Origin of the sequence: Bacillus sp. DC4300-2b2 (assembly GCF_049895685.1) — a bacterium.
Classification (GTDB): domain Bacteria; phylum Bacillota; class Bacilli; order Bacillales; family Bacillaceae; genus Bacillus; species Bacillus safensis.
Genome location: NZ_JAFCSW010000002.1, coordinates 1 through 230,686, shown reverse-complemented (window position 1 = coordinate 230,686; position 230,686 = coordinate 1). Strand labels below are relative to the sequence as shown.

The window sequence follows — 230,686 nt, the reverse complement described above, 5'->3', positions numbered from 1 at the left end:
CGGACGATCGGATTTCCGACAGCTAATGTCGGCTTATCTGCTGAATACATTATTCCGCCAACAGGGGTTTATGCAGTAAGAGCAGAAGTGAAAGGCAAAGTATATGACGGCGTTTGTAATGTTGGGTATAAACCAACATTTTATGAAAAGCGACCTGATCAGCCTGCCATTGAAGTAAACCTCTTTGATTTCAACGAAGAAATATATGGCCAGCCGATTAAATTACAATGGTTCAAGCGCATTCGCAGTGAACGGAAATTTAACGGAATTCAGGAGCTGACGGCTCAAATTAGTCAAGATAAAGAAGAAGCGATTCAGTTTTTTCAAGATCAGTACAAGCAAACAAAAAAATCATAGAAAAACTGCTCTACCATTTGCAAATTCAGCATATTTTTAGTATGATAATTCCTGTAGCTTTAAAACCACTTACTTGGCAGGCCGACTTCACCGACGGTTGCGAGGTAGATGGGGCTAACATGATTTGGAGGTGAAACAGGATGGCAATTACTCAAGAGCGTAAAACGCAATTAATTAATGAGTTCAAAACACACGAATCTGATACTGGATCTCCAGAAGTTCAGATCGCTGTCCTAACAGAATCAATTAACAACTTGAACGAGCATTTACGTACTCATAAGAAAGATCACCACTCACGTCGCGGTCTTTTGAAAATGGTAGGTAGACGTCGTAATCTTCTTACGTATCTACGTAATAAAGACGTAACTCGTTACCGTGAGTTAATTAACAAACTAGGCTTACGTCGATAATCGTAAAAAGCGGGAGGATTCCCGCTTTTTTATCGTATAATCACTAATATTTTATGGTTAAAATGTTGAAAGAATGGCAAAAACCCTTCTACATACAGCTTTCACATTGATATGTGAAAATCATTTTGTTCATAATAAGAACTAACTAAAACTTTACGATAAGAGAGGAGTTTATCTCAGAATGGGACAAGAGAAACATGTCTTCACCATAGACTGGGCTGGACGTCAACTGACAGTTGAAACTGGCCAGCTTGCAAAGCAAGCAAACGGAGCGGTTCTCGTACGCTACGGAGATACGGCTGTGCTTAGCTCAGCAACAGCTTCTAAAGAACCAAAACCACTTGATTTCTTCCCGCTCACTGTGAACTACGAAGAAAGACTATACGCAGTAGGTAAAATTCCTGGCGGCTTCATTAAAAGAGAAGGCCGTCCAAGTGAAAAGGCTATCCTAGCGAGCCGCTTAATTGACAGACCAATTCGTCCGCTGTTTGCAGATGGATTTAGAAATGAAGTACAAGTCATTAGTATCGTCATGAGTGTGGATCAAGATTGCTCATCTGAAATGGCTGCAATGTTTGGCTCATCTTTAGCTTTATGTGTGTCTGACATTCCATTTGAGGGACCAATCGCCGGCGTTACAGTAGGACGAGTGGATGGAAAGCTCATCATTAACCCAAATGTGGAGCAGCTTGAACAAAGTGACATCAATCTAGTGGTCGCTGGAACAAAAGATGCGATTAACATGGTAGAAGCTGGTGCTGATGAAGTACCGGAAGAAACAATGCTTGAAGCGATCATGTACGGTCACCAAGAAATCAAACGCTTAATTGAATTCCAAGAAGAAATTGTAAAGGCAGTCGGTAAAGAAAAAATCGATATTCCTTTATATGAAGTAGATCAAACGTTAGCAGACGAAGTAAAAGCCCTTGCTGAAGCTGACCTGCTGAAAGCGATTCAAGTACATGAGAAGCATGCACGTGAGGATGCAATCAGTGCTGTGAAAAAAGCTGTAGTTGAGAAGTTTGAAGCAGAAGAACGTGACGAAGCAACGATTAAACAAGCGAAAGATGTATTAAACAAGCTTGTCAAAAATGAAGTTCGTCGTCTGATCACTGAAGAGAAAGTACGTCCAGATGGACGCGGTGTAGATCAAATCCGTCCACTTTCTTCAGAAGTAGGACTTCTGCCAAGAACGCACGGTTCAGGCCTATTTACAAGAGGACAAACACAGGCGCTCAGTATTTGTACATTAGGTGCGCTTGGTGATGTGCAAATTCTTGATGGTCTAGGTGTTGAAGAATCAAAACGCTTCATGCACCATTACAACTTCCCGCAATTCAGTGTTGGTGAGACAGGTCCAATGCGCGGTCCAGGCCGCCGTGAGATCGGACATGGCGCACTAGGTGAACGTGCACTAGAACCAGTCATTCCATCCGAAAAAGATTTCCCTTATACGGTTCGCCTTGTTTCAGAGGTATTAGAATCAAATGGGTCTACTTCACAAGCAAGTATTTGCGCAAGCACACTTGCGATGATGGATGCGGGTGTTCCAATTAAAGCACCAGTTGCAGGGATTGCAATGGGACTTGTGAAATCAGGGGAATACTATACAGTGCTGACAGACATTCAAGGAATGGAAGATGCACTTGGAGATATGGACTTTAAAGTTGCAGGGACATCAAAAGGTGTCACAGCACTTCAAATGGACATCAAAATCGATGGTCTATCAAAAGACATCTTAGAAGAGGCTCTTCAACAAGCGAAAAAAGGAAGAATGGAAATCTTAGACAGCATGCTGTCAACGATTCCTGCTTCTAGAGGAGAATTGTCTCGTTATGCACCAAAAATCTTAACGATGACAATTAATCCGGATAAAATTCGCGATGTCATTGGACCAAGCGGTAAACAAATCAATAAAATCATTGAAGATACTGGTGTGAAAATCGATATTGAACAAGATGGTACAATCTTTATTTCTTCTACAGAAGAAGATATGAACCAAAAAGCGAAGAAAATCATTGAAGATCTTGTGAGAGAAGTTGAAGTAGGACAGCTTTACCTAGGTAAAGTCAAACGCATTGAAAAATTCGGTGCCTTCCTTGAAATCTTCAGCGGAAAAGATGGACTTGTTCATATTTCTGAGCTTGCGCTTGAGCGTGTGGGCAAAGTAGAAGATGTCGTGAAACTTGGCGATGAATTGCTTGTCAAAGTCACTGAAATCGATAAACAAGGCCGTGTGAACCTTTCTCGGAAAGCTGTTTTACGTGAAGAAAAGGAAAAAGAAGAAAACCAGTCTTAATGAGATCAAATAAAATGTGTTAGAAGCCAGGTATCCGTGCCAGGCTTCTTTCTTTTCTTACGCTAACAATAGTTCTAGCTTGTTTCTCCCCATCATAATTTGTGGTAAAGGGGAGGGACAACCATTGAAAAAAACGTTACCATTCATTGTGTTTGTATTTTTACTGCTCGTGTCATATCAAACGATGAAGCAGCCGGCTGCTGTTACATATATTGAATCAATGAAAGAGCATGCCGAGGTAGCATCTGTTTCAAAAGATATTTTATATCAGGAGATTGAATCGAAGTCTTCTGACTATGAAGTAAAGGCGCAAAATGCTAAGATTGATAAAGTGTGGAAAAAGATACCTGGCTTAAATGGACAGACAGTTGATATCGATGCTTCTTATGAAAAAATGAAGAAACAGGGGTCATTCGATGAAAAGCTGCTTGTTTTGAATGAAACAAAACCATCTATTCATTTACATGAACTTGGTGCTGAGCCCATTTATAAAGGACATCCAGATAAAAAAATGAATGCATTTCTCATCAACGTAGCTTGGGGTGACGAGCATTTAATCAACATGTTAAAAACGCTGGAAAAGCATCAAGTCAAGGCGACCTTTTTCTTAGAAGGCAAATGGGTGAAAAAAAGCACAGAGCTTGCTAAAAAAATCGTGGCAGATGGTCATGAAATTGGAAATCATTCATACAATCACCCAGATATGCGCACACTGACAAGAGAACGAGCATTAGAGCAGATAACGAAAACAAATCGCCAAATTGAAGAATCCCTTGGGAAGAAACCAAAATGGTTTGCGCCTCCAAGCGGCAGCTTTAAAGAAGAAACAGTCAAGCTTGCCAAACAAGAAGGCATGGAAACCATTATGTGGACAGTAGACACCATCGACTGGCAAAAGCCATCACCGGCTATTTTACAAAAGCGGGTGCTTGGGAAAATTCACAATGGGGCGATGATATTAATGCATCCAACAGATGCAACGGCGAAAAGTCTTGACGCACTTATCACTCAAATCAAGGAAAGAGGATATGAATTAGGGACGGTTTCTGACCTCCTAAGTGAAAAAAGACATTCGTGATGCGATCTGTTTGTTGAATAGGAGGAGCAAAACTTGGTCAAAACGTATACTTGCCAAAACGGAGTAAGAATTGTACTCGAAAACAATCCCACTGTAAGGTCTGTCGCAATTGGCGTCTGGATTGGAACAGGCTCTAGACATGAGACACCTGAAATTAATGGGATCTCACACTTTTTAGAGCATATGTTCTTTAAAGGGACAAAGACAAGATCTGCACGTGATATCGCAGAATCCTTTGACCGCATTGGTGGTCAAGTGAATGCCTTTACATCAAAAGAATATACTTGCTACTATGCAAAGGTGCTTGATTCACATGCTGGCTACGCCCTCGATGTATTAAGCGACATGTTCTTTCACTCTGCTTTTGATGAAGAAGAGCTGAAAAAAGAAAAAAATGTGGTGTATGAAGAAATTAAAATGTATGAGGATACACCTGATGACATCGTTCATGATTTATTAAGCAAAGCCATTTATGGTGAACATTCATTAGGATATCCGATTTTAGGAACAGAGGAAACACTTTCTACCTTTAATGGAGACTCACTTAGAAAATATATGGATGAATTCTACACGCCGGACCGCGTTGTGATCTCTGTTGCAGGGAACGTAGATGAGACCTTTATTCGTGAGGTTGAAAAGCTATTCGGCTCTTATGAAGGAAAAGGGAAAAAGCAGCCTGTCGAAGCTCCAGCATTTCATTATGACAAGCTCACACGCAAAAAGGAAACGGAACAAGCGCACCTATGCCTGGGCTTTAATGGCCTTCCAGCGGGAGATAAAGGCATCTATGATTTAATCGTCTTAAATAATGTTCTTGGCGGAAGCATGAGCAGCCGGTTATTCCAAGATGTAAGAGAGGACAAAGGACTTGCTTATTCCGTCTTCAGCTATCATAGTTCATTTGCAGATAATGGAATGCTGACGATTTATGGCGGAACTGGGGCGAAGCAGCTAAACCTGCTCTCTGAGACCATCTTACAAACATTAGACGTCTTAAAGCGTGAGGGAATCACGCAGAAAGAACTAGAGAACTCTAAAGAGCAAATGAAAGGCAACCTTATGCTGAGCCTTGAAAGTACAAACAGCAAAATGAGCCGAAACGGTAAAAACGAACTGCTCCTTGGCAAACATCGGACACTCGATGAAATTATTGACGAAATCAACAGCGTCACATTAGACGGCGTGAATAACTTATCTAAACGCATCTTTACAGAAGATTATGCGCTCTCGCTTATTAGTCCGACGGGTGATGTACCTTCTGCTTAAACAAAAAAGGCATGTCTTTTAAAGAGATGCCTTTTTTTCATGCAAAAAAGATTAATCAGCTAACTTATTTTGCAGCTGATGAACAATTTTATTGATTGTCGAAAAGTGCTCTGTCAGTAATTCCTCATCTGCAAATTGAATATCAAAAACCTCTTCTAATTCCAATATGAGTGAAACTGCTTTAATTGAATCGAGACCGTGATTTGTTAATTCTTCATCTGCACCAATAGAAATCTTGCTGCTATCATCCAAAGAACGCAGAACCAAATCTTTTACTTGATTTGAAAGTGAAAGGACATCCGTCGGTTCATTCATCTGCAACGCTCCCTTTTACAAATTTTCTATCGTTTACATAAATTAACTATATTAGAATGAAAAAACATTGTAAAGCAGTTTCGACATAAATAGGAATTGTTAATCATTCTATTCAAATGAAATATTTGGTAGAGTGAGAAGAAAAGAGACTGGAAGGATGAATGAATCCATGAATAAAACAGACCTTATGCAGCACATTCCCTTATTAAAAGAAGCAGTCAGCATAGACCAGATTGATAAAGGATATTCTCGGGATGAAAAATGGGTCATGACTACCGTATCAGGTGAAAAATATGTCCTTCGATTCACAGAACAAGACCAGTATGACAAAATAAAGACGCAGTTTGAGCTGCTATCCGAATTAAGACGTCATGGTGTTCAGTGTGCTGATCCAGTGAATATTGGTGTTCTAGAAGCAAAACAGCAAGTGTACTATATTTTATCGTTTATAGAAGGCCATGAAGCAAAAGAAATCATGAGTCAGTTAACTGAAGAAAAGCAGTATGCTCTCGGGGTAAGTGCAGGTCAGGATTTACGAAATATGCATAAATATCCGGCACCTTCACACATCGAACCTTGGGAAGATCGTGTCATTAAAAAGCATCATCGATATTTAACTGCTTACAGGGAAAGCGGCATCACCCTTGAAGGGGATGAAAAAGTGGCTCAGTTTATAGCCAAGCACATAGATATTGTGAAAGGCAGACCTAATCAATTTCAGCACGATGATTTTCATTTAGGAAACATTATTGTAAACGATAATAAATATGCAGGTGTCATTGATTTTAACAATTTTGATTGGGGAGATCCCATTCATGATTTTTATAAAGTAGCTCTTTTCAGCAGAGAAACAAGTGAAGCCTTTTCGGCAGGTCAAATCAATGGATATTTTGATGGGAACATCCCAGATGATTTTTGGCTGCTTTACTCTGTTTATGTCGCAATGAGTATCTTCTCATCGATTATGTGGGTCATTAAATTCGATCAGGGTCAAATGGATGAGATGATTGAAAGACTAGAAAATGTGCTAAAAGATCATCATTATTTTGATCAAATAGAGCCACAGTGGTATGCGCGTATCACTAGATAACAGTGAAATATAGGACGATTAGGCAGTGATGGAAGTCACTGTCTTTTTTGTTATAATGATACAAATTACACATTGTCATGACTAAAAACATTTTATATAATCCAAACAAGGATCGAAAAAGATGTAAAAAAATTCCGTTTTTTGTTGAAAAAGAGCAAAAGGCTGGTGGTGGATTGAAACAAATCGACAAGGGTTCAAAGCAGTTATGGCGTGTATATTTATGGACACTTTCATTCTTAAAGCCTTATACAGGTAAAGTGATTCTAGTTATTATGAGTGGTTTCGTTATTACCTTGAGCGAGCTCATAATACCTAAATTTATTCAATATTTTATTGAGACCATTTTGCCAGCAAAAGACTTTTCAAAAATGAATGGTTTATTGTCAGGACTGACTGGCTTAATTGTACTTGGTATTGTACTGACAGCCGCACGAAATTTATGGCAAAGAAAATTAATTGAACAAGCCTCAAGAGATTCACAATTTGCTGCCTTCCAGCAAATCCGTCAACTTGGTTTCTCATACTACGAACAACATTCTGTTAGTGAAACACTCTCCTTTGTTAACACACAGACACGAGCTGTACAAGAAATTTACAGACGATACTTCCCACAATTTATCAATCAGATATTATTTATCGCCATCTCACTTTTCTTTATGATAAACATTTCTATTTTTCTCACACTCATCATCATTCCAAGTTTTATTCTCTACTATGTCTTTGGACCATGGCTTGAAAAAAAGGCAACAATCTACGGTAGACAAAGTGCAGAAGGTTTTCGCACGCTGCAAACAAAATTATACGAAAGTCTTGCTTCGATGGAAGAGCTTAGAATTTTAGGCTATATGAAATGGGATATGGAACGAATTCAACGACTGCATGAAAAAGTGCGCCAAAATCATGAAAAAAATGTGTTTTTCGCCTATTTACGAGGAAGCAACCGCAGGCTGACTTATTATATTGGTGCTCTTGCCACTTTTGGTATTGGTATCCACCTTGTAAAGACTGGACAGCTGACGACAGGTGGTTTTGTGGCATATATCCTATATTATTTTTCAGCGATGCATATGCTTACTTCCATTGTCACACTTTTAACAGAACAACGGATATTAACCTTTCAAATTGAGCCTTTATATCATTTTATGAAAAAAACACCTGATATTAGAGAGCCTCAGCAGCCGGTGCACCTTGATCATGTAGAAGGCGATATCGAGTTTCATGACGTCAGTTTTCATTATCCAAATCATCCTCCTTTATTAAAAGGGATGAATCTACATATTCGGAAGGGTGAAAAAGTAGCGCTTGTCGGTACGAGCGGCGGAGGGAAAACATCACTTCTTAAGCTAATTGGACGCTTTTATGATCCCTCAGCTGGGATGATTACACTGAATGGAGTAGATTTGCGCCATTTACCTACTAGTCAAATAAGAGGTGCGATGGGATTTGTTTTTCAAGAAACGTTCTTATTCAATATGAGTGTAAAGGACAATATTCGTTTTGGAGATACAAGTCTTTCAGATCAACAGATCATTGAAGCCGCAAAAAAAGCAGACTGTGATTCATTTATAAGAGAATTAGAAAATGGATACGACACCATACTCGGGGAAAGGGGATTAAAACTTTCCGGCGGGCAAAAACAAAAAATAGCGATTGCCAGGCTATTTGCTAAAAATCCAAGTGTTGTATTACTCGACGAAGCCACAGCATCTCTTGACAATGTCAGTGAGCAAAAAGTCCAGCAGGCATTACACCAAACATTTAAGGATTCTACTGTCATAGCAGTTGCACACCGTTTATCAACAGTCAGACATTTTGACAGAATTATTTTTATAAAAGATGGTTGTGTGTTAGAGACTGGATCTTTTTATGAATTGATGAGGAAAAAGGGGCATTTTTACCAATTAGCGTCTGACCGCTCAGAAAAGGAGGCAGGTGTAACATGAGAAAAAATTGGCTGTTTCTTTTAATCACAAGGCAAAAATGGATGCTCCTCCTTGCTCTTTTACTCGTTTTGATTGAAGCAGCAGCTAATTTAGCCATGATAGGACTGCAAAAGTGGCTCATTGATGATGTTCTTTTGCATAGTGGTATCAGTCCACATTTTTCCCAGATCTTGATGCTGTTTGCCATTATATTTCTTGTGTATGTTGTGATGTTTGTGGCGAGTCCGTATGTGATGCATAAAAACTATCTGACCATCCACCATTCATTGCAGAAAATGATGCTAGATCAGCTTCAGCAAGTATCCATGAGATCATATAAAACTCACCCAGTTAGTTTTTATTTACACAAGCTTAATCAAGATGTAAAGACAGTTGCTGTCACGGCTGCTTTACATATACCGAAGATTGTCCAAACGATTTTTATGGCCGTTGTTTTATCTATCGTTTTACTATCTGTGAGTTATGTCTTATTTTTCTTGCTTCTCTTTGCAAGCACTTGTTATTTCATTATCGGTAAAAAAATGGCGGAAACGGCAACAAACATAGCAAAAGATGTGCAGGAGAGAAAATCAGACCTTTTCGTGCATGTAGAAGAAGGAATTTCCTCTACAAGGGAAGTTGTCGCATTTGATCGACGTAAGTGGGAAATTGGTTTGTATGAAAAGCTGTTTAACAAAATGATGGATCGTGTCATGAAGGAAGGTAAGTTTCAAAATAAGCTTCTTTTTTTAACAGAACCATTGAAATGGTTTGGGATACTATCAGTTCTAGTGTTTGGCACATATCAAGTAGCAGCAGGAAACATGTCCATCGGTTTATTTGTCGTCATTTACCAATATGCATCTCAATTAATGAAGAGTTATCAAGAGTTATTCCAGTATGTATTTGAATTTTTCCAACAGCGTGCATCTGTTCATCGAATCGCAGAAGTGCTGCAAATGGAAAACGAAGAAAAAGGAACAAAACAAATAGATGCTGTAGAAGACGTGGTGTTTGAAGATGTTTGCTTTTCATATGAACAAACCTCTAAAGGCGCTTTAGACGGCTTGAATCTTCATATTCCAAAGGGAAAGAAAGTGGCGATTGTTGGAGCGAGCGGAAGCGGGAAATCGACAATCTCAAAGCTCACACTTGGACTTTACCAGCCAGATAGCGGGGGAATTTTAGTGAATGGGATTGATCTATCAGAGATAAAACCATCTCATTTATTAAGGCGAATAGCCGTTGTTCCGCAAGAACCTTATTTTTTCCCAGACACTATACGCCTGAATTTAATCATGGGATTAAATGATGTGACCGAAGAACAACTTGAACAGGCGTGTGAAGTTGCACAAATTCTTTCCTTCATCAAAGGGCTTGAAAAAGGTTTTGACACAGTCATTGGAGAGAGGGGAATTTCTCTATCAGGAGGACAAAGACAGCGTTTAGCAATCGCCAGAGCGCTTTTAAAACAGGCTGATTTACTTATATTGGATGAGGCGACCTCCGCGCTTGATCGGCAGACTGAAAGGAAAGTTCAAAAAGGGATAGATGATGCCAAAGGGGGCGGCACCTTGCTTGTGATAGCGCACAGATTATCAACCATACAAAATGCAGATATGATCTATGTACTTGAAGGTGGTGCTGTTCAAAGCTGCGGTACTCATGAGGAGCTGATGGAAGCCTCCTCGCATTACCGCTCTTTATTTATGGCCCAGGTGATTACAGCGTCTTAGTCAGTTTGTTTTTAACCAAAGTAAAGAGTCGATCTAAGGTGCGGAAGTGGTCGGGATGTAATTCTTCATCTTCAAAAGCAATATGAAAGGTGTCCTCTAATGAAATAACAAAAGAGACGATTTGGACAGAATTTAATCCTAAAGCTTTTAAACTATCATCCCGGCTTGGCTGCTCATTGAGAGACAACTTATTCATGACAAGCTGGACAATTTTTTCTTCAACTTCAGTTAGTTTCAGTTCATTCATGTCGCGGCTCCTTTCTAAGAGATTGATACATGTTACATTTTGGTTGATGAAGGAAAAAAATGCAATTGTTTTTATAAATCTATCATAAGGGGTGGCATTCATTGTCATATGTAAGCTATCAAAAAAATGATGTTCGTGTCGTATTAGGTGCAGATGAATCAATTCAGAATTTAGTCATAAGTAAAGTACATCCTTATATTGATTGCAGCAAATTAACAGAAAGACATGAAGGAGACGTTTGGACAATTTTAACCAGTGAATATGCACAAGAAATTCAAAAAGAAATACCGCTTGAAGAAGTCTTTTACGAAACGAAGATGGAACCCCGCTGCCGCTACCTGTATCACGGAGAGAAAAAAGTCATTGTGATAGATGAACCAAAAGATGTCAGATGGGCAGCCCAGCATGCTCTACGGTTAATTAGAGTTTTGCTCCGCCTTTTGTGTTATCAGGATGGACTCATCTATTTGCATGGGGGCATGATGGAGATGAACCAAAAGGGAATTGCCCTAGTAGGCGGATCAAGGGCAGGGAAAACGTCCACCATCTTATCCTTATTATCATTAACCGATGCCCGGTATATCACAAACGATGATATAGGTGTTTCATATACGAACACCGAGTACACGGGAACTGGCTGGCCTAGATCTATGAGCATTCGGAAAGATTCGTTTGAAGCCATTGAAAAGCTTGGTACCCCATACAGACTCCAAACATCAAGTCACCCTTTTAACGAGGATGATAAAAGCTATCATTTTGTATATCCAGAGGAGCTAGAAAAATGGTTTGCACGTGAAGTCAAAACAATGGGAAAAATCGATGTGATTGTGTTTCCTGAATTTTTACCTCACGGGCAAACTGGTGCAGAACTATCGAAAATGACATCGCATGAAGCAGCGGAACGTCTGAACGAGCATGCAGTCATTAATCCTGGAAGACATAATGAATTCTTATTACCGTTTTTCACATTGCCGACACCCGAAGAGCTAGAACCATTTCTTAACGCACTAGCGGAAAAGGTGCCTTGTTATTCATTAAAGCAGGCATTTACTTCTTTAGAGAAAGGTACTGTCCTCATTCAAGAGCTTCTTGAACAATCCGACATTGTCGTGTAAGACTTTTTGGAGGTGAGTCATGGTTGAGCAGGAATATAAATATTTGTTGTCACAAACAGATTTTCAGGACATATACGACATGTTCATTCAAAGTTATAGCCCTACTTATATACTTAATTTCAATTACTATTACGACACCCCAGATTTTCTATTAAAACGATTTGGTTATACCGTACGTATCCGTCAAATCAGCGGGAAACTAACACTTGAAATCAAACGCCCCAGTCAAACATCTGGCTATAAAAGAGTAAGAGAAGAAACGTCATTACCTATTGAGGAGTTACCGCAAAAACTAGATTTACAGAACTTCATGAGGTCTTTACCGATTACAGGTACTCAACAGCCAGAAATGTTGGGGCTATTGGTCACTGAGCGAACAACCTTTCACATTGAGGAAGGCATCAAAGTGGATTTGGATCAAAGCAGCTATCTTGGCATCACAGATTATGAATTGGAAATTGAATATGACAGTGAAAAAGCATATGAGGCAGATCAATTGTTTCATACACTAACTGATGATTTGGACATGCCAGTCAATCGAAAAGGAAAGCGCTCTCGATTTATCACTAGATTTCAATCGTTTTACGGGAAGGAGTAGTCAAACATGCGAGCTGTTTTGGATCAATCCACTCTCTCAAATGAGCAGAGACTGTTATTACTTAGCTCACGTATTCAATTAAATGAACAAGAAGAAGAGTCTATTAGAGCTCTATTGAAAGATGGCATTGATATGCCTAAATTAATTGGACTGGCATCAAGACATAAGGTGCTTCAGCTGATGACACCTCATTTAATTCGCCTTGATGATGAAAAGAGCATTACGACAACATACAAATTTTTGCTTCACTATCACTATATAGGGAATCGTCAAAAAAATGTGGAGAGATTCAAAGAATTCAAGCGTCTGTTACAAACATTCCGAAATGCAAAGCTGAAAGCGGTCCCCCTTAAAGGCGCCATTTTAACCCCGCTTGTGTACAAAGATTATGGACTGCGAATGATGTCAGACCTTGATTTCTTAATTCATCCAGATGACCGGAAAAGTGCCTCATCATTGCTCAAGAAAGAAGGGTTTATCATCGGGAAATATGACTGGGCTGCCGACCAGGAAATACCGATTGAAAGAGAAGAAGAAATGATGTGGAGAATGAATGCCGGGAATCTTTATTCACATATTAAACGGAGCGGAGAAGATTTTTTGAAGGTACACCGAGTCGATTTCTCTTATGATGTTGAACTGAAAAAAAACTACGAAGCAACAAATGCTTTGCTGGATGCTGCTGAAGAAAAGCACTTTTTTCAAACAGATGTCCATTTGCTCCAGCCATTAGATTTTCTTATCCATCTTGCTTTCCATCTATATAAGGAGGCAACAAATGTACAGTATGTCTACTTACATGCAGATCTTAATTTGATCAAGTTTTGTGATGTAAGAGAGTACGTCATGTTTGTTGAAGAGCAAAATCAGCTTGATTGGCATGCTTTGCAAGTAAGAGCGAAGGAATTAGGGGCCGAGAAAGCACTTTTTTACACGTTTACGTTTTTAGATTTATTGTATCAAACGAACTATATCGATCAATTGAAGCAGCTAGACATGAGTGACCAATCCTTCTTAGAAGCTTATGGAGAGAATGATTTCGGTTCTTTGAAAATATGGAAAAAATCTTTTATTGAGCGTTTTTTCAGCTTAGATAATCGCGATGAACTTGAAGAGGAACCAGCCATACAGCTATTTCCTGAAAGGCAATAGCAAATTGAAGAGGAGGATTCTATATGGATATAAAAGCGCTTTTTGAAAAGCCTAAGAACGATTTTCCTTTTGAAAAGTCATTTGTGTTTGCAGGTATTCATTTTCATATTCTATCAATGGAATTGCAGGCGATTGAAGATATTGAACATTATATCCCAAAAGAATTGGATCGCCGCGAGGGGGATATCCCTTCACAGATTGAAATAAGGTTTATTATTGATCCGGAGCTTGAACAGTCTGTTCGCAGTGCTTGCTTTCAAAAGGGCGAAACCATTATTGCAAAAAGGAAGTTTACTTACAAACGATTAAAATTAGATGACCAAGTATTATTTGCCTCACATGAAGGTGACGAGCCGCACAGTGTGGCGGTCAATAAGGGGCGTTATGCTGTGATTGGAAAAAACAATAATGAGTCTGCGATACGCTGTCCACTGCGAATCGTCCGAGAAATTGCCCTTAGAACACTAGAAAACCAAGGTGGATGCTTTACACATGCAGCAGCTGTTTCTTTTGAAGATGGCCAAAAAGGAGCGCTCATTATCGGTGATAAAGGTGCCGGGAAGTCAACCACTATGTGGCAGTTTTTGCATCATGGAGGAGCAGATTTTATCACAAACGATCGTTCTATTTCAGTGCTTGAAGATCAGGAACTGACTGTGTATGGATGGCCGATGTGCTTGGCGCTTGGAGTAGGAACCGTCCAAGCCACAACAAATATACAGGAACTGAAAAACAAAAAATTCAGCCGGTCTCAAGATAAAAGAATATGGGATGAAACCATATCAACAGAGGAAGAGGCAAAAGAAAAATGGGCGAGCGGCTGTAAGTTTGAAATTACACCAAAAGAAGCTGCTGACATGACAGGAACAACGATTCGGAGCTCTACGAAAGTAAATATGGTGATTTTTCCTTCACTCAAAATAGGTTCAGGTGAGATCAGGCTTGTACCAGTAAAAAACGATGATCAAAGAGCAAAAGAAATCATGACAGCAAATATAAGAGAACCAGAAGATCCCGACTATTTAAAAGGCTGGCTCGGACTTCGACATGTGTCAGATACCTTTCTGAGGCAAAAGGCATCTGAGCTTATCCATCACTTGTTTAACATGCCATGCTTTTATTTAGAGGGTGATCCGCGTTACCTGCAAGATGCAATTCCAGATCTGTTAAACAAAAAAGTCAGTTCGATTTAAAGAGACGATTGTCTAAACATTCGTTTGAGCCGGTCTTCACGTTTTTTCATTTGCTCGTGATCTGCTGGCAGCAAAATTTGAAAGAGCATTTCGGCAATTGGCCGTGCGAGCCTTTCGTCAGAGTTCATGAGAATGCAAACTCCTAATTTTTTCTTTGGAATGAATCCAATATAGGAGGTGAACCCTTTAATTTCTCCGCTATGTTCAGCTAAGGTGAAACCGTTAAAAGGTCTCAAAAACCATGAAAGACCAGCACCTCTGCTGAAATCTTCTTCAACCATAACGGGGCTTTGCATTTCTTTTAGAGAATGCTGATGAAGCAGGCTGTTTGCACCGTATTGAGCTTGAATGAATTGAATCAGATCATCTGCTGTGGAGATTAGTCCGCTTGAACCATCCTCCCAAGATGGTGTTTCAGCACTTGGATAGGTTACGTCAGACAGGCCTGAGGAAGAAACTGTATATCCTTTGGCTGTGGAGGCTGTTTCAATAAATCCGGTTTGCTTCAAATCGAGCGGTTTTAGTATGTGGGAATGCACTAATTCTCTATATGGCATATGACTCACCTTTTCTAGCACTTTACTTAATATAGAGTAGCCAAGACTGGAATAATTGATGATAGACCAAGGCGGTGTGAAAATAGTGAGTATTTCAATACATTGAGCTAGAGTCATCTCTCGTATATGAACGGCTTTGTCGAGTGCTTTGGGCAGGCCTGAGATATGAGAGGCAATCATTTGGAAAGTGAGTGGAATTGGTTCAGACAAGTGACTTTTTATGGAAGAAAGCAATGGTTCGTAAGTATGAATGGGTTCATCGAGTTGAATGAATCCTTCCTCTCGCAATTTCATCATCACCATTGCAGTAAAAGGCTTAGTCACAGAACCAATTCGAAAGGTTGTGTCTTTTGTAACAGGGGTGCCGCTTTCAATATCAGCTAGGCCCTCATACCACGACCAAATGTGCTCATCTTCATGAGAAATACAAATGGAACAGCCGGGAATTTGATGTTGCTCCAATAATTTTCTAATGTCGGTGGTTGTATCTTGCAGACGCTGCAGGATCAATTCATTGATCAAAATAGACACCTCTTTCATACAGAATATATATATATTACCAAATGTTTCATGTTGTTTTAAGATGAACGATCAATATTTTTATATTTTAAAAGAGAGCGGGCGATAGAAAATGAAAACAATTCAAAAAACCATTCTTGATATTTTAAAAGGTGATGGCCAAGATATAGAACAAATTCCATATGAGCTTGTGGAACGTAAAGGTGTAGGACATCCAGATACAATGTGTGACGCCATAGCAGAAAGAGCTTCTCAATACTATTCTCAATATTGCATGGAGCATTTCGGCAGGGTGGCACACCACTGGTTTGACAAAGTCATGCTTCTTGGCGGAGATGCGGATGTCACGTATGGGAAAGGGACAATGGTCAAACCGTATCAAGTTGTGTTTGCTGGAAAAGGGGCATACGCATACGGGGATGAGCCCATTCCTCTTAAAAAGATTCTTTTCGATGCGGCAAAGGATGTGTTATCAGAGGTGACAACAGGATTTGACCCTGAAGAACATCTCGTCATTGACTGCCGAATCGTCGATCATCAGGGGGCAGGCCGCAAAAATTCACGATATCGTCCGATGGTTGAAACGGACATGATTGAAATCGGTGATCCAAAGCTTGTGTCAAACGACTGTAACTTACTGCATGCTCATGCTCCGTTAAGCCGTCTTGAGAAGCTGGTCCTTTATACAGAGCGTTATGTGAATGGACCAGAATTTAAAAAGGTCAATCCAGATACCGGCTGGGATGTAAAAATATTTGGAAGCAGACGTCATGAAGATTTCAAACTCATTGTGAACATGCCATTTCTAGCTAAAGATATTCATAGTCTTGAGGAGTATTTTGCCCGCAAAAAGGAATGCCAAGATCAAATCGCTCGCTATATTCATGAAACGTTAGGCCTCACGCCTGATCTCATGCTTAACGCAACAGATCGCAATGGCCGTCCGTACTTAACAGCGCTAGGTTCTGTAGCAGATACCGGCGATGTAGGAGTTGTTGGAAGAGGAAATAGATTAAATGGACTGATCACCCCAATGCGGTCTATGAGTATTGAAGCGCCAGCTGGGAAAAACCCGCTTGATCATACAGGGAAATTATATGGGGTGCTCGCACAACGGTTGGCAGATCAAATTTTTGAAACGATTCAAAAGCCAACAGAAGTGCATATCTTTACTTCAAAAGAGGCACCGCTCCACAACCCTGATGAAATTGCCGTCCGTATTCAGCAGTGGGATGGAAATGAAGTTGATAGAAAAAGAATTGAAGACCTCGTCATGAATGCGGTTCATTCCATGGGCGATGTGACAACAGATTTAATTTTTAAAGGCGTGACAATGTGGTAAAAAGGATGAAAAAAAGAGTCATTGAAGCCGTTCAAGCATGTATTCATACAAAAGAACCTATGGCAGTGACCATTCATCCATATGAAATTGAAAAACAACAACAATTGAATCAACATCATCTTCTGTTGATGCTAAAGCCTGAATTAACAAGTATCAATAAAGGTGTACAGCTTGATCTAATACTAGATGAACTTCTCCAACGATTAGATGATCGTGAGGTAGAAATAGGAGCCGTGCGCGTTATATCATCCTTATATTTGAAGGAAAAGAAAATCATTGAAAATCAATATGGGATGCTAAATAAAATTTCTAAAAACGGTCTGAGTGAAGTGTCAGATGCAGCAAAAAAGATGCTCGCCATGAAATACCCAGAGTTTAAAAAGAAGGAACATTTCATATATGGAGGCCATCAATTTTTACAAAAGTACAAAGAGCTTACGCCATATGGTTTAGAGCTGTTAACCCGAAACGTTAAGGTAGACAAGCTGGGTGCGGGCACATATGCCATAGAGGCCGAGGTGGATGGAGAAAAGATGCTTCTGCTTAATTCATTCCACCCTTGTCAAATAGAGTGGTTCACTGCACCTGCAAAGTCTATTATCGTCCTTGAATGTTTTTCAAAGCAGCCTATGAAGAAGTTAAGAGAAGATTTTATCGGTGCAACGGATCCTAAAGAGGCAAAAGCGGGTTCTTTTAAACACATGCTGCTGTCGGAGCAAAAACGGTTTGGTTTATCTAACGTGTGTACCCGGTTTAATGGCATTCACCTGTCACCGGGTCCTGTAGAAGCAATGGCGGGAATGATTCACTATTTTAGTACACCTGAAACAAGATTGACTCCCGCACATACACTTTTTGGCCAGCTGTTAAAGGAAAATGGCTTTTCGCCGGAAGCATTAGATCTATTATGTAAAGATGTGTCCATTCATTCAAGCGAAACACCCGTATTCGAATTAACAGAAAACCTGAATTGGGATGAAGCACTTGATTTGCTAGTAAAAGTGAGAAACGACATTCAAAAGCATGAACGTGTTCTGTAACGGAGGGAACAACTTGAACAATAAAGGAGCTAGCCAGCGAATTTGGATTGTCGGTCCACCTGGATCTGGAAAAACAACCCTTGCACATCAATTGAAGCAGGAGTTAACGTTACCTCACTATGAACTTGATGCCCTATTCTGGCAAGCGAATTGGAAAAAAACAGATAAGACGGTGTTTATCGATAGTGTCCATGAAATTGTTAAAGAAAAGAAATGGGTCGTTGATGGTCAATATTCATCTGTTCACCACATATTGGCTGAATATGCTGATACGATCATTTGGCTTGATGTCAAGAGAAGACAGACATTCCCCCGCCTTATGAAAAGGACATTCAAACGGCTCATCACAAGAGAGAAACTTTGGAATGGAAATAAGGAGCGAATGGGTAATGCGCTCCAATTTTTCTCATATGCCTTTCAAGTCTATCCAGAGGTGATTCATCAAAACGAAAAGCTTTTTCACAAATTAAAAGAAGAATCTCATGTGAAATGCCTGCGCATAGACAAGCGGGACGAGGCAGACCAGGTGCTTATGAAAATCCAAAACCTTGAGAAAAAGGGGTGAGGACATGACGACATTAGATGATGCTTATAATGTCCTGAAATATTGGTTTTCTGAAAAGTCGATTCGTTTAACACCTTTAAACGGAAGAAGCCCTAATGAAGGGTGGCTTGTAGAAACGATCAAAAACCGCTTTGTCTTGAAAAAATGTGCAAGAAATCATGATGCGGAGTGGCTTCAGTATTTAGAGGATTTAACAGATGCTCTGCTTGATCATCATTTCCCGATCCAGCCTATGGTGAAGACAGAAGACCATCGTAAGACCATTTTATTCAAAGAACATTTTTGGCAGCTACGGCCCTATTTTGAAGGAAGACCATATGAAATGGGAAATCGTTCAGATGAACAAGAAGCCATTCGGGTATTAAAACAGCTCCATTCATTAAAGAACTTACCGAAAGGGCCTGTGAATCCAAACTGCGAATTGAAGAACTGGATTGCTTCTCCGGACGAAACGCTCGGCAAGACGGCTTACGCACTAAAAAAGGTTGTTTCTTCTAAAAAGGCTGCTGCTTTGCTCAAAGTGTATGAACGAGAACTAATGAATATCATCACGCTGTTAAACCCTAGTATATACGAAGCATTACCTCATGCTGTGACACATGGTGACTTTCATTCTGGCAACCTGTTAATTCGTAATAAAAAGCTTGCCATGGTTCTTGACTTTGATACAGCAGGCTTTAGACCACGAATATATGATGCAGCCATATCTGCATTTTTATTAACGAGAATCAAAAGAGGAACGTTTCAACTAGATATTGTGAAAACGATTCAATTTTTAAAGGCATATGCAGATGACTTATCCGAATATGAATGGCGTTCTATATCTGCGTTTATCAGACTTTTATATATTCCAACAGAGCGGTATTTAACACTGCTGCATACCTATACACCTCACCTATTAAACTGGTATATTGATTGGTCTTTCGAAGCACTAGAATCTGCATCGAACCAGCTGAAGGAAGATTGGTATCTCCAAAAGGAGATGAGAATATGAAGGTCGCTGTTGTCACTGGTGGAAATAGGGGCATAGGTAAAGAAGTGTGCAGACAGCTTGCGCAGTGTGGAATGCTTGTTATTTTAACTGCACGGCAGTTTGAAAGTGCCAAAATAGCTGCGTCTGAAATGGCTGAGCATGTTGTGCCATTTCAGCTGGATGTAACAAATGAAGAATCAGTTGAACGTTTCTCGCAATTTATGAAAGATTCGTTTGGCAGAGTGGATGTGCTCATTAATAATGCCGGTGTCTTTCATGACAACATAAAGGATCACACATTTCCATCTTTTCTAGATCTTCCGGTATCGACTCTTCAAGAAACGATGAATGTGAATGTGTATGGTGCAGTCAGAATGACCAAGGCCGTTTTCCCTTACATGAAACAGGGAGGATATGGACGGATCGTCAATGTATCTAGCGGTATGGGAAGGCTTTCTGCGATCTACGCTTCAGACGATGTCAGGCGTGACGGAAAAAGCGGTCCTTACTACCGGATGTCAAAAGCGGCACTGCATGTTCTCACAAAAGTCACCGCTTTAGAAGGGGCACCCTATTCTATTCTTGCGAATGCAGTGTGTCCTGGCTGGGTACAAACGGACATGGGGACATCAGAGGCTGTTAAAACCACACAGGAAGGTGCATCAGGAATCGTGTGGGCGGCACAGCTGCCCCGAGATGGACCAACAGGAGAATTGTTGAGAGACGGGCAAAGACTTCAGTGGTAAGAGGAGGCAGCTACATGCGAGGTATGAAAGGAAAGACGGTTATTGTGACAGGCGGAGCTCAAGGGATTGGATATGCAGTCGCAGAACGAGCCGCACAAGAAGGCGCACAAGTCGCCATTGCTGATCACCATGTAAATTACGGAATGTCAGCAGAAGAACAGCTCAAAGCAAATGGATATGATGTTTTGTTTATAGAGGCTGATATTGCTGATGAAGCATCAATTGTTTCAATGATAGAAAAAACAGCCAATCATTTCGGAAAAATAGACATGCTGGTGAATTGTGCAGCCGTTTTTATCATGCGGGGTCTTGAAGCAACCGTTGAAGAATGGCGGCGCATCATGGATTTGAATATTATGGGACAAGCACTTTGTGTGAAACACACTGCGCCATACATGGAGAAAATAGGAAAAGGATCGGTTGTAAATATTGCCTCCATTTCAGGTCACATTGCCCAGCCGAAATATTTAACATATAACGCGACAAAAGCAGCAGTTGTCAACATGACGCGGTGCATGGCAATGGATTTGGCGGATGCAGGTATTCGTGTAAATGCAGTGAATCCAGGTACGGTATGGAACAAAAATAACGAGCGGTTCCATTTGGAAGAGCTTGGATTAACAAGAGAGCAAGCAAATCAGCATCCTGATATTGGCGGGATGCACATGTTGAAACGAACCGCTGATCCAGAAGAGATCGCATCTGCTGTCATCTTCCTTCTTTCAGATGAAGCGAGTTTTATTACAGGAGAAAATTTGATGGTTGACGGCGGCTATACTGCCATGTAGAGGAGTAAAAATTGCATGAAATTTGATCTGCACACACATCATCAACGCTGTGGTCATGCGGAGGGGAACATCAGAGAATATGTCGATGAGGCTGTGAAATTAGGTCTGGACTTTATCGGGATTTCGGATCACTCTCCCTTCTTTGGTGAAGAGGCTGACCACTTTAAACCATGGGTAGCGATGGCTAAAAGTGAATTTCAATCATATATAGAGGAAGTCCTGCAGTTGAAAAGGGAATATGACGGAAAAATTCACGTGCTGTTAGGTGTTGAATCTGACTATTTTCCAGAACACGAGGCCCTTTACCGAGACGTGTATCGACATTATCCATTTGATTATATCATTGGCTCGGTTCATGTCAGTAATGGATACGACCTATTTAACCGGAAACGGTGGGAACGAATCACAGAGCAGCAAGCCATCATTGAAAAAGAAACATATTACCAGTTGATTAAAATGTCTGCTGAGAGTCAAATGTTCGACGTTTTAGGCCATATTGATGCCTTAAAAGGTTTTTATCCGGAGATTGCTCATCTCAAAACAGAAGCTGTCGATGATGCACTAAAAGCAATTGCGGAGAGTGGTTCTGTCATTGAAGTGAATACCTCTGGCAAAACAAAAGACTGCGGCGGTTGGTATCCATCAATGGATCTATTAGAGCGAGCCAAATTTTATGGTGTGGATGTCACGTTTGGCTCAGATGCCCATCAGCCAGCCCGCGTAGCAGATGATTGGCTGAAAGTAAAACAGGTGCTGAAGGAATTAGGTTATCGGGAATGGTATATCTTTCAATCTCGTCAAAAGCGAAAATTGGCTCTATAAATTCTAAAAAAAGGGGTTATGAAAATGACAAAAGTTCGCGTAGCAATTGCAGGAGTAGGATCATGCGCTTCAAGTATCGTTCAATTTGTAGAATTGGCAAAGGAAAAGATGGATACGCTCTCCGGTGTTATGCATGATGTCATTGGAGGTTATCACTTGTCTGATGTAGAATTTGTTGCAGCTTTTGAAGTAGATCAAAATAAAGTAGGAAAAGACTTGTCAGAGGCCATTTTTACTAAACCAACGGCTGCAGTAAAACATATAGATGTCCCGTTATTCCAAGTAACTGTTGAAGCAGGTCCTTTATGTGATGGTCTTGAAGGAGATTTGTCCAACTGCATACACCCGCATGAACACTCATTAAAAATGAACACACATGATGTGACGCAAAGGTTAAGGGACGTTCAGGCAGATGTACTAGTCTGCTTCTTACCGACAGGTTCCTTTGAAGCAGTTCGAGTATACGCAGAGGCATGTGCACATGCGCAAACTGCCTTTATTAATGCAACACCTGAACCGGTGGCAAATGATCCTGAATTTGTCAAAATGTTTGAAGAGTCGGATACCCCGCTCCTTGGTGATGACTTAAGAAGTCATTTAGGTGCCACAACACTGCATACAGCGTTAATTGAGCTGTTAAAATCCCGAGGGATTGATATTACCAATACGTACCAATTGAATGTTGGAGGCAATACAGACTTTTTAAACCTTGCCAATCCAATGAGATCAACGAGTAAGCAAAAATCGAAGCGGAAAGCATTATTTGCCTCTGGTATTGATGCCAGTGAAGTGGCAGCAGGTCCAAATGGCTATGTCAGCTACTTAGGAGATCATAAAGTCTGCTTCCTGCGATTGGAAGGGAATTCTGTTTTGGATTCAGACATTTCGCTTGAAATTCGTTTACAAGTAGAAGATTCTCCGAATTCAGCTGGTGTTATCGCTAACGCAATGCGTGTAGCAAAAGCAGCTAAAGACATGAATCACAGCGGTGTCATACATGACGTCTGCCCATTCTTATTCAAAAGCCCTCCAATTGGACAAGTAGATTCAGAATCATTGCGTCTATTCAATGAATATGTAGCAAATGCTCAACTGAAAAAGGTGTGATCAGTGGAAGCAGAACTAAATCTTTGCGAGATAAAATTTGCCGCTTTTGACTTGGATGGAACATTAATTGATGACAGAGGCAGGCTTATTGGTGATGTCCATGGCGCAGTGAACATGCTGCGCCAAAGAGGCATTATTTCAATGATTATCACAGGCAGAACGTATGATTCTTTCTGCTCTCTGAACTTAGATCCATCTTTACTCGATTTATTTCATCATGATGTGTTATTGAATGATGGAAATGTGATTTGCCACCATCAAAAGAAAACATTTGACGTTATACAATATCTAGATGCTGCTATATGCCGGCAGATCATCTCATCACTTGATGGTCAAGCTGAATTTGTTATGGAAACACATGGAAAGCATGTGGCATCCAGTAAAAGCGCTAAGTTGAAATATTGCATGCTTTACACATTTCCACGAGAAAAAATAGAGGTTGGTCATCAGAAAGAATTCAGATTTGACCGTGTGACAAAGCTATTTATTTTACCGAAACAAAAGATAGATATCGCTCATCTATTAAGAGATTGTCATTGTGATGTTGCGGATGCACAGTTTTTAAATGCACAAGTGATTTCCCCGAAAGGAATTTGTAAGGCAGATATGCTTGAACGTCATTTATTAGATTGTTTTGGAGAAAGTGATTTACATCGTGTGATTGCTTTTGGCAATGGTCACAATGACAGACTGCTGCTGAAGAAGGCGAGGTGGGGGCTTGCAGTTCAAGATAGCCATCCATCGGCGATTGAGTTATGTGATGTACATCTGGGGGAGTCTATTTATGAATATCTTGATAAAGTTTTACAACCATTAGAAGCACCAAAAGTGATCAATGAAAAGGGAGGTATTTAGTTGAAAACCCTTCAGCTGCCTTTACCAGATGCACTAGAAGATACAATGATACCGGATTTTGTGGAAAGAGTTTCTTTTCTATCTGCTCACATTTTGCACGTTGATCTTCTTGAAGAGGAATCTGTTATAGAAGTAACAGTAGATCAAACGGGAGATGCTGAGGCAATATCAGCTGCGTTTTTAAAGTTATCGTCAAATGTAGCTCAACTGCGGAGGTTTCGTGAAAAGGAAATGAAATCAAATATTCATTTGTCCAATGAGCCTGTTCATTCGAAACTAAGCGAGGATGATCAAAAGAGAACCTTCTATGATGAAATTGAAATGGAACTCTCACACTATTTTGATCAATTATTCTTAAATATGGGAGCTTCACTTGGAGCCAAAATAAGAAGATACCCTTCTACGATGAGTAAAGAATTAATGGAAAAATGTAAATACCATACGAATTTTCCGCAAAATATTTATTCTGTTTTTGAAATACCTCATGATTACCAAATTATTGATGACATTCGAGAAAAGCATCATGGTTTTCTGCCTGAACACTTCCAGCAAGCAGGCCGTTTTTTACAGCCGTGTATTTGTTATCACTGCTATGAGGAATGGGAAGGAAAGACCTATCTAGACAATCAAATGATGACAGCAGCGGGGCAGTGTTTTAGACATGAAATTTCTTGGAAAGTCGATCCTCTCCGGAAACTAGAATTTAGTATGCGTGAAATTGTCTTTATCGGTGATAACGAATACATCAACGAAACAAGAAAAACACTTCTTGAACGCACATGGCAATGTTTTCATCAGCTTGGCCTTAGCGGAAAGGTCACGACCGCAAATGACCCCTTTTTCTTTTATGATGATATGGATAAAGCGAATTATCAATTAATGGCGAATAGCAAATATGAGTTAGTAGCTGTGACAGAAAAGAAAGACGTTTCGATCGCTTCTTTTAACGACTGTGGAGAGATGCTTTGTGAAAGGTTCCAGATCAAGGGAGAAGATGGTATGCCGCTTTATTCAGGTTGTGCTGCATTTGGTATCGATCGATGGGTGCAAGTCTTTTTGCAAACGTACGGTCGAAATCGAAAGAATTGGCCAAATGAGATGCTTCATATAAAGGAGGGTCACTATGCTGCAAAGTAATCTGACTCAAGAAGAGCACACAGCCCTCATTTTATCTGATCCTTTTTTAGAAGACAGCCAGATAAAAGAGATGCAGGAGCTTCTGTATCAGCAGCAAGACTGGAATGTCATTCTCGGAATGCTACATGTTCATCGAACAGCCGGTATTGCATGGAAAAATATTAAACGTTATGCCATTCATTTAAGAAAAGATTTTAAAGCAACTTATTTTTTAAAGTCATTAGAAATTATGTATAAAGGGCAATTAGAAACGGCACGAGACAATATTACGTTAAATGATCAGTTATTCAAAGCACTTGATCAAAAAGGAATTGAGTATGCCATTGTAAAAGGAAGTGTGATTGGCCAGTGGGCATACTGCGATGTAGGGCTTCGCTTATTTGGAGACAACGATCTCTTTATCTCACAAGATCAGCTGCAAGAAACCGGACATGTATTAAAAGAATTAGGCTATATTCAAGGTTCTTGGAACTATGAAACGGAGACAGTCACACCTGCGAAACGAAAAGACATTCTTTACCTCATCATGAACTCACATCAAACCTACACCTATATGAAACCTACACCAGAATGCCGCTTTATTGATTGTCATAAAATTGATGTTCAGTTTTCAGTTGACCTTATGACAGGAAACCGGACAGATTCAATTGTCCAAGAAATGCTGTCTAGACGAATTCAAACGTCTGTTGATGAGCATCTTGTATGGTCATTAAAAGAAGAGGATATGCTGATTTTCTTATGTATTCATTTTTACAAAGAGGCGATTTATTTAAATGAAGTGGAGTCAATGAAAGACTTGCTGCTTTATAAGTTGCTTGATATATATGGCATGTTTATGAGAGAAGACCTATTGGATGTGGAGTTGTTTGTCCGTCGAACGAAAGCGTATGGCTTTGAAAAGATGGTCTATTTTGCTTTGCATTATGTGAATGAAGTCTTTCCTCATACGATTTCTGATCTTGACATGGATGCACTTCAGCCTGAATCACTTGCTTATTTATCTGAAGTGCTGGATGCAAATGATGTCGTTCATACCTGGAATCAGCCTATTCGCAAACGATTTTTTCACATTAACCGGTCTTTAGAAATACAAAAGCATTCTGTTTATAAGGAGTAGTGTGATGAAAGATCCGGCAGCGCTATTTGATTTTAAGGGAAGAAACGACGTCATATGGTTTGGGAATATGAATCAAGAACAAAGCTGGGACCAAACAAAAGCTTTACCTGTCATGACAGACCATGTTCAAAATGAACTGGTTCTTCAGCAAGAACAGCAACTGCTGTTGATTGCTTCTAAGGATCATCATGTCATTATGCATCACCAGCCAGAACCTGCTTTTTTAGCCTATTTGGAAAAGCAAGGTGTCAAGCTTCCGCATATGGTTCAAAAAGAAGATGCCTTTAAATTAAAGGGACTCATTGTACCCTATCTTTTAGATGAATCGGTTGAACAAGCATCATCGCTTGAAAAAAGAAAGATTTATGGTTCAAATCCAACACTTGTAAAACGATTCAATCATAAGGTTTCGACTAGAAAATGGGCAGAAAAACATCAGTTTACTGTCACGTGTGGTGCTGTTTGTCAAAATGCTGACGAGTTAAAACAGACGTATAACAAATTAAGGTCCAATGATTTCTCAAAAATGGTTTTGAAATTACCATATGGATCATCTGGTAAGGGACTTCGTATTTTAAAAAACGAGAGAGAATTCATGCAGCTTGTGACCTTTATTGATAGAAGGAAAATCCAAACAGAACTCCTTTTAGAGGGATGGCATCCAATTAAGCGATCATTAAATGCCCAATTGCTCATTCAAGAGGAAGGATCACACTTACTTTCAATTACAGAACAGAAAATTAATGAAGACGGCATCTATTTGGGGACCGATTTTGCGCCTATTTATGAACTGGACAAAAAACGTGAATATGAAGTAAGCATGTATCGAATCATAGAGCTTCTATATGAAGAAGGGTATCGAGGTGTGGTTGGCGTTGATTCGATCATTGATATAAATGAACAGCTTATACCGATCATTGAAATAAATGCCCGGTTCACGCAAGTTACTTATTTACTCCCAATCATTTGTCGTTTTTTTTCAACCTACGAATATATTGAAAGCCGCTTTAAAAGATTCTCATGCAGTGCCGACCTGCCGTTTGAAGATGTGTTAACGGAGGTGACCGAAGCACTCGATCCGGGAGAAGATGGTGGGTTTTTTATTTATACTTTCGGTAAAACGAGAGCGGATGATATGTGGCATTATCGCCTGTTTATATTGTTTTACCATATGAAGAAGGATAAGCAGATTCATATGCTGACAAAGTTTGATGATATGGAATTTTCAGCAGAAAGGGGGAGAGAATTTGCCGAAAAATGACTCTACGCTCTTAGAGAAAGCGAATGGTTATGGGACGCCGATGTATGTATACGATGGAGATGCATTGAAAGATCACTATGATCACATTACAGGATGGCTCCATCAATCAGCTGAGGTGTTCTTTTCATTTAAGTCCAATGGAAATGTCTCGATTGCGTCATTGTTACGGTCTTTTGGCGCTGGTATAGAAGTGGCTTCTGCAGGAGAGCTCCTTATGGCTGTTAAAGCAGGTTATTCGCCGCAGCATATCATTTTTTCTGGACCAGGTAAGCAGAAGCAAGAGATCGATGTTGCGATTCAGCACGAGATCTATTGTATTATTGCCGAATCGAAAGAAGAGCTCATCTATATCGCTGAGTCTGCAAAGCATCAAAACAAACGAGCATCCGTCGGCATTCGGATTAATCCTGAATCCATTGAGTCACGAGCAAAAATCAAAATGGGCGGAGTTCCAAGTCCATTTGGGGTAGATGAATCCAAACTAAAAGACGTATTTGACCTATTTCAGAAGTATGATCATTCGCTCTTATTTAAAGGGATTCATATGTATTTGGGGACTCAAGTTCTTGATGAAACATCGCTTTTATCATCGTTTGAATACACACTCAACACGGCTGTTCGAATCAAGAATGAATATGGACTAACTTGCCAGATGGTTGATTTAGGCGGCGGGTTTGGCATTCCGTATTTTCAGCATGAGACACCGCTAAATGCTGAACGGTTATTTCAAAACGTAGCGGAATTGATTCGAGCGTACGAAGCTGAGCTTGAATTTCCGAGGTTTATTATTGAGATGGGGAGATTCCTTTTAGCGGAATGTGGTGTTTATTTAACAACTATAGAATATGTAAAAGAATCAAAAGGGCAGACGTTTTTAATTTCAGATGGAGGAATGCATCATCATCAAGCGATGACGTTTAGAGGCAGGCTGCTCCGCAATAATTATCCAATGCGGCTCATTAAACCTTCCAGCAAACCTTCGGCTGTAGTGAAACAATCGATTGTGGGTCCACTTTGTACCCCAGAAGACTTAATCGGCAGAGAGGTAGAGCTTCCGCAAGGCGATGTAGGTGATCTTCTTTGTATTGAGAAATCTGGGGCATACGGACTTTGCTACAGCCCTACCTTATTTTTAGGTCATTCTTCTCCGCTAGAGCTGCTTTTGTTTGAAGGAAACGATTATGTCATTCGAGAGAGAGGGACTCCGGATGACCTTTTATTGAAACAAAATAGATTATTCTTTAGACAAAGGAGGGATGAATATGACACTGACGGAGCTTCGTCAAGAAACGATTGATCGTCTTGTTTTGCAATTTTCGGAAAGGGCGGGTCAGCTTGATGACGAATTTCAGTTCCCGCATCAGAATCTAGACGAGCTGATTGATTGTGGATTACATGTCGCCAATATGCCGAAACAAGACGGGGGTCTTGGGTATGGATTTGATGAAACGGTGACTCTTTTGTCACACATATCTAAAGGGTGCGCGTCGACAGGACTCATTATGGCGATGCATTACTATTCGCTCGGCGCATTTTCTGAAGTGCTTACAAGTGAGCAGCAAGCCGTAGTTTTTGACGATATTCTGCGTTCAGGAGAACTAATCGCTTCTGTTAGCGATCCGAATGTGATTTTTATTTATCAGCGTAAGCAAATGGACGGAATTCCGACCATTACCGCAGAAAAAACAGAAGGCGGGTATCTTGTGAGTGGAACTAAATTTACAGTGACTGGTGCACCGCGCATTAAATATTTACCGATTTATTGTCAGTATGCGCCGTCGTCATGCACATCTCAATATGGAATGACGGCGCTCTTAATGACATTACCGAGTGAAGGTGCTGCGATTGAGGAATCGTGGAATTATTCGGGCATGAGGGCATCGATGAGTCATCACATTCATTTTGACCAAGTATTTATACCCGATCATCAGCTCATCGGGAGAGAAGGCTACGCAATAGAAGATACTGAAAATTTAATCTACTGGTTTCGTCTAGCTGTTACAGCTGTTTATTATGGCATTGCAAAAGCAGCATATGAACATTCCCTCGGTGTGATATATAAAAGAAATGATCGAATTTCCAAGAAAAAATCAGCCTTTTTACCAGGACAGCAATTTCGTATTGCAGATATGAAAATGAAATTAGATGTTGCACATTCTCAGCTTATGGCTTGCGCTCAACAAGCAGATCAAGAAAAGAAACAAAATCATTACTCGAGTGATTTGTATACGAAGACGCTGATTACAAAACATTTTGTGACGCAAGCAGCAGAAGAAATCGTACAGCTAGCTTCTCAGGTCGAGGGTTTTTCTTCGTTACAGCAAGGCTCTTTGCTCGAGCGTTTAAGCCGAGATGTGAAAGCGGCAAAATTTCATCCGCCTTCTGAAGATTTATTAAAAGAAGTGATTGCGAAAAAAGAGCTGGGCATTATCCCCTTAAAAAATCGCTGGGTATGATGGCAAGAAAAAGGAGGAGACATATGTGGCTACTGCAGCACCTATTTACCGAAACAATTACTTAAACTGTTCTCAATTAACGATTGCAGCCATGCTTCTTAGAAAAGGGATTGAAATTGATAGGGTTTGGAGGCAGGCAGGCCTTGTTTATAGACCTCAAGACAAAGGGTTTGTTTTGATCGGTTCCTTTAAACATTTTCGCGAGGATATTCTCCATCATAATGGCATTCATTTAGAAGAAATTTTTTACACGGAAGAGGAATTAGACCTCTATATCAACCGTGTGTTTAAACAGCATCCAAGCGGAGGGACTGTATCTGTTTCTTTAGATATATTTGAATTACCGTACTGTCCATTTTACGAAAGAGAACATGGGTATCACACATTGGAAGTACTTGAGGTGAATGATGATCATGCAGTGGTCAGTGACCATGCATACTCCTATCATGGCACATTGAGTAAAGACCACTTGCTGAAAGCTGCCCGCTCTGTATATGAACATACACCTCGAACTGAAAATCGTTATAAGTGGATCAAACATGTGGAACTTCAGAAAGAACCAGATGTGCTGGTGATATTAAAGGAGCATGCTGCCATCTTAGAAGGAGCACCGCCGCATTTTGATTTGCCTGGAGCTGTCACAGGGCTAGGCGCTATTTCAGTCATTCAAAGGGATTATATTGATAGTATCAAAGACAATGAAAATGGAAATTTATTAGACAATGTTTACTTTGAAGGATTAAAGGATGTGGCTAACTCCAGAAAACATATGGTCACATTCTTATCTTCGTATGAAAATGAGTTTTTACATCCCCTTATTCAAGCTTTTGAAGATGCTTATCAAAGCTGGACAGTGCTCGCTAATTTTACGGCTAGAGTAGGCCTCAGTAAAAACCCTCGCAGTATGATAGAAAGAACGGCAAATCGGTTTCAAAAAACATTAGAAGTGGAGACCAGCCTGCTCACAGAACTAAAAGAGGTGATTCAAAATGAAGACCTATCAAACTCTCTCTCTTCATGATTATGTCAATAACAGAGGCATCACATATCAAAATGAATATGAAAAAGGCCAATTAACAATTGGCGGAGCTTCTTTGCCAGCTGAGTTAATCATGAACGTGCAAGAACCTTTTGTAGAAGGAATTCCTTTTCAGTTCATATATCAAGATCAAGGAGACAATATTGAATTAGAGGGACAGTCTCTTCATTTTCCGCCACTTGAAGCAGAAGCGCTTCATGTCGTTGGCTGTTCATCCAATGGCAATCTTTACGAAGAGATTTCGTTATTACGAGAGGGGAACGTTGTCTGTGAGTCTCGGCTTTCATTAACGGATGTGATTGAACGTGAACCTGCCTTTCATGATCGAGCGGCATATGCATTTGATTATATTCATACAGTATCCGGCATTAATCATCATTTGACATCAAACCTATGGCTTGATTCGCTCACCTTTTCGCAAAAAGTAGTTTTTGATGAAATTCGCTTTCAAGATAATCCATTTATGCATATTTTCGCAATGACGATTCAGCAGTCAGATCATTAATGGAAGGGAGCCATGTCTATGTGCGGCATTGCAGGCTATTGTCATTTTAACCATGCACCACTTGATCCTCACATCTTACTGGAGATGAAAAACGCACTTGCTGTGCGTGGACCTGATGATAGTGGTATATATCAAGATGACTCAGTTGGTTTGGTTCATACGCGGCTTTCCATTATCGATATTCAATCTGGGCCTCAGCCAATAACAAATGAAGATGATTCTATCTGTGTGATTCTAAATGGAGAGATTTATAATTTCAAAGAATTAAGAGAAGACTTATGGAATAAAGGCCACTTGTTTCGTACAGAGACAGATACAGAAGTACTGGTTCATGGCTATGAAGAATACGGAATTTCCTTTGTTGAGCAATTAAACGGAATGTTTGCAGCTGCGATATGGGATAAAAAGAAGAAAGCACTTTATTTGTTTAGAGACCGTTCTGGGATTAAACCGCTGTATGTTTCAGAATGCCGGGGAGGGCTTATTTTTGGTTCGGAAATGAAAGCTCTTTTTCAGCATCCAGATATACAAACTGCTATTGAGCCGGACGCTGTTCTTAGTTATTTATCCTTCCGTTATTCGATCGGCGAGCAGACTTTTTTTCAAGGCATTCAAAAATTACCCCCAGGTGTCATCTTGAAAATAGATGAAACAGGCATAACAAAAGAGACCTACTGGCAATATCCGCTCCCAGCTGATGGGATCGATCGGGGAGAACATTATTATCAAAAGGAATTGTTTGAATTAATTCAAGATAGTGTGCAAAAACAGATGATGTCTGACGTGCCTGTGGGAGCTTTTTTGAGCGGGGGAGTGGATTCGACTTCGATTGTCGCTTTGATGTCCAAATACAAAAACGAGAATATTCATTGTTTTTCGACCAGCTTTGAAGAGGAGGGCTTTTCTGAAGAAAGCTATGCCAAACTCGCGGCAGATCAATACAATGTCAAGCTACACTCACATCGAATGAGTGAAGAAGAGTATTTTCAATTATTGCCTGAAGTTGTGAAGCGAAGAGATCATCCTCTTTCTATTCCTCATGAAGTCGCTTTTTACCATATGTCACGGGAAGCAAAAAAGCATGTGACGGTGGTTTTATGTGGTGAAGGAGCGGATGAATTGTTTGCAGGTTATGGACGTGTCTTTAGGAGTCCAGCAGATTGGCGGAAAATTGTATGGCTTCAAAAAAACCGAAAACTGTCCTCTATCCTTTCTAAGGTATTATTTGAACCATCCTTTCAGCAGCAGGTGGATCAATTGATCGACCTTGAAGGTGAGATGGATCATTACAAAAAAAGGTATGCATGGTTTACTGCTGGCGAAAAAGAGCAGCTTTTAAGTCGGCACGCTGGTTCAATTGACCCTCCTGACTCACACATGAACCAGTTTATTGCCCATTGCTTTCAAAAGATGGAGGGTGCGTCGTATGAAAATAAACTGCTCTATTTATTCCAGCAGATTCATTTACCAAATCTGTTAGACCGGCTTGATATTATGACGATGTCACATGGACTAGAAGCGCGTGTTCCATTTCTTGATCATCGCATCATCCAATTTGTCAATGACATGCCCTTCAAATATAAGCTTCCTTATAAAGGACTGCCTAGCAGGCTGCAAGCATTTTTTCAGTCGAGTCTCAAAACGAGTGAGGTACAAGACATTCCGAAATATATGTTAAAAAAGACAATGGAGCAAACGGTGGATAAGCGTATATTATATAGAAGGAAAATGGGTTTTCCGGTTCCAGTGTATCATTGGATGAGCAAACGAATGAAAGAAATCGAAGAGAAGCTTCTTGATCAACAAAGCTTTGCAACAGAACTGTTTCAAAGAAAGCCACTAGAACAATTTTTACGAAATCATTCGAATCAGAAAAACAAAAATGGAGCGGATCAAAAAGTTTGGATGCTTTACAACTTGGAATTGTGGCATGATCACTATATGAAAGGGACGCAGCTTTCTCTCCAAACGAGTCATTAAAGAGATCCGGTCTATTCCTCTTGCTTGCCGCATATATGATACGGAAGGGAAGTGATTCGATTTTGAGGCTGAGTGAACTGTCAGGAAAAGAGATCGTCGATATTAAAAGAGCGGAGCGGCTTGGCGTGCTTGGACAAACCGACCTTGAAATCAATGAACAGGACGGTCAAATTACAGCACTCATTATACCTTCCGTGAAGTGGTTTGGCTTTCGAAAACAAGGAAATGACATCCGCGTCCCGTGGAATCACATTCAAAAAATAGGATCAGATATGATCATTCTCGATGTGCCTGAAGAACTTCAGCCGCACGGAGAAAAAGAGCACCCACAATAATGGGTGCTCTTTTTCTTTTCTCTCTCTGATTCGTTCACAGGCTGAATCCTCTCCTCATATGCTGAAAGGGAGATTCAGAAAATATTACAGACTTTTTTAAATAAAGAAGGTGAACGGTCAGTATGTTGAGCGGTTTAACGGTTGCGGTGATCGGGGGAGATGCAAGGCAGCTTGAAATAATTCGCAAGTTGTCACAGCAGCATGCCAAAGTGTTTTTGGTCGGATTTGATCAGCTGGATCATGGATTTATCGGTGCTGAAAAGCTGAAAATGTCTGAACTTCCATTCGAACAAGTAGACAGTATGATCCTGCCAGTATCTGGGGCAACGGATGAAGGAGTTGTTGCTACAGTTTTTTCAAACGAGCAGGTCTTGCTGGAAGCCAAATATTTAGAAAGAACCCCTGCCCATTGTACCTTGTACTCAGGTATTTCAAATACGTACTTAGACAATCTGGCAAAGCAGGTGAACCGGAAGCTTGTGAAGCTGTTTGAGCGAGATGATATTGCCATATATAACTCTATTCCAACAGTTGAAGGAATTATCATGATGGCCATTCAGCAAACGGACTATACGATTCACGGGTCTCATGTCGCTGTTCTCGGACTTGGAAGAACAGGACTCACCATTGCCCGCACATTTCGTGCACTAGGTGCAGACGTAAAAGTAGGGGCGGCAGACACAGCACATTTAGCGAGGGCATTTGAGATGGGGCTTGATCCATTTTCAATGGACCAGTTAAAAGAGGAAGTAACGGATGTTGATATTATCATCAATACCATTCCAAGTCTTGTATTAGATTCATCTGTCATCGTCAGCATGACACCTAAGACACTCATTTTGGATATCGCCTCCCGCCCAGGCGGAACAGACTTTGACTTTGCACAAAAGCACGGAGTGAAGGCACTTCTTGCACCAGGTCTCCCGGGGATTGTTGCACCAAAGACAGCAGGACAAATCATTGCAAAAGTGCTTTCCGGGCTTTTATGTGAACTTGCGGAGGAAAAAAGGGGGATGGAATCATGACAACATTAAAAGGGAAAAGAATCGGCTTTGGTTTAACAGGTTCCCACTGTACGTATGAAGCTGTTTTTCCGCAAATCGAAGCGCTCGTAAAAGAAGGGGCAGAAGTGCGTCCAGTGGTGTCGTACACGGTGCAGAGCACGAATACGAGATTTGGAGATGGAGCCGAGTGGATCGAGCGGATTGAGAAGCTGACTGGATTTCAAGCGATTGACTCAATCGTTAAAGCAGAGCCGCTCGGGCCTAAGCTGCCGCTTGATTGTATGGTCATTGCTCCTTTAACTGGAAACTCAATGGCAAAATTTGCAAATGCCATGACAGACAGTCCTGTTTTAATGGCTGCTAAAGCGACCATTCGAAATCATCGACCTGTCGTTTTAGGTATCTCAACAAATGATGCGTTAGGCTTAAATGGTACAAATCTGATGAGGCTGATGTCGACAAAGAATATTTTCTTTATTCCGTTTGGCCAGGATGATCCATTCAAAAAACCGACCTCGATGGTCGCAAACATGGATCTGCTATCTCAAACGGTAGAAGAGGCACTCCAGCATAGACAAATTCAGCCGATTTTAATTGGACCAAACGAATAATAGATTCACTAGAAAATCATGAAAGATTCAAAAAAGATGCTTCAAGCCTTGCTTTTCTATGGTAAAATAAAATGTAAAAAGTCATAGGATGGCCATCCGAAAGAAAAGAATCATGGATGGGTCGGAAGGAGTTTTACTGATGGGAAGAGGATTGCATGTAGCTGTAGTTGGAGCGACTGGAGCTGTCGGTCAACAAATGTTAAAAACACTAGCTGACAGAGATTTTGAAATGGATACACTTACTCTACTATCCTCAAAACGTTCTGCTGGAACAAAAGTGACATTCAGAGGTCAAGAGTACACTGTTCAGGAAGCAACACCTGAAAGCTTTGAAGGAGTGAACATTGCATTATTTAGTGCTGGAGGAAATGTTTCCAAAGCGCTAGCTCCTGAAGCAGTCAAACGAGGTGCGATTGTTGTAGACAACACAAGTGCTTTTCGTATGGACGAAAACATCCCTCTTGTCGTACCAGAGGTAAACGAAAAAGATTTGCATGATCATCAAGGGATCATTGCAAACCCTAACTGTTCAACGATTCAAATGGTAGCGGCATTAGAACCGCTTCGTCAGGCGTATGGCATGAAAAAAGTCATTGTCTCTACGTATCAAGCAGTATCAGGTGCGGGACATGAAGCCATTGACGAACTATACAGCCAATCACAAGCCATTTTAAATAAAGAAGATGTAACACCAGAAGTCATGCCTTATCAAATTGCATTTAATGCGATCCCGCAAATTGATAAGTTCCAAGACAATGGCTATACATTCGAAGAAATGAAAATGATCAACGAAACGAAAAAAATCATGCATATGCCAGAGCTGGAAGTAGCGGCAACATGCGTGAGACTTCCAATTGAAACAGGTCATTCAGAATCTGTCTACGTCGAACTAGAATCAAATGATGCAACAGTTGAAGACCTCAAATCAATTCTAAAAGATGCACCAGGAATTACGCTGCAAGATGATCCGTCTCAACAAATTTATCCAATGCCTGCAGATGCTGTTGGGAAAAACGACGTATTTGTCGGCCGCATTCGGAAAGATTTGGACCGTCCAAACGGGTTCCATATGTGGATTGTATCTGATAACCTGCTTAAAGGCGCTGCATGGAACTCAGTTCAAATTGCAGAAAGCTTAAAAGCATTAAAATTAGTTTAACATTCAATGGATGATGAGGACGAACAGAAGAGAGTTAGGCATCTTTCGCCTGCTCTCTTCTGTTACGTCAGAATGAACTTGGAGTGAAAACAGTGAAAATAATTGTCCAAAAATTTGGCGGTACATCAGTCAAAGATGATCAAGGTAGAAAAAGGGCACTTGCACATATCTTATCTGCAAAAGAAAAAGGCTATAAGTCAGTTGTCGTCGTTTCTGCAATGGGACGAAAAGGCGATCCCTATGCGACAGATACGCTGCTTGGTCTGCTTTACGGCAGCGCGCAGCATATGACAAATCGAGAAAAAGATTTGCTTGTTTCCTGCGGAGAGAATATCTCAGCTGTTGTGTTTTCAAGTATGCTGAATGAGAACGGTCTAAAGGCTGTAGCGATGACTGGAGCTCAGGCGGGCTTTGTAACAGATAAGGAGCATACAAGTGCGAAAATTATTGACATGAAGTGCGAACGTCTGGAGGCAGCACTGTCTGAACATGATGTTGTCGTTGTTGCTGGATTCCAGGGAGCCGCGAAAAATGGAGACGTGACAACAATCGGACGAGGTGGCAGTGATACGTCCGCCGCTGCTTTAGGCGCTGCATTGCAGGCAGACTTTATTGATATTTTTACAGATGTAGAAGGAGTTATGACAGCAGATCCCCGCATTGTTGAAAATGCAAAACCGCTGAGAGTTGTGACATATACGGAAATTTGCAACCTCGCATATCAAGGGGCAAAAGTCATTCACCCGAGAGCTGTCGAAATTGCGATGCAAGCAAAAGTACCAATGAGGGTGCGTTCAACATACTCTGATGATGAGGGCACACTCGTTACATCACACTACTCAGATAAAATGAGCCATGATGTGTACGACCGCCTCATTACGGGTATTGCACATGTCAATGATGTGACGCAAATCAAAGTTCCTGCAAAAGAAGGTCAGTACAGCGTACAAACAGAGGTCTTCAAAGCAATGGCAAACGCACAAATCAGTGTCGACTTCTTCAACATCACACCGAGTGAAATTGTGTATACAGTGACAGGTGCAATGACTGATAAGGCAACATCGATCCTAAAAGATCTTGGCTATACGCCAATTGTGACAACAAATTGTGCGAAAGTATCAGCTGTTGGCGCAGGCATTATGGGTGTACCAGGTGTCACATCTAAAATTGTATCGGCACTATCCGAGCAAAACATTCCGATTTTACAATCAGCTGACAGTCATACGACCATTTGGGTGTTAGTGAACGAAGAAAACATGAGAGCGGCCGTCAATGCCCTGCATGAAGTGTTTGAACTTTCAAGATAAATGTGATTGAATCATGATGAGGTGAAAAAAATGAATTTCGGAAATATCGCAACAGCTATGATTACACCTTTTGATAAAAAGGGCAACATCGATTTCCAAAAGCTATCAATTCTCATTGATTATTTATTAAAAAACGGCAGTGACTCCTTAGTCGTTGCAGGGACAACAGGCGAATCGCCAACTTTATCGAATGAAGAAAAAGTCGCTCTTTTTCAGCAATCGGTAAAATTAGCAAATGGTCGTTGTAAAATCATTGCAGGAACAGGCAGTAATAATACAAATGCGTCTATCAAACTAACGAAAAAAGCAGAAGAAGCGGGCGTTGATGCAGTGATGCTTGTCGTACCTTATTACAACAAGCCATCACAGGAAGGCATGTATGCACACTTTAAAGCAATTGCCGAGTCTACATCTCTTCCTGTCATGCTTTACAATGTACCAGGAAGAACAGTCGCTTCATTAGCACCAGAAACAACGATTAAGCTTGCGCAAATACCAAACATTGTTGCCATCAAAGAAGCAAGCGGCGATCTTGATGCCATGACAAAAATCATTGCAGAGACGCCAGAAGATTTCGACGTATATTCAGGAGACGATAGTTTAACACTTCCGGCTGTATCTGTTGGTGCAAAAGGAGTTGTCTCTGTTGCATCTCATATCGTAGGGCTGGATATGCAGCAAATGCTGAAAAGCTATGCTTCAGGCCAAACAGCGAATGCAGCATTGATCCATCAAAAGCTGCTTCCAATCATGAAACAGCTTTTCTCAGCGCCAAATCCAACGCCTGTCAAAACAGCTCTTCAGCTGAAAGGACTAGACGTCGGATCTGTTCGTCTTCCGCTTTTGCCTTTGTCAGAAGAAGAGAGATTGAATTTAAGCAGCGTTTTAAACAGCTGATCAAAACAAAAGATTTCGTAAGCGGTCATTCTCAGATGTCCCTGAGTATGACCGTTTTTTATACATAAACACTTTCTTAAAATGTGACTTCATCTTGTTTTCTAAAATTAGATTCAGTTATAATAGCATTAAGCGATGATGGACGGGCTTGAGACTAGGAGGATAAGAATTTTGAAAAAGAAAAATACAGAGAACGTAAGAATTATTGCACTCGGAGGCGTTGGAGAAATCGGGAAAAACCTATATGTCATTGAGATTGATTCGGACATATATGTAGTAGATGCAGGATTAATGCATCCAGAAAATGAAATGCTAGGCATTGACGTCGTCATTCCTGATATCTCTTATTTAACAGAGCGTGCTGATCGGGTGAAAGCAATTTTTCTTACCCACGGACATGATGAAGCAATCGGAGGCGTATTCCATTGCTTAAGCAAATTGTCTGTACCAGTCTACGGAACGAAGCTGACCCTTGCGTTACTTCGAGAAAAATTAAAGCAGTATGGCTTCAATCAAAAAGCTGATTTGCGTGAGGTACATGCGAAATCAGTCATTACTTTTGAAACAACAAAAGTATCATTCTTTAGAACGAATCACAGCATCCCTGATTCAGTTGGGATCAGCTTCAAAACCTCTCTTGGTTCAATCGTATGCACAGGTGATTTTAAATTTGATCAAACCCCAGCGCTTAACCAAGCCTGTGACATCGGAGAGATTGCGAAAATTGGAAACAATGGCGTTTTAGCACTACTTTCAGACAGTGCAAATGCTGAAAAACCAGGCTATACACCTTCTGAGGCGCTCGTTCAAGACGAAATCTCAAATGCGATGTACAATGCTGAAAATCGTGTGATTGTTGCTGTGTCTTCATCTAATATTAACCGCGTGCAGCAGATCATTAATGCAACAAATCAAAATGGTCGTAAGCTTGCTGTTGCAGGGAAGAATATGATGACAACCCTTCAGCTGGCGATCAAGCTTGGTTATGTTACAGCAGACGAAGAATTATTTGTACCCGTTCAAGAAGTGAAGAAAATGGCGAAAAACGATGTGGTCATCCTGACTGCTGGAAGCCACGGAGAGCCGCTTGCTGCTTTAACAAAAATGGCAAAGCAAAATCACAAACAGCTTCATATTGAAAAAGATGACACTGTTGTGATTGCATCTACACCACTTCCTGGACAAGAACTCACATACTCTAAAACAGTGGATTTCCTCACAAGAAGCGGAGCACAAGTCATTTTTGCACAAAAACGTGTGCATGTATCTGGACATGGCTGCCAAGAAGAGTTAAAGCTGATGCTGAACTTACTAAAACCGAAGTATTTAATTCCGGTGAATGGCGAATATCGTATGCAAAAAGCACATTCTCGTATTGCCGAAGAAGTAGGTATGAAACGCAGCGACATTTTCTTGATTGATAAAGGAGATGTGGTTGAGTTTAGAGGACAGAACGTCAAAATCGGTGAAAAAGTTCACCAAGGGAACATTTTAATCGATGGTCTTGGCGTTGGTGATATCGGAAACATCGTGTTACGCGATAGACGCCTGTTGTCTCAAGACGGCATCTTGATCGTTGTCATTACGCTTGATAAACAAAAGAAACAATTAATTTCTGGACCTGAAATCATCACAAGAGGATTTGTCTATGTAAGAGAATCCGAAGAGCTGATTGTGAAAGCAACAGAAATGGTTAAAGGGATTGTCAAAGAGCAAACGGAAAACTCAATTGTTGAATGGTCAACATTGAAACAATCCATGCGCGATGTACTCAATCAATTCCTATATGAAAAAACAAAACGTAAGCCGATGATCATTCCAATTATTATGGAAGTGTGATGATAAAGCCCAAGGAGCATAAGCTCTTTGGGTTTTTTGATGTAGCGTGAGGAATGCGGATGGAATATGCCCTATTTGTTCATAATAGGAGAAGAGTTTGAGGAAAGGATGGAGACAAATGGACGAAAAGAATGAACAGCAGCCTGAGCGAAAGCCAGAAGAAAAAGATAGCATTATGAGCAAAATACAGCAGCTCGGTGAAACAGCCGTCCCGCAGCTGCCGCAAGATACAAATATCCATTGCCTCACCATTATTGGACAAATAGAAGGCCACATGCAGCTTCCACCGCAGAATAAAACAACCAAATACGAACATGTCATTCCACAAATCGTAGCCGTTGAACAAAACCCGAAAATAGAGGGCCTTTTGATCATCTTAAATACAGTAGGCGGCGATGTTGAAGCGGGACTTGCGATTGCAGAAATGCTTGCTTCTTTATCGAAACCAACTGTTTCGATTGTGCTTGGCGGCGGCCACTCTATAGGTGTCCCTATTGCTGTATCGTGTGACTATTCGTATATTGCCGAAACAGCCACAATGACCATTCATCCTGTGCGATTAACAGGTCTTGTCATTGGTGTTCCGCAAACCTTCGAATACTTAGATAAAATGCAGGAAAGGGTCATTAACTTTGTCACAAGCCACTCCAACATTACAGAAGAGAAGTTTAAAGAGCTCATGTTCTCAAAAGGCAATTTGACAAGAGACATCGGAACAAATGTCGTTGGTCATGAGGCAGCGGAATACGGACTCATGAATGAAGTGGGCGGTGTAGGACAAGCGATTAAAAAGTTAAATGAACTTATCGGAGACAGGGCATCTCAAAACGAGGGGCTGATCCAATGATTTTATATACGCCTATGCCATATGAAGCGATTTATGCTGAGGAACAGGGAGAACGTAAACTCCAGCAGGTAAACATTCAAGGTGTGCCAGTGATGGTTGAAATGAAAGAAGATGAAGCAGAAATCGTTCAAGTCATGAGCACCAATCCAATGGATTTTCTCAATCAAGAGCTTGCACCAGGCAAGCGATTGAAGTTACATTTAGGTACCAATCAAACCGACTCATATGAATGATTCTATGCTATAATAAAGGGAAAACTTACAACAAGATGCAGCCAAAACCAGGCTGCTTTCTTTCTGATCTTTCGGTAGGTTATATTTTCTTTCGTAGTAAGGTGATGAGTATGGCTAAAAAGAGAAAACGGAAAACGAGAAAAAAACAAAATAAACAGCTAAAACTGAAATATGAATTAAATGGGTTAGTCTGTATTGCCATAGCGATCATTGCCATTTTACAGCTGGGCGTTGTTGGACAAACCTTTGTACATCTATTCCGATTCTTTGCAGGTGAATGGTTCATTCTCTGCCTTATCGGATTATTTCTTTTTGGTGTGACGATTTTCTGGAAAAAACAAATCCCAGATATTCTGACAAGAAGAAAAGCAGGTCTCTACTGCATTATTGCGAGTATCTTGCTTTTGTCACATGTGAAGCTCTTTCAGCATCTATCGTCTGCTGGCGTCATTGGCTCTCAAAGTGTGATTAGAAATACATTTGAGCTTTTCTTGATGGATATGAAAGGTGAAACAGGGTCACCTGATTTAGGGGGCGGCATGATCGGAGCTGTATTGTTTGCTGCTTCTTATTTCTTATTTGCGCAAGCAGGCTCGCAAATCATGGCGATTGTTCTGATGTTGATTGGAATTGTCCTGATTACAAACCGATCCCTTCAGGAAATGGTGAAAAAAGTGACGATTCCTGTATCACAATTTATGGTGAAGCAGTGGAAGGCGTTTGTTGAAGATATGAAAGGAATCAGGCAGGCGAAAAAGAGCGCATCCTCTCAGAAAACAGGTGAAAAGAAAAAACGTTCACGCATTCAAGAAGAAGACGAGGATGATTTCATCTTGATCGAAGAGGAAACACCGGCTTCTGATAATAGCCAGCCGATTATTTCAAGCTTTGCAGACAGAGATGACATTCTCACCCCGCCGGTTCAAAAAAAGCAGGCGGCAAAAGAGACAGATCCTCTTCAGGAGTCTGTGCAAAGCGCACCAGTTCAATCAGATACAGCTGATGAACCAAAAGAGGCGCCGCCTATGACATTTACAGAACTTGAAAACAAAGATTACGAATTGCCGTCACTTGATATTTTGGCAGAGCCCCAGCATTCAGGTCAGCAAACAGATAAGAAAAATATATATGAAAATGCAAGAAAGCTTGAAAAAACATTTCAAAGCTTTGGTGTGAAAGCAAAAGTCACACAGGTTCATTTAGGTCCAGCTGTGACCAAATATGAAGTCTATCCAGATGTCGGCGTGAAGGTCAGCAAAATCGTCAATCTAAGTGATGATTTAGCCCTCGCCCTTGCAGCAAAGGACATTCGAATTGAGGCACCGATTCCTGGTAAATCAGCGATCGGGATTGAAGTTCCGAATGCAGAAATTGCTATGGTTTCATTAAAAGAGGTATTAGAATCGAAGCAAAATGACCGTCCAAATGCTAAGCTTCTCATTGGACTAGGCCGCAATATTTCGGGTGAAGCCGTGCTTGCTGAAATGAACAAAATGCCGCATTTGCTTGTAGCAGGTTCGACTGGAAGCGGAAAAAGCGTGTGTATCAATGGTATTATCACAAGCATTCTCATGAGAGCGAAGCCTCATGAAGTGAAAATGATGATGATCGATCCGAAAATGGTTGAATTAAATGTGTATAACGGCATTCCGCACCTTTTGGCTCCTGTCGTAACAGACCCTAAGAAAGCCTCGCAGGCACTTAAAAAAGTTGTCAGCGAAATGGAACGCCGCTATGAATTGTTTTCTCATACGGGAACAAGAAATATTGAAGGATACAATGATTACATTAAACGAATGAATCAAACAGAAGATGCCAAGCAGCCAGAGCTTCCTTATATTGTTGTCATTGTAGACGAGCTTGCTGATTTAATGATGGTCGCTTCCTCTGATGTGGAAGATTCCATTACAAGACTTTCTCAAATGGCTCGTGCTGCGGGGATTCATTTGATTATCGCCACACAAAGACCCTCTGTCGATGTCATTACAGGTGTCATTAAAGCCAACATCCCGTCCCGCATTGCCTTTAGCGTATCCTCACAAACAGATTCAAGGACGATCCTTGATATGGGGGGCGCAGAAAAGCTGCTGGGAAGAGGGGACATGCTGTTTTTACCTGTAGGGGCAAACAAGCCGGTTCGTGTGCAAGGCGCCTTTTTATCAGATGAAGAAGTGGAACATGTTGTTGACCACGTGATCACGCAGCAAAAAGCACAATACCAAGAGGAAATGATTCCAAGCGAAGAAACGCAGGATCAGCTTGCGGCTGTGGAAGATGATCTATATGATGAAGCAGTTGAACTGATTATCGGTATGCAGACGGCTTCTGTCTCTATGCTGCAAAGAAGGTTCCGCATCGGTTATACCCGGGCGGCACGTCTCATTGATGCAATGGAAGAGCGAGGCGTGGTAGGCCCATATGAAGGAAGTAAACCGAGAGAAGTTCTTCTCTCAAAAGAACAATTAGACGAGCTCTCTTCATAAATTGAAGAGAGCTTTCCTGAAAAATAGTGAACGATAGTATGATTATGTTAACTGGATGTCAGACTATTTATTTATTTGCAAAAACATGATATAGTTATGTTCAACTTATCTCGGAATAGAGATTTCTCATCTTATCATTTGCATTGATTAGACGGAGGGAAAACATGTCGACCAAAACAGACAATCGCCATTTATATTTGAAAGTGATTGACCGTATTAAAGAAGATATTCAAACAGGTGTATATGCCGAAAAAGAAAAGCTGCCTTCTGAGTTTGAGCTCTCAAAGCTTTTAGGTGTGAGCAGAGCGACACTGCGTGAAGCCCTTCGTATATTAGAAGAAGAAAAGTATTTAATTAGAAGGCATGGTGTGGGGACTTTTGTCAATTCAAGACCACTTTTTTCGACAGGTATAGAACAGCTGACAAGTGTCACGAAAATGATTGAGCAGGTCAATATGACGCCTGGCACCATCTTTTTATCCTCGCAAGAAGGGGAGCCAACAGAGAATGATGTCATTCGTTTTCAGTGTGATGAATCTGATGGGATTTTTTCAATGGAACGCGTTCGAACGGCAGATGGACAGCCAGTTGTTTATTGTTTAGATAAAATTCCGGTCAAACACCTTCCCGCTTCTTTTACACATGAAGAAGAGTCTCTTTTTGAACTGTTTGGAAGAGAACCGCACAGCGGGATTAAATATGCAGTTGCGGACATTGAACCAATTGGCTACCACGATCAGGTCTCACCGATTCTAGATTGTGACCCTGAAACGGCGTTATTATTACTGAAACAAATGCATTATGATCAGGATGATCAGCCGGTCTTATACTCCCTCAATTATTTTCGAGCGGATAAATTTAGCTTTCATGTCATACGCAAACGATTTTAAAAAGCAGTCGCTTCCATATGCGGCTGCTTTTTGTTTGCCATACATAATACTCGTCAAACTTGCCACACTAATACGTAACAGTATATAGAATTGGGTGAATGATGTTGGGCGAGAAAACAGTCAGTAAAAAGAATATCATTGCATTATCATCAGTGCCTTTAATCATGACACTTGGGAACTCGATGTTAATACCAGTATTGCCAGAGATAGAAAAGAAACTCTCGATCACTTCCTTTCAAGTCTCTCTCATTATTACGGTATATTCGGTTGTAGCAATCCTATGTATTCCAATTGCCGGTTACTTATCAGACCGGATTGGGCGGAAAAAGGTACTGCTGCCGTGTCTTTTAATCGCCGGACTTGGAGGGGCTGTGGCAGCAGTCGCCTCAACAATCATGAAAGAACCGTATATGTGGATTCTTCTTGGCAGGGTCCTTCAAGGTGTCGGTTCAGCTGGAGCGGCACCTGTTGTTATGCCGTTTATAGGAGATTTGTTTCATGATGATGAAGAGGTAAGTGCAGGACTTGGCGCCATTGAAACCTCTAACACAGCGGGAAAGGTCCTAAGCCCGATTATTGGGGCACTTCTTGCTTCATGGTTTTGGTTTGTGCCGTTTTGGTTTATTCCGTTCTTTTCGATCATCAGCTTTCTTATGGTACTGTTCATGGTAGAGTCGGCGAAAAAAGAGGAGGACCCGCCTACATTTAAAGAATTTTTAAAATCAACAAAGAGCATTTTTAAGCATGAGGGACGCTGGCTTTATGCCATTTTTGCTATTGGCGGTTTTATTATGTTTCTTCTTTTTGGTGTGCTCTTTTACTTATCTGATAACCTAGAGGCGGCTTATCAAATAAAGGGTGTCAAAAAAGGGCTCCTGCTGAGTATCCCGCTCCTTTTTCTATCTATCAGTTCCTACATTGCTGGAAAAACGATTGGAAAAGAAAAAGGGAAAATGAGAATCTTTTTAATCGCAGGTATGGCTTTGTTATCACTTTCTTATATTTTTTTATGGTGGAATCACAGTTTTTACGTCTTGTTTATTTGTTTAAGCATTGGCGGTGTTGGCATCGGGATTGTGCTGCCTGCACTTGATGCGCTGATTACAGAAGGAATTGAAAAAGAACAGTGTGGTACCATTACGTCATTTTATAGCAGTATGCGTTTTATCGGTGTTGCTTTAGGACCTCCGATTTTTGCCTATCTTATGGATAAAGGGGACTCCATTGTTTTTATTCTCTCGACCATTTGCAGTCTCATTTCACTATTTTTGGTCCTCTTTTTCATCCAGCCAGATGAAGAGGATGAGAGCGAACAATTGAAAACAGTTTAAATATAGAAAAAAGACGGCATTTTGCCATCTTTTTTCTTTTTTATAAATTGACATGTAAAATTTTGATAGTTAAACTAATGTATAGTAATATCTTTTAAATTATACCAAATCGGAGGTGTTCAAAAACATTCATTTTCTGTCTTTCTTTAGGCAGAAATTGAGCTCGCGTGCTGATGATGGAGATGTGGTTCTTCAACACGAAAGGACAATTGAATAGGTCATCCTGCCATTTGAAGGAGACGCAGTCAGCACTTCAGACACGCTCAAATACAGCAAATTGATTGAAGAACTAGAAGGAGCTTGAAGCAGCTATGTTGCAAATAATTAAAGCAAGATGGATTGTATTAGTGGTGTGGATGATAACAGCTGTGATTCTGTTTATTACTGCGCCCGATTTAGAGGAATTAACAAGAGAAAAAGGGCAATTAAAGGTTCCGGAGGGGACACCAACAGCTGAGGCACTTCACCTATTGGATAAGCTGTCAGATAAGAACGGGAAAAAAGATACAGGTGTGCTTGTATTCTCCGAACAACATCTGTTCCCTGCGAAAGAGCAGGAATTAAAAAAGGCTTTAGCTGCACTCATGACACATGCCCCAGAACTCCACATTGACGGAATTACTTCATATTTTCATGTAGATCCGGACATTCAAAAACAACTTTTATCAAAGGATAAAAGTACACTTCTTGTTCCATTCAAATTCGACCACTACGAAACAAAAGCTGTGAAGATTAAAGAACAAATTGAGGAAGTTTTAAAGCCCTATCATGTCTCATATGAAATAACGGGTCAAAAATTTGTGGATTCAGATGTCATTAAAAGCTCTCAACAAGGTCTGAAGAAAACTGAACTTATCACGATGATTTTTATTTTCTTTATTTTAATAATTGTTTTCAGATCGATATTGGCACCTGTTGTTCCGCTCATTACGATCGGCATTTCTTACGCTGTTAGCCGGTGCATTGTGGCTTTTCTCGTAGAATATACACAATTTCCTCTATCTAATTTTACTCAGATTTTTATGGTAGCCATTATGTTCGGTATCGGAACGGATTATTGCATCCTGCTGTTAAGCCGTTTTAAAGAGGAGATCGGTCAAGGCCGTGATGTCAAAGAGTCGATTATCATCACGTATCAATGTGCAGGGAAGACGGTATTTTTCAGCGGCTTAGCCGTGTTAGTTGGCTTCTCAAGTATTGGATTTGCTAAATTCCAATTGTATCAATCAGCCGTTAGTGTTGCCGTTGGAGTGGGCGTTCTGCTGATTGCCCTTGTCACCATCGTTCCCTTTTTTATGTCTGTTTTCGGAAAATCTCTATTCTGGCCATCTAAAAGAGAAAACATCCGGCACCCGCAAAGTAAAATGTGGGAATGGGCTGGGCGCTTTTCATTTAGAAGGCCGCTGATCAGCTTAGGTTTAGTCGCTCTTATTACGGTGCCTCCTATTCTGATGTACGACGGCACTCTATCTTATAACAGTTTAAATGAAATTGGGAATAAGTATGAGTCGGTGTCTGCATTTAATACGATATCAGAGCAATTTGGCTTTGGTGAAGCGCTGCCGCTGAATGTGCTAGTCGAAAGTGACAATAAGCTAGATAATCAAGAAAAGATTGTGATCATTGAAAAACTGACCCGTAAATTAAATGACATTGACGAAGTCAAAACAGTCCGTAGTGTCACGCGCCCTGTTGGAGACGGGCTGAGCCAGCTTTATGTCACCTCTCAAGCGAAAGAGCTGGGAGGAGAACTTGGCAAAGGACATGAAGGAATCGGGAAAATTTCTGATGGATTGACAGAAACAAATCTGTCCCTTCTCAAACAAAAACCAAAAATTGAAGAATCCGCTCAAGGCATTGACAAGCTAATTGATGGAACGAAAGCAATCAAAAGCGGTATCGGAGAAGTCAGGGAATCCCTTATCTCTTTAGAAGATGGGGTGAGGCGCAGTAAAGAAGGCGTCGGCACGATTCGAAGTGAAATCAAAGAAGCGAAAAAAGAATTAGAGCAAGAATATCGCAGCAGCGAAACGATGATTCAAGAGCTAGAGCAAGTGGTGAAAACACTAGAACGCCATGCGAAATCGAATCAGCAGCTGATGACAACCATTAAGAAAGTAAAGAAATCTTATGAAAATCTATCATTTGAAGCACTAGAAAATCGTCTTCCAGAAGTAAAAGACATGGAAGAATATAAAGAAATCAAGAAAGTATTCAAAGAAACAAAAGGAATGCTTGATCAAGCAGGGGATCAAATGAGTGTATATGAAGAGGAAGCCTCTCACTTTAAGCAAAAGATCGAGCAGGCAGATCAAGTGATTCAAACCTTATCAAGCAAGCAAAAAGAAGTAAAACGACAAGTGCAAGCACTCATGGATGGGCTTGATCAAATTTATGACGGTCTTGACCAAACAAATGAGGGCCAAAAACAATTGATTAAAGAAATGCCTAAAATTGAAGATGGTGCAGATCAGCTGACAGATGGCCAAAAAGCCATCAAAAAAGGATTTAGCCAGCTTTCATCAAAACTTACATTATTAACAGATGGATTAGATGAAAGTATTGAAGGGCTTGAGCAGGTCAAAAGCGGCTTCACCGAGGCTGACGGCTACTTAAAGCAGCTTCAGCAAGCGCCAGATGAAGAAATAACGGGCTGGTTTATTCCAGAAGAAGTGCTGAAACGCCAAGAATTTAAGCAAATCTTCCATACGTATATGTCTCCAGATCGTAAATTAACGACTTTTGAAGTCATCCTAAATGTGAATCCATACAGCAATGAAGCGATGAAAGGTGTCGCAAAAATTGAGGAAACCCTTGATCAATATTTACCTGTAAGTGGACTCAAAAATGCCAAATACGGTGTATCTGGTATCTCAAGTTTAAATGTGGACCTAAAAGAAACGTCTGACGGTGACTTTATTCGAACTGTCATCTTCATGTTAATTGGTATTTTTATTATTTTAATTATTTTATTACGGTCAATCGTCATGCCGGTATACTTAACACTTTCACTGATTTTAACGTATTTTACATCGATCGGGTTAACAGAATGGATCTTTAAAACATTTTTTGGCTATGATGGTGTCAGCTGGGCTGTCCCATTTTTCAGCTTTGTTATTCTTGTGACGCTCGGGATTGATTATTCCATCTTCCTCATGGATCGTTTTAATGAATGGAAGGGAGAGCATGTGCAAGCATCGATGATATCAGCGATGAGAAATATGGGTTCTGTCATTATTTCTGCAGTGGCCATTTTAGCAGGTACGTTCGCCGCTATGCTGCCATCAGGAGTATTATCACTTGTTGAAATTGCAACGGTCGTACTCATTGGACTTTTATTATATGCTTTTGTTGTATTGCCGCTCTTTATTCCGGTGATGGTTCGTATTTTTGGTAAATGGAATTGGTGGCCGTTTAGAACGAAATAACGACTGGCGTCTCTGCTTTGAGCAGAGGCGTTTTTATTTCCTATCCTTTCCTCTGATTGATATAATGTCTATTAAATGGCTGTTTCACGTATATATCAGCTATGTTCTAATACATAATAAATAGGATGAACAAAGGAGGTTTCTCATGACGTACTTACAAGAGAAGACACTGGACACACCAGGTCTTCATACTCATATTGTCAAAACAGAAAAATTTAAAACCGTGACAATCCTTTTTAAAATGCTTGCACCTTTATCCAAAGATGACGTCACCATGCGTTCTCTTTTCCCGCATGTGCTTTTAAGAGGAACAGAAAAAATGCCGAAAACAGGCGCATTGCGTGCTTATTTTGATGAACTCTATGGAGCAACCGTTTCGGCAGACATGGCGAAAAAAGGTGAGAATCACATCATTACCTTCCGCTTGGAAATGGCGAATGAAAAATATCTAAAGGATCAAACCCCTTTACTAGAAAAAGGGATTGCCTTACTATCTGACCTATTATTCCACCCGTATGTTGAAGATGGGGTGTTTAGTCAATTATATGTAGATCAAGAAAAACGTACGTTAAAACAGCGAATTCAGGCAGTCTATGATGACAAAATGCGTTATTCGAATTTACGACTCGTGCAGGAAATGTGTAAAGGTGAACCATATGCACTGCACGTCAATGGTGAAATGGAAGACATCGAAGCAATCACCGCTCACTCGCTGTTTGAAGCTTATGAGCATGCGCTTCAATCAAACCAGCTTGATCTTTATGTTGTGGGAGATGTTGACGAACAAGACATTAGCCGAATGGTCTCCCAATACTTTAAAACAAGTGAAAGAGAACCGGTCAAACAACAGACTGAATCAGCAAGACCTCAAAATGAACCAAAAGAAGTCATTGATGAAGAGGACGTGAAACAAGGCAAGCTGAATATTGGCTTTCGCACACATACAACGATTGCAGATAAAGATTATCCGGCGCTGCATTTGTTTAATGGCATATTCGGCGGTTTCTCGCATTCAAAGCTATTCATCAATGTTCGTGAAAAAGCAAGTCTTGCGTACTACGCTGTGTCTAGACTTGAGAGCTTTAAAGGCTTGATGATGGTCATGTCAGGAATTGAAGTTGGCAACTACCAGCAGGCAGTAGACATCATCAAAGATCAATTTGAGGCGATGCAAAAAGGTGATTTTTCAGATGAAGCAATTGATCAAACAAAAGCAGTCGTCAAAAACCAGCTGCTTGAAACGATCGATACGTCTTATGGGACAGCAGAATATTTGTATCAGCATGCCGTTGTGCCAACAGGGGAAACCCTTGATTCCTTTTTAGAAGCATTAGACCAAGTGACAAAAGAGGACATCATCAAAGTGGGTCAGAAAATCGAGTGGGATACGACCTATTTTCTTAAAGGAACGGAGGGTGCTTCATGACAGTGAAAACAATTCAATTCGATCAGCTGCAAGAAACGGTCTATCATGAAAAAATGGAAAGCGGACTTGATGTTTATGTGCTGCCAAAGCAAGGATTTAACAAAACCTATGCGACCTTTACAACTAAATATGGCTCAGTTGATAATGAATTTGTACCGCTTGGCAAAGAAGACATGATTCGAGTGCCTGACGGAATTGCCCATTTCTTAGAGCATAAGCTGTTTGAAAAAGAAGATGGAGATGTGTTTCATACCTTTAGTAAACAAGGAGCATCCGCAAACGCTTTTACAACATTTACGAGAACGGCTTATTTATTCTCTAGCACCTCAAATGTCGAACAAAACCTTGAGACACTTATTGATTTTGTTCAGGAGCCTTATTTTACTGAAAAAACAGTCGAAAAAGAAAAGGGTATTATTGGCCAAGAGATTAACATGTATGATGACAATCCGGACTGGCGTTTATTCTTTGGTCTGATTGAAAATTTATATCAAGAACATCCTGTGAGAATAGATATTGCTGGAACAGTAGAGAGCATTGCCCCTATTACAAAAGATCATTTGTATGAATGCTATGAAACGTTCTATCACCCGAGCAATATGCTTCTATTCGTCGTTGGTCCGGTTGATCCGAAGCAAATTTTAGATCAAGTCAGAGCGAATCAGGCGAAAAAGCCATTTACAGACCAGCCGGAAATCAAACGAAAAGACATCAATGAGCCTGAAGGAGTGTACCGGAAAGAATACGAACTTCCAATGAACGTACAAGGCTCTAAATGTATGTTTGGTTTGAAAACAAAAAATCCGCATAAAAAAGGAAATCAACTGCTAAAGCATGAGCTTGGGATGAACCTCATTTTAGAGACGCTGTTTGGCAAAAGCTCTTTACAATATGAACAGATGTATGAAAAAGGCTTAATTGATGAAACATTCAGTTACGATTATACAGAAGAAGGCGGCTTTGGATTCACTTCAGTTGGCGGGGATACAAATGATCCTGATCAACTCGCAAAAGTATTAAAAGAAACCCTTCTTCAAGCAAAAAGCCTTATGACGGAAGAGAAAATTGAGCTTGCCCGAAAGAAAAAAATCGGCAGCTTTTTAAAAGCCATGAATTCTCCAGAATACATTGCGAACCAATTTACTCGATATGCATTCTTAGACATGAGCTTATTTGATGTCGTCACAGTGCTGGAACAAATTCAATTAGCTGATATTCAGCAAATTTTAGATGAAGAAATTGATGAAGAACGGATGTCCGTTTTCAAAGTCGTCCCAAAAACAAAATAAATGTAAAAAGACAAACTCATATCGGCAGAGTTTGTCTTTTTTTATGTTCATTGAAAAATCCGCTTTATTTGCGAGGATATTCATTGACAATTGTTTTGTTCGTTAGTTAAACTCTTTAATAGTTAAACACTTAAACTAAAAAGGAGCAACGTATGGAACAAAATAAAATTGCCCAGCTCATCCAGAGGTATGCAGATGTCTATCTCATGATGGAGAAAAAAGTATCGAGTATGATCACAGAAAAGCTTGATAAAGAGCTGACGCTTGATCAATATTACTCCCTTCGATACATCAATTTACATCCGGGGTGTACATCAACGGACCTGGCTTATGTATGTAATGTAAACAAAAGTGCTGTAACATCCATGACCAATCGTCTTTTTACGAAAAACTATATTTTTCGTGAACATGATCAAGCAGACAGAAGAAATGTTCACCTGTACGTCACGCCAGAGGGCAAAGATGTAGTCAGCCGAATGGAAAAGCAGCTTCAAGACCTAGTTCGGTCTTATTTTGAAAAGCTTGAAGAAAAAGAAATGGAATCATTTATTCAAACATATGAAAAGATCTATCAAGTGATCATCGAAGAGGAGGCACAAAGTACTAATGAGAGCAATCATAAAGGGTAGATGGCTGATCACGATCCTGTGGGTCGTATTAGCGGCAGTGTTACTCATCACCGCTCCTAATATGGCGCAATTAACAAAAGAAAAAGGGCAAATTTCTGTACCAGACGGCTATCCGTCCTCATATGCCAATCAGTTATTAAAGAAAATGTCTGAAAACGGCGATACAGAAAAATCAATCGTGATTGTCTTCCAAGAAAAGAACATTGTGAAAGAAAGAGAAACATCTTTAAAAAAAGCTATGGACATTTTAGAAAAGGATCAAGATCTCCACATAGAGGACATCACTTCTTACTTTGAAGCCAATAAAGATATTAAAAAACAAATGCTCTCTAAAGATCAAACGACACTTCTTGTTCCAGTTACATATGACTCAAACAAAATCAAAGCGTCCGATTTTAAAGAAAGAGTCAATGAAAAGTTGAAAAGCTTAAACCTGAAATTTGAAATGACAGGGCAGCCGTTAATTGATGATGATGTTATCACAAGTTCGCAGGAAGGCCTGAAGAAAACAGAATTCATTACGATTGGGTTTATTCTCGTCGTCCTTGTTCTTGTCTTTAGATCAGCTGTGGCGCCTTTCGTTCCGTTAGTCGCAGTGGCACTGTCTTACTTGGTGAGTCAATCGATCGTGGCTTATTTGGTAAAATATGTAGACTTTCCGCTCTCGACCTTTACTCAGATCTTTATGGTCGCGATCATGTTTGGAATTGGAACGGACTACTGCATACTGCTTCTCAGCCGCTTTAAGGAAGAGATCGCACACGGTAAAGATAAAATTGAAGCGATTCTCATTACGTATAAAACAGCAGGAAAGACCGTCCTATTCAGCGGAATTGCAGTTCTGATCGGTTTTACATGTATTGGTCTGGCACAATTTCAGCTTTATAAATCAGCTGTTGCAGTAGCAGTCGGGGTTGCTGTGCTCATTGTGGCCCTTCTCACGATTGTACCGTTCTTTATGGCGGTTTTAGGAAAGGTGTTATTTTGGCCGATTAAAGGCGATATTGCTCATCCGCAGTCAAAAATGTGGGAAACAGCAGGCCGCTTTTCATTTAAGAAACCGCTTTTCAGCTTATTAATCGTAGGAATCATTACGCTTCCGCCAATTCTGATGTATAAAGGAACACTTTCTTATAATAGCTTAGATGAAATTGGTAATAAATACGAATCGGTCAACGCATTCAATACCATTTCTGACAAGTTTGGACCGGGTGAAGCACTTCCGGCAACAGTGGTCGTGAAATCAGCTGATGTTTTAGACAATAATGAAGGGCTGATTGCCATCGAAAAACTCAGCCGTGCAATTGAACAAACAGATGGCGTCAGCAAAGTCAGAAGTGCCACCCGTCCTGTCGGTAAAGGGCTGAGTGACCTGTACGTGAAATCACAAGCCAAGGAACTGAACACAGGGCTTGATAAAAGCAATGAGGGTTTGAAAAACATTCAAGATGCACTGACAACAATGAGTCAATCCATTGAGGATCAAACGCCGCAAATCAAATCATCTGGAAAAGGCATTAATAAATTGATTTCTGGTACAGAATCAGTGCAAACTGGGATTCAAAATGTTGAAAAATCCTTAAGAAAATTGCAAAACGGCATCGACCAAAATAAAAAAGGTGTAGCAGCCATTAAAAATGAAATCAAAGGTGCGAAAAAGGAATTAACGGCTCAAGTCGCACAAGTGAATCAGCAAGTTTCGCTGTACAAAAGCATTTCCAAAGAATTAAAGGCGGCTTTAGCGCAAGTGGATACATCATCATCTGCTGCAGCAGATGTAAAAGCGTTAATCAAACAAGCAAATACACAATTTAGTACACTTGAAAAGCAAATCCCGCAGGTCAAAGAAAATCAATCGTATCAAGCAATTAAAGCTTCATACAATGAACTTTCTGCGACCTTGCAAGAAGGAGCGAAACAGGCAGACAGCTATGCCAAACAAGCGAAAGAAGCTAGAAAGCAGCTTGAAGCAGCTGATGCCTTTATCGCAAAAGCTTCAGAACAGCAAAAAGTCTTGACGAGTCAAATCGATGAACTCATTGCTGGCTTAGATGCAGTTGAAACTGGACTGGATCAAACGTCTAAAGGCCAAGGACAATTAGCTGATAATATGCCAAAGCTTGCAAATGGAGCGGGCGACATCATTAATGGTCAAAAGCAAATGAAAGAAAAGATTGGCGGCTTTGGGGATGATCTGACAAAGCTGACAGATGGCCTGAACAAAAGTGTAACTGGACTGGAGAAAATTTCGAGCGGCTTAATGGGTGCAGGTGACTACTTAGATGAACTGAAAAATGCACCAGATCAAGACATGGCCGGCTGGTTTATTCCAAAAGACGTCTTAAAAAATAAAGCATTCAAGCAAGTATTTGATTCATACATGTCAGATGATCGCAAGATGACAAAAATTGATGTCATTTTAGAAAAAAACCCATATGGAAATGAAGCTCTGTCGACAATAAAACAAGTGGAAGCTTCTGTTGAAAGGGCACTTCCTGAAACAAACCTAAAAGATGCGTCATTTGGCGTTTCAGGTGTATCAAGCATGAACGCTGATCTGAAACAGCTGTCAGACCAAGATTTCAATAAGACGGTGCTTTACATGATGATTGGTATTTTCCTTATTTTGGTGATCTTGTTCCGTTCGCTTGTTATGCCGCTGTACTTAGTAGGTTCACTCATATTGACTTACTTTACAGCAATCGGTATAACAGAATTTATTTTCACCCATTTCTTCGGATATCCAGGCATTAACTGGGCTGTACCATTCTTTGGATTTGTCATATTAATGGCGCTCGGAGTCGATTATTCGATTTTCTTAATGGAGCGGTTTAATGAATACAAAACAAAAGACATCCAGTTTGCCATGACCGAATCAATGAAAAATATGGGGTCTGTCATTATGTCAGCTGCTGTTATTCTGGCAGGAACATTTGCCGCAATGCTTCCATCAGGTGTGCTGTCTCTCTTGCAGATTGCAACACTTGTCCTCACAGGACTTTTATTGTACGCACTCGTTGTGCTACCATTGTTCGTACCTGTAATGGTGAAATTGTTCGGATCAGCCAACTGGTTCCCATTTAAACGAAAAGAATAGGTATCCCATATAGAAAGAAGGAATAAATGTGATGAGTCGTTGGGCGCTGATAACAGGTGCCAGTGGCGGAATTGGGCAGGCAGCAGCCAAAAAGCTTGCCCAAGAAGGCTGCAACCTAATGCTTCATTATCATAAAAATGAACAGGCAGCTGTGCGCCTCGCCGATCATTTGGATGAGGCATATCACATTCAGACGCATGTCGTTCAAGCAGATTTAGCTAAAACGGGCGGAGCAGATGAGCTTGTCAGCCGACTGCCCCTCCGTCCAGATATACTTGTTTTAAATAGCGGCAGGAGCCATGTTGGATTGGTGACAGACACAGAAAAAGATGTCTTAGCCAGTATGGTGCAGCTTCATGTCACAAGTCCATATGAGCTTACCCAATCCCTTTTACCTGCCATGATCCAAAAGAAAGCAGGTCATATCATTGCGGTCAGCTCGATATGGGGAGAAACGGGAGCATCATGTGAAGTGCTGTACAGCATGGTCAAAGGTGCGCAAAATGCGTTTATAAAAGGATTAGCAAAAGAGCTTGCCCCAAGTGGAATAAGAGCAAATGCTGTCTCCCCTGGTGCTGTCAAAACAGACATGATGAATAGTTTTACGCAGGAAGACATCGCGATGCTGGAAGAAGAAATCCCGCTTGGCCGGCTTGCATCGCCTGAGGAAGTTGCAGATGTCATTTGGTTTCTCGCCTCAAAACAGTCAAGTTATATCACAGGTCAAATTTTATCTGTTAATGGCGGCTGGTACTGTTAAAAAACGTGTATAATTCGTCTCTCCATGACAAAAGCTATGGCTGTAATTCATCTTTTCGAATGGAGGAATCGACATGTCTGTACTTGAGAACTGGGACCATTGGAAAAACTTTTTAGGTGATCGCTTAAATCATGCGCAGGATAAAGGTTTAGAAGATGAGACCATCAATAACCTTGCATATGAAATTGGCGGATATCTAGCTAACGAAGTTGAGGCAAAGAACGAGCAGGAAAGAGTACTTGCTGACCTTTGGAGCGTTGCATCAGAAGATGAGCAGCGTGCCATTGCAAATATGATGGTCAAGTTAGTTGAAAATAATAGCTCACACTAAACAAAAAGAGGGGTCGTTTGTGCCTCTCTTTTTATTTTAACCGTTTCACAACATTGTGCTTTCTAAAAATGTGAAAATGCTTTATGATAAAGGAAGGTAAAAATTTGCCACAATGAAGGGGGTAATATCATTTGGCAAAGCTCGAATGGTATTTTGAATATGAGATACAGGTAAACCGTCCCGGACTTTTAGGAGACATTTCTTCTCTAATGGGGATGCTTTCAATTAATATTGTGACAATCAATGGTGTTGATGTATCAAGACGCGGAATGCTTTTACGCTGTGACCACACAGATCAAATTAAGCGGCTTGAATCAATTTTAAATACAATGGAAACGATAAAAGTAACGAAATTAAGACAGCCAAAGCTTCGTGACCGCTTAGCTGTTCGTCATGGAAGATACATACAGCGTGATGCGGATGACAAAAAGACGTTCCGTTTTGAAAGAGACGAGCTCGGTCTTCTTGTTGATTTTATGGCTGAACTCTTTAAAAAAGAAGGACATAAATTGATTGGGATTCGCGGTATGCCGCGTGTCGGAAAAACAGAATCAATTGTGGCTTCAAGTGTTTGTGCAAGTAAGAGATGGCTGTTTGTTTCGTCTACTCTTTTGAAACAGACGATCCGAAGTCAGCTGATCGCAGATGAATACAGCCCAGATAACGTCTTTATTATTGATGGGATTGTATCGACAAGAAGAGGTTCTGAGAAGCACTTGCAGCTTTTAAGGGAAATTATGAGACTGCCGGCAACGAAGGTGGTTGAGCATCCAGACATCTTTATTCAAAATTCAGAATATACAATGGATGATTTCGACTATATCATTGAATTGCGTAATAGTGCAGACGAAGAGATTACATATGAACACGCTGAAGAACCACAAGTGTTTGATCATTCTGGTTTTTCTGGCTTCGATTTTTAATATGGTAATGGTAGGTGTTTGTTTTGACTGAATTGGGAAAACGGCTCGTTGAGGCCAGAGAGGAAAAAGGGATGTCGCTGGAGGATCTCCAGACGGTTACCAAGATCCAAAAGCGCTATTTGCTAGCAATCGAACAAGGAAACTATGATATTATTCCAGGTAAATTTTACGTCAGAGCGTTTATTAAACAATATGCCGAAGCCGTTGGACTGAATCCTGAACAATTGTTCGAAGAATTTCGTAAAGATGTTCCAAGCACGTATAACGATGAAGTATCTGATAAATTATCAAATATTAAGCCGCAAAGAGAGCTGCCAAAGCCTGCCTCGAAAGTGCTAGAATTATTGCCGACAATTTTAATTATTGGAGGCATCATTGTGGTCATCGCCATCATTTATGTGATCGTGCAGGCGGTCAATCATGATAGCGGACAGAAGAATAATCAGGCGGCTCCTCAGCAATCAGAATCTAAATATGAAGTATCTAAGGATTCATCTCTTGCAAAAGATCAAAAGAAAAAAGAAAAAACTTCGTCAGATGATAAAGAAAAATCATCTAAAAAAGATGATTCATCAAAAGACGATGAAACTGTTTCTTTAAAGGCGACGAATACAGAAGGCTCGACGACAACTTATGAAGTATCAGGTGCTGACGAAATGGAGTTAACCATTTCTGCCTCGCAAGCTTCATGGCTGCGCGTAAGAGACGAATCTGGAAAAGTGCTGAAGATGGGTGAACTAAAAGATGGCGAATCGTTTAAAACAGATATGTCTGATCTTTCTCAGGTCGATATCCGTCTAGGCAATGCGTCTGGAATTGATATCAAGGTAAATGACGAGACACTTAAGTACGAATTAGACCCTAAGAACACCATGACACAAAACATTGTGATTGTGAATAAAGGAAAGGAAAAGTCATCTTAAGCAAGTAGATGACTTTTCTTTTGTTCCTACTATTATATACATAAAAAATTGCATTATTGGAGGATTGGATTTCATGTTTAACTTACCGAATAAAATAACCCTTTCTAGGATCGCCTTGATCCCTGTTTTTATGATTATTATGCTTGCACCGTTAGATTGGGGTGTTGCACGCTTTGGCGACGTCAGCATCGAAGTGACGCACCTTGTTGGAGCGATCCTGTTTATTGTCGCTTCAACAACTGACTGGATTGATGGATACTACGCACGCAAGCTTAATTTGGTGACAAACTTTGGTAAATTTTTAGATCCGCTTGCAGATAAATTGCTTGTTTCAGCTGCTTTAATTATACTTGTTCAATACAACCTCACACCGGCATGGATGGCGATTGTGATCATCAGCCGTGAATTTGCTGTAACTGGTCTAAGGCTTGTATTAGCCGGAGGCGGTGAAGTAGTGGCAGCGAATATGCTTGGAAAAGTGAAGACGTGGGCGCAAATCATTGCGATTTCAGCACTTTTACTGCATAACCTGCCGTTTGAACTTGTATCATTCCCGTTTGGTGATCTAGCGATGTGGGTAGCGGTGTTCTTCACTGTTGTCTCAGGCTGGGATTACTTTGCAAAAAACTGGGAAGCTTTAAAGAATTCTAACTAAAAAGGACGTGTACGCTTTGAAGTCAGAGAGAAAAGCAGAAATTATTGCAGTCGGTTCCGAACTCTTGCTAGGGCAAATTACGAATACGAATGCACAATTCATCAGCAAACAACTAGCTGAAATTGGTGTGAATGTTTATTACCACACAGCAGTTGGTGACAATCCAGAGCGTTTAAAACAGGCCATTCAGGTGGCGCAGGAAAGATCTAATTTTATTATCTTCTCAGGTGGTCTTGGACCAACCAAAGATGACTTAACAAAAGAAACAATTGCGAGCACGCTCGGTAAAGAGCTTGTACTAAATGAAGAAGCATTTGAATCGATTCAAGACTACTTTCGAAAGACCGGCCGCGATATGTCACCGAACAACCGTAAGCAGGCACTCGTTCTAGAAGGATCAGATGTGCTTGTGAACCGTTTCGGGATGGCTCCAGGTATGTTTGTTCAAGAAGATAATACGTTTTATATGCTTCTTCCTGGACCGCCAAGTGAATTGCACCCGATGTTTGAAAACGAGGCAAAGCCGCTTATTTCTGAGAAGCTTGGCTTAAAGGAAAAAATTGTGTCTGTTGTTCTGCGCTTCTTCGGAATAGGTGAATCGCAGCTTGAAACAGACCTAGAAGATTTAATTGATGCTCAAACCAACCCGACGATTGCACCACTCGCATCTGACGGTGAAGTGACGCTAAGGCTGACTGCTAAGCATGAGGATGAAAAAGAAACAGAGCGTCTGTTAAAAGAAACAGAAGCACAAATTTTAGCGCGGGTAGGAGAGTACTTCTACGGATATGGGGATACATCACTTGTCCGCGAAGCGTCCAAAGCCTTGCACGAGCACGGGAAAACAGTAGCAGCAGCAGAAAGCCTGACTGGCGGAATGTTCTCCGAATGGCTGACAGATCTCGAAGGAGCATCATCCATTTTGAACGGAAGTGTGGTTTGTTATACAAACCAAGTCAAACAGCAGGTACTTGGCTGCCGGGAAGAAACACTGTCTTCTCATGGGGCTGTCAGTAAAGAGTGCGCTTTAGAGCTTGCTGAAGGGGTTAGGAAGCTGACCGGAAGTGATATTGGCATTAGCTTTACGGGTGTAGCAGGACCTGATACCCAAGAGGGTCAGCCTGTTGGAAAAGTATTCATTGGACTATCGACGAAAGACCAGACGGACGTGTTTGAATGGATGTTTACAGGCAGCCGGTCGGGCATTCGAAAGCGCGCTGTGAAATATGGTCTGCATCACTTACTCAACTTATTAAAAGAGAGTTAATTTTGTTTTTTGTTAGGTTTACTCCTTTATAAAAGAGCGTTTTTTTTAATAGAAAACACTCTTTTCTTAAAAAATCGGCCGAGAAAAAAATCGAATATGTGTTCGTTTTTTTCTTGGCAAATGACGTAAAACAAGGTATAGTATAGATAGTGGAATTGATAAAGGAGGAAACAATAGAATGAGTGATCGTCAAGCAGCCTTAGATATGGCTCTTAAACAAATAGAAAAACAGTTTGGTAAAGGCTCTATTATGAAACTAGGAGAGCAAACAGATACACGTATTTCAACAGTACCTAGTGGTTCGTTAGCACTTGATACTGCGCTTGGAATAGGCGGATATCCCCGAGGCCGTATTATCGAAGTATATGGTCCAGAGAGTTCTGGTAAAACGACAGTAGCCCTTCATGCCATTGCTGAAGTTCAGCAGCAGGGAGGACAAGCTGCATTTATTGATGCAGAGCATGCACTCGATCCAGTTTACGCTAAAAAACTAGGTGTCAACATTGATGAACTGTTACTTTCTCAGCCGGATACAGGAGAGCAAGCACTTGAAATTGCTGAAGCTCTTGTCCGCAGCGGGGCAGTTGATATTGTTGTTATTGACTCTGTAGCTGCTCTTGTACCAAAAGCAGAGATTGAAGGAGACATGGGTGATTCACACGTTGGTCTTCAAGCGCGTTTGATGTCTCAAGCTCTTCGTAAGCTATCAGGTGCTATCAACAAATCAAAAACAATTGCCATCTTTATTAACCAAATTCGTGAAAAAGTTGGTGTCATGTTCGGTAACCCTGAAACAACGCCTGGTGGACGTGCGCTGAAGTTCTATTCATCTGTTCGTTTAGAAGTGCGCCGTGCTGAACAGCTGAAACAAGGCAATGACATTATGGGGAATAAAACGAGAATTAAAGTGGTGAAAAACAAAGTAGCACCGCCATTCCGTATTGCGGAAGTAGACATTATGTACGGTGAAGGGATCTCAAAAGAGGGAGAAATCATCGACCTTGGAAGCGAACTAGATATCGTACAAAAGAGCGGTGCTTGGTATTCTTACCAAGAGGAACGTCTTGGACAAGGCCGTGAAAATGCGAAACAGTTTCTAAAAGAAAATAAAGATATCATGCTGATGATCCAGGAGCAAATTCGCGAACATTACGGTTTGGATAATAACGGAGTAGCGCAGCAGGAATCTGAAGAGGCGCTAGAACAATTAGAATTAGAATAAAAATAAAATTAGTATGAAATGATAAAAAAGGCTGGGTGAAAAAATCCAGCCTTTTTTATTTTACAAAAAACTTTTCGACAACTTTTTCAGTACTTCATCCGTCTAAAGTGTACAAAATGGAATTTATTTTGGGAGGAAAAAATAATGACAAGCCCGACCCGCAGAGGAACTGCAAAACGCAGACAGAGAAAACCAAGTCAGAGGGGAAAACTTGTGCTTGTTTTTTTAGCAGCGATGATTTGCTTTACGATGTGGAATGTGCTTCATCGAAATAGTGAAGAGAACAACCCGTTTCAAAAAACAGCAGTAGCTTTAGAAAACAGCCAGAAAAAAGAAGTCAAAAGGAAAACTGCCAAAAAATCAGAGGAACAAATCAAAACAGTGGACCGCAATCAGAAAATCAGCAGCTATTTAAATGAGATCGGTTTCAGCGGAACAGCCATGATTGTTAGAAATGGAGAAATTGTAACAAATAAAGGTTTTGGTTATGCAGACCGTAAACGAAAAATTCAAAATAATCCATTTACATCTTTTTATGTCGGTTCGTCACAAAAAGCGCTGATTGCAACCGCTATTTTGCAGCTTGAGGAAAAGGGGAAACTTCAGACAAGTGATCCGGTAAGCACGTATTTACCTCATTTCCCTAACGGACAAACGATTACTTTGAAAAATCTGCTGACACATACATCGGGAATAAACGGACATATTGAAGGAAATGGCGCAATTACTCCGGACGAATTAATAAAAGACATAGAACGTCAGGGAATTCATCGTCAGCCGGGCGTATGGGGCTACAAGGATTCCAACTATTCTGTTCTTGCTTATATTGTGGCTGAAGTAAGCGGTGAGTCCTATGAACAATATATAACGAATCATATTTTTAAACCGGCGGGAATGACGCATGCAGGGTTTTACAAAACATATGAAAAAGAACCTTATCCTGCTGTCGGGTATAAGCTGAAAGGCAGCAGAATGGTTACACCGCATATGCCCGATCTATCTCAGCTGTATGGTGCTGGAGATATTTATATGAGAGCTATAGATATGTACAAATTTGACCAAGCCCTGATAGACGGCAAACTGTATTCGCAGAAGAGCTATAAAAAGATGTTTACGCCAGGAAGCAGCTCCACATACGGAATGGGATTTTATGTTGCTCCCGGTAGCTATTCAAACCATGGTGTCATGCCGGGCTTCAACATTTTGAACAGCTTTAGCAAATCTGGGCAAACCATTGTTGTATTGTTCTCAAACATTCAAAACAACAATAAACTGGGCCAAGTGAACAATAAAGTATATCAGCTGCTGAATCAAGAATAATTCTGATCTGCTTTTGCAAACGCTAAGATGGCAAGCTTGACAAGTATTTCCGACACAATTACAATGGGAATGTATCACTTGTTTTTCTTAACATGATTGATAACTAATTTAAACTTGACAAGGGCAGTGAGGATCTCATTCCCTGTGAAGGCCCTGTATGTTGAGACACAAAACAATGTACATGCCGACACTTTATTTGTAAAACCAAGTTCATAGCAAGAGGAGGTGAAAATATGTCGCCTACGATGTTTACGATCATCTCCATTTTGCTGAGCCTAATCTGTTTAGTTGTTGGCTACTTTGTTCGTAAAACCATTGCAGAAGCAAAAATATCCGGCGCAAGAAACATGGCCGAACAAATTGTTGAGGATGCAAAGCGTGATGCGGAAGCATTGAAGAAAGAAGCGCTCTTGGAAGCGAAAGATGAAATTCATTCGTTTCGTGTAGAGGCGGAGCAAGAAGTTCGTGAAAGACGAAATGAGCTTCAAAGACAAGAAAACCGTTTACTTCAAAAAGAGGAAAATCTTGATCGCAAAGACGAATCTTTAGATAAACGGGAGTCCCTGTTGGAGAAGAGAGATCATTCTCTGAATGAACGACAACAACATATTGAAGAGATGGAAAGCAAAGTGGATGATATGATTCGTTTGCAGAAAGCCGAGTTGGAACGTATTTCAAGTCTAACTCGAGATGAAGCGAAACAAATCATTCTGGATCAAGTTGAAAATGAGCTTTCCCACGACATTGCAGTCATGACGAAAGAATCTGAAAACCGAGCGAAAGAAGAGGCTGACAAAAAGGCGAAAAACATTCTTTCACTTGCGTTACAGCGTTGTGCAGCTGATCATGTAGCTGAAACAACGGTATCTGTAGTCAATCTTCCAAATGATGAGATGAAAGGTCGTATTATCGGACGTGAAGGACGAAATATCCGTACGTTAGAAACGTTAACAGGTATTGACTTGATCATAGATGATACACCTGAAGCTGTTATCCTATCGGGCTTTGATCCGATTAGACGTGAAACAGCGAGGATAGCTCTGGACAAGCTAGTCCAGGATGGCCGCATTCATCCTGCACGAATTGAAGAGATGGTGGAAAAATCACGCCGTGAAGTCGATGATTATATCCGCGAGATGGGTGAGCAAACGACATTCGAAGTCGGAGTTCACGGTCTGCATCCGGATCTTATCAAAATTCTCGGCCGCTTGAAATTCCGTACAAGTTATGGACAAAATGTCCTGAAGCATTCAATTGAGGTTGCACATCTTGCAGGTCTCATGGCTTCAGAGCTTGGAGAAGATGCAAAGCTTGCAAAACGAGCAGGTCTTCTGCATGACATTGGAAAAGCCATTGATCATGAAGTAGAAGGAAGCCACGTAGAAATTGGCGTTGAGCTTGCGACGAAATATAAAGAGCATCCTGTTGTCATCAACAGTATTGCCTCTCACCACGGTGACCAAGAACCGACATCTATTATCGCTGTTCTTGTTGCGGCAGCTGATGCATTATCTGCAGCACGCCCTGGTGCAAGAAGTGAGACGCTTGAAAATTACATTCGGAGACTTGAGAAATTAGAAGATATCTCTGAATCTTATGAAGGTGTTGAAAAATCGTTTGCGATACAGGCTGGACGTGAAGTACGTATTATGGTGAAGCCAGATTCAATTAATGATCTTGAAGCTCACCGTCTAGCAAGGGATATTCGTAAGCGAATTGAGGACGAGCTCGATTACCCTGGTCACATTAAAGTGACAGTCATTCGAGAAACTCGCGCAGTAGAGTATGCAAAATAGAGCGGTGCGCTTAGCGCCGCTTTATTTTTTTGTGTAAATATGCAACACTGATAAGAAGATCAATTTATAAGAGAAAGGGTTCAAAAGCGCATGAAAATATTATTTGTTGGAGATATCGTTGGTTCACCTGGCAGAGACACACTGAAAGAATACTTGCCAAAGCTGAAGAAAAAATATCAGCCGCACTTTACCATTGTCAACGGAGAAAATGCAGCTCATGGGAAAGGTCTGACTGAAAAAATCTATCATGAGCTCCTGCAAGCAGGAGCTGATGTGCTCACAATGGGCAACCATACATGGGATAAAAGAGATATTTTTGATTTCATCGATGACGCAGCCAATATAGTGCGTCCTGCTAACTTCCCAGAAGGCACACCTGGAAAAGGTCTCACGTTTATTAAAAAACAAGGAAAAGAACTGGCTGTCATCAACCTGCAAGGACGTACGTTTTTACCGCCAATCGACTGCCCATTTCAAAAAGTAGATGAATTAATTGCGGAAGCATCCAAACGGACCCCGTTTATTTTCATTGATTTTCATGGTGAAGCCACAAGTGAAAAGCAAGCAATGGGCTGGTATACAGACGGCCGTGCATCATGTGTCGTTGGAACACATACACATGTTCAAACAGCAGATAACCGCGTATTGCCAAAAGGAACTGCGTATATTTCAGATGTCGGGATGACAGGACCTTATGATGGCATTTTAGGTGTTGACCGAGAAACGATTATTAAACGATTCAAAACAAGTCTCCCAGTCCGGTTTGAAATTGCAGAAGGCCGCACAACGTTAAGTGCAGTCATCGTAGAAATTGACGAACAGTCGAAAAAAGCTGTCAAAATTGATCGAATTTTGATAAATGATGACCATATTTTCTTTGAATAAATGTTCACATATTTATTTCAGAAAAATATTAATCAGAAAGAAGGAATATGCGCCCTCTATCGTGAATATAGTAAAAATGGTAGGTAGCCTGCTATTTTTGAAAAACATTTTGGGGATGGATTTTCAAAAAAATAGCATCATCTAACAAAGATTGTTCTAATGAACACTCACTTATCCATTGTAAATTTAAGGGGGAGCAGAAATGGAAATTTTAAAAGTTTCAGCAAAGTCAAATCCGAATTCAGTAGCAGGAGCATTAGCGGGCGTTTTACGTGAACGCGGTGCAGCAGAAATACAAGCAATCGGCGCTGGAGCACTGAATCAGGCGGTTAAGGCTGTCGCCATTGCAAGGGGATTTGTTGCGCCAAGCGGAGTGGATTTGATATGCATTCCAGCCTTTACTGACATTCTGATCGATGGAGAAGAAAGAACAGCCATCAAATTGATTGTTGAGCCACGATAATTCTAATTTTATTATTTTCAACCTGCTTACATCATGTAAGCAGGTTGTTTTTGTTTACCGCTATACATTTCTTATATAACATATTCAGTTCGTGAAATAGATAAAAATGACATATTAGAGCTTGCATTTTTTCACCATGATGATAAATTAAGATTAAGTTGAATTTACTTCATCAAAAATAAATATTTAAGTAGGTGAAATAATGTTCGAAGCTTTTTTGAAAAGAGGAAAGCTTGTTTTTATTTTATTTTTTATCGTTCTCATTGCTGGCGGCTATTTATTTGCGCAGCTTCCTAAACGAGAGCTGCCAGAATTCGAGGCGAATCTCGTCACGATTTCAACCGTTTTTCCTGGTGCGGATGCAAAACAGGTGGAAAGAGATGTCACCAATAAGCTGGAATCAGCTCTATCTGATATCAATGGTGTAGAGAAAACGAGCTCGGTTTCTGCCATTGGTTTCTCAAATATTGTGCTTGAAATTGAGGACCAAGCCGACTTTCAAAAGGTGACAAGTCAAATTAAGAATGAAACGACAAGTGCTGCGTCATCTTTTCCTGACGAAGTGATGGAGCCGGATATAAAGGATGAGTTCGGCAGCGTGCCGGTTGGTTCTTATATGATTGTGTCGAGTCAATCATCGGACTTAGCAAAGAGTCAGAAATTGCTGCGTGCATTGAAGGAAAAAGTAGAGGACATCAAAGGAGTAGACAATGTCGTTATTAAAGGCTTTAATGACAAACAAGCGATATTAAACTTAGATTCAAACAAGCTGGAGGGTGAAGGGTTAAATGTAACTGATGTCACAAATGCCATCAATCAGGAATTTGACACATCTCCACTAGGCGATATTCGGGCAGGTAAAGAGAAGGTCAAGCTGTCCATCGATACATATGACCGCTTAGATCAAGTCAAAAAAATTGAGCTTTTCTCAAAAACAAAACGAGAGCCGGTCACAATTAATCAGCTTGGCAGCTTAAAAGAAGTAGAAAAAGAGAAAAGTGATATTGTGTCCTATAACGGAAAGCCCGCTTATTCATTTACAGTGAATATTAAACCAGGGCTTGATATTCCTAAAATGTATGACAAAGTCATTGATGTCATTGAGAAAGAAAAGCAATTGCCAAATGGGGTGGAGTGGGTAGACTACTATTCACAAAAAAGTGAAGTGGATGCCATTTTCAATGATTTAATAAAGGAAGCCATTGTTGCAGTCATCGCTGTCATTATCGTTACTACACTTGGACTCACGATTGGCGGGGCGTTTATCGTTTCACTCGCCATTCCGCTATCCATTACAATTGGAACCATTCCGCTGCCATTTTTACAAGTGGATCTCAATCAAATTTCAATCATCGGCTTTATCATTGCCTTAGGGATACTTGTCGATGATGCGATTGTCGTCAATGATAATATTTTAAGACAAATGAAAAAATACGAAAGTCCGCTTAAAGGAACAATTGCTGGCGTAAAAGAAGTCGCAGGGTCTATTTTGACATCAACACTTGCTGTTGTGTTTGCCTTCCTGCCGCTTGTTTTCCTATCAGGTGCCAACGGTTCATTTATTCGGGCATTACCGTCTGTTCTAGTAACGACTGTGCTTGCGTCCATGGTGATTTCGCTGACACTTGTGCCGGTCTATCAATATACTGTGAACAGGAAAAGAAAGAACAAGAAGAGTGAAAAAGAGCCTGGATTCCTAGGAAAACCATTAAAAAGGCTGGCGGATTTCTATGCAGACCGTGTGCTGAAAAACATTGTGAAGCGGCCGCTCGTTATTGGACTAAGTGGCTTGCTTGTTGCAACGCTTGCTTTTTTACTTATTTTCGTCACACCATTTGAATTTTTCCCTGCGGCGAATAAGAAAGAAGTGGTCGTCACTGTCACGCTTCCAAGTGAAACAACATTAGACAAAACAAATGAAACACTAAAAAGAATAGAACAAGAAATTAAGCAGCAAAAAGGCATTGAAGAAACGGCGATTTTTGCAGGCGGCGGGGTGCCGAATCTGTTTAATGAAAGTATTTCAAATGCAAGTGACCACACAGGTCAGATTGTTGTAAGAGTAGACAATGATCAGATGACAAGTAAGGCATTGATAGATCGTATGACCGAGCCTTTACGAGAGAAATTCAAAGAGGCTGATCTCTTTATGAAAACCATTGTTCAAGGACCGCCAACTGGAGCGCCAGTGACAGTAACAGTTGCAGGTGACTCTTTTACAAAGCTCATTGATGTCAAAGAAACGCTAACAAATGAAATGAAAGACAAAGGAGCAAGCTTGATTACGGATGATGTCAATAAGCCGGTGAAAACGATCTCCTTTGAATTAAACCGTGAGCGAATGGCAGAGGATGGGCTCAGTGCTCAATTTGTCAGCAGACAGCTTGGGCTTGTGACAGAAGGGATTCCATTAGGTACCTTTAAACAAGGAACAAATGATATCGATTTAGTGGTGAAACAGGATATAGGCACACATCAAAATGGTTTAAAGCTAAAAGAATTGAAAGTGCCTGTGAAGACAAACGAGGGTGGTATGCCTCAACTTGAGCCGCTTAGCCGATATGTAACAGAAAAAGAAACAGAGCAGTATGAAAGCATTCCACATGAAAATGGAGTTCCAACTATTACGCTAAAGGCGTATCCCGGCGCATCAGATTCGTTTAAAGACGATATGAAAGAAGTCGTCAATCAAGTGGGGAAAAGCGCGGCAGCGAAGGATTTGGACATTTCACAAGGTGGAGAAAATGAAAATCAGACCCGGTTCTTTATTGAAATTAGTCTCTTATTTGTGGTTGTCTTGCTGCTCATTTACGTGACCATCGCATTCCAATTCAATTCATTGATGCTTCCGCTGTTAGTTCTAGGAACGGTTTACTTAGCCGTATCAGGAGCCATTATCGGACTGTTTGTCACACAAACGCCATTCAGCTTTATGGCAACAATGGGAATTGTCTCATTGGCTGGTATTGTTGTTCGAAATGCGGTCGTCTTATTTGAATTTATTGAACAGCGTCGCAAGCAAGGGTTTGATCAACAGACAGCTGTCATTGAAGCGGGAAGAGCAAGGATTAGACCGATACTTTTAACAGCATTTACGGCATTAGTTGCATTAATGCCTGTTGCATTCAGTCATGATCCACTCTTTAAGCCGCTGGCCATCTGCATTGTATCGGGTGTCTTTTTCTCAACAATTCTGACATTATTCATTGTGCCAGCCCTATATGTTGCCGTTTCAAAGAAACGCTGACGATGAAAGCAGATCTCCTTTCAACCGGAGATTTGCTTTTTTTTTTATGAAAAATATCTAAAAAAATATGTGGGGTGTTCATTTGTCTTTATCTAGTAGACAGTGGTATTTACGACTAAAATAAGTCGTGTTAAAATCTGATTGGGAGAAGTTTTTTAACAAAGGGGTTGTACGTCATGTGTGGAACGATGAAAGCGATTGTTAAAAAAGAAAGCGCTTACGGAGCGGTGTTGATGGAGATGCCGATTCCAGAAATCAAAGATCATGAAGTTTTGATCCAAGTGAAAGCCACTTCGATATGCGGAACAGACGTGCATATTTATAATTGGGATGACTGGGCTAAGGGACGAGTCAAAGCGCCCTACATTTTTGGACATGAATTTACAGGGGAAGTTGTCAAAGTGGGGAAGCAGGTCTCACGAGCAAAGGTAGGGGACTTTGTATCGGCTGAGACGCATGTTGTATGTAATCAATGTTATATGTGCTTAACAGGGCAGCAGCATTTGTGCAGTGAAACGAAAATTTTAGGGGTAGACATTGATGGCTGTTTTGCTGAATATGTCAAAGTACCTGAACAAAATGTGTGGCATAACCCAGCTCAAATGCCAGTTGAGCTTGCCTCTATACAAGAGCCGCTAGGAAATGCTGTCCATACAGTACTGCACACACCTGTTTCAGGTAAATCTGTGGCGATTTTTGGCTGCGGACCAATCGGTTTAATGGCAATCGCTGTCGCAAAAGCTTCTGGAGCTGTTCAAGTGTTCGCCGTTGATAAAAATGAATACAGGCTCGATCTTGCCCGAAAAATGGGTGCAGATCATATAGTGGATATTGGAAATGATGATCCAGTTGCGATGATTAAGCAGCTCACGCGGATGGAAGGGGCAGACGTAATGTGTGAGATGTCAGGTCATCCAGCTGCCATTAATCAAGCACTCGAAGCTTGTGCAAATGGAGGAAAAGTCAATATATTAAGCTTGCCAGAACGGCCAGTGACAATTGATATTACGAACCAAATTGTTTTTAGGGGATTAACCGTGCAAGGGATCACGGGGAGAAAAATGTTTGAGACGTGGCGTCAAGTATCTGAGCTGTTAAGAACGAATACCATTGATGTAAAGCCAGTTGTCACTCACACATTGCCATTTGAAGATTTTGAAAAGGGCTTTGAACTCATGCAAAGCGGTATGTGCGGTAAAGTCGTACTGATGATGCCATCATATCAAAGGGGGAAGAAATGATGAAGGAATTCACGTATTTACAAGATGAATTGGAAACAATGAAGCAGCAAGGCACCCACCAAACCTTGAAAGAGATCGACTCAAAACAATCATCCACTGTTACATTAAATGAACAATCTGTTATACAACTCTCCTCAAATAACTACTTAGGCCTCACCTCGCACCCAAGGCTGATGAAAGCAGCAAAAGAGGCAATTGATGAATTCGGAGCGGGTACAGGATCCGTTCGAACCATCGCCGGCACAATGACAATGCATGAACGTCTTGAAAAAAAGCTTGCTGCATTTAAAAAGACAGAGGCGGCCCTTGTGTTCCAATCAGGCTTTACGACCAACCAAGGGGTTTTATCTAGTATCCTGACAAAAGATGATATTGTCATTTCGGATGAACTGAATCATGCCTCAATTATTGATGGAATCCGATTAACCAAAGCAGATAAAAAGGTATACAGTCATTCCAATATGGAAGAGCTAGAGAAGATTTTGAAAAAATCAATGAATTATCGCGTTCGTCTCATCGTAACAGACGGTGTTTTCTCGATGGATGGTGATATCGCGCCACTTCCTGAGATCGTCAGGCTCGCAGAAGCATATGATGCATTTGTCATGGTTGACGATGCGCATGCCTCGGGTGTGCTTGGCGAGAATGGCCGCGGGACGGTCAACCATTTTAAACTCGACGGCAGAGTGCACATTCAGGTCGGGACACTTAGTAAGGCTGTCGGAGTGCTCGGTGGCTATGTGGCTGGTTCAGCAGTTTTAATTGATTATTTAAAACATAAAGCAAGACCGTTTTTATTCAGCACCTCACATCCGCCAGCTGTGACTAGAGCGTGTGAAGAAGCGATTGAAGTACTGTTAGATGAACCGGAGCGAATCGATACACTTTGGGAGAACGCCGCTTATTTTAAAGAAAAGGTCGTCAGCCTTGGATTTCAAGTCGCCCCAACAGAGACACCGATTATCCCAATCATGATTGGAGACGAAGCACTTACTTTTCGTTTCTCAAAAGCTTTAATAGAGCGAGGCGTGTTTGCTCAAGGCATCGCCTTCCCAACAGTAGCAAAAGGCAAGGCAAGAATTAGAGCCATCATCACAGCCGAGCACACAAAAGAAGAACTAGACCGTGCACTGACAATCATTGAAGAAGAAGCAAAAAAACTAAACATACTTGATTGAGAGAGCGCAGGCTCTCTTTTTCTTTTTATGAAAAATGGTTATGACTAATAGACAATTTTCATAGAAGAACCGTATATGATTTATTTTCAATTCATCACAAAATAGTCTATACTGTAGGGTGGAACTTGGTTTGAAAGGAGTACAAATTCATGAATGAAGAGCAGAGAAAAGCGAGCGGACAAGTAAGTTCATCGGACAAAAAATCCGAGAAGGACTACAGCAAATATTTTGAAGCTGTGTACATTCCGCCTTCCTTAAAAGATGCAAAAAAACGGGGTAAAGAAGAAGTCGAATACAATCAATTTCAAATTGACGAGCAGTTTCAAGGGTTAGGGAACGGCCGCAAGTTTTATATTCGCACATATGGCTGTCAAATGAATGAGCATGACACAGAAGTGATGGCTGGTATTTTTATGGCGCTTGGCTATGAACCAACAAACTCAACGGAAGATGCAAATGTCATCTTATTAAACACTTGTGCTATTCGTGAAAATGCAGAAAACAAAGTGTTTGGAGAGCTTGGTCATTTAAAAGCATTAAAACGTGAAAAGCCAGATTTAATTTTAGGCGTCTGTGGATGTATGTCACAAGAAGAATCTGTCGTGAGTCGTATTTTGAAGAAACACCCATTTGTTGACTTGATTTTCGGCACGCACAACATTCACCGCCTGCCAGAGCTGTTATCTGAATGTTACCTTTCAAAAGAAATGGTGATTGAGGTTTGGTCAAAAGAAGGCGACGTGATTGAGAACCTTCCAAGAGCCCGTCAAGGTAAAATCAAGGGCTGGGTGAATATTATGTACGGCTGTGATAAATTCTGTACATACTGTATCGTGCCTTATACGCGCGGCAAGGAAAGAAGCCGCCGCCCAGATGAAATTATTCAAGAGGTCAGACGTTTAGCAGCAGAAGGATATAAGGAAATTACCCTTCTTGGTCAAAACGTGAATGCATATGGAAAAGATTTTGAAGATATGGAATATGGTCTTGGCCACCTGATGGATGAGCTGCGAAAAATTGATATTCCGCGTATCCGTTTTACAACAAGTCACCCGCGTGATTTTGATGATCACTTAATTGAAGTGCTAGCCAAGGGCGGAAACCTTCTCGATCATATTCATCTGCCAGTTCAATCCGGAAGTTCTTCTGTGCTGAAACTTATGGCGAGAAAATATGACCGTGAGCGTTACCTTGATCTTGTGCGCAAAATCAAAGAAGCTATGCCGAATGCTTCATTAACAACGGACATTATTGTTGGATTCCCAAATGAAACAGATGAGCAGTTTGAAGAAACACTTTCCCTCTATCGCGAGGTTGAGTTTGATGCTGCTTATACATTCATTTATTCTCCAAGAGAAGGAACGCCTGCAGCGAAAATGAAAGACAACGTGCCAATGCGTGTGAAAAAAGAACGTCTGCAGCGCCTAAATGCACTTGTGAATGAAATTTCTGCGAAAAAAATGAAGGAATATGAAGGGCAGATTGTCGAAGTATTAGTAGAGGGTGAAAGTAAAAATAACCCTGAGATCCTAGCCGGATATACAAGTAAAAGCAAGCTTGTGAATTTTAAAGCACCAAAAGAAGCGATTGGCAACATCGTCAAAGTGAAAATCACACAAGCCAAAACTTGGTCTCTTGACGGAGAAATGGTTGGAGAAGCTATCGAGGTGAATTAAAATGACACTTTATTCAAAGAAAGAGATTGTCGAGCGTGCAAGAGAGCTCGCTAAAATGATTTCTGAAACGGAAGAAGTTGATTTCTTCAAAAAAGCAGAAGCGCAAATCAATGAAAATACAAAAATTTCAACGATCATTAATCAAATTAAGGCGCTTCAAAAACAAGCTGTGAACTTAAAGCATTACGGCAAACATGAAGCCTTAAAGCAAGTCGAAGAAAAAATCGATGCCCTGCAAGAAGAACTGGATGATATCCCAGTCATTCAAGAATTCAAAGAATCACAAATGGAAGTCAATTCCCTGCTTCAGCTTGTAGCGCACACAATTTCGAACCAAGTAACAGATGAAATCATTCTTTCAACCGGCGGTGACCTTTTATTAGGAGAAACCGGTTCAAAAGTGAAAAACTCATCACCAAGTTGCTCCATTAAATGAGAAAACCCCGCAGATGCGGGGTTTTTTATTATATAGAATATATGTTATTTGTATTTTGCTACTGCATCAACAACAAAATGTTGATGCAGTAGCCCTTGTATTTCGTAAAAAATAAATATTATATTGAAGTGTTATCAACTAAAAATGAATTGATTCTACAGATTAAAAGATTTGAATTGAAACTTAATACTTAATCCAAAAATATTTATTACAATATGAAACTCTCTCATAAAATCCCCTCCCTATATAAAGAAGGGCTACTATCTTTATTACATCAAATGACACCATTTCAGTCAACCCCAATCTCTCACTCTCCAACTTTTCCAATTTTCAAGGCAAGTTTATGGGCGACCATGCATACACTGAAACAGAAATGAATTTAATTGAACATGAAGTTCAAAATCGTGACACACTAGACGAATGCCCAGCATAAGATAAAACGATCAAGAACAAGGAGGCATGCCGGAATGTCTGAATACAGAGAAATTATTACAAAAGCGGTGGTTGCAAAAGGGAGGAAATTCACCCAAAGCACACACACCATTTCTCCATCGCAAAAACCAACCAGCATCCTAGGTGGTTGGATCATTAATCATAAGTATGATGCTGAAAAGGTCGGTAAAACGGTTGAAATCGAAGGAACATTTGATATTAACGTATGGTACTCTTACGCTGACAACACGAAAACAGAAGTCGTCACAGAGCGTGTGAAGTATGTAGACATCATTAAACTGAGATATAAAGATAAAAATTTTCTTGATGATGAGCACGAAGTGATTGCGAAAGTATTGCAGCAGCCCAATTGCTTAGAAGTAACCATTTCTCCAAATGGCAATAAAATTATCGTTCAGGCAGAACGCGAATTCATTGCTGAGGTAGTCGGTGAAACAAAAATTGTCGTAGAGGTCGATTCAAGCTGGAAAGAAAAAGATGATCACGAGTGGGAAGAAGAAGTGGATGAGGAGTTAGAGGATATTCATCCAGAATTCCTAGCAGGTGATCCAGAAGAGTAAGGAATGACTAGGGCGCATATCTCCCTAGTTTTTTTGTGCCTGTTCTAGGAGAAAAAAGGTGATTTTTTATGCTATAATTGAAGATGGTATGAATTCGAAAGTAATATAGTGAGGGATTAGAAATATGGCAAGTTATACGCCCATGATACAGCAATATTTAAAGATCAAGGCAGATTATCAAGATGCCTTTTTATTTTTTCGCTTAGGCGATTTTTATGAGATGTTTTTTGATGATGCAAAAGAAGCGGCGCAAGAACTAGAAATTACGTTAACAAGCAGAGACGGCGGCACAATTCCAATGTGCGGCGTTCCTTATCATTCTGCTTCTGCATACATAGAACAATTGATTTCAAAAGGCTACAAGGTCGCCATTTGTGAGCAGGTGGAAGACCCTAAAACGGCAAAAGGTGTGGTCAAAAGGGAAGTCGTTCAACTGATTACACCAGGTACCGTCATGGATGGTAAAGGTTTAAGTGAAAACGAGAACAACTTCATTGCATCTGTTACCAGCTTTCAAAATGGGTACGGTCTTGCACTGTCTGATTTATCAACAGGTGAAAACATGGCGGCTTTCATCGATCGCTTAGATGAAGTCGTATCAGAAATTTATTCTGTCGGTGCAAAAGAAATTGTGGTGTCAAAGCAGCTGGATGAGGAAACAGTCAAAACCCTTAAAGAACGCTGCCAAGCGACCATTTCATACGAAGATAGTGATGAATTATTAGAGGAAGCTGAACAGCTCGTTTCCCATCTTGACGACAAGTTAAAAACGGCATTTTTAACACTATATGCCTACTTAAGAAGAACGCAAAAAAGAAGCTTGGATCACCTTCAAAAAGTTCAAGTGTTTGAGCTTGAACAAACGATGAAAATCGATCTTTACTCAAAACGAAACCTTGAATTAACAGAAACGATTCGTTCAAAAAGCAAAAAAGGCTCTTTATTATGGCTGTTAGATGAAACAAAAACAGCGATGGGCGGCAGACTGCTCAAGCAATGGATCGACCGGCCGCTCATTCGTCTTTCGCAAATCAACGAGCGTCAGGAAATGGTGCAAATTTTGATGGATCATTTCTTTGAGCGAGAGGATCTGCGCGAACGATTAAAGCAAGTATATGATCTTGAGCGTCTAGCGGGCCGCGTGGCATTTGGTAACGTGAATGCTCGTGACCTCATTCAGCTCAAGGAATCTTTAAAACAAGTACCGGATATTAAACAACTCGTTCAATCATTACCAGAGGAAATGGCAAAATCAAGAGCGAATGAGATTGATCCTTGCGGTGACTTGCTTGATTTATTAGAAGATGCACTTTATGAAAATCCGCCGATGACGATAAAAGAAGGCAATTTGATTAAAGATGGCTACAATGCAAAATTAGATGAATACCGTGATGCCAGCCGAAACGGAAAGGACTGGATTGCACGTCTCGAACAGCAGGAAAGAGAATATACCGGCATTCGCTCATTAAAAGTCGGGTTTAATAAAGTGTTTGGTTATTATATCGAAGTGACACGTGCGAATACACATCTGCTGGAGGAAGGGCGTTATGAAAGAAAACAAACGCTTGCCAATGCAGAGCGGTATATCACACCTGAATTAAAAGAAAAAGAAGCACTGATTCTTGAAGCAGAATCAAATATTAACGAATTGGAATATGAACTATTTACAGCTCTCAGGGAGCAGGTAAAAGGCTATATTCCAAGATTACAGCTGCTCGCAAAACAAATGAGTGAGCTGGATGCGCTTCAATGCTTTGCGACTGTTAGTGAAAAGCGCCGTTATATCCGTCCGGAATTCTCAGAGGATGACGTGGATGTCAAAGATGGCCGTCACCCTGTCGTTGAAAAAGTGCTGGATCACCAGGAATATGTACCGAATGACTGCCATATGGGAAAAGGCAGACAAACCTTACTCATCACTGGACCGAATATGTCAGGGAAAAGTACGTACATGAGACAAATGGCACTCATCTCGATTCTTGCGCAGATTGGCTGCTTTGTTCCTGCGTCAAAGGCGACGCTTCCAATCTTCGATCAAATCTTTACACGTATTGGTGCAGCAGATGATTTGATTTCTGGTCAAAGTACTTTTATGGTAGAGATGCTCGAAGCAAAAAATGCGATGGTGCACGCAACGAAAAACAGCTTGATTTTATTTGATGAAATTGGACGCGGGACAAGCACCTATGATGGAATGGCGCTTGCGCAGGCGATCATTGAATTTGTTCATGATCATATTGGAGCCAAAACCCTATTTTCTACACATTACCATGAGCTTACGGTTCTTGAATCTCAATTAAGCGAGCTCAAAAATGTTCATGTGCGAGCTGAAGAGCATGAAGGCACAGTCGTTTTCTTACATCAAATCAAAGAAGGTGCAGCTGATAAAAGCTATGGTATTCATGTAGCGCAGCTTGCTGAATTGCCTGATGCCATCATCAATAGAGCCCAGACCATTTTAACGGAGCTTGAGAGCGGATCACATGACGTGACCCCGAACGTATCTGCAGCACCAAAAGTAGAAAAGACTGAAGAAAAACAGCAGCTATCTTTCTTTGAAGTAGAAGAAAAACCGCAGCCAAAAGCTGCTCTAAAACAGAAAGATCAAGCGGTCATCGATGAATTAAAATCATACAACCTAATGGATATGACGCCGCTTGAAGCTATGACAAAGCTGTATGAATTGCAAAAGAAATTATAATGTAAGGTGAGGTGAGCAGAAATGGCAAAGATTATTCAGTTATCCGATGACCTATCCAATAAAATTGCTGCAGGTGAAGTGGTCGAGCGCCCAGCTTCTGTTGTAAAGGAGCTTGTGGAAAATGCGATCGATGCAAAAAGTACAGTGATTGAAATCGATGTAGAAGAAGCAGGTCTTTCTTCTATAAGGATTATTGATAATGGTGTTGGAATCGATGCTGAAGATTGTAAGCTCGCCTTCCAGCGCCATGCAACGAGTAAAATCAAAGACGAAAATGATCTGTTCCGTGTCAGAACCCTTGGGTTCAGGGGAGAGGCACTGCCAAGTATTGCATCTGTCTCTCATTTAGAAATGAAAACGAGTACTGGCGAAGGAGCTGGTACACACCTAGCTTTGCAAGGCGGGAAAATCATTTCAGAGAAAAAAACCTCTGGCCGCCGCGGCACTGAGATTGTGGTCACCAACTTATTTTACAATACGCCAGCTCGCCTGAAATATATGAAAACCGTTCATACGGAGCTTGGTAATATATCGGATGTGGTCAATCGAATTGCGCTAGCTCATCCCGAAGTATCGATCCGTTTGCGTCATCAAGGAAAAGTCCTGCTCCAGACGAATGGAAATGGAGATGTGCGTCATGTACTTGCGGCCATTTACGGGACAGCTGTGGCTAAAAAAATGCTGCCGCTTCACGTACAATCACTTGATTTTGAAGTGAAAGGATATATTTCGTTACCTGAAGTGACAAGGGCATCACGGAATTATATGTCTTCTGTTGTAAACGGCCGATATGTCAAACATTTTCCGCTCGTGAAAGCGATCCATGAAGGATATCACACGCTGCTTCCGATTGGCCGTCATCCAATTACATTTATTGAGATGAAGATGGATCCAATTTTAGTAGATGTGAACGTTCATCCTTCGAAGCTTGAAGTGAGACTAAGTAAAGAACAGGAACTTCATGAGCTGATTAAACAAGGAATTAAGGAAGTATTTCAAAAGCAGCAGCTCATTCCAAGTGCTTCAGTACCAAAAAAAGCACAAATGCCAGCTGTGAAAAATGAGCAGCAATCCTTAACCTTTGATGCGAAACAAGGTAACTCAAGCCCAGCGGAAATACCGCTAACCTATCAGCCGGAGCCGCACGAGTCGGTCGTATACGAGACAAGTCATACCGATGGATACGGGATGCCTAAACAAGAGAAGACAGAGGCATCATCACCAGTATCTTATGAAGAAGTATCATCTGAGCGTATTCATTTAGAGGAATCCGCCGCTTCATTTGAAGATGAAGAGACGGTACTGTATGAAGATGTGACAGAGACGATTCCTGAAAACGAACGCGTTCCTGTGATGTATCCAATTGGGCAAATGCACGGCACATATATTTTGGCTCAAAATGAACGAGGGCTTTATATCATTGACCAGCATGCGGCTCAAGAGCGAATCAAGTATGAGTATTATCGCGAGAAAGTGGGAGAGATCGAACAGGAAGTGCAAGAAATGCTCGTCCCCTTAACATTTCACTACTCGAAAAACGATATGCTGATCATTGAAGAGCATAAGGATATTCTAGCGAAAGTGGGGGTCTTCTTAGAGCCCTTTGGTTCAGGAAGCTACATCGTTCGTTCGCATCCGCAGTGGTTTCCGAAAGGTGAAGAGGCTGAACTGATCGAAGAGATTATAGAGCAAGTGCTTGATGAAAAGCGTGTTGATATCAAGAAACTGAGAGAAGAAGCGGCGATTATGATGAGCTGCAAAGGTTCAATCAAAGCAAATCGTCATTTGCGTCATGATGAAATCAAAGCCTTATTAGATGAACTCCGGACAACGAAGGATCCATTCACCTGTCCACACGGCCGGCCAATCATTATTCATCACTCCACTTATGAAATGGAGAAAATGTTTAAACGGGTGATGTGATATAAAAAAGCGCTCTTAACAGAGCGCTTTTTTATTTAGCATCCGCAAGGATCTGGCGGTGTGACCACAACTGGCCGTGTATTAATATCAATCGTATCTTCTGCATAAAATGTGGAACCGATGCTGATGGCTCGATTTTCTGCACGGAACGTGTATGTACCTGCAGCAGGGAGTACTTTATGTGATAGCTTTAATGTATATTTGGAAATTCCAAGCAAATCCAATCTGAGCGGAATACGAACGGTCTGTCCGTTGTTCAAAATGTAGCTGTCTTTTAATGCTTTACCATTCATAATGTCTTTCGTTGTTGCTTGGAAACCCTTTGGCAGAGTGAACTCAACCGCACCAAGACTTAGAACAGAATTTGGGCTGTATGTCAGCTCAATGTCAGAAAAAGACCATTCCTGCTTACTTGCTCCTGTAATTTTTGCGTAAAGTGCAGCTGGTTTTGCATTTGTTGTTGCTTTACCTGCTCCTTCAGCAGATGCAGACAGCGGTACTGACAGCGTCATAACCAATGTGAGCATCCCCATCATAAGAATCGTCCATGTTTTTTTCATTTTTTTCTTCCCCCTTGTTGAATATAGGTAAATAATAGATGATTACACCCATTATTTACCTATAATGTTACCATATTACCATATGGTATTAAATGGTATAATGTACCCTTATTTTGTCATTCTTTAGTAATAGCGGGGAAATAGCGCATTCGGTTGATTCATTCCGTAAAAATGGCTTTGCATTTGCTGGTTTGTTGGCATCATCATATGCATATCTTGGTAACCGTATGGATGGTGTGGCATCATCCCATATCCACCATAATGGCCTAAATGATGGTGATCCTTCATTGGAACATGCTTTGGAAAGTAATCATGCTGATTTGGAAACGTTGAATAAGGTGAATGATGATGCGGATGGTGCGCATTATACACATCTTTTTTACCGCTATGATAATGGTTTGGCATATTCATATGATCATGCATGTTTGGCGCGATCATATGCTCATGATTGGCTGTATACACATTTTCAAATGTGTGATAGGGATTTTCTTGATGATAATGATTCATTTGGCTGTTCATATCGTTCATGTATATCTCATCCTTTATGTCAGGTTGCCATATTCTATGAGACAGATATGCTTCATGAGCCTATCCATATGAAAGAAAAAAACCGGCTTTTCAGCCGGGAAAAGGAAAAGCAGGTAAAGCGTCAAGCCTTAATAGCTATGTCTTCTTCTACGACGCTTTTTACATCTGCTGCAGACACTTTTAGGAAAATAACAGGGATCGTAGCTTCGAGAAGTATCCCAAAAATCGCTCTCAAACCATTTATCTTTTTTATGACAAAACTTTTTTTCTTTACATGGATCCTCATGGCAATGATCGTCATGCTTTTTATAGCAGTTTGAGTGGGAATGTTTGCACTTGCATTTGCACATTGTCATCCCTCCTAAATGTGACTCAATGCTAGTATATGCAAGAAAGAGTCATGAGGACTGGATGCTCTCGCTTCTTTTATAAAAAAAGGCTTTTTTCTAAAAAAACTCAAACAAAAAGAATTGACTAGTGCTAAATTAACATGATAAAATATAAATTTTTATCCTCTGATGAAATGTGTTATAATGAGATTGTGAATACTTTCGGAGGTGGCGGATTTGTTTCAAATAGGTGATAAAATTGTTTATCCAATGCATGGAGCCGGTGTGATTGAAGGAATGGAAGAAAAAGAGATCTTAGGTAAGACGCAGGAATATTTTCTGATTCAAATGCCGAATATGCAGATGATGGTCCCAAAAGGCAGAATCAATCAACTAGGTATACGTCCGGTAGCAGATCAAGCAACGCTGAAAGTTGTGATGAACAATTTTGCAGAAGAAACAAACGACGACACGCTTACTTGGAAGCAAAGATATGATGAAAATCTGAAAAAGCTAAAAACAGGTGCGATCGAAGATGGTGCAGATGTTGTCAAAGATCTAATGAGACGAAATCAGAAGAAAGCATTAAATTCAAGTGAAAAGAAGATGCTTGAAGATGCAAGAGGCATGTTAGTGAGTGAGATTTCACTTGCACAGGGACTGTCGCAAGATGAAGTGATGACTGCTTTAGAGAATGAATTAAGAATGTAATAATGATATACAGAGACTGGCTGTAAATAGAAGGGGGAACTCCTTTTGTTTACAGCTTTTTTGTTTGGAAAAAGAATAATATTGCCATTTTTGTAGGTTATTTTAACTAAAGTTGAAATGAGGTCATACGGTTTAGTTTTTAAGAGCACAACAAAAATTCAAAGACCTCAGAAATACCTAGATGACATTAAAAACAGGTAAGTTCTCCTGATTCATTCAAATGAGCCGGACAACCTTTGAATTTTTTAAGTCATTGATAGTAAAATATTGCGGTAAGATGGCACCTAAGAGAAAAAAGGAGCGGTGAAATGAAAAGGTTACTAATATGTGGATTTATCTTTCTTATTTTGTGTACTCTTTTAATGGTGAAATGCAGCCATTCTGTTCAAGAAAAAAAAGAGCAAAAGCAGCATTATCAAGAGGTAGAAAAGTATCAAAAAGAGCGAAAAAAAGGTGATCAATATGAAAGTTTTAAACAGCTCATTCGATATGAAAGAGAAGGGTATGAGATAGAATTTCACGAAAAGGGCGGAAGTGATTTACTCGTATTTTCTCCTCATGGAGGTGAAATTGAACCAGGAACAAGTGAAATTGTAGAAGCCTTTCAAGAAAGGTACTCTACGTATTTGTTTGAAGGTACAAAGCAAGACAATAACCGGGACCTGCATATCACGAGTACCAATTTTGATGAACCCATTTTGGTTCAAATGATTAAAACGTATCCTTTTTCAATTTCCATCCACGGCTATAAAAGTGATAAAAGACACACGCTCGTTGGCGGCACAAATGAAAAAATGCAAAGAGCAGTTGTACGAGAACTAAAAGATCGGGGATTTTCCGCAGAAATGGTACAAAAAGGCGAACGGCTTTCTGGTACAGATCCTAAAAATATAAATAATCGAAATGCGAGTGGTGAAAGCGTTCAGCTCGAAATTAGTACAGCGCAAAGAGAAGCTTTTTTTGACAATTTTGAGACGAGAAAAGGAAAGAAAAAAGCATTCAGACGCTATATTAATGCGTTAAAAGAAGTACTAAGAGAATTCGACCCGTCTTCGTAAAAAAGTTTTGATGGGCAAAAGTACTCTATTTAAACTTGGTAAAAAAGATAGGAATATGCGATTTGAACATAAAATATGTAATAACTTACAATTTGCCTTAAAAACATAAATTATGTAAAATAATAGTTATCAGTTTGATATGATAGAATGGGGCTGAAGTGGATGGCACACAAAATACCATCTTCCGAAGTAGGTGTAAAGATCAATCAATGGTACACTCATATTTGTAAATTTGAAGTTGAACAGGCAAACGGCATGAAGCGCCTTGTTGAAGAAGAAATTCATGATATGGAAGAGGATCAAGATTTACTCCTATATTATTCTCTAATGGATTTTCGCCATCAAATGATGCTTCAGCACTTAGCGCCAGTCCATGCGGGGAGTGAAACGCTTCAAGCAGTGTCCTTTCCTAAAGAAATTGACGATGCAGAAGATGAGATGACAGGCTTACTTGGCTATTATTTTCATTTTTTTCATGGAATGTACGCGTTTATCCAGCGCCGATATATCGAGGCCATTTCATATTACAAGCATGCCGAACATCAACTGATTTTAGTGACAGATGAGATCGAAAAAGCAGAATTCTACTATAAAATCGCAGAAGTATACTATCATATGAAACAAACCTATTTCTCCATGCACTATGCTAAAAAGGCGAGAGACATCTATAAGAAACATCAGCTTTATGGAAAAAGAAGCATTCAATGTGATTTTGTCATGGCAGGTAATTGGATTGATGTCAATCAGTATCAAAAAGCGCTTCCTTATTTAGAAAAAGCTTTAAAAGTCTGTGAAGCGATGGAACAAAAAGAATGCACATCTTACTTTAAAGCGATGGCTCTTAATAACTTAGGCACTTGTCATTATAGTATGGGAACGTACCATACAGCGACTGTCTTTTTTGAACAAGCTATTTCACTTTATCAGAAAGATCAAGCATCCACGATGATCAAATCGTTGTTTTCACTTGCCCTTACTTGTTTTAAACTCGGAGATATTCAGCGGGCGGGCGAGGCCATATCTAAAGGAATGAAAGAGGCTTGTGTATTGGAAGATGAAATTTATCAATTGAAATTCCAATTTTTGCAGGCGCTCTATATAGAAAAAGACGGCTGTGAGCAATTGAGGTCGGCCCTTTTTGGTCTGAGAAATAAAAAAATGTTTGCTGATTTAGAGGAATTAGCACTTGATGCGGCTAATTATTATAAGGAACGCGACATGTACAAGGAATCCTCCACTTTTTTTGAGATTGTGATCGAAGCGCGTACGCACATTCAATAAGGAGATGAGATGTATGAGAACGAAGCATAACATGTCAGCTGCTCAAGTAGATGAAAGACTTCACACTTAAAAATGAGACAAACAACACCCTTTACGCATAAACGTAAAGGGCTTTTTTCTTTATTCTTTGATTGCTTTTTCTGCGTCAATTGCACCTGCTCCATAAATCATCGGATCATCCCCAGACCACTTGCTTGTATTTTCTTTTAACAGGGCTTTGACTTCATCTGGCGTTAAATCTGTTGAATGCTCTAATAGTAGAGCGCAAATACCAGCACAAATCGGTGTTGCCATCGATGTGCCAGATAACGTTGTATAGTCATCATCGACTCTGCTTGATTTATCGAGTTTATCCAGAAAGGATCTTGGTGATCTGAGAGAAACGATGTTTACTCCTGGTGCGAGGATATCAGGCTTTGCTTCCCCGTAAACAGTAGGTCCTCTGCTTGAAAACGGTGCCACGACATCGTCACTTGATTCTGGTGTATTCCTGTCATCATAGGCTCCGACCGTAATAACTTTTTGACTGACAGCAGGGCTTGCAATTGTCTGGCTGTTAGGACCAGAGTTTCCGGCAGCGACGCATACAACAATCCCTTGATCCCAAGCCGCATTGACAGCACGCACCATTGGATCGTCCTGTTCGTCATCATAACGCTGCGCAGCTCCGCCTAGCGACATACTGATAATATGAATCGGATCATCAGGGTTGTCTTCGTTGAACTGCATGCACCATTCAACACCTTCTATAATAGTAGAAAGTGATCCAGCGCCTTGCTTATTTAACACTTTCACGCCAATCAGATTTGTTTTTGGGGCAGGCCCTTTGTATAAGCCGTCTGAGGCGGCTCCATCTCCCGCGACATCTCCCGCGCAATGAGTACCGTGGCCATTATCATCATAAGGCTTTGTTTTTTGTTTGACTAAATCCACAAAATCTCGAATTCTTCCATCTAAATCTTCATGCGGATAAATTCCCGTGTCAATGACAGCGACCGTAATGCCTTCCCCGGTTAAAGTTGTCCCGTTTCGGATGACTTCATCAGCATGACTTGCTTGTGTGGCTACATCCAGCAGCGCATGAACTTTCCGATCTAAATAAATTTTACGAATATGCTCACCGTTTGCTAATAGCTCCTCTAAAGCAGCAGGCGTTAAATCAGCAGCGCAGCAATTGATATGTGAGAAATGTCGTTTTATATTTGTTTTTCTGCTTTTTTTCATTAACTGTTTTGTGCTTTGAATCCCTGCCTCGGCTGCACCTTCCTTAAATTCAATGATTACACGAAGCTTCTTTTTCTTCTTCAGCCTGCCTTCGAAAAAACGATGAAGAAAGCATGGCGTCCATTTAAAAGGTTTATAAAGTTGAAGAACGGTCTCCCTTAAAGGCTGATCTAGTTTACTAGCATGTGTTCTGACCATTTGCACCATAGAAAATCCAAACATGTGATGCCCTCCATTCCAGCTATCCATTCTCGTACACTCTTACGTTATGTGATTGAGAACAGCTTGGTTCGGATTCTTGTCCCTCCTTTTCTTTATATTGGCGGCTTGCCTATGCCTTTTAAAAAAGAAAAGCGCTTACATTTTGTAAAATAATAGAAAAAGGTGGAAATCATGTAGAATCTGCCGATGATAGGTGGGAGAGTTCTTCTGAGAGAACCAGTGAAACAAAGGATTTTGCAGAAAAAGGAGGGTTGTGGACAGGGTCAATGCTCATATAAATGTGATGCGTGACAGATGGAAAAAATCAAATCCTTATCAAAAAAAGCCGAATTAAAGAAAACAGACTGGATAGGACTAGGTCATATTAAACATAACGTCATTTGTTTGTCATACTATTCTAACTCTGTTTTCAAAGAGGAGAGGCGTTTCTGTGTATATAAATGCAATTATCTTATTTTTGAGGAATCTCATGATCTAGAGTGTTATGATCAAACGTGAAGAGAAAATGTGGAAAAAATGATAAGAAATGATGATTCAATATAAATCATAGAAACGGCTTAGAAATCTGTTAAAGGAGAACGGGAATGAAGAAGTTTTTTGCTTTGCTTCTCCTGCTTGCGATCGGATGGGGCGTTTATTATACCATGCAAGCACAGGAACATGATGAGCCAGTGTCATCAGGTGGGGAAGACGAAAGCGGTTCAAATGATATTTATCGAAATTTTAAAGAACTGGAAGAAAACGAATCAACAAGCAGCTACAACATTACAGCCAACCCAGTGCCGGGCAGCCGCCTTCTTGTGATGTCACCTCATGGCGGGAGGATTGAAGGCGGCGTGAGCGAGATCGTCCATTTTTTTGACAACGATTTTTCGACGTATTTATTTGAAGGTCTAAGAGAGAATGCATCAGAACTTCATATTACAAGTACAAACTTTGATGAGCCAATCGGCGTCGCGCAGGCAAAAGCACATGATTACATCTTAGCAGTGCATGGATACAAAGGCGAGGAAGGAATTGACCATACTCTCGTTGGCGGAACAGATTACGACCGTGCAGAGAAAATTGTGAGCTCATTAGAGCGGAACGGGTTTTCTGCTGAACTAGCTGTCGCACACGCAACCCTGAGCGGGACAAGCAATCATAATATTAATAATCTTACAAAAACAGGGCAAAGTGTGCAGCTTGAGATTAGTAGAAGTCAGCGTGAAGCTTTATTTGACAGTTTCGATTTTCGGAGGCGGTCAAGTACAAAAAACGAGACATTCTATCGTTATGTCAGGGCGATTCGGACAGTGCTGGATGAAGAATATACATAAGGGCTGTGCACATGTTAAGACAAGCACGGGAATTCTTGTTACACTATGAACAGTGATAACAAAAGGAGAGACGGATATGGCGCGTCATCATTTTCATCTTCAGGCAAGCTGGCCCGGTCTGCGTAACGATGTGGGTACAATCGCATGTGAACAATTAAAAACAAAGATTTCGATTCCAAAGGAAATGGACGGTCCAGGTATTGGAACCAATCCAGATGAGATGCTCTTAGGTGCAGCGGCTACCTGTTATATCATTACACTTGCAGCCATGATGGAGCGGAGTCAATTAGAGAAAGAGGATCTATCGATGAGCTCTGAAGCCGTCGTAGATGTGACAAATGGTGTGTTTACTTATGAGGAAATCATTCATCGACCTGTCATCACCCTCAAAGAGTCCGCTTCCACACATGATATTGAGCTGGCCCGAAAGCTTGCGCATAAAGCCGAAAGCTCATGTATGATTTCAAGAGCTGTTCAGGGGAATGTGAACATTTCCTTAGAAGAAACCATACAAGTCGGCCATTAAAACAAAAAAGTCATTTTCTCTTGAAATATGGAGAAAATGACTTTTTTTATGACGTCCATTCGGTTTGATCGAGTTGTGCTCTGGTTTCGTTCTTTTGCTTCTTGGACTGATTTAAGACAATCACGCCGCAGATGACAAGTGCAAGGCCGATGAAGCCTTTCGTGCTGATCGTTTCGTTAAACAGTACAAGTCCTACAAGAGCAGTAAGAGCTGTTCCAACGCCAGACCAGGTTGCATAGGCAGACGAGAGCTCGATGGTTTTAAGTGCCAAGCTCAGGAAAGTAAAGGCGCATCCAAATCCGATCAGTACCCCGATACTCGGCAGCAGCTGCGAAAAGCCTTGAGAAAGCTTCAGCATTGTACTGCCAAAAACCTCCGTCAAAATGGCTCCTGTTAAGTAGAGTATTCCTTTCATCATCTCCCACATCCTTTATGACATATTTAATAGTACGACCCCTGAGACAAGCATCGCCATGCCAATGACTGCTTTTTGGTTCAAGGTTTCTTTGAAAAACAGCACGCCAAAAATAGCCGTGAGGACCGTACCAACCCCAGACCATGTTGCATAAGACATGCTAAGCGGAATAATGTTCAGTGTCAATGACAGCATATAAAAAGCAAGTGAATAGCCAGCCACAACGACAGCGCTTGGCTTCCAGCGTGTAAAACCATTAGATAATTTTAACATCGCGGCGCCAATGGCTTCAGAAAAAATGGCCACTGCCAAAAAAAGATATCCGAGGATCATCATCATCCCTCCTCTAATAGGTATCAAATCCGATGAAGTAAAAGGGTTTTTATCCTCTCTTTTCAGCGGGTCAAGCTGAAATATTTCTGAAAACCAGCATGCTCTGCCATGAAGGGTGAGCTAGCTTAATCCTTCTTTTAAAATCGTGCTGGCAGCTGCATCAAAAATTTGCTCTTTTTTGGTTTTAGACATAAAAAAAACACCTACTTTACTGAACAGTCGGTAAAGTAAATGTTAACCCATGAAAAAAGAGTGTGTCAATCGATTCATTTTATGAACGGATGTTTTCACTTAAACGTCATATTTAATACCAAGGGTATGGTCCGTACGGCGGGTATGGAGGCGGGTAAGGGTATCCATAACCATATCCTGGCGCAAGCAGAGATCCAGCAAGCAAGCCTCCAGCAAAACCACCTAAAAATGGAGGTCCAAAGAATCCAGGTCTCCCAAACCCAAATCCGGGTCTCCCAAATCCAAAACCAGGACGTCCAAATCCGAAACCAAAAGGTCTTCTCATGTCTTCTTGAATAAACGGAGGTGCGTCAAAATAATTCATAATAAAAGGCTCCTTTCTCATAAAATCACTGTAACTGACATCAGTGTATTCCGGTTGCCTACATATGTTTGGGTGAACGCCTAATATAAGGAGGAATGTTAGAAATGGGCCTGTATCCATCTGATTGGGCAAAGTGTCCGCCGCATGCTCATGCATATAAAGCACGTACGGATGTAACAGAGGGGCATTATCATTTAATAGAAGGTATTTCTCAGCCTGTGAATGGAAGCAGTACCGACCGGCATACTCATTTTTACCGCGGGATCACCTCCTTTGAAAGAGGGCATTTCCACAGGTATTACGGTATCACAGGGCCTGCGATTCCTAGAGTGGATGGAACACATTATCACGAGATAGAGGAAGTCACCTATTCTGCCTACCTCGATTCTGTTCCCATCCCATATGGAGGTGTCGTCTATAGTCCAGATGAGAATCGGCCAACACATAAGCATCGTTTAAAAGGAAAAACGTATGAAGTGGTTGGAAATGAACCGCTTGGCTGGTGATGGCCAGAATATAGGAGAGTAAGAAAAGTTATGCTATACTGTAGGCAGTTTTGTAAAAGAGAGTGATGTTATGAATAAAGTGAAGCAGCCAGTAATCGTATTAGTAGGGCCGACGGCTGTCGGCAAAACCAAATTGAGCATTGATATAGCCAAAGCATTTGATGGAGAGATTATCAGCGGGGATTCTATGCAGATTTATAAAGGGATGGACATCGGAACAGCTAAAATTACCCCCGAAGAAATGAGTGGCATCCCGCACCATTTAATTGATATTAAACAGCCGGACGAATCCTTCTCGACAGCTGAATTTCAGCAGCTGGTCCGTTCGAAGATCAAAGAGATTGCCGCTAGAGGGAAAACGCCAATGATTGTCGGCGGAACAGGCCTCTATATCCAATCTGTTTTATATGATTACACATTTACGGATGAGAAAAGTGATCCTGCTTTTAGAGAAGAAATGGCGCTGTTTGAACAGCAGCACGGCGCGATTTTGCTGCACGAAAAGCTAAAGGCAGTAGATCCTGATGCGGCAAACGCTATTCATCCGAATAACGTCCGCCGCGTGATCCGGGCGCTGGAAGTGATCCATACAACAGGTCAGAAAATGTCGGAAATGCAAAACGGGCATCAAGAAGTTCCTCTTTATGATACAGCCTTCATTGGGCTGAAAATGGATCGAGAGCTTTTGTACGAGCGCATTCATCAAAGAATTGATATGATGATAGATGAGGGCTTAATTGAAGAAGTGAGAGCACTTTATCAATCTGGCTTGAAGGATTGTCAGTCTGTTCAAGCCATTGGTTATAAAGAGCTGTATGCCTATTTTCAAGGTGACTGCTCACTTGATGAAGCCATCCAGCAATTAAAGCAAAATTCCCGTAGATATGCGAAGCGTCAGTTCACGTGGTTCCGTAATAAAATGGCGGTCACTTGGTTTGATATGACACCGCCTTGCCACTTTTCAGACAAAAAAGAGGAAATTTTCGCATATATAGCAGGAAAGCTTGGACTTAAAGCGAAACTGTAGTTATCAGAATCAAGGAGGACGAAACATGAAACCGATTAATATTCAGGAGCAGTTTTTGAATCAGATCCGCAAAGACAATACATTTGTCACAGTATTCTTACTGAATGGCTTTCAGCTTCGCGGTCAAGTGAAAGGATTTGACAATTTCACGGTGCTGCTTGAAACAGAAGGAAAGCAGCAGCTTATTTATAAACACGCCATTTCTACATTTGCACCTCAAAAGAATGTAAATCTGGAATTAGAATAGGATAGGTTGTATTAAATAGCCCCATGCCTCTGCGAATAAACCGGCCGAACCCGCTACGTTTTTTGTCAGTGCAGAGGGGCTATTTTGTATGCAATGAAACTTTTCTGCCAATTTTCCGTATAATTCCTTATTGGATATTAGAAGGGTGAGGGGATTCATATGGAAAATGCAGAGCTTGAATTAAGAAGGATTAGAGTGATCCTCCTATTGATTGGAATTGTAGTCTTGTTTGGATCGTGCGCTATCTCAAACATTGAAACGAGACAAGAAAGTTGGAATAACCATTCTCATGAAAATGCAGATGGAGTTTTACCATCATCTGCTGCACTAAAAAATAATCACTTTGCTGTTGTGAAAGATGATCAAGTACATGTGTACCGGTTTGATGAAAAAAAGGGAGAACTGACTCTCGTTACAACGAAATACATAGATGAATGGGATGACGAAGAATATGATGATGGCCTTGATGAAGAGTAAGCACGTAAATTTACAAATGAATGTGAAGCCGCTACACTATAATCATGCATCAGACATCTAGCAGAAAAGGATGAGTTCATGACACATAAAATTAAAATTAATCATTGGGAACAAACTTGTGAAGACGATTCCTGTTTCGAATATGGAACAAGCGTTTCTGTAAATGGGAAAGAATTAGTGAGAGAAGCTTCAATCGTCTCTGCGCTTGAAGCGGTGCTAAAAGAATTAGGTGTTGAAGTGGAAATTACAGAAGTGTCAGAAGATTTACAGTGCGATGCCTACAAAAAATAAAACAAAAAGTCTAGTCTACTAAGCGATTTTTTTTCGTGTTATGATAGATTTCGGTTTCAGTTGAATAGGGAGTAGAGCAGTCTATTTTTAGATCCTGTTCTGCTCTATTTATTTGAACGTACGAGTTCGGCTATGAAGGTTCGGCCGGGTTGGTTGATTTTTTTCGTTTCGAACATCTATATGTTGTGTTTTGAAAAAACATAGTATACTATATATAGTGAATAGCGAAATGATCAACAATACTAAAAACTAGGTCGTGATGGAATTGATTCAGATCGTATTTGATTCAAAAACAGGAAATGTTCAACGCTTTTTGGACAAGACCCCTTTTACAGACAAACGAAAATTGACTGGAGAAGAGTTTTTGGATACGCCGTTTATTCTCGTCACCTTTACGACAGGATTTGGACAAGTCCCTAGTACCACTCAGTCCTTTTTAGAAAAAAATGCTCACCTTTTACTAGGTGTTGCGGTGAGTGGCAACAAAGTGTGGGGAGATAATTTTGCAAAAAGCGCCGATACGATTTCTAAACAATATCAAGTTCCTATTTTGCACACCTTTGAACTAAGCGGAACAAAAAGGGATGTTGAATTGTTTACACAGGAGGTAGAAAGAATTGTCACAAAATCAGGTTCCAAAGTGGATACAATTAAATAACGAAATTATGATTCAAAAAGAAGGAAAGTTTCAGTTCGATAAGGACAAAGAAGCTGTACATAGTTATTTCGTAGATTACATTAATCAAAACACGGTCTTTTTTCACAATCTAGAAGAGAAGATTGATTACTTAATAGAAAACGACTACTATGAGGAAGAATTTTTAAGACAATACAGCATGGCAGATATTAAAGAAGTCTTTGAAGCTGCATATGCCAAAAAATTTAGATTCCCATCATTTATGAGTGCATTTAAGTTTTACAATGACTATGCACTGAAAACAAATGATAAAAAGAAAATCCTTGAACGCTATGAAGACCGCATTTCAGTTGTAGCACTTTTCTTTGCGGGTGGGGATAAAGAAAAAGCGCTTGAGTTTGTAGAACTGATGATCAATCAAGAGTACCAGCCAAGTACACCAACTTTCTTGAACGCTGGACGTAAAAGACGCGGTGAGCTTGTGAGCTGCTTCTTGCTTGAAGTGAATGACTCACTAAACGATATTTCAAGAGCGATTGATATTTCAATGCAGCTGTCAAAACTAGGTGGCGGCGTCAGTTTGAACCTGTCAAAACTTCGTGCAAAAGGTGAAGCAATCAAAGATGTAGAAAACGCGACAAAAGGTGTCGTCGGCGTGATGAAGCTTCTTGATAATGCATTCAGATATGCAGATCAAATGGGGCAAAGACAAGGATCAGGCAGTGCCTACCTGAATATTTTCCACAGAGATATCAATGATTTCTTAGATACGAAAAAAATCTCTGCCGATGAAGATGTTCGCGTGAAAACTCTGTCCATTGGAGTCGTCATCCCGGATAAATTTATCGAGCTTGCTAGAGAAGATAAAACAGCTTACACTTTCTATCCGCACACAGTCTATAAAGAATATGGACAGCATCTTGATGAGATGGACATGGAAGAAATGTATGACGAGCTTGTAGAAAACCCGAAAGTTAAAAAAGAAAAAGTCAATCCGAGAAAGCTTCTTGAAAAATTGGCTGTTCTACGCTCAGAATCAGGCTATCCATATATCATGTTCCAAGATAATGTAAACAGAGAGCATGCTTTGAACCATATTTCACGAGTGAAATTCTCAAACCTTTGCTCAGAAGTGCTTCAGGCGTCAGAGGTTTCTTCTTACACGGACTATGATCAAGAAGATGAAATCGGTCTTGATATTTCTTGTAACCTTGGTTCATTAAATATCATGAATGTCATGAAAAACAAATCGATCGAAAAAACGGTTAAGCTTGCAACAGACTCACTAACGCTTGTGTCTGAAACAACAGACATTCGCAATGCACCGGCTGTTCGAAAAGCGAACAAAGCGATGAAGTCAATCGGACTTGGTGCGATGAACCTTCATGGGTATTTAGCTCAAAACCAAATCGCCTATGAAAGTGAAGAAGCAAGAGATTTCGCAAATACGTTCTTTATGATGGTGAACTATTATTCAATTAAACGCTCAAGTGAACTTGCGAAAGAAAAAGGAGAAACATTCCATCGTTATGAAGGCTCTGGCTATGCAACTGGTGAGTACTTTAATAAATACGTGGAAAATGATTTCACACCAAAAACAGAAAAAGCAGCAGCACTATTTGAAGGCATGCACATTCCAACAAAAGAAGACTGGGCAGCACTCAAAGAATTTGTAGCGGAAAATGGCATGTATCACAGCTATCGTTTATGTATTGCACCAACAGGTTCCATTTCTTATGTTCAATCGGCAACAGCTTCTGTGATGCCAATTATGGAACGTATCGAAGAAAGAACATACGGCAACAGCAAAACCTATTACCCAATGCCAGGTCTTTCAGCGCAAAACTGGTTCTTCTATAAAGAAGCGTACGATATGGATATGTTTAAAGTGGTCGATATGATCGCAACGATTCAGCAGCACGTCGATCAAGGAATCAGCTTTACACTATTCCTGAAAGATACGATGACAACGCGTGATTTAAACCGCATCGATCTTTATGCACACCATAAAGGTATTAAGACACTTTATTATGCAAGAACGAAGGATACAGGGCAGGAAGGCTGTCTTTCTTGTGTTGTTTGATTAAAGGAGAGTTTAACGTGACAAAAATTTATGATGCAGCCAACTGGTCAAAACACGAAGACGATTTTACACAAATGTTTTACAACCAAAATGTGAAGCAGTTTTGGCTTCCAGAAGAGATTTCCTTAAACGGAGATCTCTTGACATGGAAATATTTAGGTGAAAAAGAGCGAGATACGTACATGAAGGTACTTGCTGGATTGACTTTACTTGATACAGAACAAGGAAATACAGGGATGCCGATTGTTGCTGAACATGTGGACGGCCATCAGCGTAAAGCTGTACTCAACTTTATGGCAATGATGGAAAATGCGGTACATGCGAAATCATACTCTAATATCTTCATGACACTCGCACCAACTGAAACGATCAGTGAAGTGTTTGAATGGGTCAAGAAGAATAAATTCCTGCAAAAGAAAGCAGATATGATTGTCAGTTTATACCGTTCGATTCAAAAGGACGATCCTATTTCTCTCTTTAAAGCAATGGTTGCTTCTGTTTATTTAGAAAGCTTCCTATTTTATAGTGGTTTTTACTACCCGCTATATTTCTATGGACAAGGAAAGCTCATGCAAAGCGGTGAAATCATCAACTTAATTTTGCGTGATGAAGCGATTCATGGTGTGTACGTTGGATTATTAGCACAAGAAATTTACAACAAACAAACACCTGACGTGCAAAAAGAGCTGTATGATTTCTCTATTGACCTCTTGAACGAGCTTTATGAAAATGAACTTCATTACACTGAAGATATTTATGACCAAGTCAATTTATCGCATGATGTGAAAAAGTTCATTCGTTACAATGCCAATAAAGCGTTAATGAACCTTGGATTTGCCCCTTATTTTGAAGAAGAAGAGATTAACCCTATTGTATTGAACGGACTCAATACAAAAACAAAGTCGCATGACTTCTTCTCAATGAAAGGGAACGGCTATAAAAAAGCAACAGTTGAGCCGTTAAAAGATGACGACTTCTTCTTTGGAGATGAATCATAAGGAAAGCGTAAAAGTCAAAACGCATCACTCGTTTTGGCTTTTTGCCATTTCTAACAATGTGTTACATACTGGAGGTTACCGAACATGGGAAAAATGGACGAAATCATTTTAGTTGCACCGCGTACGCGCGTGTTCCAAAATGAAACACTTGCGTTTAATGGTGTGAACAGTGAAGAGAAAACAATCAGCACCATTATGAAAGAAATCGAAGAGCACTTCGAGCAGATGCGAAGAGGCGATGCAGAAGAAAATCCTGACTTCAAGCAGCCGATTCCTTATGTCGTGATTAAGCGTGAGGACGAAGTATATGTATACGAAAGACTTCAAGGCGGAGGAGAGACTCGCTTACATCATAAGTTATCTCTTGGCTTTGGGGGGCATATGAATTTCGTTGAAGGAAAAAACTTTGCTGAGATTCTAAAAGAAAATACGGATCGTGAGCTGGACGAAGAACTTTCAATTCAAGAAGAAGACAAACTTGAAATGAAAACCCTTGGATTAATCAATGACGATGACAACAGTGTCGGCCGTGTGCACATTGGACTGTTATCAGCGCTTGAACTATCTCCAGGTGCTCATGTAGAAGTAAAAGAAACAGATCAAATCTCAGGAAAATGGATGAAAACAGCCGATTTGAAAAAGCCTGAATACTTCGATCGTCTTGAAACATGGTCTCAATTTGTCGTCAACATCTTAGCGTAAATAAATACACAACAAACCGGCTCAGCAGAAGACTTGAGCCGGTTTGTTTCGTTACAACAGCTTCAGCTTATTGGAAAACGAATGCGTCGTGACCGGCCTGCTTCAATCTTGCGACGAGGTCATCTGCATTTTGCTTTGTACGGAAAGCCCCGGCCTGTACTCGGAACATGCCTCCGTCTAATACAACAAATGCGTCAAATCCTTTGGATTTAAGTGTGGCTGCTAATTCATCTGCATTGGCTTTCACTTTAAAAGCTCCTGCCTGCACTTTATAAAGATTACTTGCTTTTTTTTTCAATTGAAAGGCTTCTTCTAGACCAGTCGCATGAGCGCGAGCGATGCCTTGAAGGAAGGTTGCGTTGCGGAGCTTATTAGCATCGGCTGTCGTATCAATGAAACCATTCTCTGTTAAAATAGCGGGCATAGAAGTTTCTCGAAGAACGTGGAAGTTCGCAGTTTTCTTGCCGCGGTTAGCAAAATCAACTGAGCGGACAATTTCATCATGAAGGGCGTTGCGATACGTGGTGGTCGGTGCTGAAACGCCAGGATACACATAGCTTTCAAACCCTGTGCCTCCGCCAGCATTAATATGAATAGATACGAAATAGTTAGCTCCCCAGCTGTTTGCTGCATTCGTACGCTGGGACAAAGTGACGGATTGGTCAGTTGAACGACTTAAGCGGACAGAAACCCCATCATATTCACTAATCAAAATGTCTCTCAGTAAAATCGCGATTTGAAGTGTTATATTTTTCTCCAAAAGTCCATTAGCACTAGCTCCAGAATCTGTTCCTCCGTGGCCAGGATCAATAAAAATTTTCACCATCTATTCATCACCTCGTCTTTATTTTATGAGAAAATAGAAGAATTGCCTGTACAAAATGCGGAAATCATTGAGACTCTTTTCTGCATCATTTGTGATCAAAAAGCTACATTTTTCTAAGAAAAAGCAAATTGTTGGTTTGTCCGCCCAAACGGGATGAATACAATGGAAATAGCACATCATTTCCTGGGAAACCGCAGAAATCCCTACAATATTCGGTATCTCGGGTCATTTTGACAGCAAACTTGGGCTTAAGCGGGCGATTGTCACGATTACAGCTCCACCCGAATAGAATAAAGAGAGAAGAGCGAGAGGTGAATACGTTGGAGCGAGCTGTCACATATAAAAACAACGGCCAAATCAATATTATACTTAACGGACAAAAGCAAGTATTGGTTGATGCAGACTCAGAGGCAGAATACCTAGAAGCCTTGCAGAAAAATGAGGCAAAACACAGCATCTTACGGGAAATAGAGCGTGAAATGAACAGCCTTGTCGGTATGGATGAAATGAAACGAAACATAAAAGAGATTTATGCTTGGATTTTTGTTAATCAAAAACGGCAGGAACAGGGGTTAAAGGTAGGAAAACAAGCACTTCATATGATGTTCAAAGGGAATCCTGGCACAGGGAAAACCACAGTTGCAAGACTTGTCGGGAAGCTTTTCTTTGAAATGAATGTGCTCTCAAAGGGTCACTTAATCGAAGCGGAACGCGGTGATCTTGTTGGAGAGTATATTGGTCATACAGCGCAAAAAACAAGGGATTTAATTAAAAAATCACTAGGCGGTATTTTGTTCATTGACGAAGCCTATTCTCTTGCACGCGGAGGAGAAAAGGATTTTGGAAAAGAGGCGATTGATACCCTTGTAAAACATATGGAGGACAAACAGCACGAATTCATTCTAATTTTAGCTGGCTACTCCAAGGAAATGGATCATTTTCTTTCTTTAAATCCCGGCTTGCAATCAAGATTTCCAATCAATATCAGCTTTCCTGATTATACAGTCGATCAGCTCATGGATATTGCAAAACGAATGATGGCGGACAGAGAATATGTATTTACACAAGAAGCTGAATGGAAGCTGCGGGATTATTTAATGCACATTAAAAGCACCACAAGCCCGGCAAAATTCAGTAACGGCCGGTTTGTGCGAAACACCATTGAAAAAGCCATACGAACCCAGGCGATGAGACTGCTTCTTGTGGATCATTATGATAAAAAAGATCTGCTGACCATTAAAAGTCACGATCTTCAAATGAAAGAGGATACGCCTTCTTGAAATGGCGTATCCTTTTTATAAAGAGTCACTAAAATAAACCATCCGAATAGTGGTATACGTGTGATCTGTTTGGTATGATGGTACTACTGAAAACTTAAGTACAGAAAGGAAACAACTGACGTTGAATGAACATGAAATGACTGAAAAAGCGATCCTTGTCGGCTGTCAATTGCCGCATGTAACGGATGAACGCTTTCAATACTCAATGGAAGAATTAGCTTCCTTAACCAAAACGGCTGGCGGTGAAGCTGTCAGCGTGATGACGCAGAAGAGAAATAGACAAGACAGCGCAACGTATATCGGTAAAGGGAAAGTAGAAGAACTTGAGGTGCTTTGCGAGGAACTTGAATGTGATGTCATTATTTTTAACGACGAGCTTTCTCCAAGCCAGCTAAAAGCTCTGGCGACTGCTTTAGATGTAAAAATTATTGATCGTACGCAATTGATTTTAGATATCTTTGCAAAAAGAGCGCGTACAAGAGAGGGTAAGCTGCAAATAGAGCTTGCCCAGCTTCAGTATGCCCTGCCGAGATTAAGTGGACAAGGGATCAGCCTCTCAAGACAAGGAGGCGGAATTGGCGCAAGAGGTCCAGGTGAAACAAAACTTGAAACAGACAGACGCCATATTCGAAACCGCATTCACGAAATTAACGGGCAATTATCTGCAGTCAAAGAACACCGAACAAGATACCGGGAACGCCGAAAGAAAAATGGTGTGTTCCAAATTGCCATTGTCGGGTATACGAATGCCGGAAAATCAACTTTGTTTAATCAATTAACAGAAGCAGATAGTCATGAAGAGGATCTGCTGTTTGCGACACTTGACCCAATGACACGTAAGATGACATTAGAATCTGGCTACAGCGTGCTGATTTCGGATACAGTTGGCTTTATCCAAGACCTTCCGACCACACTGATTGCCGCATTTCGTTCCACCCTTGAAGAAGTGAAGGAAGCCGATTATTTGCTTCATGTCATCGACTCTTCTAATGAGGATTATGAAGGACACGAACGAACGGTTCATGAGCTTTTAGAAGAATTAGAAGCGGACCGTATTCCAATGCTGACTGTTTATAACAAGGAAGATCAAATCAGACCAGATTTCATCCCATCTTCAAAGCATCGCCATATATTAATCAGTGCTAGACGCAAAGAAGATGTAAAAAGGTTAAAAGCGGATATTATGGCTGAGCTGAAAAAAGCCTTTTTAAAGCCATATCATGTGAAGATTCCAGCGTATGAAGGGAAGCTCATCTCCGCATTAAAATCAGAAACGCTTGTGGAATCACTAGAATTTCAAAAAGAAGCAGAAATTTACGACATCACCGGATATAGTGGTGAGGATCAGACCATTTTAGGTCAAATCAAGAAGTATATGTTGGAAAGGAATTAAATCAAGATGTTTCACACATTAAAACATGGCAGTATTTTAGAAAAAGCAGCAGCAGAAACAGAACAAGAGATTTTACACGTACATCAGCAAATTGATCAAACGAGCGAACAAAATGAGTGGCGGGTGCTTGAAAGCTATCGAAAGCACAAAGTCAGTGACTCTCACTTTAATCCAACAACTGGATATGGCTACGATGATATGGGGAGAGACACGTTAGAAAAGATTTATGCGGATGTCTTCGGAGGAGAAAGCGGCCTTGTCCGTCCGCAGATCATTTCCGGCACACACGCGATTTCCATTGCTTTATTTGGTGTGCTGAGACCTGGCGATGAATTGATCTACATGACGGGAAAACCATACGACACGCTAGAAGAAATTGTCGGGATTCGCGGGAAAGAAGGGACAGGCTCATTAAAAGACTTCCAGATTGACTACAAAGCCATTGATTTGCTTCAAGATGGATCAGTCGATTATGACAAAGTAAAAGAGTCGATTTCTTCTAAAACAAAAGTGATCGGCATTCAGCGTTCAAAAGGCTATGCGTCAAGGCCATCCTTTACAATAGAAGAAATTGAGCAAATGATTTCATTTGTGAAAGAGATAAATGAAGATATCATTGTGTTTGTAGACAACTGTTATGGTGAATTTACTGAATTACAAGAGCCGTGTCATGTCGGAGCTGATCTCATGGCCGGTTCACTTATTAAAAACCCAGGCGGAGGTCTTGCCAAAACAGGCGGCTACATCGTTGGAAAAGAAAAATGGGTCGAAGCTTGCTCTTATCGAATGACATCTCCGGGCATCGGCAGTGAAGCGGGTGCATCGCTGTATGCCCTCCAGGAAATGTATCAAGGCTTTTTCTTGGCGCCGCATGTTGTGGCTCAAAGCTTAAAAGGCGCAGTATTTACGGCTCGTTTTCTTGAGAAGCTCGGATTCCAAACAAACCCAGCGTGGAATGCGAAAAGAACAGATTTGATTCAATCTGTCGAATTTGGAGATCCTAAAAAAATGATTGCGTTCTGTCAGGCAATCCAGTATGCATCTCCGATTAACAGTCACGTTACACCGCATGCAAGCTATATGCCGGGCTACGAGGATGATGTCATTATGGCAGCGGGCACATTTGTACAAGGTGCCAGTATCGAATTATCAGCCGATGGTCCGATCAGACCGCCTTATACTGCCTACGTGCAAGGCGGACTCACGTATGCCCATGTGAAAAATGCGATTTGCAGTGCTGTCGATGCCTTATTGGATCAAGGTTTTATTGAAGTGCCTGCTCAATAAAAAAACCATGTTAATATTCCTAACATGTTGTTGACACATAATATAACATGACATATAATAAATTTAAGCAAAGAGGAGGAGACAGTTGAGATGAGTGATAACATTCGCCGCTCAATGCCTTTATTCCCAATTGGGATTGTCATGCAGCTAACAGAATTATCTGCAAGACAAATTCGCTATTATGAGGAAAATGGTTTAGTATTTCCAGCAAGAAGTGATGGAAACCGCCGATTATTTTCTTTTCATGATGTTGATAAATTACTAGAAATTAAAAACCTCATCGAACAAGGTGTAAACATGGCAGGAATCAAAAAGCTTTTTGCCAAAGCTGAGGCAGAAAATCCATCGTCTGATAAAAAGACGGAGGAAAAAACCACAGCTAAGCACAACTTGTCAGATGATGAACTCAGGAAGCTACTGAAGAAGGAACTCATTCAGGCTGGACGTTTCCAACAAGGAACGACCTTTAGGCAGGGGGATATGTCAAGGTTCTTCCGTTAACCAATTAGCAAAAGCATTGCTATACACATTTTACCTTTTGTAGGGGAGGAGTTTTACGAAATGGCAAAGTACACAAGAGAAGATATCGTAAAATTAGTAAATGAGGAAAACGTAAAGTACATCCGTCTGCAATTTACAGACATTCTCGGAACAATTAAAAATGTTGAGATTCCTGTGAGCCAGTTAGAAAAAGCTCTCGATAACAAATGTATGTTTGACGGTTCATCTATTGAAGGATTCGTACGTATCGAAGAATCAGATATGTACCTATACCCAGATCTAAACACATTTGTTATTTTCCCTTGGACAGCAGAAAAAGGTAAAGTTGCACGCTTTATTTGTGACATTTATAAGCCAGACGGGACACCATTTGATGGAGACCCGCGTAACAACTTAAAGCGTATTTTAAAGGAAATGGAAGAACTAGGATTTAGTGATTTCAACCTTGGACCTGAGCCAGAATTCTTCTTATTTAAATTAGATGAAAAAGGCGAGCCAACGCTTGAACTAAACGATAAAGGTGGATACTTTGACCTTGCACCAACAGATCTAGGTGAAAACTGCCGCCGTGATATCGTTCTAGAGCTTGAAGAAATGGGCTTTGAAATTGAAGCATCTCACCACGAAGTAGCACCAGGGCAGCACGAAATTGATTTCAAATATGCAGGCGCTATCCGTTCTTGTGATGACATTCAAACATTCAAACTCGTTGTCAAAACAATTGCGAGAAAACACGGTCTTCATGCGACATTCATGCCAAAACCATTGTTCGGTGTAAACGGATCTGGTATGCACTGTAACCTATCATTATTCAAAAATGGTAAAAACGCATTCTTTGATGAAAAAGCAGATTTACAATTAAGCGAGACTGCTAGACACTTTATCGCAGGTATCGTCAAGCACGCAACAAGCTTTACAGCAGTCACAAACCCAACGGTTAACTCATACAAGCGTCTTGTACCTGGCTATGAAGCACCTTGCTATGTGGCATGGAGTGCACAAAACCGTAGCCCATTGATCCGTATCCCGGCATCACGCGGCATCAGCACACGTGTAGAAGTGCGCAGCGTAGACCCATCTGCAAACCCATACCTTGCACTAAGCGTATTACTTGCAGCAGGTCTAGACGGAATCAAAAACAAACTAGACGCACCAGCACCAATCGACAGAAACATCTATGTCATGGACAAAGAAGAGCGTCTTGAAAACGGCATCGCTGACCTTCCTGCAACACTTGCAGAAGCACTCGAGCTGCTGAAATCAAACGAAGTCATGATCAACGCACTAGGCGATCACCTATTCGAGCACTTCATCGAATCAAAAGAAATCGAATGGGATATGTTTAGAACCCAAGTACACCCATGGGAACGCGATCAGTATATGTCTCAGTATTAATAATAAAAACCCCTTGGAGCCATTGGCTTCAGGGGGTTTTTATTTTGTGATGTTTTTAATATTTCAAAATGAAGCAGGCACCACCCACAATTCACCAACAAAAAAAGTGTCTTTGAAATTTCACCGAAGGTCTCAGAAAAGTATTCAAAACTTTGCTGAAATTGATTGGTACGAAGATATGAGGGTCCCCCTCCAATCTCTTAGAAATTTTTAAAACTAACCTTGATATTTGCCTGTCCAAGCCATCACCCTTTTATGCATCTTTTAGGACGAAGGATACCGAGACCGAAACATTTGATAGATTCTTTTTGTGTATTGGTTTTTAGGTGTGTAGTTTTCAGCTCAGCTTGTGGAGTTATTACCTTTTGACTCAAGTTGCTGTCTGCATTAGAAGTTGAAGCGAATGCAGGAGATGCAGAAACAAGTAAAGCAAAGGATAATGCGGAACAAGTTATAACTTTTTTTAATTTCATATAAAACACTCCCTTGTTTATTTCAACATTCCTAATTATCCTATATTTTATAAAAAATTCAAGGTAAAATACAAATGATTTTTAGAGTTTGATAGATTATAAGAAAATTTCCATATGAACTTTCAAGGAAAGGGTAGGATGAAATCTGAACATTGTGTTTACTGCAAGGATAGTAGGGATCAATGAGAAGCAAGTCCGAAATGCTCTGATCAAGGAGCTGAAGGTTTATAAGGCGCTGAACGTTAAGGAGGAAAACAAAAAGCAACAAGAGACAAACGATGCGACAGGCCTATTTCCTTCTCTTAGAAATCAGGAGGTTTAAATGAACTAAAGGTGCGGCAAATAGAAAAAGCACTTGAAAACAGCTTAGATGAAATTGAGCAAGACATCATATTGTATTTATTATGAATAAATTGGAAAAAAGTATCCGAATGAAGAAATTTGCTTATTCGATTTTCTTTATGGTTTTTCTGTTGACGGCATGGTTTTGGACAAGTGATGCTGAATCTAGTCAATCAAAGGACGGTATCACAACATACAAAGAAACACATGTACTAGAAGTTGACGAATATGGACATGTAAAAGAAATACAGAGTAAATCTGATGTAATTGATCAAGCGAGACAACAATTTAAAAAACAACCTCATGATCCACCCCAACGAAATATGCCACAGGGTGACACCGTAGTACTGCAACCATCAACCAAGAATAAGAATACTAATAAGACTCTAGGTGCTAATACTAAAGCTGCTAACACAATTGTTATTGATACAAGGTTTAAGTTAGATCAATTGAAACAGTCAATTACTTACAATTCTACAATTCGTAGCATTATAGGAAAAGCGAAGCCAGTTATTGTAATTGTAGATAACACTCTATTTGTAGGAGATGCGAAATAAATATATCAGATGGTATATTGGTAAATACGGCGATCCTAAATGGGATTGGTCTGATTTAGACATTCACCATGTTATTCCTTTAGAATATGGTGGAGATAATAAAATGGGTAATTTATATGCACTCACAAGAACACTGCATCAACAAGAGGTGAGAGGATATAGATAGAAGGTGAAAGATTGAGTAGGATCGTGCAGATATTAGAAAAGCTTGAAAATCAATTAGATGAGAAGAACATCATCAAATTCTCGGTAGACGGGGAAGTCTATGAAAAGTGCTGTACCTTTAATGCCCCAGCCGATCAAGAAAATATAAAACAATTTGAAAAGAAACACCATGCATTGCCTGACGATTTCAAAGAGTTTTTATGTCTACATAATGGCGCAAGAATATTTGAAGACATAGTTTTTGGGAACAAGGTGGGTGGAGGATTACACATTTTCAGTTTAGAAGAAATCGAATCCGAGTTGTCTAATGATTTTTTTGATCAGGTTGATGGAACAGCTATTGCTGCTCTTTTTGAAGGGTGCTACTTGATGATAAATAAGGGAAATTCCAACCTTTATCTATTTGAAGACGGTTTAGAATATAGGCTGCTTGATGTAGATTTTGAAACTTTTCTTCAGAAGTATATTGATTCTAAAGGCGATGCGTTTTGGGAATAATAGAACCAAAGTGTCCATGTTTATGGGCACTTTTTTTATTTGTAATGCCGAGAAAAAACCGAGGAAAAGCCGACAAAAAGGGGGATAAAAAGGGGACCTTTTTTCCTAAGTGGATCATCGTATGATAGAGACAAGCAAAACGAACGTGAATATTTTGTCCAGAAGGAAGAACCTGCGGACGCTGATCATTGAGTACTTTAAGTGCCTTGATTGGTGTCCGCTTTTTTTATTGGGAGACGCGTCTTTCCCTTATCAATGGCGTATCTGGATACGGAACAAAGGTGTTGAGGAATGTGGCCATACGAGAGGGACATTCTGAGCCTGGATAGCAGCTGGTCTGCGGCAGCCGTATCGAGGACAGTTTTTCATTTTAATTGATGATTGGCTGGACTTGGCATCCTCTCGGAGTGTAGTCATCATTCAAAAATCTATTTAAGCGAATAGCGTAAGGTGGTGCTTATTCGGCAAGGAGCGAGTGAAATGAAGATCGGGGATTCTGTTTCTAAAGAGACATTAAAGCAATTTAAAAGCATTGCTCCTGGTTCTAATAGAAAGAAGGAGAACGATGCTGATCCCATTACCAATAGGGATTGGGAAGAAATCATGGGAACGAGACGCGAAACGTACCAACGACAAGGCGGCCGTATCCGGAGGAAACGATGATTTGATGGGAACAGTCGTCTTTTGGGTGTATGGCTGCTCGTGCTTTGGTGAGGGATAGGAGCGCAAAAATATAAAAAGGGAGATGATGAGCATGGCATCAGGATTTGGAGTGTCGGCGAACCCGACAAAAGCGAATCACAAAATTGGAGAGGATAAGGTCGTACGAATTGCAGTACAAAACCACAATGACTTTAGTGCTGGTTCCAACCTTATTCCACAAAGAAGGGTTAATGGAAAGTGGGAGACAATTAAAACAAATTCCCCGAACCCCCTTAACCCAGGTGAAAAACTTTATGATCAATTTGACATCAAAGAGTCATCTGGTAACAAAAAAGTACTTATCGCTTTAGAGTGGATGTAGAACGTTACGACAAAAAGGGCAATCATATTGCAACTCTTGGAACATTCTACAATAGCGAATTTTACATTAAATAGATCCAATTCAGTGAACACCTGAAAATTTCCAAATCACCTCCGATATATGTTTAGGAGGTGATTTCTTAGGAATGAAATTAACGAAACCAACGAATTTACATCATTTGAACAGAGTAAATACATCGGGATTTATTTGAAACAATTTGGGGAAAAGATGCATAAAGCAACTATTAATCAACAAACAGCATTTAAAGAGAAAATAAAAAAGCAGTATAATAGAAAAGAGATTCAAATGCTTTTGGGTAGGACTGAAGATATTATAGAGAATAAGAAATCTAGTAAGCATTACATTGATGCAACAAATAAACCTAATAATTGACTAGACTTTACTAGAACGATTGGTATTATTAGCTTGTCGCTCCCTTGAGGAGTGTGGATTGAAAGAAACTATATCCTTAAAGTTAAGAAGAGCCAATGATGTAATTATCATTGGCTCTTTTCTTTTAACGGAATTTAAGTTACCTAAAATCCGAATGGGATAACAGAATTTAAGTTACCTAAATAAAGGGTGTGTCCTTTACAAGAGCACCCCTTTTTCGTATAGGCGAGGGGCTTGGCACGCCCCCAAGCTTAAACGAGAGCGCGGCAGCTTCACATTCTCCTTATACATTATAATAGGTGTACTTAGTGTACTTGGTACACCGCTAATATAACAAGGCTTTAAAGTGCACCAATAAAGTGAATGAGTGTAGAATGACATAAATTCCAACCAAGAACTTTTTTTTTATTTTGTTCATTTTGATAGTTAAGAACTGCGCTTAATTAAAAAATAGAGGAGTACTTATGAAAGAAGAAATTATAAAAGAATATTTCTTTATGTGGGTAACTAGAGATTTTACGTTATTAGATACGTATTTTTCTGATGATATTATCTACCGCGAATGTTATGGAGCAATGTATGTGGGTATAGAGGAAGTCCATTTGTGGATCAAAAAAATGTTACTGAAGCAAGTTGTCTTAGAATGGAAGATAAAAAATATTCATCAAGTAAATGATACCTTATTTTTTGTAGAATGGTTTTTTAAAGCAAAAGAAGAACAACTTTATTCATTTGATGGTATATCAATGATTAGATTTGATGGAAATAAAATCCGATTAATAGAAGAGTATGAAGCTAAACATGAAACTTTTAGACCATGTAAGATTGATTAAAGATGTCCAGGGACAAGAACATATACCATTTGAAGTCGCTAATTTGCGGCTTTTTTTATTGTACAAGTTCTTGTCCGAGCAGGACAAGAACATCAATCACATGCACTTAAAACTGATACGATGTGAGGTTAAACACGGTTGAGGGATACTCCGTATGAATGGTACAGAAAATTGTCCAGGGACAAATTTGCTCCGTTTATTAAAGATTGTCGAGGGGCAAGAACATGGTCCCCATTGAAGTCGCTATTTTAGCGGCTTTTTATTTTATCGGTACAAGTTCTTGTCCCGATTGCCGGAATGCGAAAAGAACATGTTACTATTGCCAATTAGTCATAAATCTAATCGTTAAAAGTTGGGTACTTTGTGTCATTTTGGTAGGAAACTTTGTGTCAATGTACATGAGCTTCACATTCAGGAGGCTTCATATTCTATTATTTTGAAACAGCACTTTTTTCAATCATGTCTTTTTTATTTGGAAGTATGATGAATCATGGTATCACTATAGTTGAAAAATTTAATGTACATGCGCCTACATTTATGATCTTGTATGTTTCTTTTTTAACTTTGGGAATTTGGAAAATGCAAAACTTTGTTGATAGAAAAGAGAACAAAGTTTTGATTAGATATAAACGATTACTACAAGAATGTTTAGATTAAATTCCAAATAGAAGTTTTAAATAAGTATCGGACACTTTTGTACAAAAAGCGGAGGAAGATGAGGTCAAGGAACTCAAAGCAGCGGTGGCTGATTTCCCTGAACTGGAGGATATCCCACTACTTTGGTGGAAGAGTATGAGAAAACCACCGCTAAATTGTTCAGAATGCAACGCAGGACGTTTTTAAATGCTTTGAATGGTTTTATATCCAAAGACGATTCAGAGACGTTAGAATCCATTCTGGCTTTTTTTAATGATGATCTATTCACTTCAGATGAGTTTGCAGAGCTATTTGGAAAAGAAACGGCTGTCTTTCTAACACTTACCGTCACGCAGTTGGCCGAGAAGATCATGAATTCCATCGATGCAGATATTCCATTCAAGGTTCTATCTGAAAGAACAGAAGAGTGGATTGAATCATGGTCACAAGAGTTGGCGCAGCTTATGAAGCTGAAAACTCATGAAGCTATTGAACAAACGTTGAAAGAGGGTATAAAAGAAGGTCGCTCTATACAGGAGATTGAATTGGAGCTGAAGGACCTTCCTGAATTCAGCCGGAAGCGCGCACGTGTCACAGAAGTGTTAACTGCATCATCTGTCGCTCAACATGAATCCTACGTCCAATCCCCGGCTATAACGGGGAAGAAGTGGAAGCACAGCGGAGGGAAGAAGAATCAGTCCAGAGAAAGTCATGTGCAACTCGATGGAACGATCATCCCTCTCGATGAAGAATTTGAAATACCAGGCAGCGGAGAGCGGTGCATGTTTCCGAGAGATACACAGCTCACGCCAAAAGAACGAGTAAATTGTCATTGTGCGGTTGGCCCTGTGGTTGATCCTGTTATTCTCGGCTTATCAGCTGAGGAAAAAGAAGAGATTAGAAGAAGAGTCTTACAAAACATGGAATGAAATAGTATAATATCCTCATCACTTTTAGAATGAGGGGAACTTATGAATTGGTTGGAATTCTTTTCAAAGCTAGTTGACTCTATAATGTGGCCTATAGCAAGTATAGTTATTGTTTTTGCTCTGAGAGGCAGTGTTAAAAAGATTATTGAAGGGAGACTTTTTAGTTTTAAAGTAGGGAATGTTGAAATTAATTTTGATAAACTTTTGGAACAAGTTAATGAGAATTTAGATGAAGGAAATACAACTGACGAATTAGAATTAGCGAATAAAAAGGAATCTTCAGAAGAAACAGAGGAAAACTCTAAAAAAGATTTAGTGGAAAGAATAAAACAGAGAGATTTAAAAAGAGAGCAGAGGGAATTAGAAAAAGAACAGAGAAAACGAATACAAGAATTAATTTCAGAAGATCCCAAAAAAGGAATTGTATTTTCTTGGAGAATGGTTAAAAAAGAATTATTGAAACTTGGTGTTAAGAACGGTTTAACTGATATTGGATATGTTAATACAACCGATATTTTTTATTCTTTAATAAAGAATGATGTTATATCTAATAGATTTTATAGTGCTCTTGCAAATTTAAGTCAAATCGCAATTATTGTAAATATGAAAAAAAATGATTATGAATGGACAGAAAAAGAGGCTGAATCATTCCTTACGAGTTGCATGAGTGCTGTTCGAAGATTAAGAGATATTAATTCAGATTATGAAAGGAGGTGAATGAATTGCCACGCGAATTGATAAATGCGAAGATCACACACGTTTCATACGTGGACAAGGCTGCTAATCAAAAGCAGTTTTTTTTCGTTAAGTCGGAAAAACAAAATGACTTTCAAAAGGAAATCAAGGTCATTGCGAAAGCTGATGATGCACAGCGTCTTGTGTACGGTATTGTATACGAACCAAACGTAGCTGATGCACATGGGGATTACATGACACCGGCGGAGATTGAAAAAGCCGCTCATGGGTTCCTGATAGATGCACGTGAGATTGATAAGCAGCATGATTTCCAAGGCGGTGTCGGGGAAGTCGTTGAATCGTACATTGCTCCGTCTGACTTTGAAATGGGCGATGAGCTTATCAAGAAAGGATCGTGGGTCCTTGTGACGAAGGCTTCCGATGAAATTTGGGAACAGATTCAAAAGGGCGAGATCACCGGATACTCAATGGCCGGAACAGCAGACATAGGAAAACAAGAGCGTGAGCCAGCTTCTGATGAGAAGGGGCTTTTTTCTTTGCTCAAAAACTTCTTTCTATCAAAAGGAGAAGTAAAGAACAGATATGACAAAGGCCGCATGCGTCGTGAGTTTTGGGCGGCGCAAGATGCGCTGAATTCCGTTTTGTATAAATGGGATTCTTACGACGATGAAGACTTAGAGACTGATCCTGAACACACAAGAGATTTTGCTTACTGATGACTTAGCGGGGATCCAAACTGACCCAACTGAAGAAGTCATAAAAGCTGGCCGAAAGTTTTCAGCAGCTAATTTGAATGAACTAAAAAATGCTAGAGCCGCTATCGACAATCTGTTGAGTCAAGCGGAAGAGAAGGAGGAAGAAGAAGTGAACAAAGAAAATCTGCAAAAGATGCTAGATGACACAATTGCACCGGTTGTAAAGCGTCTGGAGGACCTTGAAAAAGGCGAAGGCGAGCAGCAATCTGATCCGCAAGAAAAACAAATTGATGAAGAGGTCGCAAAAGAAATGGCCGCAGCTGTAGGTATGTCTAGGTCACAAGTTGCAAATAATTTGGATCGATATTCAGCGGTTGAATAAGCAACAGAATTGTATCGATGTATCAAATATAGGCTATACGAACTTCTCATTCTTTTAAGGAAACAAGTGGTTAAAGATTTCCGATTAAAAAATTGAAATGATTGATAAAGTAAAGTAGTACTTCATTATAAGTACAAATATTGGTAGAATTGAGCAAGCAAACCATAAAATGCAACTGAGTTAGAGCAGTATAGCCAGTATTCAAAAATAATTACAATATGAGGGAGAAATTTAATGGAGTATGTATTAATGGAACCACCAATTATAATGGAATCCTTTGAAACTTTATCAAAAAAAGAGGCTAAAATTCTCTTCGATTGGTTTGTTAATCAGATACCACTTCGGATTGAAGTTTTGAAAAATGTTACTAATGGAGAGGTGGACTTTAATTTCACTCCCGAATCACTTATAGATATCTATAGTTGGTTTTTATCTCAGATTGAAATTTATGAATTATCAGAAGAAGAGATTGGTAGAGAATTAGAAGAATTAAGGCAATATCCTGATTTTATTTATGAAGATGAAAAAAAGAGCTTATTGGCTAATCCAGTTGAAATTGCAAAAGTGGACTATGCAATAGCAATGGATATTGGTATATATTATAGGGAAACCATTAGGAGAAACTATCCGCAAGTGAAGTGGACATACTTTACTAAGCCTAAATCACATTCCTTTTTAAACAAGCCAGTATTATATTTTAATGATGCAGATGATGACATGATATCTTATGAAAGAGAACCAATCGATATGATGTTTGTTCTTAATCAAAGAATAAAAAGAGGCGAGATTACAGATCACAGTCTGTATGAACTTTATCAGTACGATGTGAATGAAATTCTCGGTATCTTTGAGGACCCTGAAGATTAGGAAAAAGGGCAGCTTCTGGCTTGTAGATTGCTTCTTTTAGTAATTTGATAAAAAACGAACGGCTAACTTAAAGTTAGAAACGCCATTCTCTTTTCTCTTTTTTCCTTTTCAATTCTTCTTTTGCCAGGAGGTTTTTGACTGCTTGCCTAACAGTCTTCTCATCTTTATCTGTTTTTCTTTTCAAATCATCTATTGTTGAATTCTTACGGAAGCGACTCATATTATCAATAATTCGATAAATCTTTCTTTTAAGATCACACATACAAACACTATCAAAAACAGTTTGATAGAATATAATTTCGCAATGGAGTTTAGTTAAATGGAACTAGGAGGAAATAAATTTTGAAATCTTTTTGGGAAATAGACGAAGAAGGTTACTATACGTTAAAAAAGATCAGCGAAGCAGAAATATCTAAGGCTGAAAAGAAACTTGGGGTCACTTTGCCAGGTACATATAAAAAGCTCATATTAGAACAGAATGGTGGTTATACCATTCATAATGCTTTTCCAACGACTCACTCTAATTCATGGGCTGAGGACCACATTCAGTTTAATCACCTGCTGGGAATTGCAGAAGATGAGGGGATTATGGATAGTGCCTATTTAATAAAAGAGTGGGAGCTGCCAGAAGGGCTTGTTTTGATTAACGGGGATGGCCATACTTGGGTAGCGATGGATTATCGAAAAACGAAAGAGAATCCTGCAATTCATTATTTTGATGTTGAGATGGAAGAAGACTTTAAGTTAGCAGATTCCTTTGATGAATTCGTTGAGAGGCTTTATACAGTTGAGTACACTGTTGATGAAGAAGCAACAGAGGTTGAATATGAGCTTCCTGAAGTTTATTTGAGTAAAGAGGAATTCGAAGCCATTTTAAAAATGGATGAGCCTCATACATATGACATTTATAAACTTGAATGTTATCCGATGTTAGAAATAAAAGATATTGAGTGGTTTTTCAAAAAGCTAAGGGACTATATTCCAAGTGTTAAAGATGAACTTACTCTACATGAAATAGCTTCGAGTATTGATTCTCTTCTCTTGCAAAATCAAAAACGAATGCCAAAAAGTGTAGAGCTAATAGAAATTTTACAACAAATTATTAAATTTTTAGGAAACCACGAAATGCCCGAAGTTGTGAATGTTTCGGAGCATCTTGCTATGAAAGTAGAGGAGCTGAGTTCCTGAATTCAAATGTAAGTGTGGAATTAGTGAATGTCTAGAATATATAAAGACAGGTCATACTAGTGGAAGATTTAGAAGGGCATCAAAAAATATTGAACGCAAAATACCCATGGGAACGCGATCAGTATATGTCTCAGTAATAACAAAGCAACCCCCTTAGGGCCATTGATTTCAGGGGGGTAATTTGGTCAAATTATATTCACAAAGAAGAAAACGAGATGTAAATCTATGTTCAAAAAGAGAATTCTAAAGAAAATGTTTTAAATTTGTTTCTACGCTACTAACTTCAATAACATTTCTTCTTTGTATTATATCCTTTAGAAAACTCTGTTACTTCTTGTGTTACAGGATACCTATGTTTAATTCTCTACTGGCATGTCGTTCCTCTTTAAAGCACTCTACATAAAACATATCTTTTATAGATAAGTATGTTTGCATTTTGCGGGATACCGAAAACTTTTAAAATGAACACCTTGTCTTTACATATGTTGTAAATGTCATGTTAAAATTATACAAAGGAAATGATAGCAAGGGGGTAATGGGATGTCGAATTTGATTTCTTCTGTAGATGTAGCAAACACGCTCAACAAATGGTATTTACATATTAAAAAGAGGGAAGTTTCACAAGCAGTAGAGCTGCGGGATGAGATTCAAGAAATGTTAGGCGAAATGGAAGAAAATCAAGATGTGTTACTCTATTTCAATATTCTTGATTACAGATTTAAGGTACTGATGGAAGATTTAGTGGGGCAACCAACAATAACAGAAAGTGAAAGAGTCAAAACAGATGACATGCTAAGGTTTTACTTTTATCTTTTCAAAGGTATGTATGAGAGTGCAAAGAATAACTATTCAGAAGCCCTAGTCCTATTCAGAGTAGCTGAGAGACAGTTGGACAAGGTACATGATGAAATTGAAAAGGCTGAGTTCCATTATAAAATTGGCACACTCTACTATTTCAATAAAGTCACGCTTCTTTCTCACCATCATCTACAAACAGCAAAGGACATCTACAAAGGTCATGAAGGCTACAGCATACAGACCATAAACTGTAATATGTTGTTGGCACTGAATTTGATTGATGACGGTAGACTAGACAAAGCTGAACGGATACTTTTGGATTGTGTCGATAGACTGATTGAAAAGAATGATAAGAGATTGTTAGCGTTGGCTTATTATGATTTGGGATTTCTCAAAATTCAGGATGACCACCATATAGAAGCAATTGAATATTTTAACAAAGCAATTTCGGCAGATGATCTAAAACAGTCAGCTCCTGTTTCATACTTACAATGTGCGTATGAATTTGCAAGATCAAGCTACAAATCAAATCAGTTCGATCAGGCAATAAGTTGGGTTGCTGAGGGGAAAAACTTCTCTAAAGAACAGCAGAACACAAACTTTATGTTGAAATTCAATATCCTTGAGAAATGTTATACAACACCACAGGAAAGCTATGAAGATATCAAGAAAGGGCTATGTCTTTTGGAAGAAAGAAAAGCATATGTTGATATAGAGGCTTTAGCTCCTGATGTTGCCTCCATTTATAAGAAGTTAAATCTTTATGAAGAAAGTAACTACTTCTTGGAATTGGCTTTAAAATCTTGTACGCTAATAGGAAAGGAGGTCATATGATCATGAAAAAAATAATGATGATGATTACTACTGCTTTGCTATTATGTGCAATTCTTGGAATGCCTGCTGGACAACAAACTCAGGCAAATGCTAAAAATGAGGTAGTGTTGCTTTTCTCTAGAGGTGCAGGATCATAAAAGGGATAAGATTTAATCCACCACTACGGAGGATAATTGGTTAAAAAACGATAAAGTGGATTAAAGTGTCAGACTCCTTATGGTATTCTAGTAAAAGAATATTCCATAAAAGGAGTCTTTTTTATATGAAAATATTAGATGCTCCATCTTTACTGTCAGCTGTCGAACAAAGGTCAAAAGTCTATCAGGAGCTTCGAGACGAAATGCAGCATGTGAAAAAAGCATTAAAAAGTGTGTCAGGATTAGGTGATGAATTTACTGGAAAAGGTGCGGACAATATCAAAGCCTTTTATGAGGATCTTGCACTTTACACAGACACTTATCTTGACTTTATCGATATGCAAAAAGCGTTTTTAGATGGTGTAAAAGGAAAGCTTGATGATGAATCGTTAGGCGGGAGTACATTTATTGATGAGCATTTCTTAGACGCTCAACTGAAACAAGGGATTCAGAATAATAAAGATATGGTCAAGGAACAAAAAGAAGCCCTATCCACTATTTTTGATGACATCAGTGATCTCATAGAACTGAATGTATTTTCAAGTAAAGAGGTCAATGAACATTTAGACGATGCAAACAAAAAAAGAAAAGAGGCAATTGATGCAGTACATAAAATAGATCATGAGCTAAAAACAGAATACGCAAAATCAGAAGCGATCGAAAAACACCTTGCCACTTTTTATGCAAAAATGATGGCTGCTACAGGAAAAGGAAAAAATGCGCAGCCCATGTATTACGATGCAAAAGCATTTCATGAGACAGATGTGTACAAGAATCATGATAAAATCGATGCACAGGTGAAAACATATTTAAAAGTGAAAAAAGAAGAAAAAGAGAAACGAAGAATCAAAGAATTGAAAGAAAAGCTCAACGATCCTTCGTGTATATCAGAAGAGAAATACTTTGAGATTGTAGACAAAATTGGATATGAGAATCTTTCTTACGATCAAAAAATGTATTACAGCCAGCTTCTCCAGATCAAAGCGCAGGAAGAAGCATCAGAGGGGTTCGTTGATGTTGTAAAAGGTGCAGCAGTTGGTCTATATGATGTAGCCAAAGATACAGTAGTTGGCATCTATGATCTTGTGACAGATCCTGGAGGTGCCGTTGAATCGGTCGTAACGGCTGTTTCCCATCCAATTGAAACATCGAAAGTGATTGGAAAGTCGATTTCAGATTCATTCCAAAAAGAAGTCATTAATGGTGATGCATATTCTCGATCGCACTGGTTCGCCTATGCCACTGGCTCTCTAGCAGAAATCGTCTTTGGGTCTAAAGGGGCAGGTGCCATTACAAAAACGGGGACAACTGCAGCTAAAACGACGGTGAAGAAAGGGCTTGAACAAGGAGCAAAATCATTAGACAGAGTCTCTATTCCGAATCTATTGCCATACTCACCAAAATTTCAAATGGCAGGTGGCCCGAAGCTGCCGTATAACGTGTTTGACGGAGAAAATCTCAAAAATAAACTCCTCTCTATGGCAAAGCGTCTAGACAACAATTCAGGATACGGTATCTCTAAGACAGGCAGACGATTACCAGCACCAAAATCACCACCGACTGTTGTTAGCTATGGAGATCACTATGTGAGATGGAAACGTAAAAAAGTATTAAAACCAAATGTTGTTTATTCAACAAAGCAAGGCTACACCTACACAACCGATCACTACGGAAGAATTGTCAAAGTCGAAGCAAGTGATTTAAAATACGGAGAGGTCAAAAGAAACCAGTATGCCCAATCCAATTCAGGAAAGCCTGATCGATTACTGGATGATGACGGAGGTCATTTAATCGCGACTATTTTTAAAGGTTCCGGGGATATTGATAACCTGCTTCCGATGAATTCACAAATTAATCGTAGTGGTGGGAAATGGTATGAGATGGAGCAGAAGTGGAAAAAAGCATTAACGGCTGACCCGCCAAAGCATGTAGAGGTTAAGATTGAACCTGTCTATATGAATGATTCATTAAGACCTGCAGAGTTTCTTGTAGAATATAAAATCGGAGACCAAAAGAGATTTAGAACTATTAAAAATATGCCAGGAGGTTGAAGTATGGAAAAAATAGAAGAAAACTATAAAGAAATAGCAGAAATAATAAATGAAATGATTCCTGTAGAATGGGATAAAGTTTGGATGTATGCAGAAATCGTGGATGATTCGTCAGAAGTGAATTTTTATTTCTGTAACCCAGGCAGTGAAGAATTGATATATGGTCATAATATTCCCGAAAAGTATAGTGTTAGCAACTCTATTTATAAAGAGTTATTATTAAAACTTCTCCATTCTTTTGAAGATTTAAAAAAGGAATATGTAAAAAGTGGATTCGGAGATTGGTCGACAGCAATTTTAAAAATGGAGCAACCAGGGAAACTCTCGATTGAGTATGGATACGAAGATATTTATTCATTAGGCATTGATGGTGATCAAAGAATAGCAGTTTGGGAATATGAAACGTTCGGATTTTTACCCGACGATGAAGAAGATAAAGAAGCCGTATTAAATTATATAAAAAATAAAGACGATAACTAACTCAGAATACCCTCCGAATTAAGGAGGGTATTTGTTATATATTTTTTATAAGAAACTCATTTCCATTATCTAAACCGATAAACGGTCACCTCACAATCACCTAGTACTTCTTCCATCATCTCTTCAACAATCGTCCAATCGCCGCCTGCCAAGCCGCAGCCAATCCCGCATGGAATGGCGATGGACGTTTGGTTTTTCTCTTCAGGTGAATGTGTCACTGTATCCTTTAGGTGTTGAAAGCAACTGCGTAATGCATCGTAGTCTGTTTGCTTTCTTGTTCTTCCATACCCAGCTTGGGCAAATAAGTTGGCAATTGTTTTTCCATCTTTTGTTGTAATGAGTTGAATGGAGCTTAACAAGTCATCTCCTTGTTCTGTACATAACTGTTTATAATCTTTGTACACATTCGGATATTTGCTTTTGATCTGTTTCGCTAATCCAGCGCCCATGACTCCTTTACAGTTCACCTGGTGACAAATGATGTCTTCGCTTGCCTCTAATATATTACCGTCTACCGTTTTGATCATATGCAGTAACCCCTTTTTGATAAAATGCAAACTTATGTTCTATTATAACAGTTATGATCATGTGATTTAAGAGCCAAAATGTTTTTGATGGGTTTATTTGTAGACACTTCAACATGATCTGATTGTCAAAGTTGATACATGTCGTCTAGAATATGGAGAGGCTGAAAACGTGAAATCAAGCAGAAACAGTGAGGGGTAACATATGAATCTATTAGAAACGAATCGGTTAATTCTTAGACCGTTTTGCGATGAAGATGCGGCAGGAATGCTTGAGTACTTGGCTCATCCAAGAGTCAATTGTTTTCTCGATGATCAAATCTCTACATTGGAGGAAGCGGCCGCTAAGGTGCAAGAGAGAAAAGAAAATCACTCATATGTAGCAGTTTGTTTAAAAGAAAGAGGGAAGGTTATTGGTGAATTGTTTCATTTAAAAGAGGAGCCTGATACGTATTCAATTGGCTGGAATTTTAATGCAGCATATGAAGGGAAGGGATATGCGCGTGAGAGTACTGAAGCATTCTTATCCTATTTATTTTTAGAAAAGAGAGCAAGGCGTCTTTATGCCTATGTAGAGGATGATAATGTCCGTTCACAGACATTATGTGAGCGATTAGGCATGCGGAAAGAAGGCCTTTTTCTTGAGTTTATTTCATTTACGAACCATGAAGACGGCACACCTAAATATGAAAACACATATCAATATGCTTTGCTAAAAAAAGAATGGGCGCAACATCACTCTCGTTAAACAAGTTAGTACATGATGTTCAAGTGACAGAAAAGTGACAAACCTGTCATATGATTCCATGGTTTGTTCGTTCGATCGATGGAGGCAGACATCTCATTTCAATTATCCTTATCATAAATCAAGTAAAAAGGATGAAATGAGATGCGGGGATTTAATGAAGATTTATTTAGGTGGGTGAATCAGCTCAGTATTGATTATGGTTCCTTGAATCCGATATTTATTGGACTAGCTGAATATACAGTGCTGCTGGCAGCGCTCATGTGTCTGTTTGTATGGTTTCAAAATCGCAGCAGGTACAATAGGGCGATGGTCGTTTCTGCTGGACTGACCTTCATATTGGCAGAGTTACTTGGGAAAATCGCAGGGGTGTTTTATTTCAATCAGCAGCCCTTTGCAGAAATGAGGCACGTCAATCTTTTGATTCAAAAGGAAGTGAATAACTCGTTTCCAAGTGATCATACCATCTTTATATTTTCGATTTGCCTGATCTTTTGGCTGTTTCATAAACGCCATTTTTATTGGCTGATCGTTGCGTGTGCTGTTGGATTTTCAAGGATTTGGGTAGGTGTTCATTATCCATTTGATGTCTTCGCAGGAGCTACTATAGCGTGTTTAACAGCCGCCGCCGTTGTATATTTGCCGATATTTCAAAAAAGTGTTAAATCCATCTTATCATGCTATGAATGGGTTGAACAAAAATTGATAGGGAAGAGAACAAAATAACATGCAGCAGTAAAATACCCCGATCTGTAAAGCTGAGATCGGGGTACTGTTTATTTTCGCCAAAACGTTGAACAATCCGCTTTGTCTTTGATATTAAATTCAATGATTTTTTTCAGAAGAGGATAATCAACTGGCAAGCTTTCTTTCATGCGAAACATCTTTTTTCCATGATCGTACCCAGCTCGTACAATGTCAGCTGAAAATTGATCAATTCCTTTTCCTTCTGGTGCGACAGAAATGTGATGTTTTGCCACGCTAAACCCAATAATAAATGTGCCTTGATCTGTGAACATAGGCTGATTCCAAGCAATTCTTGGCTCTAATTGAGGGAATGTGTCTTCTACCCATTGTAAGATGTCTTGAGTGCGCTGCTTCAGCTCGGGGTTACCGATGTTGCTGATATATTCTTCAAACACATGCATGATGTTTATCCTCCATTTCCATCGACCTCATAAGCCTCAGACGGGATTCGAACCCGCACTCCTTTCGTAAGCATAGGCTAGGGGCAACACGCTTCCCTACGGAATTTCACCGACAGGAATTTCACCTGTCTCAGCTCATGTGCTTTTCGGTGCTTCTGAAACCCTTGCCTTGCGACCCGCCAGCTACAATTTGTTTTACGGCGCTCTTCCCTTCTAGAGCTACTGAGGCGTGTAAGTGATTGATCATATTATATAAAGAAACTGGATAAATGAAAAGCTGCGCTGATCATTAGTTTACTGATCATTAGGCGAATCGCACAAAATAGTCTTTGAAATGATGCGGTATTAATCATCATAAGATTAGAAAGCCCTAACAATGGGCTTTTTTCATTTCATCTCGAGATGTTTATTTTAAAAAAAGGCGGAATTTTTCCGCAAATATCATTGACTAGGAGAAAGAAACGCACTTTCAATGGAAACGGTTATTGAAGATTCAAGTGATTCATATTAAAATGATGTCAAATGGACAAATTAGCAATTGCTAATAGAAGTTCCATATTTAGTGAAATCATGTGCTGCAGCTGAAGGTGATTGGGGGTGTAGAATGAGCAAAGTTCCTGTTGCGGAATTGGCATCATTATTAAATGACTGGAACATGGAAATCAAAAAAGATCATGCAGATGAGGCAGAACGGTTATTTGCCAAAGCGAAACAAGCGGTAGAGGAAATTGACGATGCGGATATCCTCATATACTATTCTCTTCTTGAGAAAAGACATCACATTCTTATGTACAATTTAAGAGGGCAAAAGGGCGATGTTTCAACGAAAAGTATAGAGGGTCATTATGGAAAAAAAGAAGATGACCTGTCTAATCGTCTTGCCTATTATTTCGATTTCTATGAGGGTGTGTATGAGCAGCATCAAGGTAATTATGAGGTTGCATTGCAAATGTATCAAAGTGCTGAAAAGCTCTTAGATAAAATTCCAAGTGAGATAGAACGTGCTGATTTCGATTTTAAAGTGGCATGGCTTTACTACCGGCTTAGTCATATCATGCTCTCATTAAGCTATATCCGCAGAGCGCTCCACGTCTATAAGCGGCACAAGCAGTATGAAAGAAGAACGGCCCTTTCATACTCTCTTATAGCAGCGAATCTAACAGAGATCGGCCGGTATGAAGAGGCGCTTGAGAATTATCGTCTGGCGGAAGAGGTTTTGACAAGCGAGCAGGATGATTTTATGCTGGCTCAGCACCATCACAATGTGGCCATTTTATATTCATTTTGGAACAAACCGAAGGAATCGATACGTCATCTTGAAAAAGCACTGTCCCATCAAGAGTATTATGATTCAGATTTCTTTTTCCATTCTACGTATCTGATCAGCCGAGAACTCTGTGTGATTGGTGAAAAGCAGCGTGCAAGCCAATATATAGAGGCTGCATATGCCAGAATAAAGGATGCTTCGCATGAAGTGTTTCAGCTAAAAATAGGCATCGTACATGATCTTTACTTAACGCATGCGCCACAAAGATTTCAGCAAATTGATGAGAAATTAAGAAAGTTAGAAGAGAAGAATGAATATCATGAAGTAAAAGAGCTATCACAATTTGCAGCAAAATATTGTGAAAAGCAAGCACTTTATGAGCAGTCTGTTTTTTACTTGAACAAAAGTTTAGAAGCGGATTTACATATGAAAAGAATGGGGTTGATTTAAGATGAAAACAGGATTAAAAGTATTATTCGTTGTCGGTTTAGCGGTCGCTGCGACTGTTCTATCGCAAGACGTTGCGGGTTCATTCGAAGTTGCAGAAAAAATCATTGGTGGTTAATACCATGTATCTCTCGCCCTTGTTGATATCGTCAGCAAGGGTTTTTTGCGTTTTTAATAGGCTCTTCTTATTAAACGCTGCAAGAACGTTTAATAAGAAGAATTCGCAACAAAGGGGGTGTGCAAATTTATTACCTGCTCCATTATTCTAAATAAACATAGGGCAGAGCAACAAGTTAAAAAGGTCACTTTTCTTTGCTTAATTTAATTTTTTGCAGGACTTTTCATTCAAATTTTATCAAATTGGTCTAATGTACATAGATAGAAGGAAAAGAAAAAGTAGGAGCACCGCCCTTTTTGTCATGCATATGATGAGATAAGGTCTGATTTGAAGGCAGGTGATTGTATGTATCCACGGGTTTATGGAGGTTTTCATGGAGGCGGTTTTAGCGGAGGAGCAGTGGGCCCTCATATTGGCTTTGGCGGGTATTATGTGAGCCCTGGAGTGTTCTCTGGTTTAGGAGGTTACCCCGGATATGGGGGATTTGGGACGTTTTCTGGATATCCATATGGTTCTACGTTCATCATGGGACGCCCTCCTGGTTTTTATGTAAGGAGTTATTAGTGTAAGATCACAATCATTGAAATAGCCATCTAAAGAGAGGCTATTTCAATTGGTGAAAGTGCTTCAATCCAGCTGTTATCACAATGATACCTAGGATGATGATCGGCAGCCAAATGATGATAAACGGGTCGTAACGATCTGTGTATGCAGCTAAAGCCGCACCAAGGCAATAGAAGACAATAGAGCCTATTCGCATCAAGCTGACAAGCTGGATAGGAGCTTTTCTTTTTTCCCTGTATGATATGCGTTGAGCTGCATCTTCAAATAGGTTAGCAAGTGTACTCGTGAGAACAGTTGTAGAAATGCCAGCAACATTCAATTTACGAGCGGCTGCTGTCTGCATGCCCATGGCCATACTTAAAAGGATGATCAGCATAAAGTAAGCACCTTGTGTATAAGGGAAAATGGTCATGAGAGCAAATAGAAGCAAAATCATCACTTCTATGATAAAAATGCGTGTAACGGCTTTTGGCCAAAACGTTTTCTCATGCTTCCCGCCTACCACAACTGCAAGTAAAACCCCTAAAACGAATCCACTTAGAGCAATGATGGAATGAAGAGCTGTTAGCTGCAAGGAGCTTCCTGCCGCAATGCCAAGCAGCACAATATTACCTGTCATATTGGCTGTAAACACATGCCCTAGGCTTAAATAGCCAATTACATCCACAATTCCTGCGGAAAGACATAAGCAAATCAAAGCTGTATTTCGAAATGAATGTGCGGTCAAAATCGTCATCCCTTTCTTCCTCTCTAATGAATAAGTGTAAACTTCATGACCGCGGATGTCCATCTGATGAGAAGGTCACATGTGTGCAAGCTGATGTAAGACTTGTCTAAAAGCATCATCATTCACAAGGTGCCTCATGCGGCGGAACGGATCGCCTTTTTCCTTTAAACGCTCTATGACAGCTGGCATCGTAAAAAGAGTAGGATGAAGCTCATCATGATAGAGTTCGCCCCATTCAAGCGGTGTCGCAACAAGTCCAAGCTCATTTCCTCTCGGGGAATATGGAGCGATAATTGTTTTTCCAGCATCATGCTGAATGTAGTCTAAATACAAGCGATTGCCGCGGTTTTTCTTAAGACGTTCCAGAGTAAATAAATCCGGTGCTTGCTCACATAAAAATTGGCATATAAACGAAGTGAATTGTCTTGTTTCTTCGTATGTGAAGGCATTTTTCTTTAAAGGAATATAGACTTGAAGCCCTTTACCTCCGCTTGTTTTAATAAAGGCTGTGAGAAAAAGTCCGTCTAAAAGCGCTTTGATTCGTTTAGCAGCTTCGATGGCTAGATGAAATTCATTTACAGATGGCGGGTCCAGATCAAAGACGATTTCTGTCGGCCGATCCGTATCTCTTGTTTCAAAAGGGATATGAAATTCCATCGCCAGCTGGTTGCCAAGCCAAAGAAGCGTACGAGGATCATTACAGACCGTGTAAGAAATATCATCAACTTCATCTGTCAAAACAAAATCCGGCGCATAATCAGGAGTTGACTTTTGATAAAAGAATTCCTCTCCAGTGCCATGTGGATACCGAATTAAAGTAAGACGCCTTTCGCGTAAAAAAGGCAAAAGATAGGGAGCCACTTGTCTTAAATAAAGTAAGTAATCTGCCTTGTTCAGTTGAAGGGCCGGGACAATGGGTTTCTCAGGGTGAGTGACGTCTATAACAGCAGGGAGTGGATACAGCTGTTTGAGCATTTGCTGAAATGTACATGCTGATGGATCCGCATCCAGTAAAAAGGAAGAAAAACGCGGCTCTCTTAACGCCGATCCATCAAAGGATATACACGCAATGCTGGCAACGATAGAAGGAGGGATTTCATATGTTGATCCTCCTGTTAACTGGCCCTTTGTCTGAAATAGCGTGCGCAGTGTTTGTTCTTCTTCTTTAGAAAATCCATGCTTGAATTGGACAACCTCGATGAGAGCTGAATCTTGATAAATGGAGCCTTGGAAATAGCCATTTTCTTTGTCAAAACGGGTCACAATGACAGACACATAACGCCAGTTTTTCATTTTCAACCATTCTTTTGAACGAGTATTGTCATGCCATTTACTCGTCTTTTTTTTCGCTACTAACCCTTCTGCTAAATACATTGTCATCAAGTTTTTCATGTATTCAGAGTCTGGGTCTGTAAGAATGACCTGCAGAAGGGAAGGGTGCTCCAGCTGAACTGATGAAGGGAGCTTTGCGTCTTGGAAAACTTGCTGCAGCTGATTTTTTCTCTCCGTCAACGGTAAATCAACGAGAGGTTTCCCTTTACATCTTAATAGATCAAACGCAATGAAATGACATGGAAATCGTTCAGCCTGTCTTTGGATGGCTTCTTTGTTTTTCAGTCGGCCTCTTTGCTGAACCTTCGCAAATTCACTTTGCTGTTCACTTAGTAAAAAGACCAATTCTCCGTCAAGTGTCAGTGGTAAAAACGGAGCAAATTCGCCTCTTAATTGTTCGCACTGATCCATCACTTCAGGAAATTGCTCATTTAGCTGTTTTCCGGTCCTGCTTTCTAAACGAATCTCGTCTTCTTCCCATACAAGAATAGCCCGAAAGCCATCATACTTTAATTCATACACCCAGTCTGCACCAGCAGGTATATCATGTGCAGGTGTTAATCGCATAGGTTTCATTGTGCATGTCACTTCCTTATATCATGTGTTCTTAGAGTGGGATGAAATTTTCAATCACATACATAAGTCTGATGAAAACATTACATAGTAAGGAGAAAAGAACGGAGGAAGCGCGATGCATACAGTATGGAAAGGCGGTATTAGTTTCGGATTGGTCAATATTCCAGTCAAACTGTTTACCGCTACAGAGAACAAAGACATTAAATTAAGACAGCTGCATAAAGAGTGTCACACGCCCATTAACTACAAGAAAGTATGTGCCAATTGCGGTGAAGAAGTAGCGCCGGAACAAATTGTGAAGGCGTATGAATATGCGAAAAATAAATTTATTGAATTGGACGATGAAGAGCTAGAAAAACTGCGAAAAGAAAATGAAGAAAAAGCCGTTGAAATCATTGATTTTGTAAAGATTGAAGAGATTGATCCAATCTATTATGAAAGAAGTTATTTCTTATCACCGGATACCGGCGGAGCGAAGGCTTATTCATTATTAAGAAAAGCTTTAGAGGAATCGGGGAAAATTGGTGTGGCAAAAATTATGATCCGCTCAAAGGAGCAATTAGCGATCGTTAGGTGCTATGAACATATTTTGCTGATGGAAACCATTCATTTCCCTGACGAAATTAGACAAGTATCAGATGTACCGAATATTCCCCAAGAGGAGAACATTGTCAAGAAAGAGTTAGATACAGCGCTCCTTTTAATCGAGCAGCTGACCACAACATTCGATCCAGCAGCATATCAGGATGAATACAGAGAACAGCTGATGAATTTAATTGGCGATAAAATATCCGGAGAACATACCGTTCAACCTGAAACGACAGGTAAAAAAGATCCTGCATCCAATGTGACTGATTTAATGGCCGCACTACAGGCATCAATCGACCGATCAAAACCAGCCAAAGCGAAAAAAGCAGCGCCTAAGAAAAGAAAAACACCAACGAAAAAAGAAAAGAATGCATAAAATAAGACCGCTGACGAGCGGTCTTATTGCGGGTTTAACACATCCTGAATCGTCCCATCTTTTCGGTGAATGACAACGGATGTTCCTTTATTAGCTGAAATCTCTTTTGCCCGGTCAATTGCTTCTTGTTTTGTTTCTTTGACCTCACTTGCTCGTTTCGCTTTCTCTGTTTGAACCGCCCAGCCTTCCTCGTGTTTTACTACATGCTGCGCATGATCCATGAGCTCTGGTCTTGCGGAGCTGCTGCCTTCAGAAGGTTTGACAGAACCATGAGATAAGAAATTCTCTACCTCTTTCTCCGTTGCGTTCTTTTTCCACTCTTTCGCTTGACTAATTGCAATGGGAATGGCTCTATTTTCATCATAGCCTTCCTGAATCATTTTATTGGCAATCTCAAGCGCTTTTTTTCGAATGACGTTGTCTAATGATTTAAATGAAGCTGGATAATCGTTCATCGTCCAAGGCATATGGACCGCTCCTTTCTTTTATTTGAACATCTTCCCCCATCTGCAAAGGGTCAAACATACAAGGTCTCTCAAACTAATGTTAGGGATAAAATACATCATTTTGCTGAGGCAGAATATCATCAACTCCTGCAGAATAGAAGGTAGAAAAGGAGTGATTTTGATGATGATGAAAGGTTTATATGAAGCACATTTACCTGTGAGTGACTTGAAGGCATCTATTGCGTTTTATGAAAAATTGGAATTGACACTTGCTCATGAAAATGAACGAGTTGCTTTTTTATGGATTGAGAAAGGAAAGAGCTGGCTTGGCCTGTGGAAAGTAGATATGAACCATTTCCCATACCATCCCTCGACTCGGCACGTTGCCTTTCAAATTACAACGTCTAGTATCGAACAGATCAAGACTTGGCTGATCGAAAGAGGCATCAGCATTCACCCAATGTTTGGTTTTTCAGAAGAAAAGCAGCCTTTAGTTCTCGATAATCCGCCGCAATTTCATGCAGCGATCTATTTTCTTGACCCAGATGAGAATCTGCTTGAATGCATTGCTCCGCTTGAACTTGATACAGGAGAAGACTACGATATCATGACATATCAGGATTGGGAACGAAAGAAAAATCCGTTTATTGATTGACAAAATCACTTATTGTAACTATATTGATTACAACGGTGGTGAAAGATTGTGAAACAAATTAGCAGCAGGTATCCAATTGCTGTTCATATTGTGTCATTTATTGCAGGTGTTCCAAAAGAGTGTACTAGTGATTTTATTGCAGAGAGCGTGAATTCAAATCCAGCCATTGTTCGAAAAATGATGGCAATGCTCAAACGGGCGGGTCTCATTGAGATTCGCCGCGGTGTGGGCGGTGCTTATTTAAAAAGACCGGCTGAGGATATTACGCTGTTAGATGTGTACCGCGCTGTGGATGTAAGCGAAGATGAAGAATTATTTAACTTTCATCAGCCCGTCATCGCATGCCCGATTGGTCAAGCGATGGACACGAGACTTCGGCATGAACTAAAAGAAGCACAAGCTGCACTTGAGAATCACCTCAAGCAAGTGACAATTCAGCAATTATTAACAGAGGCGGAATAAAAAAAGCTCGTACTTTGGAGCTTTTTTACACCTTTGTTGTAACCATTTTGATTATAACGAATGTACATCACCGTTGAACGAAAAATGAGGAGGTCAAACAAATGAAATTATTAGTAACAGGTGCAACAGGACAACTTGGATCGCTCGTCGTCAAGCATTTGCTCACAAAAGTACCGGCTGAACAAGTTGCAGTCAGTGTTCGAAATCCGCAAAAAGCAGCACATTTGAAGGATGCTGGGGTGGACGTACGCCGTGGAGATTTTACTCAGCCAGACACCCTGACATCAGCATTTGAGGGCATTGACCGTCTGTTGATCATTTCAACGGCGGATGGAGACCGCGTGCAGCAGCATAAAGCGGCAATCGAAGCTGCGAAAGCAGCAAATGTGAATTTTATTGCTTATACAAGTGTTGTCAATGCAAGAGAGAGTCAGCTTGTCCTTGCAAATGACCATGCCAAAACAGAAGAAGCCATTTTGGCCTCTGGCATTCCTCATGTATTTTTAAGAAATAACTGGTATGTTGAAAACGAAAAAGATACGATTCTGGCGTCAGTCAGCGGCGCACCATTTTTAAGTCCTATTGGCGAAGGAAAGGTTGGCTGGGCGACAAGAAATGACTACGCAGAAGCGGCAGCAAATGCGTTAACACTTCCAGTACATGATCAGGAGATATATGAACTGTCAGGACCTCTTCGGACGCATAGTGAACTTGCACAAATTGTCAGCAAGGTGAGCGGAAAAGAAATCAAAGTAGAAAAAATAGATGTAGACACATTTGGAGAATTTTTAGCTTCAAATGGTGTACCAAAAGAAGCAGTCCCATTTGTCAAAGCCATTCAAAGCGGCATACGTGATGGTGCATTAGCTGTCGAAAGCCAAGATTTCGAAACATTACTAGGACGGCCGTTAACACCTATTGAAGAAAGAATTCATGAATTGATTTCAAAATAAACATCAAAAACGCCCTATAAAAGGGGCGTTTTTTTTCATCCAAAAAGCTCACACCAGTTTAAAAAAATCATCTTGCCACTAGGTGAATGGACATAGTAAGATGACGACATACAAGATGAACTGTTCAACTACTGCTGATGTAAAGGAAGCTGTTAATGGAAATGAAGACAACTACTCAAACGAAATCAATTGCACTACCTCTTGTGATTTCAATTATTGCCATTTCGTTTTCTGCAATCATTGTGAAATGGTCAAATGCACCTGCTGCTATTTTAAGTATGTATCGAATGATCTTTGCGGCGGCTCTCATGCTGCCATTTATTCTGCCAAGAAAAAAAGAATTTCTCTCAATAAAACGCAGAGACTGGTTTTTCTTATGTATGTCAGGCTTCTTTTTAGGCCTCCATTTTGTGCTGTGGTTTGGCTCACTGAAGCTGACGACAGTGGCAAGCTCTACCATTATTATCGCTCTACAACCGATGGTGTCCTTATTAGGCGGATTCCTCATTTTCCGTGAACGAACGACGATGTCTGCTCTATTGACGATGTGTGCAGCGATCGTTGGTGCCCTCATGATAGGCTGGGGAGATATTGGTCATAGCAAGGAAGCCATCTTAGGAGATATTTTATCCTTTTTGAGTGTGATCGCTGTTGTTTGTTACTTGTTAATAGGTCAACAGGCTGTAAGAAAAATATCTCATTGGATTTATAGTTTTTGTGTATTTGGTTTTGCCGGTCTTTTTTTAATTTTATTCAATCTGCTTCATCAAACCCCTTTTATAGGTTATCCGGCTAAAGAATGGGGAATCTTTTTATTGCTTGCTATCATTCCCACTATGTCTCATGTCATTAATAATTGGCTTTTAACTTATGTTAATGCGACAACTATTTCAATGAGTATTCTAGGGGAACCTGTTGGGGCAACGCTCCTTGCTGTATGGCTGCTTGGAGAGAAAGTCACGCTGTTTCAAATGCTTGGCGGTCTGCTTGTTCTTTTAGGTGTTTTTTTCTTTTTGATGCAGCAGCGTCAAGGAATCGTGATGAAAACAAAAAAATCCGGTTAACTCCCGGATTTTTTACTCTTTTAGATCGTTTTTTTCAATTACTTTGTTTAATCTTGCCTCGATTTTTTTCAATTCCATTCGTTTTCTTCTAATCATGCGAAACGCGATGACAATGATTGTCACAATAAAGGCAATGAATAGAAGAGAGAACACTTGAAATAGAAGATCTCCCATGTTGAATGCCATATTCTCTCCATTAAACATACGTAAAACCTCCTTTTCTATCTATATATTACCATAATCAATAAAAGATTGAGATTTATCCATAATTTATCTATAATAGGTAAAATATCACTCATTAAAGGAGAACCAATATGAGAACTTTAGTCCTTTTACGAGGTCTCCCAGGCGTAGGTAAATCAACATGGATCAAAGAACAAGGCTTAGAGCCTTACACTTTATCAGCGGATCAAATCCGGCTGTTAACCCAGCCGCCGCAGCTATCAGTCAATGGGAAACTAGACATTTCAAGCAAGCATGACCACAAAGTTTGGTCTTTATTATTCGATTTACTCACAGCCCGTATGGAGCGCGGAGACTTTACTGTGATTGATGCGACACATATTTCAAGCAAATCAATTTCTCAATATAAGTCTTTAGCGACATCGTATCGTTATAGGGTGTATGTCGTCGATTTCACGCAGGTGCCCCTTGAGACAGCTCTTTTACAAAATCGCTCACGTGAATCTCACAAAGTGGTGCGTGAATCTGTTTTGTATCAAATGAACGAGCGGTTAAAAACAGAAAAGGTCCCGTCATGGGTGACTGTTTTGAAGCCGGAGGAATATCCTCAAGTGATGACCTATCAGCCTCGATCCTTTGATCAATATGAGGCCATTCATGTTTTCGGAGATATTCACGGTTGTTACACCGCACTTACCACTTATTTGCAAGGAGATATCAAAGAAAAAGAACTTTATATCTTTGCAGGTGACCTTCTTGATAGAGGAATAGAAAACAAAGAAGTATTAGAATGGATGCTTGCCCATAGAGAATGCCGGAATGTCATCGTCATTGAAGGCAATCATGATCAGCATTTATACCGGTTTGCACATGGTGAAAAAGTCAGAAGCAATATGTTTAACAGGCATACTGCGCCTGAACTCGAAGCAGCAGACTTTGATTTAAAAGAAGTACGAAAGTTTGTTAGAACCTTTCATCAGCTTACTTATTTTACGTACCATAATCAGACATTTCTTGTTACCCACGGGGGGCTTGCTCATTTGCCAGAAGAGCTTCTGCATGTCTCAACACAGCAGCTCATTCACGGCGTAGGAGAATATTCAGATGACATTGATCACTTGTTTGTTCAAAACACGGCTGGGCTGGATGTCATCCAAATTCACGGTCATCGCAATTTATACAGACTGCCAATTCACGCAGCGGAAAGATCTTATAACCTAGAAGGTCAGGTTGAATTTGGGGGGCAGCTGCGGGTGTTGAAAATCACGGCTGAAGGGATTGAGACTCATGAAATTGACAATCCAGTCTACAGGGCCTCTGAGAAAAAACAATCAGCTGCTGTTCAGCCAGATATTTCACTGGATGATTTTTTAGCTCATTTAGATCAGCATGAATATGTACAGGAATTAAAGCTTCCGCACCATATTTCATCTTTTAATTTTACGAAAAAGGCTTTTAGTGAGCGGCAGTGGGACGATGTGAATGTGAAGGCAAGAGGTTTGTTTGTCAACATGGTTTCAAAGCAGATTGTGTCTAGAAGCTACAATAAATTTTTTAACATTGATGAGCGTCCGGAGACAAGAATGCAGCATTTAGTGAACCATCTACAATTCCCTGTCACCGTATATGATAAAGCAAATGGATACTTAGGAACTGTTGGGTATAACGAAATGGAAGATGAATTGGTGTTTACGTCCAAATCGTATACATCACATGTGAAACAAAATCAGCATGCTTCCTGGGTCGAAGAGCTATTTTATAAGACCTTCGATGACGTGCAGGCTGACTACATCAAATCATACGTCCGTGACTACCATGTATCTCTTGTGTTTGAAGTTATTTTGCCAGAAAAAGATCCGCATATTATCACATATGAACAAGATCAACTCATTTTACTCGATATAGTGAAGCGGCAGTTAAGCTATGAAAAAGCACCATTCGCTGAAGTGAAAAGATTAAGAAAGCAGCTGGGAATATCCAGCAAGCAGGAAGTGGCTGTTTTCCATGATTGGACGTCTTTTTATAAATGGTACCAGGCGGTCTCTCATGATGACACAATTAAAGAAGAGGGATATGTCATTGAGGACGCTCGCGGCTTTATGACCAAACTCAAGCTCCCTTATTATCAATTTTGGAAGCAGATGCGCGGGATCAAGCAGCGCGTTGCAGAGAAGCGTTCCTCGCAAAAATATATGCATGCTTTGCAAACAGCGGAGCAAGCTAAGTTCTATACGTGGCTTCTTGAGCAAGAAGCAGATCAAGTGAGGAATAGCTCAATTATTGAACTGCGGTCACAATTTGAACAAAGCAGTACTGCCCAATTGAATAATGATGAAATAAATGCATAGTCTAACAAAGAGTCTTTTCTAAGGAAAAGGCTTTTTTTGATGCAAATGAAGGGTGGACACTTGCATGTCTGAACATATTGAAGTGATTCTTCGGACGATGTTTGCTTTTGCGATTTTATTTGGAGGAGCACGTCTTTTAGGGAAACAAACCATTGCGCAAATGAATATTTTGATTTTATAGCAGCCATCAGCTTAGGTTCAATTGCTTCAAACCTGGCGTTTAATACAACGCTGCCGCTACAGCACACAACGATTTCCTTTGTGTCACTTGTCATGATTATTTAAGTGATTTCCCTGATTGCATTAAGAAGCCGGAAGATGAGAGGGCTGATGGCTGGTAAACCAACTCTTGTCATACAAAATGGAAAAATTCTTGAAGGAAATATGAAGGGAATGAGATATACCCTTGATTATTTAAATCAGCAGCTGAGAGAAAAAGACATCTTTGATATTAGTGAAGTTGAATTTGCCATGATTGAAACAGATGGGCATATGTCAGTGAAAAAATACCCTTCGTTTGAAAATGTCACACGGAAGGATCTTCATTTATTCATGAAGGCAGAGCGTTACATGCCGATTGAAGTCATCATGGACGGGAAACTCATCCAAAAAAACATACATGAAAATCATTTAACAGAGCAATGGATAGAAGAAGAGCTTAAAAAAGGCAGCTGTCCTTAAAGGACATTGTTTATGCTGTCCATTCAAGTAATGGAAGCTTATATATTGATACATATGACGACCACATTCAGTCTCCAATCGATCAGGAATGAATGTGTAGTGCTGATGACACCTACATGACACACATTTGACAATCTTTATAAGTCCTTTGGATGTCATCTGACTAGGTATCATTTCTCAATTATTATTATTTTCAGAAAATGTGGTGACGGAGTAAAATAAGTGTGTTTAAGTATAAATAGATGAAATTGAAATATTAATATAATATACCGCAAGCGGAATGAACGTTCATTCCTATATTTTTATAAGGAGGGGATGAAATGCCAACAGTGACTGATAAACAAGAACAGATCATGAAAGCTTCGCTGGAGCTATTTATAGAACGAGGCTTTGATGGCACCACAATGCCGATGATTTCAAAAAGAGCAAACGTCGGAGCGGGCACCATTTACCGTTATTTCGACAGCAAAGAGGCACTCGTCAATATTTTGTACCAGCGCAGCCTCTCAGCATTTATCGAAAAAATGAACACAAACAGTCCGGATCCAAAGGTAAGTATTCGTGCGTACTTTAAGCATGTATTTTATTGCTTGGTTTTGTTTACAAAGGAGAATCCAAGCGGGCTGTATTTTTTAGAGATTGATAAACGGTCCCATTACTTAGACGAAACGAGCAAAGAGAAAATGCAGCATTTGTTACATGAGCTGTTCCTTATCTTTGAAGAAGGGAAAAAGGATGGAATTCATCCAAACCTCTCCGGCAGAACCATTTTATCGATTGTATTTGGTGCTTTTGTGCAGCTGCATAAACAAATTCTTGCAGAAGAAATAGAGCCAACAATTGAATTTTTAGAGGAGATTGAGCAATGTTTATGGCGCGCCATCAGCGTTGCATCATAAAGAGATAAAGGGAGTGGGCATATGAAGCAAACATCAATCATTCCAAAACCAAAAACATACGGACCTTTAAAAAATATTCCTCATATAAAAAAGGGGGAGCTTTCTCAAACTTTTTGGCGGCTGGCAGATGATTTAGGACCAATCTTTCAGTTTGAATTTTCAAATGCAACAAGTATTTTTGTTTCCAGCCATGAACTTGTCAAAGAAGTATTTGATGAGAGCCGTTTTGATAAATACATTGGGACTAGTCTCAGTAAAGTAAGAGCATTTGCAGGAGATGGGTTATTTACGAGCTGGACAGAAGAACCGAACTGGAGAAAGGCTCATCAAATCTTGATGCCGGCATTCAGCCAGCAGGCCATGAAGGGCTATCATGAGATGATGCTCGATATTGCCACACAACTCGTACAAAAATGGCAAAGAACAGGCCGCGATGAAGAAATTGTCGTAGCTGAGGATATGACAAAGCTGACTTTAGATACGATCGGTCTTTGCGGTTTTGATTTTCGCTTTAATAGCTTTTATAAAGAAAATCAGCATCCGTTCATTGAAAGCATGCTAAAAGGCTTAAATGAAGCAATGGAACAGTCGAGCCGATTGCCAATTGCCGATAAACTCATGTTCAAAAGAAGAAAAGAATTTGATCAACATGTCGATTTTATGAAACAATTAGTAGATGACATTATTCAGGAACGAAAAAAACAAGATAAAACAGGCGATGATTTACTATCCCTTATGCTGCATGCAGTGGACCCTGAAACAGGTGAACGTTTATCTGATGAAAATATTCGTTATCAAATCATCACCTTCTTAATTGCAGGGCATGAAACAACAAGTGGACTGCTATCCTTTGCGATTTATTTCTTACTAAAGAATCCAGAGAAATTAAAGAAAGCCGTCCAAGAAGCAGATGAGGTGCTGCAAGGCGGATTGCCGACATTTAAACAAGTGCAAAAGCTAAGCTACTCTCGTATGGTGTTAAATGAAGCCCTTCGCCTCTGGCCTACGGCGCCTACGTTCTCTCTTTATGCGAAAGAGGACACAGTAATCGGGGGAAAATATCCGATTCACAAGAATCAAAGTGTCTCTGTTCTGCTCCCTAAATTACACCGTGATCCAGCGGTATGGGGCGAGGATGCTGAAGAATTTAAACCAGAGCGGTTTACGCATCCTGAGAAAATCCCGCAGCATGCTTACAAGCCTTTTGGGAATGGACAGCGTGCATGTATCGGTATGCAGTTCGCCCTGCATGAAGCTACGATGGTTCTCGCGATGGTTCTGCATAATTTAGAGTTAATTGATCACACATCTTATGAGCTTGATTTAAAAGAATCTCTGACGATTAAACCAAACGATTTCAAAATCAAGGTGCGGCCAAGGAAGCAGCAATTCTTTATGGCACCACCGAAAGAAGAACCGAAAAAAAGCAACCAATCTGGTGAGTCAAAAGTGCCGAGTCACGGTACACCGCTGCTAGTTTTGTACGGATCGAATCTTGGCACAGCAAAGCAAATAGCGAACGAATTGGCGGAAGACGGGAAAGCAAAAGGATTCGATGTGACCACTGCGCCGCTTGATGAATATACACGCCAATTGCCAGATACAGGTGCTGTCCTCATCGTGACCGCTTCATACAACGGATATCCGCCTGACAATGCGAAGCAATTTGTGGATTGGTTGACGAGGGATGAGGAGCAGGATTTATCAAACGTGACATTTGCGGTCTTTGGATGCGGAGATCGAAACTGGGCGAGTACGTACCAGCGGATCCCCCGTCTGATTGATGAGGCCCTTGAAAGAAAAGGAGCCAAACGTGTAGCTGATTTAGGAGAAGGTGATGCAGGCGGTGATATGGATGAGGATAAAGAAATCTTCCAGAAAACTGTCTTTGAACAGCTGGCAAAAGAATTTAAGCTCACCTTCCAAGAAAAGGGGAAGGAAAAACCAAACCTATCAGTTGCTTATACGAATGAGCTAGTGGAGCGTCCTGTAGCTAAAATATATGATGCCTTTTCAGCTGTTGTACTGAAAAATGAAGAATTACAATCAGAAAAAAGCACGAGGCAGACAAGACATATTGAATTGAAATTGCCTGCTGGAAAAGCATACAAAGAAGGGGATCATATCGGGATTGTACCGAAAAATAGTGATGCACTCGTTCAGCGTGTGACCCGCCGCTTTAAACTAAATCCAGAGCAGCATATTAAGCTTTCATCTGAGAAAGAGGCAAGTCATTTACCATTAGATCAGCCGATTCCAATCAAAGAATTACTCGCCTCGCATGTTGAGCTTCAAGAGCCTGCGACACGTACACAGCTAAGAGAGCTCGCAGCACATACGGTATGTCCGCCTCACCGCGTGGAGCTTGAACAAATGGCTGGTGAAGCATATCAAGAAGCCATTTTAAAGAAACGAGTAACCATGCTAAATTTATTAGATCAATATGAAGCGTGCGAGCTGCCGTTTGTACACTTTTTGGCGCTTTTACCAGGTTTGAAACCGCGTTATTATTCGATCTCTAGCTCGCCTAAGGTAGAAGAAGAAAAAGTCAGTATCACAGTAGCAGTTGTAAAAGATAAAGCGTGGAGTGGCAGAGGAGAATATGCCGGAGTTGCCTCAACCTATTTATGTGGTCTAAAAGAAGGAGAAGAAGTAGCCTGCTTCCTGCATGAAGCGCAAGACGGCTTCCAGCTGCCTCCTTCATCAGACATACCGATGATCATGATCGGACCAGGTACAGGAATTGCTCCATTTAGAGGATTTGTTCAGGCAAGAGAAGTGTGGCAGAAGGAAGGGAAGCAGCTAGGCGAAGCCCACTTATATTTTGGCTGCCGTCACCCTCAGGAAGATGATCTATATTTTGATGAAATGCAGCTTGCCGCGCAAAACGGAGTTGTCCATATCCATCGTGCTTATTCTCGTTACGATGAGCAAAAAGTATATGTCCAGCATTTGTTGAAAGAAGACGGCGGCATGCTCATCGAATTGCTTGATCAAGGAGCTTATCTGTACGTGTGCGGAGACGGAAAAGTCATGGCCCCAGATGTAGAGGCTACACTAATCGATCTCTATCAAAAAGAGAAACAATGCTCGAAGGAAACAGCTGAAAATTGGCTGACAGCCCTTGCAAATGACAATAGATATGTAAAAGATGTGTGGAGCTGACAAAGAGGAAAGACCGCCAATTAGGCGGTTTTTTTCTGTTCACATAGAAAGAGATCGATAGAATTGAAGGTTGGGAAGATACAAAACACCTAATTTAAAAATGAAATATTTTGTAAAAAATAAGAATATTCTCTCATTTACTCCAATATGAAACAATCGTATGATTTTTGATATAGGACATAAAGGAGGAATATGATGAAAAAGGTGAAAATGTTACTCCCTTCTCTTCTCGTTTTTGGTGCTTTAAGTGTGCCTAGTTTTGCCCATGCCACATCGGATTCAGTACTAACGTCTGATTATGACATGGTGACTTCTGATGGAAAAGTAATTTCTTCAAGTGATTTCCACAATGATACGAAAGCCCCCTCATCCTTTGACAAAGTGGATGATCTTTCTTCTACTGTTGGCGAAAAAGTAAAACCACTATCAAAATATTTAAAAGATTTTCAAACAAAAGTCGTCATTGGAGACGATGGTAGAACCAAAGTAGCAAATACAAGAGTAGCACCATACAATTCGATTGCTTATATTACATTTGGCGGCTCCAGCTGTACGGGAACACTCATTGCTCCTAACAAAATTTTGACAAACGGACACTGCGTATATAATACGGCATCGAGAAGCTATAGTGAAAAAGGAACCGTATATCCTGGTATGAATGATAGTACTGCGGTGAACGGTTCAGCAAAAATGACTGAGTTCTATGTGCCAAGCGGGTATATTAATACTGGTGCAAGTCAATATGACTTTGCCGTCATCAAAACCGATACGAACATTGGCAATACGGTCGGCTACCGATCCATCCGCCAGGTGACAAACTTGACTGGGACAACCATTAAAATCTCAGGATATCCTGGTGATAAAATGAGATCGACTGGCAAGGTGTCACAGTGGGAGATGTCGGGTCCTGTGACGAGAGAAGATACGAATCTAGCATACTATACGATTGATACATTCAGCGGAAATTCAGGTTCTGCCATGCTAGATCAGAACCAGCAAATCGTTGGAGTTCATAACGCTGGGTATTCAAACGGAACGATGAATGGCGGTCCAAAAGCGACAGCTGCCTTTGTTGAGTTTATAAACTATGCGAAAGCGCAATAAAAAATAGAGCTTGTTTCCTTCATAGGGGACAAGCTTTTTTGTATGAATCGATTTAATAGAGGATTCATTTTTTACCTGTGGATTTGAGATTGAGAGCTTCATCAATTTTTTCACATGTCATTCGCGAACCACTCATACATTAAAATGTCACATTTCCTTTAAGTCAAAATCATGCTTGAGATGGATGAGGAGGTCACGCGCTTTTGAAGATGAAAAGAGCCTGGATCGCTGCTGTCGCCTTATGTTTTGTGATATGGATGGGTATGTTGTTAGGTGGATTTGGAGAGAAGCAGGCAGCAAAAGGGGCTGATCGATATGATTATGTCGTTCAATTTCCAAAGGAAAGGTACCCTGAAACAGGCAGTCATATTCAAGAAGCCATTCGAAAAGGGCATTCAGATGTGTGTACCATTGATCGAAATGGAGCAGATGCCCGCAGGCAAGAATCATTAAAAGGGATTCCGACAAAACCTGGCTTTGACCGGGATGAATGGCCAATGGCGGTTTGTCTTGAGGGAGGAAAAGGCGCAAGCGTTCAATATGTCAGTCCATCTGATAATAGGGGAGCAGGCTCATGGGTCGGACACCAAATCAGCGGATTTCCTGATGGGAAAAGAATATTATTCATTGTGAAATAAATCTAGAAAGAGTCTCCTTAGAGTGGGAGGCTCTTTTTGTTTATCATCAGAGCGTATCCGAGCTGGCAGGGAAAAAAGATTCAGTGGTACAATCAATCTATAAGGTACAAAGACTGACAAGAAGAAAATGTGAAGGGACATTTACTTATGGATAAGAACCGTGCATTATACGATTTTTTTATACAGCATGCAGAGAAGCTGACTGAAACATGGTATGAATCAATTGAGGACGATGATCCAGAATCGATATATCGTTCAACAGATTCCAGCATCATAGCAGAGCTAAAACGGCAGAATCAAGATTATTACCAGCATTTTATACGAGCTATTATTGAAGACAAGACATATTTACATACTGAATTTAAAAAGTGGTCTGAGGATTTAGCCAGTGACCCGAAGCATTTAAATACACCATTAGATTATGTCGTAAGAGAATACATGTCCAATCAAAGAGTCGTTCTGCATTACTTAAAAGAATTTATTAAACAGCGTCAAGGTGACATTGATATTGACCGCATTTTTTATTGGTATGATTTAATTTCCGAAGCGTTTAATATTTCAATCCATGTGTTTATCCAGCAATATGTGAAAAATACAACGAAGAAGCTTGTGGCTCAAAGAGATATGATTTATGAATTGAGTTCACCGGTGATTGTTTTAAAAAGCCAGATTGCGTTGTTGCCTTTAGTAGGTGATATTGACACAGCGAGAGCAAAGATTATTTTAGAAAATACGCTAAAACAGTGCTCGCAAAAAGGGGTTCAGCATTTATGTATTGATCTATCTGGTGTTGTCATTATTGATACAATGGTGGCTCATCAAATCTTTGATCTTGTCACATCACTTCGGTTAATTGGAGTAGAGACGACCATTTCAGGAATTAGACCAGAAATTGCTCAAACAGCAGTACAGCTCGGGCTTCCTTTTAATGAATTCCGCACGGCATCATCACTTGCTCACGCGCTGGACCGCATGACTGAATTTTCTCCAATATAAAAACCAGGCCGATGAGAGGCCTGGTTTTTTATTTAGATGACAGCGTCAATTTGTGTGACTTTCCAATCTTTTTGTACTTTTTCGTACGTAACAGTTCGTTTTACTTTGCGTCCATCAAGTGTTGGGACAGTAAATTCATATGTGCGGACTGTTTGTTTCTTAGAAACAAGTTTAGGTGTGGCTTTTTCCCAATTGAGCATGTTGTCTCCGTCACCGACTGGAACAGCCATTTTGCCTTTATGAACAATGAACTGATAATCTTTTAAACCATGTTTGATGGCATCTTGAGTGAACACTTGAGATAGGTAGCTGTTTAATTTTTTCTTTGTATCAAATGTTTTAGAAAGATAGTTGTATGTCATATCTTTATAGGTAAATGATTTTAATTTGTAATTAGAATGTTCTTTAACTTTGTAGCCTGACATTGCACTCCAAAAGTGTTCTCTTGCATCAAGGGCAATATGTAACGCTTCTTTATTTGTCAAAGCGGCTGATTTCTTGGAAGCGGCCAATGTTGTAGTTTGTAATGAGATCATAAGCATAATAGCAGTTAATAAAACAAATAATTTTTTCAAGGCAATTGCCTCCTTTTCTCAATGAAAACTTCTTATGTTACAAATGTTACAATAATTACAGTGATATTACAAGTATTAAATCTAAATGTTTTTTATTTCTTTTGTTTCTAATTATATAACGTTTGAGGGAGACAAAAAGTTTTCATTTTTTTTTATTTTTCTTCTTAATCATTATTTAACCGTTCTAAAGAAGAACGAAACGTCTTTTGGAAAAATTTCTATTTAGACGTTTAACACACTTTTTTTCTTTATGACATATACTGTTGTGATGAATGTCTAAAGAAAGTGGTGTTAATTATGTATCATCCGTATGAAGGTGTGTGGAATGGGTACTCATATGATAGGCAGATGCAAGGATTTCCCTCTGTTGGTATTCCTTCAGGTGGAGGGGTTCCTGGGTTTCCGATCGGAGGAGGAGGTACTTGGCCAGGGCAAGGTTCAGGAGGACACTCGGCCCCACCGGCACCGCCGCAGCATATCATTTCGCAGTATCAGCAAGCACTCTCTCAGCCACAGAGTATGCAGTCCCTTATATCTGGGCAAGGTGTTGGCGGAGGCCATCAAACTGTACAATTTGCAGCGGGATGTAATAGAAGATGGACAATTGTGCTTTTGAGAAACGGTCAAGTATTTTTAATGTATATCCTTTCTTCACAGCCATTTGGTCGAACTACTGGCTTTATATGGCCGAACTTTACATTTGGTTCCTTCCCAAGTTCAAGTATTCTTGCCTATTCTTGTGCATAAGAAAAAGCCGGTTCTCATCAGCAGCTGATGAAATACCGGCTTTTTTTAATGAATATTTCGAAATACGCCAATCACTTTACCTAGTATACTCACATTCTGTAAAATAATCGGTTCCATTGATGGGTTCTCTGGCTGTAATCTAAAGTGTGTATCTTCTTTATAAAAGCGTTTCACTGTCGCTTCATCTTCCTCTGTCATGGCGACGACAATATCTCCATTGTTAGCGGTGCTTTGCTGACGCACAATGACATAGTCCTTGTCCAAAATACCTGCATCAATCATACTTTCTCCCATAATTTCAAGCATAAACACTTGTTCATCTGGTGCTGCAAAAGTCTCTGGAAGAGGGAAGTATTCTTCTACATTTTCAACAGCGGTGATAGGAAGGCCGGCCGTTACTTTTCCGATGACTGGAACGTTCATTACAGCGCTCTTTGGAATATTCATTTCCTCTTCATCTAGTACTTCGATCGCTCTAGGTTTTGTCGGGTCTCTTCTAATTAAGCCCTTTGTTTCTAGTCTAGCTAAATGTCCATGGACCGTTGAACTGGATGCTAGACCGACAGCTTCTCCAATTTCACGGACGGATGGGGGATAACCCTTGCTTTTTACTTCATCTTTGATGAATTTCAGGATATCGAGTTGTCTTTTTGATAGCTTCGTCATCTTTTGCACCTCAAAACGTCAATTTTAAAGAAATTATAGCATGTTTTTCCTAACAGTACAAACATAGGTTCGAAAAAAACGTTTGACAGAAACGTTTGTTCGTATTTATAATGAGTGACAGAAAGAGCGAACGCATATTCTATTAGGAGAGATGACATTATGAGGTTAAAAGAATCTATTATTTTTATTGGGGTATTCTCATTCATCGTTGGCATATTTCTCTCACTTATTGCAGTCACAAGCCATAATGATACAAATCAGTATGTTAAAATAGAGGTTCAATCAGGTGATACTCTTTGGGGGTTAGCTGATCAAGTAAACGACAGCAAATCAATCGACAAAAATGCATTTATTGATTGGGTTACCGAACACAATGATCTTGCTTCAACTGAAATCCAGCCTGGCGACATTCTTGTCATACCCGTCAAAAAAGAGCATCCAGTCGTATATCAGCTTGCAACAGTACAATAGAAAGGTCGATTTTAGACATGAACGCAATCATTTATACGAGAGTAAGCACTGTCAAAGAGGAGCAGGAAACCTCGCTGAAAAGACAAGAAGAAGAACTGCTGGCGTTAGCTGCCATGCACAAGATGAATGTGGTCAAAGTCATCAAAGAAAAAGCGAGTGGATATGATCTAGATCGTGATGGTGTGTTTGAAATGCTTGCTGCACTGAAGGAAGAGTCAATCGATGCCGTTCTTATCCAGGATGAAACTCGTCTTGGAAGAGGACAAGCAAAAATTGCGCTCCTTCATTGTCTATTTAAAGAGAGCGTAAAGGTATACAGCGTGTTTCATAGAGGAGAGCTTGAGCTTTCAGAAGCAGATGAAATGGTCATTGAGATTGTAGGAGTCGTCGAAGAATACCAACGGAAAATTCATAACCTGAAAATCAAGCGGGGAATGAAAAGGGCAGTTGAGCGCGGATATCAGCCTGAACTGAATTTAAGGCAGCAGGACCATGCACCTGGCCGTGAGCGTATTGAAGTGCCGATTTCAGAAATTGTTCGATTAAGAAAAAACAATATGACATTCGCCGAAATTGCCGTAACTCTTCAGGCATTAGGTTTTGACATTTCAAAAGCAACGGTGCATAGAAGGTATCAAGAATATGAAAAAGACCTTACCACCTAAAGCGTGATTTGTTGTCAAAATGATTGATATTTAGTAGTATGTAGAGAAAATGCTTTAAAGGAGTTTGTCATGATTTCTAAAGAACAGCTTGCAAGAATAAATGAGCTTTCAAAAAAGTCGAAAGAGACCGGTTTATCAGACGCTGAAAAAACAGAACAAAAGCAGTTGAGAGAAGAGTATTTGAAAGCTTTTCGTTCTTCTATGAAAAATACACTTAAAACTGTCAAGATTGTTGATCCTGAAGGAAACGATGTCACACCAGAAAAATTAAAAAGAGAAAAAGATCAGAACCTTCATTAAGGCTGTGATTTCTTGAATTTTGAAAAGATGGGAAGATTATTCTCGTCTTTTTTCATATTTGCATAACTTTTTAGGTGATCGATAAACTAAATGTGACAAAATCCTTCTTTTTCAGCGTGAAATAGTTGTGAAAAAAGGACAGTAGATTTATGATAATGGTGTACACAAGATACGGAAGGGGATTTATATGGAAACGATTGAATTGAAATCTATTGCAACAATACGTACTCTCTCCATAGACGCAATTGAAAAAGCGAATTCCGGTCACCCAGGAATGCCGATGGGTGCTGCACCAATGGCGTACGCTTTATGGACGAATCACTTAAACGTAAGTCCGCAAAATCCAAATTGGTTTAACAGAGACCGCTTTGTTTTATCTGCGGGACATGGTTCTATGCTTCTATACAGCATGCTTCATTTAAGCGGATACAATCTGAGCATCGATGATCTAAAACAATTCCGCCAATGGGGAAGCAAAACACCTGGACATCCTGAATTTGGACACACAGAAGGCGTAGATGCCACAACAGGTCCTTTAGGCCAGGGAATTGCTATGGCAGTAGGGATGGCACTTGCAGAAAGACATCTTGCGGAAACGTATAACAAAGACAACTTTCAGGTTGTAGACCACTATACATACAGCATTTGCGGAGATGGAGACTTAATGGAGGGAATTTCCTCTGAAGCTGCTTCACTTGCTGGTCATTTAGGCTTAGGCCGTTTAATCGTTCTTTACGATTCAAATGACATTTCTTTAGATGGCGACTTAGATCGTTCATTCTCTGAAAATGTGAAGAATCGTTTTGAAGCGATGAACTGGGAAGTTCTTTACGTGAAAGACGGCAACAACATCGAAGAAGTAACAGCTGCTATTGAAAAGGCGAAACAAAGCACAGATAGACCTACATTAATCGAAGTGAAGACAACGATCGGTTTCGGATCGCCAAACCGTGCGGGAACGTCTGGTGTGCATGGTGCACCGCTTGGCAGCGAGGAAGCAAAGCTTACGAAGGATGCTTACTCTTGGACGTTTGAAGAAGATTTCCATGTACCTTCTGAAGTGTACGATCATTTCAAAGAAGCTGTCAAAGACGCTGGACAGAAAAAAGAAGCAGCTTGGAATGAGCTGTTTGCGCAATACGAAAAAGAATATCCAGAGCTGGCAGCACAGCTGAAGCTTGCGATTGAAGGAGAGCTTCCTGAGAATTGGGATCAAGAGGTTCCAGTTTATGAAGCAGGTTCAAGCCTTGCCTCCCGCGCATCTTCAGGTGAAGTGTTAAATGGCATTGCGAAGCAAGTACCTTTCTTTATTGGCGGATCTGCTGACCTTGCTGGATCAAATAAAACAACGATTAAAAACACGGATGATTTCGGAAAAAATAATTATGCCGGCAAAAACATTTGGTTCGGTGTCAGAGAATTTGCAATGGGTGCGGCGCTCAATGGTATGGCACTTCACGGCGGTCTTCGTGTATTCGGCGGAACATTCTTTGTTTTCTCAGATTACTTAAGACCAGCGATTCGTCTTGCTGCCTTAATGGGACTTCCAGTCACTTACGTCTTTACTCATGATAGTATTGCTGTTGGTGAAGATGGTCCAACACATGAACCGGTTGAACAGCTTGCTTCACTGCGTGCGATGCCTAACCTTTCCGTTATTCGCCCAGCAGATGGAAATGAAACAGCTGCAGCGTGGAAACTAGCTGTATCTTCAACGGATAAACCGACTGCACTAGTTCTTACTCGTCAAAACCTTCCAACGATTGACCAGGCACCAGAGAAGGCATATGAGGGAGTAGAAAAGGGTGGATACGTTGTGGTTGAAGCAGCTGATGCACAGCCAGAAGCACTTCTACTCGCTTCAGGATCTGAGGTTGGTTTAGCCATTGAAGCGCAAAAGGCACTTGAAAAAGAGGGCATCCGCGCATCTGTTGTCAGCCTTCCTGCATGGGATCGCTTCGATCAGCAGTCAGACGAATACAAAGAATCCGTTCTTCCTAAAGCAGTACGTGCACGTATTGCAATTGAAATGGGTGCTTCACTTGGCTGGGAGCGTTACACTGGTCTTGATGGTGACGTGATTGCAATTGATAAATTTGGCGCTTCTGCACCAGGTGAAACCATTATCGAGAAATACGGATTTACTGTCAGCAATGTAGTCAGCCGTGTGAAAGCGAAGCTGAATAAATAAACGAACTCCAAGCATCATGCTTTTTTGCTAGCTGTTTGCAGAGCATTTTCATCCGCTCTGCAAACTTTTTTCTTTTTTCTTGTTTTTTTGACAAAACTAGTTTCTTCTTGCTTCATATATAGACAATTCTTTCTTTCACATTTTTGTATAATACAAGCAATAAACGAGATTGACGAAATGTGAAAGGAAGGGATAGACATGGAACGCCATTATTATATTTATTGGATTGAGGATGAATTTGCACATCACTATTTTGGCAGAGAATCGATTTTGTTTCATTTGTTTGAGTCGTTACACTGGACGAATCGCACCGACGATGAGTTAGTTATGCTTGTGAAGCAAGTGGATTATGTGACGAAACGAATCCCTGCTTTTCATATGCACCAGCGTCTCATGAATAACTTAACGAACATTCACTATACACAAATAGGCTCGATTTACAGCGCTTCCTTACCAGATGGAAAAGGAACCGCAGCATTTATAATTAAAGACCGGTATATCCAAATGTCTGCCACTGGCAGTTATGAGGCAGAAGCGGTGTTTTTTGAAGTGCTGAGAAAAATCAGCCCTTGTTTTCTTGCGATGGACTTTAGTTCAAAGAAGCACGGGTGGCTTAATCCAGTAAAAGTGAGGAATTTTGTTTAAAAAAATAAAATTGAACGTGAAATGTTGTATAATAGCCTTTTGTTTAGTACACTTTATACGAGACAACATGAAGGAGGAAGAATTATGGATTTATGGGTTGTCATCCTTGTAGGCGTTGTTGCACTGCTTGCAGGAGTTGCACTCGGATTCTTTATTGCTCGTAAGTATATGATGAGCTATTTGAAAAAGAATCCACCAATTAATGAACAAATGCTTCGAATGATGATGATGCAAATGGGCATGAAACCGTCCCAGAAGAAAATCAATCAAATGATGAAAGCCATGAACAACCAAGCGAAATAATACGTACGATATTATGATCATAGATGGAACATGGTTATAAAGGATGGACAAGCGTTGTCCTTTCTTTATTCAATTCACCTTCATCAGACGCTTAAAACCACTGTACTTGCATGAATGAAGCAGGGAAAGTGGTTTTTATTATGGCGTCAAGCAGCATGTGAAAAAACAAAAAACCCCTATCTCAGAGGTTTTTGTTTCGTTTATGGTCACACATATCAACTGTTCTAAAAATGGTGCGGCATGATTGATATCATGAAGTATGATTAGTTGGCTGAGTTTGAGTGTAAGTGTCGTTGATATTGTAAGAGGAGATGATCTAGCTGCTGGCTATGTTCGATGGTCACTGTTGATGTCATCCCATTATGCAAGACAACTTTCATCAGCTCTTCTCTTTTTTCTTCAATTTGAGTTAATAATGATGTTTTTACCAAAGTCATGTTCCTTTCATGCAAATCTTGATAAAAAGAATCGATTCTATTATATCCATTTTAAGGTTTATTTTCAAATTTAAAGGATTCATTTATCTTGATGTCAAATTAAATTATATAAGGTTTTAAGAGAATAGACCATCTTTATTGAGGTGATGTAAAAAAAATGAAATGATTTTGTCATCTCTTATTGTATATTGTAAGAAGGGGGTGTTCTTTTGACAGATTTGAATTATTTTTTAGCATTTGGAGCAGGTTTTCTTTCTTTTATTTCACCGTGCTGTCTGCCGCTTTATCCAGCGTTTTTATCTTATATTACGGGCGTTAGTATAGATGAAGTGAAATCTGAGAAGGTGATGCTGAGAAGAGGAAGTCTGCTTCATACTTTATTCTTTTTAGTTGGGTTCTCTATTATATTTATAGCGATTGGCTTTGGGACATCGTTTGTCGGGAAGTTTTTTGATGATTACCATCAAGCGATTCGTCAAATTGGAGCCATCCTCATTATTTTCTTTGGTTTTATGACTCTTGGCATTTTCAAGCCTTCTTTCCTCATGGGCGAAAAGAGAATACAGTTCAAAAATCGTCCTGCTGGTTTTCTCGGATCCATTCTTATCGGAATGGGCTTTGCCGCTGGATGGACACCTTGTACAGGACCTATTTTATCCGCTGTCATCGCACTAGCCAGTAACAATCCTGGGTCGGCAGTGCCCTATATGATTGCGTATGTCTTTGGATTTGCCGTCCCGTTTTTTATTCTTTCCTTTTTCATTACGAAAATGGCTTGGATCAGAAAGCGTCAGCAGCACATTATGCGAATTGGCGGAATCATTATGATTGTGGTAGGGATGTTGCTGTTCTTTGATCTTCTGACATGGATTATCATCATGTTTTCATCATTGTTTGGCGGCTTTACAGGCTTTTGAAATCGGTTTCTACAGTCGCGGCGAATGGTTTTTTTTCGTCAATTGGAGTATATTATACATAGGCTGACCTTAAAGAATAAAGGAATGATTTGATATGATGATCTTAATCTCTTCTATAATTGCGGTATGTATGGCGGTAGCCGTCATGTTTATTCGCATTAAGTCATCTGCAAAACCTGCAACGGCGAAAAAAATTATTTTACCTCCTATTTTCATGAGCACTGGCGCACTGATGTTTTTTGTTCCTATGTTTCGGGTAACTGGAGCTGAATTTCTAGAAGCGATCACAGTGGGGATGTTTTTCTCCATATTTTTAATCAAAACATCGAAGTTTGAAATCAGGGGCAATGACATCTACTTAAAACGGTCAAAAGCATTCGTGTTCATTCTCATTGGACTTCTTGTCCTTCGTATCGGGATGAAGACCATCCTAAGTTCTTCTATTGATTATGGTTCATTAAGTGGTATGTTTTGGATTCTTGCCTTTGGCATGATCGTGCCTTGGCGGGTTGCCATGTATTTGTCGTTTAGAAAGCTGTCTAAACAATTAGATCCGCAGCAGATTCAAATGAATTAAACCTCCTTTTAATAAAGGAGGTTATTTTAATAACGATTCATATGGCGAGTGATCAATGTTTTTTTCTTGAAGGCGCTTCAATAAAAACTTATGATCCCGCTTTGGTGTAGCCATAATGTAGCCGCGAATGATTAAGTCTAAATTAATGCTGGCAGCCTGTTCTTTTAATGCCAGCTCACCAATTTTACCCGCAATTTTTTCTTTGGCAACATCTCTAAACAGCTCTGGAACAGGTAATACGAGTTCATTTAACAGCTGTTTGTCCTCATCCCGCCATAGGTGAAGGCTCTTTTGAATATATTCATCCTGCCAATCAAGCTCTGATTTCCCATCTTCCTTTGGCAATCGTTTTAAAAATTTGCGAAACATAAAAAAGCCACCGATTGCGAGTAATCCGATCATCACTGTACCCCAAAATAAAATGAACCACAAAAACCAGCCGCTTAACATGTTCTCACTCCTTATACCCCTTATCTCTCTATTTTATATTACATGAAGAGAGGATAGAAGAAAATAACAAAAATGTATGTCTATTATCTCTATAAACGCCCTTTTTCATTGATAGCCGCCCATTTACTAGAATGACCCAATCCGATTAGTAGAAAAAGAATACATTATTGTATAGCGACTCTACTATTTGGCCATGGTGGTTCGCAAAAGGTATTGACTTGAAACGAACGGGAAGAGAGCCCACCTATATGAAGGTGGGCTCTTAATGTTTGAAGTGCGGGATTTGAAAGGAAAATGCACCGCTTGGATGGTCGGAACATTTTTTAATTTTTATCGATATGATTTGGTTTTCATAATCTGTTGCAATGTCTTTGTCGTTTAAATAAAAAGGGAGCATCACGCTTTTTTCAACTGGCTGTTCGCCTTCAACTTTTGGCTTTTGTACTGTGTAAGTCAACGTCAGCTCATGTCCTGCGAAGGTCAGCTTTACATCAGTGATCGATAAAATGGAGACATCGATTTCGATAATATAATCACGGCTTGTTTCATAAAGATCAATTGGGAGGTGTTCATCATACCAGGCAAATGGATCATCCATTAAAACATTGAGCCAATCATCTATTTCAAGAAAATCAGAGGAATTCGATTGCTTTTCATTCTCCATAAACACTCCTCCATCACATCTCATAATAAATCATATGATGAAAATGGAAATGTGTGAAAGACCTAAAACATCCCGTGTGGTCACGGGATGAGAGGGGAATGATTACATATCATGATGAGAATTGTGCTTTTGTCTTGTATGGTTGCGGTTTTTCACTTTTTTACTGCCTGATAACGGCTCAGGCTGACCGCCTTGATGCTCCTTAGGAGAGTTTTGACGGATGTCTTTCCCTGTGTTTTTATTCGTCATGATGTTTGGCTCCTTTTTATTGATTCTTTTTGCGTTTTTTATTGTTTTGTCTTTGTTCTTCTGTTAAAACGAGTTGATCATCTTCCGTATAGCCTGCGCCATTACCTTGGCTTTTGGCTGCGTTCATGCCGTCAATGACATGATTTGCTTTGCGTTTTGTCATGTTCTTTCACCTCATTTATAGTATGAACCCGATGCGCTTCGTTTATGAAGAGTAATCATTTCCTAATGATAAGTTAAACTTATTGAATTTAATAAAAGCATTGTTATTTACTTATGTATGAATTTGTTTTAAGATGAAATTGTGAGAAAATTGTGGTGAAATACGACGATTTTTCTGAGAATTGAAATTGATCTTGATCATCAAAAGGGGGATTTTGGACATGTCGAAACAGCAGCAAGTCGCTAAACAAGACGCTTTTCAATCTAGAAAAACGTTTTCGACAAATGGGAAAACGTATCACTATTATTCGTTAGAAGCACTAGAGAAACAAGGAATTGGAAATGTTTCTAAGCTGCCTTATTCCATTAAGGTACTTTTAGAATCAGTGCTTCGCCAAGTAGACGGTAGAGTGATCAAGAAGGAACACGTTGAGAACTTGGCAAAATGGGGAACTGCCGAGGTAAAAGAAATTGATGTTCCATTTAAACCTTCTCGTGTTATTTTACAAGACTTCACGGGTGTACCAGCCGTCGTTGACCTTGCTTCTTTAAGAAAAGCAATGGCAGATGTGGGCGGGGATCCGGATAAAATTAACCCTGAAATTCCAGTTGACCTTGTTATTGACCACTCAGTACAGGTTGATAAAGCTGGAACTGAAGATGCATTAAACATTAACATGGATTTAGAATTCGAACGTAACGCAGAGCGTTATAACTTCCTTAGCTGGGCAAAGAAAGCGTTTAACAACTACCAAGCTGTTCCGCCTGCAACAGGAATTGTTCACCAAGTGAACTTAGAGTATCTTGCAAGTGTTGTTCATGCAATTGAAGAAGATGGCGAGATCATTACTTACCCAGATACATTAGTTGGAACTGACTCTCATACAACGATGATTAACGGTATCGGTGTACTTGGATGGGGCGTTGGCGGTATTGAAGCGGAAGCTGGTATGCTTGGTCAGCCTTCATACTTCCCAGTACCAGAAGTTATTGGTGCTAAATTAGTTGGAGAGCTTCCAAACGGAACGACTGCAACTGACCTTGCATTAAAAGTCACACAAGTCCTTCGTGAAAAAGGCGTAGTAAACAAGTTCGTTGAGTTCTTCGGACCTGGTGTTGCCCAATTGCCATTGGCAGATCGTGCAACAATTGCGAACATGGCGCCAGAATACGGTGCTACTTGTGGATTCTTCCCAGTAGATGAAGAAGCGCTTGCTTACCTTCGCCTTACTGGACGTGATGAAGAGCAAATTAATATCGTTGAAGAATATTCTCGTGCAAATGGCTTATTCTATACGCCAGATGCAGAAGAACCAATTTTTACTGATGTTGTGGAAATTGATCTTTCTAAAATTGAGTCAAACTTATCTGGTCCTAAACGTCCACAAGATTTGATTCCACTTTCTCAAATGAAAGAGACGTTCCATAAACACATCGAAAGCCCAGCTGGTAACCAAGGGTTTGGCTTAGATAAATCAGAGCTTGATAAACAAATCGAATTTGATCTTGCAAACGGTGAAAAAGCTGTGATGAAGACAGGTGCGATTGCGATTGCAGCGATTACGAGCTGTACGAATACATCGAACCCATACGTGTTAATCGGAGCAGGTCTTGTTGCGAAGAAAGCAAGTGAGCTCGGTATGAAAGTGCCAAACTACGTGAAAACGTCACTAGCGCCGGGTTCTAAAGTTGTAACAGGATACCTTGTGAATTCAGGACTTCTTCCATATTTAAGAGACCTCGGTTTTAACATTGTAGGGTATGGCTGTACAACTTGTATCGGAAACTCAGGACCGCTTGAGAAAGAAATTGAAGATGCTGTCTCTGAAAATGATCTGCTGATCACTTCTGTTTTATCAGGTAACCGTAACTTTGAAGGTCGTATCCATCCACTTGTGAAAGGGAACTACCTTGCATCTCCACCATTAGTTGTGGCTTATGCACTTGCAGGTACGGTGAATATTGATTTAACAAAAGATCCTATCGGTGTCGATAAAAATGGCGAAAACGTTTATTTCAATGACATTTGGCCATCAATGGACGAAATCAACAGCGTCGTTAAAAGCACTGTCACACCTGAGCTATTCCGTTCAGAGTATGAAACTGTTTTTGACAACAATGACCGCTGGAATGAAATTAAAACGACGGATGATGCATTGTACAAATGGGATGAAAATTCCACATACATTGATAACCCGCCATTCTTTGAAAACCTATCAGTTGAACCTGGTAAAGTTGAACCGCTTAAAGGCTTGCGCGTAGTTGCGAAGTTCGGTGACTCTGTCACAACTGACCATATTTCTCCTGCTGGAGCGATTGGTAAGGACACACCGGCGGGCAAATACTTGCAAGAAAGAGGCGTGTCGCCTAGAGACTTTAACTCATATGGATCTCGCCGTGGTAACCACCATGTCATGATGAGAGGTACTTTTGCAAACATCCGTATTAAGAACCAAATTGCACCAGGAACAGAAGGCGGCTATACAACTTACTGGCCAACTGGTGAAGTGACATCCATTTATGATGCATGCATGCGCTATAAAGAAGATGGAACAGGTCTTGCGATCTTAGCAGGTAAAGACTACGGAATGGGTTCTTCACGTGACTGGGCTGCAAAAGGAACAAACCTTCTTGGAATTAAATTTGTTCTAGCTGAAAGCTTTGAGCGTATCCACAGAAGTAACCTTGTCTTCATGGGCGTACTTCCTTTGCAGTTTAAAGACGGAGAAAGTGCAGAAACTCATGGTTTAACAGGAACAGAAACATTTGAAGTTCATGTTGACGAAACAGTTCGTCCGCGTGATCTCGTCACTGTGAAAGCAATTGACACAGATGGCAACGAGAAAACATTTGAAGTGGTCGTTCGCTTTGACAGTGAAGTTGAAATTGACTACTATCGTCATGGCGGTATCCTTCAAATGGTACTTCGCGAAAAATTGGCAAGCAACTAATACAGCAAAGAAGAGAAGGCGATTCAACAGCTTTCTCTTCTTTTTTAAAATAGTGGAGGATCAATCATGTGGAAAAAAGGAATGGCAAGCGCTGTTTTACTTGTGTTGATTGGTTTACTTGCATGGAATTTATTTGGGCCAAAAGAGCCCGCAATCGGTCTTGAAAAAGGAGATCAAGCCCCTGATTTCGAACTAAAAACCCTTGACGGCAAAACCGCCTCGTTATCTGATTACCGAGGGAAAAAGGTGCTCGTCAATTTCTGGGCGACATGGTGTAAGCCGTGCAGGACAGAAATGCCGGATCTAGACGCAATCAGGAGCGAAAATGACGAAGTTGAAGTACTAGCGGTGAATTTGACGACCACTGAAAAGAGTGTGGATCATGTGGCAGCATTCACAAAAGAATTAAAGCTGAGCTTTCCTGTTTTATTGGACCAAAAAGGCATTCAAGCAAGATATCAGGTGCTTTCATACCCAACGACCTACATATTAGATGAAAAAGGACGCATCATGTCTGTGAAGCATCAAATGCTGACTAAAAAAGAAATTGAAAAAGAGCTGGATCTATAATTGATTCAGCTCTTTTTGCTTATTTTCCAAATGTTTTGGCGAAAATGTAATCATACATATATGGAGGTGAGTGGAATGAGAAGAAGAAAACGACGCACATTTGAAGAGCTTGTGCTTGAAAATAAAAAAGAATTATTAAGCAATGAGGAATTTTTAAACCAGCTCGAAGAAAAGTTGGAAGAACGATTTAGACAAAAATAAGTCATGAATTATCCGTTTTCGTTCATCCTAAAGAAGAGGGAGGGATGAATAATGGGTAGAGAGCATGATAAACAAGCGCAGTTTACACCAGACCATTTAGGGACAAAACCTGTAGCATACAAACGGAATAAAGGTAAAAAGATGCATAATAAATCAAATGAACAGCCTGATGTGATACAGACGAAGGGCGAATAAGGAGGGGAATCATCATGAATAACGAGTCATATCAATCCAATCCAGATGATCGTTCTGATAATGTTGAAAAGCTGCAAGATATGATCGAGAACACACTTGACAATATCGATGAATCTGAAGCAGCGATGTCCGTTTCGACAGAGACAGAAAAGCAAATGATCAAACAAAAAAACGAAAACCGCAAAATGAGTATTGACGCGATGCGTTCTGAGATCAAGGACGAAGAAGCAGCAAGAAAGAATGGCTATACCGAATAAACCAGGGATTCCTGGTTTATTTTATTGCCTCTTTTTAGAAGAACCATTTGGAATGTGGTAAAATGGCAGAGACAGACCTTAGGTTTTGATAGGAGAGCGATGAAAACGTGTATGTATCCAAAAAAGAAATAGAAGTCCGTTATGCAGAAACAGATCAAATGGGCATCGTATATCATGCCAATTATTTAATCTGGATGGAAGTCGGCAGAACAGCATTGATTAAAGAATTAGGGTTTTCCTATGCGCAACTAGAAGCAGACGGTGCTCTTGCACCTGTTATAGACTTGCAGGTTCAATATAAAAAACCATTGCTGTATGGTGAAACAGCAACCGTTCATACATGGATTGAAGAATATAATGGTGTCAAAACGGTGTATGGCTATGAAATTCAAAAACCTGATGGACAAACAGCGATTACAGGGACAACCTCGCATATTTGTGTAGATAAAGACACCTTTAGACCTATTCAATTTAGAAAAGCCTTTCCTGCTTGGCATAAAGTATATGAACAGTCGAAGAAGCAGGTTTAATTTATGGCTTTTGGTATTAAACGAAGCGATTTAAACGCTTGGAAAACAGCTGTCCAGGAAGGAAAAGTTGCTTTTTTAACACACTACTGGCTCGATGACCGTTTTCCAAATGCCAATACCGTCACAAAAGCAGCCTGTCAGGATATGAAGCGGTTAGTTGAGTGGGGAGAAAGACATGGACTAAAAAAAGAATGGATTCATGACCGGGAAGGGTTTCCTCATTTTGACTTGATCGGTGAGCCGCAAAAAAGAATTCTGCAAAAGGAACGGTCTTTAGGAAACATTCAAGAGTATGGGCTGTATATTGAGGTTTAAAACAAAAAAGATACCCGAGGGATGAGGTATCTTTTTTGTTTATTCATAATGAAATTCTGGTTCTTTCACGGACTCGTTATAATCAATATGCAGATCATGGTTGTCAAAGTACCAAATATCACTTTCCTCAATAAAGAAAGTAATACCTTCTATTTCAGCAGTTGCGCCGGCATTTTGAGGTTCATCTTTTGCGACGCCGAGAGAAAAGCCTTTTTGAACATTACTGCACCCGCCATATCTCACAAAAAAGCGAACTTGATCACCTTTTTCTAAATCTAATTCATCCTTGTACCAATTGAGTGCATCTTCTGTTATTGTTAATTTCAATGTGATCGCCCCTTTTTGAAGTCATGCTGTTTTTTAAAATGCAGGATGCAAAAACAGCTTTTCTTTACTTTTACCACATATTTAAATGAATGAAACGGCTAGAGCCATTTGATTTTAGGTTCAGTTTTGTTGAGAATTCGTTTGAGGTTGGCGATGTGTCTGTAAATCACAAAGCCAGCAAGAACGGCAACAACAATGATTAAGAATAGGTCTTTGGTGAATATGCTGTAAATGAATGTATAGATACCGGTCAGCATAGATGATAGTGAAACATATTTACTAATGTATAAAAATAAGAAAAAAGCAGCGATCATCGTGATAAATAGGAATGGGGCATAAAATAGCAGCACACCGCCTGATGTAGCGACTGCCTTTCCCCCTTTAAATTTTGCAAAGACAGGAAAGCTGTGACCGATAACAGCAGCAACTCCTGCTAATAAGGGATGGATGTCCAGCTGCATGAAAAACGGTAAAGCTGAAGCAAGCGTCCCTTTTAGGATATCAGCAGTAATCACAATAGATCCTGCTTTTACGCCAAGTGTACGAAATGCATTCGTCGCACCTAGGTTTCCGCTGCCGTGTTCACGAATATCGATTCCCTTTGCAGCTTTCCCGACAATGAGACCGGATGGAATACTGCCGAGAAGATAAGCCAAAATAAACATCAAAGCAATTAACATCTGCATAACTCCTTTATATTCTCCCTCTTGTCTTACATTTTAACATGATCTTGTGAAAAACATGGGGAACTTTTTTTGAAAAAATCGAAAGCAGATGGATTCAGCTTTGTTTTTAAGCGTAAATTCGCTAAAATAGAGGAAAAGGGAGTGTCTGGATGAACAATCCTACGAAAGAAGAAATTGGCCGTATATTAAAGAGCAGTAAACGAATTGCTGTTGTTGGATTATCAGATCAACCGCACCGGACGTCTTATATGGTGTCTAAAGCGATGCAGGATGCCGGTTATGAAATCATCCCAGTGAATCCAACAATCGATGAAGCACTCGGTGTGAAAGCAGTCGCTTCTTTAAAAGACATAAAAGAGCCTGTTGATATCGTCAATGTCTTTAGACGTTCAGAGTTTTTGCCAGAGGTGGCAGAAGAGTTTCTCCAAATAGACGCACCTGTTTTTTGGGCGCAGCAAGGCATATATCACGATGAAGCGAAAAGCCTGATTGAGGAAAATGGCAAGGTCGCCATCATGGATTTATGTATCAAGGTGGCTCATGCGATGACAAAAACTCATTAATTCGTCAAAAATCCTTGGTTTTTCAAGGATTTTTGCTTTTTTGTTGCAGAAATATATTTGCGATTCTAGAAGAAAGCGATAAAATAAGGCGACAGGGACATATCGGCGGCCTTGCATATCGAGAAAAAGAGCGATAAGATAAAAATAGAACATTTGTTCTGTTTTGCTAAAACCATCATATGATTGCATTTGGCTTATGAAACAGTCTTGTTTATAATGGACTTCTAGTTCTGATTGCAGAATGTAGAATGATTCTCATAGCTGTGCAAAAGAGCATGTATTGGTGAATCCACATGCATGGTGATGATGCAGCTTATTAAAGTGGACAGTAATGAGCAGCATGATCATCATTAAAATCTAGAGAGATCATTTGATGATTAGCCGGTTATGTTTGTTAGTGAAAGGGGATTAAGCATTTGGTTAAAAAGCAGCAAGTAGATTATAACGATGATTCTATTCAGGTGCTAGAGGGGCTTGAAGCGGTCCGTAAACGTCCAGGGATGTATATTGGATCTACGGATTCACGCGGTCTTCATCACCTTGTCTATGAGATTGTAGACAACTCTGTCGATGAAGTGCTCGCTGGCCATGGAGATCATATCATTGTCAAAATACATAAAGATAACAGCATTTCCGTCCAAGATAAAGGTCGGGGAATGCCTACTGGTATGCATAAGCTTGGAAAACCGACACCTGAGATCATTTTAACGGTCCTGCACGCAGGCGGAAAATTTGGTCAAGGTGGATATAAAACAAGTGGTGGACTTCACGGAGTTGGGGCATCGGTTGTGAACGCGCTGTCAGAATGGCTTACTGTCACGATTGAACGGGACGGATTTATTTATCATCAGCGCTTTGAAAACGGCGGTAAACCTGTCACATCACTTGAAAAAGTCGGAAAATCGAAAAAAACGGGAACACTGATTCATTTTAAGCCGGACCCAACCATGTTCAGTGTTACGACCTATAATTTCGATACATTATCAGAGCGTTTAAGAGAATCTGCCTTTTTATTAAAAGGGTTAAAAATAGAGCTGATTGATGAACGGCATGATGTACAAGAGACGTTTTATTATGAGACAGGCATTGAAGCCTTTGTCGCTTATCTAAATGAAGAAAAAGATGTTCTAAGTGAAGTCGTCTCATTTGAAGGAGAGCATCAGTCCATTGAAGTAGATTTTGCTTTTCAATTTAACGATGGCTACTCGGAGAATATCCTTTCCTTCGTCAATAACGTCAGAACAAAAGATGGCGGAACACATGAGTCTGGTGCCAAAACGGCCATGACGAGAGCCTTTAACGAATATGCACGCAAAGTGGCCCTTTTAAAAGAAAAAGACAAAAATTTAGAAGGCACTGATATTCGCGAAGGACTATCTGCTATTATTTCTGTCAGAATTCCTGAAGAGCTGCTTCAATTCGAAGGGCAGACAAAAGGAAAGCTTGGGACAAGTGAGGCTCGTTCAGCTGTTGATGCTGTTATTTCTGAAAAGCTTGCGTATTTCCTTGAAGAAAACCGGGAAACAGCCACTCTTCTTGTGAAAAAAGCGATTAAAGCGCAGCAGGCAAGAGAGGCTGCTAGAAAAGCCCGTGAAGAAGCGAGGAGCGGCAAGAAGCGGAAAAAGTCAGAAGCAACGCTGAGCGGAAAATTAACACCAGCCCAATCTAGAAACCCAGCAAGAAACGAACTATATCTAGTAGAGGGTGACTCAGCGGGCGGGTCAGCAAAACAGGGACGTGACCGTAAATTCCAAGCGGTTCTGCCACTGCGCGGAAAGGTCATCAATACTGAAAAAGCAAAGCTTGCTGATATTTTCAAAAACGAAGAAATCAACACCATTATTCATGCAATTGGTGGAGGCGTCGGTGTCGATTTTAATGTGGAAGACATCAATTATGACAAAATCGTCATCATGACAGATGCGGATACGGATGGAGCGCATATTCAAGTGCTTCTCTTAACATTCTTCTACCGCTATATGAAGCCGCTGATTGAGCATGGCAAAGTGTTTATTGCACTCCCGCCTTTATATAAAGTCAGCAAAGGCTCAGGGAAAAAAGAAATTATTGAGTACGCATGGTCTGATGAAGAAATGGATGACGTATTGAAGAAAGTTGGAAAAGGGTACACGATTCAGCGCTACAAAGGGTTAGGTGAAATGAATGCCGACCAGCTATGGGAAACGACAATGAATCCAGAATCGAGAACACTTGTCAGGGTCAAAATTGATGATGCTGCACGTGTGGAACGCCGCGTCACAACTTTAATGGGTGACAAAGTAGAACCACGCCGTAAATGGATTGAAAAGAATGTCGCCTTTGGACTTGATGAGGAAAGCAACATTCTTGAAAATGAAAACTTGTCGCTAGCTGAGGAGGTTTAAACATGGCACAACAAGAACGATTTCATGATTTACCATTAGAAGAAGTAATCGGCGACCGGTTTGGGCGCTATAGTAAATATATTATCCAAGACCGTGCGCTTCCAGATGCACGTGATGGTCTAAAACCTGTACAACGAAGAATTTTATATGCGATGTACGCAGAAGGAAATACGCAAGATAAAAACTTCCGTAAAGCCGCTAAAACAGTCGGTAACGTGATTGGTAACTATCACCCACACGGAGACTCATCTGTTTATGAAGCGATGGTAAGAATGAGTCAGGAGTGGAAAGTACGAAATGTGCTGATTGAAATGCACGGAAATAACGGGAGTATTGATGGAGATCCGCCTGCTGCCATGCGTTATACGGAAGCAAGGCTGTCTGCTATTGCCTCAGAGCTTTTAAAGGACCTAGACAAGGAAACGGTCGAATTTGTTGCAAACTTTGATGATACAAGCAAAGAGCCAGTTGTATTACCAGCGATGTTCCCAAACCTTCTCGTGAATGGATCAACAGGGATTTCAGCTGGGTATGCGACAGATATCCCGCCGCATCACTTGGGAGAAGTCATTGATGGCGTTATTAAACGAATCGAACAGCCGCATTGTACGGTTGAGGATTTAATGACGGTCATCAAAGGGCCAGATTTCCCAACAGGCGGTATCATTCAAGGTGTAGACGGTATTAAGAAGGCGTATGAAACAGGAAAAGGGAAGATCATGATTCGCGGCAAAGCGGAGATTGAAACCATCCGCGGCGGACGCCAGCAAATCGTGATCACAGAAATTCCTTACGAAGTGAATAAAGCCAACCTTGTCAAAAAGATGGACGAGTTCCGAATTGAGAGAAAAGTAGAAGGTATTTCAGAGGTCCGAGATGAAACAGACCGTACTGGGCTTCGAATCGTAGTAGAGCTGAAAAAAGAAGCAGATGCAAATGGTGTGCTGAATTTCTTATATAAAAACTCAGATCTGCAAATCCCATATAACTTTAATATGGTAGCGATACATAACCGAAGACCGACCTTAATGACGCTGACAACTGTACTTGATGCATATATTGCCCATCAAAAAGAAGTGGTGACGAACCGCTCAGCGTACGAGCTTCGAAAAGCGAAGGAACGCCACCATATTGTCGACGGCTTAATTAAGGCACTTTCCATCTTAGATGAAGTCATTGCCACAATCCGTTCCTCTAATGATAAGCGAGATGCAAAGAACAACTTGATGGCGAAATATGACTTTACAGAAGCACAATCAGAAGCGATTGTTTCACTCCAGTTATATCGTTTAACGAATACAGATATTACGCAATTAAGAGACGAAGCAAGAGAGCTTGATGTGCGCATCGCAGAGCTTGAAGACATTTTAGCGAACGAGAAAAAGCTGCTGAAGGTCATTACAAACAGCCTGAAAAAGCTCAAAAAGACATATGCTGATGAGAGAAGATCCGTCATTGAGGAAAAAATCGAAGAAATTAAGATTAACCTTGAAGTGATGATTGCATCTGAGGATGTTTACGTGACAGTCACGAAGGATGGTTACATCAAACGAACAAGCCAGCGCTCCTATGCTGCCTCTAACGGTAAGGACTTTGGTATGAAGGATACTGACCGTTTGATTCATCAGTTTGAAATGAATACAACGGATGTACTTCTGCTGTTTACGAATAAAGGAAGCTACATTTATTGTCCTGTTCACCAGCTGCCAGATATACGCTGGAAAGACATGGGGCAGCATATTACGAATATCATTTCGATTGATCGCGAGGAATCAATCCAAAAAGCCATTCCAATAAAAGAATTTGATGAAACGTCATATCTTTTATTCTTTACTAAAGGCGGAATGGTGAAGAAAACAGAGCTTCTTCAATATAAAGCGCAGCGTTATTCGAAACCGCTTGTCGCCTTGAATCTAAAAGGTGACGATGAACTCGTAGATGTTCATGTCACATCAGGACAGCAGGAATTGTTTATTGCAACGAAAAATGGTTACGGTTTATGGTTTGATGAAGAAGAAGTAAGTGTTGTTGGACCGAGAGCGGCAGGTGTCAAAGGTATCAACTTGAAGGAAGGGGACGAGGTAGTCTCTGGCCAGATCATTGATCCGAAGAACGATGTCCTTGTGCTCACAACACAAAGAGGGGCAGTAAAGCGAATGAACCTCTCTGAATTTGATAAAACATCAAGAGCGAAACGCGGAGTTCTTATGCTGAGAGAATTAAAGAAAAACCCGCACCGTATTGTAGCTGTGATCGCTGCAGCGCTGCACGATACACTTGAGATAGATACCGAAAAAGGTACAACGATTCCACTTGATATTTCTACTTTAAGAGCAAATGACCGCTATAGCAATGGATCATTTATTGTAGATGAGGAAGAGCAGGGAGAAGTGACTCATGTCCTTCTGACACCTGAACGTGCACCAGATGACAATAAATAAGCAAACGAAAACCCCCTGCGACTGGCAGGGGGTTTCTTTTTATATACAGGTCAATTAGCTCTCGTGGTTGCCAAACATGCTTGTAATAGCGTGCACTACTTCGATTCCTTGGTAGACGAAAAGAGAAAGTGAAGTGACAGAGAATAGACCTAGAATGAAAATTCTTAAGAAAAATAACATCGTGTAAAACCTCCCAATTTTTGTTTTGATTTAGATGGTTGGGTTAAACACGAGCTTGTCGGAAATAAGAAGATTGATAGAACACTGCAAGTAAATGCTTCTTTTTCCGGTCAAATCGATCAGTATGAGTGATGCGTGCAAATCCAGCTGTCATACTGCCAATAATCAGCAGTGCTGTAAATGCGGCAAATACTGCGCTCACATGTTTTTGTTTCTTTTCATCGCCCATTGTCTGGACGATTTTCATTTCATGTGATTCTTGATCGGCAACCACCTTCGCATGATGGTATACCTGAACGGAATGAGGCATTGAGAACAAATGAAAACTTGCAAGTGCTATGCATAAAACACCTAATTTTAATAGCATATTTTTTTTCATTTTTCTCACCCCTTCCTGGTTATTTTCATGATCTTACCACGTTTTCAGTTATTTGAAAAGTCTTATTTTTTTACTTTCCCTCTTTAAAAAAGCGATAAACATCACGACATCTATAGGACTGTTTCACTTCATGAAAGGTTTCAATTTTATTTTTTAAATTTAAAAAAAGTGCCATGATCAAGGATCAGACACTTTTATTGAGCTTGTAATGAATGTGGTTTTGCTACAGCTTTAGTAAAGATTCCTGCAATACATATGGCAAATAGAACAAAGATAAAGGCATGAAGCAGTCCAACTTGATTAGCAAGTAGCCCTAAAATAGGAGGGCCGGAAAGGGAGGCTGTGTAACCTGATAAGGTCACAATACTAACACGTTTGACAGCGTACCGGCTATCATCGCCAGCTGCAGAAATGGTCAGCGGAAAGCCTAAAGATGCGCCAAGTCCCCATAAAAAGATCGATATCATACATACAACAAGTGAAATCTTTAAAATGACTAAGAATAGTCCGGCAGCTGCTGATAAAATGGCCACTCTTAGCAATAACACTCTGCCAAAACGATCAATCAATCGTCCGCTGATCAGTCTGCCGCTAATCATGCCGCATAAAAACAAAGCATAGATGACCGTACTCATGGAATGTGAAACTTGGTAGCCATCCACCATTGCAAGTGGAATCCAATCATTGGCCGAGCCTTCGACAAACGCAAGACATAAGGCAATCATCGCAAGAGATATCGTACGTTTGTTCAGCCATGCTGTTTGAGCAGGCTCAACTGTATCTGACTGCTTCTCATGCTGATCTTTTCCTGTCCCATGCGGGATAAATCGTGTACAAATCAATATGCTGAGGAAGAATAGAAGGGCAATAGCGAGAAGGTGCATCAATACAGAAACCCCTAGATGGATAAAAAGAATACCAGCACCTGCTCCAATTAACGTCCCAATGCTAAAGGAAGCGTGCAATATTGGCAAAATGGTTTTCTTGATGCTGTACTCAATCTCTGTTCCTTCTAAGTTCATCGCTACATTACACATACCAGAGCCTGCTCCAAAAAGAAAAAGACCAGAAGTGACGACAAAGATAGAAGAGAAGGTTGAACCAATGGCAAGGGTAGTAAATCCAAGGAACATCAAAAAAGCACTGATCTCAATCGCCACTCGGCCGCCTTTTTTTCGGACGAATACATTTGAAAGAACAAGCCCAACAATTGAACCAACAGATAAACCGAGTAAAATAAGTCCCATTGTTCCTGTGTTTGCTTGTAATAAATCTCTAACTTCCGGTGTCCGTGAAAACCATGTAGAAATGGAGATTCCAGACATCGTAAAGATCACAATAATTGCTTTATACCACTTTAATTCCATCTAATCCCTCACATTTAAAGATATATATGTTATTGAACAAATCTACTCGATTATAAATGAGACTTGCTGATTCGTAAATAACAGGAGGGAGGAACGTGATGAAAAAATGTTGGCCAAAAGAAATTTCTTTTAGTGAGAGGAGTGAAATTGATGGATACACTGATTAATGAGCATTTTTCAGATGTTTTGACATATTAGAACGTTAAAAAGCATTGATTTGGTAAACACAATCCAACATCGACCGGAGCTATAATGAACGATTGATAGCAAAGCTCATAGCATCTGGCGCTGTTGTGACAAAAAACGTTACTGAGCAATGGTTTATCACTGTGAAATCCTGTGAATATTATCAAAGCATGTTATCAGATGAATTAATAAAAAAATGGATTTTTTCTTTCTTGTCTCAATAAGATAAGTATACTTAGTTTTGAGACAAAGGAAATCCATTTTTAGTTTAACTTCCTAGAATATATATTATGTAAACTAAAAAGAAAATATAAAGGTGAATTTAGATCAATTATTTTATACCCTTCTTTCTTTCTATACATGTTTCCAATGATAATTACGCCTTTTACTTGCTTGAACAGCTCCCTTGTCTCTATGACAAAAATTCAATCATGTTCTTTCGTCCCATCAGTGGTCTTCATTATCAAAGTTTATTTACATGAAAATCTGTATCAATTTACCATGATAAAAAAACGATCTAACCATAAAATAAGAACACTCCTTACCATTATCCAAAAAGTTAAGAAAGGTTGTTGAGTGATTGAAGATGAAAAACAAATTGATCATTCCAAATATCGCCTCATCTACTAGAGAATTGGGGCTTAGATACAATGGTGATAATAAATAATGGAAACATTAATGGAAATCTTAAAGGTGTATGGAAGGATCATTACTATCATCCCCTGTCTTTTAATTATGACATTGTTTATGGGAAAACGGGCCATCGGAGAAGTGCCTGTATTTGATTTCTTGATCATTATTGTACTTGGTGCTGTGGCAGGGGCAGATATCGCTGATCCGGATATTCCTCATGTGTATACATTTTTATCAATAATAGCTATAGGGGTCTTACAAATTATTGTATCAAAATTGAAATTAAAACACCGAGCTTTTGGACGAATGATAACATTTGAACCAACTATTGTTATCCGAAATGGTGTTTTTATTGTAGGAAATCTAAAAAAAATCCGATATTCCTTAGATAATGTCTTACAAATGTTAAGAGAAAAAGATATTTTTGATGTAAATGATGTAGAGATAGCCTTAATCGAACCAAATGGGAAACTAACGGCTTTTAAAAAACCACATAAATTGACTATTACTGCAGAGGATTTAGGAATTAAAAAAGCATCTGATAATATTGCTTATCCTGTTATTATTGAAGGTAACATAGAAAATCAGATTCTCACTCAATTACATTTAAATGAACAGTGGCTTATTCAGGAGTTACAGAAGAAAGATCTGAAAATGGGTGATATTTTTTATGCATCTGTTAATGCGAACCATGAATTGCACGTATCATTAAATAGTCACCACAAATCCTTTAAGCCTGAGATAAATCATTAGTCTAACTTTTTTGTATATCCAGTACTGCTTGTAGAAATTCTCCAATAGCAATTAATCATCACTCCCCTTCACCCTGTAAACGTTTAAAAGAGCGATGCGCAATGTCGTATGCTACGACATCATAAGTCCTCCAAATAGGCTTTAGGCGAACTCCATCGCCCCGTTCACAGATGTATTGGACTTAGGGTGATAATTAACCTTGTAATTCATTTCTTTCAAAACGAGCGATATCTTTCATTGCTCCAATTACAATTAAGATATCGTTTTTCTGAATTTGTTCATGAGCAAGCGGGGAAATAATCACTTCTTTCCCTCGTTTGATAGCTACAATATTGATTTGATATCTTGCTCTAATATCAAGGTCAAGTAATGACTGATTTTCTAAATGGCCGTTTGCTTCAACCTCAATTAGTCCATATTCATCAGATAACTCCAAGTATTCGATGACATTATTTGTAATGATTTTATGCGCGATTCTTTTCCCCATATCTCTTTCTGGATGAACAACTCGATCGGCCCCAATTTTATTTAGTAACTTTTCATGGTAGTCGTTTTGTGCTTTTACCGTTACCAGCTTAACACCAAGTTCCTTTAATATAATGGTTGTTAAAATACTAGCCTGGATGTTTTCACCTATAGCCACTATGACATGATCAAAGTTTCGCATTCCTAAGTTTTTCAATACGGCTTCATCTGTTGAATCGCCAATGACTGCATGCGAAGCGATTTGCGCATATTCGTTTACACGATCTTCATTTAGATCTATAGCTAGCACTTCAAGTCCCTCTTCACTTAATGCTTTACATATACTTCCCCCGAAACGACCTAACCCGATAACAGCAAATTCTTTTTTTGGCGTTTTAATGACTCCTTTTGTTGTCGATCAAATCTTTTCTCTATTTAAATAAAAACATCATAGATAAACATTCCTATCCCTATTCGTTATATAATAACATTAAAATTTCAAGTGAGTGAAAGTAGGATAGGAAATGTTTAAATACGATCATTTTTTAAAAAAACCAGTAAAATTAACGCCTCCTCAAATTTTATTGTTTGGATTTTTGACGGTCATAGTGATAGGGGCATTTATTTTAACTCTACCAATCTCCACTGTTGAATCCATCTCAATCATTGATGCTTTCTTCACAGCTGTTTCCGCTACAACGGTTACAGGTTTAGCTGTGGTTGATACTGGAACAACCTTTACTTTATTCGGACAAATTATCATTATGCTGATGATACAAATTGGTGGGCTTGGTTTTCTAACTTTAGCTGTCATGGTCATTTTGTTATTTGGTAAAAAGGTAGGTTTACGAGAGAGATTATTGGTTCAAGAGGCTTTTAATCTGACAAATATAGGCGGTATTGTACGTCTTATAAAGGTTTTGTTTATCTTTTCAATAACATTCGAGTTAATGGCTACGTGTATATTATCATTTCGGTGGATACCGGAATATGGTTTTTTTAAAGGGATGTACATCAGTTTATTTCATGCCGTTTCTGCTTTTAATAACGCTGGTTTTTCTCTTTTTTCAAATAGTTTGATGGACTATGTACATGATCCACTGATTAATTTGACCATCACCTTCCTGTTTATCATTGGTGGTCTTGGATTTACAGTGATATTTGACATTTGGAATAAACGGAGATTTAAATTGTTATCAATCCATTCGAAACTGATGATCATAGGAACCCTCATAACAAATGGTGTTGCGCTTTTACTCATCTTTTTAATGGAATTTGGAAACCCACATACTCTAGGTTCTATGAATCTTCTTGATAAATTTTGGGCCTCTTATTTTCAAGCTGTAACACCAAGAACTGCGGGTTTTAATTCGCTTGATATAGCACATATGCATGAAAGCTCTTTAACTCTTATGATGCTTCTTATGTTTATTGGTGCGGGAAGTGCGTCCACAGGAAGCGGGATTAAGTTAACAACGATGATGATCATTTTGATCTCTGTCCTGCATTTTCTGAAAGGGAATAAAGAACCCGTTATCTATAGACGTACAATAAAACATGATGTAGTTATTAAGGCATTATCTATTAGTTTTATCAGTTTATGTTTTGTGTTTATCACTATTTTTTTATTGACTATGACTGAAAAAGCTCCTTTTATTGATATTGTCTTTGAAACTTTCTCAGCATTTGGTACGGTAGGTCTTTCAATGGGGTTGACTCCGGATTTAACGTTTTTAGGTAAGGTTATTCTGGCGATCCTTATGTTTATTGGTAGAGTAGGTTCTCTCACCATCGTATTTATCTTTATGAAACGAACGAGAAGCCCAATACGTTATCCTGAGGGAGAAGTATTTGTCGGTTAAAGTTAAAATAAACTTTAATGGATTCACCATGCTGAAGGTGAATCCATTTTTCATTATAAGAAGTTACTTTCCAGTCTCGGCAAACTGTTTCAATCGATCTCCAATTTCATCTCTTACCCTTTGGAAAAATGCCCACTTCTCTTCTTCTGTTCCTTCTGCTTTTGCTGGATCATCAAAGCCCCAATGGACACGTTCGACATGAGGAGGAGTCATCGGGCATTTATCAGCTGCGTCACCGCATAGTGTTACGACCAAGTCAGCGTCATTTAATATCTTCTGATCAATCAGGTCAGACGTTTGATGAGAAATATCAATCCCTATTTCATTCATTGCTTTTACAGCATTCGGGTTTAATCCATGAGCTTCAATACCAGCGCTATAGACCTTCCACTCATCTCCAAGATGTTTTTTAGCCCAACCTTCAGCCATTTGACTGCGGCAAGAATTACCGGTACATAAAAAGTAAATTGTTTTCTTTGACATGTTGATCGTCTCCTTTAATGTATAATCAATAGCCAGAAATACAAAGCTAAAAGTGTAATGAATAGTGTTGGTACAGTTAAAATGACCCCTATTCTGAAATATGTCCCCCAGGAAATCTTCACACCTTTTTGAGAAAGAACATGAAGCCACAGTAGTGTTGCTAAGGAGCCAATGGGCGTAATTTTTGGGCCTAAATCAGAACCAATGACATTTGCGTATATTAACGCTTCTCTCATCATTCCCTGTGTATCGGTACCGGATATAGCTAATGCATCGATCATGACCGTCGGCATATTATTCATGACTGATGAAAGAATCGCTGCGATAAATCCCATACCAAGAGTTCCTGCAAATAAACCTTGATCTGCTACAGCTTGAATCACGCTTGAAAGAGCATCAGTAAGCCCTGCATTTCGCATGCCATAGACAACAACGTACATACCTATGGAAAAGAAAACAATCGCCCACGGTGCTTCTTTTAAAACGCTTTTTGTTTGAACAGCAGGGCTTTTTTGTGCAATGGCCAAAAATAAAATGGCAATCACACCAGCTATGACCGATACAGGTATAGATAAAAATTCGCTTGTAAAATAACCAATCAACAAAAAAGCTAATATATACCAAGATAATCTAAACATCTTTGGATCTTTTATTGCTACACTCGGGTGTTTTAAATCATTCATATCATAGCGTTTAGGTATACTCTTTCTAAAGAAAAGGTACAGTACAGTGATACTCGCAAGCAATGAAAAAAGGTTTGGAACAACCATTCTGTATGCATATTCAATAAACGTAATGTTAAAATAGTCGGCTGTTACAATGTTTACTAAATTACTAACGACAAGGGGCAGCGAAGTTGTGTCTGCAATAAACCCACTCGCGATAATAAAAGGGAATACTATTTTTTCATTGAAGTTTAATGCTCTGACCATGGCTAAAACAATGGGTGTCAAAATAAGTGCTGCACCATCGTTTGCAAATAAAGCAGCGACGATTGCACCAAGGATGGTCACATACACAAACATACGCAGCCCACTGCCTTTTGCAGCTTTTGCCATATGCAATGCTGCCCATTCAAAAAAGCCAATTCGATCAAGTATGAGTGAAATGACGATAATGGCGACAAAAGCTAAAGTCGCATTCCAAACAATGCCAGTCACGGTGACCACATCGTCAACATTCACAACACCTACGATTAATGCTAAAATAGCTCCTCCACAAGCGGACCACCCTATGGATAAATTTTTTGGCTGCCAAATAACCAATACCAAAGTTAACAAAAATATGATTAATGATAAAACGGCAAAACTCAAACCCATCCCTCCTTACGAACAAGAAATGTTTGTTGCTTTATGTTGTATACTTTTTAAAAGGTCATCTTCTTTATCAATTTGATTTAAGATGATACGAAGCGTCTCAAATTCTGGACACAGTGTATTGATTGAATAATAACGCCACTGCCCTTTTCTGTTTTCATGAACAAATCCAGCTTTTTTTAATTTTCGTAAATGCTGACTAATCGCTGGTTGACTCATTTCGAACATATCTACCAGTTCACAAACACAATATTCTTTCTCCAAAAACAATTTCATCATGATCAGTCTTGTTTGATCACTGAGTATTTTTAAACAATTCGACATATGTGTCACACCAATTGAAACATCTGCAGTCACAATGATTACCCCCTCTTTTCAACTATTGGTGTCGGTCCCTGTTATCAACTCCTTCAACAGTATATAATTGAAAACTTATATAATCAATTGATTATATGAATTTAAACAAAAATTTATTCTCGTGAAAATTATCGATTGATTTTCTTTTTAATTTATTTTATGATTTATTCATCAAAAAAAATTGATTAATGAAAAAGGAGAATTCTATGTTCCTTTCCTTTCCCTTAGAAAATAAACAGCTAGTGGATACATTTGAGCATTACGAACTGAAGTTCAAAGCATTATCTGATAAAAAAAGGCTGCATTTATTAAACGTTCTTTGCGAAAACGGCCCTACTTGTGTTTGTGATCTAATTGAGCAATTTCAGATGACACAATCTAAATTGTCATATCATTTAAAAATCTTATTAGATGCAGATTTAATCACAAAAGAAACAAGAGGTACATGGAGCTATTATTCATTAAATGAAAAAGAAGTGAATCATTTACTTTCACCAGAGCTATGTTGCTTATTTCGCCCTTCTTGCTAGGAAGGGAATTATTTTTAATTAATTAATTAATCAAAAAAATTTGATTTATAAGGAGCTACATAAAATGAAAGAAAATTTACCAGTAGTTATTATTGGCGGCGGCCCAGTTGGTATTGCCGCAGCTGCACATCTTATTAAAAGAAATGAATCATTCCTCTTATTTGAATCAGGCAAACAAATTGGGAATCATTTTTTAGATTATGGACATGTACGCCTGTTTTCATCATGGGAGTTTAATATTGATCAAGCTGCAAGGGAATTGCTAGAAAAACACCAGATCCCCCTTCCTTGTAAAGATGAACTCCCATTAGGAAAAGAAATTGTTACCCAATATCTAAGACCACTAACTGAACTACCAGAAATGAAGCCACATATTTATTTAAATAGCCCAGTTCTCCATGTTGGCAAAAAAGGTGTTGATAAAGTCAAAACAAAAGACAGAGATCTAGTGCCTTTTATCATTCGAGTGAAATTAAATAATCAAGAAGAAAAAACTTACGAGGCAAAGGCAGTTATAGATGCCACTGGTACGTGGAAAAACCCTAACCCAATAAATGCTGAAGGGATTATGACAGAAAATGAAAAAAGAGTTGCTGATCGAATTTATTATGGCATTCCTGATATTTTAAATCGCGATCTGATTCGGTATCAGAATAAAACAGTTGCAGTGGTTGGCAGTGGGCATTCTGCTGTTAACTCTTTGCTCGAGCTGGCAGAGCTAAAAGAGACATCAAAAAACACAGAAATCATATGGATTTTAAGAAAGCGGGATATTAGTGAGGTATTTGGAGGAGAAAACAATGATCAATTGCCTGCAAGAGGTCAATTAGGTATTAGATTGAGACATATTTTAGATAATGGATTAGTAAGGGTATTCCCTTCAATGTTGATTCAAAATATTGAACAAACTTATAATAGCAAATTAAAAATCATTGGCATCCAGAATAAAGAAGAAATAACAATTGATAATATAGATGAAGTGATTGCGAATACTGGAGCAAGACCTGACTTTAAATTCCTAAGAGAAATTCGCCATACATTTGATTCAGCATTAGAGTGCGTGCCGGATCTAGCTGACCTTATTGATCCTAACATACACAGTTGTGGCACTGTACGACCACATGGTGAAAAAGAACTGAGACAACCAGAAACAAACTTTTATATCATTGGTTCCAAAAGTTATGGAAGAGCACCTACATTTTTATTAGCCACCGGTTATGAGCAGGCTCGATCTGTTGTTGCTTATATGACTGGTGATAAAGAGTCTGCTAAACGTGTAGAACTGAAGTTACCTGAAACGGGAGTCTGTAAAGTTGCTTTAAAACCTGCAGTTGTGAAAACGTCTTGTTGTATTGATGGATAAATAAAAAGCAGGTAATATTTTTTCCATCGCCATTACATCAACATAATGATTATCGATTCTCCCTTGTTCTTTGAATATGCTACCCCATCGATTTATATAAACTTTGTCCTAATTCATTTAATGGGAAGTTGAATAAAACAATTTTATGTATTTGAGATTTAACTGCTTCTTTATATTAGATAAGAGTCCTTTACCAATCCCTTTCCCCCTTTGATTACGGCTGATATATAGATAAATCAGCAACCCCCACTTTCACTTAGGGATGAAAAAGACCAAAAGAGTTTAATCTTTTGGTCTTTAATACGCGTCTCATTAAATGATAAAACAGCTGTTTATTGATAAATCCTATGGAATATTAAGTTATCTTTCTCTTATCTTATTTTTTGTTTGGGTTATGCTGCATATAAACAACATGAGTTTGTAAAAATTCTTCTAAACCGTGTTTACCATCTGCTCCGCCAATTCCAGATTCTTACGACCCGCGTGGAATCCCTGAATGGCTTCAAAGTTTTCACGGTTAATGTATGTTTCACCGAATAGTAACTCATTTGCAGCACGCATCGCTGTATCTAAATTCTGTGTAAAGATAGATGATGTTAGTCCGTATTGGCAATCATTCGCAGGACTGCAGCTGGTTTTGGTGCTCAAGCATTTTATGGTCTTTGGTCAAGTGAGTTATTTCATACAAAATACCGTGCAAAGGCACAAGGATTCCTTTTTTGTACAGCGCGTGTAGCCGTCGGCCTTATATCACTTGTAATTCCAACGATGATTTCTACATTTATGATTGGGTTCCTAGTAATTGCTGCAATTATTGGATTAGTAATGGCACCAGAAACAAGAAGAAAGTCATTAAAAGAAATTGAAAAGGAACGATACAGCGCTTAAGAGAATATATTAAAATAAGAAAATAGCCAAGCTTTCTTTGAGAAGCTTGGCTATTTTTTTCTGCTCTCCCCTGCTTTAATTAAACCAACAACTTTTATCTTTTTCTCCAACCATCCTCAGACAATTAAATAAAAAGCTTTTAAAGGTCCATGCACACCCACGACCAAATTCATTTCGATATCTGCAGAATTGCTTGGTCCCGAAATAAAGTGAATACAAGAAGCAACAGCTTCTCCCTTTTCCACACGTTGGTTTAGGTCAAAGACAGCCTGTGTAATACGTGCCACAATCGTTTCACGCGGGATAATTGTGACATAGACAGTTGGCAAAAAGTGAAGTGCTCGCCCTTGTCCCTCATGAGTTTTTACAACAATTGTTCCTGACTCCGCAAGTGCATAGTCACTGAATGTAATACCAAAATTGGCTTTTTCGGCGAGGGAATGATTCGCTTCACGTCCTTTTTTTGAATCCCATACATTTACCTCTATATTTTCTGCCGGCCATTCTTTTTCAAGTAAATCTGTTAAGCCATATTCTTTAAAACGTGAGTCTTGGGTTATCATCACAGGCCCCCCGCCATGTTCAGAAACAATTTTCTTTAAAGATTCAGCTAAGTGATCTTTTGTTGTTTCAAAAACAGTAATATGAATTTTGCTGCAGTGCTCTGTGAATGCAGCGATTAACTCTTTTTCTGTATAACCTTTCATTACATCCCAGTTTACGTTATTCTTCCATTCTGGTCGTACAACACCACTTATTCGTCTTTCACGTCCCAGTTGTTTAGCCACATGATTTAAAAAAACTTCCTGATTTTGAGCTGTTACTCTCATTATTTTCCCCCACCTTTTTTATGATCATCAAACCAGTCTCGAAAACGTTCTTTACTTGGTGCTGGAAATTCTCGAATTTCAGTCCAATTTTTTAATGGGCCAATTCCTTTGGAGACGCGATCTCCAGATACAATGGGCATCATAGCTGTAGGTGCCATTTTTGTACCTAGTTTGTATAGAGCAGCAGATGATGCTCCCATTCCAAACATTTTCATCGCGAGTTTCTCAGCAAGAGGAGCACGTCCTTCTTTTTCAACAATTACTTGACGATGTTTTAAAAGTAGTTCGTGTAGCGGAATTTTAACTGGACAAGCATCAGTACATGCTGCACAAAGAGTTGATGCATATGGCAGTTCTTTATAATCGTCATATCCACCTAATAGTGGACTTAATACTGCACCAATTGGCCCCGGATAGATAGATCCATAAGAATGTCCTCCGACATGACGATATACTGGACATACATTAATACATGCTGCACAGCGGATGCATTGTAATACTTGCTGGAACTCAGACCCTAAGATTTCAGAACGGCCGTTATCAACAACAACAAGGTGAAAGTCTTCTGGACCATCTGCCTCTTCTTCATATTTAGGCCCTACTGTCGTAATGTAACTAGTTAATTTCTGCCCTACTGCACTTCTGCAAAGCAACCCAACGAGTACATCCAGCTCCTCCATTGTCGGTACAAGACGTTCCATTCCCATTACAGCAATTTGTGTTTTAGGAATGGCCGTTACAAGGTCTGCATTTCCTTCATTGGTCACTAAACAAATTGATCCTGTATTTGCAACGGCAAAGTTACAACCAGTAACACCGATTTCTGCTTCAAGAAATTTTTCGCGCAGGATTTTACGAACAAATTTTGTCATTTCGTAAGGATCCTCCGACTTTCCATAACCCAGCTTTTCTTGAAATACATCACGAATTTGTTCTTTTTTCATATGAAGAGCTGGCGCTACGATGTGGGAAGGTGGTTCATGATCATCAACTTGCAAAATGTATTCGCCTAGGTCACTTTCTACTACTTCACAACCTATGTCTTCTAAAGTTTTATTCATTTCGATTTCTTCGGTTACCATTGATTTGGATTTAACGACTTTCTTGGCTTGTTTTTTTTCTGCAACTTCCTTAATGTATTGAGCAGCGTCCTCTTTTGTTTTCGCAAAAAAGACATGTCCCCCACGTTTTGTAACATTTTCACTTAATTGCATTAAATAATAATCTAAGTTCTCCAGCGTGTGTTGACGGATTTGCTCGCCTAAATCGCGCCATTCTTCCCAGTTCCCAAGCTCTTCACTAGCTGCCAAACGACGTGTATACAGGCGTTCTTGAGCTGTAGACACAGCTTCACGCATTGTAGAATCTTGGATTCCTTTATCAATACGTTCATTAAATTTTTTATCACTAATTTTCATGCTCATGCCTTGTTCCCCCCCCCCTCGAATTAACGGCTATTTAATACCTCTGCAATATGCAGTACTCGCGCTGCTTTTCCTAAACGTTCTATTCGTCCTCCAATATTCATCAAACATCCACAATCTGCACTAATTAAATAGTCCGCACCTGTCTGCTCAACACTTTCTACTTTTTCGTCTACCATTTGTTCAGATATTGGCATCATTTTCACAGAAAAAGTTCCACCAAATCCACAGCAATTTTGGGCGTTAGGAAGGTGCTCAACTTCTAATCCTTTTACATTAGAAAGCAGCGTAAAAGGTGCTTCCTTTACACCTAACAAACGTGTCATATGACAAGATGTATGATAGGTCGCTTTCCCTTTTAAACGTGCCCCTACATCTGTAACTTTTAAAACCTCTACAATAAATTGAGTTAGTTCATACGTTTTCTCAGCAAGACGTCTAGCTCGCTCCTCCCATTGAACATCTCCTTTGAATATATGTGGATATTCGTGGAACATCGTTGCACAAGAACCAGAGGGAGTCACTACATACTCTACATCTTCAAACGTTTGAATCATATTTTTTGCTGCTTGCTTGGCTTCGGCAACATAGCCACTATTATAGGCGGGCTGACCACAACATACTTGTGATGTAGGAAATGATACTTCACAACCAAGACGTTCAAGTATCTCAACTGTTGCCTTACCGACATGCGGCTGGAAAGTATCAATTAAACATGTAATAAATAAGCTCACTTTCATTTTCGAACCTCCTCTTAACTAATATTTAGATTTACCTGGTCGGCTGATGACTGAAAAGTAAAAGCAGGTCCCTCTCTGTTTTGTATGTGAGATTGAATAGGCCCCTTCTCATTGTCGCATTTCAATTAACCCCATAGCACATATATACTAGAAAATAACCTATTAATCCTTGTAATATAAACAGGGGTATTGATCTATTAGACCCTCCCCCTGACTGAATCTCTTTGTAAATTTACTAGTTAGCTCTTCATGATTTTTTAGGCTAAAACAGAGTTTCTTTTTGTTAATACATCTTGCTCATATTGTTTCACTTCTTCCAGCCATGTTTCTTTTACAGGCACGCCCATTTTTTCACAATAGTAATCCCAGATTGCACCAAAAGGATACGTTTTGAATTCCTCTATTAATGCTAATCTTTCTGTAAAGTTTCCATCTTCCTGTAACTGTTTTAAATGTTCATTTGGTATTAACATTGCATATAGTAAATATTTAATCATGTTTCTTGTTCCAATTGTCCATGCTGCAACTCGGTTAATACTTGCATCAAAGAAATCAAGGCCAATCATCACTTTATCCAATGCTTGATTTTGAACAATTTCGAGACCAATTTCACGTAACTCATCATCCAGCGTCACAACATGATCACTGTCCCAGCGAACAGGACGAGAAACATGAAGGGCAAGCTTGTCACTGTAAAGCAGCATAGAGGAAAATTTGTTTGATACAGTTTCAGTCGGCCGGATGATTTTGTTTGATTGAATAAAGTTGATAAATCGTATTAAATTTTTGAAATTGAATTCCTGTCTCTAGATACAGACGTTCCTTCATGAATGTTTTAAAAACCTCATCCATCATCCCGTCTGTTCTCGAATCGCGATAGGCGACAAAATCTGTTAAAGGTTTGTTCCATTCATCTAGTAAAACAAAGTCTACTACCCATGTATCAATACCGATACTTTCTGGAGATAACCCCATTTCACTACATTGATGATTTCCCTTTTTATTTCTTCAAATAATCGATCAAGCTCCCAGCAAAACTGTCCATTTTTATGACCATTTTATTCTCGAAACGGTGGATTTCTTTTAGATTTAAAAGTCCATCTTTAAGATGACCCGCTATTAATCTTCCACTAGAAGCACCAATATCAACCGCTAAACAACATTTCTTCATTTTAATGACCCTTTTATAAAAGCGTTTGCTTACGTATTTATAATAAGCCAGCTAAAAGGAGAAAATAATGTCTAAAATTAATTATTTATTGTCCTTATTTGCAATTGTTTAAAATAAAAAAGAACTCTTAGCAGCATCTTATTTTTTTGCTAAATGTTCTCTAAATAGCTTTGGTGTCTGATGATATTTGTTTTTAAAAATCCGATAGAAATAACTTACATTATCATATCCAACTTGATCTATAACAGAGGCAATTGGCATATCTGTACTTTCAAGTAACTCTTTCGCTTTATTTAAACGTTTTTCTTGAAGTAATTCTTTAAATGTATAGTTGGTAGCCTTTTTAATCTCTTTACTTAAAGCATAATCGGGCTGTCTTAATTTTGAGGCTAATTCATTCAGTGATGCACTCTGGAAATGTTCATCAATATACTTTAATGATTCAACAATTAAATAATGTTGTATAGGATAGTCTTCTGTATGTTCGGCCTTATCAGCGTGTTTAATTAACTCCACAATTAAAAGACCCATATACAATTTAATGGTGGATTCAGACATAAAAGCAGGAGACATAATTTCAATCATCATTTTTTTTATTAATTCTTGAATGCTTTCTACTTCTGAAACTTTAAAGTAAAGGAATTGTCCATTTTGAGTACTGTTATATAAACTATTAATTAAGAAGTTACTAATTCTATTTTCAGTCGTTAAAAACGAAAAGATAAAATCGAAAAAATTAGGTAAAATGATAAAATTAATAATAATGTCTTCTTCTGCACAAGCTTGAGTTTCATGCTCAATATGCTGGTTTAAAAATAACAGCTCCCCTTGTTGCAAATTTATTCTTTGATTCCCTACTTTTTGGTTATACTCTCCATTGTAAACATAATTAATCTCAATGTAGTCGTGTTTATGTTTAGGAAAATCCACAAAGCGTGTATGTTTTCGAACCGTAATCATACTCTCTTTACTGAGAAATTTTTGACTTTCTATAATAAAATTAGACTGATTGGTATAAATGTCTTTATTTATCTCTCTTCTGTTTTGTAGAATCAGTTCCTCTTCATCTGTTATCTTTAATAATTGATTTAGAAGATCATGTTGCATAGGTTTCTCCTTTGTTTATAATCTTACTTCATTGTTTATTAGACTTCTTCACCCAAAGCCCACATACCTTTTTTCTTTTATAGAGTCTAACTCCTTGCTTATTAAAAAAAGACTACTTGAAGTAGTCTCCGTCTCAGCTTGTAGACTTTATCTACAAGCTGAAAGGAAGGACATTTCGTCCTTCCTTTCTTTTACCTGTTTGAGGTTATGTTTTTGCACCATCAATATATAGCTTATTCGGGTAAATTATCAATGAACTTTAACGGTCTTATAATCCTTACTTTAAATATGCAAACCTTGTTTAATCGATTTTAAAGTGATCTCATTCGACCATTCAGGACGGTCTGGATAAGCAAAAACCGCATTTGTGACAATTCCATCAAATTTCATTTCTCTTAATTTACGATACAAAGCGTCGAAGTTAATTTCCCCTTCCCCAGGGTTTAAGTGTTGATGAATGGTTACATTTGCATCAGGTGGATTTATGATATAGCGCAATCCAAAAGCTGCTTTATGATTGAGGGTATCCGCAATTAATACGTGAGCAAGAAGATCTCCAGCTTCCTCTAAATGTTTTGCGACATCACCGATCCCATCATCATAGAAAAAAGCATGGGGAACAGAATAGACTAGCTTAATCCAGTCTTTATCTAATGCTCTAATCATACGAATGGCTTCAGTGTTTAGTTCGATAAAATCATTAGGATGAGATTGGATGTTTAACTTGATGCCCTCTTGTTCAAATATAGGCATCAGCTCATCCATCGATTTCAAAAAAGCTGCTTCACTTTCAACAGGTCTGCTTTTATCACCACTGAACTCACTATTCATTAGATCCACTTCTAATTCTGAAGTAATCTCAATGCATCTTTTCCAATTCTTCACTGCTGCTTGTCGTTCTTGTTCATTTGGTGAAGACCATTGCTGGACAGGTAAAACAGAGGATATTTTCACCCCCGCATCTTTGCAGAACTTTTTTAAATCTTTGATCAGTTGTTTGTTCACCTTTGGATACTCATAAAACCAAATGAAGTCTTTACGAGGAGATAGCTCCACATATTCATAACCTAGTCGTGCTACTGTATCAATGGTGTCTTTTAGATTTGTATTGTCTCGATAATGTGATGGATCATAAACCAATCGCAATGATAAAACTCCTTTCTATGATATGAATTTAAATATAGTCAACCCAAACAGCGCCATTATTTGCTGAGCGCACGCAATTTTCTACCCATCTTACTCCCTCTACGCCCGCTCGGATATCTGGAAACCATATTTCGCTTGTACCTTTAATACCTAGTCGTGTATTATCCATCGCTTTTGCGAATCTTGCATATAAATTTGACCAAGCTTCGAATAACCCTTCAGGATGTCCACCACCAATACGATCCTCTTCTAAGGCTAGTGGGTGCAGGTAAGGCATACCTCTTTCTAATATTTGTGCCGGTTCTCCTTGAATTTCGTATCGAAGCTGGTTAGGTTGTTCACTCCACCATTCAATGCTCGCTTTGGAGCCTACAATTCTAATCTTTTGACCGTGCATAGATCCTGCATTTATCGCTGAAGACCATACCGTTCCAACCGCTCCATTGTCATATTTCATGATTGTATAGGCATTATCTTCTAAAGGAGCACGCTCTTTGATAAAGCTTTGCCTTGTACACATTAACTTTTCTATTTTTAAGTTTGGTAACATAATTTCAGATAAAAACAGCGGGTGGGTACCTAAGTCTCCTAAAACATAACTTGGTCCAACCATTTTAGGATCTACACGCCATTTTGTGCTAGCGTTCTTCTTTTCTACTGCCTCTGAGTGAAACCCGTGTGCAAATTGCATATTGACAAGACGGATGTCTCCTAATTTCCCTTCCTCAATCAGCTGTCTTCCTTGTTCAATCATTTGATGGCCGGAATAACCATATGTGATGCCAACAATTTTATTCTTCTCTTCTGCTAACTTTAATAGCTCTTCGGCTTCTTGTGTTGTAAAACAAAGAGGTTTTTCACAAATCACATGAAGATCCGAAAGTAGTGCAGCTTTACAAATTTCATAATGCGTACCATTTGGTGTGGCAATCGAGACAGCCTCAATACCGTCACTTCTTTTTTGTTCTTCTTCAAACATTGTCTGATAATCTGAGTAACATCGTGAGGGGTCGATATGTAGGTTGATTCCAAAGGATTGTCCTCTTTCTGGATCAATATCAAATGCCCCTGCAATCAACTGAAAGTTCCCATCTCGTAAAGCGGAAGATCTATGAATATACCCAATTTGGCTCCCGCGTCCTCCGCCGACCATCGCCCAACGAATGGGACGCTCGATTATTTTTTCACCATTAATCATTTAACGATTCCTCGCTTTCAATTCGTTTGCAAAACCAAGTTTGTTCAGAAAATCTACACTTTGTTTGACATCTTCTAAGCTTGTATCAGCATCTCGCGGGTCACGTTCTTGTTCAAACGTCACGTATCCTGCATAGTTTAGTTCTGTTAATAGATGCCGAATTTTATGATAGTCAATGACTCCTTGACCGATTGGGCACATGACTCCTTTAGCACATGCTTCAAAAAATTGTGTGCGCTCTTTCATGACTTGGTGATACGTGTCTAAATGAATATCTTTAAAATGCAAGTAGTCTAATCTGTCCGCACATCGTTCGATCCATTCGATAGGGTCCATTTTTGAATAGTATAGATGACCAGTGTCTAAACACAGACCTGCTGTTTCATGAGGAATTTCATGTAACAACCTATTGATTTCATCTTCAAACTCAATGTAACCACCTGCATGAGGATGAATCACAGCCCGGACTCCGTAGTTATTCCATGCATGTTCTGCAATCTTTTTAATATGCTGGATCATCTGTTTCCATTTCTGTTCTGATAAACGAGGAGCCTCTTCCGGCCTTCCTGCATGTTTATTCCTCTCTTCGTGCCCCCAGTCGATGACAACTAAATAAGGGGCTTGATACTGATGATGTTTTAATGCAGGGGCTGCGGGTAATTTGGTTATAAAAGAGCAGATATCGTCCACTTGTTTTATGAGATTTTCAATATTTTCTTGATCTACTAAATTGTCAAAAATAGTACCTGCTATAATCGTTAAATCCAATTCTGTTAAAACCTTTGTGACTTTTGGTATGTCAAAAGGGATATATCCATAAGGTCCTAGTTCAATTCCATGGCAACCAGCTTGTGAGGCTTCATTTAAGACTCTTTCCCATGGAGGAAGGTATGGATTTTTGGGATCATCAACACCCCAGCAGCAAGGGGCACCTGCAATTTGAATAGACATAGACATTTCTCCTCGCTTTATGGTGTTTTATCTAACACATTCATTTGTATTGCTGTCTTCTTTTTGTTTTGTTCTAACTCCTCATGAGTTTTCAAAAATGTTGTTAAATATCCGCTAAATAAATATAAGGCTGCAAAGATGAGAATGACGCCACTTGTTCCTAACGGCTCTATAAAGAGGCTGACAATGAATGGTGCGACAAACACGCTTAAACCAGATCCTAGATTGTGTACAGACATTGCGGCTCCTCTGTCTTTTGCTGGAGCCATAGAAGGGATTAGCGCCGTAATAGGTACATAGCCTGCTAAAAAAAATCCAAATAAACATGAGATCAATATCATTCCGATTAAACTGTGACCAATTATCATCGGGGCTATATAGATGGCGATGGTCGATAGAGCACAGCCTACACATCCAAACCAAATGATCGTTTTTCTCCATCCGATGCGATCTCCAATAAAACCAAATAATAAGTTTGATAAAATATTCACAACGAAAATGGATGACCAAATTTGTAACCATTCTTCAGTTGAGTAACCGTATTTTATGAGATAACTAGGTAAAAATATGGCAAAACCATATTGACCTAATGTTCCGATTATTTTGACTATTGCACCTACCGCTAACCTTGGACGCTCAAACATATAAAATATTCCGCTTAATAGCTCCTTGATAGAAGATTGATCTTTTGTATTTTGTTTCACTTCATCTTTTGTTAGCACAAGTGCGATAATGGCTCCTATCAAAACAAAGAAGATACCTGTGTATAATACATAAATATGACCTATAATAGGTATCGCTATAGAGGAATAAAATGGCCCTGCAACATTTAATCCGCATGTAAATACGAACCAAAACCACCCTACGGCTCGTGCCAATATTTTTTGCTCTGCCCGATACGTGATCCAAACGATAAATGAATAAGCAAACAGCGGGTAGCCTACACCTCTTAACACATATGTAACGAGCATAACAGGGTAGTTCAAGTTGGAAACACCTAGAGCGATAAAAGGAATAGAAGATATCGTAAACATGATAAATCCAGCCCACATCACTCTTCTAATTCCCCAAATTTGAGCTAAGACCCCTGATACCCAAGCAGCTATTCCGACAGCTAAACCATATGCCGCAAATAATTGAGCTGACTGTGTGACGGATAGTCCCCTTTCGACTAAATAAGGTGACAGCCACCCTTGTTCCAATCCATCTCCAATCATGAAAAGTATCATGCCAAGATATCCCCATCTTAGCGAGTATGGAATACCTATTTTAGTGAAAAAAAGCTTATTTTTTTCACTCATTTTCTTCCCTCCTTCATAAAAGAAAGCGCATACAATATGTTTGTGTATTTATTATAAATCTCAAAAACATTTTGTTCCTTCAAATTATTGTTTAAATGTATTGGAGTTTCGTCATATTTATCGTTATTTTCATCAAAAACCTTCACGATCTTGTGTTAAAAATAGTCTAGTTTCATTTAAACACCTCGCCATAATTGACGATATTTTTTAGGAGATATGCCAATCAGTTTTGTAAATAAAGATGTGAAATAGTTTGGATTATCATACCCGGTCATACCGGCTATTTGTGTAACGGTAAAATTCGTGTTGATTAGCAGCGATTGAGACTCACCAATCCGTCGACGAATGATATACTGAATTGGTGAGAATCCAGTGTGTTTCTTAAATAAATGGGCAATATAATAAGGGCTGGCATTCATTTCTTTTGCTATAGAAGAAAGTGTGATATTTTCAGCATAATGAAGATCAATATATGATTTGATTTTTAAGAATAGAGAGCAGCAGACTTCTTCTGTCATAAGCGGTTGTTCTTTAGGGATGGTTAACAGCAATGAGATAAGAGCGGATAGTAAATAACTACATGTTTCTTGGTGACCAGGTTGATTTGTTTTGACCTGGAAAAGGATCATCTCTAATAAAGTTTCTATTTGATGAGCTTGATCCCCGCAGTTCCATACACACGACATTGATTCAGGTACTAAGTGATTCTCTGGTAAGCCTGGGCACTTAACATTTTTCATTCCTACGCAGTAAACACTCATTCTAGATGTTTGATCCATGTACTCGTCATGCAAAACATGACTATTATATATTAAGATATCTCCTTCTTTGACATCATATATGTTATTGCCAATCAAGTGCCTTCCTTTACCTTTTTTGATAAAAACAATCTCTAACATTTGCTTATGCATATGCATTGTTCGCGGTAAAGTAGTGTGCTCTTCATTGGCATGACAAACATAAACGAGTTCTGGTAATGTTTGATCTAAACACTTGGAGGAAGTAGCTTGTTGATGTACTAAATATTGTCCCATGGATTCATCTCCCCTATATGATTTGTGATTATACCTACAAGAAAACTTTATATTTTGCCAATGCTGTCATGATAAATATTATGTTTCATCGCTTTGCTTTTCCATCTCGCAGCAAGTAATGTAGCAATTCCACCTAGCAAGGCAGCAAAGTAAAAACCTGCACTAAGCCCAAACCAAGAGTTGAAAATTCCTGCGATAAAGGGTCCTCCAAAAATTCCTATTGCATAGATCGCTTGATATGCACCAACAACCGTTGATTTCATGTGATCAGAAGCTGACTGGTAACACATACCTAATAATAGAGGGAAAATAAAACCTAATGATAGCCCCATCATCGCTTGTATGATGTAAAAAATAGCTGGCTGAGTGGTGATAGGCATTGTAAAAATACACATTGTGGCAAACATAAATGAGCCGATTAAAACCATCCATTGTTTTCTTATCGAAGAAGCGATTTTACCTATTATTAAAGGTGCGATTGCATGTGGAATCATAAAAGAGAAAGTGGTCAATCCTAACTGGCTTTTAGGAATACCAATACTTAATGCATAAGCTGATGTAAACCCAAACGTTGTAATAAAAATCATAGCGTGTGCCAAAATGGATAAAAACGATAGTTGAAGAAGCGTTTGTTTCTTCAAAGTGAATAAGAGCGATTTCAATTCTATTTGACTACGACTCCTAGAATGTTTTGGTTCAGATATAAACAGCAGTAAAACAAATGCAAGGATACAGAGCAAACTACCAAGAAAATATGGTGCATGCCACCCCCATTGACTTACTAAATACCCACTCAGTCCCATTCCAAGAAGTTGTGCAAATACGACAATAAATGAAATGAGATTCATTGCTTGATTAGATTCATGTTCATGGTAATAACTTGCATACATCACAGTAAACACGACCCAGGTTGCGGCCGCTAATCCAGCGAAGCAGCGGGCAATTAAAGCAAAAACCAAATCTTCTGTTAAGAAAAATATGAGGCAGCTGATCGTGCTGGCTAAAATTCCGAGCAGAATAAAAGGTTTTCTTATTTTCATATAATCCGCTAATATCCCTAATGGGAGTCTGCATAAAAGCTGCAGGAATCCATAGCTGCTTAATATGAGACCGATTAAGAGATAGTCACCCCCTAATGTCTCCAAATAGGGGGATAAAACGGGCACATATAGAAATTGTGAAAACCAAAAAATGAATGAAATAATGGAGAATATCACTTTATTTTTCATGATTCATTTCCAACTTGTGATCAATGCATCGTTTAAATCAATAACGTGCAGTAACCATTTTTTTCCTTGTGTAAAATTCAACCCCATCTGTACCATTTGCATGAAGGTCTCCATAAAATGATTCCTTCCAACCAGAGAATGGGAAGAATGCCATTGGAGCTGGAACCCCAACATTAATTCCAAGCATACCTGCTTCAATTTGATCTCTAAATGTGCGAACACTTGCGGCGCTATCAGTATATAGACAAGCTCCATTTGCAAATTTTGAGGCATTTGCAAGCTCTATTGCTTCATTCAGTGATTTTACTCGCACAATGGATAAAACGGGTGCAAAGATTTCATCCTGCCAAATTTTCATTTCTTGTGTAACATGATCGAAAATCGTTGGGCCAATAAAATATCCTTCATCATTCGTAATGTCGTCTTTTCGTCCATCTCGAATCATATGTGCCCCTTCATTTATTCCTTGCTCGATATATTGAAGTGTACGTTCTTTATGTCCTTCACGAATAACAGGCCCTAAAAAAACATTGTCATCCATACCGTTTCCAATCACGATTTTGTTCGATTCTTCAACTAATTTTCCAATGAATTGATCAGCAATTTCCTCTTGCACCGCAACAACAGCTGCTGCCATACATCTCTCTCCAGCAGAACCAAAAGCTGCTCCAATAATTTGTTTAATAGCACCATCTAAATCCGCATCATCTAATACGATGGAATGGTTTTTTGCGCCGGCAAGAGCCTGCACCCTTTTTCCATGCTCTGTTCCTTTTTTGTACACATATTCTGCTACTGGCTGTGAACCAACAAATGAAATTGCTTTGACCTGTTTGTGCTCAATTAGTCCATTTACTACATCATGAGCACCGTTTACAATGTTGAGCACCCCTTTTGGTAACCCTGCTTCAGCAAATAGTTCTGCAAGTCTTGCTGCTAGAAGAGGTGTTCTCTCTGATGGCTTTAAGACGAATGTATTTCCGCAAGCAATCGCCAATGGAAACATCCAGCAAGGAACCATCATCGGAAAGTTAAAAGGCGTAATACCACCAATAACACCGATTGGATATCGATACATTCCAGATTCAATGCCTGTTGCTATGTCAGGAAGCTGTTTCCCCATCATTAATGTCGGTGCACCCGCTGCAAATTCCACACACTCAATCCCCCGTTGAACTTCACCACGAGCTTCAGTTAAGCTTTTTCCATTTTCTAAAGTTACTAGTTCAGCGAGTTCATCCCAATTTTCTACGAGCAGCTGCTGATATTTAAAAAGAACACGGGCTCGTCTAGGTACAGCTGTTTTTGACCATGTTTGAAATGCTTCATTCGCAGCTTGAACTGCGCGTTCAACATCCTCTTTTGTAGATAATGGAACTTCAGCAATCACTTTACCAGTTGCAGGATTGAAAACAGATTCTGTTTGACTGCTTACGGATTCAAGCCATTCTCCACCAATATAATTCTTCACTGTTCTTATTGTTGTTTTTGTCATCATGTTCTCCCCTTTTTAAAGTAGAATTTCTTCTGCTGTTTTCATGAATGATTCAATTTCTGAAACAGATGGCATAGCCTCTGAGGAGCTGTGCTTAGAGATGACAATGGAAGCAGATGCACTTCCAAAACGCATCGCTTCTTGTAATGTCATATCATTTAGTAATCCATAGATAAGTGCTGAAGCATAGGAATCTCCAGCTCCGAATGTTTTGAGTACTTTCGTTTTAAAAATGCCGCTTTGATGAGAAAGACCGTCTTGAGTATAAGCAATTGATCCTGAACCACCGTGTTTAATAATGACAATTTTCGCGTGATGGTCCAACCATTTTTTAGATGTTTTATCGTCATTAGATGGTCCGTCGGAGGTCAATTTTTCCATCATATCAAACTCTTCTCTTGTACCGATGAGTAAATCGGATTTCTCGGCTGCTAGATTGTAGTAAATCGCTGTTTCTGCTTCTGAATTCCACGTATACGGTCGATAATCTAAATCAAAGATGACGTTGACTTGATGTTTCCTAGCATAATCAAGGGCGACGAAAACGGCTTCTCTTGATGGACTTTTTGAAAGGGCTGTTCCTGAAATGAGTAAAGATTTAGCATTTTTAATGTAGTTTTCCGAAACATCGCTTACTTCTAATTTAAGATCGGCCACGTTGTCACGGTACATTAAAATACTACAGTCTTCAGGACTTTTAATTTCTGTGAAGGCAAGCCCTGTCATAGCTCCGGTCTGGTCAATCGATATTCCCTCTGTATCGACATGATTTTGTTTGAGGTATTTTGTAGCAAAACGTCCCATTTGATCATTGGCTACTTTTCCAATGAACCCTGTCTTCATACCAAGCCTTGACAGACCAATCGCAATATTTGCAGGAGAGCCGCCGACATATTTTGTGAATGTGAGGGTCTCTTCCATTGGACGATCAATTTCATTTGCATTTAAATCAATACACAATCTCCCGAGCGCAATGACATCTAATTTTCTATCTTTTTTAAAAGTCAAATAAGACATGGTCATTTCCCCCTGCTTTCCGATAATTTGTGCTCCATTACCCATTCATGCTCTTTGCTGTTTTGAAATTTCCAAGTGCGGACTGGTCCAGCCATTACGTTTAAGTAATAGCTTTCATAACCAGGAGGCGCAGCAACAGGATGATAACCTTTTGGTACAAGAACGGCTTCTTCATTTTGAACAGACATTATTTCATTTAAAGATAAATCATCTGTATACACTCTTTGGAGAATAAAACCATGCTTTGGATTGACTTTATGATAATATGTTTCTTCTAAATAAGATTCATAAGGTAAATTGTTTTCGTCGTGTTTATGAGGCGGATAACTTGACCAGTTTCCCTCAGGTGTAAATACTTCCACTACTAGTAAGTGATCTGCAGGAGCTTGTTCTGGTAAAATATTATGAACCTGTCTAGAGATGTTGTCTGCTCCCCTCTGTTCAACACCAACTTGAGCTGGAGTAATCAGGCGAGCTGGAAAAGTTCCTTTACCCGGTGAAGAACAGATCGCAATTTCAACATCAGTGAGAGCGTCAATCGTGAATTGATCATTATTTGGCACATAAATGGAATAAGGTGGTGTTTTTTCAAATACATCCATCCTTTGACCAACATGCTCCCATTTTTCTAACTTGGTTGAAATGTGAAGTTTCCCAGATAAAATCACAATACACACTTCTTGATCGTTGGTTTGCTTTTGAAGCGTTTCCCCTTGCGATAGCTTATACACTTCAAAACCAATGTATTTCCATCCTGCTGATTGCGGGGTGATACTTAATACCTTTCCATCTGAATCACGTTTATATGGTGGAACAATTAATTCAGGCATCTATTTTCCTCACCTTTCTGTTTTATTTAATATTTTCTTGCCTTTTCTAATTGTTTTTCTTTCAATTGATAGGCTTTTTTGACTGAATCTTGCTGAGTTACTTCTGAAATTCCTACATGCCACCAAGATCCATAGCCATCTGTCATGGTTTTTGGTAAAACTTTCACATCAATTAAAGTGCTAACCGTTTGTTTTTTTGCATCTTCAATGGCAGCCTTGAGTTGGTCCAAAGTATGTACTTCATACGTTTTTGCTCCGTATCCAGCGGCAGACTGAGCAAAATTGATTCTCAAGATATCCCCATCTAATTGCCCTGTTTGCTGATTGCGAGCTCGAAATTCAGTAGCAAAACTGTTAATTCCATGATCCATTTGTAAATTGTTAATACATCCAAAGCCAGAGTTATCAAAAAGGATAATGTTTATTTTCAATCCTTCTTGGAGACTTGTCACCAATTCACTATGAAGCATTAAATAGCTGCCATCTCCACTTAGGGCATATACCTCTTTCGTCGGTTCAGCTATTTTCACTCCCAGTGCAGAAGCAATTTCATATCCCATACATGAATAACCATATTCTAAATGATACGTATTTCTTTCTTTGGCCACCCACATTCTCTGTAGATCCCCTGGAAGACTGCCTGCTGCACAAGTAATAATAGAATCTTCCGCTATCCATTCATTGATATGTCCAAGTACAGTCGTTTGAGGTAATTCAGTATTGAGACTATTTTTATATTCTTCTATCTGCTGTTGATCAAAATGTCCTTTTATTTCTGGTACGAAATCTTCGCCTGTAAACTGGATGTCCTTTAAGCGAGCAAGTTCTTGATCCCATTCTTTTTTAGCCTGGTGGATCTCATCTGTAAATGCGGAACTGTATCCATCTAATGCTGTCATGAGTGCCTCTAATCCCGATTTTGCATCAGCAATAATTTTTGTGGCTTCTAATTTGGAAGCGTGGAATTCTGATAAATTGATCGTTAGAACATCTGTTTCGGGATAGAACAATTTAGATGAAGTCGTAAAATCCGTGAAGCGTGTGCCAACACCTATGATGAGATCGGCATTTTGGGCGATATCATTTGCCGCTTTATTTCCTGTAACACCAATCCCTCCAATGTTTAATGGATGGGTACTTTCAATTGCGCTTTTTCCTGCCTGTGTTTCACTAAATGGGATATGGAAAGTTTCTGCAAAATGACGGAAGGTCTCGGCTGCTTCGGAGTAACGCACACCTCCCCCTAAAATCAGAAGGGGTTTTTCTTTTGATCGAATAAGAGATGCGGCGGCCTCTATACTTCTATTCGATGGTTTCTGGCGGTCAATATAATGCACACGTTCTTTAAAGAAATGAAGTGGATAATCCCATGCTTCTCCCTGGACATCTTGAGGAAGACAAATGGTGACGGCTCCTGTATCTGATTGATCCGTTAAAACTCGCATGGCACTAATCATAGCTGACATTAACTGTTCGGGCCTTGAAATACGATCCCAATACTTACTAACTGAGCGAAAAGCATCGTTTGTGGAAAGCGTTAAATCATGAGTTTGTTCAATCTGTTGTAAGACTGGATCTGGTTGTCTAGTTGCAAAAACATCTCCAGTCAGAAGAAGAAGTGGAATTTGATTAGCTGTTGCTGTAGCAGCAGCAGTGACCATATTAGCTGAACCAGGACCTACCGAGGAAGAGCACGCGATAATTTGCCGGCGGTTGCTCTGTTTTGCAAACGCCGTAGCAGCATGTGCCATTCCTTGTTCATTTCTCCCTTGATACACTTTGAGGTCTCCAGGATCCTCCTGTAATGCTTGACCAATCCCTACGACATTTCCATGTCCGAATATAGTGAAAACGCCTTGAACAAAAGGTGTTTTTTTTCCGTCAAATTCAATAAATTGTGCATTTAGAAATTTGACTAATGCTTGACTCATCGTTAATCTGATAGATTTCATACATTACCACTCCTTATTGTGTCATTTTAGTTTACAAGATCATGTTTTCATCTAATCCGTAACAATTAATTTCACGTTGTTTGTTTGCATCCATGTTTGATACCTTTCACTTAATTGTTTATCGGTAATCACATAATTTACAGCATTTAATGTGCAATAGGTCACCATCGCTTGCTTATCAAACTTTGTATGATCGACTAAAAGAAAAACTTCTCCCCCTTTTTTGACAACTACTTCTTTCATGCTGCTTTCAACAGGAGAAGAGTTTGTCACACCATTTGTGATGGAGACACCAGTTGATGCCATGAATACTTGATCAAAATTATATTGGTCTATCACCCTAGAGATGGAATGGTCAGAAAAGGATTTCGTTTTTCTTTCTAAAAAACCACCTGTCGAAATGATCGTTAAATTATGGAAAGGCATTGCTTGGAAGATAAAGTCCATATTATTAGTGACAATCGTAAGCGTTTTTTGGTGGATGTAATGGATCATTTCCAGTGTAGTTGTTCCTGAGTCTATAAAAATAGTATCTCCGTCTTTCACCATACTTGCTGCCACTCTAGCAATCGACTGTTTTGCTGTTTGGTTTTTGATTTGTCTATCATCAAAAGATTCTAAGCGAGCGAGTTTAAAAGCAACACCTCCATAAACCTTATGAAAATGACCTTGTTCGACTAATTTTTGTACATCTCTTCGAATGGTATTTTTCGATACTTCGAACGTGGTCACTAAGTCATCAAGAGACACACATTGATGTTCTATGACGTATTGTTTTATTCTTTCAAGCCTTTTGTTTTTTAGCATGATTTTCTTCCTTTTTAAAACTAAATTAACGTTGTCATTGGCTGTGTACTCTCTGCTGAGAGCCAAACTCCCTTATTTTTTCTTTTACAACGCTCTTAATCGCTTGCTGGCCTGGCGTTAAGAGCGTTTGTGGATCATAAGTCTCTTTATTTTTCATGAATGTGTCACGAGTAACAGCCGACCATGCTTGAGTACATTCTGTATTCACATTTATTTTTGCATGACCAAGTGCAATTGCTTTTTGGATAAGTGGTACAGGAATGCCTGATCCCCCATGAAGTACGAGTGGAATTCCAACCTTTTTGGATATGTACGCCATTTCTTTAAATCCTAATTTTGGCTCCCCTTGATATGGTCCATGGACTGATCCAAGTGCTGCTGCCAAAGCGTCTACATTTGTTTCTTCAACCAATCGAATACATTCAATCGGATCTGCGTAGTTCACATTTCCAATCAGTCCATCTTCCATTCCACCAACAGTACCGACTTCTGCCTCAACAGATACTCCTTTCGATTTGGCATACTCTACAACTTTTTTTGTCATTTCTATATTTTTTTCAATAGGAAGACGTGAACCATCAAACATGACTGAGCTAAAGCCTGCATCAATTGCAGCTTTACACCTTTCAACACTCATTCCATGGTCTAAATGTAGAGCAACCGGAACTGTGGCAGCCATGTCTTCAACTAATCCATTTACCATCCCTACAATCGTTCGAAACCCACCTAGAAATTCTATGAGTCTATCAGAGGCAGCTAAAATAATGGGTGATTTTTCTTCTTCAGCTGCCTGTAAGATGGCTTTTGCCCATTGAAGCCCATTGATGTTAAATTGGCCGACAGCATAGCCGGTATTTCTTGCCTCAAAGATCATAGTCTTCATTGGTATTAATTCGGAATGAATATACATTTTTCTTAATCTCCTTATCAATTTAAAATCAATGATTGCGCACTTTTGAGCCAGTGGAGTGAAGTTAGCAAACAAAAAAATGTGTATACTCTCTGAAACCACGTATAGGTTTTTAAAACTTAGTGGCCACATAAGTGGTTAACATTTGAGTATTTAATGTGTATTTATGAGTAACTTTTGGTTAACTATAGCTACATCATAATGTTAAAAGCGCTTTCAGTCAATCAATTATTAGAAAAAACAAAAAATAAAAAGTTGAGTTCTTTAAACAACCTTCTTATTCAAAGCCAATACCTCATAAAAAAGCTGCCGAATTTATCGACAGCTACTTACATATTTATATTGATGAGCTGCCATATGACAACATATCCGCTTCTATATAAATCCCAATACCTCATTTTGTTCATGCGCTAGTTCCATTCCCTCTGCTAGATAGAGAGCGTTCATTTTATCTATATCATCATCTGGCCAATTCCGGATCAGTTGACGCAATCTCGCAGCGACGGTCTGACAAACACCTGGTGATAAGTAACTATCAGAATCGGGTTGTTCCAGCAATGGGATGATGTCGTCATGGTAGTTTTTAAAGGGTATTTCCCCATCAAACCCCTCCATATCATCTAAATTCATACCAATACTAGCTGCTAACCTTTTTCTAAAATCATGGAAGTCACTGTATGACCAATGTGCTTCGCAATGAGTAAAATCCAATCCCATGAAGCATTCCTCCGCTTTCAAGTTGTATTCTACGGGTTATTTTGACTTAATCCCTGCCCCGCAAAGAGGAATGACGATGGTTTCTTTTGATTCCTTTTTATATTTCAAGTAGCCGGCAAAATTGACTGCAGATGTCACTTCTACATAAAATCCTTTCTCACTTAGTTTAGAGCGTGCATTCAATATCTCATTTTCTTCAATATCTATAAATGTACCATTGGTATCTTGTACAGCTTCTAGAATTTGTTTGGAGCGCGCCGGGGCAGCAATGGCTATCCCTTCTGCTAAGGTCCCTGTATTCGTAACAGGCGATGCTGATTCCTCCTCGTTTTGATAAGCTTTCACAAGAGGTGCACAGTTTTTCGCTTGTATGGCAATGATTTTCGGTATTTTATGAATCAAACCATTTTCAAATAACTCTTTAAAGCCATAATACGCTCCTAGAAGGAGAGTGCCGTTTCCAACAGGAATGATTACAGCATCTGGAGCTCCTTTTATTTGTTCATAGATTTCATATGCGTATGTTTTTGTTCCCTCAAAAAAATAAGGATTATATACATGGCTTGCATAAAAAACGTTTTCGTCGTCTACTGCTTTTTGGGCTGCAGCAGCAATGTCCTCGCGTGTACCACGAATTTCTTTAATCGTTGCTCCATGGGCTTTTATTTGAGTGACCTTTTTAGGTGAAGTTTCATCGCTTAAATAGATGTCACATGCAATCTTGCAACGAGCTGCATAAGCGGCAATCGCTGTTCCTGCATTCCCGCTGCTATCCGCAATGACTTTTGATACCCCTAATTCCTTAGCCTTTGTCATTAAAACGGCAGCTCCTCGATCTTTAAAGGAGAGTGTAGGCATCATATAATCAACTTTTACATAAGTATTTGGCTCATTCGGATCTAAAAGGATTAACGGAGTTTGACCTTCACCCATTGTTACAGATTCCCAGGTCTTAGAACCCTTTGAAAATGGCATGGTTTCAACATAACGCCATAATGAGTTTGGATATTGATCCCAAGCCGCCATGTCTATTTTAGGGGTATCTTTCACCAGGTTTAATACGCCATTACAATCACATTTCCATAGAGTTGGTGTCATCTCATACTTTTTCCCACAATGGTTACAAATCAATTGATTCATCATCCATCATCCCTTCGGATAATTTTTTATACAAAATATATTTTTTTATATATCTTAGGCAAAAAAATATTCTAAATATAAGAAATAGCATCAATTTCAATTTTGAAACCGAAATGTAATTCATTCGTTGGTACAACAGTACGTGCTGGTTGGTGTTCACCGAAAAATTCAGTGTAAACCGCATCTACTTTGTCCCAAAGTTCAATATCAGAAATGTATAATGTCATACGCAAAATCTTTTCTTTTTTACTTCCAGCCGCTTCTACAATCATCTCCACATTTTTAAGCGCTTGTAATGTCTCTTCTTCAATGGGGCCGAATTCTTTTTCTCTCGTTTCAGGATTGATGGCAAATTGTCCTGAAACATAGACCGTGTTTTGATGAATGGTTGCGAATGCATAGTGTCCGTTGGCTTTTAGATTCCCTACCTCAAGGATGCTTTTCATTTCGTTTCCCCTTCATTCGATTTATGTTTGATCTCATCCAAATAGCTATAGACAGTGACTTTAGAAATTCCTAACATAGATGCGACCTTCTCAACAGATCCTTTCATTAAAAAGATTCCTTTTTCATCCATGAACCTTATTAATTCAATTTTTTCATAGCGTTTCATGACTGGGTGGACACTGTTTTGAATGATTTGTTGAATCAATTGATCTACGATTTCTTCCACATTTTCAAGATCATCATTTGTAGTTGTTTCATTCTCTTGAACTTCAACTTTTGTAGAAAGAAAAGTATCCATAAATTGCTGCATTTGATTCAATGCTTCGACATCAAAATTGATACAGAATGCCCCGATTACCTTTTGCTTCGAATCACGAATTAATGAAGTCGAAGAACGAATGGTACGGTTGTCTTCGGTTTTAAATGTATACCCAGCAAGATAATCTTCTTTAAAATCTTCTGATTGTAAAACAGTCTTTACCAAATGATCAAATGATTGACCGATTTTTCTTCCCGTCACATGATGATTGACTGTAAACATGACAGATGCTTGAGGGTTCGTTAAATCATGAATCACTACTTCACAATTTGGTCCAAACATTTTTGCCGTAGATTTTGCTAAAGGAATATAGCTCTCTAATAAATTCTTTATATTTTCCATGCATAAGCACCTCATTTGTTTATTCCACTAGATTATATAATCTTTTATATGAAAAAACAATATATAGATTTTTTTATACACCTTGAAAAAGTGGAGAAAATATAAAAAAGCAGCCATTGACTGCTTTTTTTGCTCCTTTCTAATTGATTTTTTGCTGGATTCCAGACAAAATGACGTCAATTCCCCACCTGAACCGTTCCATTGATACGGTATCACCTGCAAACATTTCTTCTTTCAGGCTATGGATGAAAGGAAAACGCGTTTTGTCTGCATCATGAAATGCTTTTTTTGTATCTGAAATCTGCGAAGAGCCATGTTTCTTCCAAGAGACCTTTTCGTATGCTACGGAAGATACGTATAACAGTAGCAGGTCTACTCCCCATGCAGCAGAAGTAGATTTGATCCCACCTTCATGCAATGCAGCGAGAATATGTTCGGTCAACTGTAAAAAGTTCGTTCCTTGCGGGATGGTGGAAAGAGAAATTTCAGCAAGACCAGGCTTTTCGTATAGCAGCAGGAAATAAGTATGCAATATGTCAAATAACTGTTCTTTCCATGTGCCACCCGCTGAATTTGGATAAACCATTTGGCCGAGACCATAATCTAATACGTAAGCACTTAGTTCTTGAAAATTGTTCACGTAGACATACAAGGATGCAGGTCCTGTATCTAATGCTTTAGCCACCTTACGCATACTCATGCCCTCTAACCCTTGCTCCTTAAGAAGGTCAAAGGCAGTTTTCACAATGAGTTCACGGCTTAAGGGCTCTTTAGCCGGCTGAGACCGACGACTGATAATACGACGATTTGAATTGTTCATACTCTCTTTATAACATGTCAAAGTCAAATAGTAAATTGAGCATCAATCACCGTTTTCTTGAAAAGAATTCATCATTTCAGCAAGCTTGACCGCAGCGTTTTTTGAAAAACATAGTTTTAAACTTTTTTCCGATTCATGAGCTTTCTCCGATGAATATTCGTACATCATGTCTTCGTATTCTTCTATAGCCTTTTCGATATGATGAGGATTTCGGACAATCGCAAGTGCGAGTTCCATTGCATCAAACATCGCCATGTTTACGCCCTCCCCTGCGAATGGTGACATGACATGAGCTGCATCACCGATAAGCGTTACTCCTTTATGGCGATTCCATTTAAAACCGACAGGAAGCGTATAAATCCGTCTTGGAATGATGGCATCTTCTGCATAACGAATATAATTTTTCAGCTGATCTTCCCAATCATTGAATAACTCTAATAATTGTTCTTTTGCTTCTTTCGCTTGATGAAAAGGAATACCACAAGCCTCAATCCAGTTACGTTCTACCATAAGGCTTGCATACACTTTTATTCGTCCATCCCCGTTTAACTGACCAATCAGTCCTTTGTGGTCTGCTAAAGCAAACATCTTCCCGCGTTTATTAAATGCAGCTAAATCAGGGTGGTTTACCTTTACGTTGAGGATATTCAGTTCCAGCATCGTGAGTCCGGCGTATTCAATATCAATATCTGTTAACAGAGGACGCACACGAGAAAAAGCACCATCTGCCCCAATTAAAAGATCAACTGTCTCGACAACTCCGTTTTCAAAATGAAGCTCCGTCATGCCGTTTTCTAATGATATGCAGCTTTCTAGTTTATATCCATATTTGATGTTTTCAGCATTAATTTGATCTAACAAAAGTTCGCACAAAACACCACGGTCAATTTCTGGGCGGGTCCCTTTTTGATCTGGTTCCGTTTCTTCATCTAAATAAATTTTTCCTGACTTATCAAGTAAGCGGAAATCTTCTCCTTCATAGCGTGCGTTCCTTTGAAATTCCTCATAAATTCCCGCTTCTTTTAAAGCTTTTTGGCCTGTTTCTTCGTGAATATCCAGTGAGCCCCCTCTTTCTAGACTCTTGTCATACACCTCTCGTTCATAGATGGTTGTTTGTATACCGTAATTTTGTAGTATTAAGGCGAGCGTTAGCCCCCCAGGTCCTCCTCCAATGATAGCGATTTGCTTTTGATCCTTAGATAATGCCGTCATCGTATGCATCTCCTCTTCTTTATGAAAATCGTTTAAAGCCACATCTCATTTATATTATAACGAACACCGTTCGTTAAGAACAGTGTTCGTTTAAAAAAGTTTATTTTACGAGTGCTTTAATGAAAAGAAAGCAATCGACCGTTACCATATGATACACTCCAAATATGATTTTTTTTCGATTGTTTTCATTCTGAGTGTAAGAGGTGTTTCTATGAATAAATTACTAGCAATGTTGATATTAGGATTGAGCTTTAGTGGTGCCGCTCTCATTCTTTCTGTCCCTTTGTTATTCAAGTCCAAACTAGAACAATCTGAGCTCGTGTTTGCTGCTGGATCAGCGGGCGCTTTTGCAGTATTTGCTGTCTCATGCTTAGTTCTTCGAAAACAATTCAATCGCTAAAAAACCTAAACATCATCCACCATTAGAATAGTGGAGATTTGTTTAGGTTTTGTGACTTACCTTGGTATGAACTTAAAGAATGTGGTACAAGCTGATCCCAATACTGAGAGCGAATAACACAAGTGCCGGGATTGCTTTTTTAAAGGGATCTTTGGCCAATACGATCAGAGTAAGTGCAGCTGCCAGCATCGTGCCTCCTAACAATAAGCCTGATAATATTGCGATTGTTGGCATCCATATGCCGATCAGCATTCCAGCTGCGCCTATGAGCTCAAAGGCTCCGGTTAAAACATTAAAAAAAGCAGGTAAACCAAATCGTTTGAACTCTTCTGCCATTTTCCCTGATATAATTTTCGATCCTGTTACAAAAAAGAAAGCGGCCAATATGATTTGCAGAATAAGTATGAAAATCGTGATCACATCTTTCTAAGTTATTTGACTGAAACACTCAGTCCAAATGGACAAATTTTCAGCTGATGCAATTTATATGTCATAGCATATATTGGGCATAAATAGTTCGTTACAGATTAGACATTTCAAGATTCATAGTGTGAATGAAATAATTTGTTTAAAAGTAATTTTAATTGTTGAATCTCTTCATCGTTTAATTGCTTTGTCACCGTTTGATGTGCATCCATGACAACAGGAAGAATGGCCTTTTTGACCTCGTCCCCTTTTTCCGTTAAAAGCAGGTGATGTGAGCGCCGGTCTTGCTCATTATAGATTTTTTTGACAAGCCCTTTTCGTTCCATAGACTGGATCATTCTGACGACAGTGGTTTGATTTTTATCAATTCCTTCTGCCAATTCTTTTTGAGTAGTCCCCTTTTCACTACTCAGAATGCTAATAATACTCCATTGTTCAGGCGTGACACCGTAAGGCTTTAACCTGTTCGTAAAATAATTTGTCATTTTGAGATCGGTACGATGAACGAGATAGCCGATTAAATCTTGTAAATCCATGTAAACACCCTCTATGAAATTTATATGCTATAGCATTTATATTAGTGGAGCATTTGAAAATTGTCAAATCATCCATCTGCTTGCTTAAAATCAATCCCTGACAAGATATATGGCACTGCTGATTTGATAAACTCCTCTGAGGATAAGTGCGAACTATTTTTTCTCCACTCAACAGAAGCTCCGTGAATTCCCCAACTTAAAAAAACAGCTGTGACCTTCAGAATTTGCTTTTCGACATTTGTATATTGATTGATTAACAATTGATAAAAAATAATTTCAAGCTGCTCCCTCACAATAGGAGCAAGTTCAGTTTCATATTCTACTTGGCAGCGGTTATGCAGAGATTGTTGGAAATTCGTTAGTGCTTTAAAAATATTGATAATCGTATCTTCATCTAGTTTACGATGATTGAAATTTATACTTTCTAAATTAATCGATAATACTTCTGATAGTGTTTTATCCAGCAAATCGTATTTATCCTCAAAATGATAATAAAACGTCGCGCGGTTGATCATGGCTTCTGCCGTGACATCTTTGATCGTAATATCCTTAAATTCCTTTTTCGATGAAAGTTTAATAAATGACTCCATGATTGACTTACGCGTTCTCAGAACCCGAGGATCTGTCTTTGGCTGCGTCATCTTATCCCTCCTCCTTTTTCAACACATCTATCAATCTGTTGCATAAACAACAAATTGAAGAAATTATTGGTTTTGGTCTCACTCATTGTGTCTTAAGATCTAATTGTAAAGTAAATCATTGCTTGATTCAAACAAACTGATAAGCAATAGCGTTCCTACAAAATTTGAGGAGGTAAATGAAATTGAAAAACAATGAGATGTTTTGTGATATAGAAACAGGTGTATGTGGTGTAGGTGAAGAAGAGGATATTCAGGTCATTGATTTTCAGCAACCTAAAAAAACAATAACGCTCTATTATGTAACAGATCCGATTTGTTCGCATTGCTGGGCAATTGAACCTGTGCTGCGTCGATTTAAAGAGCAATATGGACATTATTTTCATTTCCAGACTGTGTTGGGTGGACTGTTAGAGAAATGGCATGGCGGTCCAATTGATCCTGCAAACGGAATTTACAAACCTGCTGATGTGGCTGGTCACTGGAGAGAGGTTGGAGAACATTCTCGCATGCCAATTGATGGGTCCTTAATGATTGACAATCCTGTTCAATCTTCCTACCCGCCCTCTCGCGTGTTCAAAGTGATTCAAAAACATCATGATGATGCACTAGCCTATACTTTTTTACGCCGTGCGAGAGAAGCGCTATTTGCATTCAATCAAAATATATCTGATGTCGCAGTGTTGATTGACATCGTCAACGACCTTGGACTTAACGGAGATGTGATTGTCCATGAAGCGGAGCTGCCAAGCGGCCAGGAATTATTAAATCAAGATTTTAAGCTTGTTCGAGACCTTGGTGCTAGAGGTTTCCCAACGATCATCTTCGTCAACGAAGAAAATAAAGGAGTCAAAATCACGGGTGGACGCTCATTTGAAGTCTATGTTAAAGGATTAAAGCAAGCTTTAAACACTGAAGAACTTGAACCGAAAAAACGCCCAGCTGTTTCTACCCTGCTCGAAAATGAAAAACTTCTATTTTCTAAAGAAATTGAAGTAATGTACGATGTTGACCAATCAAAAGTACGGTCTTTTATGGAGAAAGAACTTCCGCAGCAGCAGTATCAAATGAAAGATGTGCTGGGGGAACTGTATTTTACAACTTCAACATAAGGAGAATGACGATGCCACATTTATTACAGGTGGATTTTAAGATGAAGGGCCCTTTCGGTGATGAAATGGCAAAAGAGTTTTCTGATTTAGCGAAAAGTATAAATGAGGAAGACGGATTCATATGGAAAATATGGACGGAGAATCCGGAGAAGAATGAGGCTGGCGGAATCTACTTATTCGAAACAAAAGAAGCAGCTGAAAACTATCTTGAGATGCATTCTAAAAGAATCACTAGCTTTGGAATAACAGACATTAACGCTAAAATCTTTAACATTAATGCTCCTCTTACTCATATCACAAAAGGTCCATTAAAAACTCATCAAGGTTGACACACGAAAAAAAGAGCGGCTGATGGCTGCTCTTTTTTTCGTGTGATTTCATCGATTCATCCACTTTACATGTTCTTTTTTCTCTTCATTGACGACGAGTTGAGAGATTTCAGGTCTTGAATAATGCCCGACTACATCGAAGTCGATTGGAATAATAGGAGTGTAAAATGAACAATATAAAACACATACTTTGAAGGCTTTTTTTAAAATCGTGGCGGATATATATTTTGGGGATCAGAAATAGAAACAAATATTTTTCCATGGAGAAACAAAAAAAGCCTAATTCTCAAGGCTTTTTTTCATTTTAGATCACTTTCTGCTCGTTTTCTTAATCAAGTCCACGCCATCGTATGATAGACTTTCCACATGTACAGGCTTTTGCAGAATGTAATGATCAAAAAACGTCCTTGTATAGTCTGTGATAAGATTCCTCATCTCCATCGCATCCCGTTTGCCTCTCAGTTCTTCGTTTACACCGGTAAACACGATGTCGCAATAATCTAAATGTGCAGCATGATTAACAGAGAAATAATAGGTTTCCATGCTATTGTTTGCGCCAATGATTGCATTCATATGATAGTTAGGCTCAGAAAAAAGCAGCAAAAAGGTTTTTTTTAGGTCGCTGTCAAGAAGACCAAATGCACCGCTATCGAGGCCAATCCCACAGGCAAATCGGTCGTCATCCCGGCAAACAATCGCTGTCGTAGGCCCTCCGTAAGAATGTCCGATTATGCCCATGCCGGCGTCAAGCAGCAATCTGCCATTAAAGATGGAATTGAGTTCCCCGGAGTCTAGTTTGTAAAGATAATCGGCTGCATACTTTACATCCTCTGCCTGTAATTCACTATATTTCGTTAACGGATGAAGTATTGGCAGTGTAAGGACGTTACGACATGTCTCAATGGCAGTTTCATCGTCTGGCCGCATCGTCATCTGACCAGCCAGCGCCATCATGTCTGGATCTTCAGAAAACGCCATAATGACATCTGAAAAATCCTTTGATACATTAAACAGACGCCCATCCTTACGCTTATACATCGTGCTGTTTTGATGACCGATACTGACGACAACATACCCCATGCTTGCAAGGTCTGTACAGATCACAGTCCCCCATTCTGGAGAGCCGCCCCCGCCGCAAACATAAAATAACACTGGATAGCGTTCTTCTTTCCCGGAAAGAGCCAGGTCGTCGTAACAATGCGTTTGGATATCGATAGAGAAAAAATCCTTTTCCTTCATATACTCAGTGACAAGCGGCTGGTCATGCAGCATTTCGTATACTTCAGGAAACATGTACGTTGATGGGGTCTTCACTTCATTGCTATCAGACGGATAGTATACAAATGCGGTCAGTTCCCTTTTTGAGTGATCAGATGCCGTGTACTCAAAATCCATCTGTGTGCGCCCGGCAGTATAGCCGCCGATTGGTTCTGGGAATGCGTCATATCTTTTCATTCTTTTGTCCCCCTTATGATTTAAAGTGAGTGTGAAAGACACATTGCAAGATAAACGCCTTCAAAACGATGACCGCTCTCTTTATGTTTCTAGCTTTGTGATATAATAACTTGTCAATGCCAACCGCTTAGTGAAACAGAAATGAACTTGCTGGAAGGTATTCATCTTGTAAAAAAATCTGAAGAAAAGATAGGTGATCACAATGAGAAGGCTTGAGTCTGGTATGTCAGTAGACAATGAAATATTTTCTGATATTGTCAGGTATGAACACGAAACGATAAGCGGATCGACGATCAACAACTCGAATGTTCATTCACCTATATTTTGGAGCTGTCACCTGCGACATCTTGTATTTAATACGTGTGATCTGACGAATGCGAGATTTTTTGCAGGTAGTACAGTTGAGCATTGTACTTTTATTCGTTCCGATTTGCGCTCTGTTGGGGTTGCTAGGGGCGAGGCTGTTTTTAAGAATTGCGAATTTTCCTCCTGTGATATGAGAGGAATGACATTGGAGAATGCTGTGTTTATCGACTGTACATTTTATCAATGTAGGTTTAATGACCGCATTTTACAAGCAGCGAATATTGTTCATTGTACCTTTACCGGTAAGCTAGTGGATATAACGTTTGAGGGAAATGGTAAACAAAAGCTGATCACCAATTTTGAAAACTGCATTCTTGACGGTGTTCGCTTTATAGGCTGTGACCTGTCGCATTGTATTCCGCCAGCTTCCAAAAACCATCTATATGTTGAAAAGGTCTCCGCGCGTGTCAAACAGGCATTGCTGAAGATAAATCATGACACTCATCTTTCTGACGAGGATCGTAAAGTACTGGTACGCAGCCTGCGCAAGCTTGAGCATATGGAACAATATATTTTTAACACGGCGCATATGGAGAAAATACATGGTGCTGATTTTGTGGAGCGATTTTTCAGTTATCTGGATTGTAACAAAGAGAACGCTTGATGCTTGCTGCGTCCCTCTTCCTGCTAAGTCTAGGTCGTACATCAACTTCGAGTATATTTGAGTGGAATCAATTCCCCAATTTTCACTTTGACTAGTTCGCCATCTATTTCTAAGATGACAAAACATTCTGGTCCGAAATCTGAAATGAGCTCTCTGCAGATGCCACAAGGGCTTACGACCCTCAATCTTCTATCGTCTTCATCTGAATATGGATGCCGAACGGCAACAATTGTATCAAAATCTTTATATCCATTCGATAAAGCACTGCCAATTGCAATGGCTTCTGCACAAACCGTTACCCGTCCGATATACGCTTCTATATGAACAGCCGAGATCATTTCTCCTGTTTTCATGCGGATAGCGGCTCCTACATGGTGTTTATCCTCTTCATAAAGGCTCGTAATCTTCTTTTTTGCTTCGTCTATTAACTCTACATCTTTTGAAGTAAGATTAAATGTGTGCATGGTGTCCCCTTCGCCCTTCTATGCTCGTTTTGAATATACTGATCTATTATACCAAACTGAAGAAGAGTTGAATGGAACCAAAAAAAGCTGATTTTTGTGAATAGCTTTTTCGTTACGCTCTTTTATAGCGGGCATACATATAGCGAATGATTTTTGTGATGACAGAGGTACACATGCATAAAAAGGTCATCAACACGACCCAATACATATTTGACATGTCAAACCCAGTATAGGCAAATATGAAAATAGTGGAGGCGGCAAATGTGATGATAAGAACGATATAAACTCGCTTAAAGATGCAGTAGCCAACAATCCCCCAAATCAAAGATAATAAAGGCAATGTAAATAAGATCAGCGCCATAGGATGAAGAAAGAAAACACTCATCAAGTCACTCTCCTTTTTGAACCGGTGAAGAACCGAATATGTACCATATTAATAGGAAATTCGTGCGTTGTAAACAAAAAATGGAAAAAGACTGCTTTAAGTAAGCAGCCTATTTTTTCGAATATTTAAGTCAGAGCATTTTGATGTGTGAAAAAGACCTAACTATTTATCACCTGAATGATTTTTTCCTGAGCATCTTGTGCCTCAGGGATTGGCATGACAACAAACACATGCAACATTTCTGGATAAACAAAGGTTTTCATGTCAATTCCTTGTTCTGTTAGCTTTTCATCAAGCTTTAGTGCATCTGGATATAAAATATCATGTGTTCCAATAAAATGAGTGATCTTCCCAAGACCATGAAAGTCCCCATGAATTGGACTGATTAATGGGTCAGTTACCTTTTTATCTGCTGCCCACATTTTTGTAATGACATCTATTCCTTCTGGCGCTAGAATGGGATCTTTATCGGCATATTCAGATATAAGGGGATTGCTTAAACTCATATCAACACATGCAGATAATAAAATAATATCCTTCGGCTGCGGCAGACCTTCCATCTTTAAGAGATGCGCCAGGCCAAGTGAGATATTTCCGCCCGCTGAATCTCCCATAATTGTTAATTGATCGGTACTCTCAACCGTTTTTAGTATTTCTTTATATAGATTTAAGATTTTTGGATAGGTATCTTGGTAGCTATAATGAGGTAATTTAGGATATATAGGAGCGACCACTTTGGCATTAAGGGATTGAGCCATTTTATCCATGTACCACCAATGGAAATTAAGAGGCTGATTTACCCAAGCACCACCATGTATATAGAGAATCACCTTTTGCTTTTGCGACATTTGGTTATTCAATGTGAAAACCTGCATTCCTTCGAAAATTTGCTCCTTTATTTCACTCACTAATTTCACATCATCTCCGATTGCATAAGGCTTAATATTTTCTATTTGAGTTAGAAAGCTTTTGGTTTTTTCGACACTAGCAAAACTCTCTTTATTACTTTGGGACGTGAATAATGTTTCAAATTGAATACTTTCTTCAGAACGTTCTCCGTTAAAAATTTCGACACTCATTTTATTTTCTCTCCTTTAAGCAGATATGTTTATTCGTCATCCTCATTCATCACACGAAATGATTTGAGATACACTTGTACTTCTTTCTCAGGAGTCTTTAATAAGTTAGATAAAAGGTCTTGAATGAGGCGCAGGCTTTTAATTTTCTTTTCAATTTCTTCATGTTTATGTTTTACAATTCTTTTTAAAGTATCTAGTTCTATGTCTTGACTCAGCATTTCCAATATTTCTTTTATTTCCTTTAGTGAATAACCCAATGATTTGGCATCTTTGATCAATTGAATTTTCACAATGTAATCTTCTGTGTATAGTCTATAACCGTTCGAACGGCGTCTCGGGACAGGTAAAATGTTGTGTTCTTCATAGTAACGAATTGCGGCAGGGCTTATTCCAGTTTGTTTGGCAAGTTCACCTCTAGTCATCAACTCCATTGTTACTCCTTTTTCGTGATTTTGTTTTACTATAATTACATTATAAAGGTTGAACTATACTTCAAGGTCAAGAGATGTTTTCGTGAAAAATAAAACACCATCGCTTGCAGCCGGTTAAGGCGCCCTGAGATGGTGTTTTTCATCATTCAATCTGCTTTTATAGGTCTTCTCCATTTGATGCAATTACATTTTTGTACCAGAAAAATGAATTTTTACGGTAACGATTCAGTGTACCATTTCCTAGGTCGTCTTGATCCACATAGATCAAACCATAGCGTTTAGTCATTTGAGATGTTCCGCAGCTGATTAAGTCAATACAGCCCCAAGGTGTGTATCCCATTAAGTCAACACCTTCTTTTACTGCTTCTTTCATCTGTTCAATATGTTTTTTCAAATAATCAATTCGATAATCATCGTGGATTTTTCCATCTTGTGTCAATGTATCTCTTGCGCCAAGTCCATTTTCACAAACAAATAAAGGCTTTTGGTATCTGTCATACAGTTTAATTAATGAAATGCGCAGACCCATTGGATCGATCGGCCAATCCCATTGTGATAATTCCAAGTGTTCATTTTTAATTGGGCTGTCAAACGTACCCGCTAGCTCAGCGGCATCTTCACGCGCTTCTGCTACGTGTGACATATAGTAGCTGATCGCAACAAAATCAACAGTGCCCTCTTTCAAAATTTGTTCATCCTGCTCTTCAATATCCAGCTTGATTTGATTATCAGCAAAGTATTTCACCATGTATGTTGGATATTCGCCTCTAGCTTGAACATCAGGATAGAACATATTCAATTGATTCGATTTAACTGCCTGCAGCTGATCCTCTGGTTTTGTTGTTTTTGCATAGGCTTCAATTTGGTTAATCATACAGCCAATTTGGACATCTGGAATGATTTCCTTCGCTGCCTTCACTGTTAATGCACTTGCCACAAATTGATGGTGAGACGCTTGGTAAGCAGCCTGTAATTTATGGTCTACTAAATCCTCTAAAATGCCAGCACCTGTATAAAGACTATTGAGGTTCATATTCATTTCATTAAACGTAATCCAATATTTCACTTTGTTTTTATATCTTTCTAAAATCGCACGTGCGTATTTTTCGAACAATGGGACAAGCTCTCTACTCATCCATCCATTATATTTCTCTGTTAAGGTAATCGGCATTTCATAATGAGACATCGTTACTAGCGGTTCAATTCCATATTTCGCACATTCATCAAATACTTTATCGTAAAAAGCTAACCCTTCTTCATTCGGCTTGTTCTCTAAACCTGTTGGAAAGATTCTTGCCCATGAGATGGACAAACGAAAGACTTTAAATCCCATTTCTGCAAACAGTGCGATATCTTCTTCATAACGATGATAAAAATCAATTCCGCGTCTTTTTGGGAAATCAAATGCATCAGGATTTTCCTTGTATTTGTTTAGTTCAGCTGAACTAACATCGAATGTAAAGTTGTTTACTTTTCCTTGTGCATAGGGATCTTTATATGCCGCGAAGTCTGAAGTTGAAAGCCCTTTCCCGCCTTCTAAATATGCGCCCTCTATTTGATTGGCAGCTGTTGCGCCACCCCATAGAAAATTATCTGAAAAACCTTTTTTTAATTCTTTCATTTCAATCATCCCTTCTATTTATGATTAATGAATGAGCATTAAGAGTTTATTTTCTCCTGCGTTGACATAAGAGTCACCTGTATGGATGACATCCAGGTACTTCGAGGAATTAGTGACGATAATAGGTGTCACGACATTTAATTCTTTTGATTGAATTCCTTCTATATCAAATGATAATAAATGATCCCCGATGTTGATTTCATCTCCTTCTTCCACCAACACCTCAAAGAATTGACCATTTAGGCTGACGGTATCAATCCCTACATGTATTAATAATTCAATCCCATCATCTGAAACCAAACCTATTGCATGTTTAGTAGGTGTAACGGTTACTACTTTTCCGGAAAACGGCGCTTGTACCACCCCCTTATCAGGCATAATCGCTACTCCCTTGCCCATCATTTCACTTGAGAAGACGGCGTCATTGACTTCAGATAAAGGGACGACCTGACCAGTTATAGGTGCTTGTACTTCATAAGGGTTTACTTGTCTGGCAGCTTGTTGATTGACTGCATTCTCTGGATTTTCAGATGACTCTTTCTGTTTTTTCGGCTGATCTTCATCTTTTGTAGCAGGTTCCTTGAAACCAAGGAACATAGTGACAAGCAGTGAGACTAAAAAGCTCAGCGCTATTCCAATTAAAGCGAGCTGGAAATTGTTTGTGCCTTTCATAATGTAGGTTGGCAGAGAAGTAATACCTGGAATTGAAAATGCTGTCGTTTTGACTGAAAATAAACCATAAAAACATCCGCCAACTGCGCCGCCAATTATTGAAGCATAGAAAGGCTTTTTCAATCTCAGTGTGACTCCATAAATGGCTGGTTCTGTAATACCAAAGAAACTCGGAAGCAATGTTGATATTGCCAAAGACCTCGTTTCTACTCGTTTCGTGCGAATGATAACACCTAAAACTGCGCCTGCTTGCGCCATATTGGCAATAAAGTTCATCGGAAGCAGCATGATATCGTAACCAACTTTTTCAAAGCTGGCAAACGTGCTTGGGAAGAATGCGTAATGCATCCCAGTTAGCACAATTAAAGGCATGAGGCCTCCCATTAATAATCCTGCAATCGGTCCAGCAAAATGAAATAAAGAAGTGAAAAAGATCTCTAAATACTGACCGAAAACGTTTCCAATAGGCGCTATGAAAGCTAGTGTTAGAGGCGCTGTGATCATTAAGCTCAGTACCGGTGTAAATACGATGCTTAAGGATTTTGGAATGACTTTCGTTATCCACTTATCGATAAAGCTAAGTAGCAGTACTCCTAAAATAATCGGTAAAACGGAAGAAGTATAATTATTTAATGGAATACTCAATCCTAAAAAACTAAGTGGATCTGCCCCTTTTGCTGCCCCTTCCACCATCGTCGGATACAATAAAATCCCAGCGAGTGCCATCGCGAGAGATTCTCGTGTTTTAAATTTCTTCGCTGCAGAATAAGCAATGAGGAAAGGTAAAAAGTAAAAGACAGCATTTGAAAAGATTTGTAGTACAGCATAGGTAGAGCTTTTTTCCGTCAGCCAGCCTAAACTAACGAACAAGGCCATGATCCCTTTAATCAATCCACTACCAACAATCGCCGGCAAAATCGGTGTGAAAATTCCGCTAATGACATCGAATACGACTTCAATTGGATTCATTTTTGACGTATTTTTAGCAGTAGAAGAATCATTGCTGCTGTCACCAATCAATTGGTCGATTTCCTCATAGACTTCTGCAACTTTTGCTCCAATAATGACTTGGAATTGACCGCTTTGGAATTGCGCTCCGAGCACTCCATCTACTGTTTTCAGTTCATCTACTTTTACCTGTTTTTCATCGTTGATATTAAATCTCAGCCTCGTAATACAATGCCAGCTTTGAGATATATTGCCGGTTCCGCCGATTAATTTGATAATTTCTTGCGCCAATTCTTTGGTGTTCATGTCTTCACCCCTTCATTTTCACAAAAAAAACCTAAACAAAATCCACCATTAGAAAGACCATTCTTCTAAATGGAGATTTGTTTAGGTTAATGCTTTTTCATAACACGCCTAAAAGAAATCAAGTATTCTGTTGATGTTTCTTTGTGATTCTTTCAATATGAATGACTAGAAAAACAAGTTCGTCTTCTGTGACATTCCAATTAAATTCACGTTTTAACATTTCTTTAATAATCAAACCGCATGCATAGCTCTTCATATAACGATCCTGAATTAATTCTTTTAATGAATCATCCATCTGCTGAGGCGGTTGATTTGTTTCTTGTCTGACAATAAAATATCTCAAATGAGTGATAAACCTCGAATAATCTATCGATGATTTATCTAATACCATCTCGAAAATGTTTTGAATAATCTTAACGATTTCTTTCGTGAGATGGGTCATTTTGATCGTATCTCCCATAGACTGACCATCTATTTGAGCGTTTACAAAATGAAGGGCAATGAGTGAGGCTTCTGTATCTTCAAAAGTAATCCCCATCATTTTTTGAATAATTTTAAGTGCTTTTTTCCCAATTTGATATTCTTGAAAATATAGATGTGGAATTTCCCATACGATCGGGTTCTCATATTCCATTTTTTCTTGATGCCTTTGAATAGAAAAGGTAAGATGATCAGATAGCGAAAACAGCATGCTGGAACCTAATTTTTTATTCAACATCTCTTCGCCCATATGAATGATTTTTTCAGTTAATAAAAGAATATCTGTTGGGATAGCGGCAAGTTGAGATTCTAATGGAGACGTCTGATCAGAATAAAATGTCTTACTGACAGCGCTCTCATCAAGAGTATCACCTTTTTTCTTCTTAAAGCCTATTCCGGTACCAAAAACAACTACTTCATTTTGAGTGTCTGTTAGAGCTAATACGATATTATTGTTTAAAACTTTAACGACGGTGAACATCTTCATCCCACCTTACCTAAAACTGCTAAAAAAAGCATAAAAAAACACCAAAATCTCAGCAAACAACGTACAAATGTACAACATGTTTACCTGACTTGGTGGTGCCTGATGATATCAGTAACACTCCTGCATCGGTTACGACTTTATTGTAAACACAGGATAAACCAAAGTCAACTATTTTTTCGGTAAAATAGATTTAAATACCTATATTATAGTATGTCGCTTATAAATTATTTTAAAAGGTAAATAAGTTTAAGGTTGCTGTAAGGTTCGGATTAATACAGGTTAAGGTTCAGGTAGTACAATGGGTTTGTAGTTAATAAATCATAGAGGTGAAACGTTGTGAAAGGAAATAAAGTCTTGTCTTCATTATGTTACTTCAGTATCTTTTTCGCACCATTTTTGTTCCCAATTATCGTCTATTTCTTAGGTCAGGACGACGTGAAATATCATGCGAAAAAATCATTATGGACGCATATTATTCCTTATTTGATTTTTGGTATTGGCATCCTTGGTTCAGGTTTACTTGGTATGAAAGATATCAGCCATGCGGGGCCTTTCTTAATTGCGACATATGCAGTAACATTCCTTGTTGCTATCTACTTCTTCATTTGGAACATTGTGAAAGGCATCAAAGTGTTTTCAGAATAAATAATAGATGAAAAAAACGGTTCTGTTGTTGATCAGAACCGTTTTTTTGTATGTTTTCATGCTGGTAGTTGGATATCAATTGTTGTTCCTTTCCCTACATTGCTGCGGATTGTGATATCCCCGTCGTGCTTGACGATAATATCCTTTGCAATAGCCATCCCAAGACCAGAGCCTGCATGCGAAACTCCTGTATTCGTCCCTCTGTAATAGCGGTCAAACACTTTTTCCAGCTCTGCCTCTTCTATTCCTCTGCCGTTGTCTTGAATCGTAATATGGGTTCTTTCTTTTTGTTCAAGCTGTACAATAATCGTCACATCAGGATCATTGTGAACGAGGGCATTTAAAATCAGATTGGTGACCGCTCTTCGAATGAGGATTTTATCAATATTCAGCATGAGCTTGTCTTCATTCGTTTGAAGCTCAATCGTCTGATCGGCATAGCTTGAATCGTTTAAAATATCGATTAACGTTTCCCGCAGCAGTGACACAATGTTGACCAGCTCTTTATTGAGCATGACGCCGTTATTTTTCAGCCTTGTTGTTAAATTTAGATCCTCCATGACATCTTTGATATACAATGATTTATTCTCAATGATGCCCGCGTAATGTCTAATGTCTTGCTTTGAAAGAGGATACTTTGGATCTTTCATGATTTCTGCATAGCCTTGAATAGAAGCTAGCGGCGTTTTGATATCATGTGAAATATGGCTGATCCATTCTTCCCGCATTTGCTCTAGTTTGTCTTTTTCTTTTTTGCTTGAAGCGAGCTGCTCTGATAAGTGATTGACATTATAGAAGACATCTTTATAAATTCCTTTAGCAGGCAGATTTGTCGTGTAATCTCCGTTTGCCAGCCGCTGGATGCTATGAATGGCACGGCCGAGCGGTTTTGTGAGCTGCCGGCTGAATAAGTAACCAATGAGTAACGCTATGATGGCATCAATTGATAATAAAATCATCGTCGCGATATTGAATCTTGTTACTAAGTCCTTCGTGTCAAACGAGAATAGGTATTTTCCGATGGAAGGGTCTTTAAATCCGATAAAGTAGCTGTATTCTTTGCCTTTTACTTTTTTTCCGCCAGCATAAATGGTCGATAATAATTGCTTATCTTTATATTTATGTAAGTTCACGATTTCTATCGGTGTATATTTGTTCTTTAATCCTTTAGGTGCCCGTGCATGATACACATCTTGGCCATTTTCGTCTAAAATTTGAATCCATGCATTCTGTTGTTTTAAGGCTTTCTGCCCTTCTTTGTTTACGGAAATTCCTTGATCAGAAAAAGAGACATATTGTTCAAATGATCTTGTGAAGGTTTCGGGTGTATTTTCCTCGTTATGCTGGCTGTTTGCCTGAAGTACGAGCCAAATCATAAATCCGAATAAGTTGATAAAGACCGTGATAATGGTCACGATAATGACAGAGACCATATACCTGCCTGTTAATCGCCATTTCATCTTTACGCATCCTTTACAACAAATTTATAACCAAGCCCTTTGACGGTGACGAGAAACTTTGGTGTTGACGGAGTATCCTCTATTTTTTCCCGAAGTCTTCGGATATGAACCATCACCGTATTGTCAGAACCGAAGAAGTCTTCCCCCCAAACGGTTTGATAAAGCGTTTCTTTACTGATGACGCGGTTCGGATGCTGCAAGAAGTAGGTCATCATCAGAAGCTCTTTTGGTGTGAGCTCAATGACCGCACCATTTTTAGTCAGTTCTGCTTGCTGCTCGTTTAACTCAAACGGCCCTTTTTTGATCACTGGATCGGCTTGAGTTGACTGCAAGTATGAGATCCGTCTCAGCTGCGCTTTCACCCTGTAGGCGACTTCCTTTGGGCTAAACGGTTTTGTAATATAGTCATCCCCGCCGATGGCAAGTCCCACAATTTTGTCTGATTCCTCTCCCTTTGCTGATAAAAAGATAATCGGAACATGGGAGGTCTCTCTGATTTGTCTGCAAATATCATAGCCTTCACCGTCTGGCAGCATAATATCAAGTATGACAAGGTCGGGTTGTTCTTGATGAAATTTTGCAAGCCCATCACGGGCAGTTGAAGCAGTTATGACGCGATCAATGCCTTCTCTTGTTAATACAGTGTTAATTAATTCCAAGATTTCTTTTTCGTCATCGATCATTAATACTTTGCTTTGAAGCTTTGGCATACATTGATCACTCTCCTGAAGTCATTGCCATTATTATACCCAATGTAAGTACAAAGTGAAAAAATCAACTTCCTATTTGCATAAAAAAAGCCAATTTTCTTTTGAAATGAGAAAATTGGCTTTTGGTGATTCAATTCATTCTAGCGTTTGACCACAAATGTTGTCACACTTTGAGCCGGGAGATGAGCCCAAAATTGATTACCTGATATATTTAAGTCTGTACCAGGCTGAAGGTTGCTGTTGCTGCTTGTGATCCATCTTGACGCTTGTGAAGCAGTTCCATTTTGCATCACAAAGTGCTGATTGACTCCTGTATTGTTTTTGTTAATCGCGACAATGACGACCTGATTGTTTCCTTTATAGGCTGATACGAAAACATTCGGTTCAGGACTTTTCGTTGCATCAATTCTGACGTATCCTGGGCGTACAAACTTGGAGAAATGCGCCATGTTATAACCGCGTTTGCTGATCAGGCCATCTTCTTTCATAGGACCGTAGGATCTGCGGATGTACCACCAAACATATGCCTGAAAGTCCCCCTCTACCATCGAATGGTGAATATGCTCTGAAACTCCTAATGCTTCAGGCCAGCGGTCCGCTGAATTGTTATCGCTATTCGGGTAGTAGACCTCTGTCATCCAAAGCTCCTTTCCCCCTCCTTTTTGTTTGAAAAGAGGATATGGAAGCTGGCTGATTTGGGTTCCGTACAAATGGGCTCCGAGAATGTCCATGTTTCCAAGCGCCTGCGGATCGTTTAGGATAGGATCTGATATATTTTTAAGGTATTGAAAGGATTCTGGCGCGATCACGCGGGCATTAATGGAGCCAGCATTTTCTCTCATGAAACGCAGGATTTCCTGAGGAGTCCACCATGTCCATTCGTGTGCATAATCGGGCTCATTTTGTACAGATATAGCATAGAGATTGACGCCATTATTTTTCATATACGTCACAAAATCGTTCAGATGCTGAGCATATGCGGCGTATTGATTGTATCTGAGCCGCTTTGCAGATGTACCATTCCGGTTGAATGTCTCTACCATATTGCTTGGAGGATTCCAAGGTGAAGCGATCACCAAAGCTCCATGCTCTATTGCTCTTTTGGCAGTTGCGACCTCTCTGTGCCAATTATTTCTGTTCTCATCTACAAAAATTCTTAGAATGGAAAATCCTAATTGATTCTGTCCATTGCCAAAGGCGGTTTCCCTTTGAGGTGCGGTCAAATCACCAATCCAAGCCGGATGGTTCATTCCACCAAAGCCGCGAATCACTTGTCTTTCCGCATTGATATTAATATTGGCATCTGCTGCTGAAACCTCAGTGACGCCAGGTCCGATAAACATGACAGACAGCATAGTGAAGCAGATCAATAAAGTACAGATTGGTTTTTTGATCATTGACATCAAATTCGTCCACTCTCCTATCATCTTGTCTTTCCTAGTTACCTTTGAGTAAACTGCCATGAATCAAATTGAAATAGGTTTGCACCTGTTCCAGTAAAGACAAAAAATACGTTGTGCACGCCTGCTGCTCCGTTTACTGCCGTTTCTACTTCTCGCCAGTTATTTGTTCCCCCTGTGGAAGGGACATTCAGTGTTCCGACGAGTCTGCCGTCAGGACTTCCGAGGCGTACTTCTATTTTCCCGCCTGCATTTGATGCTACATTCGCTTTAAATGTTCTCGCACCGTTTGATCCGAAATCGACGTTACTGACAGCCACCCAATCTCCGTTTTGAATGTTTGTGACATGCTGGTTATTGACCGGTCCGCCTGGAGCTGAAGATGCCTCTGTTAAAATGCGTCCATTCCAAGCAAATGTTTCAGCTTCTACAAGCTGATAAGGATTCAGATTGGAAAGCTGTTTAACCCCTTCAAAATTGGCTGCGACCTCTCGAAGGGAACCGTCACCATTATGCACAAGCTTATTAATATGCGGAGATCTGTAGCCTTTTCCTGATCCGTATAAAGCAGAGCTGACCGTTTGGGTATGATACACGACATACCACTCATTTTTAAAATTGAACACAGCATGATGGTTGTTACCGCCTCCCCCGAAAAATGCACCCGGATTTTTCAGGAAGTGCCCTCTATACGTGAAGGGACCCATCGGACTTGAGCTCGTCATATAACCGATCTCACCAGGTGGTTTATCTGCTGGGTGGGAGCCGCCAAAGTTGATGCAATAGGAATAGTAATAGGTTCCGTTATACTTATGCATCCCCGAATCTTCAAACATAAAAGGAGCATCAATGGTTGATGCGCTGCCTACCACACTTGTCATATCAGGTCCTAGTTTTAGAACTCTTGCTGTTTTAGGATTCGCCCATTGTCCCTGCGTTGGATTAGAACCGCCTGGAACACCTCCGCCGGCATATAGATAACCAGTGCCGTCATCATCTACAAAAACGGCAGGATCAAAAAGCCATACAACTCCAGCCATCCCTGGTGTATTTGGCGTGACGAGTGCTTTTCCGATAGGATCTGTCCATGGACCGATGGGGGAGTCTGCTGTCAGAACGCCAATCCCTCCGCCGCTGTTCGCGAAATAAAGGAAAAATTTATCCTTCCCATTGATTTTTTTCACCGCTGCTGATGGAGCCCAGGAAGCACCTGCCCATTTGGCAATTCCTTTGCCGCCATTTGCTCCATTTGCCCCAGCTACTGGAATCGCGCCATGATCTGTCCAGTTCACCATATCTGCTGAAGAGATGACAAAGACCCTATTCAAATTGGCAAAAGAATTATCCTTAATCGTTCCGTTGCTGTGATATTCATAGTCATCACTCGACATATAAATGTACACTCTTCCGTTATAGGTGAGCGCAAATGGATCAGCGCCCAAGTGGTGGTCTATGAGCGGGTTGGCATTTCCTACACGTTTTGCAATTGTTGTGCTTGCCGCACTCGCATCATATACCGGTAAAAAGCTCAGTACCAAAGCAAGAATCAATAAACCAACGCCGCACTTCATCCTCGTCCTCATCGTTTCATTTCCTCCTGTTTTCATCTTCCTAATATTGGGGTTTAGGCCCAATTTCAAAATATGTTGAGAGGTACTGATGAAGAATGAATATAAAGAATGATTTCTAGTGTAAATCCTTGCAGTAATCATGATGAAAACCCTTACTTTTTGACTAGAAGACAACAAAAAATGCAGTCTCCCATGCTGGGGCTGCATTTTTTCTTCTTATGATTCATTGCATATAGCTTACATATAACGAGCGGTGACCATTTTCTTTCTTGTGTAAAACTCCACTCCGTCTGTTCCATTGGCATGCAAGTCCCCGTAGAAAGAATCCTTCCAGCCGGAAAACGGGAAGAATGCCATTGGTGCGGGTACACCGATGTTTACACCGAGCATGCCCGCTTCGATGTTTTCGCGAAACTCTCTTATGCTTGATGCACTGTCCGTATACAGACAGGCACCATTCGCAAATTTTGATTGATTGGACAGGTCGATGGCTTCTGCTAATGAAGAAACACGGACAATTGATAAGACTGGGGCGAAAATCTCGTCCTGCCAAATTTTCATTTGATTTGTGACATGATCAAAGATCGTCGGTCCGACGAAATACCCTTCTCCATTTGTTTCGTGGTCTTGCCGGCCATCACGAATGAGGCTTGCTCCTTCTTCAATTCCTGACTGGATGTATTGAAGCGTTCGTTCTTTATGTTCCTTTCGAATGACTGGTCCAAGAAAGACGTCTTCATTAATCCCGTTTCCAATGACGAGCTCGTTTGATTCATCCACTAATTTTTGAATCAACTCATCAGCCACTTCTTCTTCCACTGCGACAACGGCTGCAGCCATGCAGCGCTCTCCTGCTGATCCAAAGGCAGCCCCGATGATTTGTTTCGTTGCCGCGTCTAAATCCGCATCTTTGAGGACAATGGAATGATTTTTTGCGCCTGCAAGTGCTTGGACACGTTTGCCATGCTCCGTTCCTTTTTTATAGACATATTCAGCGACTGGCTGAGAGCCGACAAATGATATGGCTTTGACCTTTTGATGTTCAAGCAGGCCGTTGACGACATCGTGAGCTCCATTGACGATGTTGAGAACACCTTTTGGAAGACCCGCTTCTTCAAACAGCTCAGCTAACCGTGCCGCAAGAATAGGAGTTCGTTCTGAAGGTTTTAAAACAAATGTATTTCCGCAGGCAATGGCAAGCGGGAACATCCAGCATGGAACCATCATTGGAAAGTTAAATGGCGTAATGCCGCCGATGACGCCAATGGGATAGCGGTACATGCCTGATTCAAGTCCAGTCGCAATATCTGGCAGCTGTTTTCCCATCATTAACGTCGGTGCGCCCGCAGCAAATTCCACACATTCAATCCCGCGCTGCACTTCTCCTTTTGCCTCTGTTACACTTTTTCCGTTTTCAATCGTTACGAGTTCAGCCAGCTCATCCCAGTTCTCAACGAGTAACTGCTGGTATTTAAATAAAATGCGTGCACGCCGGGGAACAGCAGTTTTAGACCAAGTAGTAAACGCTTCCTGTGCTGCTTGTACCGCACGTTCAACATCTGTTTTTGTTGAAAGCGGCACTTCCGCGATGATTTCGCCAGTAGCTGGGTTATACACTGATTCTGTTTGACTTGTTTCTGCCTCAATCCATTGTCCGCCAATATAATTTTTCAACATTTGTACATCTGTTTTGGTCATGTTCCCTCTCTCCTCTTTGTTAAAGAATGTCATGCTTAAAGGGTGTGTATGTATCGTCATTGTCTCATCTAACGGGCATTCATCTGTATACACTCTTTGTCAAATCAAACGGCAGTTTTGGTTTACGTTGTGATCATCTGGTTTGTTTGTGACATATGACACGAGAATGCCAAAAATTCATGATGTTTTTTTGGTTAACTGTTGGTTAACTTCAGAAAAATCATAATATGAAAATGGCCCTCAGTCAATCCTCTTTTTGCTTCATAAGAAAAACCTGATGCGCTGTGCATCAGGTAGAGGCTGGTTCATTGATATTATTTGGTTGATGCGGCATATTGATTTGGTTCTATATAATTTGGCAGCATCTCTCCATGTGCTTCAATGAGTTCATCACATAATTTAATGGTGTCATCAATTGATAATTCAGCGCTTGTGTGTGGATCCAGAAGAGCCGCTTGATAAATATGTTCTTTTTTACCGCTGATTGCTGCTTCAATGGTCATCAGCTGTGAGCTGATATTCGTTCGATTGAGTCCAGCCAATTGTTCAGGTATTTCTCCGACATAGCATGGCATGATGCCGCTTCGATCTGCGACACATGGTACTTCTACACAGGCTTTTTCAGGCAGGTTGTCAATGAGCCCGCCAGTGTTTAGAACATTTCCGCCAAATTTAAAGGGAACGTTCGTTTCGATCGCTTCAATGATACGTGAACCATATTCTTTAGAGCGGGTATGTGTGATCTGTGTGTTTCCTACAAGGTCATGCTTCATTGTATTCCAATTGTTGATTTGTTCCTCGCAGCGTCTCGGGTATTCATCAAGCGGAATGTTAAACTGACCGATTAGTTCAGGGTAGCGTGATTTGATGAAATATGGATGGTATTCGGCATTGTGCTCTGAGGATTCTGTGACATAGTAGCCGAATTTATCCATTAGTTCAAAACGAACCATATCATGATGCCGCAATTGCTGCTTTTCTTTTGCTCGTCTTTTGATTTCTGGATACAAGTCTTTACCATCCCGTTTTACCTCTAATAACCATGCCATATGGTTAATGCCGGCGATTTTTTCTTCAATGCCTTCATGTTTCATTTCAAGAGATTCAAATAGGTCCTTTGTACACACCTGCACACTATGACAGAGACCAACTGTTTGAACCTGAGTATAGCGCAGCATTGCACCTGTCAATGTGGCCATAGGGTTTGTGTAATTTAACAATAAAGCACTTGGGCAAACCTCTTCCATATCCTTTGCAAAGTCAAGCATGACAGGAATGGTTCGAAGGGAACGGAAGATGCCACCGATCCCTACCGTATCTGCAATCGTTTGTCTTAATCCATATTTTTTAGGTATTTCAAAATCAATGATTGTACTTGGCCTATAGCCTCCAACTTGGATGGCATTGATGACATATTTCGCATCCTTTAAGGCTTCTTTCCGGTTTTGATAGGACTGGATGGTCACATTTGCACCGTAATTTGCTTTTAAATGCCGTAGCATCGTTTCTGATTCTTTCAGCCGGTTGTGGTCGATATCATATAATGCGAATTCAAAGCCTGCAAGGGCGGGAACAAACAGACAATCTCCTAATATATTTTTAGCAAACACGGTACTCCCTGCACCGATAAATGTAATTTTAGACATAGACGACTCTCCTTTTTACATCCATATTGGGCTAGCCTTTGATAGACCCTTGTGAAAGCCCTGCGATAAAATATTTTTGTAAAAGTAAAAACATCGTAACCATTGGCAGCATCGCAATGAGGGCAGCTGCACCAACGAGCTGAAGCTGATGCTGATTTTGACCAAAAAAATGGGATAAGGCGACCGTGAGTGTATGCATCTCTTTATCTTGCAAAAAGAAGATAGCAAATTGATAGTCGTTCCAAATATACACGCAGGCAATGATTAATACAGAAGCGGTAATGGGCTTTAGAAGCGGAAAAACGACAGTGAAAAAAACTCTGAGTGTCCCTGCTCCATCAATACGGGCAGCTTCTTCAAGCTCCTTTGGAATGGTCGACCGGATAAAGCCCGCGTATAAGAAAATCGTCAGCGGCAAAAAAGCAGCCACATTATTTAAAATAGCAATTTGATAGGTGTTCATCATCCCGATTTGAACGACCATTTTATAGAGCGGGACAAGGGCTGTGAGCGGCGGAATGACCATAATGGCAATAAATAAAACATAGACTGCTTTATTCAGCTTGGTGTTCCTTCTTGCAAGCGGATAGGCTGCAAGAGATCCAAATATAATGAGCAATACAGCGGAGCTGAACGTAATGATCACTGTATTCAAAAAGGACTGGCCAAGCTGAGCCTCTGTCCATGCTGTGCGGAAGTTTTCAAGGTGCAGCGCTTTCGGAAACAGCCATTTTGAACTAAAATCTCCTATCCCCTTTAATGAAGTCGTCACCAAAATATAAAATGGAATGAGGTGTAGCAATGTAATCAATAGTGCGAGGAAGGAGTACCATCTTTTCTTGCGTTTATAGGCGTTATCCATCACACCTCGGTCTCCTTTCGTTTGAAATAAGTCAGCGCTGCGACACTAATGACAAGGATGATGAGCGCCATGAAAACCCCTTGCGTCGCTGCATAGCCTGCATCCTGACGCTTGAAATACAGATCATACATAAAGGTCGACATAGATTGTGAGGAATCTCCAGGACCGCCGCCTGTGAGTGCTACAATGACATCAAAGAGCTTGAGCCCGCCAATGACATTTAGCACAACATTAATGGTGATCGACGGCATAAGCAGTGGCAATGTGATCCGTCTGAATTGCTCGAGGCTCGATGCCCCGTCTAATTGTGCCGCTTCGTAATAATCCTTAGGAATACTTTGAAGTCCTGCTAAATAAATGATCATCGCAATCCCAACGAATTGATATGTGTTGACGAGCACAATGATACATGTGTTTAATTGCGGGTTGCCGAGCGCATTCATTTGATCAAATCCCAAAAGCGTCACCACATCATTTAAAGCACCGCCTTGGTAAGCAAACACAAAATACCAAATATAGCCCATCGCAATCGGGCTGATCATGACAGGTAAATAGATGACCGTTCTTGTGATGGCTTTCATCTTTAAGCTTTGATTTAATAAGAGCGCATATCCAAGTCCGATGATATTTTGTAAGATGGTGCTCCCAATTCCATAGAAAAGCGTGTTTTTGACAACAAGCCATGTCGCTTGATCATGAAGCAGCCGCTCATATTGCTCAAGACCAATCCATTGATAAGTTTGTGAGAAACCGTTCCAATTCGTAAAAGAAAGCTGAATGCCGTTCAAAAAGGGATAAATGATAAAGGTACTGACGACGAGAACAGCTGGCATGTACATCCACCAAAGTGATGAATTGTGGCGTTTTTGTATCTTTTGTTTTGGTAAAGAGGTGAATGCGGCTGGCTGCTTTGCTTTTGTGATGTCATTCATTGGCTTCACTCCTGTTTCAGCATCCATCAGCTATTGTTTTTTCAGACGCTTATATTCCTCTTCCATTTTCTTTGACAACTGTTCTGGTGTGATGGAGCCTGCTAATAATTCTTGCCCCGTTGTTGCCATGACCGCCCACATTCCGCTTGGTAAGTATTTTCGATCGAAATACGGTTCAATCTTCACCTGTTTGTATTGATCGTAAAATGTAGAGTAATAGTTTTTCGCTTTCACTTGTTTTAGAGCTGTTTCAGAGGATGTACCCTCTGCGATTTTTTTTGCGTTTTCAGGCTTTGCTAAAAAATCGATGAATTGCTTTGCTTCTTTTAGATGCTTAGAGTCTTTCCAAGCAGCGACAGTAAACCGTTCTCCTCCAATCCAGCTTTGATCATCTCCCTCATGAATGGCTGGAACAGGCATCGTGCCTACTTTGATCGATGAATTCAGCTCTGTTGCTTCAGGTCCTAGGGATCCTCCGACAAAGGTGAAGGCGATTTTGTTTTGCGCCATGAGTTCCGGTGCTTGAGAGAGTTTCGCTGTCAGGACATCCTTGTTTAAAAGGTCTTGATCCTTCAAATCTTTCATGAATTGTGCAAGCGGTGTATAAAGAGACCAATCAAATGATCCGTTTTCAAGTTCCTTTCCGTATTGATGCTTTTGATCGGTGATTAATAAAGGCGTCGCCAGCTCATCAAATACTTGGGCAATATTTGAGTTATCTCCTCCTGGTATCCAGAGCGGCACAACATCTCCTTTGCTTTTTTCTTTCACTGTCAGCAAAGCTGATTTTAGTTCATCAAGTGTTCTAGGAACTTCAATGCCATATTCCTTTAATAGATTGGCATTAAAGCTAAGCCCGTCTTTTGCTTGATTCAGTGGATAAGCGTACACTTTGCCATCTTGGTCCTTTAAAATTTGGTCGAGTGAAGGATCAAGATGTTTGACCCAATCCATCTCTTTTAAATCAGCCACATACTCGCTATAGCGCAGTTTGGCCCAGCCATGTGTATCAAAAAGGTCTGGCATATCGTTTGCCCCCATTTTGACGCGGATCATATCTTCATAGCTGTTGCCTGGGAAATTGGCATCGATTCGAATGTGTTGATGCTCCTTTTCAAACTCACGAATCACTTCTTCAAACGCTTTTCTTTCCCCGCTGTTGCTCATCGTTGAAAATAGCGTCAAGGTGACCTTTCCATTTGCTTCAGAAGAGCCGTTATTGCCGCAAGCAGACAAAATCATGGTCAAGAAAATGGCTGCAGTCAGCAGCATGATTTTTTTATTCATGGTTTCCTCCTTTTGATCACTGAAAATTCAGACGATAATCGGTAGAATTCATGCAGTTGCGGAAACAAAAGAAGTCCATTATACTGGAATCCTATTCTTTTCAAAGAGATAAGAGAGCATACCGGCAGGCTGCCTTGTTCTTAGCATGATCTGGCCATCATGCTAAGCAGCTTGTTTTCTGCTTTTTTGTCTCTTTTTTATTTGCTGAAATCTATGGTTCACCCCCTTTCATGGATGAGACATGTACTGCCTCGCTCGATGAGTGTTGTTGGCACGACGACTTTTAGAGGAAGTTTTCTTCCGTTTATTCTCTCAAGCAAAAGCTTCAGACCAACTTCCCCCATTTCTTCTGTATATACTTTGATGGTCGTAAGCGGCGGGCTTGCAAATGATGCGGCTTCAATATCATTAAACCCAACAATGGATACATCTGAAGGAACGTGTAGACCGGCTTCATGGAGAGCGCGCATTGCCCCGATTGCCATAGAGTCACTTCCAATGAAAAAGGCCTGCGGCAGTTTTCCCTTTTTGATAGCTTGCTGCATAAGCGTATAGCCTTCATGCATGGAGTATTCACCAATGTGGATGTCTTCCATATGAAGAGCTCCCGCCTCCTGCATTCTTTTCATAAACGTCGTTTGTCTTTCGTCCTCAATCACAGCATTGCCTTCGAAATAATGCTCTCGCTCTTTCCCGCCAATATAGCCTAGATGTGAATAGCCAAGAGATTGCAGATGACGAATGGCGCGATCTGCCGCTCTGACAAAATCCACATGTACACAATCATACAAATCTTCATCTGCATAATGATTGATAAAAACAATGTGTTCCATTCGATTTGTCATTTTTTCAACCGTATCGGGGCTGATTCGTCCAATGACGATCAAGCCGTCAATATCCTTTAGCATCGCCCCTTTATCCATGCTTCTTAGGCGAAAGGTATGGAGAGTAGACAGGCCTTGTTTGGCATATTCTTTTTCAATTCCTTTTCGAATCGATGAAAAAAAGGGATCATTTAATTCTTCGTCAATGGATTGAGCGACAACGATACCGATGACTGGGGATTCAGATTGGCTTTTTTCTTCTGCTTGATCGGCTTTTCTTGCTCTCACTGGGGTATAGTTTAACTTCTTAGCAATGTCGAGGATGTTTTGTCTCGTTGCATGTGAAACGGCAAGTGTTTGATCGCCATTTAACACACGGGATACAGTGGAAACGGACACTTTTGCATCATGAGCAATATCTTTGAGTGTGGTCATAGGCAAACTCCTCATCGTTATTTGACTAAATATTTACTAAAGATATTTGAAGGATAACATATTAATGAAGCGCTTTCAATTGTAGATTTGCGATTTTTATTTTGTTTTTGGGTAAGTTTTGGTGAGTAAATATTGTTTTAGTAAAATTGCGTAAAAAAAGAGGATGGGTTTCATCCTCTCTTTTACTAACGTGATTCGATTGAAGCTGTTTCTTTTGCAAATATTTGCTTCATTGTTTCCCAAGCAGTGTCGAGTTGTTTATGAAGTCCAAATAAACCTGAGGTGCCGATGATGTAGATCTCATTTCCAGCCTCAGCAAGCAGCCGGAACGTGCTCTCATTACAAGAGCCGTCTACTTCAATTGAAAACGAGTATCCTCCATGTTTTTTGATATCTTTTACCTGTTTAATTTTCTGAAGCATTTCTTTAATAAAAGGCTGTCCGGCAAAGCCTGGATCGATCGTCATGATCGTCACTCGGTCTATTAAATGAATAAAGGAATCTAATGCTGCAACTGGTGTGGCGGGGTTTAAAACAAAGCCAACCTCACATTTTCTTTGGTGAATATGCCGGATGATTCGAAAGGCATCTTTCTGCACGACTTCTGGGTGTAAACAAATCATCGTTGCGCCTGCATCAATACACGCATCGATTAAAAATTCCTGGGGGTGTTCAGCCATTAGATGAACATCAATCGGTAAATTTGTCAGTTTCCGAAGCTGTTCAATGAAAAAGGGTGATAACGTCATATTCTTCACATAATGCCCATCCATTACATCGACATGGTACCGGTCTGCTCTCGTGTTGAGAAGATGAATTTGTTCACGGAAGTGCGTGAGATCCATGCACATCAGTGAAGGTGAAAAAGTGGCTGTCAATCTCAGTCTCCTCCTTTTTACAGCTGAAATAAAAACTTGATCAATCCAATTAAGATTCCGATGATACCAAAGTCTGTATCTCCAAACGTTGTCCCTTCAAAGCCGAGGGTTCCGAGCACAGGTAATAAACAAGCAGGTAAAAAGGAAAGAAGCAATCCATTTACAAAGGACCCAGCGACAGCACCTCTTACCCCTCCTGTTGCATTGCCATACACTCCTGCTGTAGCACCGCAAAAAAAGTGCGGGACAAGACCAGGGACAATGACAGTTAAACCAAACAAAGGTAAAAGAAAAATGGATACGATGCCTCCTGCAAAGCTGCATAAAAAACCGATAATGACCGCATTTGGCGCAAATGGAAAAACGGTTGGCGCATCAAGTGCCGGCTTTGCTCCCTTCACGAAACGATCGGCAATCCCTTTAAACGCAGGTACGATCTCGCCAATGGCCATCCGTACCCCTGCTAAAATAATGTACACACCAGCAGCAAACGTAATCGCCTGAATGAGAATGAAGACAGCGAAGTTCGTGCCACCGCTAATTTGTTCTATAAAAGGAATTCCTGCAAACGGTGCAATCGCAAAGAACAGCAAAGCCATCGTAATCGAAATGGCAACAGATGTATCTCTTAGAAAACCGAGTGATTTAGGCACTTGAATGGTTTCCGTTGATTTTTCTGGAGAACCAACCCATTTGCCGATCATTCCCGCAGTAAAATAACCGAAAGTACTGAAGTGTCCGAGCGCGAGATCATTGCTTCCGGTGACTTTCCTCGTAAACGGCTGAAGGATTGCGGGTGCAATGACCATAGCTGCACCTAATATCATTGAACCAGTTGAGATGAGCAGCCACCCGTGCATGCCGGCTGTTGAGAGAACGACGGCGAGCATAGCCGCCATATACAACGTATGATGCCCAGTCAAAAAGACGTATTTAAAGGGTGTGAATTTTGCCAGTAACAAATTGACCAGCATACCAAAAATCATGATGAGTGCTGTCTGTGTACCGAATTCCTTTTGAGCAATAGCGGCCATAGCATCTGTATTTGGGACAACCCCTTGAATGTGAAAGGCTGCTTCAAACATCTTTCGAAAAACCCCGAGTGAATCAGAGACGACTGTAGCGCCCGCCCCTAATATTAAGAAACCCATGGTTGTTTTCAAGGTGCCTGACACAGTATCTGCGGCTGATTTTTTCTGCAAAAGTAAACCGGCTAGAGCAAATAAACCGATGAGAATGGCAGGTGTGCCCAATATATCGTTCATGATCAGTTCTATCATGATGTGAATCCCCCTTTTTCATGACTTAAATGTGTTGACGAAGGACGTCCTTAATGGCTTTCTGGTCTAACAAATTATTTAAGCCAGCCACATTTCTTGTGCCGTCATTTAGCTGGTCAATAATATCAGCTGCGCCGATATAAAGATCTGCTTGTTCATTTTTACTTGTACTGAGATCGGTATGATCCACTTCAGCTTTAAGACCTAATTCTTCTAATGCTTTTTTTACATTCATTTCTACAATAAAGCTGCTTCCTAACCCGTTTCCACACACAACAAGAATTTTTTTCATTGTCTTTTTCCTCCTTTATACTTGTGAAAATTGATCAATTAATTCTTGAACCGATGCTAAATTTTCTGCTTCAATCAATTGTTTCGTGCGTTTCTCTTCACTTAACAGCATGGTTAGCTGTTTGAGTGCTTTCAGGTGGCTCATGCTGTCAATAGCGGCTAACACAATGACAAGACGCACCTGCTTTTTGCCATCTTTTGAAAACGAAATGGGCTGTTTGAATGACATGAGTGTCATGCTCAATTTGTTCACGCCATCCTCCGGTCTCGCATGTGGAATGGCCACTTGTGGTGCAATGACAATATAAGGACCATTTTGATGAACAGACTGAATCATGGCTTCTACATAACTTGGTTTAATGGCATTTTGATCAAGTAAAGGCTGCGCCGCTTTTGTTATCGCCTCTTGCCATGTGTCTGCTGTTTGGTGGAGCTTGATGGTTTGTTCTGTTAATAAATCGTTTAACACTGGGTTCCATCCTTTCTGATAGGATACATATGTGGGATGAAGCAGCTCCTGAATGTCACGAAGCAGTGCTTGTTTATTTTGTACGATGGTATGCTGCTGAATGATGTTGAATAAAGCGTTTACATGCTGCTCGTCAACCTTCGTTTCTAAGCCTTTCCCGTATTGAAGTAATGTTTTTTTCTCATAGGCAGTTAAAATAGGATGAACGAGATGAACTGGTTTTCCTTTAAACGAAATAGGTGTTGTGGTCACAACGAAATCTGCATCAACGGCTGCTAATTCTTCATATGCACGCTTTGATAACAGCCCTCGTACTTCGATGTAGCCGATTAATTCGAGAAGCTGAGTTTTCAGCATGTAACTTGTGCCGATTCCTTCTCCGCAGACAATGTAGACAGAACGCTTAACAATGGATGAAATTCCTTCTCTTCTCATCCAGCTGCCAAAATGCATGGCGAGATATGCAATTTCATGGTCACTCAGCTTTGAACATGCCGCCTTTTCTAAATGGCAGGCAACTTTTTGAGTGATTTCAAACACTTCTGGCTGTGTTTTTTTTATAGACTCCGTCAGTTCGTTGATTATGCCAATGTGATAGATGAGCCTGTAATAAGCTGGAATTAAATGCATTGTTAAGTTTTGCTCCAATGCTTTTGGTTCTTGAAAGGAAATACAAGCATATCGCTGAAAGTCAAATATCATTTGTCTGGCGATGGTGCGAATGAGATGTTCTTCTGGTTTTTTAATTGATGGAAGTTTTTGTTTTTTGGCACTGAGCCATAGGGTGCTAAGAAAATAGATTTCATCATCATGAACAAAGAGACTGGTCTCTTTTTGAATCTGCGCCATGAAACGAATAGCCGCCAAGCATTCCTCTGTTTCCTGCAATGTTCGCTTTTCTTCGTTTGAAATGTGTACAGCATGCCCCAGCTTCATCCGCTTGAAGTAGAAAAAGAGATCCAAAGAGAGCTGATCCAGCATCTCATCTGCAAATTCAAGCTTAAGTTCTTGTTCTGACTGAAGGAGGAGATGGTGTACCCGTTTGGATGAAATAGGTCCCTTTAACCAAAATGACGGAAACGTTTTTTCGTTTTTTATCATTGTGCGAATGAAATGTATATAAGGTTTGAGGGCCAATCGAATGGCCCTTTCGTCTCCTGAAATCACATAGCCGCTTGCTGCCTGATAGCGGAGTGTGATCTCCTGCTTTGAAAGCGCCTCTTTTAGCTGTTTCATATCCTCGAGCAATGTATTTCGGCTCACCTTTGTCATCTTCATAAAATCATCAATTCTTAGGGAATGCTCGCTACATGCTATGGATAAAAGCAAGATGGCCCTTCGTTCCTTTTTACATGGTTCATAATCGTGACCAACAAGAATGGTGTCAGCTTTTTGAATAATGATTTCTTTCTCAAGAGGATTTAAATAATAGCCTAGTTGGTCTTTACGCTGCACACCACTAAGCTGATGAGTTTCCAGCCAGCTGTTCATTCGTTTGATTTCAGCGTAAACGGTTCGAGTCGAGACATTCATCCGATTCTGTAAATCTTCTATTGATAGATAAGATGTCGTGTGAAGCAGCATAGATAATAAAGCAGTGCCCCTTTTGGTTAAGTACAGTTGGAATTCCTCCTTTCTTCCCTTTGCTTATAAGTCTAATCAACTCACATGCGTCAAAGAAGTCCAAATGTCTTCAGCACGTGCTGTGCAGTGATTGTGTACTCTTTTCATAAGAAAAACACACTGATTGAGTGTGCTTCAGGCTTGTATACAAAGAGTTCTTTGTCTTCTTTTGCGTGGTTGAGGACCAATAAACTCAAAAAACCTTGAATGATATAAAGCCAGTCAAGGTTTTTTCACTTCTTATCATCTTTTATTTTTCCTATACGTGACATTTAAAATTATTTTTTGTTTAAACTAAATCCGAAATCCAAATCGTTTTCAAATGAAATACAAATACACCAATCACCTTTTAATGATATAAAGTAGTGGTGTTGTGGGATATTTAAAAAATAGACTAGTAGCTCTTCTAAATGTTTTAATTCAAACTGGTACCCAAACTCTGTAAGGTTATCCCCTATGTAAATTACTTGTAAGTTATTATCTAAATATTTGTCTTTTAATTCAGTTATAAATAGAAGAGTATCAGGAAGTAAAGATTCATTATTTGAGCTCTTACTATGATGTTTCTTCGTTTGTAACCAATTTATTTTCGAACTACCAAATGCAAATTTTTGTTCTATTAAATTTAAATAAATTTCTGGATTTTTATGTACTTTGACACTTTTAAGAAGGTTTTTTAATTCCAAATCCTTTATTAGACCTTCATCATAAGAAATCAATAAAATTAACCCCTTTATCTAAAATGTATTTAACTGCATTCTTATCAAAATTCATAGGAATCGCTGTTCCATCATTTGTCGCATTCATCATTTCGGCTTACAATGCCATTGTAGTTTGCTGCTCTGTCTCTAACAAAGAATATTCACCTTTTAAATTTTGATCGAGTTTTATTAAATCTTTAACCGTTTTCTTCCGCAGCTGAGATCTACAGAAGATGGAAGTAAGATTGGTGGTTCATTGAGATTTTATTCGAAATACGACTCACCTTCATGTATCTAATATGAGGTCTAACCAGCATTGATTATGGACAATATAGGAGTAGTCTCTCTTGTAAACTTTCCAAGATTTCTACAGGCATTTCCCGGACCTTGATATCATCGCCTAGGAAAAATATCCAATTTGTTATTTCGGTTATTTCTTCTGAATGATTAACATTGATAAAAGTTTTTAAAATGGCTGTAGTTTGGTAAGGATTCGTATAAGATATTGACATTTTGAAAGGATGGTATTTTTTGAACTGTGCAATTGCCTTTGGACCAAGTTCAAGGACAAGGTTGATTACTTCCTCCTGCTTACTTAGTTTTTCTAAAATCTTTTTCCTGCTTAATCTATTTTTTGAAGAGTATGGTTCTACATCTGTGAGATTGTCGACAGGCAAAATCCGTTTCTTCTCTTCCTTTACATCAAAGCATTCAATCAACCACAGGCTTTTTTCACGATAAAGGTTCAAAAGGTAAATAGGATAGGACTTGATCACTTTCTCCTCTCTCATGGTAATCAGTAAATATCGATCCAAAATAAGCAATTGGATTAATTTTTCTAACATGGGGTGAGGGAGATCGGACAAATCAAGCAGATCAGGATTATTCGGGTTGGTCCCTTCAAATAGCAAGAGGCGATTTAACAGAACAAGGTCATCTTGCTGGGTTTCAGAGATGAGTCCTAGTAATTTTTCAGCTAAAGACTGGCGACTCTTTAAATAAGGGAGTTGTTGGTTTCTCGTGGCCATAAAAGCAATAAAAAGAGCTTTAATCTCATTATCGGTAAAACGGACAGTTGGCAGGACAGAATTGTTCATCACAAAATATCCTCCGTCCCTTCCTACTTCTGCGACAAGTGGCATCCCCATAGCTTCAATTTCTCTGATGTCTCTAATTGCTGTCGAACGAGAGATATGAAATTCTCTCATGATTTCAGTAATTGTAAAGTTGGCGCGGTTGTTAATATACCGCATGATGGTATTAATCCGTTCAACTTTTTTCATCTGGTCCCCCCCCCTAAACAGTATCATTTTTTGACATGGTTTAAGCCTATTATATATTTATCAAGTGAAAAGAAAAAACATTTGATCAATTTTTCAAAAGGAAGTGTTGAATATGGCAGATTATATACTAGAAGAAAAAGACAGCTTTCACGTGTTAGGTATTGGAACTGAACTTAAGAGTCATTACACAGACTATGCGGGCATAACGAAGGAAAAAGCAGACTTTTGGCAAGCAGTCAACCAAGAAGGTAAGCTTGACACCTTAAAAGCCATTGCCACAAATGACTATATTTTTATCGTAAACGAAGCGGTAAATAATAAGCTGATGCATTATGTCGGGGTCATGACAGAGGAATCGTTACCAGAAGCGGATAGAGTGATTCAATTTCCTAAAGGGGAATATCTAATCGTTAAAGGGAAAGCTAAAACCGCTGATGAATTGCATCAAACGCTTACTGGCATTGCATTTGGTCAAGTCTTGCCTGAAGCAAAGAATTTTGCCTATGTTGGTGGACCAAATGCAGTGGTAGAAATGGGACAGCGTAACGACTTATTACTTGGTGAGATGTGGATTCCTGTTGTACGGAAATAACAAGGATATGGAGGGATAGAAATGGCTTATATCGTTGATTTTAAACATGTGTCTACGATTGGTTTAGAGTCTTCACCTGTAGCAGAAGCACTTGCTGGCTTACGAGCTAATGAGGCTCGTTACTTTATGAACAAATATAAGCATGAATTTACAGTATTACCTGCCAGCGATAGTCAGGAGACCCTTGATTACGTGAACCGAGTGTTAAAAGAAGAACGTGAACTAGAGTTTGCAGCCAAACCTTTAGAAACGGCAAGTTTTCAAGTAGAAAATATCAAATGGACCTACGTCTTTTATGAGGATGGTCTTGCAATTAACGTCCTGTATACAGTGGATGACCCGAAAAAACGTGCTGTTGGTTTTAAGCTTTCTGAAGGGATGGAAGTACCAAAGGAATTAGAAGGAAAATTTAAATTTGCTAGGCAGAAGTCTAAACTAGCTGGAACGATTCGTGGGTCATTCTTTAAAATTAAAGGGGAATATTGAGTTGAGAAACACTTTCTTCACTCGAATTTGTGAATCTGATTGAACAAATAAATTAAAATAATTTCCACCTTCTAAACAGAGCAGCATTCTCTATGCATATTAGAGGATGTTATTCTGTTTATTGTACCAGCCTTATTTTCTTATGAAGAAGTTCGCCGTTAAAGTGGCTTGTCTGATTAACATCTATACTTTTTTCAAAGGAATTTCTCATCTTCAAAGAAAAAGATGTAAAGTATCCCTCATTCAAAAAACACTCACTATAAAAGCTGTGAGTGCTCATTTTGGCTTGTCTCTATCATACGTGACCCACACAGGAAAAAGGTCCTCATCTCCCTTTTTGTCGGTTTTTTCTCAATTTGAAGTCCAATAAAACAAAAAACCTTGAAAAGCATTTAGCCAATCAAGGTATGCGTTTTATTTTTTTAATCAACTAGTAACTCCAAGTAATATTTATCATTTTCTTCTATTTTTCTTAAAAATTCTTCAAGAGAAGTCGCAATTTGAATATCATAATAGTAAACCGGACTGCTATTCTTTTCATTCAATTCAATTGACATTAAAGCTGATTCACTACCTTCAAAAAATATTAGTTTGTTATTTTCAAATTCATCATAGATTTCTATATCAGGATAAAACTCAAAATCATTAACTCTTAATCGAAAATCTCTTACGGAATAAGGATCCATAATACGATTGATATTAAACTCTGAACCTTTAATAAACCCGTAGCCAACCTCTATATAAAAATTAACTAACTCTTTAGGAAATTTTAAATCAAGTTCCTTTTCAACCTCTTTTATTTCATTTTCAGTTACTGGATGAAAACTATTTTCTTGATTTGCCTTTATAGATTCGTATCTCATTATTTTTTACCTCCTTTAAATAGTTCGTTTGCTGGTGAACCTTTTCCATGAATACCAGCTTGATGCTCATTTGGGAATTTTGCAGGATGCATATTCCACCATTCATGTTCTCCTCCAAATGTATTCTCAATTATATGATGAGCATCATACTTATCTCCTTTTTTCCTAATTATTTTACCTGTTTTTTCTGAAATGACATTTTCATTATACTCAGGCCACTTTTGCCCAGTATTTTCTTCCCACTTTTTGATTACTGTATTTTTTACTTTATCAAATTCTGCTCTATGCTTAGCTGTTTCTATTGGTGACATTTTTTTATATTCTTTATTTCTTAAGGCTTCCTTCAACTTCTGTGTTTGGTTTTTAGGTAACTCTCTGCCTGTTCGGCCTTCTATATCTCTAATATATTTTTTTATTGTATCAGAATCTATCTTATTACCCTTAACCCCCATTTTACCATGAAACCCTTTCGCTCCAAACGGCAAAAGCATTCCAAGCGCCGCATTCATACTCGCTTCCTGCTGTTCTTTCGAGACCTTATTTCCAAACATATCGCGGCCTGTGATTGCTTCGCTGAAGCCGTTGGTGGCGGTGAGGCCATATAAGCCTTTTTGAGATGCTTT

General features: G+C 39.7%; 228 protein-coding genes and 8 pseudogenes (1 of these 236 cut by a window edge). 147 read left to right on the top strand and 89 right to left on the bottom strand.

The window, feature by feature from the left end:
* From ribF to ACP69X_RS06040, 5 genes are all read left to right on the top strand, one after another.
* Window positions 1–357 carry the 3' end of a bifunctional riboflavin kinase/FAD synthetase gene (gene ribF / locus ACP69X_RS06060; protein WP_041084834.1) on the top strand. 609 nt of this gene lie to the left of the window's left edge, so the window shows 357 of its 966 coding nt (coding positions 610–966); the start codon falls outside the window, past its left edge; it ends in the stop codon at window positions 355–357.
* A 140-nt stretch (window positions 358–497) separates the two neighbouring features.
* Window positions 498–767, top strand: a complete 270-nt coding sequence (gene rpsO, locus ACP69X_RS06055; protein WP_008354438.1) for a 30S ribosomal protein S15 — start codon at window positions 498–500, stop codon at window positions 765–767.
* 181 nt (window positions 768–948) lie between these two features.
* Complete coding sequence (gene pnp, locus ACP69X_RS06050) at window positions 949–3,066, top strand: polyribonucleotide nucleotidyltransferase (RefSeq protein WP_041084833.1); 2,118 nt, start codon at window positions 949–951, stop codon at window positions 3,064–3,066.
* A gap of 124 nt (window positions 3,067–3,190) precedes the next feature.
* Window positions 3,191–4,144: a polysaccharide deacetylase family protein gene (locus tag ACP69X_RS06045; RefSeq protein WP_426052528.1), complete on the top strand. Its 954-nt coding sequence runs from the start codon at window positions 3,191–3,193 to the stop codon at window positions 4,142–4,144.
* 33 nt (window positions 4,145–4,177) lie between these two features.
* Window positions 4,178–5,410, top strand: a complete 1,233-nt coding sequence (locus ACP69X_RS06040; RefSeq protein ID WP_041084832.1) for a M16 family metallopeptidase — start codon at window positions 4,178–4,180, stop codon at window positions 5,408–5,410.
* A 51-nt stretch (window positions 5,411–5,461) separates the two neighbouring features.
* On the opposite strand, the gene ACP69X_RS06035 is transcribed toward ACP69X_RS06040, so the two are convergent.
* Window positions 5,462–5,725 carry an acyl carrier protein gene (locus ACP69X_RS06035; RefSeq protein WP_052468192.1) on the bottom strand — a complete coding sequence of 88 codons (264 nt, stop codon included), beginning with the start codon at window positions 5,723–5,725 and terminating at the stop codon, window positions 5,462–5,464.
* A 169-nt stretch (window positions 5,726–5,894) separates the two neighbouring features.
* On the opposite strand from ACP69X_RS06035, the gene ACP69X_RS06030 reads away from it, so the two are divergent.
* The 3 genes from ACP69X_RS06030 (at window position 5,895) to ACP69X_RS06020 (ending at window position 10,473) form a co-directional block, all read left to right on the top strand.
* The gene (locus ACP69X_RS06030) at window positions 5,895–6,815 is read left to right on the top strand and encodes an aminoglycoside phosphotransferase family protein (RefSeq protein WP_426052527.1); all 921 of its coding nucleotides are present in this window, start codon (window positions 5,895–5,897) and stop codon (window positions 6,813–6,815) included.
* A 173-nt stretch (window positions 6,816–6,988) separates the two neighbouring features.
* The gene (locus tag ACP69X_RS06025; RefSeq protein ID WP_198528241.1) at window positions 6,989–8,758 is read left to right on the top strand and encodes an ABC transporter ATP-binding protein; all 1,770 of its coding nucleotides are present in this window, start codon (window positions 6,989–6,991) and stop codon (window positions 8,756–8,758) included.
* On the top strand, window positions 8,755–10,473 hold the full coding sequence (locus ACP69X_RS06020) for an ABC transporter ATP-binding protein (RefSeq protein WP_041084831.1): 1,719 nt from the start codon (window positions 8,755–8,757) through the stop codon (window positions 10,471–10,473). The genes ACP69X_RS06025 and ACP69X_RS06020 overlap by 4 nt, the downstream gene beginning before the upstream one ends.
* On the opposite strand, the gene ACP69X_RS06015 is transcribed toward ACP69X_RS06020, so the two are convergent.
* Window positions 10,460–10,720 (bottom strand): acyl carrier protein, encoded by a 261-nt coding sequence (locus tag ACP69X_RS06015; protein WP_041084830.1) that lies wholly within the window; start codon window positions 10,718–10,720, stop codon window positions 10,460–10,462. The genes ACP69X_RS06020 and ACP69X_RS06015 overlap by 14 nt on opposite strands.
* A 101-nt stretch (window positions 10,721–10,821) precedes the next feature.
* On the opposite strand from ACP69X_RS06015, the gene ACP69X_RS06010 reads away from it, so the two are divergent.
* From ACP69X_RS06010 to ACP69X_RS05995, 4 genes are read left to right on the top strand one after another with little or no spacing between them, the layout of a single operon-like run.
* Window positions 10,822–11,835, top strand: a complete 1,014-nt coding sequence (locus ACP69X_RS06010) for a hypothetical protein (protein WP_041084829.1) — start codon at window positions 10,822–10,824, stop codon at window positions 11,833–11,835.
* A gap of 19 nt (window positions 11,836–11,854) precedes the next feature.
* The gene (locus ACP69X_RS06005) at window positions 11,855–12,433 is read left to right on the top strand and encodes a CYTH domain-containing protein (protein ID WP_041084828.1); all 579 of its coding nucleotides are present in this window, start codon (window positions 11,855–11,857) and stop codon (window positions 12,431–12,433) included.
* A 6-nt stretch (window positions 12,434–12,439) separates the two neighbouring features.
* On the top strand, window positions 12,440–13,585 hold the full coding sequence (locus ACP69X_RS06000; protein WP_041084827.1) for a nucleotidyltransferase family protein: 1,146 nt from the start codon (window positions 12,440–12,442) through the stop codon (window positions 13,583–13,585).
* A 23-nt stretch (window positions 13,586–13,608) separates the two neighbouring features.
* Window positions 13,609–14,778: a hypothetical protein gene (locus tag ACP69X_RS05995; protein ID WP_041084826.1), complete on the top strand. Its 1,170-nt coding sequence runs from the start codon at window positions 13,609–13,611 to the stop codon at window positions 14,776–14,778.
* Here ACP69X_RS05995 and ACP69X_RS05990 read toward each other — a convergent pair.
* Window positions 14,775–15,857, bottom strand: coding sequence for a serine hydrolase domain-containing protein (locus ACP69X_RS05990; protein ID WP_426052526.1), 1,083 nt, complete (start codon window positions 15,855–15,857; stop codon window positions 14,775–14,777). The genes ACP69X_RS05995 and ACP69X_RS05990 overlap by 4 nt on opposite strands.
* 109 nt (window positions 15,858–15,966) lie before the next feature.
* On the opposite strand from ACP69X_RS05990, the gene ACP69X_RS05985 reads away from it, so the two are divergent.
* The 53 genes from ACP69X_RS05985 to mutL all read left to right on the top strand — a co-directional run bounded on the left by ACP69X_RS05985 (window position 15,967) and on the right by mutL (window position 80,352).
* Complete coding sequence (locus tag ACP69X_RS05985; RefSeq protein ID WP_052468186.1) at window positions 15,967–17,196, top strand: methionine adenosyltransferase; 1,230 nt, start codon at window positions 15,967–15,969, stop codon at window positions 17,194–17,196.
* 5 nt (window positions 17,197–17,201) lie between these two features.
* Window positions 17,202–18,236, top strand: coding sequence for a hypothetical protein (locus tag ACP69X_RS05980; RefSeq protein WP_426052525.1), 1,035 nt, complete (start codon window positions 17,202–17,204; stop codon window positions 18,234–18,236).
* A 13-nt stretch (window positions 18,237–18,249) separates the two neighbouring features.
* On the top strand, window positions 18,250–18,801 hold the full coding sequence (locus ACP69X_RS05975; protein ID WP_052468184.1) for an AAA family ATPase: 552 nt from the start codon (window positions 18,250–18,252) through the stop codon (window positions 18,799–18,801).
* A gap of 4 nt (window positions 18,802–18,805) precedes the next feature.
* Window positions 18,806–19,795, top strand: a complete 990-nt coding sequence (locus tag ACP69X_RS05970) for a phosphotransferase enzyme family protein (protein WP_426052524.1) — start codon at window positions 18,806–18,808, stop codon at window positions 19,793–19,795.
* Window positions 19,792–20,520, top strand: a complete 729-nt coding sequence (locus ACP69X_RS05965) for an SDR family NAD(P)-dependent oxidoreductase (protein WP_041084822.1) — start codon at window positions 19,792–19,794, stop codon at window positions 20,518–20,520. Before ACP69X_RS05970 ends, ACP69X_RS05965 begins: the two co-directional genes overlap by 4 nt.
* A gap of 14 nt (window positions 20,521–20,534) precedes the next feature.
* Window positions 20,535–21,308, top strand: a complete 774-nt coding sequence (locus ACP69X_RS05960; RefSeq protein ID WP_041084821.1) for an SDR family NAD(P)-dependent oxidoreductase — start codon at window positions 20,535–20,537, stop codon at window positions 21,306–21,308.
* 15 nt (window positions 21,309–21,323) lie between these two features.
* Complete coding sequence (locus ACP69X_RS05955) at window positions 21,324–22,130, top strand: histidinol-phosphatase (RefSeq protein ID WP_058837675.1); 807 nt, start codon at window positions 21,324–21,326, stop codon at window positions 22,128–22,130.
* A 24-nt stretch (window positions 22,131–22,154) separates the two neighbouring features.
* Window positions 22,155–23,237: an inositol-3-phosphate synthase gene (locus ACP69X_RS05950; RefSeq protein WP_426052523.1), complete on the top strand. Its 1,083-nt coding sequence runs from the start codon at window positions 22,155–22,157 to the stop codon at window positions 23,235–23,237.
* A 3-nt stretch (window positions 23,238–23,240) separates the two neighbouring features.
* Window positions 23,241–24,092 (top strand): HAD hydrolase family protein, encoded by an 852-nt coding sequence (locus ACP69X_RS05945; protein ID WP_426052522.1) that lies wholly within the window; start codon window positions 23,241–23,243, stop codon window positions 24,090–24,092.
* Window positions 24,093–25,229 carry an aminoacyl--tRNA ligase-related protein gene (locus ACP69X_RS05940; RefSeq protein WP_064498467.1) on the top strand — a complete coding sequence of 379 codons (1,137 nt, stop codon included), beginning with the start codon at window positions 24,093–24,095 and terminating at the stop codon, window positions 25,227–25,229.
* Window positions 25,216–26,346 carry a nucleotidyltransferase family protein gene (locus ACP69X_RS05935; protein ID WP_426052521.1) on the top strand — a complete coding sequence of 377 codons (1,131 nt, stop codon included), beginning with the start codon at window positions 25,216–25,218 and terminating at the stop codon, window positions 26,344–26,346. The genes ACP69X_RS05940 and ACP69X_RS05935 overlap by 14 nt, the downstream gene beginning before the upstream one ends.
* A gap of 4 nt (window positions 26,347–26,350) precedes the next feature.
* Window positions 26,351–27,607, top strand: coding sequence for an ATP-grasp domain-containing protein (locus ACP69X_RS05930; RefSeq protein ID WP_426052520.1), 1,257 nt, complete (start codon window positions 26,351–26,353; stop codon window positions 27,605–27,607).
* Window positions 27,594–28,904: a type III PLP-dependent enzyme gene (locus tag ACP69X_RS05925; RefSeq protein WP_426052519.1), complete on the top strand. Its 1,311-nt coding sequence runs from the start codon at window positions 27,594–27,596 to the stop codon at window positions 28,902–28,904. Before ACP69X_RS05930 ends, ACP69X_RS05925 begins: the two co-directional genes overlap by 14 nt.
* Entirely contained in the window at window positions 28,870–30,063 is a 1,194-nt protein-coding gene (locus ACP69X_RS05920) for an acyl-CoA dehydrogenase family protein (protein WP_041084813.1), read from the top strand. Before ACP69X_RS05925 ends, ACP69X_RS05920 begins: the two co-directional genes overlap by 35 nt.
* 25 nt (window positions 30,064–30,088) lie before the next feature.
* Window positions 30,089–31,084 (top strand): hypothetical protein, encoded by a 996-nt coding sequence (locus tag ACP69X_RS05915; protein WP_426052518.1) that lies wholly within the window; start codon window positions 30,089–30,091, stop codon window positions 31,082–31,084.
* A complete protein-coding gene (locus ACP69X_RS05910; RefSeq protein WP_327842476.1) occupies window positions 31,053–31,607 on the top strand; it encodes a hypothetical protein in 555 nt (184 codons plus the stop codon). Before ACP69X_RS05915 ends, ACP69X_RS05910 begins: the two co-directional genes overlap by 32 nt.
* Before the next feature lie 12 nt (window positions 31,608–31,619).
* Window positions 31,620–33,587 (top strand): asparagine synthase (glutamine-hydrolyzing), encoded by a 1,968-nt coding sequence (gene asnB, locus ACP69X_RS05905; RefSeq protein WP_426052517.1) that lies wholly within the window; start codon window positions 31,620–31,622, stop codon window positions 33,585–33,587.
* A 62-nt stretch (window positions 33,588–33,649) separates the two neighbouring features.
* Complete coding sequence (locus ACP69X_RS05900; RefSeq protein WP_024424130.1) at window positions 33,650–33,922, top strand: YlmC/YmxH family sporulation protein; 273 nt, start codon at window positions 33,650–33,652, stop codon at window positions 33,920–33,922.
* A gap of 122 nt (window positions 33,923–34,044) precedes the next feature.
* Window positions 34,045–34,947, top strand: coding sequence for a dipicolinic acid synthetase subunit A (dpaA, locus tag ACP69X_RS05895; protein ID WP_041084809.1), 903 nt, complete (start codon window positions 34,045–34,047; stop codon window positions 34,945–34,947).
* Window positions 34,944–35,537: a dipicolinate synthase subunit B gene (gene dpaB / locus ACP69X_RS05890; protein ID WP_024427009.1), complete on the top strand. Its 594-nt coding sequence runs from the start codon at window positions 34,944–34,946 to the stop codon at window positions 35,535–35,537. The genes dpaA and dpaB overlap by 4 nt, the downstream gene beginning before the upstream one ends.
* Before the next feature lie 139 nt (window positions 35,538–35,676).
* Complete coding sequence (gene asd / locus ACP69X_RS05885) at window positions 35,677–36,696, top strand: aspartate-semialdehyde dehydrogenase (RefSeq protein WP_024427010.1); 1,020 nt, start codon at window positions 35,677–35,679, stop codon at window positions 36,694–36,696.
* 92 nt (window positions 36,697–36,788) lie between these two features.
* Window positions 36,789–38,003: an aspartate kinase gene (dapG, locus tag ACP69X_RS05880; RefSeq protein WP_073979502.1), complete on the top strand. Its 1,215-nt coding sequence runs from the start codon at window positions 36,789–36,791 to the stop codon at window positions 38,001–38,003.
* Window positions 38,004–38,033: 30 nt separating this feature from the next.
* Window positions 38,034–38,900: a 4-hydroxy-tetrahydrodipicolinate synthase gene (dapA, locus tag ACP69X_RS05875; RefSeq protein ID WP_041084805.1), complete on the top strand. Its 867-nt coding sequence runs from the start codon at window positions 38,034–38,036 to the stop codon at window positions 38,898–38,900.
* A gap of 171 nt (window positions 38,901–39,071) precedes the next feature.
* Window positions 39,072–40,739 (top strand): ribonuclease J2, encoded by a 1,668-nt coding sequence (gene rnjB, locus ACP69X_RS05870; protein ID WP_012010007.1) that lies wholly within the window; start codon window positions 39,072–39,074, stop codon window positions 40,737–40,739.
* A 118-nt stretch (window positions 40,740–40,857) separates the two neighbouring features.
* Window positions 40,858–41,586, top strand: coding sequence for a ClpP family protease (locus tag ACP69X_RS05865; protein WP_024424124.1), 729 nt, complete (start codon window positions 40,858–40,860; stop codon window positions 41,584–41,586).
* Window positions 41,583–41,819, top strand: a complete 237-nt coding sequence (locus ACP69X_RS05860) for a YlzJ-like family protein (RefSeq protein WP_008344712.1) — start codon at window positions 41,583–41,585, stop codon at window positions 41,817–41,819. The genes ACP69X_RS05865 and ACP69X_RS05860 overlap by 4 nt, the downstream gene beginning before the upstream one ends.
* A 110-nt stretch (window positions 41,820–41,929) precedes the next feature.
* Window positions 41,930–44,302: a DNA translocase FtsK 4TM domain-containing protein gene (locus ACP69X_RS05855; protein WP_426052516.1), complete on the top strand. Its 2,373-nt coding sequence runs from the start codon at window positions 41,930–41,932 to the stop codon at window positions 44,300–44,302.
* A gap of 164 nt (window positions 44,303–44,466) precedes the next feature.
* Window positions 44,467–45,192, top strand: a complete 726-nt coding sequence (locus tag ACP69X_RS05850) for a GntR family transcriptional regulator (protein ID WP_039178693.1) — start codon at window positions 44,467–44,469, stop codon at window positions 45,190–45,192.
* A 101-nt stretch (window positions 45,193–45,293) separates the two neighbouring features.
* Window positions 45,294–46,523 carry an MFS transporter gene (locus ACP69X_RS05845; protein WP_231120222.1) on the top strand — a complete coding sequence of 410 codons (1,230 nt, stop codon included), beginning with the start codon at window positions 45,294–45,296 and terminating at the stop codon, window positions 46,521–46,523.
* 311 nt (window positions 46,524–46,834) lie between these two features.
* A complete protein-coding gene (locus ACP69X_RS05840) occupies window positions 46,835–49,951 on the top strand; it encodes an MMPL family transporter (RefSeq protein WP_426052515.1) in 3,117 nt (1,038 codons plus the stop codon).
* Between the two features lie 145 nt (window positions 49,952–50,096).
* Entirely contained in the window at window positions 50,097–51,377 is a 1,281-nt protein-coding gene (gene yfmF, locus ACP69X_RS05835) for an EF-P 5-aminopentanol modification-associated protein YfmF (RefSeq protein ID WP_041084799.1), read from the top strand.
* On the top strand, window positions 51,374–52,666 hold the full coding sequence (yfmH, locus tag ACP69X_RS05830; RefSeq protein ID WP_039178701.1) for an EF-P 5-aminopentanol modification-associated protein YfmH: 1,293 nt from the start codon (window positions 51,374–51,376) through the stop codon (window positions 52,664–52,666). Before yfmF ends, yfmH begins: the two co-directional genes overlap by 4 nt.
* A gap of 152 nt (window positions 52,667–52,818) precedes the next feature.
* Complete coding sequence (locus ACP69X_RS05825; RefSeq protein WP_041084797.1) at window positions 52,819–53,295, top strand: MarR family winged helix-turn-helix transcriptional regulator; 477 nt, start codon at window positions 52,819–52,821, stop codon at window positions 53,293–53,295.
* Entirely contained in the window at window positions 53,273–56,392 is a 3,120-nt protein-coding gene (locus tag ACP69X_RS05820; RefSeq protein WP_426052514.1) for an MMPL family transporter, read from the top strand. Before ACP69X_RS05825 ends, ACP69X_RS05820 begins: the two co-directional genes overlap by 23 nt.
* A 31-nt stretch (window positions 56,393–56,423) precedes the next feature.
* Window positions 56,424–57,152, top strand: coding sequence for an elongation factor P 5-aminopentanone reductase (gene ymfI / locus ACP69X_RS05815; protein ID WP_041084795.1), 729 nt, complete (start codon window positions 56,424–56,426; stop codon window positions 57,150–57,152).
* A gap of 73 nt (window positions 57,153–57,225) precedes the next feature.
* A complete protein-coding gene (locus ACP69X_RS05810; RefSeq protein ID WP_024424114.1) occupies window positions 57,226–57,483 on the top strand; it encodes a DUF3243 domain-containing protein in 258 nt (85 codons plus the stop codon).
* 131 nt (window positions 57,484–57,614) lie between these two features.
* Complete coding sequence (locus tag ACP69X_RS05805) at window positions 57,615–58,406, top strand: DUF3388 domain-containing protein (RefSeq protein WP_003211480.1); 792 nt, start codon at window positions 57,615–57,617, stop codon at window positions 58,404–58,406.
* Window positions 58,407–58,429: 23 nt separating this feature from the next.
* On the top strand, window positions 58,430–59,329 hold the full coding sequence (locus ACP69X_RS05800; protein WP_075611412.1) for a helix-turn-helix domain-containing protein: 900 nt from the start codon (window positions 58,430–58,432) through the stop codon (window positions 59,327–59,329).
* A 73-nt stretch (window positions 59,330–59,402) separates the two neighbouring features.
* On the top strand, window positions 59,403–59,984 hold the full coding sequence (gene pgsA / locus ACP69X_RS05795; RefSeq protein WP_008358030.1) for a CDP-diacylglycerol--glycerol-3-phosphate 3-phosphatidyltransferase: 582 nt from the start codon (window positions 59,403–59,405) through the stop codon (window positions 59,982–59,984).
* Window positions 59,985–60,000: 16 nt separating this feature from the next.
* Window positions 60,001–61,251 carry a competence/damage-inducible protein A gene (locus ACP69X_RS05790; protein WP_041084792.1) on the top strand — a complete coding sequence of 417 codons (1,251 nt, stop codon included), beginning with the start codon at window positions 60,001–60,003 and terminating at the stop codon, window positions 61,249–61,251.
* Between the two features lie 178 nt (window positions 61,252–61,429).
* On the top strand, window positions 61,430–62,473 hold the full coding sequence (gene recA / locus ACP69X_RS05785; RefSeq protein WP_041084791.1) for a recombinase RecA: 1,044 nt from the start codon (window positions 61,430–61,432) through the stop codon (window positions 62,471–62,473).
* Window positions 62,474–62,617: 144 nt separating this feature from the next.
* A complete protein-coding gene (locus ACP69X_RS05780) occupies window positions 62,618–63,793 on the top strand; it encodes a serine hydrolase domain-containing protein (protein WP_073979735.1) in 1,176 nt (391 codons plus the stop codon).
* A gap of 233 nt (window positions 63,794–64,026) precedes the next feature.
* Window positions 64,027–65,589: a ribonuclease Y gene (rny, locus tag ACP69X_RS05775; RefSeq protein ID WP_003211958.1), complete on the top strand. Its 1,563-nt coding sequence runs from the start codon at window positions 64,027–64,029 to the stop codon at window positions 65,587–65,589.
* A gap of 90 nt (window positions 65,590–65,679) precedes the next feature.
* Window positions 65,680–66,474, top strand: coding sequence for a TIGR00282 family metallophosphoesterase (locus ACP69X_RS05770; RefSeq protein ID WP_041084789.1), 795 nt, complete (start codon window positions 65,680–65,682; stop codon window positions 66,472–66,474).
* A 202-nt stretch (window positions 66,475–66,676) separates the two neighbouring features.
* A complete protein-coding gene (gene spoVS / locus ACP69X_RS05765; protein WP_003211281.1) occupies window positions 66,677–66,937 on the top strand; it encodes a stage V sporulation protein SpoVS in 261 nt (86 codons plus the stop codon).
* 202 nt (window positions 66,938–67,139) lie between these two features.
* Window positions 67,140–70,184, top strand: a complete 3,045-nt coding sequence (locus ACP69X_RS05760) for an efflux RND transporter permease subunit (RefSeq protein WP_041084788.1) — start codon at window positions 67,140–67,142, stop codon at window positions 70,182–70,184.
* Between the two features lie 176 nt (window positions 70,185–70,360).
* Window positions 70,361–71,425: an L-threonine 3-dehydrogenase gene (tdh, locus tag ACP69X_RS05755; protein WP_041084787.1), complete on the top strand. Its 1,065-nt coding sequence runs from the start codon at window positions 70,361–70,363 to the stop codon at window positions 71,423–71,425.
* Window positions 71,422–72,603 (top strand): glycine C-acetyltransferase, encoded by a 1,182-nt coding sequence (locus ACP69X_RS05750; RefSeq protein WP_117616606.1) that lies wholly within the window; start codon window positions 71,422–71,424, stop codon window positions 72,601–72,603. The genes tdh and ACP69X_RS05750 overlap by 4 nt, the downstream gene beginning before the upstream one ends.
* Before the next feature lie 149 nt (window positions 72,604–72,752).
* The gene (miaB, locus tag ACP69X_RS05745) at window positions 72,753–74,279 is read left to right on the top strand and encodes a tRNA (N6-isopentenyl adenosine(37)-C2)-methylthiotransferase MiaB (RefSeq protein WP_034281907.1); all 1,527 of its coding nucleotides are present in this window, start codon (window positions 72,753–72,755) and stop codon (window positions 74,277–74,279) included.
* 1 nt (window position 74,280) lies between these two features.
* Window positions 74,281–74,715 carry a RicAFT regulatory complex protein RicA family protein gene (locus ACP69X_RS05740; protein WP_008358013.1) on the top strand — a complete coding sequence of 145 codons (435 nt, stop codon included), beginning with the start codon at window positions 74,281–74,283 and terminating at the stop codon, window positions 74,713–74,715.
* A gap of 467 nt (window positions 74,716–75,182) precedes the next feature.
* Window positions 75,183–75,728 carry an outer spore coat protein CotE gene (gene cotE, locus ACP69X_RS05735; RefSeq protein ID WP_041084785.1) on the top strand — a complete coding sequence of 182 codons (546 nt, stop codon included), beginning with the start codon at window positions 75,183–75,185 and terminating at the stop codon, window positions 75,726–75,728.
* 124 nt (window positions 75,729–75,852) lie between these two features.
* A complete protein-coding gene (mutS, locus tag ACP69X_RS05730) occupies window positions 75,853–78,429 on the top strand; it encodes a DNA mismatch repair protein MutS (protein WP_041084784.1) in 2,577 nt (858 codons plus the stop codon).
* 21 nt (window positions 78,430–78,450) lie between these two features.
* The gene (mutL, locus tag ACP69X_RS05725; RefSeq protein WP_305960459.1) at window positions 78,451–80,352 is read left to right on the top strand and encodes a DNA mismatch repair endonuclease MutL; all 1,902 of its coding nucleotides are present in this window, start codon (window positions 78,451–78,453) and stop codon (window positions 80,350–80,352) included.
* Between the two features lie 35 nt (window positions 80,353–80,387).
* Here mutL and bslA read toward each other — a convergent pair whose 3' ends face one another.
* Both bslA and ACP69X_RS05715 read right to left on the bottom strand, forming a co-directional pair.
* Window positions 80,388–80,912: a biofilm surface layer hydrophobin BslA gene (gene bslA, locus ACP69X_RS05720; protein WP_041084782.1), complete on the bottom strand. Its 525-nt coding sequence runs from the start codon at window positions 80,910–80,912 to the stop codon at window positions 80,388–80,390.
* A 123-nt stretch (window positions 80,913–81,035) separates the two neighbouring features.
* Window positions 81,036–81,440: a hypothetical protein gene (locus tag ACP69X_RS05715; protein WP_073979729.1), complete on the bottom strand. Its 405-nt coding sequence runs from the start codon at window positions 81,438–81,440 to the stop codon at window positions 81,036–81,038.
* 68 nt (window positions 81,441–81,508) lie between these two features.
* On the opposite strand from ACP69X_RS05715, the gene ACP69X_RS05710 reads away from it, so the two are divergent.
* The 4 genes from ACP69X_RS05710 (at window position 81,509) to ACP69X_RS05695 (ending at window position 84,819) form a co-directional block, all read left to right on the top strand.
* Window positions 81,509–81,760 (top strand): hypothetical protein, encoded by a 252-nt coding sequence (locus tag ACP69X_RS05710; RefSeq protein ID WP_155761592.1) that lies wholly within the window; start codon window positions 81,509–81,511, stop codon window positions 81,758–81,760.
* Between the two features lie 246 nt (window positions 81,761–82,006).
* Window positions 82,007–82,480 carry a CarD family transcriptional regulator gene (locus ACP69X_RS05705; RefSeq protein WP_039178750.1) on the top strand — a complete coding sequence of 158 codons (474 nt, stop codon included), beginning with the start codon at window positions 82,007–82,009 and terminating at the stop codon, window positions 82,478–82,480.
* Window positions 82,481–82,788: 308 nt separating this feature from the next.
* Entirely contained in the window at window positions 82,789–83,538 is a 750-nt protein-coding gene (locus ACP69X_RS05700) for a poly-gamma-glutamate hydrolase family protein (RefSeq protein WP_041084779.1), read from the top strand.
* 162 nt (window positions 83,539–83,700) lie between these two features.
* Window positions 83,701–84,819 (top strand): tetratricopeptide repeat protein, encoded by a 1,119-nt coding sequence (locus ACP69X_RS05695; RefSeq protein WP_426052513.1) that lies wholly within the window; start codon window positions 83,701–83,703, stop codon window positions 84,817–84,819.
* Window positions 84,820–84,939: 120 nt separating this feature from the next.
* On the opposite strand, the gene ACP69X_RS05690 is transcribed toward ACP69X_RS05695, so the two are convergent.
* Window positions 84,940–86,265, bottom strand: coding sequence for a S8 family peptidase (locus ACP69X_RS05690; protein ID WP_426052512.1), 1,326 nt, complete (start codon window positions 86,263–86,265; stop codon window positions 84,940–84,942).
* A gap of 584 nt (window positions 86,266–86,849) precedes the next feature.
* On the opposite strand from ACP69X_RS05690, the gene ACP69X_RS05685 reads away from it, so the two are divergent.
* Window positions 86,850–87,584 carry a poly-gamma-glutamate hydrolase family protein gene (locus ACP69X_RS05685; protein WP_025093280.1) on the top strand — a complete coding sequence of 245 codons (735 nt, stop codon included), beginning with the start codon at window positions 86,850–86,852 and terminating at the stop codon, window positions 87,582–87,584.
* Window positions 87,585–87,660: 76 nt separating this feature from the next.
* A complete protein-coding gene (locus tag ACP69X_RS05680) occupies window positions 87,661–88,110 on the top strand; it encodes an OsmC family protein (RefSeq protein ID WP_426052511.1) in 450 nt (149 codons plus the stop codon).
* 46 nt (window positions 88,111–88,156) lie between these two features.
* Here ACP69X_RS05680 and ACP69X_RS05675 read toward each other — a convergent pair whose 3' ends face one another.
* From ACP69X_RS05675 to ACP69X_RS05665, 3 genes are all read right to left on the bottom strand, one after another.
* Window positions 88,157–88,525 carry a DMT family transporter gene (locus ACP69X_RS05675; protein WP_073979732.1) on the bottom strand — a complete coding sequence of 123 codons (369 nt, stop codon included), beginning with the start codon at window positions 88,523–88,525 and terminating at the stop codon, window positions 88,157–88,159.
* 15 nt (window positions 88,526–88,540) lie between these two features.
* On the bottom strand, window positions 88,541–88,858 hold the full coding sequence (locus tag ACP69X_RS05670) for a DMT family transporter (protein WP_039178769.1): 318 nt from the start codon (window positions 88,856–88,858) through the stop codon (window positions 88,541–88,543).
* A gap of 304 nt (window positions 88,859–89,162) precedes the next feature.
* Window positions 89,163–89,414 carry a hypothetical protein gene (locus ACP69X_RS05665; RefSeq protein ID WP_041084775.1) on the bottom strand — a complete coding sequence of 84 codons (252 nt, stop codon included), beginning with the start codon at window positions 89,412–89,414 and terminating at the stop codon, window positions 89,163–89,165.
* Window positions 89,415–89,518: 104 nt separating this feature from the next.
* Between ACP69X_RS05665 and ACP69X_RS05660 the strand changes: the two genes are divergently transcribed.
* The 9 genes from ACP69X_RS05660 (at window position 89,519) to ACP69X_RS05620 (ending at window position 96,382) form a co-directional block, all read left to right on the top strand.
* Window positions 89,519–89,920, top strand: coding sequence for a YmaF family protein (locus ACP69X_RS05660; RefSeq protein ID WP_041084774.1), 402 nt, complete (start codon window positions 89,519–89,521; stop codon window positions 89,918–89,920).
* Window positions 89,921–89,990: 70 nt separating this feature from the next.
* On the top strand, window positions 89,991–90,947 hold the full coding sequence (gene miaA / locus ACP69X_RS05655) for a tRNA (adenosine(37)-N6)-dimethylallyltransferase MiaA (protein ID WP_041084772.1): 957 nt from the start codon (window positions 89,991–89,993) through the stop codon (window positions 90,945–90,947).
* Window positions 90,948–90,972: 25 nt separating this feature from the next.
* A complete protein-coding gene (gene hfq, locus ACP69X_RS05650; protein ID WP_024424088.1) occupies window positions 90,973–91,194 on the top strand; it encodes an RNA chaperone Hfq in 222 nt (73 codons plus the stop codon).
* 159 nt (window positions 91,195–91,353) lie between these two features.
* Window positions 91,354–91,671 carry a YmzC family protein gene (locus ACP69X_RS05645; RefSeq protein ID WP_041084770.1) on the top strand — a complete coding sequence of 106 codons (318 nt, stop codon included), beginning with the start codon at window positions 91,354–91,356 and terminating at the stop codon, window positions 91,669–91,671.
* A 78-nt stretch (window positions 91,672–91,749) separates the two neighbouring features.
* Complete coding sequence (locus ACP69X_RS05640) at window positions 91,750–91,962, top strand: hypothetical protein (RefSeq protein WP_003212415.1); 213 nt, start codon at window positions 91,750–91,752, stop codon at window positions 91,960–91,962.
* A gap of 265 nt (window positions 91,963–92,227) precedes the next feature.
* The gene (gene nrdI, locus ACP69X_RS05635) at window positions 92,228–92,620 is read left to right on the top strand and encodes a class Ib ribonucleoside-diphosphate reductase assembly flavoprotein NrdI (protein ID WP_008360380.1); all 393 of its coding nucleotides are present in this window, start codon (window positions 92,228–92,230) and stop codon (window positions 92,618–92,620) included.
* Window positions 92,580–94,682 (top strand): class 1b ribonucleoside-diphosphate reductase subunit alpha, encoded by a 2,103-nt coding sequence (gene nrdE, locus ACP69X_RS05630; RefSeq protein WP_034281935.1) that lies wholly within the window; start codon window positions 92,580–92,582, stop codon window positions 94,680–94,682. Before nrdI ends, nrdE begins: the two co-directional genes overlap by 41 nt.
* A gap of 17 nt (window positions 94,683–94,699) precedes the next feature.
* Entirely contained in the window at window positions 94,700–95,680 is a 981-nt protein-coding gene (gene nrdF, locus ACP69X_RS05625; protein ID WP_024424085.1) for a class 1b ribonucleoside-diphosphate reductase subunit beta, read from the top strand.
* An 84-nt stretch (window positions 95,681–95,764) separates the two neighbouring features.
* On the top strand, window positions 95,765–96,382 hold the full coding sequence (locus ACP69X_RS05620; RefSeq protein ID WP_058837640.1) for a hypothetical protein: 618 nt from the start codon (window positions 95,765–95,767) through the stop codon (window positions 96,380–96,382).
* Between the two features lie 67 nt (window positions 96,383–96,449).
* On the opposite strand, the gene ACP69X_RS05615 is transcribed toward ACP69X_RS05620, so the two are convergent.
* Window positions 96,450–97,208 (bottom strand): N-acetylmuramoyl-L-alanine amidase, encoded by a 759-nt coding sequence (locus ACP69X_RS05615; RefSeq protein ID WP_041084765.1) that lies wholly within the window; start codon window positions 97,206–97,208, stop codon window positions 96,450–96,452.
* Window positions 97,209–97,528: 320 nt separating this feature from the next.
* Here ACP69X_RS05615 and spoVK point away from each other — a divergent pair, with 320 nt between their 5' ends.
* The 5 genes from spoVK (at window position 97,529) to glnA (ending at window position 103,064) form a co-directional block, all read left to right on the top strand.
* A complete protein-coding gene (spoVK, locus tag ACP69X_RS05610) occupies window positions 97,529–98,488 on the top strand; it encodes a stage V sporulation protein K (protein ID WP_024424083.1) in 960 nt (319 codons plus the stop codon).
* A gap of 121 nt (window positions 98,489–98,609) precedes the next feature.
* Complete coding sequence (gene hflX / locus ACP69X_RS05605; RefSeq protein WP_041084763.1) at window positions 98,610–99,881, top strand: GTPase HflX; 1,272 nt, start codon at window positions 98,610–98,612, stop codon at window positions 99,879–99,881.
* A 6-nt stretch (window positions 99,882–99,887) separates the two neighbouring features.
* Window positions 99,888–101,168: an aminotransferase class I/II-fold pyridoxal phosphate-dependent enzyme gene (locus ACP69X_RS05600; RefSeq protein WP_041084762.1), complete on the top strand. Its 1,281-nt coding sequence runs from the start codon at window positions 99,888–99,890 to the stop codon at window positions 101,166–101,168.
* 90 nt (window positions 101,169–101,258) lie between these two features.
* Window positions 101,259–101,669 (top strand): MerR family transcriptional regulator, encoded by a 411-nt coding sequence (locus ACP69X_RS05595; protein ID WP_039178801.1) that lies wholly within the window; start codon window positions 101,259–101,261, stop codon window positions 101,667–101,669.
* A 60-nt stretch (window positions 101,670–101,729) separates the two neighbouring features.
* The gene (gene glnA / locus ACP69X_RS05590; protein WP_007499421.1) at window positions 101,730–103,064 is read left to right on the top strand and encodes a type I glutamate--ammonia ligase; all 1,335 of its coding nucleotides are present in this window, start codon (window positions 101,730–101,732) and stop codon (window positions 103,062–103,064) included.
* 245 nt (window positions 103,065–103,309) lie between these two features.
* Here the strand turns inward: glnA and ACP69X_RS05585 are convergent, their stop codons facing one another.
* The gene (locus ACP69X_RS05585; protein WP_240503423.1) at window positions 103,310–103,537 is read right to left on the bottom strand and encodes a hypothetical protein; all 228 of its coding nucleotides are present in this window, start codon (window positions 103,535–103,537) and stop codon (window positions 103,310–103,312) included.
* Between the two features lie 431 nt (window positions 103,538–103,968).
* Here ACP69X_RS05585 and ACP69X_RS05580 point away from each other — a divergent pair, with 431 nt between their 5' ends.
* The 15 genes and pseudogenes from ACP69X_RS05580 (at window position 103,969) to ACP69X_RS05510 (ending at window position 117,042) form a co-directional block, all read left to right on the top strand.
* On the top strand, window positions 103,969–104,436 hold the full coding sequence (locus ACP69X_RS05580) for a hypothetical protein (protein ID WP_073205660.1): 468 nt from the start codon (window positions 103,969–103,971) through the stop codon (window positions 104,434–104,436).
* Window positions 104,437–104,613: 177 nt separating this feature from the next.
* On the top strand, window positions 104,614–105,099 hold the full coding sequence (locus ACP69X_RS05575; protein ID WP_305960466.1) for an SMI1/KNR4 family protein: 486 nt from the start codon (window positions 104,614–104,616) through the stop codon (window positions 105,097–105,099).
* Between the two features lie 480 nt (window positions 105,100–105,579).
* On the top strand, window positions 105,580–105,762 hold the full coding sequence (locus ACP69X_RS05570; RefSeq protein ID WP_212049073.1) for a hypothetical protein: 183 nt from the start codon (window positions 105,580–105,582) through the stop codon (window positions 105,760–105,762).
* Window positions 105,763–105,853: 91 nt separating this feature from the next.
* Window positions 105,854–106,123: a structural protein gene (locus ACP69X_RS05565; protein WP_241768876.1), complete on the top strand. Its 270-nt coding sequence runs from the start codon at window positions 105,854–105,856 to the stop codon at window positions 106,121–106,123.
* A 228-nt stretch (window positions 106,124–106,351) separates the two neighbouring features.
* A complete protein-coding gene (locus tag ACP69X_RS05560; RefSeq protein WP_157840085.1) occupies window positions 106,352–106,516 on the top strand; it encodes a hypothetical protein in 165 nt (54 codons plus the stop codon).
* A 464-nt stretch (window positions 106,517–106,980) separates the two neighbouring features.
* On the top strand, window positions 106,981–107,349 hold the full coding sequence (locus ACP69X_RS05555) for a nuclear transport factor 2 family protein (RefSeq protein ID WP_073205673.1): 369 nt from the start codon (window positions 106,981–106,983) through the stop codon (window positions 107,347–107,349).
* A gap of 687 nt (window positions 107,350–108,036) precedes the next feature.
* Window positions 108,037–108,914: pseudogene (locus ACP69X_RS05550) on the top strand (phage minor head protein); the annotation flags it as partial.
* 42 nt (window positions 108,915–108,956) lie between these two features.
* On the top strand, window positions 108,957–109,631 hold the full coding sequence (locus ACP69X_RS05545) for a hypothetical protein (RefSeq protein ID WP_052468173.1): 675 nt from the start codon (window positions 108,957–108,959) through the stop codon (window positions 109,629–109,631).
* A 5-nt stretch (window positions 109,632–109,636) separates the two neighbouring features.
* A pseudogene (locus ACP69X_RS05540) lies at window positions 109,637–110,687 on the top strand (XkdF-like putative serine protease domain-containing protein).
* 249 nt (window positions 110,688–110,936) lie between these two features.
* Window positions 110,937–111,554 carry a hypothetical protein gene (locus ACP69X_RS05535; RefSeq protein WP_426052510.1) on the top strand — a complete coding sequence of 206 codons (618 nt, stop codon included), beginning with the start codon at window positions 110,937–110,939 and terminating at the stop codon, window positions 111,552–111,554.
* Between the two features lie 342 nt (window positions 111,555–111,896).
* Window positions 111,897–112,742 (top strand): SMI1/KNR4 family protein, encoded by an 846-nt coding sequence (locus ACP69X_RS05530; RefSeq protein ID WP_426052509.1) that lies wholly within the window; start codon window positions 111,897–111,899, stop codon window positions 112,740–112,742.
* A 540-nt stretch (window positions 112,743–113,282) separates the two neighbouring features.
* Window positions 113,283–114,374: a tetratricopeptide repeat protein gene (locus tag ACP69X_RS05525; protein WP_426052508.1), complete on the top strand. Its 1,092-nt coding sequence runs from the start codon at window positions 113,283–113,285 to the stop codon at window positions 114,372–114,374.
* Between the two features lie 2 nt (window positions 114,375–114,376).
* Complete coding sequence (locus ACP69X_RS05520) at window positions 114,377–114,511, top strand: hypothetical protein (protein ID WP_269103477.1); 135 nt, start codon at window positions 114,377–114,379, stop codon at window positions 114,509–114,511.
* Window positions 114,512–114,636: 125 nt separating this feature from the next.
* Window positions 114,637–116,562 (top strand): T7SS effector LXG polymorphic toxin, encoded by a 1,926-nt coding sequence (locus ACP69X_RS05515; protein ID WP_426052507.1) that lies wholly within the window; start codon window positions 114,637–114,639, stop codon window positions 116,560–116,562.
* A 3-nt stretch (window positions 116,563–116,565) separates the two neighbouring features.
* Window positions 116,566–117,042, top strand: coding sequence for a TIGR01741 family protein (locus ACP69X_RS05510; protein WP_075611430.1), 477 nt, complete (start codon window positions 116,566–116,568; stop codon window positions 117,040–117,042).
* Window positions 117,043–117,107: 65 nt separating this feature from the next.
* Here the strand turns inward: ACP69X_RS05510 and ACP69X_RS05505 are convergent, their stop codons facing one another.
* The gene (locus ACP69X_RS05505; RefSeq protein WP_426052506.1) at window positions 117,108–117,569 is read right to left on the bottom strand and encodes a macro domain-containing protein; all 462 of its coding nucleotides are present in this window, start codon (window positions 117,567–117,569) and stop codon (window positions 117,108–117,110) included.
* A gap of 202 nt (window positions 117,570–117,771) precedes the next feature.
* On the opposite strand from ACP69X_RS05505, the gene ACP69X_RS05500 reads away from it, so the two are divergent.
* Together ACP69X_RS05500 and ACP69X_RS05495 are read left to right on the top strand one after the other, a co-directional pair.
* On the top strand, window positions 117,772–118,314 hold the full coding sequence (locus ACP69X_RS05500) for a GNAT family N-acetyltransferase (protein ID WP_426052505.1): 543 nt from the start codon (window positions 117,772–117,774) through the stop codon (window positions 118,312–118,314).
* A 141-nt stretch (window positions 118,315–118,455) separates the two neighbouring features.
* The gene (locus ACP69X_RS05495) at window positions 118,456–119,037 is read left to right on the top strand and encodes an undecaprenyl-diphosphatase (RefSeq protein ID WP_411264629.1); all 582 of its coding nucleotides are present in this window, start codon (window positions 118,456–118,458) and stop codon (window positions 119,035–119,037) included.
* Window positions 119,038–119,087: 50 nt separating this feature from the next.
* Here the strand turns inward: ACP69X_RS05495 and ACP69X_RS05490 are convergent, their stop codons facing one another.
* On the bottom strand, window positions 119,088–119,459 hold the full coding sequence (locus tag ACP69X_RS05490; RefSeq protein WP_338527554.1) for an iron chaperone: 372 nt from the start codon (window positions 119,457–119,459) through the stop codon (window positions 119,088–119,090).
* A gap of 604 nt (window positions 119,460–120,063) precedes the next feature.
* On the opposite strand from ACP69X_RS05490, the gene ACP69X_RS05485 reads away from it, so the two are divergent.
* Window positions 120,064–121,176, top strand: coding sequence for a tetratricopeptide repeat protein (locus ACP69X_RS05485; RefSeq protein ID WP_426052504.1), 1,113 nt, complete (start codon window positions 120,064–120,066; stop codon window positions 121,174–121,176).
* 460 nt (window positions 121,177–121,636) lie between these two features.
* Complete coding sequence (locus tag ACP69X_RS05480; RefSeq protein WP_041085118.1) at window positions 121,637–121,855, top strand: hypothetical protein; 219 nt, start codon at window positions 121,637–121,639, stop codon at window positions 121,853–121,855.
* 40 nt (window positions 121,856–121,895) lie between these two features.
* On the opposite strand, the gene ACP69X_RS05475 is transcribed toward ACP69X_RS05480, so the two are convergent.
* Entirely contained in the window at window positions 121,896–122,591 is a 696-nt protein-coding gene (locus ACP69X_RS05475; RefSeq protein WP_269103473.1) for a YoaK family protein, read from the bottom strand.
* A 66-nt stretch (window positions 122,592–122,657) separates the two neighbouring features.
* Window positions 122,658–124,490, bottom strand: a complete 1,833-nt coding sequence (locus ACP69X_RS05470) for a DNA ligase D (protein WP_269103472.1) — start codon at window positions 124,488–124,490, stop codon at window positions 122,658–122,660.
* A 115-nt stretch (window positions 124,491–124,605) separates the two neighbouring features.
* On the opposite strand from ACP69X_RS05470, the gene ACP69X_RS05465 reads away from it, so the two are divergent.
* Entirely contained in the window at window positions 124,606–125,454 is an 849-nt protein-coding gene (locus tag ACP69X_RS05465; RefSeq protein ID WP_073979997.1) for a Ku protein, read from the top strand.
* A gap of 23 nt (window positions 125,455–125,477) precedes the next feature.
* On the opposite strand, the gene ACP69X_RS05460 is transcribed toward ACP69X_RS05465, so the two are convergent.
* Window positions 125,478–125,921 carry a DUF2188 domain-containing protein gene (locus ACP69X_RS05460; RefSeq protein WP_073979996.1) on the bottom strand — a complete coding sequence of 148 codons (444 nt, stop codon included), beginning with the start codon at window positions 125,919–125,921 and terminating at the stop codon, window positions 125,478–125,480.
* 160 nt (window positions 125,922–126,081) lie between these two features.
* On the opposite strand from ACP69X_RS05460, the gene ACP69X_RS05455 reads away from it, so the two are divergent.
* From ACP69X_RS05455 to ACP69X_RS05440, 4 genes are all read left to right on the top strand, one after another.
* Window positions 126,082–126,555 carry a VOC family protein gene (locus ACP69X_RS05455; protein WP_052468202.1) on the top strand — a complete coding sequence of 158 codons (474 nt, stop codon included), beginning with the start codon at window positions 126,082–126,084 and terminating at the stop codon, window positions 126,553–126,555.
* 48 nt (window positions 126,556–126,603) lie between these two features.
* Entirely contained in the window at window positions 126,604–127,017 is a 414-nt protein-coding gene (locus ACP69X_RS05450) for an Rrf2 family transcriptional regulator (RefSeq protein WP_025093258.1), read from the top strand.
* Between the two features lie 101 nt (window positions 127,018–127,118).
* Window positions 127,119–127,970 (top strand): SDR family oxidoreductase, encoded by an 852-nt coding sequence (locus ACP69X_RS05445; protein WP_041085123.1) that lies wholly within the window; start codon window positions 127,119–127,121, stop codon window positions 127,968–127,970.
* Between the two features lie 155 nt (window positions 127,971–128,125).
* Entirely contained in the window at window positions 128,126–129,034 is a 909-nt protein-coding gene (locus ACP69X_RS05440; protein ID WP_305960469.1) for a DMT family transporter, read from the top strand.
* A 12-nt stretch (window positions 129,035–129,046) separates the two neighbouring features.
* Here the strand turns inward: ACP69X_RS05440 and ACP69X_RS05435 are convergent, their stop codons facing one another.
* Window positions 129,047–129,238, bottom strand: a complete 192-nt coding sequence (locus ACP69X_RS05435; RefSeq protein WP_041085125.1) for a hypothetical protein — start codon at window positions 129,236–129,238, stop codon at window positions 129,047–129,049.
* Window positions 129,239–129,348: 110 nt separating this feature from the next.
* Between ACP69X_RS05435 and ACP69X_RS05430 the strand changes: the two genes are divergently transcribed.
* The 7 genes and pseudogenes from ACP69X_RS05430 to ACP69X_RS05400 all read left to right on the top strand — a co-directional run bounded on the left by ACP69X_RS05430 (window position 129,349) and on the right by ACP69X_RS05400 (window position 139,048).
* Complete coding sequence (locus ACP69X_RS05430) at window positions 129,349–131,565, top strand: RNA ligase (RefSeq protein ID WP_073979994.1); 2,217 nt, start codon at window positions 129,349–129,351, stop codon at window positions 131,563–131,565.
* A 64-nt stretch (window positions 131,566–131,629) separates the two neighbouring features.
* Window positions 131,630–132,338, top strand: a pseudogene (locus ACP69X_RS05425) (DUF421 domain-containing protein).
* Between the two features lie 228 nt (window positions 132,339–132,566).
* Entirely contained in the window at window positions 132,567–133,145 is a 579-nt protein-coding gene (locus ACP69X_RS05420) for a TetR/AcrR family transcriptional regulator (protein WP_426052503.1), read from the top strand.
* A 21-nt stretch (window positions 133,146–133,166) separates the two neighbouring features.
* The gene (locus ACP69X_RS05415) at window positions 133,167–136,310 is read left to right on the top strand and encodes a bifunctional cytochrome P450/NADPH--P450 reductase (protein ID WP_426052502.1); all 3,144 of its coding nucleotides are present in this window, start codon (window positions 133,167–133,169) and stop codon (window positions 136,308–136,310) included.
* A gap of 195 nt (window positions 136,311–136,505) precedes the next feature.
* Window positions 136,506–137,414 (top strand): trypsin-like serine peptidase, encoded by a 909-nt coding sequence (locus ACP69X_RS05410; protein ID WP_041085128.1) that lies wholly within the window; start codon window positions 136,506–136,508, stop codon window positions 137,412–137,414.
* Between the two features lie 257 nt (window positions 137,415–137,671).
* Window positions 137,672–138,052 carry a NucA/NucB deoxyribonuclease domain-containing protein gene (locus ACP69X_RS05405; RefSeq protein WP_241768888.1) on the top strand — a complete coding sequence of 127 codons (381 nt, stop codon included), beginning with the start codon at window positions 137,672–137,674 and terminating at the stop codon, window positions 138,050–138,052.
* Window positions 138,053–138,199: 147 nt separating this feature from the next.
* Window positions 138,200–139,048 carry an STAS domain-containing protein gene (locus ACP69X_RS05400; protein ID WP_041085129.1) on the top strand — a complete coding sequence of 283 codons (849 nt, stop codon included), beginning with the start codon at window positions 138,200–138,202 and terminating at the stop codon, window positions 139,046–139,048.
* A gap of 32 nt (window positions 139,049–139,080) precedes the next feature.
* On the opposite strand, the gene ACP69X_RS05395 is transcribed toward ACP69X_RS05400, so the two are convergent.
* Window positions 139,081–139,623, bottom strand: a complete 543-nt coding sequence (locus ACP69X_RS05395) for an IseA DL-endopeptidase inhibitor family protein (protein ID WP_041085130.1) — start codon at window positions 139,621–139,623, stop codon at window positions 139,081–139,083.
* Between the two features lie 297 nt (window positions 139,624–139,920).
* On the opposite strand from ACP69X_RS05395, the gene ACP69X_RS05390 reads away from it, so the two are divergent.
* On the top strand, window positions 139,921–140,370 hold the full coding sequence (locus ACP69X_RS05390; protein ID WP_269103467.1) for a hypothetical protein: 450 nt from the start codon (window positions 139,921–139,923) through the stop codon (window positions 140,368–140,370).
* 45 nt (window positions 140,371–140,415) lie between these two features.
* Here the strand turns inward: ACP69X_RS05390 and lexA are convergent, their stop codons facing one another.
* Window positions 140,416–141,036, bottom strand: coding sequence for a transcriptional repressor LexA (lexA, locus tag ACP69X_RS05385; protein WP_024425129.1), 621 nt, complete (start codon window positions 141,034–141,036; stop codon window positions 140,416–140,418).
* 159 nt (window positions 141,037–141,195) lie between these two features.
* Here lexA and yneA point away from each other — a divergent pair, with 159 nt between their 5' ends.
* From yneA to ACP69X_RS05355, 6 genes are all read left to right on the top strand, one after another.
* Window positions 141,196–141,507, top strand: coding sequence for a cell division suppressor protein YneA (yneA, locus tag ACP69X_RS05380; protein WP_034283425.1), 312 nt, complete (start codon window positions 141,196–141,198; stop codon window positions 141,505–141,507).
* Between the two features lie 17 nt (window positions 141,508–141,524).
* Window positions 141,525–142,172, top strand: a complete 648-nt coding sequence (locus tag ACP69X_RS05375; protein ID WP_426052501.1) for a YneB family resolvase-like protein — start codon at window positions 141,525–141,527, stop codon at window positions 142,170–142,172.
* Window positions 142,173–142,241: 69 nt separating this feature from the next.
* Entirely contained in the window at window positions 142,242–142,472 is a 231-nt protein-coding gene (locus ACP69X_RS05370; protein WP_024425132.1) for a DUF896 domain-containing protein, read from the top strand.
* Window positions 142,473–142,659: 187 nt separating this feature from the next.
* Window positions 142,660–144,663, top strand: a complete 2,004-nt coding sequence (tkt, locus tag ACP69X_RS05365) for a transketolase (RefSeq protein WP_041085134.1) — start codon at window positions 142,660–142,662, stop codon at window positions 144,661–144,663.
* A gap of 198 nt (window positions 144,664–144,861) precedes the next feature.
* Entirely contained in the window at window positions 144,862–145,308 is a 447-nt protein-coding gene (gene sirA / locus ACP69X_RS05360) for a sporulation inhibitor of replication protein SirA (RefSeq protein ID WP_024425134.1), read from the top strand.
* Between the two features lie 84 nt (window positions 145,309–145,392).
* The gene (locus tag ACP69X_RS05355; protein ID WP_003212379.1) at window positions 145,393–145,611 is read left to right on the top strand and encodes a YneF family protein; all 219 of its coding nucleotides are present in this window, start codon (window positions 145,393–145,395) and stop codon (window positions 145,609–145,611) included.
* 263 nt (window positions 145,612–145,874) lie between these two features.
* On the opposite strand, the gene ACP69X_RS05350 is transcribed toward ACP69X_RS05355, so the two are convergent.
* Complete coding sequence (locus ACP69X_RS05350) at window positions 145,875–146,048, bottom strand: aspartyl-phosphate phosphatase Spo0E family protein (protein WP_369810454.1); 174 nt, start codon at window positions 146,046–146,048, stop codon at window positions 145,875–145,877.
* A 209-nt stretch (window positions 146,049–146,257) separates the two neighbouring features.
* Between ACP69X_RS05350 and ACP69X_RS05345 the strand changes: the two genes are divergently transcribed.
* Together ACP69X_RS05345 and ACP69X_RS05340 are read left to right on the top strand one after the other, a co-directional pair.
* On the top strand, window positions 146,258–146,965 hold the full coding sequence (locus ACP69X_RS05345) for a cytochrome c biogenesis CcdA family protein (protein ID WP_426052500.1): 708 nt from the start codon (window positions 146,258–146,260) through the stop codon (window positions 146,963–146,965).
* A 94-nt stretch (window positions 146,966–147,059) separates the two neighbouring features.
* Window positions 147,060–147,542 (top strand): CcdC family protein, encoded by a 483-nt coding sequence (locus tag ACP69X_RS05340; protein WP_024425136.1) that lies wholly within the window; start codon window positions 147,060–147,062, stop codon window positions 147,540–147,542.
* Between the two features lie 21 nt (window positions 147,543–147,563).
* Here the strand turns inward: ACP69X_RS05340 and ACP69X_RS05335 are convergent, their stop codons facing one another.
* From ACP69X_RS05335 to sspO, 4 genes are all read right to left on the bottom strand, one after another.
* Window positions 147,564–147,992 (bottom strand): DUF2621 domain-containing protein, encoded by a 429-nt coding sequence (locus tag ACP69X_RS05335; RefSeq protein WP_024427086.1) that lies wholly within the window; start codon window positions 147,990–147,992, stop codon window positions 147,564–147,566.
* Window positions 147,993–148,254: 262 nt separating this feature from the next.
* Window positions 148,255–148,656, bottom strand: coding sequence for an Hsp20/alpha crystallin family protein (locus ACP69X_RS05330; RefSeq protein ID WP_426052499.1), 402 nt, complete (start codon window positions 148,654–148,656; stop codon window positions 148,255–148,257).
* A gap of 102 nt (window positions 148,657–148,758) precedes the next feature.
* On the bottom strand, window positions 148,759–148,905 hold the full coding sequence (locus tag ACP69X_RS05325; protein ID WP_003211331.1) for a small acid-soluble spore protein P: 147 nt from the start codon (window positions 148,903–148,905) through the stop codon (window positions 148,759–148,761).
* Between the two features lie 16 nt (window positions 148,906–148,921).
* On the bottom strand, window positions 148,922–149,068 hold the full coding sequence (gene sspO, locus ACP69X_RS05320; RefSeq protein ID WP_039178922.1) for a small acid-soluble spore protein O: 147 nt from the start codon (window positions 149,066–149,068) through the stop codon (window positions 148,922–148,924).
* Between the two features lie 220 nt (window positions 149,069–149,288).
* On the opposite strand from sspO, the gene acnA reads away from it, so the two are divergent.
* The 7 genes from acnA to ACP69X_RS05285 all read left to right on the top strand — a co-directional run bounded on the left by acnA (window position 149,289) and on the right by ACP69X_RS05285 (window position 154,086).
* On the top strand, window positions 149,289–152,018 hold the full coding sequence (gene acnA, locus ACP69X_RS05315) for an aconitate hydratase AcnA (protein ID WP_039178925.1): 2,730 nt from the start codon (window positions 149,289–149,291) through the stop codon (window positions 152,016–152,018).
* Window positions 152,019–152,084: 66 nt separating this feature from the next.
* Window positions 152,085–152,588 (top strand): TlpA family protein disulfide reductase, encoded by a 504-nt coding sequence (locus tag ACP69X_RS05310; protein ID WP_041085136.1) that lies wholly within the window; start codon window positions 152,085–152,087, stop codon window positions 152,586–152,588.
* A 75-nt stretch (window positions 152,589–152,663) separates the two neighbouring features.
* Complete coding sequence (locus ACP69X_RS05305; protein WP_003211002.1) at window positions 152,664–152,789, top strand: FbpB family small basic protein; 126 nt, start codon at window positions 152,664–152,666, stop codon at window positions 152,787–152,789.
* A 51-nt stretch (window positions 152,790–152,840) separates the two neighbouring features.
* On the top strand, window positions 152,841–152,984 hold the full coding sequence (locus ACP69X_RS05300; RefSeq protein WP_008357830.1) for an acid-soluble spore protein N: 144 nt from the start codon (window positions 152,841–152,843) through the stop codon (window positions 152,982–152,984).
* 14 nt (window positions 152,985–152,998) lie between these two features.
* Complete coding sequence (gene tlp, locus ACP69X_RS05295; protein ID WP_024427090.1) at window positions 152,999–153,241, top strand: small acid-soluble spore protein Tlp; 243 nt, start codon at window positions 152,999–153,001, stop codon at window positions 153,239–153,241.
* Between the two features lie 107 nt (window positions 153,242–153,348).
* The gene (locus ACP69X_RS05290) at window positions 153,349–153,771 is read left to right on the top strand and encodes an acyl-CoA thioesterase (RefSeq protein ID WP_024425143.1); all 423 of its coding nucleotides are present in this window, start codon (window positions 153,349–153,351) and stop codon (window positions 153,769–153,771) included.
* 3 nt (window positions 153,772–153,774) lie between these two features.
* Window positions 153,775–154,086: a hypothetical protein gene (locus tag ACP69X_RS05285; RefSeq protein WP_039178934.1), complete on the top strand. Its 312-nt coding sequence runs from the start codon at window positions 153,775–153,777 to the stop codon at window positions 154,084–154,086.
* 39 nt (window positions 154,087–154,125) lie between these two features.
* Here the strand turns inward: ACP69X_RS05285 and ACP69X_RS05280 are convergent, their stop codons facing one another.
* A complete protein-coding gene (locus tag ACP69X_RS05280) occupies window positions 154,126–154,413 on the bottom strand; it encodes a HesB/YadR/YfhF family protein (RefSeq protein WP_404460065.1) in 288 nt (95 codons plus the stop codon).
* A gap of 98 nt (window positions 154,414–154,511) precedes the next feature.
* Window positions 154,512–155,093, bottom strand: coding sequence for a glycerol-3-phosphate 1-O-acyltransferase PlsY (gene plsY / locus ACP69X_RS05275; protein WP_024425146.1), 582 nt, complete (start codon window positions 155,091–155,093; stop codon window positions 154,512–154,514).
* A 155-nt stretch (window positions 155,094–155,248) separates the two neighbouring features.
* On the opposite strand from plsY, the gene ACP69X_RS05270 reads away from it, so the two are divergent.
* From ACP69X_RS05270 to parC, 3 genes are all read left to right on the top strand, one after another.
* On the top strand, window positions 155,249–155,662 hold the full coding sequence (locus tag ACP69X_RS05270) for a CoA-binding protein (RefSeq protein WP_269103455.1): 414 nt from the start codon (window positions 155,249–155,251) through the stop codon (window positions 155,660–155,662).
* A gap of 416 nt (window positions 155,663–156,078) precedes the next feature.
* Entirely contained in the window at window positions 156,079–158,046 is a 1,968-nt protein-coding gene (gene parE / locus ACP69X_RS05265) for a DNA topoisomerase IV subunit B (protein WP_039178939.1), read from the top strand.
* A 2-nt stretch (window positions 158,047–158,048) separates the two neighbouring features.
* Window positions 158,049–160,487, top strand: coding sequence for a DNA topoisomerase IV subunit A (parC, locus tag ACP69X_RS05260; protein ID WP_041085138.1), 2,439 nt, complete (start codon window positions 158,049–158,051; stop codon window positions 160,485–160,487).
* Window positions 160,488–160,541: 54 nt separating this feature from the next.
* On the opposite strand, the gene ACP69X_RS05255 is transcribed toward parC, so the two are convergent.
* From ACP69X_RS05255 to ACP69X_RS05245, 3 genes are all read right to left on the bottom strand, one after another.
* Window positions 160,542–160,667: a hypothetical protein gene (locus tag ACP69X_RS05255; protein ID WP_254966705.1), complete on the bottom strand. Its 126-nt coding sequence runs from the start codon at window positions 160,665–160,667 to the stop codon at window positions 160,542–160,544.
* A gap of 43 nt (window positions 160,668–160,710) precedes the next feature.
* Window positions 160,711–161,046: a hypothetical protein gene (locus ACP69X_RS05250; protein ID WP_039178946.1), complete on the bottom strand. Its 336-nt coding sequence runs from the start codon at window positions 161,044–161,046 to the stop codon at window positions 160,711–160,713.
* A 194-nt stretch (window positions 161,047–161,240) separates the two neighbouring features.
* Window positions 161,241–162,413 (bottom strand): MFS transporter, encoded by a 1,173-nt coding sequence (locus tag ACP69X_RS05245; RefSeq protein WP_041085139.1) that lies wholly within the window; start codon window positions 162,411–162,413, stop codon window positions 161,241–161,243.
* 852 nt (window positions 162,414–163,265) lie between these two features.
* On the opposite strand from ACP69X_RS05245, the gene ACP69X_RS05240 reads away from it, so the two are divergent.
* The gene (locus ACP69X_RS05240) at window positions 163,266–163,985 is read left to right on the top strand and encodes a DUF421 domain-containing protein (protein ID WP_041085140.1); all 720 of its coding nucleotides are present in this window, start codon (window positions 163,266–163,268) and stop codon (window positions 163,983–163,985) included.
* 193 nt (window positions 163,986–164,178) lie between these two features.
* Here ACP69X_RS05240 and ACP69X_RS05235 read toward each other — a convergent pair whose 3' ends face one another.
* Entirely contained in the window at window positions 164,179–164,850 is a 672-nt protein-coding gene (locus ACP69X_RS05235) for a potassium channel family protein (protein ID WP_426052642.1), read from the bottom strand.
* 124 nt (window positions 164,851–164,974) lie between these two features.
* Here ACP69X_RS05235 and ACP69X_RS05230 point away from each other — a divergent pair, with 124 nt between their 5' ends.
* On the top strand, window positions 164,975–166,312 hold the full coding sequence (locus ACP69X_RS05230; RefSeq protein WP_423359910.1) for a TrkH family potassium uptake protein: 1,338 nt from the start codon (window positions 164,975–164,977) through the stop codon (window positions 166,310–166,312).
* A gap of 63 nt (window positions 166,313–166,375) precedes the next feature.
* Here ACP69X_RS05230 and arsC read toward each other — a convergent pair whose 3' ends face one another.
* The 3 genes from arsC to ACP69X_RS05215 are packed head-to-tail and all read right to left on the bottom strand — an operon-like array spanning window position 166,376 to window position 168,468.
* Entirely contained in the window at window positions 166,376–166,795 is a 420-nt protein-coding gene (gene arsC / locus ACP69X_RS05225) for an arsenate reductase (thioredoxin) (protein ID WP_426052498.1), read from the bottom strand.
* 14 nt (window positions 166,796–166,809) lie between these two features.
* Window positions 166,810–168,114, bottom strand: a complete 1,305-nt coding sequence (locus ACP69X_RS05220) for an arsenic transporter (protein WP_426052497.1) — start codon at window positions 168,112–168,114, stop codon at window positions 166,810–166,812.
* 6 nt (window positions 168,115–168,120) lie between these two features.
* Window positions 168,121–168,468, bottom strand: a complete 348-nt coding sequence (locus ACP69X_RS05215; RefSeq protein WP_411242227.1) for an ArsR/SmtB family transcription factor — start codon at window positions 168,466–168,468, stop codon at window positions 168,121–168,123.
* A 206-nt stretch (window positions 168,469–168,674) separates the two neighbouring features.
* Between ACP69X_RS05215 and ACP69X_RS05210 the strand changes: the two genes are divergently transcribed.
* Together ACP69X_RS05210 and ACP69X_RS05205 are read left to right on the top strand one after the other, a co-directional pair.
* Window positions 168,675–168,998 carry an ArsR/SmtB family transcription factor gene (locus tag ACP69X_RS05210; protein WP_426052496.1) on the top strand — a complete coding sequence of 108 codons (324 nt, stop codon included), beginning with the start codon at window positions 168,675–168,677 and terminating at the stop codon, window positions 168,996–168,998.
* Window positions 168,999–169,062: 64 nt separating this feature from the next.
* Window positions 169,063–170,361 carry an NAD(P)-binding domain-containing protein gene (locus tag ACP69X_RS05205; protein ID WP_082179373.1) on the top strand — a complete coding sequence of 433 codons (1,299 nt, stop codon included), beginning with the start codon at window positions 169,063–169,065 and terminating at the stop codon, window positions 170,359–170,361.
* 376 nt (window positions 170,362–170,737) lie between these two features.
* Here the strand turns inward: ACP69X_RS05205 and ACP69X_RS05200 are convergent.
* A pseudogene (locus ACP69X_RS05200) lies at window positions 170,738–170,982 on the bottom strand (aldehyde dehydrogenase family protein); the annotation flags it as partial.
* Window positions 170,983–170,985: 3 nt separating this feature from the next.
* On the opposite strand from ACP69X_RS05200, the pseudogene ACP69X_RS05195 reads away from it, so the two are divergent.
* Window positions 170,986–171,249, top strand: a pseudogene (locus ACP69X_RS05195) (MFS transporter); the annotation flags it as partial.
* Window positions 171,250–171,365: 116 nt separating this feature from the next.
* On the opposite strand, the gene ACP69X_RS05190 reads toward ACP69X_RS05195, so the two are convergent.
* The 25 genes and pseudogenes from ACP69X_RS05190 to ACP69X_RS05070 all read right to left on the bottom strand — a co-directional run bounded on the left by ACP69X_RS05190 (window position 171,366) and on the right by ACP69X_RS05070 (window position 195,388).
* Window positions 171,366–172,079, bottom strand: coding sequence for a LutC/YkgG family protein (locus ACP69X_RS05190; protein WP_426052495.1), 714 nt, complete (start codon window positions 172,077–172,079; stop codon window positions 171,366–171,368).
* Entirely contained in the window at window positions 172,079–173,503 is a 1,425-nt protein-coding gene (locus ACP69X_RS05185; RefSeq protein WP_218677489.1) for a LutB/LldF family L-lactate oxidation iron-sulfur protein, read from the bottom strand. Before ACP69X_RS05185 ends, ACP69X_RS05190 begins: the two co-directional genes overlap by 1 nt.
* A gap of 23 nt (window positions 173,504–173,526) precedes the next feature.
* Window positions 173,527–174,243: a (Fe-S)-binding protein gene (locus ACP69X_RS05180; protein ID WP_041085150.1), complete on the bottom strand. Its 717-nt coding sequence runs from the start codon at window positions 174,241–174,243 to the stop codon at window positions 173,527–173,529.
* 257 nt (window positions 174,244–174,500) lie between these two features.
* A pseudogene (locus ACP69X_RS05175) lies at window positions 174,501–174,980 on the bottom strand (L-rhamnose isomerase); the annotation flags it as partial.
* Complete coding sequence (locus tag ACP69X_RS05170) at window positions 174,973–175,218, bottom strand: FGGY family carbohydrate kinase (RefSeq protein ID WP_338527544.1); 246 nt, start codon at window positions 175,216–175,218, stop codon at window positions 174,973–174,975. The gene ACP69X_RS05170 and the pseudogene ACP69X_RS05175, both read right to left, overlap by 8 nt.
* Before the next feature lie 25 nt (window positions 175,219–175,243).
* On the bottom strand, window positions 175,244–175,414 hold the full coding sequence (locus ACP69X_RS05165; protein ID WP_306745606.1) for a hypothetical protein: 171 nt from the start codon (window positions 175,412–175,414) through the stop codon (window positions 175,244–175,246).
* Window positions 175,415–175,552: 138 nt separating this feature from the next.
* Window positions 175,553–176,521, bottom strand: a complete 969-nt coding sequence (locus tag ACP69X_RS05160) for an AraC family transcriptional regulator (RefSeq protein ID WP_041085152.1) — start codon at window positions 176,519–176,521, stop codon at window positions 175,553–175,555.
* A 282-nt stretch (window positions 176,522–176,803) separates the two neighbouring features.
* Complete coding sequence (locus tag ACP69X_RS05155; RefSeq protein WP_041085153.1) at window positions 176,804–177,667, bottom strand: sugar phosphate isomerase/epimerase family protein; 864 nt, start codon at window positions 177,665–177,667, stop codon at window positions 176,804–176,806.
* Between the two features lie 28 nt (window positions 177,668–177,695).
* Window positions 177,696–178,865, bottom strand: coding sequence for a Gfo/Idh/MocA family protein (locus ACP69X_RS05150; protein WP_041085154.1), 1,170 nt, complete (start codon window positions 178,863–178,865; stop codon window positions 177,696–177,698).
* Window positions 178,866–179,816 carry a sugar phosphate isomerase/epimerase family protein gene (locus ACP69X_RS05145; RefSeq protein WP_041085155.1) on the bottom strand — a complete coding sequence of 317 codons (951 nt, stop codon included), beginning with the start codon at window positions 179,814–179,816 and terminating at the stop codon, window positions 178,866–178,868.
* A gap of 17 nt (window positions 179,817–179,833) precedes the next feature.
* Entirely contained in the window at window positions 179,834–181,117 is a 1,284-nt protein-coding gene (locus ACP69X_RS05140; protein WP_041085156.1) for an MFS transporter, read from the bottom strand.
* Between the two features lie 176 nt (window positions 181,118–181,293).
* Window positions 181,294–182,151 (bottom strand): AraC family transcriptional regulator, encoded by an 858-nt coding sequence (locus ACP69X_RS05135; RefSeq protein WP_073979979.1) that lies wholly within the window; start codon window positions 182,149–182,151, stop codon window positions 181,294–181,296.
* A 47-nt stretch (window positions 182,152–182,198) separates the two neighbouring features.
* On the bottom strand, window positions 182,199–183,380 hold the full coding sequence (locus tag ACP69X_RS05130) for an MFS transporter (protein WP_041085158.1): 1,182 nt from the start codon (window positions 183,378–183,380) through the stop codon (window positions 182,199–182,201).
* 37 nt (window positions 183,381–183,417) lie between these two features.
* On the bottom strand, window positions 183,418–184,875 hold the full coding sequence (locus ACP69X_RS05125; RefSeq protein ID WP_073979977.1) for a CoA-acylating methylmalonate-semialdehyde dehydrogenase: 1,458 nt from the start codon (window positions 184,873–184,875) through the stop codon (window positions 183,418–183,420).
* 15 nt (window positions 184,876–184,890) lie between these two features.
* Window positions 184,891–185,892: a 5-dehydro-2-deoxygluconokinase gene (gene iolC / locus ACP69X_RS05120; RefSeq protein ID WP_423359923.1), complete on the bottom strand. Its 1,002-nt coding sequence runs from the start codon at window positions 185,890–185,892 to the stop codon at window positions 184,891–184,893.
* A 2-nt stretch (window positions 185,893–185,894) separates the two neighbouring features.
* Window positions 185,895–186,722, bottom strand: coding sequence for a 5-deoxy-glucuronate isomerase (iolB, locus tag ACP69X_RS05115; RefSeq protein WP_041085161.1), 828 nt, complete (start codon window positions 186,720–186,722; stop codon window positions 185,895–185,897).
* A 26-nt stretch (window positions 186,723–186,748) separates the two neighbouring features.
* Window positions 186,749–188,674 (bottom strand): 3D-(3,5/4)-trihydroxycyclohexane-1,2-dione acylhydrolase (decyclizing), encoded by a 1,926-nt coding sequence (gene iolD, locus ACP69X_RS05110; RefSeq protein WP_041085162.1) that lies wholly within the window; start codon window positions 188,672–188,674, stop codon window positions 186,749–186,751.
* Between the two features lie 51 nt (window positions 188,675–188,725).
* A complete protein-coding gene (locus tag ACP69X_RS05105; protein ID WP_073979975.1) occupies window positions 188,726–189,481 on the bottom strand; it encodes a DeoR/GlpR family DNA-binding transcription regulator in 756 nt (251 codons plus the stop codon).
* Window positions 189,482–189,515: 34 nt separating this feature from the next.
* The gene (gene fba / locus ACP69X_RS05100; RefSeq protein ID WP_041085164.1) at window positions 189,516–190,391 is read right to left on the bottom strand and encodes a class II fructose-1,6-bisphosphate aldolase; all 876 of its coding nucleotides are present in this window, start codon (window positions 190,389–190,391) and stop codon (window positions 189,516–189,518) included.
* 375 nt (window positions 190,392–190,766) lie between these two features.
* Complete coding sequence (locus ACP69X_RS05095; RefSeq protein WP_305960995.1) at window positions 190,767–191,108, bottom strand: hypothetical protein; 342 nt, start codon at window positions 191,106–191,108, stop codon at window positions 190,767–190,769.
* 36 nt (window positions 191,109–191,144) lie between these two features.
* Window positions 191,145–192,248 carry a threonine synthase gene (locus tag ACP69X_RS05090; protein WP_426052494.1) on the bottom strand — a complete coding sequence of 368 codons (1,104 nt, stop codon included), beginning with the start codon at window positions 192,246–192,248 and terminating at the stop codon, window positions 191,145–191,147.
* 71 nt (window positions 192,249–192,319) lie between these two features.
* The gene (locus tag ACP69X_RS05085; RefSeq protein WP_041085166.1) at window positions 192,320–192,694 is read right to left on the bottom strand and encodes a RidA family protein; all 375 of its coding nucleotides are present in this window, start codon (window positions 192,692–192,694) and stop codon (window positions 192,320–192,322) included.
* Window positions 192,691–193,356: a helix-turn-helix transcriptional regulator gene (locus ACP69X_RS05080; RefSeq protein ID WP_041085167.1), complete on the bottom strand. Its 666-nt coding sequence runs from the start codon at window positions 193,354–193,356 to the stop codon at window positions 192,691–192,693. Before ACP69X_RS05080 ends, ACP69X_RS05085 begins: the two co-directional genes overlap by 4 nt.
* Window positions 193,357–193,495: 139 nt before the next feature.
* Window positions 193,496–194,176: a TetR/AcrR family transcriptional regulator gene (locus ACP69X_RS05075; RefSeq protein ID WP_426052493.1), complete on the bottom strand. Its 681-nt coding sequence runs from the start codon at window positions 194,174–194,176 to the stop codon at window positions 193,496–193,498.
* 42 nt (window positions 194,177–194,218) lie between these two features.
* Window positions 194,219–195,388, bottom strand: coding sequence for an FAD-dependent oxidoreductase (locus tag ACP69X_RS05070; RefSeq protein ID WP_426052492.1), 1,170 nt, complete (start codon window positions 195,386–195,388; stop codon window positions 194,219–194,221).
* A gap of 211 nt (window positions 195,389–195,599) precedes the next feature.
* Between ACP69X_RS05070 and ACP69X_RS05065 the strand changes: the two genes are divergently transcribed.
* Window positions 195,600–195,788 carry a hypothetical protein gene (locus ACP69X_RS05065; RefSeq protein WP_039178972.1) on the top strand — a complete coding sequence of 63 codons (189 nt, stop codon included), beginning with the start codon at window positions 195,600–195,602 and terminating at the stop codon, window positions 195,786–195,788.
* 72 nt (window positions 195,789–195,860) lie between these two features.
* Here ACP69X_RS05065 and ACP69X_RS05060 read toward each other — a convergent pair whose 3' ends face one another.
* The 3 genes from ACP69X_RS05060 to ACP69X_RS05050 form a co-directional block, all read right to left on the bottom strand.
* Entirely contained in the window at window positions 195,861–196,208 is a 348-nt protein-coding gene (locus ACP69X_RS05060; RefSeq protein ID WP_338527534.1) for a DoxX family protein, read from the bottom strand.
* 116 nt (window positions 196,209–196,324) lie between these two features.
* The gene (locus tag ACP69X_RS05055) at window positions 196,325–196,750 is read right to left on the bottom strand and encodes a MarR family winged helix-turn-helix transcriptional regulator (RefSeq protein ID WP_041085171.1); all 426 of its coding nucleotides are present in this window, start codon (window positions 196,748–196,750) and stop codon (window positions 196,325–196,327) included.
* Window positions 196,751–196,818: 68 nt separating this feature from the next.
* Window positions 196,819–197,391: a TetR/AcrR family transcriptional regulator gene (locus tag ACP69X_RS05050; protein WP_426052491.1), complete on the bottom strand. Its 573-nt coding sequence runs from the start codon at window positions 197,389–197,391 to the stop codon at window positions 196,819–196,821.
* 182 nt (window positions 197,392–197,573) lie between these two features.
* Between ACP69X_RS05050 and ACP69X_RS05045 the strand changes: the two genes are divergently transcribed.
* The gene (locus ACP69X_RS05045) at window positions 197,574–198,500 is read left to right on the top strand and encodes a DsbA family protein (protein WP_426052490.1); all 927 of its coding nucleotides are present in this window, start codon (window positions 197,574–197,576) and stop codon (window positions 198,498–198,500) included.
* An 11-nt stretch (window positions 198,501–198,511) separates the two neighbouring features.
* Window positions 198,512–198,829, top strand: a complete 318-nt coding sequence (locus ACP69X_RS05040; RefSeq protein WP_073979515.1) for a monooxygenase — start codon at window positions 198,512–198,514, stop codon at window positions 198,827–198,829.
* A gap of 309 nt (window positions 198,830–199,138) precedes the next feature.
* On the opposite strand, the gene ACP69X_RS05035 is transcribed toward ACP69X_RS05040, so the two are convergent.
* Complete coding sequence (locus ACP69X_RS05035) at window positions 199,139–200,284, bottom strand: choline esterase (RefSeq protein WP_041085175.1); 1,146 nt, start codon at window positions 200,282–200,284, stop codon at window positions 199,139–199,141.
* 202 nt (window positions 200,285–200,486) lie between these two features.
* Here ACP69X_RS05035 and ACP69X_RS05030 point away from each other — a divergent pair, with 202 nt between their 5' ends.
* Window positions 200,487–201,254, top strand: a complete 768-nt coding sequence (locus ACP69X_RS05030) for a pentapeptide repeat-containing protein (protein ID WP_041085176.1) — start codon at window positions 200,487–200,489, stop codon at window positions 201,252–201,254.
* A 41-nt stretch (window positions 201,255–201,295) separates the two neighbouring features.
* On the opposite strand, the gene ACP69X_RS05025 is transcribed toward ACP69X_RS05030, so the two are convergent.
* The 7 genes from ACP69X_RS05025 to ACP69X_RS04995 form a co-directional block, all read right to left on the bottom strand.
* Window positions 201,296–201,718, bottom strand: a complete 423-nt coding sequence (locus ACP69X_RS05025) for a cytidine deaminase (protein ID WP_041085177.1) — start codon at window positions 201,716–201,718, stop codon at window positions 201,296–201,298.
* A gap of 112 nt (window positions 201,719–201,830) precedes the next feature.
* The gene (locus tag ACP69X_RS05020) at window positions 201,831–202,103 is read right to left on the bottom strand and encodes a DUF2651 family protein (protein ID WP_041085178.1); all 273 of its coding nucleotides are present in this window, start codon (window positions 202,101–202,103) and stop codon (window positions 201,831–201,833) included.
* A 158-nt stretch (window positions 202,104–202,261) separates the two neighbouring features.
* Entirely contained in the window at window positions 202,262–203,182 is a 921-nt protein-coding gene (locus tag ACP69X_RS05015) for an alpha/beta hydrolase fold domain-containing protein (protein WP_041085179.1), read from the bottom strand.
* A gap of 29 nt (window positions 203,183–203,211) precedes the next feature.
* Window positions 203,212–203,613 carry a MerR family transcriptional regulator gene (locus ACP69X_RS05010; protein WP_039178999.1) on the bottom strand — a complete coding sequence of 134 codons (402 nt, stop codon included), beginning with the start codon at window positions 203,611–203,613 and terminating at the stop codon, window positions 203,212–203,214.
* Between the two features lie 157 nt (window positions 203,614–203,770).
* Window positions 203,771–205,234: a glycoside hydrolase family 1 protein gene (locus tag ACP69X_RS05005; protein ID WP_175297145.1), complete on the bottom strand. Its 1,464-nt coding sequence runs from the start codon at window positions 205,232–205,234 to the stop codon at window positions 203,771–203,773.
* A gap of 24 nt (window positions 205,235–205,258) precedes the next feature.
* Window positions 205,259–207,160 (bottom strand): beta-glucoside-specific PTS transporter subunit IIABC, encoded by a 1,902-nt coding sequence (locus ACP69X_RS05000; protein ID WP_041085181.1) that lies wholly within the window; start codon window positions 207,158–207,160, stop codon window positions 205,259–205,261.
* 118 nt (window positions 207,161–207,278) lie between these two features.
* On the bottom strand, window positions 207,279–208,121 hold the full coding sequence (locus ACP69X_RS04995; protein ID WP_041085182.1) for a PRD domain-containing protein: 843 nt from the start codon (window positions 208,119–208,121) through the stop codon (window positions 207,279–207,281).
* A 342-nt stretch (window positions 208,122–208,463) separates the two neighbouring features.
* On the opposite strand from ACP69X_RS04995, the gene ACP69X_RS04990 reads away from it, so the two are divergent.
* Entirely contained in the window at window positions 208,464–208,772 is a 309-nt protein-coding gene (locus ACP69X_RS04990; RefSeq protein ID WP_041085183.1) for a DUF4870 domain-containing protein, read from the top strand.
* A 56-nt stretch (window positions 208,773–208,828) separates the two neighbouring features.
* Here the strand turns inward: ACP69X_RS04990 and ACP69X_RS04985 are convergent, their stop codons facing one another.
* The 17 genes and pseudogenes from ACP69X_RS04985 to ACP69X_RS04905 form a co-directional block, all read right to left on the bottom strand.
* On the bottom strand, window positions 208,829–210,232 hold the full coding sequence (locus tag ACP69X_RS04985; RefSeq protein ID WP_411242218.1) for a sensor histidine kinase: 1,404 nt from the start codon (window positions 210,230–210,232) through the stop codon (window positions 208,829–208,831).
* A 2-nt stretch (window positions 210,233–210,234) separates the two neighbouring features.
* Entirely contained in the window at window positions 210,235–210,942 is a 708-nt protein-coding gene (locus ACP69X_RS04980) for a response regulator transcription factor (RefSeq protein WP_041085185.1), read from the bottom strand.
* A gap of 140 nt (window positions 210,943–211,082) precedes the next feature.
* Entirely contained in the window at window positions 211,083–212,348 is a 1,266-nt protein-coding gene (locus tag ACP69X_RS04975) for a glucuronoxylanase (RefSeq protein ID WP_041085186.1), read from the bottom strand.
* 35 nt (window positions 212,349–212,383) lie between these two features.
* The gene (locus tag ACP69X_RS04970) at window positions 212,384–213,925 is read right to left on the bottom strand and encodes a glycoside hydrolase family 43 protein (RefSeq protein WP_426052489.1); all 1,542 of its coding nucleotides are present in this window, start codon (window positions 213,923–213,925) and stop codon (window positions 212,384–212,386) included.
* Between the two features lie 225 nt (window positions 213,926–214,150).
* Window positions 214,151–215,611 (bottom strand): CoA-acylating methylmalonate-semialdehyde dehydrogenase, encoded by a 1,461-nt coding sequence (locus ACP69X_RS04965; RefSeq protein WP_064498531.1) that lies wholly within the window; start codon window positions 215,609–215,611, stop codon window positions 214,151–214,153.
* Between the two features lie 314 nt (window positions 215,612–215,925).
* Window positions 215,926–217,257: an alpha-glucosidase/alpha-galactosidase gene (locus ACP69X_RS04960; RefSeq protein WP_041085189.1), complete on the bottom strand. Its 1,332-nt coding sequence runs from the start codon at window positions 217,255–217,257 to the stop codon at window positions 215,926–215,928.
* A 31-nt stretch (window positions 217,258–217,288) separates the two neighbouring features.
* Window positions 217,289–218,119, bottom strand: a complete 831-nt coding sequence (locus tag ACP69X_RS04955; RefSeq protein WP_039179030.1) for a carbohydrate ABC transporter permease — start codon at window positions 218,117–218,119, stop codon at window positions 217,289–217,291.
* The gene (locus ACP69X_RS04950; protein ID WP_041085231.1) at window positions 218,119–219,051 is read right to left on the bottom strand and encodes a carbohydrate ABC transporter permease; all 933 of its coding nucleotides are present in this window, start codon (window positions 219,049–219,051) and stop codon (window positions 218,119–218,121) included. Before ACP69X_RS04950 ends, ACP69X_RS04955 begins: the two co-directional genes overlap by 1 nt.
* A 30-nt stretch (window positions 219,052–219,081) precedes the next feature.
* Window positions 219,082–220,338, bottom strand: a complete 1,257-nt coding sequence (locus ACP69X_RS04945; RefSeq protein ID WP_041085191.1) for an ABC transporter substrate-binding protein — start codon at window positions 220,336–220,338, stop codon at window positions 219,082–219,084.
* Window positions 220,339–220,556: 218 nt separating this feature from the next.
* Window positions 220,557–221,597, bottom strand: a complete 1,041-nt coding sequence (locus tag ACP69X_RS04940; protein ID WP_426052488.1) for a LacI family DNA-binding transcriptional regulator — start codon at window positions 221,595–221,597, stop codon at window positions 220,557–220,559.
* 185 nt (window positions 221,598–221,782) lie between these two features.
* Entirely contained in the window at window positions 221,783–222,475 is a 693-nt protein-coding gene (alsE, locus tag ACP69X_RS04935; protein WP_041085193.1) for a D-allulose 6-phosphate 3-epimerase, read from the bottom strand.
* Between the two features lie 17 nt (window positions 222,476–222,492).
* Complete coding sequence (locus ACP69X_RS04930) at window positions 222,493–223,755, bottom strand: PTS ascorbate transporter subunit IIC (protein ID WP_041085194.1); 1,263 nt, start codon at window positions 223,753–223,755, stop codon at window positions 222,493–222,495.
* 25 nt (window positions 223,756–223,780) lie between these two features.
* Window positions 223,781–224,047: a PTS sugar transporter subunit IIB gene (locus ACP69X_RS04925; RefSeq protein WP_039179043.1), complete on the bottom strand. Its 267-nt coding sequence runs from the start codon at window positions 224,045–224,047 to the stop codon at window positions 223,781–223,783.
* 15 nt (window positions 224,048–224,062) lie between these two features.
* The gene (locus tag ACP69X_RS04920; RefSeq protein ID WP_330221708.1) at window positions 224,063–226,099 is read right to left on the bottom strand and encodes a BglG family transcription antiterminator; all 2,037 of its coding nucleotides are present in this window, start codon (window positions 226,097–226,099) and stop codon (window positions 224,063–224,065) included.
* 317 nt (window positions 226,100–226,416) lie between these two features.
* Entirely contained in the window at window positions 226,417–226,857 is a 441-nt protein-coding gene (locus ACP69X_RS04915; protein ID WP_411242213.1) for a rhs-associated protein, read from the bottom strand.
* Between the two features lie 34 nt (window positions 226,858–226,891).
* Window positions 226,892–227,053, bottom strand: a pseudogene (locus tag ACP69X_RS04910) (T7SS effector LXG polymorphic toxin); the annotation flags it as partial.
* A 106-nt stretch (window positions 227,054–227,159) separates the two neighbouring features.
* On the bottom strand, window positions 227,160–228,122 hold the full coding sequence (locus tag ACP69X_RS04905) for a helix-turn-helix transcriptional regulator (protein ID WP_075611472.1): 963 nt from the start codon (window positions 228,120–228,122) through the stop codon (window positions 227,160–227,162).
* 112 nt (window positions 228,123–228,234) lie between these two features.
* On the opposite strand from ACP69X_RS04905, the gene ACP69X_RS04900 reads away from it, so the two are divergent.
* The gene (locus tag ACP69X_RS04900) at window positions 228,235–228,714 is read left to right on the top strand and encodes a GyrI-like domain-containing protein (protein ID WP_041085198.1); all 480 of its coding nucleotides are present in this window, start codon (window positions 228,235–228,237) and stop codon (window positions 228,712–228,714) included.
* Window positions 228,715–228,735: 21 nt separating this feature from the next.
* A complete protein-coding gene (locus ACP69X_RS04895) occupies window positions 228,736–229,200 on the top strand; it encodes a hypothetical protein (protein ID WP_041085199.1) in 465 nt (154 codons plus the stop codon).
* Between the two features lie 422 nt (window positions 229,201–229,622).
* On the opposite strand, the gene ACP69X_RS04890 is transcribed toward ACP69X_RS04895, so the two are convergent.
* Window positions 229,623–230,063, bottom strand: coding sequence for an SMI1/KNR4 family protein (locus ACP69X_RS04890; RefSeq protein ID WP_041085200.1), 441 nt, complete (start codon window positions 230,061–230,063; stop codon window positions 229,623–229,625).
* Window positions 230,063–230,686 (bottom strand): annotated as a pseudogene (locus ACP69X_RS04885) (LXG family T7SS effector ribonuclease toxin YxiD); the annotation flags it as partial. The gene ACP69X_RS04890 and the pseudogene ACP69X_RS04885, both read right to left, overlap by 1 nt.

Bases quoted from the DNA above. Each gene is read 5' to 3' on its own strand.
- rpsO (WP_008354438.1), top strand. From the start codon at position 498: ATGGCAATTACTCAAGAGCGTAAAACGCAATTAATTAATGAGTTCAAA.
- pnp (WP_041084833.1), top strand. From the start codon at position 949: ATGGGACAAGAGAAACATGTCTTCACCATAGACTGGGCTGGACGTCAA.
- ACP69X_RS06035 (WP_052468192.1), bottom strand. From the start codon at position 5,725: ATGAATGAACCGACGGATGTCCTTTCACTTTCAAATCAAGTAAAAGAT.
- ACP69X_RS06030 (WP_426052527.1), top strand. From the start codon at position 5,895: ATGAATAAAACAGACCTTATGCAGCACATTCCCTTATTAAAAGAAGCA.
- ACP69X_RS06020 (WP_041084831.1), top strand. From the start codon at position 8,755: ATGAGAAAAAATTGGCTGTTTCTTTTAATCACAAGGCAAAAATGGATG.
- ACP69X_RS06015 (WP_041084830.1), bottom strand. From the start codon at position 10,720: ATGAATGAACTGAAACTAACTGAAGTTGAAGAAAAAATTGTCCAGCTT.
- ACP69X_RS06005 (WP_041084828.1), top strand. From the start codon at position 11,855: ATGGTTGAGCAGGAATATAAATATTTGTTGTCACAAACAGATTTTCAG.
- ACP69X_RS06000 (WP_041084827.1), top strand. From the start codon at position 12,440: ATGCGAGCTGTTTTGGATCAATCCACTCTCTCAAATGAGCAGAGACTG.
- ACP69X_RS05995 (WP_041084826.1), top strand. From the start codon at position 13,609: ATGGATATAAAAGCGCTTTTTGAAAAGCCTAAGAACGATTTTCCTTTT.
- ACP69X_RS05985 (WP_052468186.1), top strand. From the start codon at position 15,967: ATGAAAACAATTCAAAAAACCATTCTTGATATTTTAAAAGGTGATGGC.
- ACP69X_RS05980 (WP_426052525.1), top strand. From the start codon at position 17,202: ATGAAAAAAAGAGTCATTGAAGCCGTTCAAGCATGTATTCATACAAAA.
- ACP69X_RS05970 (WP_426052524.1), top strand. From the start codon at position 18,806: ATGACGACATTAGATGATGCTTATAATGTCCTGAAATATTGGTTTTCT.
- ACP69X_RS05965 (WP_041084822.1), top strand. From the start codon at position 19,792: ATGAAGGTCGCTGTTGTCACTGGTGGAAATAGGGGCATAGGTAAAGAA.
- ACP69X_RS05960 (WP_041084821.1), top strand. From the start codon at position 20,535: ATGCGAGGTATGAAAGGAAAGACGGTTATTGTGACAGGCGGAGCTCAA.
- ACP69X_RS05955 (WP_058837675.1), top strand. From the start codon at position 21,324: ATGAAATTTGATCTGCACACACATCATCAACGCTGTGGTCATGCGGAG.
- ACP69X_RS05950 (WP_426052523.1), top strand. From the start codon at position 22,155: ATGACAAAAGTTCGCGTAGCAATTGCAGGAGTAGGATCATGCGCTTCA.
- ACP69X_RS05935 (WP_426052521.1), top strand. From the start codon at position 25,216: ATGCTGCAAAGTAATCTGACTCAAGAAGAGCACACAGCCCTCATTTTA.
- ACP69X_RS05930 (WP_426052520.1), top strand. From the start codon at position 26,351: ATGAAAGATCCGGCAGCGCTATTTGATTTTAAGGGAAGAAACGACGTC.
- ACP69X_RS05920 (WP_041084813.1), top strand. From the start codon at position 28,870: ATGACACTGACGGAGCTTCGTCAAGAAACGATTGATCGTCTTGTTTTG.
- ACP69X_RS05910 (WP_327842476.1), top strand. From the start codon at position 31,053: ATGAAGACCTATCAAACTCTCTCTCTTCATGATTATGTCAATAACAGA.
- asnB (WP_426052517.1), top strand. From the start codon at position 31,620: ATGTCTATGTGCGGCATTGCAGGCTATTGTCATTTTAACCATGCACCA.
- dpaA (WP_041084809.1), top strand. From the start codon at position 34,045: ATGTTGAGCGGTTTAACGGTTGCGGTGATCGGGGGAGATGCAAGGCAG.
- dpaB (WP_024427009.1), top strand. From the start codon at position 34,944: ATGACAACATTAAAAGGGAAAAGAATCGGCTTTGGTTTAACAGGTTCC.
- asd (WP_024427010.1), top strand. From the start codon at position 35,677: ATGGGAAGAGGATTGCATGTAGCTGTAGTTGGAGCGACTGGAGCTGTC.
- dapA (WP_041084805.1), top strand. From the start codon at position 38,034: ATGAATTTCGGAAATATCGCAACAGCTATGATTACACCTTTTGATAAA.
- ACP69X_RS05865 (WP_024424124.1), top strand. From the start codon at position 40,858: ATGGACGAAAAGAATGAACAGCAGCCTGAGCGAAAGCCAGAAGAAAAA.
- ACP69X_RS05860 (WP_008344712.1), top strand. From the start codon at position 41,583: ATGATTTTATATACGCCTATGCCATATGAAGCGATTTATGCTGAGGAA.
- ACP69X_RS05855 (WP_426052516.1), top strand. From the start codon at position 41,930: ATGGCTAAAAAGAGAAAACGGAAAACGAGAAAAAAACAAAATAAACAG.
- ACP69X_RS05850 (WP_039178693.1), top strand. From the start codon at position 44,467: ATGTCGACCAAAACAGACAATCGCCATTTATATTTGAAAGTGATTGAC.
- ACP69X_RS05845 (WP_231120222.1), top strand. From the start codon at position 45,294: ATGTTGGGCGAGAAAACAGTCAGTAAAAAGAATATCATTGCATTATCA.
- ACP69X_RS05840 (WP_426052515.1), top strand. From the start codon at position 46,835: ATGTTGCAAATAATTAAAGCAAGATGGATTGTATTAGTGGTGTGGATG.
- yfmF (WP_041084799.1), top strand. From the start codon at position 50,097: ATGACGTACTTACAAGAGAAGACACTGGACACACCAGGTCTTCATACT.
- yfmH (WP_039178701.1), top strand. From the start codon at position 51,374: ATGACAGTGAAAACAATTCAATTCGATCAGCTGCAAGAAACGGTCTAT.
- ACP69X_RS05825 (WP_041084797.1), top strand. From the start codon at position 52,819: ATGGAACAAAATAAAATTGCCCAGCTCATCCAGAGGTATGCAGATGTC.
- ACP69X_RS05820 (WP_426052514.1), top strand. From the start codon at position 53,273: ATGAGAGCAATCATAAAGGGTAGATGGCTGATCACGATCCTGTGGGTC.
- ymfI (WP_041084795.1), top strand. From the start codon at position 56,424: ATGAGTCGTTGGGCGCTGATAACAGGTGCCAGTGGCGGAATTGGGCAG.
- ACP69X_RS05810 (WP_024424114.1), top strand. From the start codon at position 57,226: ATGTCTGTACTTGAGAACTGGGACCATTGGAAAAACTTTTTAGGTGAT.
- pgsA (WP_008358030.1), top strand. From the start codon at position 59,403: ATGTTTAACTTACCGAATAAAATAACCCTTTCTAGGATCGCCTTGATC.
- recA (WP_041084791.1), top strand. From the start codon at position 61,430: ATGAGTGATCGTCAAGCAGCCTTAGATATGGCTCTTAAACAAATAGAA.
- ACP69X_RS05780 (WP_073979735.1), top strand. From the start codon at position 62,618: ATGACAAGCCCGACCCGCAGAGGAACTGCAAAACGCAGACAGAGAAAA.
- rny (WP_003211958.1), top strand. From the start codon at position 64,027: ATGTCGCCTACGATGTTTACGATCATCTCCATTTTGCTGAGCCTAATC.
- ACP69X_RS05770 (WP_041084789.1), top strand. From the start codon at position 65,680: ATGAAAATATTATTTGTTGGAGATATCGTTGGTTCACCTGGCAGAGAC.
- spoVS (WP_003211281.1), top strand. From the start codon at position 66,677: ATGGAAATTTTAAAAGTTTCAGCAAAGTCAAATCCGAATTCAGTAGCA.
- ACP69X_RS05760 (WP_041084788.1), top strand. From the start codon at position 67,140: ATGTTCGAAGCTTTTTTGAAAAGAGGAAAGCTTGTTTTTATTTTATTT.
- tdh (WP_041084787.1), top strand. From the start codon at position 70,361: ATGTGTGGAACGATGAAAGCGATTGTTAAAAAAGAAAGCGCTTACGGA.
- ACP69X_RS05750 (WP_117616606.1), top strand. From the start codon at position 71,422: ATGATGAAGGAATTCACGTATTTACAAGATGAATTGGAAACAATGAAG.
- miaB (WP_034281907.1), top strand. From the start codon at position 72,753: ATGAATGAAGAGCAGAGAAAAGCGAGCGGACAAGTAAGTTCATCGGAC.
- ACP69X_RS05740 (WP_008358013.1), top strand. From the start codon at position 74,281: ATGACACTTTATTCAAAGAAAGAGATTGTCGAGCGTGCAAGAGAGCTC.
- cotE (WP_041084785.1), top strand. From the start codon at position 75,183: ATGTCTGAATACAGAGAAATTATTACAAAAGCGGTGGTTGCAAAAGGG.
- mutS (WP_041084784.1), top strand. From the start codon at position 75,853: ATGGCAAGTTATACGCCCATGATACAGCAATATTTAAAGATCAAGGCA.
- mutL (WP_305960459.1), top strand. From the start codon at position 78,451: ATGGCAAAGATTATTCAGTTATCCGATGACCTATCCAATAAAATTGCT.
- bslA (WP_041084782.1), bottom strand. From the start codon at position 80,912: ATGAAAAAAACATGGACGATTCTTATGATGGGGATGCTCACATTGGTT.
- ACP69X_RS05715 (WP_073979729.1), bottom strand. From the start codon at position 81,440: ATGAACGATATGAACAGCCAAATGAATCATTATCATCAAGAAAATCCC.
- ACP69X_RS05710 (WP_155761592.1), top strand. From the start codon at position 81,509: ATGAAAGAAAAAAACCGGCTTTTCAGCCGGGAAAAGGAAAAGCAGGTA.
- ACP69X_RS05700 (WP_041084779.1), top strand. From the start codon at position 82,789: ATGAAAAGGTTACTAATATGTGGATTTATCTTTCTTATTTTGTGTACT.
- ACP69X_RS05695 (WP_426052513.1), top strand. From the start codon at position 83,701: ATGGCACACAAAATACCATCTTCCGAAGTAGGTGTAAAGATCAATCAA.
- ACP69X_RS05690 (WP_426052512.1), bottom strand. From the start codon at position 86,265: ATGTTTGGATTTTCTATGGTGCAAATGGTCAGAACACATGCTAGTAAA.
- ACP69X_RS05685 (WP_025093280.1), top strand. From the start codon at position 86,850: ATGAAGAAGTTTTTTGCTTTGCTTCTCCTGCTTGCGATCGGATGGGGC.
- ACP69X_RS05680 (WP_426052511.1), top strand. From the start codon at position 87,661: ATGGCGCGTCATCATTTTCATCTTCAGGCAAGCTGGCCCGGTCTGCGT.
- ACP69X_RS05675 (WP_073979732.1), bottom strand. From the start codon at position 88,525: ATGAAAGGAATACTCTACTTAACAGGAGCCATTTTGACGGAGGTTTTT.
- ACP69X_RS05670 (WP_039178769.1), bottom strand. From the start codon at position 88,858: ATGATCCTCGGATATCTTTTTTTGGCAGTGGCCATTTTTTCTGAAGCC.
- ACP69X_RS05665 (WP_041084775.1), bottom strand. From the start codon at position 89,414: ATGAATTATTTTGACGCACCTCCGTTTATTCAAGAAGACATGAGAAGA.
- ACP69X_RS05660 (WP_041084774.1), top strand. From the start codon at position 89,519: ATGGGCCTGTATCCATCTGATTGGGCAAAGTGTCCGCCGCATGCTCAT.
- miaA (WP_041084772.1), top strand. From the start codon at position 89,991: ATGAATAAAGTGAAGCAGCCAGTAATCGTATTAGTAGGGCCGACGGCT.
- hfq (WP_024424088.1), top strand. From the start codon at position 90,973: ATGAAACCGATTAATATTCAGGAGCAGTTTTTGAATCAGATCCGCAAA.
- ACP69X_RS05645 (WP_041084770.1), top strand. From the start codon at position 91,354: ATGGAAAATGCAGAGCTTGAATTAAGAAGGATTAGAGTGATCCTCCTA.
- ACP69X_RS05640 (WP_003212415.1), top strand. From the start codon at position 91,750: ATGACACATAAAATTAAAATTAATCATTGGGAACAAACTTGTGAAGAC.
- ACP69X_RS05620 (WP_058837640.1), top strand. From the start codon at position 95,765: ATGGGAAAAATGGACGAAATCATTTTAGTTGCACCGCGTACGCGCGTG.
- ACP69X_RS05615 (WP_041084765.1), bottom strand. From the start codon at position 97,208: ATGGTGAAAATTTTTATTGATCCTGGCCACGGAGGAACAGATTCTGGA.
- ACP69X_RS05600 (WP_041084762.1), top strand. From the start codon at position 99,888: ATGTTTCACACATTAAAACATGGCAGTATTTTAGAAAAAGCAGCAGCA.
- ACP69X_RS05595 (WP_039178801.1), top strand. From the start codon at position 101,259: ATGAGTGATAACATTCGCCGCTCAATGCCTTTATTCCCAATTGGGATT.
- glnA (WP_007499421.1), top strand. From the start codon at position 101,730: ATGGCAAAGTACACAAGAGAAGATATCGTAAAATTAGTAAATGAGGAA.
- ACP69X_RS05585 (WP_240503423.1), bottom strand. From the start codon at position 103,537: ATGAAATTAAAAAAAGTTATAACTTGTTCCGCATTATCCTTTGCTTTA.
- ACP69X_RS05580 (WP_073205660.1), top strand. From the start codon at position 103,969: ATGAAGAAATTTGCTTATTCGATTTTCTTTATGGTTTTTCTGTTGACG.
- ACP69X_RS05570 (WP_212049073.1), top strand. From the start codon at position 105,580: ATGAAGATCGGGGATTCTGTTTCTAAAGAGACATTAAAGCAATTTAAA.
- ACP69X_RS05565 (WP_241768876.1), top strand. From the start codon at position 105,854: ATGGCATCAGGATTTGGAGTGTCGGCGAACCCGACAAAAGCGAATCAC.
- ACP69X_RS05560 (WP_157840085.1), top strand. From the start codon at position 106,352: ATGCATAAAGCAACTATTAATCAACAAACAGCATTTAAAGAGAAAATA.
- ACP69X_RS05555 (WP_073205673.1), top strand. From the start codon at position 106,981: ATGAAAGAAGAAATTATAAAAGAATATTTCTTTATGTGGGTAACTAGA.
- ACP69X_RS05545 (WP_052468173.1), top strand. From the start codon at position 108,957: ATGAATTGGTTGGAATTCTTTTCAAAGCTAGTTGACTCTATAATGTGG.
- ACP69X_RS05535 (WP_426052510.1), top strand. From the start codon at position 110,937: ATGGAACCACCAATTATAATGGAATCCTTTGAAACTTTATCAAAAAAA.
- ACP69X_RS05525 (WP_426052508.1), top strand. From the start codon at position 113,283: ATGTCGAATTTGATTTCTTCTGTAGATGTAGCAAACACGCTCAACAAA.
- ACP69X_RS05520 (WP_269103477.1), top strand. From the start codon at position 114,377: ATGAAAAAAATAATGATGATGATTACTACTGCTTTGCTATTATGTGCA.
- ACP69X_RS05515 (WP_426052507.1), top strand. From the start codon at position 114,637: ATGAAAATATTAGATGCTCCATCTTTACTGTCAGCTGTCGAACAAAGG.
- ACP69X_RS05510 (WP_075611430.1), top strand. From the start codon at position 116,566: ATGGAAAAAATAGAAGAAAACTATAAAGAAATAGCAGAAATAATAAAT.
- ACP69X_RS05505 (WP_426052506.1), bottom strand. From the start codon at position 117,569: ATGATCAAAACGGTAGACGGTAATATATTAGAGGCAAGCGAAGACATC.
- ACP69X_RS05500 (WP_426052505.1), top strand. From the start codon at position 117,772: ATGAATCTATTAGAAACGAATCGGTTAATTCTTAGACCGTTTTGCGAT.
- ACP69X_RS05495 (WP_411264629.1), top strand. From the start codon at position 118,456: ATGCGGGGATTTAATGAAGATTTATTTAGGTGGGTGAATCAGCTCAGT.
- ACP69X_RS05490 (WP_338527554.1), bottom strand. From the start codon at position 119,459: ATGCATGTGTTTGAAGAATATATCAGCAACATCGGTAACCCCGAGCTG.
- ACP69X_RS05485 (WP_426052504.1), top strand. From the start codon at position 120,064: ATGAGCAAAGTTCCTGTTGCGGAATTGGCATCATTATTAAATGACTGG.
- ACP69X_RS05480 (WP_041085118.1), top strand. From the start codon at position 121,637: ATGTATCCACGGGTTTATGGAGGTTTTCATGGAGGCGGTTTTAGCGGA.
- ACP69X_RS05475 (WP_269103473.1), bottom strand. From the start codon at position 122,591: ATGACGATTTTGACCGCACATTCATTTCGAAATACAGCTTTGATTTGC.
- ACP69X_RS05470 (WP_269103472.1), bottom strand. From the start codon at position 124,490: ATGAAACCTATGCGATTAACACCTGCACATGATATACCTGCTGGTGCA.
- ACP69X_RS05465 (WP_073979997.1), top strand. From the start codon at position 124,606: ATGCATACAGTATGGAAAGGCGGTATTAGTTTCGGATTGGTCAATATT.
- ACP69X_RS05460 (WP_073979996.1), bottom strand. From the start codon at position 125,921: ATGCCTTGGACGATGAACGATTATCCAGCTTCATTTAAATCATTAGAC.
- ACP69X_RS05455 (WP_052468202.1), top strand. From the start codon at position 126,082: ATGATGATGAAAGGTTTATATGAAGCACATTTACCTGTGAGTGACTTG.
- ACP69X_RS05445 (WP_041085123.1), top strand. From the start codon at position 127,119: ATGAAATTATTAGTAACAGGTGCAACAGGACAACTTGGATCGCTCGTC.
- ACP69X_RS05440 (WP_305960469.1), top strand. From the start codon at position 128,126: ATGGAAATGAAGACAACTACTCAAACGAAATCAATTGCACTACCTCTT.
- ACP69X_RS05435 (WP_041085125.1), bottom strand. From the start codon at position 129,238: ATGTTTAATGGAGAGAATATGGCATTCAACATGGGAGATCTTCTATTT.
- ACP69X_RS05430 (WP_073979994.1), top strand. From the start codon at position 129,349: ATGAGAACTTTAGTCCTTTTACGAGGTCTCCCAGGCGTAGGTAAATCA.
- ACP69X_RS05420 (WP_426052503.1), top strand. From the start codon at position 132,567: ATGCCAACAGTGACTGATAAACAAGAACAGATCATGAAAGCTTCGCTG.
- ACP69X_RS05415 (WP_426052502.1), top strand. From the start codon at position 133,167: ATGAAGCAAACATCAATCATTCCAAAACCAAAAACATACGGACCTTTA.
- ACP69X_RS05410 (WP_041085128.1), top strand. From the start codon at position 136,506: ATGAAAAAGGTGAAAATGTTACTCCCTTCTCTTCTCGTTTTTGGTGCT.
- ACP69X_RS05405 (WP_241768888.1), top strand. From the start codon at position 137,672: ATGGGTATGTTGTTAGGTGGATTTGGAGAGAAGCAGGCAGCAAAAGGG.
- ACP69X_RS05400 (WP_041085129.1), top strand. From the start codon at position 138,200: ATGGATAAGAACCGTGCATTATACGATTTTTTTATACAGCATGCAGAG.
- ACP69X_RS05390 (WP_269103467.1), top strand. From the start codon at position 139,921: ATGTATCATCCGTATGAAGGTGTGTGGAATGGGTACTCATATGATAGG.
- lexA (WP_024425129.1), bottom strand. From the start codon at position 141,036: ATGACGAAGCTATCAAAAAGACAACTCGATATCCTGAAATTCATCAAA.
- yneA (WP_034283425.1), top strand. From the start codon at position 141,196: ATGAGGTTAAAAGAATCTATTATTTTTATTGGGGTATTCTCATTCATC.
- ACP69X_RS05375 (WP_426052501.1), top strand. From the start codon at position 141,525: ATGAACGCAATCATTTATACGAGAGTAAGCACTGTCAAAGAGGAGCAG.
- ACP69X_RS05370 (WP_024425132.1), top strand. From the start codon at position 142,242: ATGATTTCTAAAGAACAGCTTGCAAGAATAAATGAGCTTTCAAAAAAG.
- tkt (WP_041085134.1), top strand. From the start codon at position 142,660: ATGGAAACGATTGAATTGAAATCTATTGCAACAATACGTACTCTCTCC.
- sirA (WP_024425134.1), top strand. From the start codon at position 144,862: ATGGAACGCCATTATTATATTTATTGGATTGAGGATGAATTTGCACAT.
- ACP69X_RS05355 (WP_003212379.1), top strand. From the start codon at position 145,393: ATGGATTTATGGGTTGTCATCCTTGTAGGCGTTGTTGCACTGCTTGCA.
- ACP69X_RS05350 (WP_369810454.1), bottom strand. From the start codon at position 146,048: ATGACTTTGGTAAAAACATCATTATTAACTCAAATTGAAGAAAAAAGA.
- ACP69X_RS05340 (WP_024425136.1), top strand. From the start codon at position 147,060: ATGATGATCTTAATCTCTTCTATAATTGCGGTATGTATGGCGGTAGCC.
- ACP69X_RS05335 (WP_024427086.1), bottom strand. From the start codon at position 147,992: ATGTTAAGCGGCTGGTTTTTGTGGTTCATTTTATTTTGGGGTACAGTG.
- ACP69X_RS05330 (WP_426052499.1), bottom strand. From the start codon at position 148,656: ATGGAGAATGAAAAGCAATCGAATTCCTCTGATTTTCTTGAAATAGAT.
- ACP69X_RS05325 (WP_003211331.1), bottom strand. From the start codon at position 148,905: ATGACGAATAAAAACACAGGGAAAGACATCCGTCAAAACTCTCCTAAG.
- sspO (WP_039178922.1), bottom strand. From the start codon at position 149,068: ATGACAAAACGCAAAGCAAATCATGTCATTGACGGCATGAACGCAGCC.
- acnA (WP_039178925.1), top strand. From the start codon at position 149,289: ATGTCGAAACAGCAGCAAGTCGCTAAACAAGACGCTTTTCAATCTAGA.
- ACP69X_RS05310 (WP_041085136.1), top strand. From the start codon at position 152,085: ATGTGGAAAAAAGGAATGGCAAGCGCTGTTTTACTTGTGTTGATTGGT.
- ACP69X_RS05305 (WP_003211002.1), top strand. From the start codon at position 152,664: ATGAGAAGAAGAAAACGACGCACATTTGAAGAGCTTGTGCTTGAAAAT.
- ACP69X_RS05300 (WP_008357830.1), top strand. From the start codon at position 152,841: ATGGGTAGAGAGCATGATAAACAAGCGCAGTTTACACCAGACCATTTA.
- tlp (WP_024427090.1), top strand. From the start codon at position 152,999: ATGAATAACGAGTCATATCAATCCAATCCAGATGATCGTTCTGATAAT.
- ACP69X_RS05285 (WP_039178934.1), top strand. From the start codon at position 153,775: ATGGCTTTTGGTATTAAACGAAGCGATTTAAACGCTTGGAAAACAGCT.
- plsY (WP_024425146.1), bottom strand. From the start codon at position 155,093: ATGTTAATTGCTTTGATGTTTATTTTGGCTTATCTTCTCGGCAGTATT.
- ACP69X_RS05270 (WP_269103455.1), top strand. From the start codon at position 155,249: ATGAACAATCCTACGAAAGAAGAAATTGGCCGTATATTAAAGAGCAGT.
- parC (WP_041085138.1), top strand. From the start codon at position 158,049: ATGGCACAACAAGAACGATTTCATGATTTACCATTAGAAGAAGTAATC.
- ACP69X_RS05255 (WP_254966705.1), bottom strand. From the start codon at position 160,667: ATGTTATTTTTCTTAAGAATTTTCATTCTAGGTCTATTCTCTGTCACT.
- ACP69X_RS05250 (WP_039178946.1), bottom strand. From the start codon at position 161,046: ATGAAAAAAAATATGCTATTAAAATTAGGTGTTTTATGCATAGCACTT.
- ACP69X_RS05245 (WP_041085139.1), bottom strand. From the start codon at position 162,413: ATGGAATTAAAGTGGTATAAAGCAATTATTGTGATCTTTACGATGTCT.
- ACP69X_RS05240 (WP_041085140.1), top strand. From the start codon at position 163,266: ATGGAAACATTAATGGAAATCTTAAAGGTGTATGGAAGGATCATTACT.
- ACP69X_RS05230 (WP_423359910.1), top strand. From the start codon at position 164,975: ATGTTTAAATACGATCATTTTTTAAAAAAACCAGTAAAATTAACGCCT.
- arsC (WP_426052498.1), bottom strand. From the start codon at position 166,795: ATGTCAAAGAAAACAATTTACTTTTTATGTACCGGTAATTCTTGCCGC.
- ACP69X_RS05220 (WP_426052497.1), bottom strand. From the start codon at position 168,114: ATGGGTTTGAGTTTTGCCGTTTTATCATTAATCATATTTTTGTTAACT.
- ACP69X_RS05210 (WP_426052496.1), top strand. From the start codon at position 168,675: ATGTTCCTTTCCTTTCCCTTAGAAAATAAACAGCTAGTGGATACATTT.
- ACP69X_RS05205 (WP_082179373.1), top strand. From the start codon at position 169,063: ATGAAAGAAAATTTACCAGTAGTTATTATTGGCGGCGGCCCAGTTGGT.
- ACP69X_RS05190 (WP_426052495.1), bottom strand. From the start codon at position 172,079: ATGAGAGTAACAGCTCAAAATCAGGAAGTTTTTTTAAATCATGTGGCT.
- ACP69X_RS05185 (WP_218677489.1), bottom strand. From the start codon at position 173,503: ATGAGCATGAAAATTAGTGATAAAAAATTTAATGAACGTATTGATAAA.
- ACP69X_RS05180 (WP_041085150.1), bottom strand. From the start codon at position 174,243: ATGAAAGTGAGCTTATTTATTACATGTTTAATTGATACTTTCCAGCCG.
- ACP69X_RS05170 (WP_338527544.1), bottom strand. From the start codon at position 175,218: ATGGGGTTATCTCCAGAAAGTATCGGTATTGATACATGGGTAGTAGAC.
- ACP69X_RS05165 (WP_306745606.1), bottom strand. From the start codon at position 175,414: ATGAAGAAATGTTGTTTAGCGGTTGATATTGGTGCTTCTAGTGGAAGA.
- ACP69X_RS05160 (WP_041085152.1), bottom strand. From the start codon at position 176,521: ATGCAACATGATCTTCTAAATCAATTATTAAAGATAACAGATGAAGAG.
- ACP69X_RS05150 (WP_041085154.1), bottom strand. From the start codon at position 178,865: ATGATTAATGGTGAAAAAATAATCGAGCGTCCCATTCGTTGGGCGATG.
- ACP69X_RS05145 (WP_041085155.1), bottom strand. From the start codon at position 179,816: ATGTCTATTCAAATTGCAGGTGCCCCTTGCTGCTGGGGTGTTGATGAT.
- ACP69X_RS05140 (WP_041085156.1), bottom strand. From the start codon at position 181,117: ATGAGTGAAAAAAATAAGCTTTTTTTCACTAAAATAGGTATTCCATAC.
- ACP69X_RS05135 (WP_073979979.1), bottom strand. From the start codon at position 182,151: ATGGGACAATATTTAGTACATCAACAAGCTACTTCCTCCAAGTGTTTA.
- ACP69X_RS05130 (WP_041085158.1), bottom strand. From the start codon at position 183,380: ATGAAAAATAAAGTGATATTCTCCATTATTTCATTCATTTTTTGGTTT.
- ACP69X_RS05125 (WP_073979977.1), bottom strand. From the start codon at position 184,875: ATGACAAAAACAACAATAAGAACAGTGAAGAATTATATTGGTGGAGAA.
- iolC (WP_423359923.1), bottom strand. From the start codon at position 185,892: ATGTCTTATTTGACTTTTAAAAAAGATAGAAAATTAGATGTCATTGCG.
- iolB (WP_041085161.1), bottom strand. From the start codon at position 186,722: ATGCCTGAATTAATTGTTCCACCATATAAACGTGATTCAGATGGAAAG.
- iolD (WP_041085162.1), bottom strand. From the start codon at position 188,674: ATGAAATCTATCAGATTAACGATGAGTCAAGCATTAGTCAAATTTCTA.
- ACP69X_RS05105 (WP_073979975.1), bottom strand. From the start codon at position 189,481: ATGCTAAAAAACAAAAGGCTTGAAAGAATAAAACAATACGTCATAGAA.
- fba (WP_041085164.1), bottom strand. From the start codon at position 190,391: ATGTATATTCATTCCGAATTAATACCAATGAAGACTATGATCTTTGAG.
- ACP69X_RS05095 (WP_305960995.1), bottom strand. From the start codon at position 191,108: ATGGGATTGGATTTTACTCATTGCGAAGCACATTGGTCATACAGTGAC.
- ACP69X_RS05090 (WP_426052494.1), bottom strand. From the start codon at position 192,248: ATGAATCAATTGATTTGTAACCATTGTGGGAAAAAGTATGAGATGACA.
- ACP69X_RS05085 (WP_041085166.1), bottom strand. From the start codon at position 192,694: ATGAAAAGCATCCTTGAGGTAGGGAATCTAAAAGCCAACGGACACTAT.
- ACP69X_RS05080 (WP_041085167.1), bottom strand. From the start codon at position 193,356: ATGGAAAATATAAAGAATTTATTAGAGAGCTATATTCCTTTAGCAAAA.
- ACP69X_RS05075 (WP_426052493.1), bottom strand. From the start codon at position 194,176: ATGAACAATTCAAATCGTCGTATTATCAGTCGTCGGTCTCAGCCGGCT.
- ACP69X_RS05070 (WP_426052492.1), bottom strand. From the start codon at position 195,388: ATGACGGCATTATCTAAGGATCAAAAGCAAATCGCTATCATTGGAGGA.
- ACP69X_RS05065 (WP_039178972.1), top strand. From the start codon at position 195,600: ATGAATAAATTACTAGCAATGTTGATATTAGGATTGAGCTTTAGTGGT.
- ACP69X_RS05055 (WP_041085171.1), bottom strand. From the start codon at position 196,750: ATGGATTTACAAGATTTAATCGGCTATCTCGTTCATCGTACCGATCTC.
- ACP69X_RS05050 (WP_426052491.1), bottom strand. From the start codon at position 197,391: ATGACGCAGCCAAAGACAGATCCTCGGGTTCTGAGAACGCGTAAGTCA.
- ACP69X_RS05040 (WP_073979515.1), top strand. From the start codon at position 198,512: ATGCCACATTTATTACAGGTGGATTTTAAGATGAAGGGCCCTTTCGGT.
- ACP69X_RS05035 (WP_041085175.1), bottom strand. From the start codon at position 200,284: ATGAAAAGATATGACGCATTCCCAGAACCAATCGGCGGCTATACTGCC.
- ACP69X_RS05030 (WP_041085176.1), top strand. From the start codon at position 200,487: ATGAGAAGGCTTGAGTCTGGTATGTCAGTAGACAATGAAATATTTTCT.
- ACP69X_RS05025 (WP_041085177.1), bottom strand. From the start codon at position 201,718: ATGCACACATTTAATCTTACTTCAAAAGATGTAGAGTTAATAGACGAA.
- ACP69X_RS05020 (WP_041085178.1), bottom strand. From the start codon at position 202,103: ATGAGTGTTTTCTTTCTTCATCCTATGGCGCTGATCTTATTTACATTG.
- ACP69X_RS05015 (WP_041085179.1), bottom strand. From the start codon at position 203,182: ATGAGTGTCGAAATTTTTAACGGAGAACGTTCTGAAGAAAGTATTCAA.
- ACP69X_RS05010 (WP_039178999.1), bottom strand. From the start codon at position 203,613: ATGGAGTTGATGACTAGAGGTGAACTTGCCAAACAAACTGGAATAAGC.
- ACP69X_RS05005 (WP_175297145.1), bottom strand. From the start codon at position 205,234: ATGAAAGAATTAAAAAAAGGTTTTTCAGATAATTTTCTATGGGGTGGC.
- ACP69X_RS05000 (WP_041085181.1), bottom strand. From the start codon at position 207,160: ATGAACACCAAAGAATTGGCGCAAGAAATTATCAAATTAATCGGCGGA.
- ACP69X_RS04995 (WP_041085182.1), bottom strand. From the start codon at position 208,121: ATGTTCACCGTCGTTAAAGTTTTAAACAATAATATCGTATTAGCTCTA.
- ACP69X_RS04985 (WP_411242218.1), bottom strand. From the start codon at position 210,232: ATGAAATGGCGATTAACAGGCAGGTATATGGTCTCTGTCATTATCGTG.
- ACP69X_RS04980 (WP_041085185.1), bottom strand. From the start codon at position 210,942: ATGCCAAAGCTTCAAAGCAAAGTATTAATGATCGATGACGAAAAAGAA.
- ACP69X_RS04970 (WP_426052489.1), bottom strand. From the start codon at position 213,925: ATGAGGACGAGGATGAAGTGCGGCGTTGGTTTATTGATTCTTGCTTTG.
- ACP69X_RS04965 (WP_064498531.1), bottom strand. From the start codon at position 215,611: ATGACCAAAACAGATGTACAAATGTTGAAAAATTATATTGGCGGACAA.
- ACP69X_RS04960 (WP_041085189.1), bottom strand. From the start codon at position 217,257: ATGTCTAAAATTACATTTATCGGTGCAGGGAGTACCGTGTTTGCTAAA.
- ACP69X_RS04955 (WP_039179030.1), bottom strand. From the start codon at position 218,119: ATGGATAACGCCTATAAACGCAAGAAAAGATGGTACTCCTTCCTCGCA.
- ACP69X_RS04950 (WP_041085231.1), bottom strand. From the start codon at position 219,051: ATGAATGACATCACAAAAGCAAAGCAGCCAGCCGCATTCACCTCTTTA.
- ACP69X_RS04945 (WP_041085191.1), bottom strand. From the start codon at position 220,338: ATGAATAAAAAAATCATGCTGCTGACTGCAGCCATTTTCTTGACCATG.
- ACP69X_RS04940 (WP_426052488.1), bottom strand. From the start codon at position 221,597: ATGACCACACTCAAAGATATTGCTCATGATGCAAAAGTGTCCGTTTCC.
- ACP69X_RS04930 (WP_041085194.1), bottom strand. From the start codon at position 223,755: ATGATAGAACTGATCATGAACGATATATTGGGCACACCTGCCATTCTC.
- ACP69X_RS04925 (WP_039179043.1), bottom strand. From the start codon at position 224,047: ATGAAAAAAATTCTTGTTGTGTGTGGAAACGGGTTAGGAAGCAGCTTT.
- ACP69X_RS04920 (WP_330221708.1), bottom strand. From the start codon at position 226,099: ATGCTGCTTCACACGACATCTTATCTATCAATAGAAGATTTACAGAAT.
- ACP69X_RS04905 (WP_075611472.1), bottom strand. From the start codon at position 228,122: ATGAAAAAAGTTGAACGGATTAATACCATCATGCGGTATATTAACAAC.
- ACP69X_RS04900 (WP_041085198.1), top strand. From the start codon at position 228,235: ATGGCAGATTATATACTAGAAGAAAAAGACAGCTTTCACGTGTTAGGT.
- ACP69X_RS04895 (WP_041085199.1), top strand. From the start codon at position 228,736: ATGGCTTATATCGTTGATTTTAAACATGTGTCTACGATTGGTTTAGAG.
- ACP69X_RS04890 (WP_041085200.1), bottom strand. From the start codon at position 230,063: ATGAGATACGAATCTATAAAGGCAAATCAAGAAAATAGTTTTCATCCA.